The organism is Fluctibacter corallii (genome assembly GCF_025751585.1).
Lineage (GTDB): Bacteria > Pseudomonadota > Gammaproteobacteria > Enterobacterales > Alteromonadaceae > Fluctibacter_A > Fluctibacter_A corallii.
Map to the genome: position 1 here is coordinate 138,323 of NZ_JAOWKX010000003.1, position 230,686 is coordinate 369,008.

Annotated in this window: 180 protein-coding genes, 2 tRNA genes and 2 pseudogenes (1 of these 184 only partly in view); 98 read left to right on the plus strand and 86 right to left on the minus strand. The window is 44.2% G+C overall.

What is annotated here, in order from left to right:
• Positions 1-209 precede the first annotated feature (209 nt).
• Positions 210-285 (plus strand) — tRNA-Gly (locus OE749_RS06880).
• A 279-nt stretch (positions 286-564) separates the two neighbouring features.
• Here the strand turns inward: OE749_RS06880 and OE749_RS06885 are convergent.
• The 6 genes from OE749_RS06885 to OE749_RS06910 are packed head-to-tail and all read right to left on the minus strand — an operon-like array spanning position 565 to position 8,935.
• Positions 565-1,656: a DUF1624 domain-containing protein gene (locus OE749_RS06885; protein WP_263711666.1), complete on the minus strand. Its 1,092-nt coding sequence runs from the start codon at positions 1,654-1,656 to the stop codon at positions 565-567.
• Positions 1,657-1,665: 9 nt separating this feature from the next.
• Entirely contained in the window at positions 1,666-2,379 is a 714-nt protein-coding gene (locus tag OE749_RS06890) for a hypothetical protein (protein ID WP_263711668.1), read from the minus strand.
• Between the two features lie 5 nt (positions 2,380-2,384).
• Positions 2,385-4,787, minus strand: coding sequence for a GNAT family N-acetyltransferase (locus OE749_RS06895; protein ID WP_263711669.1), 2,403 nt, complete (start codon positions 4,785-4,787; stop codon positions 2,385-2,387).
• A gap of 6 nt (positions 4,788-4,793) precedes the next feature.
• Entirely contained in the window at positions 4,794-6,011 is a 1,218-nt protein-coding gene (locus tag OE749_RS06900; RefSeq protein ID WP_263711670.1) for an MFS transporter, read from the minus strand.
• The gene (locus tag OE749_RS06905) at positions 6,008-7,324 is read right to left on the minus strand and encodes a lysine N(6)-hydroxylase/L-ornithine N(5)-oxygenase family protein (protein WP_263711672.1); all 1,317 of its coding nucleotides are present in this window, start codon (positions 7,322-7,324) and stop codon (positions 6,008-6,010) included. Before OE749_RS06905 ends, OE749_RS06900 begins: the two co-directional genes overlap by 4 nt.
• 9 nt (positions 7,325-7,333) lie before the next feature.
• Positions 7,334-8,935, minus strand: a complete 1,602-nt coding sequence (locus tag OE749_RS06910; RefSeq protein WP_263711674.1) for a pyridoxal phosphate-dependent decarboxylase family protein — start codon at positions 8,933-8,935, stop codon at positions 7,334-7,336.
• Between the two features lie 383 nt (positions 8,936-9,318).
• On the opposite strand from OE749_RS06910, the gene OE749_RS06915 reads away from it, so the two are divergent.
• From OE749_RS06915 to OE749_RS06940, 6 genes are all read left to right on the plus strand, one after another.
• Positions 9,319-11,724, plus strand: a complete 2,406-nt coding sequence (locus OE749_RS06915; protein WP_263711675.1) for a TonB-dependent receptor — start codon at positions 9,319-9,321, stop codon at positions 11,722-11,724.
• A gap of 81 nt (positions 11,725-11,805) precedes the next feature.
• Positions 11,806-13,371, plus strand: a complete 1,566-nt coding sequence (locus tag OE749_RS06920) for a tetratricopeptide repeat-containing sulfotransferase family protein (protein WP_263711677.1) — start codon at positions 11,806-11,808, stop codon at positions 13,369-13,371.
• Between the two features lie 99 nt (positions 13,372-13,470).
• Positions 13,471-13,965: a DUF4442 domain-containing protein gene (locus OE749_RS06925; protein ID WP_263711678.1), complete on the plus strand. Its 495-nt coding sequence runs from the start codon at positions 13,471-13,473 to the stop codon at positions 13,963-13,965.
• A 153-nt stretch (positions 13,966-14,118) separates the two neighbouring features.
• Positions 14,119-14,259 (plus strand): hypothetical protein, encoded by a 141-nt coding sequence (locus OE749_RS06930; RefSeq protein ID WP_263711679.1) that lies wholly within the window; start codon positions 14,119-14,121, stop codon positions 14,257-14,259.
• A 1,562-nt stretch (positions 14,260-15,821) separates the two neighbouring features.
• Entirely contained in the window at positions 15,822-16,310 is a 489-nt protein-coding gene (locus tag OE749_RS06935; protein WP_263711680.1) for a GNAT family N-acetyltransferase, read from the plus strand.
• Between the two features lie 217 nt (positions 16,311-16,527).
• Entirely contained in the window at positions 16,528-17,874 is a 1,347-nt protein-coding gene (locus tag OE749_RS06940) for a Fic family protein (protein WP_263711681.1), read from the plus strand.
• A 257-nt stretch (positions 17,875-18,131) separates the two neighbouring features.
• On the opposite strand, the gene OE749_RS06945 is transcribed toward OE749_RS06940, so the two are convergent.
• Together OE749_RS06945 and OE749_RS06950 are read right to left on the minus strand one after the other, a co-directional pair.
• A complete protein-coding gene (locus OE749_RS06945) occupies positions 18,132-18,662 on the minus strand; it encodes a DUF7010 family protein (RefSeq protein ID WP_263711683.1) in 531 nt (176 codons plus the stop codon).
• A gap of 258 nt (positions 18,663-18,920) precedes the next feature.
• A pseudogene (locus OE749_RS06950) lies at positions 18,921-19,193 on the minus strand (IS66 family transposase); the annotation flags it as partial.
• Positions 19,194-19,388: 195 nt separating this feature from the next.
• On the opposite strand from OE749_RS06950, the gene maoP reads away from it, so the two are divergent.
• From maoP to ilvN, 3 genes are all read left to right on the plus strand, one after another.
• A complete protein-coding gene (gene maoP / locus OE749_RS06955) occupies positions 19,389-19,763 on the plus strand; it encodes a DUF413 domain-containing protein (RefSeq protein WP_263711684.1) in 375 nt (124 codons plus the stop codon).
• Positions 19,764-20,020: 257 nt separating this feature from the next.
• Complete coding sequence (locus OE749_RS06960) at positions 20,021-21,739, plus strand: acetolactate synthase 3 large subunit (RefSeq protein ID WP_263711686.1); 1,719 nt, start codon at positions 20,021-20,023, stop codon at positions 21,737-21,739.
• Positions 21,739-22,236: an acetolactate synthase small subunit gene (gene ilvN / locus OE749_RS06965; protein ID WP_263711688.1), complete on the plus strand. Its 498-nt coding sequence runs from the start codon at positions 21,739-21,741 to the stop codon at positions 22,234-22,236. The genes OE749_RS06960 and ilvN overlap by 1 nt, the downstream gene beginning before the upstream one ends.
• 334 nt (positions 22,237-22,570) lie before the next feature.
• Here the strand turns inward: ilvN and OE749_RS06970 are convergent, their stop codons facing one another.
• On the minus strand, positions 22,571-23,746 hold the full coding sequence (locus tag OE749_RS06970; protein WP_263711689.1) for a methyl-accepting chemotaxis protein: 1,176 nt from the start codon (positions 23,744-23,746) through the stop codon (positions 22,571-22,573).
• 382 nt (positions 23,747-24,128) lie between these two features.
• Here OE749_RS06970 and OE749_RS06975 point away from each other — a divergent pair, with 382 nt between their 5' ends.
• On the plus strand, positions 24,129-24,452 hold the full coding sequence (locus OE749_RS06975) for a hypothetical protein (RefSeq protein WP_263711690.1): 324 nt from the start codon (positions 24,129-24,131) through the stop codon (positions 24,450-24,452).
• A gap of 116 nt (positions 24,453-24,568) precedes the next feature.
• Here the strand turns inward: OE749_RS06975 and OE749_RS06980 are convergent, their stop codons facing one another.
• Complete coding sequence (locus OE749_RS06980) at positions 24,569-25,720, minus strand: HD-GYP domain-containing protein (RefSeq protein WP_263711691.1); 1,152 nt, start codon at positions 25,718-25,720, stop codon at positions 24,569-24,571.
• 333 nt (positions 25,721-26,053) lie between these two features.
• Here OE749_RS06980 and OE749_RS06985 point away from each other — a divergent pair, with 333 nt between their 5' ends.
• Complete coding sequence (locus tag OE749_RS06985; RefSeq protein WP_263711692.1) at positions 26,054-26,779, plus strand: 1-acylglycerol-3-phosphate O-acyltransferase; 726 nt, start codon at positions 26,054-26,056, stop codon at positions 26,777-26,779.
• 33 nt (positions 26,780-26,812) lie between these two features.
• On the plus strand, positions 26,813-27,178 hold the full coding sequence (gene rraB, locus OE749_RS06990; protein WP_263711693.1) for a ribonuclease E inhibitor RraB: 366 nt from the start codon (positions 26,813-26,815) through the stop codon (positions 27,176-27,178).
• A 121-nt stretch (positions 27,179-27,299) separates the two neighbouring features.
• Here rraB and prsT read toward each other — a convergent pair whose 3' ends face one another.
• Complete coding sequence (gene prsT, locus OE749_RS06995; RefSeq protein WP_263711694.1) at positions 27,300-30,041, minus strand: XrtA/PEP-CTERM system TPR-repeat protein PrsT; 2,742 nt, start codon at positions 30,039-30,041, stop codon at positions 27,300-27,302.
• Positions 30,042-30,303: 262 nt separating this feature from the next.
• Between prsT and OE749_RS07000 the strand changes: the two genes are divergently transcribed.
• From OE749_RS07000 to OE749_RS07015, 4 genes are all read left to right on the plus strand, one after another.
• Positions 30,304-32,022: a DEAD/DEAH box helicase gene (locus tag OE749_RS07000; protein ID WP_263711696.1), complete on the plus strand. Its 1,719-nt coding sequence runs from the start codon at positions 30,304-30,306 to the stop codon at positions 32,020-32,022.
• A gap of 153 nt (positions 32,023-32,175) precedes the next feature.
• Positions 32,176-33,555: a siroheme synthase CysG gene (cysG, locus tag OE749_RS07005; protein ID WP_263711697.1), complete on the plus strand. Its 1,380-nt coding sequence runs from the start codon at positions 32,176-32,178 to the stop codon at positions 33,553-33,555.
• Between the two features lie 79 nt (positions 33,556-33,634).
• On the plus strand, positions 33,635-34,576 hold the full coding sequence (locus OE749_RS07010; protein ID WP_263711699.1) for a transglutaminase-like domain-containing protein: 942 nt from the start codon (positions 33,635-33,637) through the stop codon (positions 34,574-34,576).
• A gap of 122 nt (positions 34,577-34,698) precedes the next feature.
• Positions 34,699-35,190, plus strand: a complete 492-nt coding sequence (locus OE749_RS07015) for a hypothetical protein (protein ID WP_263711701.1) — start codon at positions 34,699-34,701, stop codon at positions 35,188-35,190.
• A 277-nt stretch (positions 35,191-35,467) separates the two neighbouring features.
• Here OE749_RS07015 and OE749_RS07020 read toward each other — a convergent pair whose 3' ends face one another.
• Positions 35,468-36,226 carry a TSUP family transporter gene (locus OE749_RS07020; RefSeq protein ID WP_263711702.1) on the minus strand — a complete coding sequence of 253 codons (759 nt, stop codon included), beginning with the start codon at positions 36,224-36,226 and terminating at the stop codon, positions 35,468-35,470.
• A gap of 147 nt (positions 36,227-36,373) precedes the next feature.
• Here OE749_RS07020 and OE749_RS07025 point away from each other — a divergent pair, with 147 nt between their 5' ends.
• Positions 36,374-37,285, plus strand: a complete 912-nt coding sequence (locus OE749_RS07025) for a LysR family transcriptional regulator (RefSeq protein ID WP_263711703.1) — start codon at positions 36,374-36,376, stop codon at positions 37,283-37,285.
• A 74-nt stretch (positions 37,286-37,359) separates the two neighbouring features.
• On the opposite strand, the gene OE749_RS07030 is transcribed toward OE749_RS07025, so the two are convergent.
• The 6 genes from OE749_RS07030 to OE749_RS07055 all read right to left on the minus strand — a co-directional run bounded on the left by OE749_RS07030 (position 37,360) and on the right by OE749_RS07055 (position 44,164).
• Positions 37,360-38,616: a hypothetical protein gene (locus OE749_RS07030; protein WP_263711704.1), complete on the minus strand. Its 1,257-nt coding sequence runs from the start codon at positions 38,614-38,616 to the stop codon at positions 37,360-37,362.
• 244 nt (positions 38,617-38,860) lie between these two features.
• Positions 38,861-39,937: a DUF1611 domain-containing protein gene (locus OE749_RS07035; protein WP_263711706.1), complete on the minus strand. Its 1,077-nt coding sequence runs from the start codon at positions 39,935-39,937 to the stop codon at positions 38,861-38,863.
• A gap of 61 nt (positions 39,938-39,998) precedes the next feature.
• Positions 39,999-40,520: a cysteine dioxygenase gene (locus OE749_RS07040; protein WP_263711707.1), complete on the minus strand. Its 522-nt coding sequence runs from the start codon at positions 40,518-40,520 to the stop codon at positions 39,999-40,001.
• A 25-nt stretch (positions 40,521-40,545) separates the two neighbouring features.
• Positions 40,546-41,742, minus strand: a complete 1,197-nt coding sequence (locus OE749_RS07045) for an MFS transporter (RefSeq protein WP_263711709.1) — start codon at positions 41,740-41,742, stop codon at positions 40,546-40,548.
• The gene (locus tag OE749_RS07050) at positions 41,742-42,968 is read right to left on the minus strand and encodes an ATP-grasp domain-containing protein (protein ID WP_263711711.1); all 1,227 of its coding nucleotides are present in this window, start codon (positions 42,966-42,968) and stop codon (positions 41,742-41,744) included. Before OE749_RS07050 ends, OE749_RS07045 begins: the two co-directional genes overlap by 1 nt.
• Before the next feature lie 11 nt (positions 42,969-42,979).
• Positions 42,980-44,164, minus strand: coding sequence for an ATP-grasp domain-containing protein (locus OE749_RS07055; protein ID WP_263711713.1), 1,185 nt, complete (start codon positions 44,162-44,164; stop codon positions 42,980-42,982).
• 1,401 nt (positions 44,165-45,565) lie between these two features.
• Here OE749_RS07055 and OE749_RS07060 point away from each other — a divergent pair.
• From OE749_RS07060 to OE749_RS07095, 8 genes are all read left to right on the plus strand, one after another.
• On the plus strand, positions 45,566-46,315 hold the full coding sequence (locus OE749_RS07060) for an iron-containing redox enzyme family protein (RefSeq protein ID WP_263711714.1): 750 nt from the start codon (positions 45,566-45,568) through the stop codon (positions 46,313-46,315).
• A 50-nt stretch (positions 46,316-46,365) separates the two neighbouring features.
• Complete coding sequence (locus OE749_RS07065; RefSeq protein WP_263711715.1) at positions 46,366-47,592, plus strand: MFS transporter; 1,227 nt, start codon at positions 46,366-46,368, stop codon at positions 47,590-47,592.
• 22 nt (positions 47,593-47,614) lie between these two features.
• Positions 47,615-47,902 (plus strand): 2Fe-2S iron-sulfur cluster-binding protein, encoded by a 288-nt coding sequence (locus OE749_RS07070; RefSeq protein WP_263711716.1) that lies wholly within the window; start codon positions 47,615-47,617, stop codon positions 47,900-47,902.
• A gap of 16 nt (positions 47,903-47,918) precedes the next feature.
• Positions 47,919-49,211 carry an ATP-grasp domain-containing protein gene (locus OE749_RS07075; protein WP_263711717.1) on the plus strand — a complete coding sequence of 431 codons (1,293 nt, stop codon included), beginning with the start codon at positions 47,919-47,921 and terminating at the stop codon, positions 49,209-49,211.
• The gene (locus OE749_RS07080) at positions 49,204-50,481 is read left to right on the plus strand and encodes an ATP-grasp domain-containing protein (RefSeq protein ID WP_263711718.1); all 1,278 of its coding nucleotides are present in this window, start codon (positions 49,204-49,206) and stop codon (positions 50,479-50,481) included. Before OE749_RS07075 ends, OE749_RS07080 begins: the two co-directional genes overlap by 8 nt.
• Complete coding sequence (locus OE749_RS07085; RefSeq protein ID WP_263711719.1) at positions 50,478-51,701, plus strand: ATP-grasp domain-containing protein; 1,224 nt, start codon at positions 50,478-50,480, stop codon at positions 51,699-51,701. Before OE749_RS07080 ends, OE749_RS07085 begins: the two co-directional genes overlap by 4 nt.
• Positions 51,702-51,795: 94 nt before the next feature.
• On the plus strand, positions 51,796-52,437 hold the full coding sequence (locus OE749_RS07090; RefSeq protein WP_263711720.1) for an HlyD family efflux transporter periplasmic adaptor subunit: 642 nt from the start codon (positions 51,796-51,798) through the stop codon (positions 52,435-52,437).
• 1 nt (position 52,438) lies between these two features.
• Positions 52,439-55,495: an efflux RND transporter permease subunit gene (locus OE749_RS07095; protein ID WP_263711721.1), complete on the plus strand. Its 3,057-nt coding sequence runs from the start codon at positions 52,439-52,441 to the stop codon at positions 55,493-55,495.
• A gap of 383 nt (positions 55,496-55,878) precedes the next feature.
• Here the strand turns inward: OE749_RS07095 and OE749_RS07100 are convergent, their stop codons facing one another.
• Together OE749_RS07100 and OE749_RS07105 are read right to left on the minus strand one after the other, a co-directional pair.
• A complete protein-coding gene (locus OE749_RS07100) occupies positions 55,879-56,235 on the minus strand; it encodes a hypothetical protein (protein WP_263711722.1) in 357 nt (118 codons plus the stop codon).
• 697 nt (positions 56,236-56,932) lie between these two features.
• A complete protein-coding gene (locus tag OE749_RS07105) occupies positions 56,933-58,330 on the minus strand; it encodes a PhoH family protein (protein WP_263711723.1) in 1,398 nt (465 codons plus the stop codon).
• Between the two features lie 245 nt (positions 58,331-58,575).
• On the opposite strand from OE749_RS07105, the gene rapA reads away from it, so the two are divergent.
• From rapA to OE749_RS07130, 5 genes are all read left to right on the plus strand, one after another.
• Complete coding sequence (gene rapA / locus OE749_RS07110; protein WP_263711724.1) at positions 58,576-61,404, plus strand: RNA polymerase-associated protein RapA; 2,829 nt, start codon at positions 58,576-58,578, stop codon at positions 61,402-61,404.
• A 35-nt stretch (positions 61,405-61,439) separates the two neighbouring features.
• Positions 61,440-62,075: a pseudouridine synthase gene (locus tag OE749_RS07115; protein ID WP_404828148.1), complete on the plus strand. Its 636-nt coding sequence runs from the start codon at positions 61,440-61,442 to the stop codon at positions 62,073-62,075.
• 160 nt (positions 62,076-62,235) lie between these two features.
• The gene (locus OE749_RS07120; RefSeq protein WP_263711727.1) at positions 62,236-63,117 is read left to right on the plus strand and encodes an alpha/beta hydrolase family protein; all 882 of its coding nucleotides are present in this window, start codon (positions 62,236-62,238) and stop codon (positions 63,115-63,117) included.
• A 137-nt stretch (positions 63,118-63,254) separates the two neighbouring features.
• Positions 63,255-63,578: a hypothetical protein gene (locus OE749_RS07125; RefSeq protein ID WP_263712004.1), complete on the plus strand. Its 324-nt coding sequence runs from the start codon at positions 63,255-63,257 to the stop codon at positions 63,576-63,578.
• 79 nt (positions 63,579-63,657) lie between these two features.
• Positions 63,658-65,022, plus strand: a complete 1,365-nt coding sequence (locus OE749_RS07130; RefSeq protein ID WP_263711728.1) for an AmpG family muropeptide MFS transporter — start codon at positions 63,658-63,660, stop codon at positions 65,020-65,022.
• Positions 65,023-65,049: 27 nt separating this feature from the next.
• On the opposite strand, the gene OE749_RS07135 is transcribed toward OE749_RS07130, so the two are convergent.
• Positions 65,050-65,247 carry a hypothetical protein gene (locus OE749_RS07135; RefSeq protein WP_263712013.1) on the minus strand — a complete coding sequence of 66 codons (198 nt, stop codon included), beginning with the start codon at positions 65,245-65,247 and terminating at the stop codon, positions 65,050-65,052.
• A 23-nt stretch (positions 65,248-65,270) separates the two neighbouring features.
• Entirely contained in the window at positions 65,271-66,125 is an 855-nt protein-coding gene (locus OE749_RS07140) for an SPFH domain-containing protein (protein WP_263711729.1), read from the minus strand.
• A 175-nt stretch (positions 66,126-66,300) separates the two neighbouring features.
• Here OE749_RS07140 and OE749_RS07145 point away from each other — a divergent pair, with 175 nt between their 5' ends.
• Entirely contained in the window at positions 66,301-67,278 is a 978-nt protein-coding gene (locus tag OE749_RS07145; RefSeq protein WP_263711730.1) for a GlxA family transcriptional regulator, read from the plus strand.
• On the opposite strand, the gene OE749_RS07150 is transcribed toward OE749_RS07145, so the two are convergent.
• The 5 genes from OE749_RS07150 to pepA all read right to left on the minus strand — a co-directional run bounded on the left by OE749_RS07150 (position 67,247) and on the right by pepA (position 75,442).
• A complete protein-coding gene (locus OE749_RS07150; protein WP_263711731.1) occupies positions 67,247-68,890 on the minus strand; it encodes a GGDEF domain-containing protein in 1,644 nt (547 codons plus the stop codon). The genes OE749_RS07145 and OE749_RS07150 overlap by 32 nt on opposite strands.
• Positions 68,891-68,984: 94 nt before the next feature.
• The gene (locus OE749_RS07155; protein ID WP_263711733.1) at positions 68,985-70,490 is read right to left on the minus strand and encodes a bifunctional metallophosphatase/5'-nucleotidase; all 1,506 of its coding nucleotides are present in this window, start codon (positions 70,488-70,490) and stop codon (positions 68,985-68,987) included.
• Between the two features lie 224 nt (positions 70,491-70,714).
• Positions 70,715-73,480 carry a valine--tRNA ligase gene (locus tag OE749_RS07160; protein ID WP_263711734.1) on the minus strand — a complete coding sequence of 922 codons (2,766 nt, stop codon included), beginning with the start codon at positions 73,478-73,480 and terminating at the stop codon, positions 70,715-70,717.
• Complete coding sequence (locus OE749_RS07165) at positions 73,473-73,934, minus strand: DNA polymerase III subunit chi (protein ID WP_263711735.1); 462 nt, start codon at positions 73,932-73,934, stop codon at positions 73,473-73,475. The genes OE749_RS07160 and OE749_RS07165 overlap by 8 nt, the downstream gene beginning before the upstream one ends.
• Before the next feature lie 2 nt (positions 73,935-73,936).
• Positions 73,937-75,442 (minus strand): leucyl aminopeptidase, encoded by a 1,506-nt coding sequence (gene pepA, locus OE749_RS07170; RefSeq protein ID WP_263711736.1) that lies wholly within the window; start codon positions 75,440-75,442, stop codon positions 73,937-73,939.
• 253 nt (positions 75,443-75,695) lie between these two features.
• Between pepA and lptF the strand changes: the two genes are divergently transcribed.
• Together lptF and lptG are read left to right on the plus strand one after the other, a co-directional pair.
• Positions 75,696-76,796, plus strand: coding sequence for an LPS export ABC transporter permease LptF (lptF, locus tag OE749_RS07175; protein ID WP_263711738.1), 1,101 nt, complete (start codon positions 75,696-75,698; stop codon positions 76,794-76,796).
• A complete protein-coding gene (lptG, locus tag OE749_RS07180; RefSeq protein ID WP_263711739.1) occupies positions 76,796-77,860 on the plus strand; it encodes an LPS export ABC transporter permease LptG in 1,065 nt (354 codons plus the stop codon). Before lptF ends, lptG begins: the two co-directional genes overlap by 1 nt.
• Positions 77,861-77,969: 109 nt before the next feature.
• Here the strand turns inward: lptG and OE749_RS07185 are convergent, their stop codons facing one another.
• On the minus strand, positions 77,970-78,485 hold the full coding sequence (locus OE749_RS07185; RefSeq protein WP_263711740.1) for an RDD family protein: 516 nt from the start codon (positions 78,483-78,485) through the stop codon (positions 77,970-77,972).
• A 212-nt stretch (positions 78,486-78,697) separates the two neighbouring features.
• Here OE749_RS07185 and OE749_RS07190 point away from each other — a divergent pair.
• The 4 genes and pseudogenes from OE749_RS07190 (at position 78,698) to OE749_RS07205 (ending at position 81,604) form a co-directional block, all read left to right on the plus strand.
• Positions 78,698-78,784, plus strand: a tRNA-Leu gene (locus OE749_RS07190).
• A 428-nt stretch (positions 78,785-79,212) separates the two neighbouring features.
• Positions 79,213-80,085: pseudogene (locus tag OE749_RS07195) on the plus strand (IS3 family transposase).
• 62 nt (positions 80,086-80,147) lie between these two features.
• Positions 80,148-80,633, plus strand: coding sequence for a hypothetical protein (locus OE749_RS07200; protein ID WP_263711741.1), 486 nt, complete (start codon positions 80,148-80,150; stop codon positions 80,631-80,633).
• Positions 80,634-81,082: 449 nt separating this feature from the next.
• On the plus strand, positions 81,083-81,604 hold the full coding sequence (locus OE749_RS07205; protein ID WP_263711742.1) for a hypothetical protein: 522 nt from the start codon (positions 81,083-81,085) through the stop codon (positions 81,602-81,604).
• Between the two features lie 236 nt (positions 81,605-81,840).
• Here OE749_RS07205 and OE749_RS07210 read toward each other — a convergent pair whose 3' ends face one another.
• Positions 81,841-83,421 carry an ABC-F family ATPase gene (locus tag OE749_RS07210; protein ID WP_263711743.1) on the minus strand — a complete coding sequence of 527 codons (1,581 nt, stop codon included), beginning with the start codon at positions 83,419-83,421 and terminating at the stop codon, positions 81,841-81,843.
• A 193-nt stretch (positions 83,422-83,614) separates the two neighbouring features.
• Between OE749_RS07210 and ylqF the strand changes: the two genes are divergently transcribed.
• Entirely contained in the window at positions 83,615-84,619 is a 1,005-nt protein-coding gene (gene ylqF, locus OE749_RS07215) for a ribosome biogenesis GTPase YlqF (RefSeq protein WP_263711745.1), read from the plus strand.
• Positions 84,620-84,718: 99 nt separating this feature from the next.
• On the opposite strand, the gene rlmE is transcribed toward ylqF, so the two are convergent.
• On the minus strand, positions 84,719-85,339 hold the full coding sequence (gene rlmE / locus OE749_RS07220) for a 23S rRNA (uridine(2552)-2'-O)-methyltransferase RlmE (protein WP_263711747.1): 621 nt from the start codon (positions 85,337-85,339) through the stop codon (positions 84,719-84,721).
• Positions 85,340-85,434: 95 nt separating this feature from the next.
• Here rlmE and OE749_RS07225 point away from each other — a divergent pair, with 95 nt between their 5' ends.
• Positions 85,435-86,181, plus strand: coding sequence for a TrmH family RNA methyltransferase (locus OE749_RS07225; protein WP_263711748.1), 747 nt, complete (start codon positions 85,435-85,437; stop codon positions 86,179-86,181).
• A gap of 41 nt (positions 86,182-86,222) precedes the next feature.
• Here the strand turns inward: OE749_RS07225 and rluF are convergent, their stop codons facing one another.
• Positions 86,223-86,960 carry a 23S rRNA pseudouridine(2604) synthase RluF gene (gene rluF / locus OE749_RS07230; RefSeq protein WP_263711749.1) on the minus strand — a complete coding sequence of 246 codons (738 nt, stop codon included), beginning with the start codon at positions 86,958-86,960 and terminating at the stop codon, positions 86,223-86,225.
• Positions 86,961-87,169: 209 nt separating this feature from the next.
• Positions 87,170-88,846 (minus strand): cation:proton antiporter, encoded by a 1,677-nt coding sequence (locus OE749_RS07235; RefSeq protein WP_263711751.1) that lies wholly within the window; start codon positions 88,844-88,846, stop codon positions 87,170-87,172.
• Positions 88,847-89,004: 158 nt separating this feature from the next.
• On the opposite strand from OE749_RS07235, the gene OE749_RS07240 reads away from it, so the two are divergent.
• A complete protein-coding gene (locus OE749_RS07240) occupies positions 89,005-89,961 on the plus strand; it encodes a universal stress protein (protein ID WP_263711752.1) in 957 nt (318 codons plus the stop codon).
• Positions 89,962-90,096: 135 nt separating this feature from the next.
• Entirely contained in the window at positions 90,097-91,950 is a 1,854-nt protein-coding gene (locus tag OE749_RS07245) for a winged helix-turn-helix domain-containing protein (protein WP_263711753.1), read from the plus strand.
• A 175-nt stretch (positions 91,951-92,125) separates the two neighbouring features.
• Here the strand turns inward: OE749_RS07245 and OE749_RS07250 are convergent, their stop codons facing one another.
• The 6 genes from OE749_RS07250 to OE749_RS07275 all read right to left on the minus strand — a co-directional run bounded on the left by OE749_RS07250 (position 92,126) and on the right by OE749_RS07275 (position 98,381).
• Positions 92,126-92,383: a hypothetical protein gene (locus OE749_RS07250; RefSeq protein WP_263711754.1), complete on the minus strand. Its 258-nt coding sequence runs from the start codon at positions 92,381-92,383 to the stop codon at positions 92,126-92,128.
• A 917-nt stretch (positions 92,384-93,300) separates the two neighbouring features.
• Positions 93,301-94,095 carry a BRO-N domain-containing protein gene (locus tag OE749_RS07255; RefSeq protein ID WP_263711755.1) on the minus strand — a complete coding sequence of 265 codons (795 nt, stop codon included), beginning with the start codon at positions 94,093-94,095 and terminating at the stop codon, positions 93,301-93,303.
• Between the two features lie 113 nt (positions 94,096-94,208).
• Positions 94,209-94,595 carry a hypothetical protein gene (locus OE749_RS07260; RefSeq protein WP_263711756.1) on the minus strand — a complete coding sequence of 129 codons (387 nt, stop codon included), beginning with the start codon at positions 94,593-94,595 and terminating at the stop codon, positions 94,209-94,211.
• A gap of 9 nt (positions 94,596-94,604) precedes the next feature.
• Positions 94,605-95,009 carry a DUF3800 domain-containing protein gene (locus tag OE749_RS07265; protein WP_263711757.1) on the minus strand — a complete coding sequence of 135 codons (405 nt, stop codon included), beginning with the start codon at positions 95,007-95,009 and terminating at the stop codon, positions 94,605-94,607.
• A gap of 497 nt (positions 95,010-95,506) precedes the next feature.
• Positions 95,507-97,246, minus strand: a complete 1,740-nt coding sequence (locus OE749_RS07270; protein ID WP_263711758.1) for an SUMF1/EgtB/PvdO family nonheme iron enzyme — start codon at positions 97,244-97,246, stop codon at positions 95,507-95,509.
• Positions 97,247-97,436: 190 nt separating this feature from the next.
• Complete coding sequence (locus tag OE749_RS07275) at positions 97,437-98,381, minus strand: helix-turn-helix domain-containing protein (protein WP_263711759.1); 945 nt, start codon at positions 98,379-98,381, stop codon at positions 97,437-97,439.
• A 100-nt stretch (positions 98,382-98,481) separates the two neighbouring features.
• Between OE749_RS07275 and OE749_RS07280 the strand changes: the two genes are divergently transcribed.
• From OE749_RS07280 to OE749_RS07300, 5 genes are all read left to right on the plus strand, one after another.
• Complete coding sequence (locus OE749_RS07280; RefSeq protein ID WP_263711760.1) at positions 98,482-98,880, plus strand: rhodanese-like domain-containing protein; 399 nt, start codon at positions 98,482-98,484, stop codon at positions 98,878-98,880.
• Positions 98,873-99,328: a GNAT family N-acetyltransferase gene (locus OE749_RS07285; RefSeq protein ID WP_263711761.1), complete on the plus strand. Its 456-nt coding sequence runs from the start codon at positions 98,873-98,875 to the stop codon at positions 99,326-99,328. Before OE749_RS07280 ends, OE749_RS07285 begins: the two co-directional genes overlap by 8 nt.
• A 214-nt stretch (positions 99,329-99,542) precedes the next feature.
• Complete coding sequence (locus OE749_RS07290) at positions 99,543-100,094, plus strand: hypothetical protein (protein WP_263711762.1); 552 nt, start codon at positions 99,543-99,545, stop codon at positions 100,092-100,094.
• 115 nt (positions 100,095-100,209) lie between these two features.
• The gene (locus OE749_RS07295) at positions 100,210-101,052 is read left to right on the plus strand and encodes a hypothetical protein (RefSeq protein WP_263711764.1); all 843 of its coding nucleotides are present in this window, start codon (positions 100,210-100,212) and stop codon (positions 101,050-101,052) included.
• A gap of 163 nt (positions 101,053-101,215) precedes the next feature.
• Complete coding sequence (locus tag OE749_RS07300; RefSeq protein ID WP_263711766.1) at positions 101,216-101,860, plus strand: PEP-CTERM sorting domain-containing protein; 645 nt, start codon at positions 101,216-101,218, stop codon at positions 101,858-101,860.
• A gap of 78 nt (positions 101,861-101,938) precedes the next feature.
• Here OE749_RS07300 and OE749_RS07305 read toward each other — a convergent pair whose 3' ends face one another.
• From OE749_RS07305 to katG, 3 genes are all read right to left on the minus strand, one after another.
• On the minus strand, positions 101,939-103,951 hold the full coding sequence (locus OE749_RS07305; RefSeq protein ID WP_263711768.1) for a TonB-dependent receptor plug domain-containing protein: 2,013 nt from the start codon (positions 103,949-103,951) through the stop codon (positions 101,939-101,941).
• Between the two features lie 102 nt (positions 103,952-104,053).
• Positions 104,054-105,142 carry a cytochrome-c peroxidase gene (locus OE749_RS07310; protein ID WP_263711769.1) on the minus strand — a complete coding sequence of 363 codons (1,089 nt, stop codon included), beginning with the start codon at positions 105,140-105,142 and terminating at the stop codon, positions 104,054-104,056.
• A 113-nt stretch (positions 105,143-105,255) separates the two neighbouring features.
• Complete coding sequence (gene katG, locus OE749_RS07315; RefSeq protein WP_263711771.1) at positions 105,256-107,532, minus strand: catalase/peroxidase HPI; 2,277 nt, start codon at positions 107,530-107,532, stop codon at positions 105,256-105,258.
• 327 nt (positions 107,533-107,859) lie between these two features.
• On the opposite strand from katG, the gene OE749_RS07320 reads away from it, so the two are divergent.
• The 4 genes from OE749_RS07320 to OE749_RS07335 all read left to right on the plus strand — a co-directional run bounded on the left by OE749_RS07320 (position 107,860) and on the right by OE749_RS07335 (position 113,489).
• Entirely contained in the window at positions 107,860-108,849 is a 990-nt protein-coding gene (locus tag OE749_RS07320; protein ID WP_263711773.1) for a Fic family protein, read from the plus strand.
• Between the two features lie 7 nt (positions 108,850-108,856).
• The gene (locus OE749_RS07325) at positions 108,857-110,887 is read left to right on the plus strand and encodes a calcium-binding protein (protein ID WP_263711775.1); all 2,031 of its coding nucleotides are present in this window, start codon (positions 108,857-108,859) and stop codon (positions 110,885-110,887) included.
• 49 nt (positions 110,888-110,936) lie between these two features.
• Positions 110,937-111,407, plus strand: coding sequence for a hypothetical protein (locus OE749_RS07330; RefSeq protein WP_263711776.1), 471 nt, complete (start codon positions 110,937-110,939; stop codon positions 111,405-111,407).
• Between the two features lie 537 nt (positions 111,408-111,944).
• The gene (locus tag OE749_RS07335; protein WP_263711777.1) at positions 111,945-113,489 is read left to right on the plus strand and encodes a carbon-nitrogen hydrolase family protein; all 1,545 of its coding nucleotides are present in this window, start codon (positions 111,945-111,947) and stop codon (positions 113,487-113,489) included.
• A gap of 57 nt (positions 113,490-113,546) precedes the next feature.
• On the opposite strand, the gene OE749_RS07340 is transcribed toward OE749_RS07335, so the two are convergent.
• Positions 113,547-114,947 carry a putative periplasmic lipoprotein gene (locus tag OE749_RS07340; protein ID WP_263711778.1) on the minus strand — a complete coding sequence of 467 codons (1,401 nt, stop codon included), beginning with the start codon at positions 114,945-114,947 and terminating at the stop codon, positions 113,547-113,549.
• Positions 114,948-115,083: 136 nt separating this feature from the next.
• Positions 115,084-115,554, minus strand: coding sequence for a MarR family winged helix-turn-helix transcriptional regulator (locus OE749_RS07345; RefSeq protein WP_263711779.1), 471 nt, complete (start codon positions 115,552-115,554; stop codon positions 115,084-115,086).
• Positions 115,555-115,675: 121 nt separating this feature from the next.
• On the opposite strand from OE749_RS07345, the gene OE749_RS07350 reads away from it, so the two are divergent.
• The gene (locus tag OE749_RS07350; protein ID WP_263711781.1) at positions 115,676-116,104 is read left to right on the plus strand and encodes an organic hydroperoxide resistance protein; all 429 of its coding nucleotides are present in this window, start codon (positions 115,676-115,678) and stop codon (positions 116,102-116,104) included.
• An 86-nt stretch (positions 116,105-116,190) separates the two neighbouring features.
• Here the strand turns inward: OE749_RS07350 and OE749_RS07355 are convergent, their stop codons facing one another.
• The 4 genes from OE749_RS07355 to OE749_RS07370 form a co-directional block, all read right to left on the minus strand.
• Positions 116,191-116,874 (minus strand): hypothetical protein, encoded by a 684-nt coding sequence (locus OE749_RS07355; RefSeq protein WP_263711782.1) that lies wholly within the window; start codon positions 116,872-116,874, stop codon positions 116,191-116,193.
• On the minus strand, positions 116,871-119,225 hold the full coding sequence (locus OE749_RS07360; protein WP_263711783.1) for a xanthine dehydrogenase family protein molybdopterin-binding subunit: 2,355 nt from the start codon (positions 119,223-119,225) through the stop codon (positions 116,871-116,873). Before OE749_RS07360 ends, OE749_RS07355 begins: the two co-directional genes overlap by 4 nt.
• Positions 119,222-119,761 carry a (2Fe-2S)-binding protein gene (locus OE749_RS07365; RefSeq protein WP_263711784.1) on the minus strand — a complete coding sequence of 180 codons (540 nt, stop codon included), beginning with the start codon at positions 119,759-119,761 and terminating at the stop codon, positions 119,222-119,224. Before OE749_RS07365 ends, OE749_RS07360 begins: the two co-directional genes overlap by 4 nt.
• 230 nt (positions 119,762-119,991) lie before the next feature.
• Positions 119,992-121,278, minus strand: coding sequence for an OmpP1/FadL family transporter (locus OE749_RS07370; protein WP_263711785.1), 1,287 nt, complete (start codon positions 121,276-121,278; stop codon positions 119,992-119,994).
• Between the two features lie 452 nt (positions 121,279-121,730).
• Between OE749_RS07370 and OE749_RS07375 the strand changes: the two genes are divergently transcribed.
• Entirely contained in the window at positions 121,731-124,058 is a 2,328-nt protein-coding gene (locus OE749_RS07375) for a methyl-accepting chemotaxis protein (protein WP_263711787.1), read from the plus strand.
• 19 nt (positions 124,059-124,077) lie between these two features.
• Here the strand turns inward: OE749_RS07375 and OE749_RS07380 are convergent, their stop codons facing one another.
• The 4 genes from OE749_RS07380 to OE749_RS07395 all read right to left on the minus strand — a co-directional run bounded on the left by OE749_RS07380 (position 124,078) and on the right by OE749_RS07395 (position 128,974).
• On the minus strand, positions 124,078-125,019 hold the full coding sequence (locus OE749_RS07380; protein ID WP_263711789.1) for a helix-turn-helix domain-containing protein: 942 nt from the start codon (positions 125,017-125,019) through the stop codon (positions 124,078-124,080).
• Positions 125,020-125,160: 141 nt separating this feature from the next.
• Positions 125,161-126,159 (minus strand): LacI family DNA-binding transcriptional regulator, encoded by a 999-nt coding sequence (locus OE749_RS07385; RefSeq protein ID WP_263711790.1) that lies wholly within the window; start codon positions 126,157-126,159, stop codon positions 125,161-125,163.
• A gap of 130 nt (positions 126,160-126,289) precedes the next feature.
• Complete coding sequence (locus OE749_RS07390; RefSeq protein WP_263711792.1) at positions 126,290-127,615, minus strand: glycoside-pentoside-hexuronide (GPH):cation symporter; 1,326 nt, start codon at positions 127,613-127,615, stop codon at positions 126,290-126,292.
• Positions 127,616-127,633: 18 nt separating this feature from the next.
• Positions 127,634-128,974, minus strand: a complete 1,341-nt coding sequence (locus OE749_RS07395; RefSeq protein ID WP_263711793.1) for a GH1 family beta-glucosidase — start codon at positions 128,972-128,974, stop codon at positions 127,634-127,636.
• Positions 128,975-129,377: 403 nt separating this feature from the next.
• On the opposite strand from OE749_RS07395, the gene OE749_RS07400 reads away from it, so the two are divergent.
• The 8 genes from OE749_RS07400 to OE749_RS07435 all read left to right on the plus strand — a co-directional run bounded on the left by OE749_RS07400 (position 129,378) and on the right by OE749_RS07435 (position 142,687).
• The gene (locus tag OE749_RS07400; protein ID WP_263711795.1) at positions 129,378-132,509 is read left to right on the plus strand and encodes a TonB-dependent receptor; all 3,132 of its coding nucleotides are present in this window, start codon (positions 129,378-129,380) and stop codon (positions 132,507-132,509) included.
• Between the two features lie 77 nt (positions 132,510-132,586).
• Positions 132,587-134,170 carry a tryptophan halogenase family protein gene (locus tag OE749_RS07405; RefSeq protein ID WP_263711797.1) on the plus strand — a complete coding sequence of 528 codons (1,584 nt, stop codon included), beginning with the start codon at positions 132,587-132,589 and terminating at the stop codon, positions 134,168-134,170.
• Between the two features lie 13 nt (positions 134,171-134,183).
• Positions 134,184-134,927 (plus strand): SapC family protein, encoded by a 744-nt coding sequence (locus OE749_RS07410; RefSeq protein WP_263711799.1) that lies wholly within the window; start codon positions 134,184-134,186, stop codon positions 134,925-134,927.
• 12 nt (positions 134,928-134,939) lie between these two features.
• A complete protein-coding gene (locus OE749_RS07415; protein WP_263711801.1) occupies positions 134,940-135,962 on the plus strand; it encodes a cupin-like domain-containing protein in 1,023 nt (340 codons plus the stop codon).
• Positions 135,963-135,979: 17 nt separating this feature from the next.
• Positions 135,980-137,479: a tryptophan halogenase family protein gene (locus tag OE749_RS07420; RefSeq protein ID WP_263711803.1), complete on the plus strand. Its 1,500-nt coding sequence runs from the start codon at positions 135,980-135,982 to the stop codon at positions 137,477-137,479.
• Between the two features lie 120 nt (positions 137,480-137,599).
• Positions 137,600-139,492 carry a sodium:solute symporter family protein gene (locus tag OE749_RS07425; protein WP_263711804.1) on the plus strand — a complete coding sequence of 631 codons (1,893 nt, stop codon included), beginning with the start codon at positions 137,600-137,602 and terminating at the stop codon, positions 139,490-139,492.
• A complete protein-coding gene (locus tag OE749_RS07430) occupies positions 139,485-141,395 on the plus strand; it encodes a glycoside hydrolase family 3 protein (RefSeq protein WP_263711805.1) in 1,911 nt (636 codons plus the stop codon). The genes OE749_RS07425 and OE749_RS07430 overlap by 8 nt, the downstream gene beginning before the upstream one ends.
• A 20-nt stretch (positions 141,396-141,415) precedes the next feature.
• Entirely contained in the window at positions 141,416-142,687 is a 1,272-nt protein-coding gene (locus OE749_RS07435) for a sugar MFS transporter (RefSeq protein ID WP_404828143.1), read from the plus strand.
• 33 nt (positions 142,688-142,720) lie between these two features.
• Here OE749_RS07435 and OE749_RS07440 read toward each other — a convergent pair whose 3' ends face one another.
• On the minus strand, positions 142,721-143,194 hold the full coding sequence (locus tag OE749_RS07440; protein WP_263711806.1) for a CreA family protein: 474 nt from the start codon (positions 143,192-143,194) through the stop codon (positions 142,721-142,723).
• Between the two features lie 255 nt (positions 143,195-143,449).
• Between OE749_RS07440 and OE749_RS07445 the strand changes: the two genes are divergently transcribed.
• The 7 genes from OE749_RS07445 (at position 143,450) to OE749_RS07475 (ending at position 150,908) form a co-directional block, all read left to right on the plus strand.
• Positions 143,450-144,388 carry a hypothetical protein gene (locus OE749_RS07445; protein WP_263711807.1) on the plus strand — a complete coding sequence of 313 codons (939 nt, stop codon included), beginning with the start codon at positions 143,450-143,452 and terminating at the stop codon, positions 144,386-144,388.
• 77 nt (positions 144,389-144,465) lie between these two features.
• Positions 144,466-145,518: an aldo/keto reductase gene (locus OE749_RS07450; RefSeq protein ID WP_263711808.1), complete on the plus strand. Its 1,053-nt coding sequence runs from the start codon at positions 144,466-144,468 to the stop codon at positions 145,516-145,518.
• A gap of 479 nt (positions 145,519-145,997) precedes the next feature.
• Entirely contained in the window at positions 145,998-147,419 is a 1,422-nt protein-coding gene (locus OE749_RS07455; RefSeq protein WP_263711809.1) for an MATE family efflux transporter, read from the plus strand.
• Between the two features lie 315 nt (positions 147,420-147,734).
• Positions 147,735-148,415 carry a type 1 glutamine amidotransferase domain-containing protein gene (locus OE749_RS07460; RefSeq protein ID WP_263711810.1) on the plus strand — a complete coding sequence of 227 codons (681 nt, stop codon included), beginning with the start codon at positions 147,735-147,737 and terminating at the stop codon, positions 148,413-148,415.
• A 68-nt stretch (positions 148,416-148,483) separates the two neighbouring features.
• Complete coding sequence (locus OE749_RS07465; protein WP_263711811.1) at positions 148,484-149,437, plus strand: YihY/virulence factor BrkB family protein; 954 nt, start codon at positions 148,484-148,486, stop codon at positions 149,435-149,437.
• Between the two features lie 102 nt (positions 149,438-149,539).
• Positions 149,540-149,698, plus strand: coding sequence for a YqaE/Pmp3 family membrane protein (locus OE749_RS07470; protein WP_263711812.1), 159 nt, complete (start codon positions 149,540-149,542; stop codon positions 149,696-149,698).
• A gap of 97 nt (positions 149,699-149,795) precedes the next feature.
• Positions 149,796-150,908 carry a DUF748 domain-containing protein gene (locus OE749_RS07475; protein WP_263711813.1) on the plus strand — a complete coding sequence of 371 codons (1,113 nt, stop codon included), beginning with the start codon at positions 149,796-149,798 and terminating at the stop codon, positions 150,906-150,908.
• A gap of 24 nt (positions 150,909-150,932) precedes the next feature.
• Here the strand turns inward: OE749_RS07475 and OE749_RS07480 are convergent, their stop codons facing one another.
• On the minus strand, positions 150,933-159,899 hold the full coding sequence (locus tag OE749_RS07480) for an Ig-like domain-containing protein (RefSeq protein WP_263711814.1): 8,967 nt from the start codon (positions 159,897-159,899) through the stop codon (positions 150,933-150,935).
• A 281-nt stretch (positions 159,900-160,180) separates the two neighbouring features.
• Between OE749_RS07480 and OE749_RS07485 the strand changes: the two genes are divergently transcribed.
• The 4 genes from OE749_RS07485 (at position 160,181) to OE749_RS07500 (ending at position 166,393) form a co-directional block, all read left to right on the plus strand.
• Entirely contained in the window at positions 160,181-162,181 is a 2,001-nt protein-coding gene (locus OE749_RS07485; RefSeq protein WP_263711815.1) for a TolC family outer membrane protein, read from the plus strand.
• 65 nt (positions 162,182-162,246) lie between these two features.
• The gene (locus OE749_RS07490; RefSeq protein ID WP_263711816.1) at positions 162,247-164,340 is read left to right on the plus strand and encodes a type I secretion system permease/ATPase; all 2,094 of its coding nucleotides are present in this window, start codon (positions 162,247-162,249) and stop codon (positions 164,338-164,340) included.
• Positions 164,337-165,791 carry an HlyD family type I secretion periplasmic adaptor subunit gene (locus tag OE749_RS07495; protein ID WP_263711817.1) on the plus strand — a complete coding sequence of 485 codons (1,455 nt, stop codon included), beginning with the start codon at positions 164,337-164,339 and terminating at the stop codon, positions 165,789-165,791. Before OE749_RS07490 ends, OE749_RS07495 begins: the two co-directional genes overlap by 4 nt.
• Before the next feature lie 5 nt (positions 165,792-165,796).
• Positions 165,797-166,393, plus strand: coding sequence for a helix-turn-helix transcriptional regulator (locus tag OE749_RS07500; protein WP_263711818.1), 597 nt, complete (start codon positions 165,797-165,799; stop codon positions 166,391-166,393).
• A 2-nt stretch (positions 166,394-166,395) separates the two neighbouring features.
• On the opposite strand, the gene OE749_RS07505 is transcribed toward OE749_RS07500, so the two are convergent.
• The 3 genes from OE749_RS07505 to OE749_RS07515 all read right to left on the minus strand — a co-directional run bounded on the left by OE749_RS07505 (position 166,396) and on the right by OE749_RS07515 (position 169,746).
• Positions 166,396-168,324 (minus strand): bifunctional diguanylate cyclase/phosphodiesterase, encoded by a 1,929-nt coding sequence (locus OE749_RS07505; RefSeq protein WP_263711819.1) that lies wholly within the window; start codon positions 168,322-168,324, stop codon positions 166,396-166,398.
• Between the two features lie 19 nt (positions 168,325-168,343).
• The gene (locus OE749_RS07510; protein ID WP_263711820.1) at positions 168,344-168,925 is read right to left on the minus strand and encodes a transglutaminase-like cysteine peptidase; all 582 of its coding nucleotides are present in this window, start codon (positions 168,923-168,925) and stop codon (positions 168,344-168,346) included.
• A 230-nt stretch (positions 168,926-169,155) separates the two neighbouring features.
• Positions 169,156-169,746 carry a LysE family translocator gene (locus OE749_RS07515; RefSeq protein ID WP_263711821.1) on the minus strand — a complete coding sequence of 197 codons (591 nt, stop codon included), beginning with the start codon at positions 169,744-169,746 and terminating at the stop codon, positions 169,156-169,158.
• A 99-nt stretch (positions 169,747-169,845) separates the two neighbouring features.
• Between OE749_RS07515 and OE749_RS07520 the strand changes: the two genes are divergently transcribed.
• Together OE749_RS07520 and OE749_RS07525 are read left to right on the plus strand one after the other, a co-directional pair.
• Positions 169,846-170,295: an Lrp/AsnC family transcriptional regulator gene (locus OE749_RS07520; RefSeq protein ID WP_263711822.1), complete on the plus strand. Its 450-nt coding sequence runs from the start codon at positions 169,846-169,848 to the stop codon at positions 170,293-170,295.
• A 206-nt stretch (positions 170,296-170,501) separates the two neighbouring features.
• Positions 170,502-172,880, plus strand: a complete 2,379-nt coding sequence (locus OE749_RS07525; protein WP_263711823.1) for a zinc-dependent metalloprotease — start codon at positions 170,502-170,504, stop codon at positions 172,878-172,880.
• 96 nt (positions 172,881-172,976) lie between these two features.
• Here the strand turns inward: OE749_RS07525 and OE749_RS07530 are convergent, their stop codons facing one another.
• The 6 genes from OE749_RS07530 to nhaA form a co-directional block, all read right to left on the minus strand.
• On the minus strand, positions 172,977-174,656 hold the full coding sequence (locus tag OE749_RS07530; protein ID WP_263711824.1) for a SulP family inorganic anion transporter: 1,680 nt from the start codon (positions 174,654-174,656) through the stop codon (positions 172,977-172,979).
• A 14-nt stretch (positions 174,657-174,670) separates the two neighbouring features.
• Positions 174,671-175,111, minus strand: coding sequence for a phosphate-starvation-inducible PsiE family protein (locus OE749_RS07535; RefSeq protein WP_263711825.1), 441 nt, complete (start codon positions 175,109-175,111; stop codon positions 174,671-174,673).
• Positions 175,112-175,120: 9 nt separating this feature from the next.
• Positions 175,121-176,059 carry a universal stress protein gene (locus OE749_RS07540; protein ID WP_263711826.1) on the minus strand — a complete coding sequence of 313 codons (939 nt, stop codon included), beginning with the start codon at positions 176,057-176,059 and terminating at the stop codon, positions 175,121-175,123.
• A gap of 101 nt (positions 176,060-176,160) precedes the next feature.
• Positions 176,161-176,478 carry a hypothetical protein gene (locus OE749_RS07545; protein WP_263711827.1) on the minus strand — a complete coding sequence of 106 codons (318 nt, stop codon included), beginning with the start codon at positions 176,476-176,478 and terminating at the stop codon, positions 176,161-176,163.
• A 33-nt stretch (positions 176,479-176,511) separates the two neighbouring features.
• Positions 176,512-176,955 carry a Rap1a/Tai family immunity protein gene (locus OE749_RS07550; RefSeq protein ID WP_263711828.1) on the minus strand — a complete coding sequence of 148 codons (444 nt, stop codon included), beginning with the start codon at positions 176,953-176,955 and terminating at the stop codon, positions 176,512-176,514.
• A 2-nt stretch (positions 176,956-176,957) separates the two neighbouring features.
• On the minus strand, positions 176,958-178,157 hold the full coding sequence (nhaA, locus tag OE749_RS07555; protein ID WP_263712006.1) for a Na+/H+ antiporter NhaA: 1,200 nt from the start codon (positions 178,155-178,157) through the stop codon (positions 176,958-176,960).
• 106 nt (positions 178,158-178,263) lie between these two features.
• Between nhaA and nhaR the strand changes: the two genes are divergently transcribed.
• The 3 genes from nhaR to OE749_RS07570 all read left to right on the plus strand — a co-directional run bounded on the left by nhaR (position 178,264) and on the right by OE749_RS07570 (position 182,894).
• Positions 178,264-179,160 (plus strand): transcriptional activator NhaR, encoded by an 897-nt coding sequence (gene nhaR, locus OE749_RS07560; RefSeq protein ID WP_263711829.1) that lies wholly within the window; start codon positions 178,264-178,266, stop codon positions 179,158-179,160.
• Between the two features lie 190 nt (positions 179,161-179,350).
• The gene (locus tag OE749_RS07565) at positions 179,351-180,037 is read left to right on the plus strand and encodes a hypothetical protein (RefSeq protein ID WP_263711830.1); all 687 of its coding nucleotides are present in this window, start codon (positions 179,351-179,353) and stop codon (positions 180,035-180,037) included.
• A gap of 1 nt (position 180,038) precedes the next feature.
• Positions 180,039-182,894 (plus strand): glycoside hydrolase family 16 protein, encoded by a 2,856-nt coding sequence (locus OE749_RS07570; RefSeq protein ID WP_263711831.1) that lies wholly within the window; start codon positions 180,039-180,041, stop codon positions 182,892-182,894.
• 41 nt (positions 182,895-182,935) lie between these two features.
• Here OE749_RS07570 and OE749_RS07575 read toward each other — a convergent pair whose 3' ends face one another.
• The 14 genes from OE749_RS07575 to OE749_RS07640 form a co-directional block, all read right to left on the minus strand.
• A complete protein-coding gene (locus OE749_RS07575) occupies positions 182,936-184,363 on the minus strand; it encodes a YHYH protein (protein ID WP_263711832.1) in 1,428 nt (475 codons plus the stop codon).
• A 52-nt stretch (positions 184,364-184,415) separates the two neighbouring features.
• The gene (locus tag OE749_RS07580; protein WP_263711833.1) at positions 184,416-185,213 is read right to left on the minus strand and encodes a DUF1206 domain-containing protein; all 798 of its coding nucleotides are present in this window, start codon (positions 185,211-185,213) and stop codon (positions 184,416-184,418) included.
• A gap of 251 nt (positions 185,214-185,464) precedes the next feature.
• Complete coding sequence (gene fusA / locus OE749_RS07585; RefSeq protein ID WP_263711834.1) at positions 185,465-187,549, minus strand: elongation factor G; 2,085 nt, start codon at positions 187,547-187,549, stop codon at positions 185,465-185,467.
• A gap of 290 nt (positions 187,550-187,839) precedes the next feature.
• Positions 187,840-188,856, minus strand: coding sequence for a GGDEF domain-containing protein (locus OE749_RS07590; RefSeq protein WP_263711835.1), 1,017 nt, complete (start codon positions 188,854-188,856; stop codon positions 187,840-187,842).
• A gap of 30 nt (positions 188,857-188,886) precedes the next feature.
• A complete protein-coding gene (locus OE749_RS07595) occupies positions 188,887-189,564 on the minus strand; it encodes a hypothetical protein (RefSeq protein ID WP_263711836.1) in 678 nt (225 codons plus the stop codon).
• Between the two features lie 73 nt (positions 189,565-189,637).
• Positions 189,638-191,002, minus strand: a complete 1,365-nt coding sequence (locus OE749_RS07600) for an ABC transporter permease (RefSeq protein WP_263711837.1) — start codon at positions 191,000-191,002, stop codon at positions 189,638-189,640.
• A complete protein-coding gene (locus tag OE749_RS07605) occupies positions 190,992-191,705 on the minus strand; it encodes an ABC transporter ATP-binding protein (protein WP_263711838.1) in 714 nt (237 codons plus the stop codon). The genes OE749_RS07600 and OE749_RS07605 overlap by 11 nt, the downstream gene beginning before the upstream one ends.
• A 291-nt stretch (positions 191,706-191,996) precedes the next feature.
• Positions 191,997-195,284 (minus strand): amidohydrolase family protein, encoded by a 3,288-nt coding sequence (locus OE749_RS07610; RefSeq protein WP_263712007.1) that lies wholly within the window; start codon positions 195,282-195,284, stop codon positions 191,997-191,999.
• A 212-nt stretch (positions 195,285-195,496) separates the two neighbouring features.
• Positions 195,497-196,399 carry an ATP-grasp domain-containing protein gene (locus OE749_RS07615; RefSeq protein ID WP_263711839.1) on the minus strand — a complete coding sequence of 301 codons (903 nt, stop codon included), beginning with the start codon at positions 196,397-196,399 and terminating at the stop codon, positions 195,497-195,499.
• 88 nt (positions 196,400-196,487) lie between these two features.
• A complete protein-coding gene (locus tag OE749_RS07620) occupies positions 196,488-196,682 on the minus strand; it encodes a hypothetical protein (protein ID WP_263711840.1) in 195 nt (64 codons plus the stop codon).
• Positions 196,683-196,791: 109 nt separating this feature from the next.
• Positions 196,792-197,037 (minus strand): helix-turn-helix domain-containing protein, encoded by a 246-nt coding sequence (locus OE749_RS07625; RefSeq protein WP_263711841.1) that lies wholly within the window; start codon positions 197,035-197,037, stop codon positions 196,792-196,794.
• Positions 197,038-197,047: 10 nt separating this feature from the next.
• Complete coding sequence (locus tag OE749_RS07630; protein WP_263711842.1) at positions 197,048-199,195, minus strand: peptidase domain-containing ABC transporter; 2,148 nt, start codon at positions 199,193-199,195, stop codon at positions 197,048-197,050.
• Positions 199,195-200,448 carry an HlyD family secretion protein gene (locus OE749_RS07635; protein ID WP_263711843.1) on the minus strand — a complete coding sequence of 418 codons (1,254 nt, stop codon included), beginning with the start codon at positions 200,446-200,448 and terminating at the stop codon, positions 199,195-199,197. Before OE749_RS07635 ends, OE749_RS07630 begins: the two co-directional genes overlap by 1 nt.
• Before the next feature lie 376 nt (positions 200,449-200,824).
• Complete coding sequence (locus tag OE749_RS07640) at positions 200,825-201,127, minus strand: DUF962 domain-containing protein (RefSeq protein ID WP_263711844.1); 303 nt, start codon at positions 201,125-201,127, stop codon at positions 200,825-200,827.
• A 147-nt stretch (positions 201,128-201,274) separates the two neighbouring features.
• On the opposite strand from OE749_RS07640, the gene trxA (OE749_RS07645) reads away from it, so the two are divergent.
• Complete coding sequence (gene trxA / locus OE749_RS07645) at positions 201,275-202,120, plus strand: thioredoxin (protein WP_263712008.1); 846 nt, start codon at positions 201,275-201,277, stop codon at positions 202,118-202,120.
• A 163-nt stretch (positions 202,121-202,283) separates the two neighbouring features.
• Here trxA (OE749_RS07645) and OE749_RS07650 read toward each other — a convergent pair whose 3' ends face one another.
• Positions 202,284-203,792 carry a Ppx/GppA phosphatase family protein gene (locus tag OE749_RS07650; protein ID WP_263711845.1) on the minus strand — a complete coding sequence of 503 codons (1,509 nt, stop codon included), beginning with the start codon at positions 203,790-203,792 and terminating at the stop codon, positions 202,284-202,286.
• Positions 203,789-205,060 carry an ATP-dependent RNA helicase RhlB gene (gene rhlB, locus OE749_RS07655; RefSeq protein ID WP_263711846.1) on the minus strand — a complete coding sequence of 424 codons (1,272 nt, stop codon included), beginning with the start codon at positions 205,058-205,060 and terminating at the stop codon, positions 203,789-203,791. Before rhlB ends, OE749_RS07650 begins: the two co-directional genes overlap by 4 nt.
• Positions 205,061-205,160: 100 nt before the next feature.
• Between rhlB and trxA (OE749_RS07660) the strand changes: the two genes are divergently transcribed.
• Entirely contained in the window at positions 205,161-205,487 is a 327-nt protein-coding gene (gene trxA / locus OE749_RS07660; RefSeq protein ID WP_263711847.1) for a thioredoxin TrxA, read from the plus strand.
• Positions 205,488-205,560: 73 nt separating this feature from the next.
• Here trxA (OE749_RS07660) and OE749_RS07665 read toward each other — a convergent pair whose 3' ends face one another.
• Together OE749_RS07665 and OE749_RS07670 are read right to left on the minus strand one after the other, a co-directional pair.
• Positions 205,561-205,920 (minus strand): response regulator, encoded by a 360-nt coding sequence (locus OE749_RS07665; RefSeq protein WP_263711848.1) that lies wholly within the window; start codon positions 205,918-205,920, stop codon positions 205,561-205,563.
• Complete coding sequence (locus OE749_RS07670; RefSeq protein WP_263711849.1) at positions 205,913-207,682, minus strand: ATP-binding protein; 1,770 nt, start codon at positions 207,680-207,682, stop codon at positions 205,913-205,915. Before OE749_RS07670 ends, OE749_RS07665 begins: the two co-directional genes overlap by 8 nt.
• Before the next feature lie 190 nt (positions 207,683-207,872).
• On the opposite strand from OE749_RS07670, the gene OE749_RS07675 reads away from it, so the two are divergent.
• Entirely contained in the window at positions 207,873-208,613 is a 741-nt protein-coding gene (locus OE749_RS07675; RefSeq protein ID WP_263711850.1) for a substrate-binding periplasmic protein, read from the plus strand.
• A gap of 20 nt (positions 208,614-208,633) precedes the next feature.
• Positions 208,634-209,356 carry a substrate-binding periplasmic protein gene (locus tag OE749_RS07680; protein ID WP_263711851.1) on the plus strand — a complete coding sequence of 241 codons (723 nt, stop codon included), beginning with the start codon at positions 208,634-208,636 and terminating at the stop codon, positions 209,354-209,356.
• A gap of 91 nt (positions 209,357-209,447) precedes the next feature.
• Here OE749_RS07680 and OE749_RS07685 read toward each other — a convergent pair whose 3' ends face one another.
• The 3 genes from OE749_RS07685 to gorA all read right to left on the minus strand — a co-directional run bounded on the left by OE749_RS07685 (position 209,448) and on the right by gorA (position 212,320).
• Positions 209,448-210,221: a hypothetical protein gene (locus OE749_RS07685; RefSeq protein ID WP_263711852.1), complete on the minus strand. Its 774-nt coding sequence runs from the start codon at positions 210,219-210,221 to the stop codon at positions 209,448-209,450.
• Positions 210,222-210,393: 172 nt separating this feature from the next.
• Entirely contained in the window at positions 210,394-210,831 is a 438-nt protein-coding gene (locus OE749_RS07690; RefSeq protein WP_263711853.1) for a cupin domain-containing protein, read from the minus strand.
• A gap of 145 nt (positions 210,832-210,976) precedes the next feature.
• Complete coding sequence (gene gorA, locus OE749_RS07695; RefSeq protein ID WP_263711854.1) at positions 210,977-212,320, minus strand: glutathione-disulfide reductase; 1,344 nt, start codon at positions 212,318-212,320, stop codon at positions 210,977-210,979.
• Between the two features lie 252 nt (positions 212,321-212,572).
• Between gorA and prlC the strand changes: the two genes are divergently transcribed.
• From prlC to ubiB, 5 genes are read left to right on the plus strand one after another with little or no spacing between them, the layout of a single operon-like run.
• The gene (gene prlC, locus OE749_RS07700) at positions 212,573-214,615 is read left to right on the plus strand and encodes an oligopeptidase A (RefSeq protein ID WP_263711855.1); all 2,043 of its coding nucleotides are present in this window, start codon (positions 212,573-212,575) and stop codon (positions 214,613-214,615) included.
• Entirely contained in the window at positions 214,615-215,322 is a 708-nt protein-coding gene (locus OE749_RS07705) for a DNA-3-methyladenine glycosylase I (RefSeq protein WP_263711856.1), read from the plus strand. Before prlC ends, OE749_RS07705 begins: the two co-directional genes overlap by 1 nt.
• 44 nt (positions 215,323-215,366) lie before the next feature.
• Positions 215,367-216,128 (plus strand): bifunctional demethylmenaquinone methyltransferase/2-methoxy-6-polyprenyl-1,4-benzoquinol methylase UbiE, encoded by a 762-nt coding sequence (gene ubiE, locus OE749_RS07710; protein WP_263711857.1) that lies wholly within the window; start codon positions 215,367-215,369, stop codon positions 216,126-216,128.
• Positions 216,128-216,775, plus strand: coding sequence for a ubiquinone biosynthesis accessory factor UbiJ (locus OE749_RS07715; protein ID WP_263711858.1), 648 nt, complete (start codon positions 216,128-216,130; stop codon positions 216,773-216,775). Before ubiE ends, OE749_RS07715 begins: the two co-directional genes overlap by 1 nt.
• A 3-nt stretch (positions 216,776-216,778) precedes the next feature.
• On the plus strand, positions 216,779-218,413 hold the full coding sequence (gene ubiB, locus OE749_RS07720; protein WP_263711859.1) for a ubiquinone biosynthesis regulatory protein kinase UbiB: 1,635 nt from the start codon (positions 216,779-216,781) through the stop codon (positions 218,411-218,413).
• Here the strand turns inward: ubiB and OE749_RS07725 are convergent.
• The gene (locus OE749_RS07725; protein WP_263711860.1) at positions 218,410-219,381 is read right to left on the minus strand and encodes a hypothetical protein; all 972 of its coding nucleotides are present in this window, start codon (positions 219,379-219,381) and stop codon (positions 218,410-218,412) included. The two genes, ubiB and OE749_RS07725, sit on opposite strands and share 4 nt — an antisense overlap.
• A gap of 237 nt (positions 219,382-219,618) precedes the next feature.
• Between OE749_RS07725 and tatA the strand changes: the two genes are divergently transcribed.
• Genes tatA through hemB form a run of 7 tightly spaced genes read left to right on the plus strand, consistent with a single transcriptional unit; the run spans position 219,619 to position 225,163 of the window.
• Positions 219,619-219,858, plus strand: coding sequence for a Sec-independent protein translocase subunit TatA (tatA, locus tag OE749_RS07730; protein WP_263711861.1), 240 nt, complete (start codon positions 219,619-219,621; stop codon positions 219,856-219,858).
• Complete coding sequence (tatB, locus tag OE749_RS07735; RefSeq protein WP_263711862.1) at positions 219,858-220,160, plus strand: Sec-independent protein translocase protein TatB; 303 nt, start codon at positions 219,858-219,860, stop codon at positions 220,158-220,160. Before tatA ends, tatB begins: the two co-directional genes overlap by 1 nt.
• 3 nt (positions 220,161-220,163) lie before the next feature.
• Positions 220,164-220,907 (plus strand): twin-arginine translocase subunit TatC, encoded by a 744-nt coding sequence (gene tatC, locus OE749_RS07740; protein WP_263711863.1) that lies wholly within the window; start codon positions 220,164-220,166, stop codon positions 220,905-220,907.
• Positions 220,904-221,455 carry a hypothetical protein gene (locus OE749_RS07745; RefSeq protein WP_263711864.1) on the plus strand — a complete coding sequence of 184 codons (552 nt, stop codon included), beginning with the start codon at positions 220,904-220,906 and terminating at the stop codon, positions 221,453-221,455. The genes tatC and OE749_RS07745 overlap by 4 nt, the downstream gene beginning before the upstream one ends.
• Position 221,456: 1 nt before the next feature.
• Positions 221,457-222,269, plus strand: coding sequence for a TatD family hydrolase (locus tag OE749_RS07750; RefSeq protein ID WP_263711865.1), 813 nt, complete (start codon positions 221,457-221,459; stop codon positions 222,267-222,269).
• Positions 222,250-224,160 (plus strand): sensor domain-containing diguanylate cyclase, encoded by a 1,911-nt coding sequence (locus OE749_RS07755; protein ID WP_263711866.1) that lies wholly within the window; start codon positions 222,250-222,252, stop codon positions 224,158-224,160. The genes OE749_RS07750 and OE749_RS07755 overlap by 20 nt, the downstream gene beginning before the upstream one ends.
• 4 nt (positions 224,161-224,164) lie before the next feature.
• The gene (hemB, locus tag OE749_RS07760) at positions 224,165-225,163 is read left to right on the plus strand and encodes a porphobilinogen synthase (protein WP_263711867.1); all 999 of its coding nucleotides are present in this window, start codon (positions 224,165-224,167) and stop codon (positions 225,161-225,163) included.
• Positions 225,164-225,173: 10 nt separating this feature from the next.
• On the opposite strand, the gene OE749_RS07765 is transcribed toward hemB, so the two are convergent.
• Complete coding sequence (locus tag OE749_RS07765; protein ID WP_263711868.1) at positions 225,174-226,202, minus strand: Fe(II)-2OG oxygenase family protein; 1,029 nt, start codon at positions 226,200-226,202, stop codon at positions 225,174-225,176.
• A gap of 153 nt (positions 226,203-226,355) precedes the next feature.
• Between OE749_RS07765 and OE749_RS07770 the strand changes: the two genes are divergently transcribed.
• The 4 genes from OE749_RS07770 to OE749_RS07785 all read left to right on the plus strand — a co-directional run bounded on the left by OE749_RS07770 (position 226,356) and on the right by OE749_RS07785 (position 230,095).
• Positions 226,356-226,541, plus strand: coding sequence for a DUF2065 domain-containing protein (locus tag OE749_RS07770; protein WP_263711869.1), 186 nt, complete (start codon positions 226,356-226,358; stop codon positions 226,539-226,541).
• A gap of 115 nt (positions 226,542-226,656) precedes the next feature.
• Positions 226,657-227,955 (plus strand): adenylosuccinate synthase, encoded by a 1,299-nt coding sequence (locus OE749_RS07775; RefSeq protein ID WP_263711870.1) that lies wholly within the window; start codon positions 226,657-226,659, stop codon positions 227,953-227,955.
• Positions 227,956-228,246: 291 nt separating this feature from the next.
• Positions 228,247-229,662 carry an aldehyde dehydrogenase family protein gene (locus OE749_RS07780; protein ID WP_263711871.1) on the plus strand — a complete coding sequence of 472 codons (1,416 nt, stop codon included), beginning with the start codon at positions 228,247-228,249 and terminating at the stop codon, positions 229,660-229,662.
• A 10-nt stretch (positions 229,663-229,672) separates the two neighbouring features.
• Positions 229,673-230,095: a VOC family protein gene (locus OE749_RS07785; RefSeq protein WP_263711872.1), complete on the plus strand. Its 423-nt coding sequence runs from the start codon at positions 229,673-229,675 to the stop codon at positions 230,093-230,095.
• A 3-nt stretch (positions 230,096-230,098) separates the two neighbouring features.
• Here OE749_RS07785 and OE749_RS07790 read toward each other — a convergent pair whose 3' ends face one another.
• Positions 230,099-230,458: a DUF3703 domain-containing protein gene (locus OE749_RS07790; RefSeq protein ID WP_263711873.1), complete on the minus strand. Its 360-nt coding sequence runs from the start codon at positions 230,456-230,458 to the stop codon at positions 230,099-230,101.
• 183 nt (positions 230,459-230,641) lie between these two features.
• Between OE749_RS07790 and OE749_RS07795 the strand changes: the two genes are divergently transcribed.
• Positions 230,642-230,686, plus strand: the beginning of a protein-coding gene (locus OE749_RS07795) for a lipase family protein (RefSeq protein WP_263711874.1). 840 nt of this gene lie beyond the right edge of the window; 45 of the gene's 885 nt are visible here — the first part of the coding sequence; its start codon is at positions 230,642-230,644; the stop codon falls past the right edge of the window.

Below are 230,686 nucleotides of genomic sequence, written 5' to 3' on the forward strand. Positions count from 1 at the left end.
GGAATAGCTCAGTTGGTCGTGCACATCCTCGTTACGAAGTAATTGCCAAGGCTTGGCAAGGTCATAACGAAGCACGCTACAGGTTATAAGCGCAACAAAATACGCGGGAATAGCTCAGTTGGTCGTGCACATCCTCGTTACGAAGTAATTGCCAAGGCTTGGCAAGGTCATAACGAAGCACGCTACAGGTTATAAGCGCAACAAAATACGCGGGAATAGCTCAGTTGGTAGAGCACAACCTTGCCAAGGTTGGGGTCGCGAGTTCGAGTCTCGTTTCCCGCTCCAAATTTTATATCGAGCAAATAATAAGTATAAAATAAAGTGCGTCATGCGCTTTTTTGTCGTTTTCTGCTCTCAAGAACTTCATTGCCAGCCAGAGCATTGGTCTCTGGGCTAATTCGTTTCTTCTGAAACGCGACGGATTGCTGTTCAACAAAAGATTGAAAAAATGTGTATTTGACTAGAAATGGTCAGGTAGCCTATTCCAGTTTGTGTGTGATGGGCGGCTCGCGAAGTGACGAGGAATGTCATGAGCCGCCTTTTCCTTTTTCACTAACCGTGGCGTTAAGCCACTTGATTTGTATAATTCGGTTGTCTTTTTTTCAGTTTATTACTTACTTTTACGTAGAGAGTGTGCGTGGCAAACACTGTACCTGCAACAATAGGCATGGCCGCTAATGTGTGAGTCGGTGACAGTGTTGAGAAACCAACGATTCCCATCCCCCAGCAAATGAGTACCCATTGGGTAACATACAAACTGGTAACGTGTTTACTACAGTATTGTATAAACCCGTAAATACGTGTGTTAAGCCAAAACCTTTCTAACTTTTTAATGCCCCACAGCGCGACAAAATTCAGACCAATTAAATAGAGTACGCCTCCGCTTTTCAAATGAAAAAAGTTATTAAAGTGCATGGAAAAATCAGATAGCAATAGCGGTGCGCTAAGAGCCAGAAACCCTAGCCCTGAGACGAGGCAAGCGTTAAATAGCACGCTCTGGTCAAGTTGACTTTCAACAAAAATTTTGCCGAGAAACATGCCCGCAAAAATGGCTGAAATCCATGGAAATACAGCAAAGTAGATTTGATAATCCTGGGAAAAAAACAGCTTGGCGATATAGGGTTGCGAAGAAATTAAGGGGCCTACATAAGACAACGAAGCCGAGATACCAACTAACATCAAGTACATCCATGATGGCAACGACAAAGAGATGATAGGCGCAATCAAAATAAGTGAGATCCCCGCAAGTTGTAAAATGTCACCGGTAGATATCAAATAAGTTAGCTGGTTAACCGTAAGTGGACTTTGCCAGCCATAGGCTTGAATGAAGGTTTCTGGCATGGTGCCAAACGCACTGATTGGCAGAATAAACTTAAGGATATTCATTCCATAGCCTAAGGCGAGCAATATAAACCCTCGTTTAACCAATAGTTTTGGGGTGTTATTGGGCGTTAAAAACAGCGCAATGCCCATTGCTACTAAAAAGGCTGCGGTGCCTTTTCCTAGTAAGTGGATGGTATGTCCGAGCATCGATTCGGATTGGGTTTCTTTACTTCCATACATCCACAGCGTGTGTACGGCGATCATGATTAGCACACTGATTCCACGAGCAAAGTCGATGGTGTGCAATCGGTTTGTTTGTGTTTGCGAGGTCATGGTGTTTCTCTATACCAACTGTTTGGGGGTTTTGGGGCAATCAGCACAAAAACGTTGTTCCAACCGAAAATGCTCGCAGCATTGCAACCTCAAGTTGCATGCGTTCATTGTTGTAGACGTCATTTGTGCATAATGGATTTGCTTGATGTCTAGCGCTTGCTTGATTTCGGCCAGTAGTGAATTGGCTTGCGTCAAGTTTATCCTGCGATTGTGAAGCAGCGAGGAAACGGCACGTTTACATACATCAGCATTCAGTTCATTTATGGTTTTATTGGGTAAGCGTAAAGCTGTCGCAATTGTTGAAAATACCGCACTACTTTGTGCACTAAATTGTGAAATCCACGATGTGGAGTGCAGTACATTGATGATTGGCTGGTGCTTACTACTAGCCAATAGTACCGCTTTAACAGTACCGTCTTCGATACATAAAGGGATTGAATGACAGTCTATGGTTCTGTGTGCCATTGCACGATGACACAGCACTGCATAGATTGGCAACCAACACGCCTGCAAGTATGCGTTAATGCGAAAGTAGCGAGACGGAATATATTTAGCGCTTTGTTGATTGTTTACTAACGACTGACGAACCCATTCAACAAAATCAGCATCAAGGTGCCTGTGCTCATTGCTGTGTTTGCTCCAATACGTTGCCGGAATAATAGACGTGAGTGCTTCTGATAGCCGACAAGTTGGTAGGTTGCATTCGTCAGTCGCGGGTAACATGAGTGCTAGCTCGCTTCTTTGAATTGCTGGCTTCGAATTAGGTGCAATGGGTTGTCTAATTCACCGGCAAACTTAAGGCTATTTGCAGGATCAGTTAAATCCACCATCTGTTTGTTATTTCCCAGTTGTAGACGGTTCAAGCAGGAATGTTTAAAGCTTGCCGTGAAAATATCGTATTGCTGGAATCGCTCAGACAGTTCAGGATGTGCTTGTTGATATTGCTCAATTATGTTGGATACTAATGTCCAGAATTGCACTTCGCTCATCAAGCCAGCGTTCACTAAATCCTCTACCATGAAGCGAAAGATACAATCGAAAATATCGGTAAAGATACTCAGCAATTCAATGTCTTCGGGCATCGAAATACATATTCTGCTAATGTTATCTGGTAAGTCGATATCTGCATTGAGCAAGCATACTTCTTCGCCAATATCCTTCATGAATATTCCCACTGGCACGCTGTTATGCATACGTAAAATGAGGTTTTCACCGTGTGGCATAAAGACCAATTTGTATTTATAAAAACAATGCAAAATAGGCGTCAGATACACATTGAGATATCGTTGTATCCATTGTGCGGGCGATAAGGGCGAGCGTGTTATTAAGGCGGCAAGCAGGCTATTACCCTTGTAATCTTTGTGCAGTAGTGCAGCCATTGTCATTAGTTGCTCGTCATTGCTAATCAATGAAGACGGCGAGGTACGCCAGAGTGCAGCCAGCATTTTTTGATAGGGCGTATCGCCAACAGCAGAGTGAGAGAACGTATCCGTGGTGAATCCCGCTGTGCTATGTTCCTGCAACAGAGAGAATTGACACTCACTGAGCGTCGCATCTTTACTCAATAACGAATGCGCCCATGTATTAATGGCAGGTGTGACGCGCATGTACTTCGCTGATAAACCGCGCATAAAGCCCATGTTTAAAATAGACAGCGCCACTTTCACATAGTGTTTAGAGGGATGGCTGATATTGTAAAAGGTACGAATTGACTGTTGCGCCTGATAATAATCATCACTTTCGCCCAGCAAAACAATCTGCTTGTTGGCGATTTCACTACTAAATATTAAGCTGAGTTTGTGTTGCCATTGCCATGGATGCACAGGCATTAAAGTCACGTTGTCAGGGTGAATATTGTGTGTATTTAACACCTGATTAAAGGTGTCTCGAAGCGTAATATCTAACTCGTTAGCTAATAGGTCGGACTGTTGCTCAACGATGGAAGAAGTAAATTCTGCGACGGTATTTGATACGGCAATCCATAGTAAGCGAACAGGGCGGGCGCACTCAGGTGCAAATTGCTGGTATTCGTTGCTACTAAAACCAATACGCCCATTATTGGCTATGAATACCGGGTGGCCTTCAGTCATTGCGGCTTCTAACGTTTGAAACTCTGCTTGTGCCAATTCGCTTGAAGATAATGTTTCATGCTGGCGTTTAAAACATGCACTGGCAAGGGTGCTAGCCACTTCTTCTAAATAGGTCGCCAGTTGGAGTCCATTAAGCCCGAGAATGTCGGCAAACTCCAAGACAAAATGCTGTGCATTCAGCGGTATTTGAACTTGGCCATGTTCCTCTTTTACTATTTTAACAATTGACTGGCTGTCGATGTTCCAGTGCGCTAACAGCATTTGAGATGCGTTAAACTGGTACTCACCGCCGTCAAAGGTCAATGCATATGTACTCTCAGACAAATGCATCGGAGACAGTAGACGTTCGTGGCAAAATTCACTGATCATTTTACGCACTAGGGCACGCGTTGCTGCGGCGTAGTGGGTATCGTTCAAGTGTTCAGCGGTGCTTAACATCGATTTATTAGATTGTGATTGATTGATTTTCGCTTCTATTGCTATGGCGCGCTCAAAGCTTTCTCGGGTGCAGAATCCTAAATATGCCTGTTTTTCTCCCATCTGAATGGTCTTAGTATGAATAAAGCCGACGCGTTTATTGAGCGTATGAATTTTATGATTTCTCACATCTGGCTCTACCACAACCCGTAAGTTTGCACGCTGGGAAAATAGGGCCTGCATCACAAATTGCATTACGTGAAAGCTAAAATTAGGCTCACGCGTTGTACTGGGCGCCAGCAATATGTGCATACCAATATCGCCGCTTTGCACATCGTAGGTTTTGCCCACTTGATCGGAGTCGGGTGAATATATTTCTGTTAGTGCGATAGGCTTGCCATCACGGTAAAGCAAATAGGCTTGACTGTGAGTAGACTGGTTTAATGTTAGGTAAAAATCGCGTACTTCGTCGAGAGAGTGTTGCTGCATACCCCAGAAATGGGCGTGTTCTGCACGCACCCACTGCCAAACACATTCGCTGTCATCGGGCGTGAAAGGTAAGAGTTCACAATTGCCGAAATACGGTAAAGTTGAAGAATAATTATCAGGGAATTGTGTATTCATTTTACGTTATTGTTCCGTGGTTGAATTCAAATGAGGAGGGGGCGCTGACTGTGGGTTGCTGACATATTTACATCGATGCACAACAAACACGACGACAAAGCAAAGAGCAAAGCCAGCTGATGCAGCGTAAAACGGCTGAGTAATTGCGTTGCCACTGACTAATACCCCGGCTGTTAGCGATGCCGCAATCACACCTAAATTTTGGAATATATGCACAAGAGAAAAGTCCTTGGCATAGTGTTTAGGCTCGCTCCGTTCGAACAGCATAACTTCCAGCAACACCGTAAGTTGGAACATAGCGATACCCAACAAAATACGGCCTAACACAATGATTTCGAATTGCGTCGAGGTATGTAAAAAGAGCCCTGCTGATGCGACGGCCAGTGATAGCATGAAGGTGTGATGCTGATGCAATCTTGGAACGCGAATCTTGCTTCGATAATGGTTAAAGCAAAGCATTGTCAATGCTGTCCAAGCAGGAAGGGCATAAACGAACCCTGCAAGGGTTTCGCTTGCGTCGCTGCTTAGCGATAACCAATGGGTTGCAAAAAATGGTCGGGCCAAAAATGCAAAGGCATACACCCCCAAAGTTGCAGCGCCTATCCACCATATGAAAGAAGGGGTAGAGGCGCGCTTCGTTTCATGTTTCACTGCCGATGCAGAGTATGTAGCCGCCAGCGACAGGCGCTGAATTAGCCAAAGGCAAATACCGACTTGCAACAGATCGCCTGACAGGCTGACAAGAAAAACATCTCTTGGCGCAAACGTTTCGAAAATCCAGCCTCCAACTAGCGCGCCACCAATGCCTCCAAAGTGCATCAGTACACTGAATAGCCCAACTATGCCGAGGTGCTTGTGCTTTTCTTCCAATCGCAATACAAATGGGTAAATCAGCAGGTAACTGGCTTTAAATACCAACATTAACTGTGAAGCAATCCAAAATGTCACCAAATCCGTGGCGAAATAGCAGATTAGCCCTAGTGACGCGGCCGCCAGTTGTGTATATACCCATATGTGTACTTCGTTAACGCGTTTTGCCAGCGCGGCCCAAAAGGGAAGGGCTAACATTACCGTTACGCAGTTCATTGCGATGTACGCACCGGTATGCACAGAAGACTCCATCGCAAATTCACGAGCGAAAAATTGTGGATAAAACGGTAGTAACATTGTGTCGCAGACAACTGAAATTACCGTTAACGCGATAAGGCATGTTCTGAGGATCATGCATTTACCTCGTCTAGTGTTTCTACGTCATCTAACGAGAATGTTTGAAAGGCGATTTTCTCCTCCACTGTGTAATATTCTTTGCCAGTGATAGAGCGAAGTAAATGACTATTGCGATAGCAGGCCATACCCAAATCGGGCGTAACGAAACCATGGGTATGCTGCTCCGCATTTTGAACGAATATACGAGATTGTTGCCTATCAATGGCGTAGTTGCGGGCAACGGCATAACGGCCTTTACCGTCAAAAGCGATATGTTCGCTGATTCCTTCCAAAAAAGTTGGTAGCTGCGGGCGATACCCTGTTGCTAGCACCACATAATCAGAATTGAGGCGATATGGCGTGTTGAGCTCTTGATGAGTAAACGTCAATTGAAGTTCATCGGCTTGTGACGTCAGCGCATCTAAGGAGCTGAGGGTTTTGAAACAAATGTTCTGTTTTCCGTCTAACCGCTTTTGATACAACAAATCGTAAATGTCGTTGATCAACGTGCCGTTGATGCCCTTGTATAAATTCGTTTGCTGACGGTTAAGTTTGTCGCGCATGGCTTCTGGTAAGTCGTAGAAATAATCAACATATTCTGGTGATGTCATTTCTAACGTCAGCTTGGTGTATTCAAGCGGAAAGTAACGCGGTGAACGTGTGACCCAATTCAACGCAGTCTCGTGTTGATGAAGTGGTTTGTTAGCGAGTAAGTCGTGTACGATTTCTGCTGCACTTTGCCCTCCGCCGACAACGGTGACACGATTGGCTTCGGTAAGTGATTCTCTGTGTTGCATGTATTGCGAAGAATGAATTATTCGCGAATCGTTGAGGTCACATGCATCAGGAATATAGGGGGCTGGCCCTGTGCCGATGACAATGTGCTTTGCGAAGTAGGTGTGCTGCTGGCCATTTGAGCTCGTGGAAAGCTCATACCAATCATGTGCCTTGTTATAGGTGATATTTGTCACTCGCGTGTCAAAGCGAATGTTAGATAGCTTTTGTGTTGCCCATTGGCAGTATTGGTTGTACTCCTTTCTGAATAAAAAGAAGCTTTCGCGAATGTAAAACGGATAAAGATTACCCGTTTGCTTGGCGTAGTTTAAAAAGCTATATGGGTTGGTTGGATCTGCCATGGTGACCAGATCTGACATAAATGGCGTTTGCAATGTTACGCCCTCAAGCATCATGCCTGGGTGCCAATTAAATTCAGATTTTTGTTCAAGGAATAAGCTTTTCACCTCTTCAAGCGGCTCAGCTAGACAGGCTAGACTTAAATTGAATGGGCCTAGCCCAACGGCAATAAAATCGTATACAGTTGCGTTATGCATGATGCGTCCTTACGTGTTTTGATCTGCTGCTGATAGCGCTGAGGGTAAATGGTTGTTTGTGGCTTGAACTCCTGCGAGCTTGATGGCCTGAATGATGTGGCGCATGTGCTCAAGTTCGGTTGCAGGGTTAAGCAGTGTGAACTTCAAATAGTAGTGACCGTTTACTTTGGTGCGGGCAATCATAATCTGCCCTTGACCTGTTAGCGTGTCACGAATTGATTGATTGATCTCATCCAGTTGTTGGTTGGTGAGATCGTATTCGCTAGGCACATATCTAAATACCAAGGTTGTGAGTTCTGGCGCGTGGAGCGTTTCGAAGTGCTCATCTTCGCTAAGTAGCATAAATGTTTGACGCGCAAGAATACGAGCGGCTTCAAACCCCTGGCCTATCTCTGTTTCTCCAATTGTGCGCAGGCTCATCCATAATTTCAGGGCATCAAATCGTCGAGTGGTTTGTAAACTTTTGTCGACCAAGTTTGGAATGCCTGCATCAGCGTCGCTCAATGGGTTGAGGTACTCTGCGTGATGGGAGATATGTGAGAAATGTGTACGGTCTTGTAATAAGAAAGCGCTACAACTTACTGGCTGCATAAATGATTTGTGGTAATCAACGGTCACGGAATTAGCGTGCTCGATGCCTTGTAAACATGCTTCTTTGTGCGTACCAAGCAGTAAGCCGCAACCATAAGCGGCATCTACGTGAAACCATGCTTCATGACGAGATGCAATGTTTGCCATGTCGCTAAGTGGGTCAATGCTACCGAAGTCAGTCGTGCCTGCCGTTGCAACAATGGCGATTGGGATGTTGCCTTCATTCAATGTTGATGAAATCAATTGCTCTAGAGCCTGAGTGTCCATTTTGTAGTACTGATCTACGGGGACAGGAATCACCGCGTTGTAGCCTAGTCCAAGCAGCGCTGCTGCTTTTTGTACGCTGAAGTGACTCTTTTCTGAGGTGAAAATTTTAAATCGAGCTGTTACCTCAGGTAGGCCATCGTGTTTGGCGTTCCAATTAGGTGCGACGCGTGAAATAGCGTGATCGCGTGCCACAAGCATCGCCATCAAATTTGACTGCGTGCCGCCACTGGTAAAAATGCCATCGGGTTGTGATGTGTGTGATGCTGTAAAACCTACTTTGTCGCAGGTCCAGTCAATCAACTTTTGCTCAATTAAGGTAGCACCACCGCTTTGATCCCAAGTATCAACCGATGTGTTCACTGCCGAAAGTACTTGCTCGGCAATAACGGATGGGTACACCACTGGGCAATTCAAGTGCGCCACGTAGTGAGGGTGATGAAAATAGACTGCGTGCTTAAGATAAATGTCGTTAACCTCACTCATGACGTCATTGAGACTTGAGAGTGGCGTTGACAAATCTATTTGTGCAATTTGCTGTGAAAGGCTATCTACCGATGTGCCTGAAAAAGGTTTGTGTGCGCTGGCAATGGCACTTTGCACAGAAGAGAGAGCTTGTAGTGCGCCGATGCCGTATTGCATCAGGTTTTCAGGTGCAAAAATAAACTGGCGGATATCTTTTTTATCAGTGCCGGAGGCAGCTGATTCCCTCGCGTCGAATGAGGTAGGCGAGAGCGGATGTAATAACGATGTCATGGTATGTTCCCCTTTGTTCTCATTAAATGCTAATGATAATAATTATCAATAGCAATACAGTTTTGTGAATTTAGAGTGAAATATTTACCTTGAAATTAAATTACGTAGCTGCTATTTGAGAGCTGCATGGGAATGGTTTAATATGATGCAGTGAATAATTATTCATTTTTTATTCACTCAATTGCTTCGCAAAAATATTAAAAGCAAAATTTAATTAATAATGAGCATTTTGTAGTTGTCTATTGGTGGTATAGGTGAAGGCTATAGATAATAATATAAAAAAAGTGAATAAATACTCTTTTTGGGCTTGACCTATTTACCGTATCTATGGATGATCCGCGGCTTGATTTATTTGTATAAGTTTTTTGAGAGATCCCATAAAAATGAGTAAAACACGGTTGTTATTTAAGCATTCAGCGGTGGCCGCGGCAGTTGCGTCTGGATTACTTCCTATTTTGGAGGTGTTTGCCCAAGATACTTCAGGCATAGAAAAAATTGAGGTAACAGCAACCCGTAGAACGGGAACGGTGCAGGAAATTCCACTGAATATTTCAGCGTTAAATGACGACGTGCTCGCCCAACAAAATATTGATGATCTCTCTGATATTGCGCGCTGGGTACCGGGCTTGACAATTCAGGATCAAGGCGGTCGCTCTGGCTCACCTATCATTGTGCGCGGGCTTAACACTAACCCTTCTGGCCCTGACTCTGATTCGGGTACGGTAGCCACTTATTACGGTGAAATTCCGCTTGATGCTGATATTCGTTTGCTAGACGTTAAGCGCGTAGAAGTACTGATTGGCCCGCAAGGCACGCTATACGGTGCGGGCACACTAGGCGGCGCACTTCGCTACATTCCTCATGAAGCTGAGCTAGATGTGGTTTCAGGTAAAGTCTATGGCGAAGCGTTTGATATAGCTCAAAGTGATGATTTTGGCGGAGAAGCTGGCTTCGTATTTAATACGCCATTAATTGACGATAGTCTCGCATTAAGAGTGAACTTTAATTACTTCAATGATCCTGGCTTCATTGATTATAACTATATCGTGCAGAAGGCGGGTGTTTCACTTCCTGACCCTGACTGGAATGATGAGGCGACTACAGCACAAAACCTGCGTGCTGAAAAAGATCATAATGGAGAAACCACCAAAACCGCAAGGATTGCCTTGCGTTGGGCGCCAACAGATAACATTGATGCAACCTTATCGTATCTTTATCAAAAGCAAGAGACAGAAGGGCGCTCCATTGTGCATGGCGATACACTATCGCCTAGTAACCCGCTGTCAGACCGTATTGGGCAATATGAATCGGCTTATCGATATGAAGAGCCGCGTGATAAAGAAGATGATTTACTAAGTTTGGAAGTCAGCGCAGACTTAGGTTTTGCTGAGCTTGTATCTGCGACAGGTTTGAGCCGTTTTGAAGCTGATGGTCAACGCGATCAGACTGACTTGCTTGTGCGTTTGGACTTCGGGTATGAGGAATTTCCTGCATTTTCTTCATTCACCAGAGAACTGGATGAAACCGATACGTTTACACAAGAAATTCGCTTAGTGTCACAATCGGATAGTGCATTATCGTGGATTACTGGGTTTTACTTTAGTAAACAAGAAGTTGAAGGCATGAGCCAAGAATTTACGCCAAACTTTGACAAGTTTGCGGTAGAGAACTGGGGAGGCATTCAAGCTCGCCCTGATGCACTAGAGTACTTATCGGTTGATTTTGTTGAATCATACGAGCGTGCACTATTTGGTGAGCTAACCTACGAGATTAGCGACGACCTGAATATCACATTAGGCATGCGTGCGTATGAGTACGAAATTAGCGCAGAATCTGCGGTGGATTTACCTCTTTACTACACGGTGTTTGAAGGGCGTGCGCCTGACTCCGTAGAGTTGGAGTTACTTAGCACCAATGCTAAAGACAATGGCACGTTATTCAAATTTAACGTGAGCTATCAAGCCACACCTGAGATCTTAACCTATTTCACCGCCAGTGAAGGACTGCGAATCGGTGGTGCAAATGCGGTAGCGGCATGTCCGTCGGATGTGTTTGACATTGATTTCCAGAACGTTTGTGCGCTGCCAGAAGAAACCCTTTACAAAGCAGACACAACGGAAAACTTCGAGCTTGGATTTAAGTCAAGTTGGATGCGCAACAAACTGCATTTTAATACCGCATTGTTTTACGTAGACTGGATCGACCCACAGGTGCAAGGCGCAACCCAATTCGGGCAGCAACCGATTATTATTAACGCAGACAGTGCCAGAGCTCGCGGTGTAGAAATGTCATCACGCGCGGTTATTTCTGATGAATTTACGATGTACGCCACGTTTGCCTACACTCAAGCAGAATTGACGTCATTTACTGAAGCTTTGCACGCAAATGGAGAGCATGGCTATTCTGGCGACAGATTGCCGGGATCGCCAGAGAGACAGTTCTCATTAGGTGCAAATTACTCTGTTCCTGTATTTGATGACAAAATGCTAGATATCAACTACGGCCTAACCTACCAAAGTGACATCATTACGAAAACGGGGCTAAGAGACGATGGCGAAACGCTATCTGGCTATGCGCTTAGCAATATATCGGCGAGATTGTCTGGAGAAAGTTGGGGACTGACTTTCTACGTTGATAACTTATTCGACAAATACGCGGTGGTTTCTGCCCGCCGTGGAGCCGCTGATATTACAACAGCAAATGGCGCTGATATTCAACGTAACTATGGTTACTTTATTACCACGCCACGCACGATTGGTTTGAGATTTGATTACGATTTTGAACTTTAATCTCACATCAGATTAATCAAGATGGATTAGGGCAGCAACACTGCCCTTTTTTATATCTGCCGTTTTTGCGATGATGATAAAATGAATATTACTTCAAAACACCAGCGCGCTATTTCATTGATTAATAGCGGCAAGTTTATTGATGCCCATCCACTGCTTGTTGATATTGTTAAAGCATCACCCACGCATGCGGACGCCTATTTTTTGCTGGGTATTGTGAATCTTGAAGTGGGTAACCCGAAAAAAGCCATAGCGTTGTTCGAAAAGGCTTTATCTTATCAACATCGTACTGAATATGGCGCATATTTGGCGAAAACCTACGGCTTGCTCGCTGAGACAAATAGCGTACTGTCTGTTACGGAGCGATTTCCGGCATCATCGGCCATGTCAGCAACTCACTTAGATACCTTCGGTGTTGCACTCAGTCATGTCGGGCAACATGAGTTGGCGTTACGCTATTTTTCGTTGGCTAGGATAGCCGCACCGGACGTCGCTAATATTCATTACAATTTTGGTGTGTCGGCAAAATTTTCAGGCGAGTTTGCACAAGCAATAAGTGCATTTGAAGACGCTATTCGCCTTCAACCGAATCATTATCCCTCACATTTTGCTTTATCAGATTTAGGTCATATCAACCCAGAGAATAATCATATTCCGCGGCTTGAAACCCTGTTTGAGGATCAAAATAATACCGTTGAAGCAACGTTGCATATCGGACATGCGCTGTGCAAAGAGTATGAAGCCTTGTCTCAGTACAAGCAGGCGTTTGACGCGTTGAGTCGCGCCAAGGCGGTTGCGCTTGCTGAATTTGACTATGAGTTTGAGCAGGATTTGTGTCTATTCAATGCAACAAAACAATTGATTCGCTCGCCTGCATGGCTTTCGCAAAGCGAATGTACATCAGACCAGCCTATTTTTGTATTAGGCATGCCCAGAAGCGGAACAACATTGCTAGACAGGATGTTATCTAATCACAGAAATGTCGTGAGTGTGGGAGAAACGCAGGCATTTGGTTCTGCTTTAAAACGCCTTACTGGCACTGCCGGACACGGTGTGCTCGATGCAGACACACTCCTTGCGGCAAAACAGATAAATATGACCGAGCTTGCAACGCAATATTTGCATCAAACCCGTGTTGCCGCGCAAGGAGCAAAACGGTTTATTGAAAAGTTGCCGTTTAATTTTTTCTATTTGCCTCTGATACGCGCGGCGTTCCCACAGGCCAAAATCATCTGTATGCAGCGCAATCCAATGGATACGCTGATTGGTAATTATCGTCAATTATTTGCTATCCGAAATCCGTATTATCGCTACGCATATTCACTCGAAAGCATTGCGGCATTTTACCGAGAATTTGTCGAAGTCATTGATAATTTTTCTGATGCCGCTCCTGATAACTTTCTTATTGTAAACTATGAAGAGCTTGTGTCTGATCCTGAAACGCAATTGAATACGATAGTGTCTTTTTGCCAGCTCGATTGGGAAGACAATATGGTAGCGGTTGAGAATAATCAACAAGCGGTCGCGACAGCGAGTGCGGTGCAGGTAAGAGAAGCCATACATACCCGTTATGTAGCGCGCTGGAAACACTTTGATGCATATCTGCCAGACTGGGTACCAGCATTTGCTAAGGAATTGACGAGATAAATAGACAGGTATTATGCACTACGCTAATGTTTTAAAGTCTTGTTAACAAAGACGAATACTGGCAAACTGCGTGCTGGTCTAACCAGTTGGAGTTATCATATGGCGTCACCTAATCCGCTACGTAAATTTGTTGATCGAGTGAATCACGGTCCGGCATGGCTGAGTCGTCGCCTTATTACGTGGGCGTTTCGCTCTAAAGTCAAACTGGCTGGTACAGCAAAAGTCGATATTTTAGAAACGGATGGCACCAGTGTTACCTTTCGCCAGCCTAATTACCGAAAAGTACAAAATCACATTGGCAGTGTGCATGCTGCGGGTATGGCACTATTGGCAGAATCTGCCACGGGGTTTATTGTTGGCTTGAATTTACCTGGTGATAAACTTCCATTGCTTAAAAACATGAACCTTAACTACGTAAAACGCTCAACAGGCGAGCTTCACGTTAAAGCCTGGCTAACCCCTGAGCAGTTGCAAAAACTGAATACAGAAGAGAAAGGGGATATATCCGTTGCCTTTGAGCTGGTAGATGAGCTCGGCGTTGTACCGATGGTCGGTGAAATGATTTGGGCATGGGTGCCGAAAAAGCGCGGCTGATACCAATTCCTTCTCAAATAAAGGCCGCTGGCGCAGTTATTGTGTATTCTGAGACATGGGTAAGAATTGCTTCATTCATCATTGTTATTCTGGGTGTTTTTATATTTGCCACTCAGAAGTACATCGCAAGTAAAGAGGTCTCGGAATTTAGCTATGGACCTAGCCATAAAAGTACTAGCTTTGCCAATAATGGGTGACATATTTAATATCAGTGGGCAAAGAACAGGTGGAAGAACAGATAACAGTTGGTCTAATGCTTCGTCAGGTAGTGACGGCGGAGGTGGTGGTGACTAAGCCCTCTAACAAACCAATAAACACACTCGCTTCGCTCGCTCGGACGCTATGTTTCAATAAGACATATTAGTATCAAGGAATGAACAGAAAAATAGTAACTAACTTTGTGTTAATCGCGCTTGGAATAGGCACTTGTTTTTGGGCATGGTATTTATTTACTTCGGGCTATACAGATTACCGTAGGCACCCTCTATACCTGTTCGGCGTTGGTTTGTTTTTAGTGTTGTTGTGCATCAAAGATCTTGTATTATTTTTTCTGAACCCAGTGATAAAGAGAAAGTGCCCTCATCTTTATGAAAGACTAAACGGTGATTTTTGGACATTTTTATTAGGTCCAGTTAAAGACGAAAAATGAAACATAACAAACAAATTAAGTCGTGCGCCTAAGGGGGGCTGGGAGACAAACAAGCAATTGGCTTCGCAGTATAGCGTGTTTGTGCCCCTTAATTTTGTGTTAAGTGTCAGAGCGTCAAATGGAAGAAATAAGTTTTGAGTATCCATGGGACGTCACCATGATTAACGTATCACTTTTGGAGACGAAAAAGAGTATTTTAATGCATCAGTTATTAAGAATAGAGATAAAGGCTTGAAGTTTGGTCTATTTACATTGTGCGTTACCAAAGAAGGATATGTGGAATTTGAATTTGATTTTTTGAAAATAAGCATGCCACCTAATAAGCCAATTGCTCAGATCAAAACTCACTGGTTGGGGGGCGCTTCGCTCCCTGTATAGTCGGCAAATGTGGGCCGTTTAACAAAGGCGTTATACGTCAAGGAGAATGACTTGGTCGCTACCTTAGCCATTATTTTCTTATTGCTATTTTCTGCTGCTGAATTAATTTTTAGGCTACGAATCAAATTGGGAGTAGTTCCAATTTCTATCATAGTATTAATCGCTGTTGCTCTACTTGGTGCATATGGTTATTTCTTCGAAAAGTCGGCATACAGTATAGAAAGCTCTCAAATTAAAAATGCAATGAGCTACACCATAATGTTTGGTAGTCCACTAATAATTACACTCGTTACGGCAAGCATCTTTAAAAAATCTTCATCACTTTTTATTCACTGGTTCGCTGGCATTCTTTCAGTAATTTATACTGGGCTCTTTCCTCTAATTGCTATATACACGGTATGTTATTTGGGCATTGATTGTATTTGAAAGTGACATATAACAAACGCATTAACACTCGCTGCGCTCGCTGAGGACAAAAATACGTAGGCTCCCTCGCTGCGCTCGTTATTATAGCCTTGATGCTACGAGTCTTCTTTTGGGCACTGATGATGTTGATTGGAATTTTCAAAAGTACCTACTAACTCAAGGCTTCCTTAGTGTTCCTGACGAGAAATTTCAGCAGCTTTGTAGTGAGGCACGTTTTCTTGGATACGCCACTTATATTTCGGGTTTCTGCATATTAGTAACGGTGATAATTGGAAGTGCTGTTGGCAGTTAACAAGGCCATGATGGCAGGGACGCAAAACGCTTGGTTTGCGCTCCTTCGTAGCTAATTTTAGCTAAGCATTTATGTGCGCCATATGGCGGTGGTATAGCCTAATGAGGAAAAATGGAACTTACTGCATTTGAAGAGTCCGATTATCAGCAGTTGATCAACTGGATTGACTCAAAGGAACTGAACTATTTGTGGGGTGGCCCCGCTTATACGTTTCCTCTTTCATATCAGCAAATCAAGCATCATTGCGCTCAGGAAGCCGCGTTCCCGTTCCTCGTAAAGCATGAAGGCAAGAATGTTGGTTTCATCGAACTATTTCAAGTTTCTTTGTCGGAATTTCGCGTGTGTAGAGTATTCATTGCAAACGAGTTTCGTGGACAAGGTTTGGCTCAAGAAATGATGCGATTGATTACACAGAAAGCACAACTGGATTTCAATGCTAATTTGCTGACTCTAAATGTTTTTAGCCATAATGAATCGGCAATAAGGTGCTATGAAAAACTTGGGTTTCAAATTACTTCAACTCAAGCGGGGAATAGAGAGTTTGAAGGTAAGGTCTGGGAACTAAGCGCAATGGAAAAACGGCTAGAACGAATCGCTTAACAGGGACTGCTAACGCTTGGTCATTTTCATACAAATCGGCTTCGGTGTTTAGGGTACAAAATATAAGTTGGGTGGTATAGCGTTATCGCCCGTTAGCAAGACCTTATGCACTTGTTAAAAGTTCTCCCCACTCCGTAACTCAAATTTTAAAATTTGAGTTTTAAATGTTTTTACCTCACTATATAAAAGGTCTAAGTCAATTTTTCAAGGGTGAGTTATGGCCAAGTCAAGAGTTGAAACTCCTCCAACAATAAACCTCCCTGATGATTTTAGGGAAATAGCACCACTATTGGAACAGTGCGACATAACTGATGCAAAAGGGCGCTATCTTCATTGGAGCCAGTTTAAGTGGAGGGTAGAGAAGAAAAATGCTGAAAGTTTATGGAAAGCAGTAAAATTTAAAAGAATGTCTCAATATAAGCGAATAGGACTAAATGACGAAAATGGCAAGCCATTCGTTTATTGCACCCCTCATTCTATGGAAGCTATCCTATATCAACTAGTAAAAGTGACTGGCGGAAATGTTGGGGCAGTTGCAGATTCAACCGCTAGCGACAGCTTACAGAGCAGATTTTTAGTATCTTCCTTGATTATGGAAGAAGCGATCACTAGTGCGCAACTCGAGGGAGCTTCTACTACTAGAGAAGTAGCAAAGAAAATGTTGGAGGAAGAAAGAGAGCCTATTGATGAAGATGAGAGAATGATTCTCAATAATTACCTTCTTCTCAAATATGCTGAGCAAAAAAACAAAGATGAGCTGACTTTAGATATGATTTTGGAATTCCACAGGATTGCTACCCAAGGTACAACGGAGAACAATGTTGTGCCTGGAGAGTTTAGAGTGGATAACGATATTTATATAGAGGACGGTGATGGAAATGTAGCACACCAACCGCCGGACTTTCAGCTAATTGAAAGGCGGTTAAAGCTGTTGTGTGATTTTGCAAATGAGGATCACTCTGGACAAGGTGGGGGTGATTTTGTTCATCCACTTATAAAAGCAATCGTGCTTCATTTTATGATTGGTTATGAGCACCCGTTTAGGGATGGGAATGGCAGAACTGCCAGAGCATTATTTTATTGGTTTATGCTTAAAAGTGAATATACGCTATTTAAATATATCTCTATTAGTAAACTACTGAAAGAAAAGCCTAAAGATTACGGTTTATCGTATATGTATACTGAAAAAGATAATAATGACTTAACTTATTTTATTTATTTTCAATTAGATACAATATCTAAAGCATTCGAAGAGCTAAAAAACTATCTCAATCATAAGGTTTCGGAATTCAAAAAAATATCTGAATCTTTAGAAAAAACGGTTTGGGGAAATACCTTGAACTTTATTCAAAAAGATCTAATAAAGAAAGCTGTCAAAGAACCGGGAAGAATATTTTCGATAAAAGAAGTCTCAAAGTCTTATTCGATAACGGACAACACATCTAGAGCATACCTCAATAAGCTCACTGACCTTAAGCTGTTTTTGTCTACTAAAGATGGTAGGAAAACAATTTACATTGCACCATCAGACCTTTTGAAAAAACTCAATACATCAAAGGTATAATTGCATAACAAACACATTAAGTTGGTTGCAAGCTCCCGGGGAGAGAGCGTTCAGAATTCTGTGTCAGCTAATCGGGCTTAAATATCTAGAACGTCATCCAGTCGCCCTTCGAAGTGGATAGCCAATTGAGACAATGCTCATCCGGGATTGGAAAGCGGCTATGAGCCAGTTTATAATTATGTACAGTGACCGCGCATCACTATGATAAACAGACACTTACACAGAGAATCTTACAGTCTCACTGCTGGTTTAGTTTGTTAGATTTTTACTCGAATGTATATTACTAATGCAAAGACTATCTCCACTAAGCCACCGACTAAACCGCCAACAAAAATCGGGGGGGTTATGATTGAAAGCAGCAAACCTGCGAGTACGAGTGATACGCTAAATAAATAAAATATCTGGTTACCGTAAAGTGTTGCAAACGTTAAGTAGCGACCAGCTATAATAAAAAGCATTGCGGGGAAAAACAAACTCATATTGAATGTTGCTAGAACAATAGCGATGACTATAGAAAGCAACATCCAAATAGTACCTTCAATTGCTAAAGGAGCTAGCGGATTCCCTTTGGCGTGTTTACCGCTATAACCAAAAACTCTGCATAAAACTATGGAAGCTGGAAATATCACCATACCGCCAAATATTAGCGTAATAACTCCATGAAGAGGCTCTGAGAGTAAAGCCGCTAAGCCAGCGACTAACCATACTGATCCTGAAGCTATTATTCCTGGTATCCCGAAGCAATATGCCGCTCTCATATCTTTTTGTGCTGACGTTACTGAATCCAACTCAACTTCCCTGTAGACATCTAATGAATGATATGGATTCCACACCAACTTGGCACCGATGTGCGAAAATTCAAAAATGAGTGGAGAGCCCAAATGAGTATAAAAATTTTTGGCGTTGTTCTAACCAAATGTAGCATCATTATCCATAGTGTGAATGAGCATGGCAAGGTTGCGTTTAAGAAAGCTATCAATAGGCGGGCGTTACTAAATGACTAGTTGCATATTCCTTTTTATCATCGCTATTTGGGGTAATTCCACCTAACGCTTAGCAAACTGCCATGATAGCAGTTGCTTAATATTGATTTTGGGTTGATTGGGTTGTTCGAGGCAATTCATTACATACTCGAACACATTGAGGTCGTTAGCCTTAGCGGCTTCTAAGATGCTGTAAAGACCAGCGCTAGCGTTTGCGCCTCTGGCGGTTTGGCTAAACAGCCAGTTGTTTCTGCCAATCACGAACGGTTTAATCGCGCGCTCAGTGCGATTATTATCGATATTCAGTCGCCCATTGAATGTATAGCGCGTGTACTTTAGCTACGACGAACACACTTCCACAATGTAGTCTGCCGCGCCTTCTGCGTTACTGAGTTGATGTCGTTAAAGGTTGCCGAATACAGCTCGGTTTAGTGTCACAAAAAGTTCCATGAAATTTTATTGACACCCTCTAAGATTGAATCTATTAATTTGTGAGTTTTTATTAGTTTTAATTTTTGTTGAGATCCTTTTATGGCAGAAATTACGCGCGACACCTTGCTCCAAAAAAACTATTCAGATCCTAAAAATTATCCTTACGGATTTGCTCGCTCGGGAGATTTTTCAATCTCGGAGAGTAAGGCGTTAAGTCAGTATGGTCATCTTATTGCGTCACTGGTCGACGGAAAGCTCGCTCCTTCTACCGATGAAGATCATGGTTTCTTGCAGGCGGCTTTCGGAAAAAAGGAGCCTGAATCTGTGGCTGAACGCGCTTGGGTAAAGTATCAGAAGCGCATCAATCGACCGAAGTTAGGCAGTATTTATGGCACTAAAGCTGCCGATATTGGTGATGATGACGATACCATTGATGATGACGCTCCGATTGAGTTGGATGTTGATGATGAATAATTTGTTAATGCGCTGTTAACAATATCCTAATTTAGCCATTCATTTCTTACTTAAGTGAGATATTTATCCTAAAAAATTCTTATATTGGGATATATGTCTCACTTTTATCTATTTTTTTGTTTTTTCTTCCTACCATCTAACGTATAGTTTTTGTCCATGCAACGTGTAAATCTAGCGTGAGATTTATCATGCGCAGAGGAACCTAAATACGTTAGATATTTTTACCTAATACCAAATGATTAAAAGGAGAAACGCTGGTGGAAATGATGTCAGGCGCAGCCATGGTCGTGCGTGCGCTCAAAGATGTAGGAGTGAAACATGTGTTCGGTTACCCAGGTGGTGCCGTCCTCGATATTTATGATGCATTGTATGCACAAAATGATGTCGAGCATATCCTCGTCAGACATGAACAAGCCGCCGCGCACATGGCAGATGGGTATGCTCGCTCAACCGGTCAAACGGGAACTGTTCTGGTAACGTCTGGTCCTGGTGCAACGAATACGATTACGGGTATTGCAACCGCTTATATGGACTCGATTCCCATGGTTGTATTATCTGGTCAGGTTCCTTCAATGCATATTGGCGAAGATGCGTTTCAAGAAACGGATATGGTCGGGTGTTCAAGACCCATCGTGAAACATAGCTTTTTGGTTAAGCGGGCTGAAGACATTCCTAAAGCCATTGCGAAAGCCTACTACATTGCTAACACTGGGCGTCCTGGGCCAGTGGTTGTTGATTTACCTAAAGACATAGTAAATGTGCAAGAGTCGCATCCGTATGTGTTTCCAGATGATGTCACTATGCGTTCTTACAACCCGACGTTGAAGGGGCATACTAAACAAATCAAAAAAGTTGTCAGTGAACTGTTAGAAGCAAAACGCCCTGTAATTTATGTTGGCGGCGGGGCAATTGCGTCTAATGCATCAGAGTTAGTGACGGAGCTTGCTGAAACGTTACATGCACCTGTTACAACCACATTGATGGGATTAGGGGCGTTTCCGGCTACCCATAAACAAGCGTTAGGCATGCTGGGAATGCACGGTACACTTGAGGCTAATAAAGCGATGCACAACGCTGATTGCATTCTAGCTCTTGGCGCGCGCTTCGATGATCGCGTGACGAATAACGTTGATAAGTTCTGTCCACATGCGTCAATTATTCATGTAGATATTGATCCGGCCTCAATTTCAAAGACCGTAAAAGCACATATTCCTGTGGTTGGTTCAGTAGAGAAGGTGACTAAGCAAATTTTAACGGTTTTGTCTGACCAATCTTTGCAAGAACAAGAGGCGAAAGTTGCAGATTGGTGGGAGCAAATTTCCCAGTGGAAATCACGCGACTGCCTTAAATTTAAAACTGACGAAAATGTGCTTAAGCCGCAACAAGTCGTTGAGGCACTATATCGCCATACTAATGGTGAGGCGTACGTGAGTTCTGATGTGGGTCAGCATCAAATGTTCGCAGCGTTATATTATCCATTTGATAAGCCGCGCCGTTGGATCAATTCAGGCGGTTTGGGCACGATGGGATTTGGATTACCCGCAGCGATGGGGGTTCAGGTTGCCATGCCTGATGCATTATCAGTAGTGGTAACGGGTGATGGCAGTATTCAGATGAATATTCAAGAGCTGTCTACCTGTTTACAATACGGTTTGCCGATCAAAATAATCTCGTTGAATAACCGTGCATTGGGTATGGTGCGTCAGTGGCAAGACATGATTTATAAGGGACGTCATTCTCATTCTTACATGGACTCGTTACCTGATTTTGTCAAACTCACCGAGGCGTATGGTCATATTGGTATTCGTGTCGATCACCCTTCTCAGCTAGAGGACGCAATGGCCCGATGCTTTGCCGAAAAAGACCGCCTTGTGTTTTTAGATATCGCAATTGATCAGAATGAACACGTTTACCCAATGCAAATTAAATACGGTGCAATGGATGATATGAGACTAAGTAAAACGGAGCGTACCTGATGAGACGTATTATATCGGTACTAATGGAAAATGAACCAGGTTCACTATCACGCATTGTGGGGGTGTTTTCTCAACGTGGCTATAACGTAGACTCGCTTTGCGTTGCACCGACTGATGACCCAAGTTTATCTCGTCTGACAATTGTCACTCATGGTGATGATAAAGTCATTGAACAAATCACTAAGCAAGTGAACAAGTTAATTGACGTGTTACGCGTCACCGACTTAACTGACGGCTCTCACGTAGAGCGTGAACTGATGTTGGTAAAAGTTGCAACAAAAACTGAACTGGTGCGCTCTGAGGTTACCAGAAATGTGGAAATTTTCCGTGCACAGATTGTTGATGTTGATAAATACAACTATACGATTCAAATAACGGGAACGAGCGATAAGTTAGACGCATTTTATGATGTAATGAAGCATTGTACTGAAATTATCGAGTCTGCAAGAACTGGTGTGTGTGGCTTGGCGCGCGGGGAAAAAGCCCTGAGAGTCTAAACGCTCACGTCTCTCATTTAGTTGCTCATTGCTGATCTCACGCCTAAGTCTACGATTTAGGCGCTGGTTGATGGTCAGTTTTGAGCAACAACTATGTCTACTGTCTAATCCAACTTTTTAGCAATGATCAAGTGAATCTAGGTATTGCGTCTGAATGCCTATGAATCACACCATTTAGGGGGCAACTTTATTGCTGAGAAGCATGAATATACATCGCAATTGACGTATACGCTGCGCCTCATTATAACTCCTCAGATGAAGCTATAATGAGTAAACGCACGATTAAATACATGTTCTAATGCACTTGGTGTGAATGATTACACGAGTGGGTGTTTTAAGACTGGAATTGGTTTAGATAGCTTTCAACTTTTTTGTTGGAGCTCATGAGTTCCTGACAGTTCTCTTTAATGTTTTCGCTAATCAGATCAATATTGTCCTTTGAGTCTTTAATTTCCAACATTGACGCTTTTATTTCATTGAGTTGGCTTGAAAGAATATCTAAGCTAACCTCATCTCCGTTACCTTCTTTAATGACTTCTACGATTTGATCTATTGAAGACTTCGTTTTTTTAACGATGACATTAGATGTCTTGCTTGTTTCAATAAATGTTTCGAGTTGTTTTTGCTGTTGATCAAGTTGGTTGTTAATACTCACTATCGACTGGCTTATCATTTGAACCATCGACGTGATATCACTTAGACTATCCTGTGTAGAAAATGCGAGTTTACGAACCTCGTCAGCCACAACCGCAAATCCTCGTCCTTGTTCGCCCGCTCGCGCTGCCTCGATGGCGGCATTGAGTGAAAGGAGATTGGTTTGTTCTGATATGTTTTTAATAATTTCGACAAACCCCTCAATAGATTCAGCTTGTTCTTTTAAACTCTTGAATGACAATCTCATGTCAGAGACCGAGCTCTCATAGTTCTCTAATTCTCTTAATGAATCTTTGTTGCTTTTTTCTAATGAATCCAATTCTGTTTTAACGTGTTCTGTAGACTTGGCAGTGTCTTGAAGTGTCATAAATAAATTGCTAGATGAGGTTTCGAATGCCCTCAAAATATCGACGGATTTTTCATAGTTTTTGCTGTGCTCAAATAGATTTGAATCAATGCATTGGCTATTTTCATTTAAAGCAATGGCGGTAGATTTCGACTGTTCATAGCTGCTTTTTACACTATTAATGGTTGAGCTTATTTTTATTCTGAAATCTTCAATGACACCTAAAAACTCTGACATTTCACTGTTTAATCGTGTATTGGTAGTGTTTGAAACATTTAGTCTGTTTTCTTCAAAGTTTCTTAGGTAGTCTTTCGTGCTAGAAAGAGAGTCTACGCCCCATTTTTTCTCATCCAAATCATGAATAAGAATAACGACGGCTAGTATTGCTTGTATGGCGATCGAGTAAGGATTATCAGTTAGAAAGGCGGCGTTAAATGTGAGTAAAATAATACCTATCCAATGGGTGATTCTCATTCTAGTAAATAGAGAGTTGATTTTTATCCTTACCATAAATCTATGCCTGTTAAAGTTAAAAGGTCACGATAATACACATATAATGGACAATTGCCTACAATTTCGACGTATTGGCTTGGACTCGCAATTGTGTCACATGAACAAAATGTCGCTGCGGTAGCCGTGATGGCAACTAGAAACTAAGATATACCTCTCTTTATGTAATAAAATTACGTTTTTTATGAGATCTTTTAGCTATGTATATATTGCGTATAGTTATTTGCATTCTATCTATATCATTGATTTAAAACGAAAAATAAAGCTTACTTCTCTGGGTTAACATTTTTGCAACGAACTCTTTTCAGTAATAAAACAACATTAATTTGTAATTTAGTTACAATTTAAGTCGTCTTCTCTACTAACAACGATTGAGGTAACTATGAAAAACGTCATGCTATCTATTGCTCTTGCTACTCTTTTTTCAGCATCTGCACAGGCAGACATTCAATCACCTAAGAAAGTTAGGTTCGTTGGTGATGTTGCTTACGCTGGGTTTTGTAAAGCTGTAGTCAATGATAATGTTGATTTGTTCAAGCGCTCTGTTCGTCGATTTGTCGGCCCTTTAGGTGGCACGAAAGAAGAAGTGCTAGCACGTGTTTTGCGTAATGATAATGTCACTTGCTCTGGTGAAGGTATCAAAGACTTCGCGAATCAGCGCAATGCGACAGATGTGGTAGCGTATATTGAAGGAACCTCTGCGTAAATACTGTGTAATTTAATGCAGGTCAAACACGTTTTTCAGCTCGGTTACAACTAAGCGAGACTGCTTAGCCGTAATCTACAGCGAGCCTTGGCGGCTCGCTGAGCTTGAAAAATATATTACTGCTTATTCGTGAGTAGGGTTGCCATTGCTCTATTAAAGTGTCCCATCCAATTAGGACAAAACTGTCCTTCAGCAATTTTGTTAATTTCAATCACGGCTTTCTTTTTTGAGCGTTGAACATGGCCCGTATGGGCACGTTCATGTGTCATCGCATCGAAGGTATCTAAAATCGCTAATAGTTTTGCCCCCTCGCACATGTCTTTACCTTCTAATCCTAGTGGATATCCGGAACCATCAATACGTTCGTGGTGCTGCATAACCATTTTTCGCGCATCATTCCACTGATCAAGATGCTCTAGTAATCGAGAGCTCTTGTAGACGTGAGAGCGCATAAGATTAAATTCGTTTTCATCTAATTTGGTTTTTTTGTGAAGAATTTTCAGAGGCATAAATGCCATGCCAAAATCGTGAACATAACAAGCCACGGCTAATTGGTCTTCTGCTACGGGCGACCCTGCTACTTTATTCACAAAAAAGGCCAATTTAGCAATTCTGTCTCCGCGCCCTTCCCAATACATAGAGCGCCGCTCAATGGGCTTCATGATTTCTCTGAAGAATAAAATGTCAATCTGCTTTTCTGCGCTGATGCCTTTTGGGATCCCCGTATTGGCGAGCGTGGTGGAGCGTGATGGTGGTGTAACGACTTCTGCATTTTCGATTTCTTCTGGCGTTCTGACATCAAGTCGTGGATCAAGCAACAATACGGCATCGGCAAGCAGCTTTTCATGATTGTCTGCGTTATCAGGTTTGATCTTTGAAATGTGGTTAACCAAATGCCCAAATAGCTCATCGTCGTATTCGGCAGAGCCATTTTGAATACAGGCTTCGACAAAGGTTTTGACTCTGTCCATGGTGAGAAGCACCAAGTCACTCATGGTGCTGGTGTAATTCAATTGGCCTTTGCGTAAATAATCTAACAGGTCTTCCACATGCTGTAATAATGGGATCATTGGCGTAAAGCTAACTAAGCCCAAGTCACCTTTTATGGTGTGAACTGAGCGGAACAATGCGCGCTGAAGTTCATTGTCTTGTGGGCGTAATTCTAGCTCGATAAGTGTTTGTTCACTTGCCTCGTACAACTCGTTTATTTCTTCAAGGAGATCATTGAGAATATCTTCATCGAGGTCTTCGTGCTTAAATGTTTGCATTGGGTAGAGGCGCCTTAAATTATTACGTATTTCAATTCGGTATATCGGCCCATTTTGCAGCCGCTTCAATGGTTATTCTAAGCGTAGTCAATCTGACATGATTTCCCTACTAATGATAATTTTTATATCACCGACTGCTGTGCTAACTCAATACGTGGTGAGGGAATTTATTCGCGGTTCAACGTATTTAGCTTATGTTTGTAAGCTAAACTCCTAATATCGGCTATTCGTTTTGTGAGTTTATGGCATTTTTTATAAAAAATATCTCAGGTATGACAAGCTTTTGTTGAAAAGTATGTATACTTGCCGCCTCCAAAAAAATTGAGAGTACATGTGTTAGCTATTTTAAGGATTGTTATCCTCTTTTTCTATTTTATCGGCATTAATATCGCACTGATTGCAATGTGTCTGGTACGCCCTTTTCATCGCAATAACGTGTATGCCGCCGCAATGGTTTATGGCTCTATGTCACGCATCATGGGATTAAAGGTGAAGCTTGAAGTTCCCGAGTCAGTGAAAAAGGGGGGCCCTTATGTGCTGATTTGTAATCATCAAAATAGCTTTGATTTGGTGACAGTGTGTTTAGCCTCACAAAAAGGCATGGTAACTGTTGGAAAGAAAAGCCTTAAATGGATCCCTATTTTTGGTTGGCTTTATTGGTTAACAGGTAATATTCTGATTGATCGTCAGAATAAAGGAAAAGCGCACGACACATTAAAAGCAACGGTCGAAAAAATTAAGCAACGGCGTTTATCTGTTTGGTTCTTTCCAGAGGGTACGCGTAGCTACGGAAGAGGGTTACTCCCCTTTAAAACGGGCGCATTCAGAATTGCCCAAGCGACCAACGAACCTGTCGTGACGGTATGTGCAAGTAATCTGCATAACAAAGTGAATCTGAATCGCTGGGACAATGGTACGTTACTAATTAAAGTGTGTGAGCCTGAAAGTATGGATGACTCGAAAGACATCAAAGGCTGGGCTGAGTATTTCCGTGACAAAATGAAAAAGGAAATTCAGGTGCTTGATGCACGAGTCGAAGAATTAGAAAATCCAAGGTAAACTGTATCTAACTTAATTAATCTGTAGAGTCACATGAGTCAATTAGAAGAAAAGCAAGAGTGGTATGAGTTCAATCAAGAAACCGTTGATGCACTAAAAGAAGATGGCAGCGACGAAAGTCAGCCTCACACTATTGAATATCACTTAGCGGGCGAAGATTTCGATAAATTGGAGAAAGCTGCGGTTGATGCTTTTAAAGCAGGGTTTGAAGTTGGGGATGCGGAAGAACTGATTTTGGATGACGGCGGTACTATTTTCTGTTTTGATGCCGTGGTTGAACGTATGCTCGATCTTGACAAGATTAATGAAGACACAGACACCTTACTAAAAATCGCGGATAAACATCAGGTACATTTTGATGGTTGGGGAACGTATTTTATAGAAAAACCCGTTAACTAAGTGTCAAAGCGATGAACAAACAAACCCCAGCATGGCTGGGGTTTTGTGTTTTTGGAACACCCTTTTTCAAAGATAATGGGAATATTCTATACGCATAATATTAATAGGACCTGCGTTATCGTTACAGCTGATACTGGCGTTTTAGCGCTTCAATGCGTTGTTTAGACGCCTCTTGCTGTAGCTCACGCTGCGCTAACTTACGCTTCGCCAATGCTGTTTTGTCAGCGGCGAGTAACGCCTCGATGTAATTGAGATAAATTTCTTCGTTTTGCATGTCATCGTTGATTGCGCGCTCATAGTATTTCAGCGCGTCATCGAAACGGGACTCAGCAACATATATTTGTGCAAGTGTATCCAGAGCTGCGGCATTTTCGGGCTGTAACTCAACCGCACGTAACGCAAATTCTTCTGCTTTGTCATTATCTCCTTCTTGAGAGTAAAGGTAGGCGATATTGTTTAACACCACGAAATTATCACTTCGCAAGGCAAGTGTTTTTTCATAAGTGGCTGCGGCCTTTTTAGGATCGCTATTGATTTGGCGCTCAGCGAGCAACATTAAAGCGGCAATATCTGTTGGGTTTGATGCAATATGTTTTTCTAAAAGTTGAATCCCATCTTGCTGGCGATCTAGCAATTCTAATATCGCTAAATTTAATACAACGTTACGAGTATTTGAAACAGCTTCATATGCTGCCTTGGCCAGTGGAAGTGCATCTTGCGGTTGCTGTTCTGCTACGAGAATACGGGCAAGTGTACTCTTCATAATGGGCAAGGCTTGAATGTTGTCAGGTAGCGCGTTAAACATCTCTCTGGCTTGTACGAATTGACCTGACATCACTGTAAAGTGCGTATTCAGCATGGCAATTTGAGAGTCATTACGATTTTCTAAAAAGCCTGAGGCAAGCTCTACGCCTTGCGTATAGTTTTGTCTGGCATCGAGAATCAGCAATTTCCCTAAAATGGCATCTTTATTAAGAGGCTGCAATGCTAGCCATTTATCATAATGCGACAAGGCTTTGTCAGTTTGATTCAAGCGTAACAGCAATTGACCGTATAAAGACCAAAGATTTGAAGCGGTTTGATTGTCGAAGGTGGTGTCTTCAAGCAGTGCCATCGACGCATCATAATTTGCTTCAGAAAAGTGCATGCGTGCAACTAGCTCTTTCAGGGCCTTATTTTCTGGGGAGGTATTAAGTGCGTTTAGAGCGGGCGTCATTGCACCGTCAGATTGTTCTGAGGCTTTTTTGACTTGATAGTACGCGGCAATAGCAGGGATAAAATCTGCTTTTTGTGCGAGGATTTGGTTGATTTTATTCAGTGCCTGCTCATTTTGGCCTTGAGCTACATCAATGCGTGCTTCTGCCAATTGCACTATGCCGTTACCGGGTTCGATTTCGAGGGCTTTTGTTACTGCATTTCTGGCGTCAGTAAAGGCTTTCTGCTGAATATAAACCTCAGTTTTAAGAATATAAGGGTCAACGGAATTCGGCTCGGATGAGATCCAGTTTTCTGCTAGCGCTAACGCTTTATCAAATTGTTGTGTGGCGAGGTAAGCGGTGCCTAATGTGGTTTTCGCGCTCTCTAATGCGGGTGATTTGTCGACGGCCTTTTCTAAGTCGAGAATCCCTTCAACATTATTTAGTGATAATTTCAATACGCCAAGACGGGTAAGGTCTTCAGCAGATTGGCTGATGGTCTCACTTTTTTGTACCAAGGCTTTAGCTTCTTCCACATTGCCTGAACGAATGAGTTCATATCCTGTGCGAGAAAATAACGACGCATCGGATTCGGATACATTTTCGATTTTATTCAGTATTGTGCTGGCTTGCGACGTTAAACCTAGCTGCAATTGGCTGGCTGCCAACATTTTTAGTGCTGGATGCGCAGGGGGAAGGTCGCTAGCGATAAAGGCTAAATGGCGATTCGTTCCTTCAAAATCTTGTCGTTGATACGCAGCGTAGCCTGCAACGAGACGAAGAGTTGGGTCTGTGTTGCCTTGATAAATCGCTTTCTCAGCGTATTCTTGGGCAACTTCGAATTCACCCTCTGCCGCGCTGGTTGTGGCTTTTAATTGGTTGAGTAATGGATTTTCTTTGCTGAGTTTGAGCAGTTCGTCAATATAGCCTGCCGCTTCTTTGGTATTTTGATTATTGACTAGCAGCCTAGCAAGAATGAATTTACTTTCTGTGTCTGCGCTGTCGTTTTTAACAAAGTCACGGTATACCGCAATCGCATCTTCTATGCGATTTAACTGCAAATACAGTCGCCCTTGCAGTTGCATAATGTCGGCATTCATCGGTGCTTGTTCTCTGAGCGATGCCAGTGATGTGAGTGCTTCGTCGTAGCCTTCATTCAAAATCAGGCCGACAACCTCAACCAAGCCTTTGTAGACAGAACGCGTATCTAGCGCTGATAGCTCTTCTACTAATGCGGCTGCCTCGCCTTGTTTATCTAGTGCCAGCAAGGATTGTAATTTTGCGAAGCCGACTTTTAGTTTTTCTACGTCAGACAGCCCCGTATTTTTTATGTCCATTTCACTTAATGCAGCGTGCGCATTGGTTTGCTTGTACGCTTGTGAAAGCAATGGCACGACTTCATTCACTGGGTAGCCTAAATCCATCGCGCGGCTCAGTTCTTTTTCAGCATTGGCGTATTCTTTACGTTGCATATACGCTTCACCGAGCAGAAAGCGTGCTTCTGCTGATTTTGGATCAAGTTGCACTGCGTTTTTCAGTTCAACGATGGCTGCGGGGACGTTATCTTGTTCTAAAAAGGCCTTAGCAGAGGTGAGATGTTCATCACTTGTTTGCTGACCACAGCTGATTAAAAAACCTAAACTTAATGCAATAAGTGACTTTTTCATGAATACTGTTCCTTTCTTGCTTCGCTGCAATTGGTTAATGATCACACAGCGTTAACACTTTTTCCTGATTGCAGTTAACACGATTCGCTATTTTTTAATATTTCCGCACGGATTTTGTTCGAATCGCAGATATTTTGGTATATGCCCCAGAGATCTAATATAATTGCGTTGTTGTACTTTGTCGGCGCAACACCATACGCATGACTATGATTTTCTCATCATTCCTTTCAGATTGTAATAAGCCGACCACCAGGGATACTTAATGACCAACACTGCAGAACTCAGTTTTAAAGACCTAAATCTACCTGAACCTATTTTAAAGGCCCTTGATAAGGTTGGCTATGAAAAGCCTTCACCTATTCAGGCCGAGAGCATTCCATTGATTTTGGAAGGCCATGACTTGCTTGGACAAGCACAAACGGGTACGGGTAAAACGGCTGCATTTGCGTTGCCTATGCTGGCACAGGTTGACGCCGATGACAATTACCCACAACTACTTGTACTTGCTCCAACACGCGAACTTGCGATTCAGGTGGCAGAGGCTTTCCAGGTATATGCGAGTTTCTCTAAGAAAATTCGCGTATTGCCGATCTACGGTGGACAGGCCTATGATAATCAGATTCGTCAATTGAAGCGCGGTGTGCAGGTGGTAGTTGGTACGCCTGGCCGTGTAATTGACCACATTAAAAAAGGCACGCTCAAGCTAGATAAGCTTAAGTTTCTTGTGCTGGACGAAGCGGACGAAATGTTACGCATGGGCTTTATTGACGATGTTGAATGGATTCTTAGTCATGCTCCTGAAGACCGTCAGACTGCGCTGTTTTCGGCGACGATGCCGGAACCAATTCGTAAGATAACCAAGCGTTACCTGAACGAACCCAAGCATGTAAAAATTGCGTCTAAAGTGAGCACCGCAAGCACAATCCGTCAGCGTTATTGCCAAGTAGCGGGACATCACAAGCTTGAAGCGTTAACTCGTATCATGGAAGTCGAAGAGTTTGACGGCATGATTATCTTCGTGCGAACCAAAACCGCCACGATGGAGCTATCTGAAAAATTATCAGCACGAGGGTATGACGTAGAACCTCTTAACGGTGATATTCCACAGAAATCCCGTGAACGTACAGTTGATCGCCTTAAGCAAGGACAGGTTGATATTCTGGTTGCAACCGATGTTGTAGCACGAGGCCTAGATGTAGAGCGCGTGAGCCACGTTATTAACTTTGATATTCCTTACGACACCGAGTCATATGTACACCGTATTGGTCGTACTGGCCGTGCTGGTCGTCAGGGTGACGCGATATTGTTTATTTCTCACCGCGAGAAGCGTTTGTTGTTTGCTATCGAGAAAACGACGAAGCAGCGCATCGAATCGATGCCGATCCCAAGCATTTCAGAATTGAACGAAACGCGTCTGAGCCGCTTCAAAGCGAGTGTATTCGAAGCGATGAAAGATGATTCTATCGAAGCGTTAATGCCTGTGATTGAAAGCATTCAAACAGAAAGTGAAGCTGAACCAGAAGTGATCATGGCTGCATTAGCTAAGATTGCACAAGGTGATGAGCCGCTTATTTTAAGTGAAAGTGATCGACCTGACCTGAATGCACGTGCACCTCGCGAAAGACGCGACGATCGCCGTGGTGAGCGCGGTGAGCGTGGCGGTAGAGATGATCGTCGTGGCGGTCGTAATCGCACGCGTAGCAAGCCCGAAGAAGGCATGCGTCGTTATCGTATAGAGGTTGGCCATGCTCACGGTGCTAAGCCGGGCAATATCGTAGGCGCTATTGCTAACGAAGCAAACATAAATAGTAAGCATATTGGTGCTATCGAGATTTATGACAACTTCAGTACGGTAGATTTACCAGACGGTATGCCAAAAGAAACGCAAGCAATCTTGCAAAAAGCACGCGTTGCAGGGCAAAGAATGTCAATCCGTGAATGGAGCGACGAGCCACCTAAGCGTCGTCAGAAAAAACAATAATTTACACCAAATAAGCCCATCCTAGTGATGGGCTTATTTTTATGTGGAATATAAATGAATTTTTGATGCTTTGTGGGAATATAAAAACAAGGCAAAATAGACGCCTATTTGCGCTTATGCGTGTTGTCGATTTTTCGTGTGAGTAAATAAACCATGCAATACTTTCCAGTGTTCTTAGATGCAAAACAAATGCAGTGCCTTGTTGTTGGTGCTGGCGAGGTTGCTGCGCGAAAAATAGAGCTACTCCTTAAATCGCCTGCAAATATTACCGTTGTTGCGCCTTGGGTATGCGACACAGTTGAACAGTTTGCTAAAGAAAAAAAGGTCTCACTGGTTCGTTCCGTTTTTCTACCCGAGCACCTCGAAGGTAAAAACATTGTTTTTGTTGCGACAGATAGCAGTGACGTTAACGCACATGTACATCAACTTGCTCAGCAACAACATATCATGGTCAACGTGGTCGACAACACACCACTGTGTTCGTTTATTACGCCCTCTATTGTAGACCGTGCACCTATTACCATTGCAATGAGTAGTGGTGGCGTTGCACCTGTCCTTTTGCGCTACTTACGCCAAAAACTGGAAGGGTATATTCCTCAGAACATACGTTTGCTCGGACAATTTGCTGAGGGCTTTCGAGATAGAGTTAAAGGTGCGTTTACCACGGTCACTCAGCGTCGTTATTTCTGGGAGTCGGTATTTGATGGCGATATCGCAGAACATGTGCTTAAAGGTGACAATGAAACCGCTGAAGCATTGATGGAAAAAGCGCTAGCGTCGCCACAAGACTATCAGGAAAAAGGCGAAGTGTATTTAATTGGTGCTGGCCCAGGCGATCCTGAATTACTGACATTTCGGGCGTTAAGACTGATGCAAAAAGCGGATGTTGTTGTGTATGACCGACTGGTATCGAAAGAGATTCTGGAGTTAGTGCGTCGCGATGCGGAAAAGATTTATGTGGGTAAAGCGAAAAGCAATCATACCGTTCCACAAGAAGAGATAAACCAGATTCTTGTACGCGAAGCGCAAAAAGGTAATCGCGTGGTGCGACTAAAAGGAGGCGATCCGTTTATATTCGGACGTGGCGGTGAAGAAATCGACACTTTGGTTGATGCGGGCATTGGCTTTCAGGTGGTTCCAGGCATTACCGCAGCAAGTGGCGCATCCAGTTATGCAGGTATTCCGCTTACTCATAGAGATCATGCTCAGTCTGTGGTATTTGCAACAGGCCATTTGCGAGACAATACTATCGAGCTCGATTGGCCCGCCTTGGTACAGAAAAATCAAACCATGGTATTTTATATGGGGCTGACAGGATTACCTGTTATCTGCGAAAAGCTCATTGCGCATGGTGTCGCTGAGTCAATGCCGATTGCGTTGATCGAGAACGCCACCCTTCCACACCAGCGGGTGATCACAGGTACGTTATCGACCATTGTCGAAGAGGCTGAAAAGCAGAATATCAAACCGCCAGCGCTAATTATTGCGGGTTCAGTAGTTACCCTCAGAGAAAAGCTAAATTGGTTTAATTAGTTTGTCGCGACAAGATTTTTTAGCTAAAAGTGATAGTGATAGGATATAGTCAACGTCGCTTTTTAGATTGGAGATACGTTTGTCTCGCGTCGCATGTCTGATTTTCGTCTTAACAAGCTTTGCTGTTTGCGGACAGCAAACACGGTTTTCTCGCAGCGCCGAAGAGGGCGGCGTTACCTTGCATTATGCATGGCTAGATCATCAAAATGACAAGCAAACACTGTCGTTAACGTATCCGTTATCCCTTGCCAATACGCCCTACCAAAAAGTAAAAAATTATCGTCCTGATGTTGCACAGCGCCATGTATTTGTTGAGCTGATGCGATTGGCACAAAAGATTGACCCACGGGAAGCGTCGGTGTCTGTAAAGCAGCAAAACGGACGGATTGCCATTAATGTAAGAAGCCGTGAGCAAGCTATGGTAGACAAATGGATGGCTGAGATGAAACAAAAAGAGCAAACCATTTATCAAGACTATTTGGCTGCAAACTACTACACGCGGTTTACAAATTTTGCTGGGCAAACCGCCATTAAGCCCGATCATATTCGCTATATCAAAGACAGCGAGGCATTTTTACAGCCGATTGTGCAGCAGGTGTTTGAGGCTGTTGGCAGTGCCAGAGATACCCGCGCGTATATTGATTATGTGTTGTCGCTAATTCAAGCGATTCCATACGATGAATTACAAGATAAGTCGATTTCTCGTGGTTCAGGCTATATGCCTCCGATGGATGTCCTGAATAATAATTTAGGGGATTGTGATAGCAAAAGCGCTTTAATGGCAGGGCTACTGCGCGCGTTAATTCCGGGGTTGAGTATGGCAATTGTTTATCTCCCTGATCATGCTTTGTTGGCAGTAAATGTGCCTAAAAAAGATAATGAGGCAATCGTAGAGATTGATGGAATGCGTTTTTTACTTATGGAGCCAACAGGCCCTGCGATGTTACCAGCGGGAGAAATTGCAGACACTAGCCAACTAAAAATTGATATGGGGATGTTTTCTTACGAACGCGTACCCTAATTTGCGCCGTTAATAAGAAATGGTGCTTCTCGTCATAAAAATGTCATAAATTTCCTGTTAGCTATTTAAATGAAAATAGTTATCATTTATATTATTGCCATTCATCGTCCCAAGGATTAATTATGACAAAGCTTCTTAGCCTTACGGCAGTAATGACTCTAGTTTCTTCCGCTGTATTCGCGCACCCCTCAAACCACTGGGATGCTTACGAAAAACAATCTCAATTACTGGTTAATGATATCGAAAATGCACCGATAAACGTGATTGCCAGTGATGCAAAAATTTTGGTTAGAATGGCAAAAGAAGATATTCTTCCCGCATTTTCCAAAGCCAACCCTGTTTGCGAAGAGTATGTTCAGGCCATTATTGATGCCAGTGATCACATGCAAACCCTGTCTTTAGATCAAATTGAAAAAGACTATCACGCAGACGGCAAACTTCCGGCAATGAAAGATCCGGTGTGCTATCACGCCAAAGACATGTTGGTTCACCCAGCTACCGTCGTGGTAATGGCAAAAACTGAAAAAGACAGCACGGCGATGCGCGAAAGCATGAAGCATGAAATTGATGAAGTGATTGAACACTTCCATCAAGCGCGTCCCAAGCAGCACTAATCACCCATGTTACAGGCGTAAATCACGCCTGTGACTTCTCTCCCGTTTTCGCCGAGTTGGCGACAGAACAGAATATGGCTGGAGTAGGGTTAATCAGATTCCCAAAACAGCATCGCAGCACATAACACAATCATTTCTGGAACAAACACGGCGTAATTGAGCGAACGTCATTGATTTATCCGTGTCGCTATTCACGCTTTTTATACCGAAATAAATGCACGCTTTTACACATTAAATATCTATCAACTACGCGAGCTATGTAAATCCCATTTGGAATTTAATGCGATACGTACCTAATCAACATTGCTGTACACATTATTACCACCAAAATCCGCAAGTATATGATTGATATTCTGAAGAGGCAGTGTGATGCTATCCAGGCTCCTACTGATTGGCCGACCATCATTATGATCCCAATAGACCAGAGAATTTGTCCAAAAAATAGAAAGACAAAAAGGGAGCCTATGTTGGTTGCGCAATTCAGTATCTTAGCGGTTGCTGTAGCTTGAAGAAATGTTTGAGCTCGGCAAACACGTCCAGCTAAAGTAAAAAAAGAGCCTGTTCCAGGTCCAAGTATCCCATCATACACACCAATCGCTGGCACTATGTATTTTTGATAGCTTACCGACGACAATTTTGGCTGCTTGTTTTCTTCATTTTTCGTGGGAGTGAGTAGAAAATAGATGCCGGTAATACAAAGCGCGACGGGAATAATAACTTCCAACATGTCTGTATTAATAATTTGTACAAGTAAGGCACCAACTACCGCTCCAATGAAAGCAACGATGATAAGACAATTAACCACTTTCCACTTCACACGACCATGGCGTAACATCATCAATGCAGATGTCGCGGTTCCCATACTCGCTTGCAGCTTGTTAGTCGCTAACGCACCCATTGGTGGTACTCCAGCCATCATCAAAGCCGGCAGAGTAATTAGGCCACCACCTCCTGCCAGTGTGTCCAAAAAGCCTGCGAAAAGAGCAGCTACGAATAGAAAAGTAGCCAGCTCACTGCTTATATTAAGAATTTCCAACCTACCCTCTCTTGCCTCTACGGTCTGAAAAGCGCCTGCCTGCTATAAGGAGCGCGCTTTAATGAACGATATCGTAGCGTGATAGTATCAGTCGATCATGAAGTGTGATATTAATGTTATTTAACTATATAGTTAAGATTGAATCTAATGATAAACAGTGATGACTTAGCCTTTTTCCAAATGATTGCAAGCAACCCTTCGCTCGCAGAGACCGCTCGAACCTTGAATGTTACCCCTCCAACAGTTACGCAGCGACTGCAAACCCTAGAGCAAAAGCTTCAATTGAAACTGGTTGAACGACACGCACGCCGAATTAGCCTCACTGAAGAAGGAGCGCTTTTAGCGCAGAAAGGTAAGCTAATTCTTACTGATTTGGCTGATCTAATTGATGACCTAGATCGCCAAAAAAAGGACATATCTGGATGTTTACGCGTGCTCTCACCGTTTAGTTTTGGGCAACAATACATTGCACCATTATTGGCAGAGTTTCAGAGCTTGTATCCGAATCTGACAATTGAACTCGAGCTTTCTGATATTCCAAATTGGTCAGTCGGAAAATCATGGGATGTTATCATTTACATTGGGGAGCTAAGAGATTCTTCGTTGACACTACATCACATTGCACCCAATGGCCGATTCCTTTGTGCTTCACCTAGTTACCTTGAAAAGCATGGATTTCCTTCCCATCCAGATGACTTGCGTGACCATCAGTGTATTGCTCTTAGAGAAAATGCGGAAGATGTGACCATGTGGCGTTTTTCAAATTCAAGAACCAATGAGCAATCTGCTATTCGAATTACGCCTAAGCTCGCTAGTAACGATAGTCGGGTGGCGAAACAATGGGCTCTGCAAGGGTTGGGGATAATTCATCGTTCGGAGTGGGATTTGACTAAAGAAATTAAGGAGGGGCGGTTAGTAAGACTGTTACCTGATTATAGATTACCTTCTGCTAATATTGTCGCATTAACTGGCACCAATCATCGTGCACAGACTCTGCGGACAGCTAAATTTTTAGAAATGTTAAAACATGAATTAGGCGCAAAGCCGTGGTATGACTAATTAACCTTCTCTATGACTAGAAAGGGCGACCATTATCACTTTAATCGAATCGCCCATTTATTAAATTAACAGTATTAGTGACTTTCTAGATAGGGCCCTAGTAAACTCGGTAGAGCAGAGCGTCTGCGACTGCTCGCATACTGTCTGCAATGCATACGTCTTGAATATCTACCCTTTCCAACTGGAATCTTGTATTCACCGTCATCAAGCTCTCCTCTACCATGAGTTGCGTTAGGTTGATTCTGGTAACATGAATTTGGAATAAACAGTAAATCGCCAGGCTTCAAGAAAAACTCAATGACCTCCATTTTTCTCAATGTCGCCAGAAATTTTTCAAATAGTTCAGCATCCTGTACATCACTTCCGACATATTTCATTCTGCCTTCAGATGCGTTTGTACAGGTACCTATGATATTTGAATCTGAATCAAGATAGATAGGATAATTAATCTCTCCAACGAATCCAGATATCTCGCCGTCAGCAGGACCCGCAATGTGTGCTATTGGCATGTTTGACAAACGTTTAAGCTCTTCATTACTGAAGCCGTCTTTGACAAGAGAGCGCTGTAAGAGCGTAGGCGTAGAAATGTACGTCTTCGTTTTTAAATTCAAGATTCCTTTCAATATTGTTGCATCTACTCGGGTGTATTTTCCAGATAGTACCTCTGAAACGACGTCTTCAGGCGACTTTGAAAGTCGGTTTGCTACGGTGTCAATGTCGGTATTTAATTCGTCTAACTTGGCTTTTAAGGCATCTTCTGAATCTAGTTCAGTATACACCGTCCCATCACTGTGTTGAAAAAACCGTCCACCACCCGTGCTCGCTCCGACCTTTCTCAGCTTCTCTTCTTTAGGTGATATCAAATGGAAACGATTACCACCCCCATGTTCAGATGGGTGGACTACATCATCATGATTCAAAAGGGTGGATATAAGCCAGCTTGTCCATTCAGATAAAAATGACTCTTTTAATCTGTCATACTTGTTTAGTGCATAGTTAAATCCGCGCTCTTCGTTAAAGTCGAGGATTTTGTCCCTAGGCTCTTCTGGCGTGTTAGTAAAATATATAACAGGCAAATCACCATTAGTGTGTGACTCACTTATTAGCCTAAGTAATGTATTTACGGGATCTGAACTAGATTTATCCTTTCTTATCTTTTTCAGAAAATTTAATGCGTGGAGTGCGAATCCGACAATCACTTCGTTACCGCATAAATAAGGATTTTCGTCACTCAATGTTTGATCAATATATTGACTAATAAAGTCTCTAAATTCATCTGGCATTTCAACTTCTATATAATTTTCGAGATATTTATATTTTGTTAATTCCATCGCTTCATCCTCACACCAAAACCAACGCCAACACCTGGGTCATAAGGTAGTTGCTTTGCCTAGTTGTTTCTGGTCAGTACTTTCCATTCTGGTTTAGATAATCTTTCCTTAGGTAAATAGAATCGTCGATTACTCTTAAATTAGTTTATGACTCGCACTAAAGGTCTCATCCGCGGGGCAGCGGACAAGACGAATGATTCTGAAAAACCTTTTTAGGATTGATTGTTATTAATGTAATTTACGATTATTTGTTCTTGAACCTTGGAAGTTCGCACTGATATGCCTGCAGCGCGTCGACCAATTTGCCTACACCAAATTTATAAGGATCAGTAGTAGGTAACCCTAATTCTCGCTCGACTTTAGCGACTTCTAGGGCTGCTTCTTCCGCATTCATTGGGTGCGTATTCAAGCTGATTCCTACCACTTTCGCCGGTTTCGTATATTTAGTAATATATTCGACCCGTTCGATGACTTCTTGGAGGCTAGGGATGGGGGTTTGCGTCCCATAAATGAACTCTCTGTTTACATGGTGACATAGAATCATTGCATCAGGCACTGCACTTTGAATTACTTGGCAAGTGACGCCGCCAAATCCTGGGTGTGTGAGTGCTCCCTGTCCTTCAATGATTGCCCAGTCTGCACCTTTAGCCGTTTCGAGTACGACTTGCTCCATCGCACCACCGAGAAAATCCACGACAACCGAATCAATACAAAGACCACTTCCAGTGAGCATAATACCGGTTTGGCCTGTTGCACCAAAGTTTGCTGCAATATTTCGGCGTTTTGCTTCTAAAGCAATCTCTATCGCTGTGCTCTTTTTGCCAACGCGGCAATCAGATCCAACAGTGTGAACAACAAATGCTTCAACTTCATCGGCGATGCCTCTGCCTACCGGTACATTGCTAGGAACTGTTTTGGTGTCAGTTAGCGTTACATTGAACTTCTTCGCCAGCTCAGCAAATTCCTCATCTTCGTTCAGCTTGTATACTAATCCAGCAATAATATCTAACTCAGCACTAATGGCATCTTTGATAATAGGTCGCCACTCTGCTGGAAATTTTTTTCCTTGAATTGTGACACCAATAAGCATCGTATCTGGGTGAAATGCTCGCGCCTCTTCAAAGGTACCAACAATCGGTATGCCTTCGCCCCATCCTAGAATCTCAGATACATCTTTACCTGCGTATTCACTATTAATTACTGCGACACATTGTGGTTCGTTGTATTTGATGAATGCGGATGCAATTTTGCTCTGCACTACCCCAAAATTACCTTCACACATGATTACAATGCGTTTGTTTTTGTATTGTTCTGAAAGCATTTTCAACCTCCTAAAAAAGAAAATAACAATATTTACCTGTAGACATCCAAACTAAAGCTAATCAATATTCAGTGCTTTTTTCTAAGCTTGGGCTATCTTCTTCGGTGAAATCGGGAATGGCTAACCTTTCAAAGGTGCAAATTGGGGGGCTGTAGATATGAATACTCGCAGCCGTTTGAGTGCCTCTATTCTCAATAAGGTGAAATATGGCTTCATCATCAATAAAATCGAAATCACCAGTTTCCCGTGTTTTCAACTTCATTTCACCCTGACCGTCACCATTGAGGCGTAACTGTTGTTCTGTTAACTCGCCGTCAATTACAATGAAACTACAGAAACTGTCACCATGATTATGTAAATGATTAGCGATATTTTTAGCCCACACAGCAAGTACAATCTCAACATTTTCGTTTGAATATAAAATGTTTCTTGAATAACTGTTTGCTTCAACCGTGTAGGTATCTTTAATGTCTAAATAGATTGAGTTTCGATCGAGATCGAGTTGTGGGCAGTTCTCAAACAACTTAGAGAGTTGCTTTTTTATTTTGTCTTTACATGTCAGGTAATCAGTGACATTGTGCATTTTATTTTCCTCCCTGAATCTGTCATTAAGTAATTGAGTTGAGTTTGTTTAAGTAAGATTTTCTAAATTGCACCACGGCGACAGTGATTGCCATCATGAGCATAAGGGCAAACGCGACCAATGCGGCTTGTTTAAAATTAATGTCGTTTGCGTAGGAAACGAGCATGCAGCCAAGTGCAGCAACGCAGGCATTGCTGATATATCTTGTAGAGGCTAGCCTGCCTCTTATCTCGCTAGGAAAAGAGGCTTGTTGGACTGACATCCAACTCACTGTTGAGGCGGTAGTAAAAAAGCCGAAGAGAATAGTAGAAACTACGACTGCGACACCGTGTCCGTCGTACACATACAGTAGATATAGTGATGCTGCTGACAACATTGAGGCCAGCGTTGCGGGTAACCTCAAATTTGCTGGGGACACTGCTTTGGCAATAAAAATTCCCCCTGCTATTGCTCCCACGGCAAAGGCGATATCTATAATACTTAGCCACCTTGCGAGGTTATCGAAGTTATGTTTAACGGCTGGTGCTAACAATAGATTGAAGAGGGCGATTGCAAGATAATCAAATGTCGCTATGCCAATAACAACTATCATCTCTTTGCTGTTCATAATGAACTTGAACACTTTAATCCAACTGCCTGATTGACTATTGTCGCTTGGCTCCGTGGTGGCATTAGGTGCAAAAAGGCAAACAAACGAGTAGCAAATAAATGCAGCAGTGAACCCCCAAAAGACGCCGAATAATACGGTAGTTGAAGAGTAGCGCTCCAACATCACGCCAGCTAAGGCCATTCCCAGCAATTGACCGCACTGCAAAGATATAGACATGTAACCATTGAACTTCTCAAGTTTGTCTTTTTCGCTTAAGTCGGCGATCAATACAAACACAGAGTTGCGAATAAATGGTTTTGAGATATACAACCCCATTGCAATAAGTAACAGTAGGTTGGGTTGATTTATCAATTCAGGGTTTGCAAAAAGTATTGTCCCAATAATGGCACTATTGCTCAATGTAGCAAAAGGCAGAACCCACCGAGCACCGAACTTATCAACGATCGTACCGGCCATACCTTGGATCAAAATTGAGACGCCAAACTCTCCCAGAATTGCAAAAGTAAACGCCCATAAGCTGTCAGTGGCTTCATAGAGAAGCATGCCTAGTGCAAGGGTAAAAATCCCCCTTGCAATATTTATCGAGAACTCTCCGAGCCAGAACAAAGGCATTATTGCATTTCCCAATTAAGATTGATTTTGAGGGTTTGCAATGACTTATCTGCCTGCTCAAGCGCGCGCTCAGGGCTGTCTGCTTTAGCAACCGCCCACACAGTTCTGGCGAAACTATCGGTTACAACGCCCATTGTGGAGCCAGCCTCTTTCATCGGCATAACTTCAACAACACCTTCAACAGCTTGAGCTGCTTCGATATTATCTATAGAAACTAGTTTGGTATTCGTATCAAATCCCAAGGACAGGAAGCGGATTGCGGCAGCTTTACCTTCAATTGCATTTACTGCATCTTGCACTTCTGTAAGGACTTTTTCTCCCAATGTCTGGCGTATCTGTATTTCAAATACATCTATACCTGTTACGAGTTCGATAAGTTTAAATATGCGATCACCACCTGCTCGAGAATGTGACTCGATTAGTTTGGGTCCTTTTTCGGTTAGCATAACTTCTGTATGGCTCAAACCGTTTTTGATCCCAACGACACTCAGCATATCGCGCACAAAGCTCTCTATGTTTTCTTTGTCACGTAAAGAAATAGACGCGGGGAAGGCATGACCATTCTCGATGAAAGTTTCTTTATCTTTTAACTTTTCAGTAATACCCAAAATAACGTGTTCACCATTCTCAGAAAATGCTTCAACGCTATACTCCTTGCCTTGTAAAAATTCTTCAGCAATGGCCGGAAATGTATGCTTTGCATCAAAGAAACGTTGCATTTCCTGATTAATATCTGCGGCACTCTTAATTCTGATGATGCCGCTACTACCCGTTGAGTCAAAGGGCTTCACGATGATGGGAGCATTAACTTCACGAAAGAAGTCTGTAATATCATCTACCGATGTCACTTCCCTGAATTGGGTATCGTCTAATCCTTTGGCGTGCAGTAGTGCGCGTGTTTTTTGTTTGTTGTAAAGTACATCAAGCGTGGCCAAATCTATCGAAAAGGGAAGTTTCAGTTTTTCCGCGACAGCTATCGCGTGCTCTTGTGCGGTATCGTTAAAACAACAAATGGCATCAACAGGACTATGTTGATGTATAGCATCAGCTACCGCTTGATACTCTTGAATAGAAGCATCAGCCTCCATCATCATGATTTTGCGATAAGAAACGTTAACATCTGAGGGGCGGACATTTTTCTTGTCGATAATCAACGAAATCTCATGTCCCATTTCTAATGCCTTCTGGTGAGCAGGGCGCACTGTTCCGATAATCAATATATGCATTTGATAGTTCCTTATTCAAAAATCACTGTGTTTCTGGCCTGCTCAGCGCTTTCAACTGCTTCCGCCACGGTGTTTCCACTGGTAATCACGTAACCACATCTCGCCAACGAACTGTTCATTTCTGCTATCTTGTCTCCAACTTTTACAGATAGATTGACTCGAATAACATTGGGTAAATTAATTGCGTCTTCTAAATGCAAAATATTGCTCACCCTACTAACTTTTGGCATGACATATCTGACAGCTGCGGCATGATGAAGCGAATTACGGGAAGGCTGCTCAATACCAAGAAGATGTGTTACCGTTCTCTCGAAAACATTGATGCCAGTGGTTATATGGGTCAACTCCCATATATTGTCACCACCATTTCGAGTGTGAGTCTCGATAATGTGAACCTGAGAATTATTGACTTTAACTTCTGTATGGCAAGGCCCTGTTTTATGACCTAGCAAGTCCAGTAATAAACAAACTTTTGACTCGATCTTTTGTTGAATTTTTTCGTCAAGTTGAGCGGGCTGATGATGCCCAATTTCTACAAAATGGGGAGCACCAGTCGTGAGTTTTTCCGTAATTGCCAGTATTTGGTGCTGTCCGCTAAGGGAAATTGACTCTACGCTGAATTCATTGCCTTCGATAAACTCCTCGATTAACAGATCGCAGTCTTCGGCTGCTTGTGAATAGCCGAGCGCTTCATCAACATTGTCTGTGCTAATTTTTGTGACACCAATACTGCCCGCACCGTCGTATGGCTTAAGAATGGCGTTTTTATGTTGAGCCAAAAAATTTTTTATTTGCTCAACTGAATTCACTCTTTCAAATGCGACATTGTCTAATTCAGTGCCTTTGAGCAATCCACGCATTTTTAACTTGTCACGACTAAATTCGACAGCATGTTCATCACAGTTTGACGGAATACCTAGCGACTTCGCGATGATCGCACATGGTTTTAGAGCGAGTTCTTTATATCCTATAACTGCATTATATTGCCTTAAATTATGGAATGACTTTGCAAGACTTATAACGGAATCAACGTTTTTATAATCAGTAATGAGTAATTCATTAGCTATCTTTTGTTGATATTCGGTAACTTCTTCGCGGACCTGAAATAGGGTGTAATCTATCCCAAGCTCTTCTAAGCACTGAATATGAAAGTCCTGGGCACCGATCACTAAAACTCTAAAGTCTGATAAAAACATTTAATTAACCTTTAAGATATGGCTATTTAACCTTTAAGATATGGCTATATTTAATCCTTGATTTTGGTAGGAGTGACCCTGCCGCTAAAGCATTAAAAATCAATTTATGAGACAAATACACCGCTTACAAATTTCCCAAAAGGAAGAAAGCCGAACTTAACAAGAGCGTGATTAACTGCGAAATATAAGACTAAAGATTAACAATATGGATTAGTACATAAAACACACAAAAAATATTTCCATTCCCTTTAAAATACGATCATGTAAACCTCAGATCGCTTGGTAGCGAAGCTGATAAAAAATATAAGTCTTTAAAATCAATATCATAAAGGGTGGTGCGTGGAAAAATACCGCGCATAACTCTTATTATTATTCTAACAATTTATTAACACTCGTAGAGGTGTGCCAAATAATTTGCACAAAAGATACTCGCTTGGAAAATGTTTTTCAATACCTCAAGGTTAATTTAATGATCTTTTAATATGTTCGATGTTATTAAAAATGTTTATATAATATACCAAATGCTACCGTGGATAGTTTGGTTACATTTTTAAGTCTAATTGGTTAAAGTTTTGAAAAATAGGCGGCTTTATTAACCTCCTGCCAGCAAGGTGCCCTAACTCTTATTTTTAGTACGTTATCAACGAAAATCTGTTTAGGGGTGGCACCCCTATATAGCCTCTCTTGACGCTAAAGTAATATCCATTCGCTTTCGGTTGGGCCGATACTGCAGCGCACATTTCAGCCAGCTTAGCTAGTTCGGTTAACGCCATGGTTTCGAATTTTTCAACTCAGTCATTCTCTGAAATCCAACTCCAGTGCCGTAGTACCATGCCTTATGGCAACATCAGTAAGCAAGCAGCATCCGTAAGAGCTAATGGCGTTAAATGCCTCGGTGTAGATGGTGTTTAGTTCGGTGTTTAGTCGCCGTCAGCATGAACCATTTTCGCTTGTCGATGCCTTCACTTCTTGGGCCAATGCGTATGCATAGATACAGAACGGTGAGCTGTAAAGGATAGGTGAGCGATTGAAATTAAGAGGTCTCGCAATCTGAACTCGAAGGTGTCTCGCTTTAAGATAGTCCATTGAAGTACGCAATGAATAACACAATGTTGCCTCTTCGAGTTAAATTTGCGGCTTCTTGAGTGGCGCGCTGATTGCCTCAATAAAGCCGAATAAATATGTAAGTGAATAATCTATATGTAAAGAATTTTTCATTTGTATATTGACTTTGTGTTTTATTTTTAATAATTTTTTGCGCGGCGATTTAAGTGACCTTTTATTTCCAATGTTCACTCTTTCAGGTTTTCTTTTTGTCATTTAAAACGTTCTGTTAATTTTATGCTTGATTAACCTGAAATAGGTAAACGGAAGTAATATTTAAATTTATAAGGAGTTAACGTGAATAGAGTACAAGATATAGGTTTTGCGCACCCTAAGAGCTGTTTAGATTCAAACGAAAGTGCAGAGGTTAAACGTCGTATCGATTTGTACATTGATGGCAAAATGGAAGAGTGGGACAAAGAAGTAGTGTATGCCAAACACTTGTTTGAACCTGGCGTTGATAAGAATTATTACAAGCGTCACATGATTGAGCATGTCTGGCGTATACGTATGAGCCGAACAGTTCAAGCTAAAGTACTTCATCAAATTGCAAAAATTTCACCTGAGGCAGCGCAGTTATATGCACGTTATCAAGATGAAGAAATGCTGCATGATATTTTGTTTAAAAACGATGCAATGGCCAGTGGCGTTACCGAAGACGAGATTAACAATACAGAACCAATGTTTGCCACGCGTTTGTTGACAGGCTTTAAATACTTTGTAACCGAGCATGAAAATCCACTTGGTGCGGTCGCATATAGCTACTTGGTTGAATATGTGACGGCAAAAACAACCCCAGCTCAAGTTAGCAACCTAAAGTCTGAGTTAGGTTCTGAAAATGTTAAAGGGCAGGTTGCGCACATTAATACCGACTTGAGTCACGATCATTCTGGCGACATGTGGGAAATCGTTCGAGCGCTTATTTTTAGCGAGAATGATATAGACGTATTTCTCAAATATATTGATGAAATTCAATCTCTTCTTGCCATGTATTACAAAGAACTTTATGACACTACGATAGGTACAGATACTATCAAAGCGGCTTAACAAATTAGGCCAGTCAACTACGGTTGGCTGGCTAAGGTGCTGTTTATACTATGTTAGCTCTTCTGCTAGGGAATGCTGCATTCTGCCGTTTTTTGATGGGTAGATTTTTGGCGTTAATATGTGATCAGATTCTACTTTTCGCAGTCCCCTTAATTATTTACCGAAATACAGGTAGCATCACGCAAACTGGCTTAGTTTTTTTCTTAGAATGGCTTCCTCGCGTCGTTTCTCTTCCTTTAGCAGGCGCATTGGCAGATAAAATTGGTGGTCGAGTACTGTTCCTTATTTCTGATTTTGTTCGGGGGACCACATGTTTACTCGCTATATTTTTGTTGCTTCATTATGACCAATACAGCATTTACATTCTGGGCTTCTTAGTAATGGTAAATGCATTTTTTCAGGCTCAATCATTGATTGCTGTTGAAACAGTCGTGCCACGTCTATTTGACCAATCTCGCCTTACCGAAGTGCAATCCGTATTACAAACATTGATGCAGCTATCTATGATTCTGGGGCCAATTCTTTGTGGCTTATTAATACTGGTAATGGAAAAGTACTATCTCATATTGGTTACGTCAGTTGTTTACCTCGCCTGTGCATTAAACACCATGACCCTGTCATTTGGCCTTGATGCAAAGGTAAAGCAAGCAGAGCAAAAGGTAAGCTTTTTTGAACAGTTGTATAAGGCATCTTCTCTGATATACCGTCAATCAAGGCTCAAACGCCTCACTTGTGAGTCCATCGCCGTCAATTTGTTATTGGGTTTAATGTTAGGGCAAGCGTCAATAATTGCTATTTCTAGGTTCAATGTAACCGATCATACTTTTAGTTTACTCCAACTGGCACTGGGGGTTGCATCCGTTCTGACGTTGATTTGCAGTAGTCAGATCTTTCGTCGTTTTGACGGAATTACCGTTTTTATTTGTTCCGTTTGGTCAATTTTTATTGGAAGCCTGATTGCAGCAATAGCAACTGAATTCTGGATGTTTACTTTGGGCTACGCTTTGATGATTTCATCGTTGGCACTATTCAACGTTTATATGCGCGCTGAGAGGGTAAAACTCATTCCAAAAGATGACTTGGGAAAGGTGATTGGCATTATGGTGATGTTTAATCAACTGCCACTACCATTGGCTGGCGTATTGATTGCGGCTTTTTCTGAATCTGTTGGGCCGCAAAATTTACTGTTATTGGTCATCCTAGGTAACAGCCTAATTTATCTTTCATTTTATCTGTTACCGAAATTTAAGGCGGCTCGAAAAGTCAGTACTTCATAACCTCAACACGATAGGGAAATAAATGCCAACAGTAAAATTACTTAAAAGTGGGATAGATGTCTCACTAGCCGAGAACAGTTCACTATGTGAATTGGACTATGTCGTTCAACCGGATCTGATGTTTGGTTGTCGTTCTGCTGCGTGTGGGACTTGTGCCATTAGAGTTGTGGAAGGACTAGATAACCTTTCCCCTAAGAATGAGGCTGAAGAGCACTTATTAGATACGCTTTGTATCAACGATGAGACACACAGATTGGCCTGTCAGTGCAAGCTTTCTGGTGACGTTGCCATTGAGGCATTGGAAGACTAGAGATAAAAGGACTTATATGATGAAGGGTATTGTGGCATTAGTCCGAGGTGGGAAAACCTTTGTAGATCAGATCTATGCAAGTTGTCAGGCGTTGCAAATTGAACTCTATGTTATTTCATCAAAAACCGTTGATGACACGTTAATTAGTAATATGTCAGCGAAAGCGTCTGTGATGAAAGTGATAGAACAGTCAGAGCTCGACGAAGACAGCATTTTGGGGTTTGTCGAGACACTGAAAAAACAGAATAAACAGGTGCTAGGTTGTATTAGTGTTTGGGAAAACTATAGAACGCTCATGTCGTCAGTGAATAAGGCGTTGAGTGTACAAGACATGGAGCTAGAACAAGTTGAGTTATTAAGAGACAAGTTTCAGCTGCGCCAAGCGTTGCGTCAACATAATCTTAGTCATGTTAACTCCAGGGTTCTCACCGAAACGCTGTTCACTCAACTAGTAGAAGAAGAGGCGGACGCATTTATTAAGCCAAGATGCGGAATTGCTTCTTATGGTGCCTTCAAATTGAAGCCTGAAACCAAGTGGCAGCAAATCACAGCGATAGCGGAGCAAATACAGACTGATGTTGTCTTCAGTACAAGTTTTGCGCAGAAGGTCGAATTTGTTGTTGAAGACTATATCCCAGGAATTGAATTTTGTTTTGAAATTATACAGCATCAAGGTCGATGTCATGTCATTGCTATCCACGAAAAAATTGAAGTGGGTGAGCAAGCACTAACGACATTAGAGAATGTCAGTGCTTCTCCACCAATTTCTTTACAGAGAAGCGAAATCGAATCAGCTAATGCTTGGGTGGTATCAATATTTGACCGATTGCAGCTTGGTAATGGCTGTTATCACCTTGAGGCAAAGTTTGATGGAAAGCAGTGGGAAGTTATAGAAATTAACCCACGTATTGGTGGTTCTTACATAAACGAGAGCGTTGAACATGTGTCTGGCTATTCATTGCTTGAACTTTGGATTCGTTCATTGTTATCCGAAGATAGCAATGACTATCTTTCGTTACTAAAACAATTATCTCCGCAATCTGAACACTTCTTTGATCGTGAGCGCGGTGCTTATTTTAGAGCATTTTTCGCAGAGCCCAATAAAACTATCCGTAAACTCCAGTTTAATTCCGATATACCCACCGTTCATCAAAAGTTGCTGATGGCGGCAGGGCAAATCACACCAGATGCCAACCGTGAACTTTTCGTGGCGCAAGCTTTATGGTCGTGGCCGGTATCTCAATCGCGTGAGCAAATTCAAAAGCAAATTCGACGTTCCGAGTCTGCACTGGAGGTAGAATATGAATGAGGTGTTTTTGGTTCTGGATTGCCCTAAAAGCAGACGAAAAGATTTAGCAACGATTAGTGCCTACACAAACGCTAAATATGGCTTGAAAACGCTGTTGTTGGTTGAGCAGGCACTGAGTATCTTTGAGTCTGTTTGTGACGAGGTGATTGAAGTCAACTTGAGTGACCCGAATCTTGATACCTTGGCTGCTGAGCTTTTAAAGGAGTACAGGGTTTGTGGAGGGATCATATTCGCTGATAAAGCGCTGCAATATGGCACGGTGCTTTTTGAACGTTTAGGTATTATTTGCGATAGTACTGAGTTGGCGCTGAATGCTTTTAATAAAGCGACACTCAGGTCAACAGAACTCGAACACTTCTCTTCACATCGTAATGAGCACCATTTTATACCAGCGTTTGCGCAAATTTATTCGCTTCAAGATTTGCAAGCTTTTGCAACTCGCTTTCCTGATGGGTTTATATTAAAGCCAACATGCGGTTCTGCGAGCCGAGGTGTACTAAAACTCGATAGTCAATCAGATTTATCTGCTGCATATCGTCAGGTTGAGTGTTACTTGGAGAGCGGGCTTATGTGTGAAGAGCGTATTCCCACATTTAGCGAGTTCTCCTTTGACGGCGTGGGAGATGTTTCATTTATCACGGAAAAGATAGTAGCGAAGGGCACATACCCCGTTGAAATTGGACAAGTTTTGCCAGCTGGAATCGATATTTCTACGACAAAGAAGATCGAAGCTCATGGGCGCTTAATGAATGGATGGGTCGGGCAAAATGTTGGCGCATTTCACAACGAAATAGCTTATCTGGACCATCAGGGGTTAACGGCGACAGTGGAGGCGAATCGTCGTTCTGCTGGGATGGGTATTTGGAATCTTGCAAACAAGGTTTTCGGTGTTAACTTCTTCCATTTATGGGTGGACTTAGCATTAGGGAATACGGTTACTCATACCCCATTGTCTCCAAAAGGGAAAGCAATGTCGTGCATGTTAGGGGCAACAGAAGCACTACTTGACGATATAAGTGATTTTACTATGCAAATAGAAGCCACGCTACGGGAGGAACTGGGTCATAAGATTGAGCTCTTTTCGTTAGATTGGCTAAATACTCGGCCATTGTCTGTTCCCATAGTTCCTCGTTCTAATGATGAGTTTATTGCACAGGCAAACGTTTACTGTAGCAATTCAGAATTATCGACTGAAAGCATGTTTGAGCAGGTGCAGTTGGCCTGGGAACGCAGTCTCTATAGTGTTAAAAAAGGAAGAAAATGCTCATGACGTCGTCTCTCTCAATTCTTATTTTACACCGTGTGCCATTTGAGAATGTGGGCTATGAAAAAGTTATTGACCATACGGTGCACAATGTGACCTATTTGGGGTTGCCTGGTCCGATGAGGAATATTCCTGAGTCATTACCTTGCCGCAAAGTTGTTATTGAGAATTTGGATAATCTCGTTGATACAGCGGTGAAGCAAACAAAGCAGCATGGGATACATTTTGATTATGTAATTGGAGTGTCTGAATATCAGCTAATTGCTGCTGCTGAGATAAGAGAACAATTGAATATTAAAGGGGCAAAACCAAAAGAAGTTGAGAGCGTACGAGACAAGATGGTAATGAAGAGGTTAGTGCAGGCCGCTGGACTGGAAGTACCTCGTTTTTATTCTTTGGCTGATGTGTTGAATCGGGATGTCACCGAATTGGAGCAGGTGATTTTAAAGCCCAGAGATGGCGCATCTAGCGAAAATGTTATCAAGTTCACTAGTATGAACATGTTGAAGGAAGCGATTTCCGAAGGGACAACAAATATTCCGGTTCTCGATGTTGAACGATGTTATGACAATTTTGAAGTTGAAGAGTTTGTTGTCGGGGCGATTCTGCACTTAGATGGCATCGTTGAGCAGGGACGGATCAGTAAACTTGTCACTAGCTGTTATGAAGGTACATGTTTGTCTTTTGCTGAAGGGCATGCACTTGGCTCTTTTCAGATTGAAACCGACTTGGAATTAATGGCCTTTGCTCAAGACGTTATTACCGCCTTGACTATAGAGTCTGGGGCGTTTCATCTTGAAGTGATTAAGTCAGATAACCGTTTGGTATTTTTGGAAATTGGTCACCGAGTAGGTGGTGCCAATGTCGCTAGAACCTTTGAGTTAGCAACAGGAATCAATCTCCATCATGCGAATTTGGCAACGCAGCTTCATTTGCCTATGCAAAATAAGCCTGCGCCATCGCATAAAAGCTATGGTTGGTTCGTTTTTCCCGGACATCATTATGGGTGGGATAAATGCCAACTTGAAGGGCATGAGGATATAGCGGTACATCAACAAATGTTGGAATGGAACCAACTTTCTAACGATCAAAGTTTACCTAAACATATAACGTATCAGAAGAAAGAAGTCCCTGCGGCAGGCATTATTCAAGGCGATAACCCGGATCAAGTTGTTCGGTTTATGCAACAAGTATTGAAAGACGTGACAGTGAAAGAGGCAATCTAGCAATGCACAGTATACATACAAACTCAGGCTTTAGAGATGGGGGCCAAACGTCATTTAACTCGGTGCCAGATTTTGAAAATGTAGGAGAGGGGTAATGAGCTTCAATTGTGTTATTCGAAGCCTCGTTGGCGCCTTGCTGTGTATTTTTGCTTTGAGTTCTCTGGCACAAGAGCAGATAGAAAGTATCTCGTTTTATGGCGTTGTGAGCTATCAAAAGCAGAAACCGATTTATTCTCAATTTGATGGCATCCTTGAAGAGGTGTATGTCAAAGGCGGAGATAGATTAAAAACTAATCAACCTTTGGTGCGAATTACAAGAGAAGAAGTGGGATATAGCGAGATCTTAATTCGCAATACTATTGAAAATGCGGTGGTGTCGAGACTCGATCTGCAAGAAGGCCACAAAGTCGATCGCTTTAGTCAAATTATGATGGTTGCAGATCTTAGCCAGTACGTTGTGAAAATAGACGTTTCTCAGCGAGACCTACTTAGGCTGGGAGAGATCGGTGATGCAAGTGTGATTTTCTCACCTAACTCGACGCAACCAAAAGAAATGCAGGGCGAAGTATATGCCATAAATGAACCTCAACAGGGCGATTTTGGCCTGTTTAGAATTGAGGTGGTCGTAGATTGCACGAAGAAGTGTGGACATCAAGTTCGCTCGGGCAGTATTGCCAAAGTGATGTTGAACTCTGCGATAAGTCATCAAAGCACAGCGTCATTAGGCTCTCATTAGTATGTTTAGATTATTCGCGAACAATCGTAGTTCATTTATCTCGCTTGCTTTGTTTTTGGTATGTTTTGGATTTTACCAATTTTTGCACCTGCCCATTTCTCTCTACCCCAATACCAGTAAGCCTGTCATCAAACTGCAAATGTTTTACAAGCAGGATATCGCTCAGTTTATGCAGTTTTGGGGTGAAAAAATTGAAACCTCGCTGAAGAATATTAAGGATGTAGAGTTAGTAGAAGGGGAATATCGTCAGGGTAAAGCCGTTTACTACATTCATTTTGACTGGAACAAAGATAATGATGAGGCCATTAGAGATGTCGGCTCTATTGCTGCATCTTATCAAGCCCAATTATCACGCGAGCTTCCTCCTTTCAAAGTCGGATTTTATAATCCGGGCAGTGAGTGTTATCTAGTGGTTGACTCTGACAAACTTGACGCCGATGAATTAAGCCACATATTGGCGAATAAGTTGCAACCCGCATTAGATGAAATACCCGGTGTCTCTAAGTCAATGGTTACCCTTTTCGGTGAACAACACGTAACCGTCAAGATTGATCCGCTAAAAGTTGCAGAATACAAACTCTCCATACAAGATGTGATGGATATCATTCAGATCCACGAGTTTGATTATGCACTAGGTAATTTGAGTACACAGCGTAATGGTCAAATAGCCATGAGAGTTGAACGTGGTATCGAGGATATGCAACAGATTGAGCAGATTACGGTTGGTAAGATCGCTGGCCGCGAAATCAAGCTTAACGAAATTGCTGAGGTTGTTTTTACACGCTCTAAAATGTCTCGCATGCTACAGCTTGATGGTAGAAATGCGGTAGCTGTTGCGGTTTGGCCTAAACCTGACGCGAACCTATACCAACTTGCTCGCGCGTTTTTTACAACAAGTGAAGACTTTGTAAAAGATATTGGCAATATTACCGTCTTAAACGATCCGTCTATTTTCATCGGTAAGGCGATGAAGGCTGTGATGTTTGCAATATTTACGGGTATGGCAATCGCATCTTTGTCAGTGCTATTGTTTTTTCGTTCATTTAGTAAGACGTTGGTTGTTTCTCTTGCAATGCCGCTATCTCTAATGGGGGCTGGTGCAATTATGCATTTTAGCGGTGTAGGAATTAATTTGTTGTCATTGGGTGCAATGAGTGTGTCGATTGGTATGGTTATCGATGGCGCAGTTGTGGTCGTTGATAATATCTATTATCACCAGAAACGACAAACAGGGTTAACTACGTTTGATGCTGTACGTGAGGTAGCACCCTCTATTGTGGCATCAGTAATTACAACAATTATTGTATTCATGCCAATGGCATTTACTGCCCCTATAGCCTCAGCATTACTTAGCGACATTGCCTTAGTCGTTATTTCAATCATGTTGTTTAGCCTGTTTATTAATCTCATTTTCTTGCCTGTTATTTTGTCTTATATGCCGCAAAAGCAAGCGAACTATGGTTTGCTCGGCAGGTTGATTGAGGCGCTACTTAATGCATGGGCAAATAGCTATCTATGGTGCTTGCGGCATGTTCTACAGAGAAAATTGCTACAGCTGGTTATTATTATTTGCACCGTTGGAATGGGAGTCTATTCAGCGCAACTATTACCAACGATTAAGCAAGAACTTATCGCCAAACCCAAAGCAGAAATTATAGATGTTATCGTTGGATTCAAAAAAGATGGGCTTGAAATGCGAGAACGTGCCCAGTTAGCTGAAACAGTAAGGCAAGAAATTAACAGCCAGTTTGGTGACAAGATTAAATTTGCCTATACAGATATACGTGCAAATGCTGCTTATATTTCAATACATCTGACCAGCCACGAGGTGTTTGAGCAAACTTTCGCAGATATTCAGGCCATGTTGAAAAGCGATGAAGAATTAGATTTAGAGGCGATGCCTTGGATAACATCTGCACTCGCGGTGCCTGATTTCCCCGCGTTGCGATTATTAGTCACCGAAGAAACCGAGCAACAGAGACGTCAGCAGTTAATTAATATACAGGCACATTTTAAGGCGCACGAAGCGGTTTCTCGAGTCAAAATCACACCTAAACCTCAAAAAAGCACTAAGTTTGCCTTAAGTATTCAGCATGATGTACTCACCAATTTCTTTCCTTTAGCTGAACATAAGCAAATTCAAGAGGATTTAGCTGATTACGTTGGTTTGGTTATTGAAGAGAAATACCTAGCACAAATTGAGATAGAGGGTGAAAAGTTGATGCTCTATTCTCAGGTGGGGAGTGAGTTAATTGACCAAGTTGAAAGAATTGGAGCGTTGCCTTTCTTCTACAAAGATAAGATTTTCCACCTAAGGGATTTGCTAGATATTCAGGAAACTAAAGAGTGGAAATTGTATTACAGTCGGAATACGCAGCCAATTTACATGGCGGAAATCTGGCTGAAAGACAGCGCTATAGAATCGCCGCAACAAGTACTAGAAACATTCTATCAAACCTTGCCTAAAGGCCAAGCCATTCCTTTCATCGTTGATCAACCTGATATTGTCGTAAAAGAAGGCATTGATTCGCTATTGAAAGCGTTGGCGCTGGCATTTGCATTGGTGTTTTTATGTGTGCACTTTATGTTCAAGCGCGTATTAGTTGGCATTTTGATTTGTGCAGTCATTCCATTTGGAATCATGGGGGCAATTATTGCACTGGCCTATTTTGAGAGCACTTTGTCATTAAATTCGATGCTTGGCATTATTATGTTATGCGGGATTTCTGTAAACAATTCAATTATTTTTGTTGACGTTTATCAGCGAATTGCAAGCAGGTTTGAGCATAAAATTGATGCGGTAGTGGAAGCTGCAAAGATGCGATTTCGTGCCATTATGGTCACCAATATGACCACTATCGCGGGTCTAGCACCATTGGCGTTTGGTTTAGGAAGTAGCGGCAAAATACTCCAACCTTTGGGGATTTCAGTCACCTTTGGCATAGCCATCGGTACGTTCTTCACTATGTATTTGATTCCCATTTTGCTTCTCTATGTTATGCCTATACAGCATGGCAACCAGCAACAGGAGTGGCAAGGTAAGGCGTTAACAAGCTAGTCTGGGTGAACGAAGGAAAGAACATGGGGCAAATACCTAGTCTGATCGGTAAGTATACGTGATGTATTGAAGCAGTTAAGCACGTTTAAAAAATTAGTAAGATCCTGAATATTTCTTAAATCAGACATATATAGGCGAAGTAACAAGTAGGCTGAAAGTAAATGGTAAGCTATCTAACGTAATTTAGAACAGTGCGTCAGCCCATGGCTATGTCTCAACCGCCTATCCATTTCGAAGGGCGACTGGATGGTGTTTCAGACGTATACGCTCGGTTCACTGATACATAATTCTGAATGTCCTTTGTCACAGGCGTGAATCACGCCTGTGACTTCTCTCCCGTTTTCGCCGAGTTGGCGACAGTACAGAAAATGGTTGGGACAGAGTTAATCAGATTCCCAAAACAACATCGCTATGCATAACACAATCACTTCTGGAGCAAACACAGCCAAGTAAAATAGTCCTTCCAACTGTTCATGCCAATTGAATAGCACTCGAATAAATACTGCAACATGCGCCAAGATGAGCAAGATAGCCGAAATCAGTACGCCACGTCTGACCCACGATATGCTTATGTTATCTAATACTGAGAGAGTGACGTAAATCAATAAGGCGTGCAGTAACGACGTCAGTATTACCCATCCACTCATGCCGATATCGTCTGTATTCAGACCTTGGCTATACAGTGAAAATGTAAACAGGCAAAAAGCACTCAGCGAACGCAATTGAAAAATTTTTTCCATGATTCTTTTATTTAGCGCCTCCTTTGCGCGTGATTAAGTAGGATGTGCTATCTACACCTTATACTGAGTGAGCATCCTCGACTGTACTCTAATTGTTATCTTTGTTTTTCCATACCGACATAAAAGCATGCTATGTAGCAGATAGATAAGGGTGCAGCTAAGGTCACATATAGTACGATGACAAAAGGTGAGCCGCCTTGCGGGCCAGAAAAATGCAGCTCATAAATATGTATTACGGTGACACAAATAAATGGAACTGCTGCAATAAGTAAGCACTTTTTCTTCCCTCGCTTACCGAGAGTAAACCCGATACATGACATAATTAAGCACAAAAGCAGGACGATTAGCATACCCAGCATGAGTGATCCTTAACATATGTAGCATGTTGTTATCCGATTAACCATACAGCCCGCATTGATTCAGACATCCCCTTCATACGTAGCCTACTTTAACGTTTTCTTTGCGAAGACGTAAGTCTAGTTCTTTGTAAAGATGTAAAGCCTCGATGTGAGAGGCGAATGTAAGGTAAAAATCAGCGCTTCTTATTCTTGAGTAGCCTAATAATGCCGGTATACAGATAATGCGCATAATACTGAACCCACTTAATATGAACATTGTTCCTGTGAGATATGCGACAACTTATCAAAACTAAGGCAGTGCCGCGAGGCGCGGCACGATAGCTTATTGCAAGTGGGCGTTACAAGTGACGCTCAGCAAAGTCGGCCAGTCGGCTTCTTACCACGCCGTCTAAATTCAGGGTTGCGCTGCCTGAAAAGTTTTTAAACTTTTCAACTAAATAGGTGAGTCCAGACGTGACGGCACTTAGATAGTTGCTGTCTATTTGAGCCAAATTGCCGCTACAAATCAGCTTGGTACCTTCCCCGCATCGGGTGATAATGGTTTTTAGCTGAGAGGCCGTTAAATTTTGCGACTCATCGAGGATAACGATTGCGTTTTGAATGCTTCTGCCTCGCATAAAGTTTACTGATTTAAACTGGATATTGGCTTTTTCCATGATGTAATTCATCGAGCCTTTCACATTTTCATCATTTTTATGCAGCACTTCTAAGGAGTCTGTAATCGCTGCCAGCCAAGGGGCCATTTTCTCTTCTTCTGTGCCGGGCAAGAAACCGATAGATTCTGCAATTTCTGGCGTGCTACGGGTCACAATGATTTTGTCGTACATGTTTTTCTCTACCACCATTTCTAGTGCGGCGGCCAGTGCCAACAGCGTTTTCCCGCTGCCCGCCGGCCCCGTTAAAATCACTAGGTCTATATGGGGATCAAGTAAGGCATGCAGTGCCATCGCTTGCGGGACGTTTTTCGGATTGATACCCCACGCATGGCGCGACATTAAGCGCTCAACGCCTAAATCGAGTATTTCGAGGCTGTCTTCATTGATAGATTCCACTAAACCTGCAAACTCGCCACTCTCATCGAGGATAAACTCGTTGATGTAAGCTTCAGGCAAAATGTTTTTGGCAATGGTGTGCACGGTGTCGCGCCCTTCAGCGCGGCTTTCTACGCTTTTGACCCTTTCCCAAAAGCGCCCCTCGAAAGTGTGGTATCCCTTTGATAAATACTTAATATCGCTAATGAGCTGGTCGGTTCGGTAGTCTTCAACATGGGCAAGGCCCGCGCCTTTTGCTTTTAGGCGCATATTGATGTCTTTAGTGACAAGTACTACTTGCCCAGGCGACTTTTGCTCTTGCAGGTACAGCGCCGCATTAATAATGCGATTGTCATTTTCGTTGCTAGTAAATACGTGATGATCTTCGGGTAATTCTAAATCAGAAAAAATGGAAAATTTTCCCGAAGGGGCGGTGATACCCGAGCCCCGGCCTGCCAACGTCACGCCCTCGGTCATTTGTTCGGGTGTCGCATCATGCAGCACATCTTCCATGGAACGTATGGAAATTCTGGCATCTCTCGCCACATCTTTTTTACTGTCTTTGATGTAATCTAATTCTTCAAGGACGGTCATGGGAACGACAACATCATGTTCTTGGAAAGAGAGAAAGGCGAGGGGTTCGTGGAGAAGAATATTCGTATCTAAAACGTAGGTTTTCGTTTCGTTGGCTTTTTTTCTTGGCATCCGTTACTCCGGCATTCGTTGCACGATTTCGTTCGGCCCACATTGGCACACTGAAAGCGTGGCCGCTGGCCCGACATCCAAGTTCGTACTGACACTATATTGAACAATTTGTACAGTACTTAGTCTCACAATAAACCACTTTTCCCAGTTTATCATCTACTTTTATTCAAAGTAGTCACGAATAGTATACAATTGCGCGCCCCGCAGCGGTCTCGCGGGAAAGTCAATTGAGCTACGGAGAACACATGTCAGGTAATCACGAAATTGCGTTGGGTCAGCGATGGTTAAGTACGACTGAAACTGAACTCGGTTTAGGTACCATAGTCGGAGTAGATGAAAGAAGTGTGAACATTCTTTTTCCTGCTACCGGAGAAAGTCGAAATTATGCACGTCGTTCGGCGCCTTTATCGCGAATTACCTTTGATATTGGTGAATCAGTAAAGTGTCATGAAGGCTGGAGCTTGGTAGTAGACTCCGTATCAGAAGAGAAAGGGCTGTTATCCTACACAGGCTCGCGTTTAGACACAAAAGACGTTGTCACCCTAAAAGAAACGTTTATTGATCATAATTTTCAGCTTGCTCAACCAGAGAAACGCTTGCTAGCAGGGCAAATTGACCACCCTAAATGGTTTGGTTTGCGTGAGGCGTGTTTTACCCATCAGTATGCACATGCGACGTCGTCAATGCTGGGATTTGTGGGTGCGCGCGTCGATTTGATTCCTCATCAGCTGCACATTGCTGCGGAAGTAGGACGTAGATATGCGCCACGGGTATTGCTGGCCGATGAAGTCGGTTTAGGTAAAACCATTGAAGCCGCCCTGATCATCCATCAGCAGCTATTAACTGGGCGCGCTCAGCGTGTGCTGATTGTGGTGCCATCTAGTTTGGTGCATCAGTGGTTGGTGGAAATGCTTAGACGTGTCAATTTAGCTTTTTCTATCTTTGATGAAGCGCGTTGCCAGGCCATGGCTGGCGAGGCCGGGAATCCGTTTGAAGATGAGCAATTGGTGTTATGTAGTCTCGATTTTCTTACTCACAATAGTCAATACTACCAGCAGGCAATGGATGCCAGCTGGGATTTAATGGTGGTGGACGAAGCCCACCACCTTACATGGTCAGAAGGTCAGCCATCACAAGAATATACCGTGGTTGAAGGGTTGGCGAATGCCACTAAAGGGGTGTTACTGCTTACTGCTACGCCTGACCAATTAGGTCATGAAAGCCATTTTGCGCGTTTGCGCTTGCTCGATCCTGCTCGTTTTCATGACTATCAAGCCTTTGTTGCTGAAGAAAAACACTATAGTGAGCTTGCGAGTGCGATTGAACCCTTGCTCGCGGGTGACACTTTGAGCGATACCCACATTCAGGCTATTTCCCATTTTGCTGGTGATGAGATGCCTGAAGACATTAATAGCTTGGCAGATGAAGCAAAAGATGCCCTGATTCACACGTTGTTAGATCGTCATGGTACAGGGCGGGTGCTATTTCGTAATAGTCGAGCTGGTATTGAAGGGTTTCCTACGCGGCATTTACATACCTATCCGTTACCAATGCCATCAACTTTCAGTGACGAGATATATGAAGAGACACCGCTGGAATTACGCTTAGCACCGGAGCGTATGCCTGAGTTTGTAGAAAATTGGACGCAATTTGATCCTCGTGTAGATTGGTTGATTGAAAAACTCGATATGCTCAAAGGCGAGAAGGTCTTAATGATTTGCTCAAAAGCACACACGGCGTTGCAGTTATCAGAGGCACTGCGGGTGAAATCAGGCATTCGAGCCAGCGTTTTCCATGAGGGAATGTCGATTGTTGAGCGGGATAAAGCTGCAAACTACTTCGCGCAATCAGAAGACGGTGCACAGGTTCTGATATGCAGTGAAATTGGCAGTGAAGGACGTAACTTCCAATTTGCTCATCATCTTATTTTCTTCGATTTGCCCATGGTGCCAGATTTGTTAGAGCAACGCATTGGCCGACTAGATCGCATCGGACAAACCGAAAACATTCAAATCCACGTGCCGTTTTTCCATGACACGGCGCAAGAAGTATTGCTGAATTGGTATCACCGCGGGTTGAATGCCTTTGAACAAACGTGTCCAACAGGGTTGACGGTGTTTGAAGAAACGTGTGAAGAGCTGTTTATGGCGCTTCTGGCACCGAAACACCATGAAGCCGTCGAAGCGCTGATTCAAAAAACGGCTGGTTTACACGCTGAGTTAAAAGCGCAACTGGAGTCAGGTCGAGACAAGTTACTTGAGCTAAATAGTTCAGGTAAAGGGCGTGTTGAGGGCTTTTTGTCTGAGATTCTGGATGCTGAGCAGTCACCCACGCTAGAACGCTTTATGACGCGATTATTCGATGTGGTAGGCGTTCTGCAAGAAGAAAAAGATGACAGTTGCTATTTGCTTCGTCCTACCGAGTCTATGCATACCCAACTGCCGGGGCTTGATGAAGAAGGCATGACTATTACCTATGAGCGCAGTACGGCTACAGCGATGGAGCATGTTCATTTCTTTAGTTGGGATCATCCAATGGTACATCATGCCATGGATATGATTCTAACCGACGTTGTGGGTAAAAGTGCTATCGGGCTGGTGTCTGACAAAACATTACCTGCCGGTATATTCTGGGTAGAGTGTTTGTTCACGGTGTCTGGAAAAGGGCAAAAGCAGCTACAACTTCCACGCTTTTTGCCCGCTACGCCTGTGCGTGTCTGCATTGATGCAAAAGGTCAGGAAACCGACAGAACATTTGAATATCTGAAGAAGGTCAATAATAAGATTGCTCAGCAATTAACGGGCGCTTTGCGCGGGCAAATTGAACAGGCCTTAACAGTGGCTGACAGTATGGCCAAAACTAAAGCGGATAGCATCAAAGAAGCGGCCAGAGAGCGCATGCAGGCCTCGCTTGGCGCTGAATTAACACGTTTACAAGAATTGAAAAAGGTGAACCCATCGGTACGTGAAGAAGAAATCACCTTCTTAACCAACCAGATTGACGGCCTACAGAGCTGTATTAATGATGCCACGGTTGTGCTTGAAGCCGTTAGATTAGTTGTGAACAATCCATAGGAGAGGGTGTGGCGTTACTACATTATGCGCCGCCGATGTCGCCTTATCTGACGATTCTCTATCAAGATGACGACATTGTGGTGTTAGACAAACCGAGTGGGCTATTGAGTGTGCCTGGAAAAGCCCTTGAGCATAAAGACAGTCTGCAAGGACGAGTGCAACGGGTATTGCCCACCGCAACCGTTGTTCATCGACTTGATATGGCGACATCAGGGGTGATGGTGATGGCGTTGAATAAAGACGCACATCGCCATATATCACGGCAGTTTGAGCTTAGACAAACCGCGAAACGTTATCGTGCGCGGGTGTTTGGCGAGGTGGCTGAAAATAGCGGCGAAATCGACTTGCCGCTTATTTGTGACTGGCCGAACCGCCCAAAACAAATGGTAGACTTTGAGCGGGGAAAACCGGCTAAAACCCGGTGGTGGAAAGTTCATGCAACAGCGCGTGAAACACTGGTGGATTTGGAGCCTGTAACAGGACGTTCTCATCAATTGCGGGTACACATGCTTAGCTTAGGGCATCCAATCTTAGGGGACAGGTTATACGCCCACGAAGACGCACTTGCAATGGCACCACGACTACAACTGCACGCGTGTATGTTGTCGTTTAGTCATCCTCGTTCTGGTGATACGTTAACCTTCGAGTCTGACTGCCCGTTTTCACTTTAGTTAGTGATAAATTGACCGATAAACTGGTAAGCAAAGCCGCGTGAATCAGCATTAACAAGAGGAGGCAGATGTGTTTTTAAAACGTATGCTACTGCTAATTTGCCTTTTTTGGATGTCTTGCCTGCCCTCTCAGTCGCAAACTGTAGGTCATGAGAGCGCAATGAACTTTGATGTTGAGCGCGCGTTATTTCAAGGTGAGTATAAAACGCTGCTTGCGGGTGAGCGGGAATTTATTGCTGTGATCCGTGAGGGGTATAAACCGATCAACCAAGGCATTGCCATTTTACTTGGAGACATTGGCGAGAATCCGCTTAACGGCAACAGTTTGGCACGCATGTCGCCCAATCTGAACCGCTATGGTTATACGACAGTGTCTGCGTCATCGCCGTTTTGGGATATGTATGGCATACCTAAAGGGTTTGGCCAAAACCAACAGGAAAATACTGATTCTCAAGCTGCGGCTGCGCCCGCGCCCGCATCAGACGAAGAACAAACCGCCGTAACAGAACAAACCGAAAGTGCTAAAACAGACAACACCAATGCTCCATCTGAATCTAGTAATCCTGAGCCTGAACACCCTCGCGCGGTGGGCTCGTTGTTAGACATCGCTCAATCAGATGCCCATAAACAGGCGTTGAGTTTACAGGTTCAAGCCATTTTGAATGCCACAGAAGAATATACGGGGTTTCGCTTAATCATTGCTCGTGGCACAACTGCTGCGGTGATGCTGTCATTATTGAATGAAGAGGCGATACCTTTGCCTGATGCTTTTGTGGCAGTTAGCCCGTTCTGGCCAGAGCGTGAAGGCAGCTTAGCGCTAGTTGAGGATATGGCACAAACATCGGTACCCGTGCTGGATGTATATTCGCAATGGGACAACCCATGGAGCTTAGCATTTGCCGAACACCGAAATATTGCTGCCAATAAGGCACTAAAACTTCATTACCGTCAACGAGAACTGCCCGGTCAGCGAATCGATCATGAACAATTTGAACTTTTGAGCAAAGCGATCTATGGTTGGTTAACGAGTATGGGATGGTAAATGAGAAGGATCCGCATTTGCACTAATCCTTTTCCAATTCAATCGTTTATTACTCCCAAGCCTTAACGCAAGGCGTTTTCAGCGAATCGAGACTATACTTGAGCCATTAAGTTTGGTCTTTTTATGTGGTAGTAAAGTTGAACGTACAGAGTTTTATAAAGCGAAAATCGAAGCAACTCCCTTTTTATGTTCGTGGATTTTGGGAACAGCGAATTCCCTACACGGAAGTCGATCTGTATTTCTGGGACACCATGGAGGAATGGGCTCAAGTGATCGACAAAGAACATGAACCCTATAGCCAAAAAGAGCGTGTGTTCTGGCACTTACTTCATCAACTGCACTATTGGCCTGAACAAAAACTACTGAACGACCCGTATCTCAAAGACGAATTAACCACCTGTATTGACTATTTAGAAGGTGAAGGAGAATATCCTTTAGATTGTATTGGCATTCGCCCTTAAATTATCTCTCTGATTTTATTGATTAACATCGCCATACATGATCCAATTGCTTTATGTGTAACTGGCAGTAGATTTTCTTTTGCAACATCAATTTTCTCACATTCTTCGCGTTTATCGTGATCGCCGTTTACTTAATGTATTTTTATTTGGCATTGCCAGTGGTTTTCCATGGGTCATGATTGGATCTGCCATGACCGCTTGGTTAAAAGAAGATGGCCTCTCTCGTTCGGCAATCGGTTTTTTTGGCTCTATTTTTATTGCATATTCTATTAATTTTTTGTGGTCGCCTCTCTTAGATAGAATCAAGTTGCCTTACCTTGGGCTTCGGCGAGGCTGGATATTTACTACGCAAATTGGCATTGTGGTGAGCTGCTGCATTCTGGCAACCATGGATATATCAAACAGTTTGTACATGATTGCCATCGTCTCGTTTGGCATAGCTTTGCTATCGGCTACGCAGGATATTGCAATTGACGCATATCGTATTGACGTGATCCACCCAAATGAAAAAGACAAAATGGCGGGGGCGGCATCGATGGCAACCGCTGGTTGGTGGACAGGCTATGGCGGTTTGGGCGCTATTCCGTTTTTTATTGCCGACAGCCCTGATTGGCAATGGTCTGAGATTTATTATGTGTTAGCTGCCATCATGGCTGTGCTGATGCTCAACGCGTTGTTGGTGAAAGAGCCGATTACGCAGCGGGAAAAAACACAGGAAAAAGCCGAGGCGGAATATGAGGAATGGCTACAGGAAAAGGGACAGGTAGACAGTAAATGGTCAGCCGTTAACAGCTGGTTGTTAGTGACGGTGGTTGAGCCGTTTCGAGACTTCTTTACGCGCAACGGAACCCGCTTTGCGTTAGCAATCATTATGTTTATTTTCCTATTTAAAATGGGAGAAGCATTTCTTGGCCGCATGTCGATCGTGTTTTACAAAGAAATTGGTTTTAGTAATGCAGATATTGGCGCGATATCCAAGATGCTCAATTGGTGGGTAACGATTGTATTTGCCGTTATCGGCGGTATGGTGAACATACGTTACGGCATTTACCGAGGTTTATTAACCGGTGGCATTGCTATGGCTGCTAGTAATTTGATGTTTGCGTGGATGGCGGCAGTGGGGCCAGACAAGGCGCTATTTGCTGCCACCGTGTTTGTTGATGGATTTACCGCTGCATGGAGCAGCGTGGCGTTAGTCGCCTTTATTTCTTTGTTGTGTAATCAGGCATTTTCAGCGTCGCAATATGCATTGATGGCGTCGCTAGGCGTATTGGGCAGAACGTCTCTAGCGTCGGCTAGCGGTGTGTTAGTGGATTGGATGGATGGGAATTGGCAGGCATTTTTTGTCTTAACCGCACTGATGGTGATACCGAGCTTACTGTTTTTATATGCTATTCGCGACCGCATTCACGCGCTGGAGGCGCGTAATAATGCGACGCTTTAGCTTAACGGTGTCTAACACACGTTAGGGTTAGGTTTTCTCTTGGTCGCTGGGAACAACCTCAGTGACCACTTTTTGCACTAGTTTAACTCGTCCTTGTTTAACGAGCGCATCTCGCAATACATACTCAATTTGTGCATTCAGGCTCCGCAGATCGTCGTCAGCCCAGCGCTGCATAGCCGCAAGCACGTCTGATTGAATTCGAAGTGGGAATGCTTTTTTAGACACGGTACAACTTACCTTGATTAAAATTAATACAAACTGCCAGTGTTAACCACAGGCTGGGTAGCTTTATCGCCACATAATACCACAAGTAAGTTGCTCACCATGGCGGCTTTGCGCTCTTCATCTAATTCCACCACTTCTTTTTCTTGCAAACGCTCTAGTGCCATTTCGACCATTCCGACTGCACCCTCAACGATTTTTTGTCGTGCAGCAATGATTGCGCTGGCTTGTTGGCGTTGTAACATGGCACTGGCAATTTCTTGTGCGTAAGCAAGATGGCTAATACGCGCCTCGTGCACCGTTACACCTGCTTTTCCTAACCTCTCTTGTATTTCATGGCGCAGCTTGTCTGAAATTTCAATCGGGTGGCTGCGTAATGCAATGTCAGCTTCTTCAAGTGGGTCGTAAGAGTAACCGCTGGCTAAATTGCGAAGGGCGGATTCACTTTGAATCGCGACGTAGCTTTCGTAGTCATCTACTTCAAAAACGGCTTCGGCAGTATCGGTAACCGACCAGACCACAATCGAGGCGATTTCGATTGGGTTGCCCTGATTGTCGTTGACTTTGATTCTTCCGCTTTCAAAATTGCGAATACGCAGCGACAAATGCTGTCGACGGAAAAACGGAATAGACCAGCGTAGCCCGTCTTGTCGGTCTGTTCCCACGTAACTGCCAAACAAGGTGAGAACCACTCCCTGATTGGGCTGAACCATATAAAACCCCAGCCAACACCCAGCGGTAAGTAGCGTTAGCACACCACCGAAAATAACCCAAGGCAGATTGCCACTGACCACCAATGGCAGCCACAGTAAATGAAGTACCACGAATGTTGCAACGACTGCATAGCCGTTGGTTGAAAAGCCTTTTTTCTCAATATACATAATGTCATCCTAATTGATATCTTAATGATATCAAAATAGTCTCATAATTTTAGGGAGTCAACAGTTTCTATTGAATAATGACAATTTCTTACAAAGGATGATTTATTATGATGGACTAATCGGTGTAAAGAAGCGTGCATGTTTCTTTGAAAAGTCGCTTTACCATGGAGAAAACATGAAAAGAAAGACCGCGGGCTTTTTGTTGTATGACGGTGTAACCGGTATGGATGTCATGGGACCGATGGAAGCGCTGGGTGCGGTAGCTGATATATTGCCTGAAGTCGGGTATACGTGTGTATCTGTCGCGATGTCAAAGTCAGCGGTAAAAACCGAAACTGGATTGATGATTCTGCCCGATGTTCCCTTGGCAGATATGCCTCCCCTAGACTATTTCTTTATTCCTGGCGGCCGTGGGCGTCAGGATATTCGACTTCAGCATAGTGTTAGTCATATTGCTAAGGGCTTACATCAGCAAGGAACAAAAATTGTCAGTGTATGCACGGGCGCATTTTTACTTGCAGGCTCTGGATTGTTGAATGGTTGTCGAGCCACAACACATTGGGGATACGCACAAGCGTTTCAGCAGGCATTTCCTGCCGTTGATGTCGTTGCGAATGAATTATTTATAGATATTGGCGATATTGCGACATCAGCAGGTATTTCCTCCGGTATAGACTTAACGTTAAAACTCATTGAGAACGATTTTGGACGTGATATTGCCACCAAAGTTGCTAGGTACATGGTGGTACATTATCGCCGAGCAGGAGATCAAGCTCAGTATTCTGAACCCTTGAAGTTTCAACAGCATTCCGATGGCCCATTTCATGCCTTGATGCCCTGGATTATGTCGCGAATTTCACAAACAATTACTACGGAAGAGATGGCGGCTTTTGCAGGGATGAGTGAACGGAATTTCCACCGTTTATTTCTGGCGCAGTTTGCCACAACGCCTGCTAAGTTTGTGACGGCACTGCGGCTAGACTATGCTAGGCAATTACTTGTAGAAAACAGGTGGTCATTGAAACAAGTGAGTATGGCCTGTGGTTACGGTCGAGTCGATGTATTCCGGCGCGCATTCGAACGACGTTTTGGTATGTCTGCCAAAGACTACAAGGCGCGTTTTAATTCGCACTCTGCTGTTTTGCCAACATAATGTCTCCAGACACATCGAGCGTATATTGGTTGCGCCCATTTTGTTTTGCTTTATATAACGCGTCATCGGCGATCTTCAGCAGGGTTTGTGCGCTGATGGTATCTTCATGCGTAAAATAATGTACTACCACGCCCAAGCTGACAGAGATACGGTTCGAAATCGGGCTATGTTCATGAGGGATTTCAACACTAAATACACCGTCTTTTATGCGTTTCGCAAAGTGTTCAGCCCCTTCTGGATCGGTGTCGGGTAGCAGTACCGCAAATTCTTCTCCGCCGTAACGGCATACAAAGTCGGTGCTACGAATTTTTTGCTTTTCAAGCACATGCGCAAGTTTTACTAAGCAGCTATCTCCTTCAAGGTGGCCGTAATTGTCGTTATAGAGTTTAAAGTAATCGACATCTAGAAGAATGACCGTTAGTGGCCATGCGTGCCGCTTACACGTTGCCAACTCCATTGCGATACGCTCGTCAAATGCACGTCGATTTGGTATTCCGGTCAGTCCATCAGACATCGACATGGTCAATAACATTTTGTTTTGCTCGGCAACAGTAGACACAAACACATCCAAGGTATCTGCAATATCAGTGATTTCGTCGTTGCCAGTCAGGCTAAGGTGGGAATCTCTGCCTTGCAGCAACGCACGAACATGGCGATTAAGATTAGCAAGACGATTGACGACGCGTACTTTTAATAGGTACGAAATAGACACGATAATAATCGTGGTGATTAGTGCGGCGATGCCGATAATCCGTATTTGTTGTTTAACTTTCTGTGACGTTTTCTGTGTTTCGATCACAACTTGCCGATTAACTCGTCCGGCTTCAAGCTCAGCATTCTGTGCGTAGTCTAAAATTAAATTGCGCAAAAAGTTACCGCGGCCAAGGGTTCTTCCTCGCAACTGAAGTTGCAAAATACGGGTATTTGCGATGCCCTCATCGCCGTTAAGTGTGTCATCCAAAGCGCTTAATAATGTCGTAATCTGAATACCCATTGTTCCGCTTTTATCACGCCAAACTGCTTTAAGTGCATTGATGTTGGTGTCGATTTCTCTACTGAGTGCACGAATTGGACCGATACGATTTTGTATGCGAATTTTTCCAGCGTCAGAAGCAACAGTGGCGAGGGTAAGTTGCCAGCCAAAAATATCTTCCTGCCCCGTTTCAATGGCGTGCCTCGCCGCTATCGATAACAATTCTTCGTATAGCGCATACATCGCTTCATATTGGTTACTGAGCTGAGTTTCGTAGCTGATTCTTAAGGCAACCAGTTCCGACAGTTCGCTAAGTTCTAGCTCCAGCGCATCCAACTGACGAAGCAGGTAAGGATCGGTTTCATAGGTGCTGGCGAGAGTGCGCAAGTGCGAGATAAGACGCTGAATTTCTTGATTAGAAATGCGTAATGCGGCTTCATTGTTTGCTCGTGTCAGATTTTCTGTCATGAAGGTGAGATTGTTCACCTCTGAGTACACCTGCCCGCTGACGGCCAGTTTCGGGATCGACTCTTCGGTAACGTGGGATAAAATGTGTTGAAAATCGACTAAACGAAAATACGCAACGCTGGTAACCAGAATAAAGAGGATAAACACGCTAATTAACGTTAGTACCAGCATGCGCCTGAGAGAGAGGCGTGGGTACTCTTCGCGAGTCTGATGTAATTGCTGCGATAACGTTTTGATGGTGTCTGTCGAGCTAAAGTGAAACTTTTTAGTGGTAGGAATGGTTGCCTCCTACGTCGATGAGCCTTCCGTCAAGACTTGGCGAAATCCTGCGTTCCGAGCGAATCCCCCTAATCAACACATCTGTCAGTAATGGAGTTATGCGTGCATGCTCTTCTGTGATTTTACCCTCTTGAATGGCCTCGTGCCCATCGCCTCCGCTTGCTAAATAGCTCGTTGTGGCCACTCGATACGTTTTATCCAAGATGACAGGCTGCTGATTGATTGTTGCCGTTTTTAAACGCGCGCCAACGGGTTCGCTGGAATCAAACGTGATTTCCATCCCTGAAATGTGCAGAAACCTGCCTTTTACGGCCTCAATAAGAGACAATCCATGCTCAATAGCCTGAAGAATTTGTACGCCTGTCATCTTTATTTCGGTCACCCGAGTTCTAAAGGGCAATTCAATCGCGATATCTTTTCGGGTGAAAACATGGTCGGCTGGATAGGTTTTATCACCTCGAATAGCACCGCCATTTACGATGGCAATGTCGGTGCCTAAATAATGTCTTAAGCTGTCAGTGAGAAAGTTTGCAAACGCATTTTCTGTCGTTCTGACTTCATTTACGCGTGTAGAAAGAGGTTTGGCCGTTTCTCCGATTTCTTCGTCTAAGAGTCTTGCAAGTCTCTCACTGTAACCTTTCACTAACATTGATACATCGGGATCGGTGGGATAGTTATCTAACGGTATTAGAGTATGTTTAATACTCAGGGGGGGCGTGTTTTGAGCGACTCGATGGGGCAATCGCTCAAAGGTGAGTTTGATTACGTTGTCTATGCTGTTATGGATGATGTTTTGAGGGTGCGATATCTGGCTATTAGGTGGTAGAACATATTGAGAGTAAGCCATAATGGCTGCATCAATTTTGCCTTCACTAAGTAATGCATCAATAAATGGAAAGGGGTAGGAGTAGAGAACCAATACGGCATCAACGTAAGCAGAACGCAGCGCCTCTATATGATTATTGATGGCTTCAAGAGGGGCAGTAATCTCTAGTCGTTGGAGCAAATAATCGTTTATCACGCTTTTGTCTAAAATTGATAAAATCCCCAGTTTAAAGCCTTTTCTTTCCAACACGATATAATTGCGCAGGCCATCAATATTGCCATTGGTAATAGGATCAAACACGTTAGATACAACAATAGGGAAGGCGGCTTCAAAGCTGCGTAATGACAGCTCGTCCTCAAAATAAATAAACTCGCGTTTGGTGACGCCCATTGCATCAGGTTCAAGTGAATTCAACACATCAATTATATGCGCGCCTTTATCAAATGCAGACATCGGGCTTGGCCCAAGGGAGCCTCCTCCAAATAGAAACAATGTGTTTTGATTCTTCTTGCGCTCTTGTTTTACCAATGTGGCGAGCTTGCGGTAGTCCCCCGGCGATGTTGAGTCGACAAGGGGCATATCGGCAGTAAAGAGCACCGTAGTAACCTGAGCATCTAACTTTGGGCTCAAAAGCAGTAAACAAATGATTACCAGAAGGATGTTCAATCTTTATTTGGCTCCCAAGTTGGTCGATGCGCATGCAATACTGAGTCAGCGTGAGCGTTGCTCTGGTCAGTATAGTTCAAGAAATTTTGAATGCAGAAAACAGAAGGGATACAACGGCTTAGATAGCAACGAAATCTGTAGTAAATGGGTAGAACCACTGTAATAAAAAAGCCGCAATCAATGTTGCGGCTTTTGGAGTTATCTACTGAAAGTGCTTGAAAGGCTTATAGATTCTCAATGGTATCTTTTTGTTCTTTGAGCTTGTCTATTTGACGTTTGAAATCTTCCAGTTTTTCTTTTTCTTTGGCGATAACCGCTTCAGGCGCTTTGCTCACGAAGTTATCGTTAGACAGTTTGCCTTCAGTACGGGCGTAGTCTTTCTCGATTTTTTCAAGAGACTTCGCGATACGTGCGAGCTCTGCGTCTTTATCAATCAAACCTGCCATTGGGATCATGATTTCCATGTCGCCAACCAGTGCCGTTGCTGATGCGGGACCTTTGTCGTTAGCATCTAATAAATCAATGGCTTCTAGCTTGGCCAACTTGGCTAAGAACCCTTCACTCAGCGCAAGACGGGCTTTGTCTTTTTCTGAGGCGTTCTTCAACAATACTGACAGCGGTTTGTTAGGCGAAATATCCATCTCACCACGAATGTTACGAATTCCAACAATAAAAGATTTCACCCATTCGATATCAGCCAGAACCTGTTCGTCCTGCTTGGTGGCGTCAATTTCAGGGAAAGCTTCAACCATAATGCTTTCACCTTGCTTGCCACAAAGCGGTGCAACACGTTGCCAAATCTCTTCGGTAATATAAGGCATAAACGGATGCATGAGGCGAAGTAAGCTTTCTAGCACGTTAACCAAGGTATGACGAGTACCACGTTTTTGCGCATCGGTGCTAGCGTCGCTGTTAAGTACAGGTTTCGACAGTTCCAAGTACCAATCACAGAATTGATTCCATGTGAACTCGTATACTGCCTGTGCCGCAATATCAAAACGGTAGTCTTTTAGGGCGTGTTCGAACTCTGCTAACGTATGTTGGAAACGCGCCCAAATCCATTTGTCGGCCAAGCTAAGGGTCATTTTGCCCCCATCTTTGCCTGTGTCATGTTCTTCTGTATTCATCAGCACAAAGCGCGACGCATTCCAGAGCTTGTTGCAGAAGTTTCGGTAGCCTTCTACACGCCCCATATCGAAGTTGATGTCACGGCTGGTGGATGCCATCGCTGCAAAGGTGAATCGCAGCGCGTCGGTACCGTATGCATCAATGCCTTCTGGGAATTGCTTACGTGTGCGCTTGGCAATTTTTTCTGCAAGCTGTGGCTGCATCATGCCTTTGGTGCGCTTGTCAACGAGCGTGTCTAACTCGATTCCGTCAATCAAATCGATAGGATCTAATACGTTACCTTTCGACTTTGACATTTTGTTGCCTTGCTCGTCGCGAATCAAGCCAGTGATATAAATGTCTTTGAATGGAATTTTGCCAGTGAATTTTTTTGTCATCATGATCATTCTGGCTACCCAGAAGAAAATGATATCAAAGCCCGTCACCAGTACTGAGCTAGGAACAAATGTTTCAAGTTCGGGGGTTTCTTTTGGCCAGCCCATGGTGGCAAACGGCCAAAGCGCAGAAGAGAACCATGTATCTAGCACGTCTTCATCTTGTCTAAGCGACACGTCGTCTGCAAGGTTGTGCTTTTCACGCACTTCTGTTTCTGTACGACCTACATATACGTTTTCATTGTCGTCGTACCAAGCAGGAATACGGTGTCCCCACCAAAGTTGACGTGAAATACACCAGTCTTGGATATTGTACATCCACTGGTAGTATGTCTTGTTCCAGTTTTCAGGTACAAAGCGAATTTCTCCACTTTCAACGGCTTCGATGGCGGGCTTTGCCAATGACTCTACAGCCACATACCATTGGTTTGTTAAATAAGGTTCGATAACCGCGCCAGTACGATCGCCTCTGGGTACCTTCAGTTTATGATCTTCAATTTTAACGAGCAGACCTGCTGACTCAAGATCTTCAACAATGACTTTACGTGCATCAAATCGATCCATGCCCTGATACTTCTTAGGTGCTACATCATTGATTTTGGCGTCTGCGGTAAAGACGTTGATCATTTCAAGGTTATGGCGTTTGCCCAAGTCATAGTCGTTAAAGTCGTGGGCAGGCGTGATTTTTACACAGCCAGTTCCGAAGTCTTGATCAACATAGTCGTCAGCCACAATCGGAATTAAACGCCCAGTGATCGGTAACTTGATCTCTTTGCCAATCATGGCTTTGTAACGCTCATCTTCAGGATGAACTGCAACAGCCGTGTCACCCAGCATGGTTTCTGGGCGAGTAGTGGCGACAATTAACTCACCACTTCCATCGGCTAGCGGATAACGCATGTGCCACATGTGGCCGTTTTCTTCTTCGTTAACCACTTCTAAATCTGATACCGCCGTGTGTAAAACCGGATCCCAGTTAACTAAACGCTTACCGCGGTAAATCAGGCCTTCTTCGTGCAGTTGAACAAAGACCTCACGCACTGCATCTGACAAATCATCGTCCATCGTAAAGGCTTCACGCTCCCAATCTGGAGACGTGCCCAAACGGCGCATTTGACGGGTAATAGTGCCACCTGAATGGTCTTTCCATTCCCAGATTTTGTCTACGAATGCATCGCGGCCTAAATCATGACGGGTTTTGTTCTCAGCATTGAGTTGGCGTTCTACCACCATTTGCGTGGCAATACCCGCGTGGTCAGTACCGCATTGCCATAGCGTGTTATCGCCTTTCATGCGGTGATAGCGAATGAGTGCATCCATAATGGTATGCTGGAAAGCGTGGCCCATATGCAGGCTACCGGTTACATTCGGTGGTGGCAGTAAAATACAGTAAGGGTCACCATGGCCACTTGCTTTAAAATAGCCTTTATCTTCCCACGCTTGGTAGCGTTTCTGTTCAATTGCTTGTGGATTAAAAGTCTTATCCATCGGTACTCTCTAATACGGTTTTGGCTGGCAACGTATCAAGTTGACACCCTGCCGCTCGGTATTGCTTATATCTTTCTCGTGCCTGTTGTTTCTCGTCATCGTTGACGGGCACGAAGTCGTATATGGTTGAAAACCCTCGTAACTCTCCCGGTATGTGCGCGCCCAGATTAATGAGTACTGAGCGATTCATCGCGTTCGGTGATTGCCAGGTAATTTCAACGGGGGTGCCGTTGCCTGGGCCTTCGCCAGACAAATTGTGCGGCACGAATGCGTCAACAGGACGCTGCCATAACAGCTCATCAACATTCTCAGCCATGTTTTTGTTTTCGCAAAGAATCACGGCTTTTCGTTTTTGGCGATATGCCTGTGTGGCTAACACACAGGCCATATGCTGTTGAGCGGGTTGTTGCTCAATGTGACTTTCATCAAGCAAATAGAAAATCACTCGTGGCATAATTAGTCTTCAGCTTCAATGCCAGCACGATTCATTAAGAATTGTGAAAGCATGGGGACAGGGCGACCTGTTGACCCCTTAATTGGACTGCTACTCCACGCTGTGCCTGCAACGTCCATATGGGCCCAGTTGTACTTTTTAGTAAAACGAGACAAGAAGCAGGCTGCGGTAATTGTACCAGCTGAGCGTCCACCTAGGTTAGTCATATCTGCAAATGGGCTTTCAAGCTGTTCTTGATATTCATCCCAAAGTGGCAAGCGCCATGCTTTGTCGCCGCTTTGTTCAGATGCATTCAACAGTTCGTGAGCAAGAGGATTGTGAGAACTCAATAGGCCCGTTGCATGCTTGCCAAGAGCAATAACACAGGCACCTGTAAGGGTTGCCACGTCGATAACCGTATCAGGCTCAAAGCGCTCAACATAGGTGAGTGCATCACACAGTACCAACCGGCCCTCTGCATCGGTATTAAGTACTTCAACTGTTTGTCCTGACATAGTAGTGAGTATGTCACCCGGACGGTATGCATTTGCATCAGGCATATTTTCACAGCCTGCTAGAACACCAATAACATTTATTGGGAGATTCAACTCGCTAATGGTGTGCATGGTACCCAGCACGCCTGCTGCGCCACCCATGTCGTATTTCATTTCGTCCATGCCTTCACCTGGCTTGATAGAGATGCCGCCAGAGTCAAAGGTTAGGCCTTTACCTACAAGTACAATAGGGGCTTGATCGGCTTTACCGCCCTTGTGGTGCATAATCGTCATAATCGATTCGTTGGCAGAGCCACGCCCTACAGCCAAATAGGAATTCATGCCCAGTTCGGCCATTTGTGCTTCATCGACAGACTCGACGATCAAGCTATCGTATTCACTTTCTAGTTTCTGTGCTTGCTCCAATAAATAAGCCGGGTTACAGATATTGGGTGGCATGTTTGCAACGTCTTTTGTAGTTGCCATGCCTTTTGACACGGCAACGCCGTGGTCGACGGCACGCTCACCAATAGGCAATTCACGACGAGTAGGCACATTTAGCACAATTTTGCGCAACGGACGGCGCTCTTCGCCTTTTTTGGTTTTTAATGCAGTAAAGCGGTAAAGGGTGTCTTGCGTTGTTTCAACGGCTTGTCTGACTTTCCAGTATGTGTCACGGCCTTTCACGTGTAGTTCAGTCAAGAAGCAGACGGCTTCCATCGATCCCGTTTCGTTCAGCGTTTTAATTGCTTTAGCAATAATTTGTTTATACTGACGCTCGTCCAGTTCACGCTCTTTGCCGCACCCAACCAATAACACGCGCTCACTGAGAATATTGGGAACATGGTGTAGTAGTAGCATTTGACCGGGCTTACCTTCTAAGTCGCCACGGCGAAGTAAATTGCTGATGTAACCTTCGCTAATCTCGTCTAGTTGCTCAGCAACAGAAGTCAGTCGGCGCGGTTCAAAAACACCAACAACAATGCAGGCACTGCGTTGTTTTTCTGGACTTCCACTTTTTACACTAAATTCCATGCCAATTCCTCAATTGTGTTACGATGATGAGCGACAAGAGTGATGTATGTCATTTCATCAATGCAGAATATCATGATTAACCGTATTGTCCCGTACTTGAATTTGGCCTGAGTGGCCACACAAAATCTTATAAATACAGGTTGTTGAAGGCTTATTTTTGCTAGTTTTAGAAAAATAAACTTGTGAAAACGTTAAGTTTACTTAAAATTTCACAGCATGCCACTAAAAAAGCGACTTTTCCGTTGGATTGAATGTGCTGATATTTCGCTATTTACTTAAAGAAACTTTAAAGTCTCAGGTCGCGGTTTTCCTCGTTCTGATGGCTATATTTATTACGCAGAAGTTTGTGCGTGTACTCGCAGAGGCGTCAGCAGGTGAAATTCCCGCCAGTTTGGTGATTGGGTTTCTCACGCTGAGTACGCCTATATTGGCTTCGCTTATTCTTCCGCTCAGTTTATTTTTGGGGATCATGCTCGCGCATGGGCGTCTGTATGTCGACAGTGAAATGGCGGTGATGCGTGCCTGCGGCATCAGTGAATGGTACGTTACCCGAGTGATGCTGTTTTTAGCAACGGTGATGGCAGTGTTTACCGCTATTCTCACATTATGGCTGGCACCATTGTCTGTCGAACAAGAATATCAGTTGGAGGAAAAAGCAGGGGCTGAATCGGGACTGAGCGCACTTATTGCTGGCCGATTTCAGCAAACAGCAAATCAAAATGCTGTGATATTCGTTCACGACATAGGTACTGGTGAAGAACGTCTGCAAAAAGTGTTCTTAGCGCAACATAAAAAACAAGATAACGACAGTTTACATCTAGTGTACGCCCATGCTGGTACAGTTAAACAAGCTGATGATGGCACACAGCAACTGGTGCTGCGCGAAGGCAATCAATACGAAGGGGAACGTGGTCAACGAGATTATCAAGTGGTTGAATTTGATGAGTATCAGATTCAAATTGGTGAGCAGCAAGGTGAACAAAAACGTCGAAAAATGACAGCATACCCTACCACTGAGCTACTTGAAGACGACTCGCTCGATGCATGGGCGGAGCTGCAATGGCGATTAGCGATTCCTCTCTCTTTGCCTTTCTTAGTGTTAATTGCCGTGCCGCTAAGCTCAGTTGATCCCAGACAAGGTCGCTTTGGCAAAATGTTCCCAGCATTAATGCTCTATTTAGGGTATTTCATGCTACTTATGGCTGGGCGCAAGGTATTGGAAGACGGAAAAGTCCCGCCAGCGTTGGGGTTATGGTGGGTGCACGGTGTGATTTTGGTCATAGGTGTGGCGTTAATCGTTAAAGGGCGGCCACTTGGAGTGAGGTTACGCGCCGCGATAGGAGGAAAAGAGTAATGTTAAAAATTCTCGACCTCTATATTGCTCGCACGTTGCTGGGCACGACCTTTATTAGTTTGTCAGTTTTGGTGGGATTGAGTGAGCTGATTAAGTTCATTGAGCAAATGAAGCGCGTTGGCACGGGGAGCTATGATATGACCGCCGCCGCTGTGTATGTATTGCTGAGCCTACCACGAGAAATTGAGCAGTTTTTCCCAATGGCAACCCTGATCGGAGGCTTAGTTGGCATGGGGTTGTTAGCAAGTCATTCTGAATTGGTGGTAATGCAGGCATCAGGGATGTCACGGTGGGACATTACTAAGTCGGCCATGAAATCGGCATTTGTTATGGTGCTGTTTGTGATGGCGATAGGAGAATGGGTTGCTCCTCAGGCCGAAGCTAAAGCTAAAGAAGTAAAAGCCCAAGCTATTTCAGGCGGAAGTCTAATTGCATCAGATCGATTAATTTGGGCAAAAGATGGCGATAACTTCGTGAGCATTGGCGAGGTCGTATCAAACGCAATACTGCGAGATATTGATGTATATGAATTTGATGAATCTCTGTCGTTGAAAAAGGTGATGAGTGCAAAGTCTGCTGTATACATGGATGAGGCTTGGGAGATGCAAGATGTTGCCACAACGCAATTTGCGGACTTTAAAATTCAGACGCAAACCTCCAGTGAAGCAGTATGGAATTCTTCGTTAACGCCCGACAAGCTCAGTGTTTATCAGGTAAAGCCTGAAGCATTGTCGATTCGGGGCTTGATGGATTATGTCAGCTATTTAGAGAGCGGTAGTCAGGATGCGGCGCGATACAAACTGGCGCTATGGCGCAAAGTGCTTCAGCCAATTTCGATTGGTGTAATGCTGCTTATGGCGCTGTCATTTATTTTTGGCCCTCTACGTAGTGTGACTATGGGAGCAAGAATTATCATGGGCGTGTTGGCTGGCTTTGGTTTCTTTATCGCCAATGAAGTGTTTGGCTCCATGAGTTTAGTGTTCAATTTGCCACCAGTACTTGGTGCGTTACTCCCAAGTGTCGTATTTGCGGGCATTGCCACGCATCTCCTGCGGAAACCTTAGTTTTTTTCCATGCACATAAGAGGAGCTTGCTCCTCTTCCAGCTTATTCGCAGGGTTGTTAATAAATGCCCACGCCCAGCCGAGAGCGTGGTTTTAATGGCGAAGTATTATTAGTCTTGTAACGTTTTCCACGCTTTGTGGTGGTTAGCATCTTTTGATAGCACCAGTATTTCAGTTTTAGCGATGCGATCTTGTAGAGATTGCTTGTGCTTCACATCAAATAATACTAACAGTGTGCCTAATCCTCCCAATGAGCTAACAATACGAAGAAGCGCTCTACCGTAACCCATGGGTGATTCTGTGGTGCTGAACAAGCGCAAACGCCATGCACGCATACCAATTGTTTGGCCGCCGTTTCGCCAAAACCAAAGGAAAAAACCTAACACCCAAGCACCAATCCACAATTGAATTACTAGTTTATAGCTGGTGGAATGTTGAATCACATCGCTTGTATGTTCATAGCCTTGCATATCAAGCACGCCATTTTCCAGCATTAAAATCAGCGTAACGATAATAACCATACCTGCACATACGCCTACGGCTACGGCGACAAGAACGTCATATATCATTGCCGCTAAGCGACGAATAAATCCCGCTCTGGGAAAATCAGACTGCGTTTTACTCATGTTGTTTACTAGGTGTTACATTGAGCTGATAGTTTACAGTAACCGCGAGTACTTGGCAGCTTTATCGATGTTGAAAACCGTATACATGGTACTAGTGGTGGATTTTTGCTCGAACTAACAGCAAGTCGCAATAAAACGCTTGCAAGCAAGGAAATGACCGCTATAATGCGTCCCACTTGTCTCTTCGGAGATAGAGAAAAAGAAAAATCAGTGCCAGAGTGGTGAAATTGGTAGACACGACGGATTCAAAATCCGTTGCCTTCACGGGCGTGGCGGTTCAAGTCCGCCCTCTGGTACCATTCCTTTCAATAGGAAGCGCTTATACAGACCGACTTATGTCGGTTTTTTTGTGCCTAAATGTAGATGAAATTCACCTAACCAGAAAGCACATACAAACCAATACCTTTTTTAGTTAATAAAACCATCGTAAACAGCTCCTGTGCATATCCTGTGTAGGTTGTTCGTAATCGCTAGACATTAATCCACACCACATAACAGCTATACCTCTATAGTTCCATTAAAATAAAGAAGCTTTGTTTATTTGAGGCTTGCAGTTGTTCCTGTCCTTTTCGAAAATAACTTGCTCTATTTGGAGTTCAAATTGCAGCAAACAAACCTTTATTCATTAGTAACAAAATAAAGATGATCAGCTCATGTCCAAAATGTAGTGGCACACTAAACCCGAACACCATTTAAAGTGGTAGCATTACACTTTAAATGGTGTTCAATGAGAAGACAAAGGCGGTCATTTAGTCTGGAATTTAAACAAGATGCAGCGAGTTTGGTTCTTGACCAAGGATACAGCTTAGTTGAAGCTGGACGTACAGTATATGTGCATGAGAATACGTTGCGAAAATGGGTTAAACAGCTTGAATCTGAGCGAAATGGTAACACTCCTATAGCGAAGGCACTCACGCCAGACCAGCAGCGCATCCAAGAGTTGGAAGCTCGTGTCAATTGTCTGGTGCACGAACCATTGTTGATATGCTCCGCGATGAGGGGATTGTCATGGGCCGATTCAAAGTAGCTCGGTTGATGCTTGAGCAAGGGTTGATGAGCAAGCAGCTGGGTAAGCATACCTATAAACATGTACAGGTTGAGCGACCAGACATCCCCAATTTACTGGACAGGCTCAGCGTAGCATTGTGCAGCAGTCGTGATTAACGTGCATACTCGCTGAGTTATTGGCTGGAGCATGTCGCATAGACCGGATGCGGAGCTTGTCGCTAGCGCCTTGGATATGGCCTATGAACTAAGAGGTAAGCCAAAAGGTGTGATGTTCCATAGCGACCAAGGCTCGCAGTACGGCTCTTGTAAGTTCAGACAAAGGCTATGGCGCTACAAGATGACCCAGAGTATGAGTCGTCGAGGAAACTGCTGGGACAATAGTCCGATGGAGCGCGTGTTCAGAAGTCTGAAATCCGAATGGATACCATCAACAGGCTACCATTCGATTAATGAATTAAAACGGGATGTGGGTTATTACCTGATGAACTATTACAACTGGGAAAGACCGCATCAATTCAATAATGGACTACCACCTGCAAAAGCCGAAGAATTAGCTAAAAAGGCGTCTGGGTTTTATCGACCACTACACTAGAGAGTAAATCTAGCAGACCCGACAGTGACGATGTTGACCTAACGAAATTATGGGAATAGAAAATGAGTGAAGTTAAATTTCAGAAATTTGCCGTATCGTTTCAACCCAATCTGTGGGTAGACTTAAATTTAGATGAAGATTCACTATCGCCGATCAACGCAAACGCTTGTTGGCTCATACCTCAAAATGAAAACAACGATTACTTGAGACGCAATACGTGCATACTCATCAAGGAGTTTGCTCCAGATATCGACGTTATTGCAAGAGAAAAGCATAACGAGTCTGTTATGGAAGAAGTCGAGGAAAGAATTGAAATAAGTGTATTTGAAGCTAGCAACGAAGACTACTTGGGGTTTGAGAACAGCCTAAAAAACATCGTTTATCATCACTATCATAAAAAACTCATGGAATCTGGTAAAACCTTTTTTAGGGCAAAGTACATAATTAAAAAAGAGAATTACAGCTTATTGGTAGTGATCAAGTTTTTCGATGAAACCTCGCCTGATATTCTCAAAAGTATAAATGAAGTCCTTACGAATATTACCTGAAAGCGATAATGCTATAATTTTGACTAGCGCGTTGTGGGCGTTGAACAAGCGCATACTTATCAATACCATATTAATTACTTTCAGTAGATCGGGCTTTTAACTATGGACACACGAATTTGGGATATTCAATCGATTCTTGATGGAACATATTCTGAAGTTCAAAGCCCTCTGGTACCATTCCTTTCAATAGGAAGCGCTTATAAAGACCGACGTATGTCGGTTTTTTGTGTCTGTAATGTATCCGATGGGCTCAACTCTAAAGCATCACCACTGTCTAGAAGGAAGGGATCGCCATAATAGTTATAGTATTCACAACACATCTTCATTACTTTCCGCCATAAACACATTTAAAAGCTACAGCATAGACACGTCCGTAATGATCGGTAACCCGAAGAAGATAGTTAGTGATATATTAATTATACTTAAGTTTAAGGAACAAATAATAAGATATGGAAACAATTGGTATTTCACAGATCTGGCGCTTATTGCGTTGGCTGCCAACATTTATTCTACGGAAACTATTTGACAAGCAAAAACTTTCAGAGCTTGTTTATATTGATGTAAGACCAAGACACAATGCTGTTTCTGTTAACACTACAGAATCAGGTGATTTTACTATTTACTTTCAAATCATAAACTTAACTCCATTTGATATTGAGCTTGATCGGGCCGAAATTGACTTTTGGTGTGGTGGAGTGAAATTAAATAAACAATTTATTAAAAAGACGCTTTTTTCATCAGGGCAAGTTGGTGAATTCAGTGTAGATGGAAAGTTAAGTGGTACGGACGCTGACTCCATTGCGAGAAATTATCCTGATGCACAAGCTACGCTGTCACTCTGTTGTTATTTTAATTGCGATCTTCACGACTTTCATATCGAACACCTTAATTTAGAAGGAGTGAATGTTCGTTATATGAATGTTGAACAGAGAAAAGCTAGGTTGGAAAATTCAATTAAAACTGCGAGTTAATAGCTGGTGTTGCGCTGTTAATCTGTCAATGTGCTTCTAAAGTGAAAAATTGGTGGGGCCCTTGTACATTTGGCACTTTGGCCCAGCTTGATTCTCGTCGTCCGATCGCGATGGTTCATGACCTTTACCGGGCCACGACTGTTCACAACGAAAAAGTGAGCAAACAATTTACTCACGTTTTCGTTTTTCCTGTTGCCGCGCGGCTCTTCGCTTTTACTGAGCGGAACTCGCACACGCTACGCAGCAATAAACTCTTGATACGTGCCTGTGAAGTTGTGCAGCTTTTTGTCTTTTATTTCAATGATATGTGTCGCCAAAGAAGAAACAAATTCACGATCGTGGCTGACAAAAATAACGGTTCCTTCAAAATTTAACAGGGCGTTATTCAGTGCTTCGATCGACTCCATATCCAAGTGGTTAGTGGGTTCATCCATGATCAGTACATTAATGTCTTTCAGCATTAACTTGCCGAATAACAGGCGGTTTTTCTCTCCACCAGAGCAAACTTTCACTTGTTTATTAAAATCGTCTGAGCCAAACATGAGGCGCCCAAGCATGGCTTTCACTTGTAAATCATCGTGTTTAGGGCCGCGCCACTGTGACATCCATTCGAATAGCGTAAGATCATTGTCAAACTCTTTGCTGCTATCTTGCGGAACATAGCCGATAGCCGCATTTTCGGCCCACTTAATTATTCCTTCCTTCGCTTCGATCTCATGGGTGAGACATTTGAGCATGGTGGTTTTTCCGGCACCATTCTCGCCGATAATGGCTAATCGTGATCCAGCCTCTAATAGCAGATTACCATCACTAAACAGTTCTAATTCACCGTACCCGTGTGCAAGGTTCTCAAGGGTGATTGCTTGTCGGTGCAACTTTTTATGTTGGCTGAACTTAATATAAGGCTGACGACGGCTAGAGGCCTTTATATCTGCCAGTTCAATTTTTTCTAATCGTTTTGCCCTTGAGGTCGCCTGTTTGGCTTTTGATGCGTTAGCTGAAAACCTTGCGACAAATGACTGAAGCTCTTCAATCTCGGCAGACTTCTTTGCATTCTCGTGATGGAGCTGCTCTTGAATCAATGCAGCAGCGGCAACGAAATCATCGTAATTACCTGGAAAAATCCGCAGTTCACCATAGTCGATATCCGCCATGTGAGTACAAACTGAATTCAAAAAATGGCGATCATGCGAAATGATGATCATGGTTGATTTGCGCTTGTTTAATTCTTCGGCCAACCAGTTGATGGTATAAATATCGAGGTTATTGGTTGGTTCGTCGAGTAACAAGATATCTGGCTCTGCGAACAATGCCTGTGCCAATAGCACACGTACTTTCTTGCCCGGAGCGACTTCTTTCATAAGGCCAAAGTGGTAGGCTTCATCTATACCTGCAGAGGTTAAAATTTCGCCTGCACGGGATTCTGCCGTGTAGCCATCCATTTCTGCGAATTTGACTTCCAGATCTGCAACGCGCATGCCGTCTTCTTCACTCATTTCTGCCATGGCATAAATGCGGTCACGCTCTTGTTTGACTTCCCACAGTTCTTTGTCACCCATGATGACCGCATCTACAACGGCCATCTCTTCGAACGCGAACTGATCTTGACTCAAAACACCCAGCTTAGTTCCTGGGGCCATTGATACATTGCCAGTAGAGGGCTGAAGTTCGCCGCTAAGAATTTTCATGAAGGTTGATTTTCCGCACCCGTTCGCGCCTATCAGGCCATAGCGATTGCCGTTGCCAAACTTAGCAGAGATGTTTTCGAAGAGCGGCGTAGCGCCAAATTGCATCGTAATATTCGCAGTAGTAATCAAAAGAAATGTCTCAAAAAAATTGGAAATTAAATGTCAGATACTGAAGTTTCTAATTCAGCGGCCGCGCACTTTATAGGGTTGGCGATAAAATGTCCAATTGAAAGGGGGGGAATTAACGATTTTAATCGTGGCTGTGCTAATACTGTGATAATACAGTAGAATACGCGCAAGCAAACATAAGAGGTGAGTAAGCGTGGCGTTACAGTGGTTTCCGGGGCATATGCACAAGGCTCTGAAAGAGATAAAAGAGTCTTTGAGTCAGGTAGATATTCTGATTGAAGTATTAGATGCCCGTATTCCGTACTCCAGCGAAAACCCCGAGATAGCCAAGATTCGAGGTGATAAGCCTTGTCTGAAAATTTTGAATAAATTTGACTTGGCAGATCCTGATGTCACGCGTCAGTGGCAGGATGAGTTAGAAAGCCAGCGCGGTGTATTTACCATCACCACAACGAGTGATAAACCCGCAGAAAGCAAACATATTTTAACGTTAATTCGTGAGCACTGTGCCGCAAAAAATGCGTCGATTCAGTCTATCAATGCCATGATAACGGGCATTCCGAATGTGGGTAAATCCACCCTTATCAATATTCTTGCGGATCGTATTATTGCTAAAACGGGCAATGAACCTGCGGTGACGAAAAGCCAGCAGCGTATTAATTTAGGTAGCGGTATTGTGTTGTACGACACACCAGGCGTGCTTTGGCCAAAGCTAGAAAACCCGAATTCTATCTATCGTTTGGCTGCGTCAGGTGCAGTTAAAAATACGGCAATGGAATATGACGATGTTGGCTTTTTTGCTGCGGATTACTTAATCAAAGCCTACCCGGATCTAATGAAAGCACGTTTTAAACTCGACACCTTGCCGGATACAGAAATAGCGTTTTTAGAAGCGGCAGCCAAGCAGCGCGGCGCAATTATGCGCGGTGGCCGAGTGAATTTGCATAAAATTTGTGAAGTGTTGATTAATGAACTGCAATCTGGAAAGCTCGGCAGAGTGAGCCTTGAGACGCCCAGCATGGTGGCTCAGGAAAAAATTGAAATGGCTGAGGCGGCAGAGAAAAAAGCTGCTGCGAAAGCGAAGCGTAAACAACGTTTTAAAGAGGGATCGCTTACGCCGAATAAGCGCGATCGTAAAGAAAAACGGACTGAGAAGCGAGAAGCGCAAAGTAAGCGAATGAAGCAAGATCGAAAATAAGGGCAGGGAAGTCAGAATGTCGTGTTTGAATCCCGCGTACTGCGGGTAATGGCTTCAGCGAGTAGCACATAAGCATGCGCTACTCACAAATCGGTGTTATTACCCTTTAAAGCCTTTACCCACCAAATACACTTCGCGAGAACGAGGTCTTGAGGCAGCAGGTTTACGTACGATGACTTTTTCAAACGAACTACGCACGTCTTTTACGTATTCATCGTAGCCAACACCCTGAAATACTTTGGCGCAAAAGCTACCGCCAGGTTTTAGAACGTTGCGCGCCATATCAAGTGCTAGCTCAACCAAATACATGGCAGCGTATTGGTCGGTGTTTTTAACGCCACTGAGGTTTGGCGCCATGTCTGAAATCACCGTATCTGCTTGCCCACCGTCTAGCGCTTGTAAAATGGACTCATAAACGGCTTCATCGGTAAAATCTCCTTGAATAAAGGTGACACCGAGAATGGCATCCATAGGCAAAATGTCTGACGCGATAACCCGTCCGCTGTCTCCCACAACCGGGGCGACAATCTGTGACCACCCGCCGGGGGCGGAGCCGAGATCAACCACCACGCTGCCAGGGCGATAGAGCGCGTCTTTTTCATTAATTTCGATCAGCTTATAGCTGGCGCGAGACCGGTAGCCATCTATTTGCGCTTTTTTCACATAGGGATCGTTAACGTGTTCGTCCATCCACTTTTTACTGGTTTTTGATCGCGCCATTAGTTTGCCTGCTCCGGTATCGCAAAAAAGGTCGAATATTGTATACTTGCCAGCGTGAATTTCAAAACTCTTCCCCCCTAAACAGGCTTATGAAAATGAAACTAGACGATGTGAAAAAACTGCATCAAAAGAAGTATCGTGCGGAATTTGGCCATTATCTGGTTGAAGGTGAGCATCTCATCATGGAGCTGCAAAAAGCGTTAGCACAATCTGCAGATGCGCGGCGTATCACTTTGTATATCACCGAGCCTCGACAACAGTGGGCACGTGATTATATTACTGCTGACTTTGCGTTAGAGATCGTAAGTGATAAACAAATGGCGAAGCTGAGCGATACCAAAACCCCGCAAGGTGTGGTCGCTTGTGTGCCGCTACCTGAGCCTGATCAAAGTGGTAATCAAGCAACCGACAATGCCCGATGTATCTTTCTTCACGAAGTGCAGGATCCGGGGAATTTAGGTACGATTATGCGTAACCTTGCTTGGTTTGGCGGATTTCGTTTGCTGCTAAGTCCTAACAGTGTTGATCCATTTAATTCTAAAGTGGTGCGTGCCAGCATGGGCGCTATTTTTCATCTTCCTATTGAGGTAGATTGCCAAATTGAGGCGTTGCCACAGCGCTTCAGTAAGTTTGCTTATTTGGATCTGCATGGTGCGAGTATTCGCACGCCAGAATTTACACAATATGATTGCTACCTTTTTGGCAATGAAGCGCGTGGTGTACCGTTAGAGAGCTTGGCTGCATTTAATGCCGATGCGTTCACAATTGCTGGAAGCGGCGATATCGACTCACTTAACTTATCGAATTCAGTGGCTATTTGTGCGTATCAGCTGTCTGTTTAGCGAATCGTCGTTATTTACGCAAGCAGACAGCTTATCTATGCTTACGCTGTTTTTTTAGAGTGTTTTACGGCATCGTTTAGCTGTTTTAGCTCTTGCTTGGTCAGGTTACGCCATTGTCCAGGTTTGAGATTGTCGAGTTGAATATGCATGATGCGGGTACGCTTCAATTTGGTGACTTCATAGCCTAAAAATTCACACATTCGACGAATTTGGCGATTAAGCCCCTGCGTGAGAATAATGCTGAATTGAAAGCGTCCACGAGCACTGACTCGGCAGGGTTTGGTTACCGTGCCTAGAATGGGCACACCCTTTGCCATTTTCGTTAAAAAACGCTCGCTGATTGGCTGATTCACCGTAACAATGTACTCTTTATCGTGTGCATTTTCTGCGCGTAGTACTTTGTTAACAATATCGCCATCGCTAGTGAGTAATATAAGACCCTCAGAGGGTTTGTCGAGTCGTCCAATTGGGAAAATACGCTCTTTGTGGCCTACGGCATCAATGATATTCCCTTTTACATGTCGCTCTGTTGTACAGGTAATGCCGATTGGTTTGTGATAAGCAATATAGATACGATCAGATTTATCTTTTGCTACCCCTCCTACGATTTTACCATCTAGCTTGACCACATCGCCTGCCGTGACTTTTGTGCCTAGTTCAGGCTGCTTGCCGTTAATCGTTACGCGTTTTTGCTCAATTAATTTGTCAGCCTCTCTACGAGAGCAAACGCCAGTATCGCTTAAGTATTTGTTTAATCGCTTCGGAGTTTCAGTAGTCATAGTCACGAATTCAGTTTCACGGCTTAGAGGAACCCTTAGGTGGGGCATCAGTTTCGGCAAAGTATATCGGAATTTTATCTTTCAAGCAGCGCTTTAAGTGCTGGCCGATATAAAAACGTGTACTTCTCACGAGTCAGAGGGAAAAGTTATTTTCATTCCGTTGTGTAGGAAAAAACGAGCTCTTGAAGAAGAGCGCGTTAGTATAGACTTTAATGTATTATTCTCGCAGCTTGCACAGCGGCATCTCGGTATGGAGTGAGAATAACGTCTACCCCTAATTCACGGAGCTTCTCAGCATCCTTTTCATTATTAATCGCAATTGCTATACGGCCTGTAAATCCATAATTGCGGAGGTTCTCTATCATTTGTCGACGAGGATCTTCAAAGCGAGAACCGAGGGCGTCGCGAGGAAGTGTGGCAATAAACCATTTTGCATCGCGCAGAGGTAAGTGAGACAAAAACTCTACATCGCTGATGTCACCAAAAAAGCTTGGAATGTCTTGGGCCAGCCAATGATGATAAATTTCAGGGTTAAAATCGATCACGCCTACATGCCTGTTCTGGGCGATAAGATGTTCTAACACTTGCGTGCCATAGTGGCCCGCACCACATACTAAGATTTCTGCGGTATGGCCTTTTTGGAGCGAGGGTTGCTCGATTTCTCGATTGCGGCTAGAAAGTTCAAATATTTTAAACCACGGCGATAAGCGCTCATACAGACGATGACTATGGCTAATCATGTAAACCGACAAGGCAATGGTCACTAGGCCCACCAGTGTAACCAGCCCCAATGCTTCGTTTTGTAAATGTCCGATGCTAATCCCCATCGCGATGAAAATAAGTGAAAACTCACTGATTTGTGCAACGGTCAAACCTGCTAAAAATCCCGTTCGGCTGCGATAGCCCATTAGACCCATTATTATCATTACGATGAGCGGGTTACCAATTAAGACAAACAATGACAAGATGACGGCAGGAAGCATTTGCTCACCCAAAATACTTAAGTCGAGTTGACTGCCCAGTGAGATGAAGAAAAAGAGCAGCAAAAAATCCCGAAGCGATGCCAGCCGCGTAATAATGGCTTCTCTATATGGCGTTGAGGCAAGAGCAACCCCGGCAAGCAGCCCGCCAAGTTCTTTGCTGAAACCGAGCACATGGCCAATTGAGGCGAATATTGCGGCGAGCGCCACGGCGAAGATCAGGAGTTGTTCTGACGATCTCGCCACTCGACGTATCAGATTGTTTGCCCAAAAACGTACAAACAAGAGGGTCACCACAAGCATTAACATCGCGCTTAACAGTATCTCGCCTAGACGTTGCCACAGGCCTTGCTCTGCCGATTCGCCGATGCCCATAGCAGATAAAACGACCATGGCGATGACCACGACGATGTCTTGAACAATCAAAAAGCCAATGGCGATACGGCCGTGCAATGCATCAACTTCGCGTTTGTCAGATAACATTTTGACGATGATGATAGTACTTGAAAAGGTGAGTGCAACGCCGACATACACCGATGTTAGAAAGTCAAAGTCTAATAACAAGCAAATCCCAAGCCCAATGACCGAAGTGAAGATAACTTGACCTAACCCTGTTGCGACAGCGACTTTACCTAGAGAGCGAATAAGAGAGAGATCGAGCTTTAAGCCTACGAGAAAAAGTAAAATGGCAATACCAAGCTGCGAGAGTAACGCGATACTGTCGTCGGAGTGGACGATATCAAGTACGGAAGGGCCTACCACCACGCCCACTGCAATAAAGCTAACGATAACTGGTTGGCGCAACAACTGGCCAACAAACGCAAACAGTGCGGTGATGCCCAGTAGAGTCGTTAACTCATAGAAAGCATTGGCTCTCAACATGTCAGTGAATGCGGAATAATCCATACGAAACTCCGATACGTGCTAGTGTTAACTAAACGCCATTAACTTTATAGTAATCAATATCCTTCGCTTTACAATGGAATTAGCGCGAGGAGTAAAAAATGTATCGGTGAATGGTGTTTCGTTTATTCTAGGTAGAGCTTCATATAGCGAGGTGTATCATGCGTAGTCAAAATATTCTGTATGTTTTTGCTGGCGACGAGAGCTGCCACTCAGATGCGCTAGCACGTGCTGTGCATTTGCATCAACAAGGATATGGTACGTTGACCTGTTTATGTGTCTATCCAACGTTACGCTTTCCTCCTCACCTTAAGTTAAGCTTGCCTGACGCTACGGTTATTGAATCTGAATTAACTGAGCGTGCTAAAAAACACCTTTTTGAGGCTGTTGAAAAAATAGCACCCGACACGCTCGTTCAGTGTGAAACTCGCTTTGGACACATGTATATCGAAGCCATCCGTTTTGGTTTGCAGCAACAAAGTACCTTAATTATTAAGGCTGCTAAAAACCCAGAGTGGACAGATTTTTTGTTTGATAGTGAAGATATGCACTTACTTCGAAAAAGTCCGATGCCAGTGTGGCTCACAAAAGAACCAGACAACAAACCCATTAAACATATCGTTGTTGCGTTGGATTTTGAGCATATTGAAGAAAGTGAGGAAAGTGAACGGCTCAATCAACAGCTATTACACCAAGCGTTTAACATCGCTCAGAGAGAGCGTGCAACCTTGCACTTACTGAATGTATACAACGCTTCTTCCGCTGATTTTGCCAGTCTTTGGGTAGAGAACCCGAAAAAGCTTGAAGAGGAGGTATTGAAAGATGAAAAACTTACTCGTCAGGCTGCTATGCAGGATCTGATCGAAGAGGTCGAAGCACAGAATGGCATTCGCTTCGCCGATATAAAACATCACATTCACCTTATTCAAGGCTCTCCCAATCGAGATATTGCCAAAAAGGTAAAAGCACTACAGGCAGATCTGGTGATTATGGGGAGTGTAGGACGCAGCGGTATCGCTGGACTTTTAATCGGAAACACTGCCGAAACAACATTATTGCAGTTGGAGTGTGCTGTGTTGGTAATGAAGCCTGATGGCTTTGTGTCTCCGATTGTGTAAATTGGCATATCGTGTTGCTGGTTTACGTCGCTTGCGTTTAGATAAGTGAGATTTTTGGGAATCCTTGGGAGATTTGAATTTTTAACATAGGCAAGTAGAATCAACGGCTGGCTGATGTAGGGTGTAAAGGACGCGATGGATTTTTACTTTCAGGGATTCCACTTCAAACAAGATCAACTTGTGCTGTTCAAACATGGAGAGGTTGTAGGCTTACGGTTGAATGAAGCCAAGCTTCTGGCGTTATTGATTAGTGACCCGGAGAAGGTGTTTAGTAAACAAGAAATCCTAGACTCGGTGTGGGCGGGAAAAGCCGTTGCTGAACAGTCAATTTTCCAAAATATTAGCCATTTGCGGAGTATTTTTGGTGGGGATGCTATTCGTACTCACCCTAAAAAAGGCTATCAATGGACCATTCAGCTAGAGGAAGCGCCCCTGCTTAAAGCTCCTGTGGTGCTAGCACCAAGCAGCCATGTTGGTCTAAGGGCTGTCTTTGTTGGTATCCTATTAACTTTCGTCGTCTGCCTTTTTTATTTATATCAGCCATCCTCGTTCTCATCACAACAAACAAGGGCAGCGACTGTTGCTGTAATATCAGAAAATGATGACGTTATAGAGCATTTTTCCGCATCAACGCCCTCAACCAATATCCGCTTTATCCCCGAGAGTAACGTTAAGATTGACGCTTACGAAGTAGAGCACGATTCTATTAAGCCCCTGTTAACAAAGCGAAATGCCGATGTGCTTATGCTTGTCGAAACACAACAGCACGATGATCATATTGGCCTTTCTTTCTCACTACGAAGAGAAAACAACCGCTGGCAGGGATACCTTAGTGGTGCTTCAGTTGAACATGTTTTGGCGCGTTTAACTGAGCATGTAGAGAGCGTTGTAAAGTCCAACGTATTGGAAGTGAGTGAAAACAGCCTTAACTTGCTTAATGCCCGTTTACGCGTGCTGTACAGCCAGAACCCTGATGACGCCATTGTTTTATTTCAGCTAATCAATAATTTAAAAGAGATAGGGGAGTATGAGGAGGCATTGGTACACCTTCATAAACTTCAGCAGCTTATGAAAATACACCCCTTTCTGGAGTATCACAGCAAAAGCCTCGTTTTGATTCAGCAGATCAACGCTCTCCTTTATGATGGGGAGTTGGTTTTAACTAAGTGGAATGATAATCAGATTGCGCTGGCAGAACAGATTGCAATCACACACTTGGATCAAATCAGCTTACGTCAATTATCCCTATTGCAGGGGAAGCGCGCCCTGGCTGAGAAGAACTTTCCGTTATTAGAAAGTGAAATGAAGTTAGCGATTCAGCGAGAAAACAACGCGGGCAATTTTACCTCAGCGCTAGACCTAACCATTACGCTTGCCTCTTATGCCAATAAGCTGAACGAAATAGAAGCGCGTAATGACTACTTATCGCAAGCGAAACGCACTATTGACGCTCATGGGCTAGATAAAACGTGGCTTGCGCAAGTGTACTTTCAGCAAGGTTTATTTGCAGAAAAGGCGGGGGACGATGACCGAGCTATGGGGCATTATCGAGATGTGTTGTCTGTGTACCTTCCAAATCAAGACAGTTGGAGTAAAGAGCGGGCACAGTTTCACTTAGCTCGCATATTAAATGGTAAAGAACGCTTTGCAGATGCAATCGCGCTATTTGAGAATGAAAAAATACTGAGCGCCAAAGAGCGGTTGACGATGGCCTCCATTTACTTTGATTGGGGAAATATTGCGCTAGCAAAACAGCATGCTGACAGTGCTTATCAAATGGCCGTGCAGAATGGAGAATTAGCCACATCACTCTATGCTGCGCTATTGCGTGTTGAGGTTAGTGCTGACAGTGCGGAGGACATCGACGGGCAACGATATGCACACTATATTCGTAAACATGCATTCGCAAGTTGGCTAAAACAAGTAAGAAAGCGTTTGGATAAATTGCGTATTTTTAATAGAGATTACCAACACTTTAATGATCTGTAGTAGCACCATATCTGATCGGATACTTTGTGTTTAAAGCTCAACAACATCTGACGGGCATCGACAAAGAGCGGGCATTTGCCTTTCAGCATAAGGGGAAGCGACGTAGCGGTATAATCGCGAAGCAGCCAGCGAGTAGTTGTTCCAGTGAGCGACAGCGAAAGTCTTAATGCTTTTGTTATAGATATGGTATTGAAAAGAGAATATTTTTATTAGGTATTAACCATATCATTAATATGCCAATAAAACAGAACCCAATGCCGACGGCTTTAGCATGATTACCAGTTAAACTAGATTTGGAACTTTTAATAAACTTAGCATTATATTCAGCGCCATTCGTTACCCCTGCTTCTACATCAACTTTTCCTACAATGATCACTTTTAACCCAAAGTAAATCATTAGAATTCCAAATAAGTCTATTAATCCAACTTCCATATTTAATACCTATAACTTTTGAATAAGGGCTGATAACGCGCAGGGCATAATAGCAAAGCGGCCCCGCGTGTATGCGTCCCAGTGCGCCTTGACGCATGCCATAATCTGTTTGTTATGTACGTGCCCAAAATATCAGATGATATTAACTTAATCACTTAGTACTGGGCCAAGTAATATGACCCAGATATCCTTACGCCAAAAGGACTGTGGAGAAATAACTGAAAAAAGCACTTCTCTAATGAGGTAAAAAGTAGAACCAGCTACTACAACTAACCCCGCAACCAAGTAATACTCGGGAGCCGAATCTCTGCGCCCTATTCCTTCGACACCAGTGTCAATTTGTAGCAATACCCAATACGTACCGAAAGTGCTTGATAACAAGAAAACTAAAGACGTGAATAAGGTTGTATTAAAAATAGATTTTCTCTCAATTACTGACAAGTACGTAACGCCCGCCTAACACGCAATGTGTTGGCATTGCTTTTTCCGTTGTTTGCCAAAACCATGACAATTTTACATTGTCAGAGTTGAGGCGCTTGTTATGTATCGTTACCACGAAAAATGATTCACTGCTTCTTTGTACGAGGCTAGGGCTTTGTATATAGCAAATTTGACTCTTAACTTTTTGTAAAACACTTGAAAGCAAAATACAGGTAAGAACCACACTACTAGAAGTAGTACTTGAATAAAAAGCAATACAAATACAAATTCGTTGTAAATGCCATCGAGCAAAAAGAAGATTAAAACGAGCAGATTTAGTCCAACAAAAAGCCAGATGCCCCAACGTGCATCTTTTAAGAGTTCTCTTAATTCCGTGGTTTTACTTTTACTTGGAGCTTTCATTATTTCTCGTTTCATTACGCCTAACTATGTGTCCCAGCGAACGCAGTGAGTGACAATAGTTGTTTGTTAAGTGTTTACTTCTTGGGGGTTTCTTTTGATAACCCTTTTTTAATTTTTGCGATCCCTTCCCCAAGTGGAGGTAGCTCGATTTTAAGTTTTGTTAAACCTAATTCAAACTTCCCTCCAGATATTATAAGAGCAACAACTAATGCTATAGAAACCCCAGAGAAGACGATATCCAATGGATTGCGCCTACGTATATTCGTAAAAGTAAGCTCTTGCTCATAGGGCAATTGAATAAGTGAATATGCGGCTAATTGATTTTCAGATGTTTTCGATAGAATCTTTCGCATTTTTTTTGCTAGTTCATTCGCTTGTTTAAGCTCTTGCTGATTTACAATTATAGAGGTTGTGGAACAGCCAAGCTCAGTGACCGCGAGTGTATATAAAGCGTTTAGTGTAGTTAAGAAGCGATTTAGTTCTCTTAACGAGATTGGTCCCCTGTTAGTATCAATCAATACAGTATTAGAAAATTTTATTTCTGAGGGATAAGTTCCATACTTAATTAAAGAAGGTATGACCTCATGGTACAACCAACGTCTTAATTTTTTTGAATCAGAACTTTCGTCAAGAGAAAAGATCCTTAGCAGACCAGGCTGGTTAACGTAGACACTCTCCTCGAATTGGTAGTATTCATCCTTGTCTAAATTTTTCACAATACTTTTTACAAATGAAGAATCTATAGGAGACTTGTGATTTAAAATCGATAGGATATCGATGAGTGAAAAAAAAGCATCACCACCAAAATAATGAATATCAATCTTGTTTTCACCTGCGTCATTTAAATAATGAATTGCGAATTCCGTCACTAAAACCTCCTAGAATCTGAATGCCCACCTTAGGGGCAATAATACGTAGGCTAAAAAAGGAAGCAACGCGACTGAGCCTACGTGTTATTGTCCCAGCGAGCGCCAGCGAACAACTATAGTTGTTTGTTAAGTGTCATATACCGGTCAAAATCTTCGCGACTTACATTAGCTACCGACAAATTAGGCACAACTTGTTTTGTAGCAGGAATGGCTCGTGTCTCAAAAGGAAAGTGCCAAATATTAAAATCCTTGTTTGGCATTGTATCGTACGCTAATGAGTCCCAGCCTAAAAGCCTTGCCATTTTTTTGATAGCAATTTTCTTCGCGGGCTGCATTTGAGCTGAAGGTTGAAAGTACAATTGGTAACTGCTGTTAACGGCACCAGTTAAAATATCTACTGCTTGTAAGCCCCAATGATACCTGGAATCTTCCATCGCAACATGGTGTACTTTTGAAGATGTTGGAAGTTTCGCTAACATATGGTTTGTTATGATTTGCATAACTTCATGTTACTTCGCATAGGAGTTAGATTTCTGATCTGCAAATACAGTAATTTTTGCGTTTTTAGAACGGCTGCTTTCGCGGATAAGATAGTCATAAGTTGTGTAAAAAGCCGCTTCTTCATTGCTATGCCACTTTCGGTAAGGTTGTTTGGATACCGCAATGGCATGAAATGACACGGGGCTTGTTAAGACAAATCTCAATGTATCGATACATAGATTAATTTGGCCTGCACTTTTTCTAACTTTTTCCCATTTTATCTCCCCTTGCAGACCACTTCTGTCATATATATCAGAAATTTTCTGATTAAATTCTACGAAGTAGCTTTTGGGAATTGCAATTATGCCTATTGTGTAGCAAGGGCATCCTTTGGATGTGCCGCTCTCATCAGCAAATGCAAATACTTCTTCCATGACTCAAACTCCTTTTTGGCATCTAACAAACCTGAAACACGTTTTTAGCGATATCAATACCCAGAGTTTCTACTAGCTTTGTTATTCTATTCTCCCAAACATAATCCCATTACTAAGGTTAGTTTGGAGGCGGTCATACCGTTAATTTAATATGGAGAAACTTTTCCTATTTCTTGACTCTGTGCGAATAACCAGATGCTGTCTATTCGCACAGAGTCTTTCAGAGTCAAAAAGTGAAGGGACGCTCGCATTTCCTAAACCGTGTCTCAGACTATATATTGGCACGACACTATTTTTTGTGAACTATTTCCACATACTTAAAATAGATTAGCTCATACTGGACTTCCCTGCTTTCGCAGTTGTATTTACCAGTTGAACTCAAGGTAAATGAGAGTCTATCAGGCGTGATCTCGCTCTGTTATTAACAGTGCCAGATCATATGCTGACCAATCCATCTAACGGGGCGCAATGTGTATAATGACCTACGCTCCTAGTTACTACTTCACAGCCAATTCGCTATCCACTTTTTCAAATGCAAACCAATCTAGCTTCCACTGATTGTCGATAGCGAGTATTCGAATGGTGTGTTCGCCTTGGTGTAACTGAATGGCGTCAGATACGACTGTTTTCCACTTGCGCCACCCTCCAGTGTTGGGGATGGAGAACGTACCTTTTTCAAGGCTATTCATGATCAGATTAAACCCTTTACTTCCGCTGGCACTCGCGATGTTATAATGGAGCTGAAAGCGACCACCCTTTGGCACTTGAATTTTATATTCAGTCCAACTGTACTTCATGATTCCGTTTGAACCCGTTAAGGTGAGGCTCGGTTGGTTCGTTTCTTTATGGGTAACTTCGCCAATGCTTGCATTGTGCATATTGTTGAAATCTTCTGCCTGTATTGTTGCAGGGATTGTTTTTATCACATCACTAGAATAAACGGATTGGCTTAGTAAACTTTCTTGTTGGTTAACCACTGCCGCGATTTGATATTTATGCCTTCTATTCTTGGGAGAATGATCGGTGTATGTATGCTTTATGATATTCGATGCGATTTTTTCCATTTCACCGCCGATCGTGTGGCTTCGGTAAATATTGAAAGTCGTGCCAATTTGGCTTTCGTTAGTCTGCCATCGGAGTTGAATGGCATCCGTTTCTTTATCTTCGATTAAAAAAGCGTTCGTTGGCGGACTTGGAAACTTGGGTAAACGCTGCCGAGCTGTCAATGCGGCGGCTTGTGCGGCTTTTAAGTCTTTTTCGAATTCTGTATCTATTGTATGTAAAGCTGTCGCGTGATCGAAATCAAGTGCAAGACGGAAGCCATTCCCTAAGCTCGTGCGCAAATCAGTGCCTACGTGATGGCGTGAAGCTGATGTTATCCGAGAGGGAGGAGACCACAGTCCATATGAACCGCCGCGATGAATCTGCATGATATTTTGTTCGCGGAAAAGGTCGCAATCTGTAATCCACGCAGTACCATTTTGTGGTGCACCATCATAGGTGTGGTGCTCACAATCGGCGGTGAGCTCGCTCACGTTTCCTATGGTGTCATACAGTCCAAATGCATTGGCTTTATAAGTTCCCACTACGGCTGTGAATTCGGAGCCATCATCACACGGAGCATAGGTACCAGCTTGGTTGAAGTGGCGTTCAATGTAAGCTTTTCCGCGCTGATCGTAGACGTTTCCATATTCGCAAAGTTGCGTTTTACTATCGCCGTAAAAGTAGGTGGTTGTGGAGTTTGCTCGGGCTGCGTATTCCCATTCAGCCTCAGTGGGAAGACGGTAACGTTTACCTGTTTGTGCCGAAAGCCACACAGCGTAAGCTTTGGCGTCGTCAGTGCTTACACATAATACTGGGTGAAATGCACTTGGGGCATATTCAGGTGTATCCCAATTCCCTTCTTCTAATGTTATTGGGGGGCCGATACCTTCACTGTTCTTTTTATTAAAACGCATACATTTATTTGCGCTTTCATTCTTCGGCGTATGTTTTGTTGCTTTTACAAATTTCCCATATTCTTTCAGTGTGACTTCGTACTTGCCCATCATAAAAGGAGCGATGTCAACTTGATGGACTGGGCGTTCATTTGCTCTACCATGCTCACTTCCCATCAGAAATGTTCCTTTAGGAATAAGTACCATTGGAGGCTCAATGTAATTAGGGTTTGCATAGGCAGTGGAGATTACACTGCATAAAAATATTGCAGCAACATGGGTTTGGGTTTTAATTTTCACTCGATTGATATCCTAATGTTTCACGCGGCGACAAGGCGCGAGCGTAATAAGCTTGAATTATTTCAGCGTCATTCAAGGTAAAAAATCGAGCAGCGATACGTCCTATGAAAAATCTAATTTCATGTAAAATTAGATAAATTTTAGACGTTTTAACAAGCCAACATATTGTTATTTATAGGGTTTATAGGTTTTACGCCTGTTTGAACTGTTCTCGGTATTCTATTGGTGAAATCGTGAGGCGCTGCTTAAAATTGTGTCGCAGTGTGATCGCACTTTTGTATCCCGATAACTCGGCTATGCGATCTAAATTAAAGTCGGAGGTTTCAAGTAAGCGTTGTGCCGTTTCTATTTTTCTGTCTTGAAGCCAGTTCAATGGGGTCATATTAAACTGCTTGATGAAGTGTCTGTCGAAAGTACGTCGGGTCATGTGCGCCTTTTGTGCCATGTCTTCAACCGTGGGATGGTCGGCTAAATGGGTCACTGCCCATTCTAGTGCAGAAGATAAGGATGAGAGCGTATTGGGAGTAGCAGGCGACACAAATTGTGATTGGCCTCCATTACGGTGTGCAGGAAGCACTAAACGTCGGGCTACTGAATTCGCCACGGCGTAACCAAAGTCTTGGCGAATGACCTCTATGCCTAAATCAATTCCGGCGGCACTGCCAGCAGAGCAGCCTAGGGTTCCATCGTACACATAAAGAATATCATCTTTGAATGGTATATGTGGATAGCGAGATTGAAAGGTCGCTGCGTACTGCCAATGGGTTGTCGCGATTCTGCCTTCAAGTAAGCCTAATTCCGCCAGTAAAAACGTGCCCGAACAGAAGCTAATGACGCGCCCTCCTTTTTGTACATGTTGCAAAATATCTTCTGCCATCACCTCGTTTACAGCGGTATTTTCCACTGGGTAACAGGGAATCACTAATAGTTCACATTCAGGTAAGCGGTTAATGTGCTCACAGACAAACTGAGTGTTGCAGAGTCCGTTGATTGGCGCGTTTTCATAAGACACGACACGTGTAGTGTACCAACTCGAAAACTCAGGACGGGGTAGGGCAAACAACTCAATCGCACAGGCGATTTCAAAAAGAGACAGCTGTTCAGGCAGTAATATCGTGGCGCGCATCGTCAACATTATAATGTCTAAAAGTAATCTAATATTGTCTTTTTAGACAGTCACTGTCTAGTGGGTAAGCACGACATAATCACAATGCTGACAAAAAGGAGGAGCAAACATGTATTCAATGGTAGCAAGACCCAAAGCTGCAAAGTCAGAAGATGCGCTTTTGCATTTTCAGCGTCAGCTGTCTTTCGAGACAGATTGTTGGGATGTGCATTATGCGATGAATAACGGACTATTTGATTTCGTATTGCTAGACGTACGCAGTCTCGATATCGCAAAAGAAGGTTACATCAAAGATGCGACTATGTTGCCACACTCACAGATATCGGAAGCCAGTCTTGCGGGCTATTCCGCTGATACATTGTTCGTGGTGTATTGTGCTGGTCCACACTGCAATGCAACGGAAAAAGCCGCGATAAAACTTGCACGGTTAGGTCGACCAGTCAAAAAAATGATTGGCGGCGTAACGGGTTGGTTAGACGAAGGGTTCGAGTTGGTGAAAGATGAATAACGTTAGGATAAGAGCGGCAGACAGACAAGATTGTGAGCGCGTGCTGGAATTGATGAAGCAACTTGCAGAATTTGAAGGCTACGCTGATAACTTCGCGGTCACACTGGAGGATTTACATCACAGATATATTGAACAGAGACAATTTGGCATCTTAGTGGGCGATGTAAATGGGACGATAGAGGGGATATTAGTCTATTTTTACCAACCGTTTACTTATGATCTGTCACCTTGGATGGTGATAAAAGAATTGTTTATTAGCAAAGCAAGTCGAGGTTCTGGTCTTGGTCAAGCGTTGATGACCCATGCACGTAAGCTTTGTAAAGACAACGGAGGCAAAAAAATGAAATGGGAAGTGCTAAAAAGCAATCATATGGCGAAAGCATTTTATCAAAAGCAAGGGGCTGAACTTCATGATGATTGGCAGACCATGAGCATAAGCAATGTATGATGTATGATGTATGTTCGTTTGTGGCAGTGGGTTAAACCTATTACGCGCTCTAAATTTGGCCGCGATTAGTGGCTAAAAGTTGCGAAAACCACAAATATATCCTGTTTAGACCACTAAGTTCATCTTTTCGCGTATACTCGTTCGTTCAATAACCCGTTTTGCAACAGGTTATTGAACGCACATATTAACTTATGGACATAGAGTAGTGAGAAAAATGCAAAAAATAAAAGCATTAGTTCAAGGTATTTCTGCTGTTTTGCTTCTAGGCGCGGGTCTTCAGACTAGCTCGGCAGCGACAGACGGTGGTTACTTTTCAGGAAAAAAACAAGACTGTGAAATTTGGCGTGAAGTTGCGCCACATAACTGGGCGAATACCACTCGCGGCAATCAGTCAATGATCTTTTACTGTAACCGTGGTGGTTACACTGTTGCGGCAGTAAAGCTAAAAATCACGAGACTTAGCGATAACACGGTTGTATTCAACGAAAGAAGAAAACAAAACCTAACTGCTGGGTATGGTCATGGCTTCTATCCTGACCTGAGCGCCAATATTGGCGAAGAGTATAAAATGGAATTGGATTATACCTTTGTAAAGCTTAAACAAGGTAAGCCAGTTTGGAACAATAAGAAAACCCGAACTTGCACAAGAAAATTCACACCCACGAATGCAAATTCTACGCGCGGTGAAGTTTTCTGGTCTATCAAAAGTGCCGGTACGGCATATAATAATAATGGCTGTCAGGGCGTTCGCTTCGATATTCATTAATTAATGCGTAGAGGGAAGAGTTTGTAAACATAACTTGTTCGACGATTCCCTCTATACACAAACACGGTGAAATTGTGTTTTATCTATCCTTATTTCTATTAAACGAATAAGTAATATGGAATCGGTTTTTCCCCGAGCACGCTATTTTATATCTGGCTTTGTGTGTGCCATGGCACTTATGGCTGGTTATTTATGGTTATCTGACTCTGATGTAGATGAGCCATTTATTCAACCAGAGAACGTGCTGACCACAAAACAGGATTTTCACAGGGTAGAAAAGACACCTAACAGCGAGCGGCTAGACACTGCTCACCTACACATTGATCGCGAAGGCACGTCTGTTGAAGTGCTATTACCTACAAATAAAAGTCACGATCACCCACAAAACCTTCATGATGAAAGTGCGGCAAAGCATAGTCAGGAGTTAAACCAATCATTGTTAGCCTTGGCTGACTATATCGGTCTTGATCCATCGCAGTATCCAGAATTGACGGCATACCAAAATGATGAAATCGCGCTTCTCATCGAGCAGAAATTGGTGAGTCAATTGTATAATGCGCAAGGGGATGTGTTGGCGCAATTTGATGATATCGAGCGGTATTTGGAGGAACATCCAGAAATCGTTTCTCCGCAATTTTTTAAAGAAGTGCTTGATGTAGCAAGCCAGCGTGATGAAATGAGCCATAGTTACGCTATTCATACACTTGCTAATACAATTGAAGCGTTAGAGGACGATCCTCAACGTGTGAATCGTGCCATAGACTACATCGCTCAATCAAAGTACAGCGACAGTGAGCTGGTTAGGTTAACTGTTCTGCAATCATTGAGCGCGGCGATGAATGATACATCACGTTTAAAACAAGAGCTTCGCTACTTTTACGATGACGAATCCGAATTGATACAAGCCAAATTGACACTGCTTCGATTTGAAATGGAGTTTTTTGAGCATACCCGTTAATACTGCGCGTTAACGCCTTTTCTTACCTGTCGAATATATTTACACAGTTGCAGAAAGTGTTGTACATTGTTGGCTAACTGATTGACTATAAACATAATTTATACTGGCATCGTATTTGCTTGAAAGCTGCGTTTATAGAATTAGCCTCATTTAGGAGTAATTAATGAGAGCCCTTCGTATTGTTCGTAACATGCTTTTCTTCGCTTTCGCATTTGTAAGCAGCCAGTCTGTTCATGCTGCATTATTAGTATGGGATATCGCGTTCGAAGTTAATTATGTTGCTGATAATAGCAATGACTATTGGAATAAAAGTGTTAGCGTCGGCGACATCGTGCATGCTACCTTTAGTTACCGCCCAAGCACACCGCAAATTTCAGACAATGGCTACGTGACGACGTATAAAGATGACAACATCTTTTTTGATATGCCAGCGTTTACCAGCGCAAGTTGGTTAAATAACCTCGACGCTGATATCGATACAGTCGACCAAACGTCTCGAGAGATTATTGATATCGATAGTTCTTGGTTTGATGCGGCTGGCCCAATATTTTACGAATCTTTAAGTGTCGGCTTTCTGCACAATGGCGGCCAATATACAAGCTTGCCTGTAAACTGGCATTTGAGACCAATCGAAGATATCGATTTTAGTTATTCCCGTGATTTAGATAACTCGAACTTTGATTCAGAGATTTACATCTCTGGTCAGGCTGTTTCCATTTCATTTCGCCAAATCCCAGAGCCATCGGTATTCGTGCTTATGTTGCTAGGTGCATGTGGGTTGTTGGCCAGCAAGCGTTTACGTAAGTAAAGCGCATTCACCGACTAAGCCTGTGCCCACGTTATTTTGTGGGCACAATTGCCGTTTGGTGTAAGCATTCTGCTTACCTTAATCTCCAAACTTTATACGTACGCCAGCGTTAACAATAAAACCATCGTTACGAGACCAAATGTCTGTCGTCCACTGGCCACTTTGAGATTGTTGTGGAAGAAGCAAAGGATGTTCATCGGTTTGCCTTACGTTCAGTAAATTCTCTAAGTTGATAAACCAACTTGCACGTCCATGTGTTATTTCGCCTAGCAATCCTAAATGCCAATATGGTGAGCTTTCAGTGATATATGGGTTGTCGTCTACGCGTTGCGTGCCAGTGTAGTAAGCTTCGAACCCGACCCGAAAGTTGCCGTGTTGCTCCCACATAGCCACAAAACCTGCGGAGTGGCGAGGTGTTAGTGCAATGGTTTGTCTACCTGAATGGTCAGCAGCGGCTTTTGTAGCATCCAAATACAAATAGCTTCCGGTAAGTTTTATGTCTTTCCAATAGTAACGAAGTAACAACTCCGTTCCGCGAATCTGGCTTTCGCCTTCGGCATTAATAAGTTGTACGCGTGGTAGATCATTGGGAGTCAGGTTATCACTAGAGATGATTTCAGTGACATTATCCACGTTGGATGCAAATAGCGTTAAGCTTGTTTCAATATTGCCTATCAGATAGGTCACATCGACAGACGCGGTTTCGGCTCTTTCTTCATGAATGCCATCAAGTGGTTCAAGTCGTGATAAGCCTGTCGCTTCAATCTCTTCTACAAACGGCGTTGGTGCGAAGAAACCTTTGCCGTATGAGCCTCTAACCGTTAGATCACCTGGACGATAAAGCAGTGAAATACGAGGACTAAACTGTGCTCCATACTCACTGTGATCGTCAACACGAGCACTCAAAGAGGTAGTCATTTGGTCGTTCCATTCATAGTCTAGCTGAGAGAACAGGCCGGGGACGTGGTAAGAAAAATCGAATACCGGAAAGGTATCTGAGCTAAATTGATCTGATTGAAATGCCAACCCGACAATCCAATCTGAGTTGTCTGAATACCCGGTGATGCTGCTTTCTACCAAATAGCTCTCATGCTGGTCGATTTCCATGATTTCACCGAATTCATGGTCATGGTCTTGAACCATGGCAGACGCTTTAACATTAAGCGTAAGACGTTCCGATAGCGGTGTGTCGAATTTTATACCGGCATCGACCCGCTGTGAATCTTGGGCTTGATAAACGGTTTCACCACTGGCAAGTGTTTGCTCACGTAGCGTGCCTCCTTCTCGATTTTCAGTCATGAACCCGATGGTGGCATATAAAGATTCGTCTTTTTCTCCTTCCCAAAATGCACGAGGTCTGACAGTTAGTCTGTCGTATCCCGCTAAATCAATCCAATTATCGCCGTCGATGTCTTGCGCTTGTTGCCTGTGCGCACCTGCCGTGATGGACGTACTAAGTTGATCATTTATTGGCGCGGCTAAATAGGCTGTGATGTCTTGACCGTTTCGGGTTGTCGTATTCAATAATGTTTCTGCTTCAAACTCTGACCCCGGACGGCGTGAGACCAAATTGATGAGCCCGCCCAGCGCGGAGCCTCCGTACAATGAAGACGCCGAGCCTTTGACAATTTCAACGTGACCGAGATCGGTAGGAGGAATCTGCAACAAGCCGATAGATGCCGCTTGATTACCATACAGGGGTAACCCGTCTGCCAGCAATTGTGTGTAACGACCATAAAGACCTTGCAGCCTAATATTCGCACTTCCTAAAGCCGGGGAGGTGGTTTGCATACGAACGCCACCTGTTTCGGCAACGAGCATAGAAATATTACCCGGTCGCATGGCGGCTTTCTCTTCAATTTCTTCTCGGTTGATGAGTTCCACTCTGGTTGGTTCTTCATCCGCAATTCGGCCTGTTCGTGTTGCTTGAATCACAATTCGTTCTACATGTTCACCCTCATCATGGTCATGGTGGTGAGTGTCTTCCTGATGGGACGGTTCTGTAGAAGCAGACGCGACAGAGAATGAAAAAAGCTGAAAAAGAGATAATACGCTTACAGCCCCCATTCTGAAAAAAAGCGATGTTGACATAATACTGCTCTGGAATAGGTGATTGAAATGGCGCACATTTTAGAGGTCAAAGCGACTTAGACAATGGCTTTTCGATAAACAGCCTCTACCTGCTTTAAGGTGCTATGATTCGTTAAGATTGTTCTTGTCAGAAGGCGTAAAACGCTTTTCATTATTCAAGCTGCGTAAAAATGCACTGATGCTCTCAACTTCTTCGTCGCTGAGTTTTTTACCAAACTGGTGCCAGCCTGTTAGGAAAACCGCTTCTTCAAGGGTTTTGCCGTCTCCATCATGAAAGTAAGGCGCGGTATTGGCTACGTTTCGAAGCATGGGAACTTTAAACAGAAAGTTATGATCTTTACGGCCTGTGACTTCGGCGAAGCCTTTATCTTCGGTGTTAGGATACGGCACAACCACACCTAACTTCATGACGAACTGCCCGCCCATCAAAGGCCCGCTGTGGCAACTTAAGCAGCCATTTTTTTGAAGCTGAACAAAGCCTTTTTTCTCAAGCGCGGTCAGTGCGTTGTTATCGCCATTGAGAAAACGATCAAAACGGTCTTGCGTGATTAGCGTACGCTGAAAAGCGGCAAGCGCTTTGGTAATATTCTCGAATGTTAACGGCTCTGCTGCATCAGGAAATGCACGTTTAAATGCCTCTTGATAATCTGGTTGGAGTCTTGCCACGGCCTCTGCTTCGGAGGGCATTGCCATTTCTTTTTTATCCAAAATTGGACGACCAGCTTGATCTGACAATGACGAGGCACCCGCATCCCAGTTTTGCGCAAATTGAAACCCGGCATTCCACGTTGTGGGGGCGTTTCTACGACCATTTTCGCCCAGTGCACCCGGTGAGGTTTTCAAGTTATCAACACCTTGCCCGCCATCCAGAATGTTATGGCAGGAATTGCAAGATTGCGTGCGGTTGACCGATAGTGCCGTTTCAAAATACAGGCTTTCGCCTAGCGTGATAAGCGCGGGGGTATCTGCTTTGCTGTCTGGCATGCTGCTAGGAATGGTACCAACCGACGAAGTCGCCCGCTTACGCAATTCATCGTCGCTCATTGTGGCAGATTGCGCTTGTGTTGTAGCGCTATAACTGAGTGCGCACATGAATACGATCAAGGTGTGAAACAATGCCGCGAGTGCGCGTTTGATGGCGCGCATGGTTAGCGTAGTATTTGTGGAAGATATGAGAAAACCATCGAACATACTAAAGACTTCCTTTTCTGTTTTGGGTAATAATATTAACCTGAATGTGCAGTTAAAGAAAAGGCGGAAAGAGATTCCGCCTTTGTCTATTTATCGTTACATAACGATGTTTTTTATTTCAAATCAAAGCGGTCGTTTTGCATGACCTTGCTCCATGCTTTGACGAAATCATCAACAAAACGCTGCTTTGCGTTGTCGAATGCGTACACTTCTGCCACCGCACGTAGCTCTGAGCTGGATCCGAAAATCAAATCAACGGGGGTCGCGGTGTACATTACCTTACCGGTTTTTCGGTCAACGCCTTCATACAAGTAACCGTCATCGGTTTTACGCCACATGGTTGCCATATCAAGCAGGTTAACAAAGAAATCGTTGGTCAATGTACCAGGACTATTTGTTAATACACCGTGTTTACTGCCGTCTGCGTTAGCACCTAATGCACGCATTCCACCAATGAGAACGGTCATTTCAGGCACAGTTAACGCTAGCTGATCAGCGTGGTTAACAAGAGCTTCGGTTGGGGGTAAGTAAAAGTCGTTGGTATAGTAGTTACGGAAACCGTCGGCTTTTACTTCTAAGAATGAGAATGAGTGCTCATCAGTTTGCGCTTGTGTCGCGTCGGTACGACCGGGTTTGAATGGCACGGTGACATCAAACCCAGCATCTTTCGCGGCTTTTTCAATGGCTGCTGCGCCACCCAGCACGATAAGATCGGCAAGGGAAACCCCTTTTCCGCCAGAGGCTTTTTTGTTAAAGCGCGCTTGAATATCTTTTAGTGCGTTAATGACTTTAGTGACTTCTTGAGGATTATTCACTGCCCAGTCTTTTTGCGGCGCTAGGGCGATTCTGGCACCGTTTGCGCCACCACGCATATCGGCGTCACGGTACGACGCTGCAGCTCCCCACGCTACACGAACGAGTTCCTGCACACTTAAACCTGAAGCTAGAATGTCTTTTTTCAGTGCTTTCACGTCTTTATCTTTAATGGGCTTAAATTCTGCTGCTGGAACCGGATCTTGCCAAAGAAAATCTTCTTTGGGATATGCATCGCCAAGATAATTCGACTTTGGCCCCATATCACGGTGAGTAAGCTTGTACCACGCTTTGGCGAAGGCTTGTTGGTATTCACGTGGGTCGGCGAGAAAACGCTCAGCAATTTTTCGATACTCAGGATCCATCTTCAGTGCTAAATCGGTTGTGAACATGATAGGCGTGGTGAACTTGCCTTCAACATGGGCGTCAGGTGTCGAGTTCTTCATTGCCCCATCTTTTGGGATCCACTGAATCGCCCCAGCAGGCGAGCGGGTTTGCTCCCATTCATTGTTAAGAAGGTTAGACAAATACAACGATGTCCATCGTGTCGGTGATTGTGTCCATGATCCTTCTAGTCCACTGGTAATGGTGTCTTCAGAGTGGCCTTTACCACAGGAATTTTTCCACCCAAACCCTTGTTCTTCAATAGGCGCTGCGCCTGGCTCCGGACCAACGCAGTCATCAGGTTTTTTAGCGCCATGGGCTTTGCCGAAGGTGTGTCCACCAGCAATGAGGGCAAAGGTTTCTTCATCGTTCATTGCCATGCGGCCAAAAGACTCACGAATGTTTTTTGCCGATGCGAGCGGATCGGGCACGCCACCTGGGCCTTCAGGATTAACATAAATCAAGCCCTGATGCACCGCAGCCAACGGTCTTTGCAGCTCACCTTTTTCATTGCGACGATCGCTGGCAAGCATTTCAACTTCGGGGCCCCAATACACTAAATCTGGTTCCCAGTCGTCATCGCGGCCTGCGGCGAAACCGTAAGTTTCGAATCCCATATTCTCAAGTGCAACGTTACCGGCAAGCACGATCAAATCCCCCCAAGAGATATGCTCACCGTACTTTTGCTTAACAGGCCATAGCAGTCTGCGTGCTTTGTCTAAGCTGGCATTATCGGGCCAACTGTTAAGAGGATCGAACCGCTGCTGACCGCCGCCAGCGCCTCCACGGCCATCGTGGGTACGATACGTGCCTGCTGCGTGCCATGTCATACGAATAAAAAACGGGCCGTAGTTGCCCCAATCTGCGGGCCACCAGTCTTGAGAATCAGTAAGAACGTGATTGATGTCTTCTTTTAACGCTGCCATATCCAACTTGGCGAAGGCTTTGGCATAGTTAAAGTCTTCTCCTAATGGGTTCGAGCGTTTGTCATGGTCGCGAAGAGAAGATAAGTCCAATGTATTCGGCCACCAGAACAAATTGGTTTTCGCTTGGTGAGGGGCGACTTTGCCCATGCCAATAGCACCGCTGGGTTTGCTAACTTTTTTATGATCATCTGCGATTGCTGATTGTGAAAGGCTCAATGAGACGATACTGGCGATCGCCGTGAGCTTAACGTAGTGGGATATATGCATAGTGTCTGTCCTGTAGTGCTATGTCAAAAGCATAATGGGTTATTAAAAAGTAGCAGAGGGTTGCCAATAGCAACATTTGATTTAGTCGATTGGGTTAATCGTATTTTTTATTGGGAAATTAATGTATCCGCTCACGCATAGCACAAACAACAAATAGTCTAAACTTGCTTTTGGAGTTTCAGGTGCTTTTTTTGACCTTAGTTTATATTTTCTATGTTGCTTGCTCTTAGATGAGGTTTTTTACGATTGATTTAATTTTCTTTTTTTGTTGACATTATGGTGTGAATGGTTACCATCTTTGTTCTGATGTTTTTTGAGAAGCGCCAAATGGAATTGGATATTACGAAGGAAAGCGACAAATGCTTGAGGTTTTTACTGCGACGTTACATAGCTGGCAATGTTTGTTTAGAGAGAGCTAGGGGAGTATCACGAAAAAAATTAGCTCTAACCTACTGTCATGGGTTAAATGTTGATTTAGATGCTTATTTACTCAAATCTCAGATTGAGACATTTGATATTTACAGATGTAATCTGAGTGGAAAAGAAAAAATAACCTTATTAGATCTATCAAAATCCAATAAAGCTTTGACTTCGGAAAATAAAAGGGGAGGTTACATTAGAAATGCTCAAAGTTGGATTGGAACATCTTATGAGCTTGCTGAGTATATTACACCTCCGCCTGAAAAGCTTAATGCTCACCTTAAAGATTTACTTCATTATATCAATGACCCTTCTATTCCCATTGCTGAAAAGGCAATTAATAGCTACGCGACATTATTGAGGATACATCCATTCATAGATGGTAACGGTAGAACTTCGCGACTTATTTACGATGTTTTGGCTTTTCGTAGCGATATTGACTTTTTGGCTAATGTGCATTTTTCGACTTTTAGATTGGGTGGTGAACAAAATTCTTATAAAGAATTCTTGTCTAGTTGCGATATTGGTAGTTATAAATACCATTGTCACCATTATTGGTTGGAGGCTATGAGTTGGCAAAGGGATTTTTATTTAGAATTTAATGATTTGAAAGATGAATTTAAGGCGGCTATTGAGTCTAAGTTTAATTTTGCATGTGGTTTTAGTGAAAGTGAGTTGTATGTCCTGAATAAAATAATTTGTAAACCAGTTTTTAGTCAGGGGTGTGTTGATTCAGATTCAAAATTGAATTTGGATGTGATGTTTAACTTGAGTTCATTGGGTGTTTTTTCGGTTCAGAAGTATTTAAATAGGGAGTCAATCTTATTTGTTTGTGATGAAACTTTTTATTTTTGGCAGAAAGTTGAAGAGTTAATACTAAAAAATAAAAGAGTATAAGGATATTATGAATTTTAAATTATCAAAACTTTCACTTGCTATGGCATGTGTTGCAATTCCAGTGGGTCTTAATATCTCCGTAAACGAAACATTTTATGACGAGGATGGAGCCTATAACCTAGCTTCAAAGCCAATTATAAGCGGTGTACGTTGGACGGTTAACAACGCTTATGCTTGTAGCTCTCAAGACAATAGCTGCGGAGGCTGGGATACATATACTGTTTATTACTCCCCACCGTCCAGAAATGATTGGGATTGGGATTACGATCCTTACGTTTCTTATGACTATTATAGCTATGATGATTACGATGGAGGTGGCGGAGGTGGCTCCAGTCAAGCTAACGATGGAAATAAGAGTCAGGAACCTCTTATGGATATGCATTCTCAGCGAGATATGGCAATTTTTGTATCAAATATTTTAACTGAAGTTATGGCATTAAAAACAGATCTGTTGGCTTCAAATTATAGAGCATCTGATTTGCATAAACTAAATAGCCTGATTTCTGGTTTAAATTTATGGATTGGTGTTCTAAATGGTGGAGCTCAACTGTCTGAGCATCTAATAGCTGCCAACTATAATGCGGCTTGGGCAGAAGCTGGAGCTTTGATATCAGGAACTTTGGTTGGATTGGGAGTAACTGCTGCGGCTGGAGCGATTACTGCACCCGCACTTGCGGCTATGATGGGTGCTGTCGCAGCATATGGAGTAGCGACTATAGTAGAAAGAAACCTAAATAGAATGGAAATTGCAGATTTTATTGATGAGCAATTTAACACAGACATCTATGATAGCGACGGAAATACCTTTTCCGATTCGTTCGATCGTTTCAGGTGTGTAGCTGGTGTATGTACCCATATGCCTCCTATCATTCTTGATTTGGATGGTGACGGATTGGAAATGATAGAAATTGAAAATTCAAAAACCTTTATTGATTTCGATAATGATGGATACGAAGAGAGGGTGTCGTGGGTCAATGGAGATGATGGAATTTTGTTTATTGATCTTAACGACAGCGGAAGTCTTGATGACTATTATGAATTTTCCATATCCCATCTAGCTGGGCCTAATAAAACTGATCTAGACGGATTAAGAACTTTGGATCGCAATAACGATGAGCTGCTTGATGCTTTTGACGGCGCTTACTCAAAAGTGGGTGTATGGGTGGATAAAAATCGGAATGCTAAAGTTGATGACGATGAAACGCAAAGCTTAATAGAGATGGGCATTGTTTCAATTACCCTTGCAAAAAATCAAGAAAATTTCCTTGTTGGTGGTTCATTGGTATTAGATACGTTGACGTATGATTCGGAAGATAACTTTGGAGTTAAAGAAACTAAAGACGCTTATAATGTGATGGTTCTGGCATCTGAGGATGGTCACAAAGTTACTAAATTGCAAAATGGTATTCGAATTATTGAAAAGGAGTTGTCGGGTAACAGCTTAGATATGAGGAATATAGATACAGATACTTATTTTAATTTGGGATTAGATGAGGTCGCGGGAATTAGCAGTTTCGGTTCAATTAGAACTGGTGATGGAAATGATTCAATAACAATTACCAAGAGTGATGGCGTTTATGTATCGTCGAGAGGAGGAGATGATCTAATTATTGGCGGAAAATCTCATGATCGGCTAAACGGAGGAGCGGGCGACGACAGAATCTTCGGAGAAAATGGCGACGACACTATAAGTGGAGGAAATGGCAAAGATCTTTTAAAAGGAGGGAGGGGAAATGATTTTTTAAAAGGTGGTAAAGGAAATGACAGATTAAACGGTGGATTCGGTAATGATATTTTGAAAGGCGGCGGCGGATTTGATACTTTCATAATTAGTGAGGGGGCTGATGTAATCAAAGATTTTGTTATTGGGGAAGACAAGCTCAAGATTAGAGGTGCCGTACTCTCTGAAGTCGAAGAGTTTATTGGTAAGGCTAAGCAAATTGGGAAAGATACTGAAATTATTATTTCTAGTAATAGCAAGCTTAAGCTCAAAGGTGTGATTGCTTCAGATTTGTCTACTAACGATTTTAAATTGTAATAGGTATGCCGCCTTGTAGGCGGCCTTATAAAGAATCTACAGTGGTTTTATGGATTTAATATTTAAGAACAAAAAACGCATTATTTGGGCGCTCTACTTGATTGCAGTGCCCATGTTTTTGTTGTCTCTTTACGTCATCTTGAATATTGAAGCGTACGAAGGTGGGGGCAACAGAAAAGAGGGGGTTGCCTACTTCCTTATAGTATTAGCACCGATGCTAGGAACGATGTTTTATTTTGGTGATAAGGCATTGCAAACGCGCCAACTAAAAATCGACGATTTAGGCATTCATTTTGGTACTGAACCTTATCTAATTCGGTTTATTTGGAAAAATATTAAAACCATTTCAATTGATGAGAACAGCCAAAGGGTATTTTTCGATTTCGTTCGTGCTTCAGGGCCTTTTCCGACCATTATCTCTGAGTTAAATATCGGTCATTATGACATTGAGTTGGATGCCTTTATTGAAGTGTTAAAAATAAAACAAGATACATACAAATTCGAGGTGATATTTATATGAAGTGCCCACATTGCGAAAGCACACAAAATAGTTACTGGAAAAGTATTTTTAGCAAGGTCAACACCTGCCTAGCGTGTAACAAGCATTATGTAATGAAGCTCAACCTTAAGCGTTCTCTTGTTGCTACGCTACTTGCGCTGATTGTTTATGTTGGTTTGATTTACCCTTTATTGGGAGCAAATGAGCTGCTTAGATGGCTATTTATGATAAGTGTGATTCTTGCGTCGTTTGCTCCGCGCGCAAGGGAGAGCTAAACAGGGAGTTGTAATCCACTTCTATCACCTCATCCCCCGTATGTTGATAGTAACTTAACCTTGGCATTGGTTTTGCTGATACCCGTGCACTGAGTATTCTTAACGAGTGAATGAGTGAAGCCAATGACGAAAGTGACCGCGCGTCTAGTAAGCGTTTCGACGCAGAAACCGCGTGTGATTTATTTTATTTTGTTACTGGTGAATAATGTGAACTTTTTCAGGCAGTTACTCGTTATAAAGTCTATGCTCAAAGAATGGGTTTTAGTAAAAAAGGAAGCAAAGCATGAGTTCTGAGTCTGACATTTCCAGCGACGTGGTTCTGGCCCTGAGAAACTTGCAAAAGGCAGATTATCCCGACGTAAAGCGGATTATGGATATCGTTTATTCAAAGTTGGGGGGCGCGTTTTCGCAAAAAGAGTTTCTTGCCATGCTCAAGGTTTTTCCTGAGGGACAAATTTGCATTGAAGATAATGGCAAAGTCGTTGCGGCTGCATTGTCGGTGGTGTTGGATTATAAGAAGTTTGGCGATGATCATACGTATGACGAAATTACAGGGGATGCTTATTTTACAACACACGATCCCAATGGCGATGTGCTCTATGGGGTGGATGTGTTTGTCGATCCTGAATATCGCGACCTTCGCTTAGGCCGGCGCTTGTACGATGCGCGAAAAGAGCTCTGTCATAACCTAAATTTACGGGCGATTATTGCTGGTGGCCGAATTCCTAACTATCGACATCATAAAAATGACATGTCGCCTCAACAGTACATCGAAGCAGTTAAGCGCAAAGAAATCTACGACCCTATTCTTACCTTTCAGCTATCAAATGATTTTGAAGTACGGCGTGTTTTAGAGTCATATTTACCTGAAGATGGCGATTCCAGCGGATATGCTACTTTATTACAGTGGTTTAATATTTACTTTGATCCTAAAAAATCAAAGCTGTTTGGAAATAAAAAAGACACCGTTAGGGTCGGCTGTGTGCAATGGCAAATGCGTGAAATGGGCAGCGTGGATGAATTGTTGCAGCAAGCCGAATATTTTGTTGATGCACTCAGCGACTACCGCTGTGACGTGGCACTGTTTCCCGAATTTTTTAATGCGCCGTTAATGGGATTGAGTGAGGATCAATCCTCGATAGAAGCCATACGTCATCTAGCGACATACACGGAGCGCGTTGTCACAGAAATGTCGGCGTTGGCGTTGAGTTACAATATCAACATTATTGCGGGTTCGATGCCCTTGCTTGAAGACGACATTTTGTACAATGTTGCCTACTTATGTAGAAGGGATGGGACGATAGATACTCAGTATAAAATCCATCCTACACCGCACGAGAAGAAAGACTGGTTAATGCGTGGCGGTGATAAATTAACCTTATTTGATACGGACTTTGGGCGTATTGGTATTTTGATTTGTTACGATGTGGAATTCCCAGAACTTGCACGTATTTTAAGTGAAAAAGAAATGCAAATTTTGTTCGTTCCATTTTGGACAGACACCAAAAATGGGTATCTTAGAGTGCGACGTTGTGCACAGGCCAGAGCGATTGAAAATGAATGCTATGTTGCGATTGCGGGTAGCATTGGGAATTTGCCTAAAGTAGACAATGTAGATATTCAATACGGGCAAACCGCGGTGTTTTCTCCTTCTGACTTTGCCTTCCCCCATGATGCGATTATGGCCGAAACCACGCCGAATACGGAAATGACGCTGATTGTTGATGTCGACTTAGAAAAACTTCAAAAACTGCAAAATGAAGGGTCGGTACGTAATTTCTTAGATAGAAGACGTGACTTGTATCATATTGAATGGACGGGTGAATAGTTTGTGATAAGAGGCGCAATGCGCCTCTTGTTTTATACATATAGATAATATGCAAGATTAATTAGCGACGGGCACCGCACTCAGAGGAATGTCTTGTTTGACGACGAATCCCGTGTGGTGTTGCCTGTGGAGCGTTTTATTTTTGACCCTATCTAAAAATTCGTCAAAGCCATTTACATTTTCATAATCAATCGCTCTAAAACTCAATTGCGCTTGGCCTAATTGCGTTGGTGGAATTAGGTCAATGCCTGTGCCTACTAACGAAAAGTTTTCAATTGATCCCAGTGGATTTTGCGGGTTTTGGCGGATTGTCCATTCGAAGTATGGTTCATACTCGCTTTCTTCAAATAATACTGTTGAGATGTAGTAAATATCGTGAGTATTACTGATACTCAGTTGGTTGACTTCCAACCTACTTTCATCAATTTCTTTCACTATTTTTTGCAGCGACTCATCAGATTCCATATTGATGGTCACGGGTGAGGTCGGAATCGTGTTGTAGGATTTTGCACCAAATGTGAAATATTTCAATGTATTGCCTTGGCTACCAGCGTAGTCTGTTGTCGATGTGGTCACAGAAATACGATAGGCGTTGGCTTCGTCAAGCGGAATGATATTTAGCGCTTGGTCAGGCATCCAGTGCTGCCTCGTTATCAATGGTACTTCATCGCCAACATAGGCATACCCTGATCGAAAAGTGATAGCTTTGTTTGTTTCTACTTGAACTGCAACACCCTGTTTAGAGGGTTTAACTGGGCTGAACCCTTCTGTTGGATTGAAAGCACTGAGCCTTTCACCGAACATTTGATTGTTGTAGATGCCAACAAGGACGACGTCTGGCCATGAAGATTGCTCGATGCCTTTGCAGTGCTCAATGTTTAATTGATTGGCGTTGTCATAAAAGCGATAGCCAAAAGGGGCTTTGACTGAGTTAGTATCAATAAACCCACCGGTTAAATCGAGTGAATCAATTAAATTGGGCGCGAGTATGCTTTCGCACTCGCATACTGTGTCATCTGATTCATCGCGAAAAACGGTTTCAAACTCACCGTAATCCTGAATGCTCGCATTGCTAAATGTCATCGCTTTTATGGCGATAGGATCTTCTCTTAGAAATTTCTCTTTAAAAATCAGGCTGAAGGTGGCGCGTTGCGTGTCCATCTCTACAGAGAGTAGTCCATTCTCATCGGGTTCGTGAATAGACTGAGTAGAAAAGTCTGAATTATGTATGATGAGGCGTGCGTCTAGATCGGGCGTTTTTACATTACAGCTGTTAGATTGAACTACGCTAAACGCCAATATCGGTTTAGCGTTAGGATCTGTTTGTGGTTGCGTAGACGGTGGCTGAGGTGATGTCACTTCAGGCTGCTGTGTATTTACATTGTCAGTATCGCTACCACTGCCGCCACAGGCACTAAGCAATGATACTACCATTAATGGTAAAAGCTTATTCTTCATAGGTTTAACTTCAAATCAGTGCGACAGCTGCCATTCGCAGGTCGATTGTTACTTCAAATTAGCCGGGCAGTATACAAAATAAACAGCGATAAACGAAGTGAAACAGACATTGTGGAAGCTATTTACTACAGATCATTTATGAATGGCGGCTTTTGCAGGCTAAGCCTTCTTCTGATTCTGCTAGGCTTGTATTTAATGTATCTAGAAGTGCAATGAGTTGATTGAACGCTGTTCTATCAACATCATCAAATTGGCAAGTAAGTTGTTCAGGAATGTGTTTGGCTTGGTCTGCCAGCTTGCTGCCACTCTCTGACAAAAATACAAATTTGCTGCGTTTATCTGTCTCACTTTTTTGTATTTCGATTAAGCCTTTTTCTTCTACTTTTTTCAATATCAGTGTCATTGCACCAGGATCGATGCCTGTTTTCGTTAGCAGCGACGCGATCGAAATGTGGTCTTGCTCCCACAGAGCCATCATAACCACGTACTGGGGATACGTTAGATCTAGTGCCGTTAATAATGGGCGGTAGGCGCGAGTAATGCGATTAGAAGCCAGATACAAACGGTGGCATAACTGATTGTCTAAACTAAGTTGAGGGTACTTCATAATATCTTGTCTCACGATGTTGTCTGTTTTTATTTTAATTTGTATACAAAGTTCTTGCAAAAGAAAGTGTTTGAGTTAATACTTTGCATGCAAATTAATTGAATTTACAGAGGACAAAGACATGAAAAAGCTTCAAGAAGCAGTGTATACCGCGAAAGCGACGGCAACGGGTGGACGAGAAGGGATTGCAAAATCTGATGACGGCCGTTTGAGTGTTGACTTATCTACGCCCAAAGCATTAGGAGGAGATGATGGGCAAGGCACTAATCCCGAGCAACTATTTGCTGCGGGGTATGCGGCATGCTTTATTGGCGCAATGAAATTTGTAGCAGGCCAGGAAAAGAAAGCACTTCCAAAAGGGACGAAGATTCACTCAGAAGTTTCCATTGGGCAAATTGATGTAGGCTTTGGCATTGCCGTTGTATTGAATGTTTCTCTTGGCGATATGGATAAAGCTGAAGCACAAGCGCTGGTTGAAAAGGCGCATCAGGTTTGTCCTTACTCGAATGCAACACGCGGCAATATCGAGGTAACACTTAACGTACTGTAATTTTTGTGTCGTGTGACGGGAAGTCTTACAAAAGAGCCCACCATCCAGCGCGGTGGGGGCTCTTTTTAATTGCTCAGCATGATAGGTTATTCGCTAGGGCAAGGTGCGCCTGCATCTATCCATACTTCTACGGCGCGAATAAAGTCAGCGCGTGTACCTGGTGCTTTTTCTCGTCCTGGACCAGGATTAAATCCCCAAGCCACGAGAGGATCGATTTTCGCGTGGTGTTCAAGGAACTCCTTGCGGAATGTGGTCATGTCATTTCTACCCCCTCGCTGAGCTAGGTGACTACTGTTATGCGCGGGATCTAACCATTTATTACACAACGCATTGGCGCTAATCCCTTTAGGGATTGTCATGTTCGGCTGAGGCATGTGCCAGACAAAGCCTGGCATGTCGGCAGACACATTGCCTGGAGGCATGCCTTCTTTGTCGCCATTGGTGTTTTGGTGACAACCTCGACAACTAAGCACTACGCTGTCGACTTGTTTAAAGGTATCTCCGTCTTTAAATAGCACTACATTATTTGCAACAGTGATATCCATAGGGTGAGGTCGCCTGTCTTCGCCTACTGTTGGGTAAAACGTGCCGTCTTCATCGACGACACCGTGGCAATTAGCGCACCGAGGATGTATTGCGACTTGATGCAGATAAGCAAATGCCGTCCCCGCATTTGGGTCACGTTTGAACGCTTGATAAGGGTCGTCAGCTAATGCACTGGCACTTAGGACAATGCCCCAAAACGCAATCCAATAATGTATTAACTTCATGCGGTTACTCCTTTATCTGTATCGCTCGAAGCGCTATTCATTGCCATTTTTACTTGCTTGGGTGTCATGGGGAGCGCTCGAAGGCGAACCCCCGTCGCATTAAATATTGCATTTCCTATAGCGGGAGCGACGACAGTGGTGCCCGGTTCGCCAAGCCCAACCGGAAATTCATCGGAATCAACAAAACTGATATCCATATCAGGCACGTCTTTCATGCGCAGGGGGGAATAGTTGTGCAAATTGTTGCTCGCAACCTGCCCATGTTTATATTCTGTACTTTCATGCAGTGCGAGGCTAACGCCCCAAAGCAGTGAGCCTTCCATTTGTGCCATTGCACCATCGGGATGCACCACAATGCCACAATCGACTACGCAGGTGAGCTTTTTCACGGTTACTTTGCCAGATGTTGGGCTAACAGATACATGCGCTGCAAGTGCTACCCACGTTGGCATGCTGCGCTCTTGTCCAAAGGTAAGGGCAATACCAATGCCTTCGTTTTTGGGGAGAGATTGTTGGGTGTCTACTTTTTTGGTCAATATATCTAGTACATTACGTAAACGCGCGGCACCTCCCACTGCATGAGGTTCACTGCCTGATTGTCGCCCTTCTGCGGTGAGTAATTGTCGTCGGAATGCTGCGGGATCTTGTTTCGTTGCATGTGCCAGTTCATCCATAAATGACTCAACACTCCACATGATCCAACCCGGACCAACAGAGCGTAACCACCCTGGCACAAAGGTTTGTTGAGCTAGGTCATTGTTATACACCAGCACTTTATTGTTTGGTAACGAGTACCAGTGGTCAGAGCCACTGGCTGAAAACATATCGATTTTCTTTTTGCCGTCTTTACTGTCGGCTAAAAATCCGGGCGCCATGGCTTTGGTTGGCCAACCTGCGGTAAATCGATGCTCAACCGCCGCAACACTGCTGTTTGCGTCAATTGTCCCTTTAAAATAACTTACGCTTGGGGAGCGGGGTTGGTCAAAATACGCGTCGTCTTCACGGGTGAATATCATTTTTACTGGCTGGTTCATTGCCTTTGCCGCGAGTGCTGCTGGAATAATGTAATCACCAAATAGTCGTCGACCAAATCCGCCGCCCAAGTAGTACTGATGGATAACCACGTTAGCTTGGTCAACCTCTAACGCTTTTGCTACTTCTGGTAGGGTAAGGGATTGCCATTGATTGCCAGAATGCAGGTGCCAAGTACCGTCTTTGAATTCAGCTATCGCGTTAACAGGCTCTAACTGAAAATGTAGCGCGGTAGATGTGGTGTACGTTGCTTCAATATGCTTACTGTGTTTGCTTTGAGCCTCATGTGTACTGCCTACATCCACCAATAACGCACCGTTTTCTGGTTGGCTAATAAGTGCATGACCATGCTCTTGCATATCAGCTTCAGACACATCTGCTTTGGGGTTGGGGTGGTATGTCACGCGTATACTGTCTACGGCCTTGATGGCGGCGGGATAGTGTGTCGCATACACCGCTACCCAGCCTTCTAACCAGCCACTCGGATCGGTAAGGATTTTGTAACCTTTATAGCCTTTTATTGCTTTTGCATCGGTATCGTCGACATGTTTGACCTTGTTGCCAAATCGCGTTGGTGGTACGACGGGACGCGCGTAGAGCATATTAGGGATCTCTACATCGATACCGTAAACGGCTGTGCCGTTTACCTTTGGTGGAATATCTAGCGCTTGGCTTTGCTTACCTATAATCGCATAGTGCTGGCGGGATTTTATCGGATATTCTTTTAGTGCATCGGCAGAGATTTGTTTGTTGAACGCGTGCTCTTTGATGAGGGTGGCAAAACTGACGCGGTTATTGCCGCAGACAATCTGACTGTCTTTGGCAATGCAGTCACCTTTGCTCACACCCAGATGTTTAGCCCCTGCTTCGAGCAGTAATTCTCTGCCAGCTGCACCTGCTCTGGAAAGGGGTTGATAACTTTGGAATACTGACCAGGATCCGCCTGTGACCATCATGCCCCATTTGGGATCGGTGTCTACATGATCGATGATCACATCTTGCCAATTTGCACCCAATTCTTCAGCGACAATTTTGGCTAATGCAGTGCCCACGTGCTGTCCCATTTCTGCACGTATGATATTCACTTTTATCGTGCCTGTTTCATCGATTTCATACCAAATGGTGGGAGAAAAAGACTTGCTGGCTAATACGACATCTGCGGGCGCTTGTTGCGAAAGGGCTGTGGGAGCGAACGCAATCATAAGGGTTGCGTTTACGGTACCAATAAGGAGATCCCTGCGACTGTGGTCGACAACCTGTGAATCATCCGTTTGCTGTTTATTTGTTGCGTTTTGGCGATGACGGTGAAAGAGGTTCATTCGCTAATCTCCTTATTGACCATATCGCTTTGAGCAGACGGGGAATCGTCAGGAATATAGTGATTCACGCCATTGGAAGTATCGACGGTATCACTTTGCGATGCCGCACGCTTAATGGCTTTTTTAATTCTATGATAGGCCATACAGCGACATAAATTGCCATTCATATGCGTGGTGATTTGCTCATCGGAAGGAGAAGGGTAGTGTTTTAGCAATGTGGCAGCTTGCATAATCTGGCCCGACTGACAATAACCGCATTGGGGCACCTGCTCGTCTATCCATGCTTGTTGTAGAGGATGTTGATTACCTAACCCTTCGATCGTCGTGATGGTCTTTCCCTCAGCCTGTTTGACTGGGTAACTGCATGATCGTACGGCCAGCCCATCAATGTGCACCGTGCAGGCACCGCACATCGCGATTCCACAACCATATTTGGTGCCTTTTAATCCGAGTTCGTCACGAATGACCCAAAGTAGAGAGGTATCGTCTTCAGCTGAAGACTCAACGGGATTGCCATTTAACACGAATGAGACCATGTGCTTGTCCTTCCTTTTTGCCTGTTTTTAAGCGAAATGAATAGATTGATTGTTTTTTCGCCTAGATATAAAAGTAGTACAGAAGACACAGGAAAGATCAGAATGATGACGAAAGTTGATGCAGTCAAAGAGACGCTTACTCTGTGAGAGAATAAAAAAACGCAGCTGTAAATGCTGCGTTTTGAGGATTATATGATGACACACGTTTGTGTCACTTGAAATGCAATTGCTTATATTGCGATGTTAAGTTGTGCACTTACAATGTGAACGGTAGCAGATTGTGTTGCCACAAGGTGCGTGCTGATTGGACCAATTTGTTTAGTTTGGTTAACGTCAGCCTCGCGCGCATCTAAAAACGCATAACCTAGGTCTAACGTCATTGTCTCATTTAGTGTGTACGTTGCACCTGCTGTGATCCAGTGTCTGTCTGTATCAGGAATGCTCAACGAGCGTGTTGCAACTGATACTGCGCCTTCATCGTAAGCGTAGCCTGCACGTAGCACTAAGTTATCGTTGTATTGGTAAGTGACACCGCCACTTAAACGCCATGTATTCGAAAAGTTTTCTTCTTTAAGTAACACATCTACGCCAGAATCTAAGTTCACTTCTAGCACGTCGAATGCACTCCACTCGGTGAAGTTAGCGCTGAACTGAGTTGACCAACGATCGTTAAGTTTTACGTCGACAGCAAGCTCTGAAATTGCGCCCAAGTCTAGGTCTAGCGACCCTGTACCATTGTATGCAGCAACCATGTCTGATTGCATTTCGCCTTCAAGCGTTAGGCGTGTTTGGCTACGATGAGACAAACCGACCGTAACATTTTCATTAGCATCCCAAAGTAGACCGACATTCCAGCCGTATCCCCAATCATCACCTGCGACTTTAGCGATCGTTGCGCCACCAGGAATTGTGCCACCAGTTAGGCCTGAAACTGCCATCGGGGTGGTTGTACCAATTTCTGCATCAGCAAATACAGCGCTTACGCCAAGACCCAGAATGAGCTCTGGTGTAATTTGGTAAGCGAGTGTTGGGTTCATTGTGACAGTGGTAATTTCTGCGCGGTCTGCATAGTGCAACGCGTTGTAGCTTCCGCTGTAGTCTGTTGCCAGTCCGAAGTTAGAGAAGAAGCCAATACCCGCTGTGAAGGCATCATTGATTTGCTGCGTATAGAACATCGCTGGAACAAACGCGCTGTCTGCGACGTTACGCTCTGATGCGTCAAGTTGAGCAACAGGTGTACCCTGTACGCTTATATTTTGAGTACCTTGTACATCAACACTTGGGCGGATATAGGTTCCTGCCATTGCCAGTTGACTTCCTTTCAGTTTACCGATGGCAGCGGCATTGGCAGCCAACACTGTCGCATTTTCAGGCATGGCGGCATGGCCAGCGAAAGCGCGGCCTAATCCATTGGCGCTATGTTCGTTTAGTTGGAATCCTGCAGCGTGTGCGTTTGACGCAGTTAGCGTCGTCATCATGGCGGCTGCAATTGCAGCTGAAAGATTCAATTTTTTCATGTGCTTTCTCGTAAACAGGAAGTAAATGTAAATAATGAGGGCGAGTTTTTAGAGATCCTGTTAACAGATGTCAAATAAATACGATAAATTACCGATTATTTGATTAAAATGTAGCTAACATGCCGTTAAAATACGCAAAAATGCAAGATGTTGTTGAATTGTAAATATTGTTTTTAAAATGTTTTTTGCAAATAAAACGCTGTGAGAGGATCGTTAGCGTTAAGTACTCCCCTTCAAGTTATAGAAAATATGTATAGCAGTAGAGTGGTTTTACCTATAGACAGTGCCTGATTTACCCCTTATATTCTGTCGCCCGAATATACAACCTAAGAAGTGTTAAAACGGCGGAGACAGATTCAAACGCTGGCTATCAGATTAATCGCTACTATATTGGCGATTAAACCAGATATTTTCCTCTCTCGACACCACCTCTTTCTAGCAGTAAACAAATTATGACATTAAAACTACGATTGGTCGTTGCTGTCACTGTCGCGCTTTTACTTGCGCTTGTCATAAATGCATCGGTAAACACTTACATCGCAAATGATGAAATGCGTGCAGCCATGTTTGAAACCAGCGAACGCGATTTAATTTCTAAACGTGATCTGATGAAGCGTCAAGTAGAGGATTACTTTTTGCAAATTGAACATCAGGCGGTGGCTTTTTCGCAAGATGTTGCCACAGTGCAGGCGCTTGAGGCATTTTCTGCTGGTATGCATAAGTACGAGAGCCAACGTCAGGCGTCAGGCCGTGATATTAAAGGTGCGTTGAACCAGTTTTATGAAGACACATTTTCTGCCACTTACGCGCAGCATAATGCAGATTTGGCGAATGTGAATCAGGTGTTCGATAGACTCAGTGCGCAAGCGAAGCTGTTTCAGTATGACTACATTGTCACTAATCCTAATCCGCTTGGGCAAAAAGACGCATTGGAATCTCATCCTGCCTTTGCGGTGTCGAGAACCGATTTTGATATTGCTCACAGGCGTTACCATCAACGATTCAGGGATTACGTCACGCAGTTTGGCTTTTATGACGTGTTTCTCGTTGACGCTAGCACAAGCCGCGTGGTGTATAGCGTGTTTAAAGAGATTGATTTTGCGACTGATTTGGCATCAGGCCCTCACGCCAGCAGTGGTTTAGCCCGTGCTTATCAGGGGGCACTATCACTAAAGGCTGGTGAAACATATTTAACTGACTTTAACGCGTATTATCCATCGTACAACAATCCTGCCAGTTTTATCGCCGCGCCAATTTGGGACAAGGGAAAGGTGCAAGGTGTTCTGATATTTCAAATGCCGATAGACCGCATTAATAACTTACTGACAATGAATCAAAAATGGCAAGAAACGGGATTTGGTGACAGCGGCGAAATCTATTTGGTAGGAGCAGACCAGACACTTCGTAATGAAAGCCGTTATTTTCTTGAAGACCGAGAAAACTATATCGCTGCGCTAAAGCGCGCAGGAATTAAAGAAGTAACGTTGATAGACAAAAAGCAAACAGGTATTACCTTGCAACCTGTCCGCACTGACGGTGTTGCACGTGCGTTGTCTGGGGAGTCTGGTTTTGCAACCTTCAATGACTATCGTGATGTTGCTGTGTTATCTGCCTTTGCACCCGTAAAAGTGGGGCAGCATACATGGGCGATTTTGTCTGAAGTGGATCAACAAGAAGTGGAAGCACCGATTAGCCATTTAAAGCAAACCGTCATCATAACGAGCGGATTGGTAACGGTATTAACCTGTGCTATCGCTGCGATTATTGCAGCGCTAATGGTGAATACATTGTTGAGGCCACTTGCTAATATTGGTGCACAATTTGCAAAATTAGGTGGCAGAGATGCTGACTTAACTGTTCGTATAGACGATACACGTATTCCTGAATTTGATCGTATTGGTCAGGCATTTAATACCTTTATCAAGCAGTTACAGGACATTATTTTACAAGTGCGGGTTAATGCAGATTCTATCGCGGCACAAACCGCACAATTGAGCGCGGCGACAGAGCAAACCCAATATGCTGCGAGTGCGCAAAAAGAAGAGGCTGACAGCGTGAAATTGTCGCTTATTCAATTTGCCGAAGCACTCGCGGAAGTGTCTCAGCAAAGTGTTGTGTCGGCGCAAAGTACGGCTGAATCGAGTGAGAGTGCAGAGCACAGTACCTCCCAGGCAAAAATCGCCTCTTCGGATATTGCCGAACTAGGTAGCGAAGTGGCCACGTCTGCGACGACGCTGCAACGTTTAAAAGATGAAGTCAATACCGTCAACGATGTGCTATCTGTGATAAATAGCATCGCTGATCAAACTAACCTACTGGCGTTGAATGCAGCGATTGAAGCTGCGCGAGCGGGGGAACATGGACGTGGTTTCGCCGTGGTTGCAGATGAAGTGCGTCAGCTCGCCTCACGAACCCAAGACAGTACCGTTGAAATACAAGAGAAGATGGTGACTCTCAACCAAGTTGCTGAAGCCGCCGTGGCGTCGATGGAGCGCGCATCTGGTGCGGCTGAGCATGGTATTGCATTGGTTGACGGTGTGCGTGATAACTTGCGCGATTTAAGCGACAGCATCACAGAGTTATCTACGGTGAATGAACGTATTGCAGCGGCCACAGAAGAACAAAAATATACCGTAGATGCCATTAATGCCAACGTCGAGCATGTGACAGGTTCAGCAACAGAGTTAAGTCAGGCGTCGTCAGAGATTGCCCAATCAACTGAGTCGTTATCTGATATTGCACAATCACTAAAACAGGAAGTCGCACGCTTTAGTGCCTAGCTTTTTAGCGAGCGCTTACTTACTGTGCGCGCTCGTGAATTTCTGTGTGATATTTTTCGACATTGCGAAATTCAGAAGGGGTAATTCCGATTTTCTTTTTGAACAAACGCGCAAAATATTGTGGGTATTCGAAGCCCAATTGATATGCGATGTTGGCGACCGAATCATTAGAACCCAGCAGCATGTTTTTGGCTTTGTCTAGCAGTTGCAAGTGAATCCATTCCTTTGCCGTTTTACCGGTTTCTATTTTTAATGCATCCGACAAATAACGGGGCGTAACGTGCAATTGTAGGGCAATATCCTCAACAGTGGGAAGTCGGGCAATGTGATTGCTTTGCAAATCAAGTAGCGTGTCGAAGGCTTGAATAAAACGGTCAAAGAGTGCTGAGCGAAAATCTTGGCGAGTCATAAACTGCCTGCGGTAGTAGCGCTCTGAGTAGCGCAATAAGGTGTCAAGTTGAGACAAAATAATATCGCGGGTGAAGTGATCGTGATTGCCTTGAGATTCAGTCTCGATGGCATCAAAAATAGAAATAAGTTGAGCTTCTTCTGCCTCTGATAAATGCAGTGCCTCATTCACAGCATAGTTAAAGAAGTGATAACGCTCGATTTTTTCATAAAGCGGATGATCGAGAAGATACGCTTTATGAAACATAATCATGCGAGAATCTGCTTTCACATTCACGCCATGAATACGTACTTCCTGACCTGGCGCGAGAAAAATCATCGCACCATTTTGGTAATCGTAACGGGTGCGACCATAAGCAATTTCACCAGAAATAATGTGCTTTAATGAGATGATGTAAAAGTCACAGGAAAACGTTTGCCCTTCTAAAGGTACGGCTGTATCTGTGTCTTGTGAATGACAATTACGAACCACACCAAACAAGGGATTATTTGGAGCAGGCTTACCCCGATCTGTGGCGTACTCTCGAATAGAATGGAACGTCTTCTTACTCATGTGACTCAGTGCTGAAAGTGATGGCGTTGATGCGATTATAGAGCAAAGAAGAGCCTTAATCTGTACACACATTGCCTGAATATGTATACAAATCTGCACCTGTTATTATTGATGCAGCTAGTAAGGCTTTGGCTCAACGGCTTACACTGAAGATAAAGAATCCCGTGATACGAGCTTGGGCTCAAACATATGGGGCGTGGTGCACTCCCCTTGTTTGTAGACATCTTGCAGTACCAGTTGCGCAGCCATTTTGCCCATTTGTGCGATAGGGTATTCGATTGTCGTTAGTTTAGGGTGGGTATAGGATGAGAACAAAACATCATCAAATCCAACCACAGAAATATCGTTAGGGATATCCAATTGATGTTCACGGATAGCCGACATGGCACCATTGGCCATTTCGTCATTGCCGCAAACGACCGCCGATACAGGTAAATCTTTATCAAAGAAATGCTGCATACCCGCATATCCACCCGTTTGCATATAATCACCGAAATATTCACGTTCAACGTCGGGGGCGATACCAAACTCTCGCAATGCGCGATAGTGACCCGCTAGGCGCTCACGCGCGTCGGCCTTAACTTTTGGACCTGCGATATAAAGAATATCTCTGTGCCCGTGCTCAAGCACCGTTTTAGTGGCGATATAGCCGCCCAATTCGTTATTCAAGCAAATGCAACGATCAGCGATTTGAGGAATATATCGATTTATAACGTAAATTGGGGTTTTTCCCTGAGCGAGATTGATCAGGTATTCATCAGACACCGCTTCAACATGCAGAATTAACGCGTCGCAATTTCGGCTGATAAGAAACTCAATGTCCTCTTTTTCTTTTTCAAGATCGCAATGGCTTGCGGTAACAACGATATGTTTATTGGCCGCACGAAACTCCTTTTCAATACCGCCCATCATGGTGCCATAAAATGGACCATGGAATTCGCCCACTAAAATGCCAATACAATCTGAACGGCTGGAAGCGAGAGATTTCGCGATAGCATTGGGCTTATAATCCAGCTGCTTCATAGCTTGATTGACTTTAGTACGGGTTTTCTCACTTACACTGGCACTGTTATTCAGCACCCTTGATACTGTTGCAAGAGAAACACCCGCCAGTTTTGACACTTCGTAAATGGTTGCCATAAATCGTTCGTTAGGTTTTTTTGCCTGTTATATCATAAACCTGCAACACAATTGCAGAGATTGCACGATCAAATATGACTTAATGTCGATAAAGACAAACTACATTTCATACCAAAGCCATAATTGTAGGTTAAGACTGAAGCAGTTTCTTTTGAATATTTGCTATGTGTGTATCGTCTAGCGCATACCGGCGCATGACCCATGCCACACCAAAGAAGACGACCGCCGGAATGATGCTAAAGCTCAATGCGATTCCCGTGACAGTAGAGGGTGCTAGCGCTACATTGGCCTCATAGCCAAAGCCTGCAAGTAGCCACCCTGCCATTGCGCCGCCTACTGCGAGTCCAAGCTTGATAAAAAATACAATGCTGGAGTAGGTCATTCCGGTAATACGCACGCCACTTTGCCATTGGCCATAGTCAACAATGTCAGCCATCTTTGCCCATAATAGTGGGGTACCCATTTGTAGCACCACGCACCACAGAAAATACATTGCGCAGGCGAGTTGCCATTGTGACGCAGGAACAAAAAACGTGGCTACACACACGATGCCCGCACCTATTTGAGCAAATATGTAGGCTTTGACTTTACAGACCCGCTTGGCAACGGGCTGGGCGAGGGCACACCCAATGATATTGCCGATCATGCCGATGGTTATAAAAGATGTGATCAGATCAGGTTGACCCAATACATCTTTTACATAATAAATGGCTAAGGTCGAACGCAAGGCAATACCGACTAAAACCAGAAAAGCAGCGGCGCAAATGATTCGCCACTGATCGTTTTGCCATAGCACGCCTAAATCATGACGAAATGTGGTCGATTGATTAGCAGGAGGTGCAATGCGTTCTTTCGTGCCTGCGAAGCATAGCCAAAATAATATCACTCCCAATGCGCTCAATGCAGCGATAGTAAGTTGGTAGCCCTTGGCTTTGTCGCCATTTCCAAAAAACTCTGTAAGCGGCAAAGTAAGAGTCGCCACCAACAAGCCGCCTAGCATACCGAAAACAAATCGGTAACTTTGTACAGATACCCGCTCTTTTATATCTGCGGTTAACACGCCGCCCAAGGCTGAGTAAGGAATATTAATGGCGGTATAGGCAATCATTAGCAATGTGTAAGTTGCAAATGCATAGATGACTTTACCTTGTGCGCTCAGATCGGGTGTGCTAAATGCTAAGGTGCTAATGATGGCGAACGGAATCGCTAACCATAAAAGGTAGGGACGAAATTTTCCAAAGCGGGTTTGTGTTCGGTCGTTAATGGCGCCCATGAGTGGGTCGGTTATCGCATCCACAATACGCACCACAATAAAAAGAGTGCCCACAACGGCTGGAGAAATACCAAACACATCGGTATAAAAATACGCGAGAAATAGTAATACTGATTGGAATACTATATTACTTGCCGTGTCACCCAATCCATACGCGACTTTTTCTTTTATTGATAACGACATGAAATACCCGCGCTCCTTTTATGTTCGACCCGTAATAAGGGCTTTGTAGAGTTTGGCACTTAGCTTTGGTATACGCGCTAATGTAGCGTAGTTGACGTATACAATACCAAAGCGTTTAAGGTAACCCTCTGCCCATTCAAAATTGTCCATTAAACTCCAGGCGAAATATCCGCGTATATCAACGCCCGCTTCGATAGCGTCGTTGACGGCATTAAGGTGGGATTGGTAATAGGCGATACGTTGCGTATCAATGATTTCACCCTGTTCCAATACGTCTACCGTGGCAGCGCCATTTTCTGTGATGTACACAGGAGGTAAATCGTATCGCTTATGTAAATCAATTAATAGATCGGTGAAAGCATCGGGATACACTTCCCATCCCATATCTGTTTTTTCCACCTCATCGCCAGGCGCGATTTCTTGAAAGCCTAAATCTGCTGCTGCACGATAGGTTGCTCGTGTATAAAAGTTCACCCCCAAAAAGTCGATGGGTTGCCCAATGATTGCCATATCCCCTTCTTCGATGTGAGGGCGCTCATGGTCATTCAATTGATTGATAATATCAGGGTAAGTTTGGTCAAATATGGGCTGGGTGTACCACTGGTTATGGTATTGATCCGCTAAATCTGCTGCGCGCCTATCTTCTTCCGAATTGCTGGCAGGGTATGCTGGCGTGTAGTTAAGCACAATGCCGTTGAGTGTATTTGGGCTGTATTTTTTTAAAACGGTCATGCCTAAACCGTGCGCTAACAATATATGGTGAGCGGCTTGTCTTCCATACTTGCGCTGACACAAACCCGGCGCATGGATACCAATTTCGTACCCTAAATAGGCCGAGCAAAAAGGTTCATTAAATGTGGCATAAGAATGCACTCTTTCACCGAAATGCACACATACTTTTTCCACATAATCGGCAAATAAGTACGCGGTTTTTCGATTGAGCCATCCGCCATTGTCCTCAATATGCTGGGGCAGATCCCAATGGTAGAGAGTGACAAAAGGTTTTATGCCTTGTGCATTTAATTCATCCAGAAGTGCAATGTAAAACGCCATTCCCTCTTCGTTCACATTGCCGTCTTTGTGTAAAACACGTGCCCATGAAATGGACAATCTGTAAGCATCTACGCCCAAATCTGCTATTAATTTAACATCGTCTTTAAATCGGGAAACATGATCACATGCAGTTTTACCGTGAGAGGCATCTTTAATCTTGCCTTTGGTGGCACAAAAGGTATCCCAAATGCAAGGAAGACGCTTATCAGCAGCGCCTTCAATTTGGAAGGAAGATGTCGCTACGCCGTAAGTAAATGCCGGCTGTAGCATTTTTGACTGCTTTGGAAGGGTAAATTGGTGTGTCATGTGAACACGTCCTGTTTTATTGAAAGCGCTTACAGTAGATTAATTTTTTAAACCTAAAAGTCAAACGAAACTGATTATTTTTACAAAATTTCGATAATAGTAAATAAAGGCTATTTTCCTACTTTCTCCAATTTTTAAAGGTGTTCAGGCTTGTTTTAAATCATGTTAACCCCTTTTTTGTAAATTGAATGTAAATAATTAGGTTGACGAATTTTTAACAATGCACTAACTTAATGAAAGCGCTTTCAGATTGGTGCGAGTTCAGTGCGGGTGTACTGGTTTGTCTGCGCAAGATTGAAGCGGTCTTGGCAGCCAATGACGGCACCAATCACACAATGGCGAATAAGACAAAAAAATAAACACATCAGGACTAAAAGGACACAACCTGAGGGAGGCTATCAGGGTGAAACAAAAACGATTTAACAGAACACCGTTAGCGACGAGCTTGTCGTTAATCTTGGGAGCCGCGACAGCACTCCCTCTTGCAGCGCAGGAATCTGGTGAACAGCCACAAAGTAATGATGTTGAAGTCATTCAAGTAAAAGGCATCAGAGGCAGTTTAATACGTGCTATGGACGTTAAGCGTGATAGCACTGGCGTTGTCGATGCCATCTCTGCCGAAGACATGGGCAAGTTTCCCGATACCAATTTAGCAGAATCACTACAACGTATTTCTGGTGTATCGATAGACCGTCAAAATGGTGAAGGCAGCCGCGTAACCGTTCGTGGTTTTGGTCCTGATTACAATTTAGTGACCTTAAATGGTCGACAAATGCCCACCGCGAACATCGAAGCCACCAGTGCTTCAGACTCGCGTTCCTTTGATTTTGGCAACTTGGCGTCAGAGGGTGTATCGGCTGTTGAGGTGTTTAAAACTTCGCGCGCGTCCATTCCTACAGGCGGTATTGGCTCAGTGATTAATTTAATTACGACTAAGCCGTTAGCCTCACCCGGACTCAAAGCAACCTTTGGTGTGAAGGGCGTGCACGATACCTCTAGTGACGAGGGTGACACTATCACACCCGAATTGTCTGGTTTATACAGCAACACCTTTGCTGACGATACGATTGGTATTGCGATTTCGGGGAGTTATCAAAATCGCCAAAGTGGCGCAGCGCGCGCAGGCGTTGATAACGGGTGGCGCGATCAGGTTGGAGGCGAGGGAAACTGGGGGGCTTTGCCAGATGCACCCGCAGGTTTGCCCGACCCGCATGTAAATCGTCCAGCTGACGGCGTCGTTTACGCTGTGCCTCAGAATCTGGTTTATGGATTTAGTGAAACAGACCGAACTCGTACAAACGGCCAACTGACGTTGCAATATCAGCCAAGCGAGCGGCTCACTGCGACGTTGGATTACACCTACTCCAAAAATGACGTTGAAACGAACCAGAACATTCATTCGGTTTGGATGAACTTTGGCCACATTGCCAGTGAATGGACAGACGCCAATGCTGATGGCGTGGCTGCGCCTTTGTATATTGAAGAAAATAATACCAATGTCGCGGGCGAATTCCCACCATATGGGCATCAGCCAGGCGATCTGACGCATGCAGATTTGGTGAGTCAGGTAGAGCAAAGCGGACAAGTTAACGAAAATAAATCGATTGGTATTAACCTTGAATTTGATGTGAATGATAATCTGCGATTGGAGCTGGATTATCATGACTCAAGTGCAGAAGCGAAGCCTAATTCAAAATACGGTAACAGTAACACCATTCAAATGGCCACGAACATTCGAGGCCGAACCGCAATAGATTTTCGCTCAGACTTTCCTGTTGTGACGGTGACTTTTCCTGGGCAACTCAATGCAGGTGACTTTGCCACGGCTGAGTACCCTAACCCGAATAACAGCTTGTCGGATGTGAATGGGCTAGTGCCAGACACCGTAAGAACAACAGGTACCAGCCTGCGTAACAGCTACATGCGCTCAGATGTAGAGCAATTACAAGTAAAAGGCCGGTATAGCTTTGATAGCGGTGTTTTATCGAGCATTGACTTTGGTGTAGCGAGAACAGAAGTGGATAACCGAAATGCGTTTGCCGTGGCTGAACGAGCCACTTGGGGTGGTGTGGGCGATTTTGATGATATTCCGAATGATGTTCTGCTCGACAGCTTTAGCACCATGTTGGATCGCTTCGACAATATGCCGGGCGATAAAGCCAATATGATTAACGGCTTTTGGGATGTTGATTTTGAGACCTTTGCTGAGATCGTTGCGACGAACTATGGCGTTCCGCTCAATGCCGATGGCTCGCCCGCGGATGCCGCATGGCCTTGCGGTTTAGAACTGTGTGCGCCATCTGAATACACAACCGATCGCCGCACCCTAGAAGAACAAACCAGCGCATTTGTACAGGCTAATTTTGAATTTGATGTAGCAGACATGCCTGTTACGTTGCGAACAGGGTTGCGTTATGAGGAAACAGATGTAACGTCTAATACTTTGCTACCCGATGTGACATCAATCGCGTGGATTTCTGATAATGAATTCCGAATCACCCGTGGCGCACCGCTTTTCTATGAAGGCGATGGAAGCTACGATCACGTGTTACCCAGTATCGATTTTGATATTGAAATAACCGACGACATTATCTTCCGTGCCTCATATAGTGAGTCAATTACGCGGCCTGCCTATGGTTACTTAACGGCGGGTGGACGATTAGATGAAGTGCGTATTGATGAGGCAAGGGGTTCACGAGGCAATCCGGGGTTACTACCGATAGAGTCTGAGAATTTCGACCTGTCGCTAGAATGGTATTACGACGAGGGTAGCTATGCGTCCATTGGCTATTTCCGTAAAGATGTGAAGAATTTTATCTCGTCAGAATCCATTATTGATTCACCATTTTCTGTGACCAATCCAACCACAGGGCCACGTTTTGATGCTGCGGTCGCAGCGATTGGAGGCGACATTACCAACAGTCCTGCAATTCGAGAAGAGATTGTGTCTCAAAATCCTAATGATCCCAATGTGATCCCACCAAACCCAGATACGGGTGAAGGTGCGCAAATTATTGGTGGACCCGATGATAACCCAGTTGTGGTGAATTTCTCACAGCCAGTCAATTCAGATGAAAAGCAGGCTGATGGTATCGAGTTTGCGATTCAGCATTTGTTCTGGGATTCAGGTTTTGGTCTTTATGCCAACGTAACACTGATAGACAGCGATCTTGAATATGACAATGGCGATACGACCAATAGTAATCAAACACCGCTAATTGGCTTAAGCGACTCTGCTAACGTAGTGGTGTTCTACGACAAAGAAGAATGGCAGGTTAGGCTGGCGTATAACTGGCGTGATAGCTTCTTCGAAAGTGAATTGGATGCGATAGGTTTTAGTCCTGTTTATGTTGAAGAATACGGCCAATTAGATATAAATGTGAGTTATCAAGTGTCTGAAAACTTAAGTGTGAGTGTTGAGGGAATCAATCTCACAGACGAGATTTCGCGAAAATACGGACGTCATGAACGTATGACCCGAAATATTGAACAGACGGGACCGCGATATCAAATCGGTGTGCGATATACCTTCTAGCTAAGCAATACACAGGCTGTGCTTCCTGGCAGCCTGTGTTATTGTTTCTGCAATAACGATGAACAGTTGTTAACTTTATGAGCGTCAAACCTGTAACTTCAGTGATCGTAGTGGGAGGCGGAGCCGCCGGATGGCTAACCGCTGGCCTGTTAGGGGCGATGTGTCAGCGTGATGAACGTCAGCTGTCGATTACAGTGGTTGAGTCTCCAGATGTAAAAACGATTGGTGTCGGTGAAGGAACCTGGCCAACCATGCGTCGTACATTGGCCACCATTGGGCTTGAAGAAGATGCATTTCTCAGCGCTTGTCACGCTACCTTCAAGCAAGGCTCTAAGTTTGTAGGATGGCAAAACAATGACGGTGCCGAAGCCTACTACCACCCTTTTACTGTTCCTGAAAAAGTAGGCCAAGCAGACTGGTTCAATGCATGGAAACACAATGGCAATACAACGTCTTTTGCTGAATATGCCTGTGCGCAAGTAGCGTTATGTGAACAAGGTAAAGCGCCAAAACAGCTCCAAACACCAGCTTATGCTGGGGTGCAAAACTATGCTTATCATCTAGACGCAAATGCCTTTGTAGAGATGTTGCGTTCGCACTGTACACAATCCCTCGGGGTGTCACATCTATCCGCCCATATCCACCACATACACACACACGAAAATGGGATTGCCGGATTAGACACGTCAGCAGGGGCATTGCAGGCAGACCTATACGTTGATTGCAGCGGAATGCAAAGCTTGCTGTTAGGCAAGGCTTTAGGGGTTGGGTGGCAATCTTTGAGCCACATTCTATTCAATAATCGCGCGCTAGCTGCACAGATACCAACGGCGCACGATAGACCCATCCCCACCTGCACCCATTCAACGGCGACAGACAATGGCTGGATTTGGGACATTCCCCTTACGATGCGACACGGCGTAGGTCATGTATACAGCGATGCGTTTACTACCAATAGCAGTGCAGAAGTCGCGCTTCGAGACTACATCGCCACGACGTTTTATGAAGGTGATCGAGACCATATTGATATGCGCACCTGTGATATTCGTCAATTGACCTTTGAGCCTGGGCATAGAAAGGTGTTTTGGGAAAAAAACTGTGTTGCGATTGGCATGTCGGCAGGGTTTATTGAGCCTCTTGAAGCCTCTGCGCTGGCCATGGTTGAGCTTTCTGCGAATATGCTGTGTGACAACTTCCCCGCTGATACAGCGTTAATGCCGATTATTGCGACAAAGTTCAATAGGCGATTTTTGTATCGTTGGGAGCGTATTGTTGATTTTTTAAAGTTACATTATGTGTTGTCCAAACGTACGTCAGATTATTGGCTAGCTCATCGAGACGCTCGCTCAATCCCTCAAACCCTGAGGGAACAGCTCATGATCTGGCAGCAGCAATCACCAAGCCATTATGATTTTGTTGACGTTGAAGAGGTATTTCCCTCTGCGAGTTATCAGTACATTTTATATGGTATGGGATTTGTCGCCTCAAAGTCCTTAAAGGGACACGCAATAAACAACATCGATACTGCGACGCGAGAGGCTATCGCGCTGCATCAACACATGCAATCTTTGATTGCGCGACAACTTTCGGGGTTGCCAGAACACAGGCAACTATTGAATCAGATGGTTGAGCGTTTTCAGCGCTCAGCATCGGCAGCATAAGGTTTTCTGAATTATGCCCAATCATGTACTCTTACACCCTGAACATCATCACGATGTACGTGTTATCACCCAATATTCTGACGCGCTAGGTGATGCACGCATGCAGGTGCCCGTGTTTCCTTTTGAGTTTCAGCATGCGCAGTCTTATTATCCGATTTTTTTCAAGCGCGACTCAGAGACGCGCGCCTTAACTGCTTCTGCGTTGTTGGGGTTTCAAGAGGGTGAAAACCTATTTTTACGAAATGGGAGCTGGCATGCAGAGTACGTTCCTTTGATGGTTGAACGGGAGCCGTTTTTAATTGGTTTTCAGCAACGTGCAGACGGACAAGCTAAACAAGCGGTTATTCACATTGATTTAGATAGTCCACGTATTAGTAGATCAGAGGGACAACCGCTGTTTCATGCTCATGGTGGAAGTACCGCGTTTTTAGATCGCGCAAGTGGCATTCTTAAAGCCATTCATGATGGGCAGGCGTCGAGCGAACAGTTCTTTAAGCAGATTGATGATATGGGGCTAACAGAGCCTTTCAATCTTGATATTACCCTCGAAAATGGCAGCAATATTCGACTAACAGGATTTGAAACCATTAATGAATCCGCATTTGCAGCACTTACCGATGAACAGGTGTTGGCACTGCATCGTTCAGGCGCGCTAAAGCTGATGCATTTGGTCAGCGCATCGCAGGAAAATATTCGTAAACTCGCTGCGTGGAAAAATCAGCAAGTGAGTACCGACGTACTCTCAGCCGCGTATTAGGGGGTTGTAAATATGCTTGGCGCTTGCTCGACATTACCTATCAATCCCCCATTGCCTTTTACGTTAAATGCGGTAAAAGACATCGCGTTTGATGATGTTGATTGGTGGCATACTACCGCAGAGCCGTTGGAGCCATGGGTGATACGCACTGGCTGCTCAGACTGGCCGCTGGTGGACGTGGCGGGCATTGAAGAGGTGATAGGGGTGATTAAGGGAGACATCAACACGCCAACGGTGGGAATTTTTCAAGGTCGGAATAATCATACAGGTCGTTATTTTTATGACGAAGATCTGACAGGTATGAACTTCACGCAACAACGTTGTCATATTGACGCATTTTGCGAAGCGCTGTTAAGGGCGTCGGAAGAAAAACAGTACCTGTATTCAGGTTCGTTACCCGTTGCGCAAACATTTCCTCGTTGGATGCAAGCGGTTCAGGCCAGCCGTGTTGGACAGCAATTTCAAGCTATCAAACCCTTGGTGAGTGCCTGGATTGGCAATCAAAGCCGTATTGCGGCCCATCAGGACGCAAAGCACAACGTAGTGTGCAATCTGGTGGGAACGCGCCGATTTGTGCTGTTTCCACCTAATCAACTGGAAAATCTATATTTAGGTCCTCTCGATGTGACACCCGCAGGGCAACCAATTAGCCTTGTCGATTTTCATGCGCCAGACTTTTCACGCTTTCCCCGCTTTAAATTGGCACTGGAACACGCGCAAGTCGTCGAGCTTCACCCTGGTGATTTGCTTATTCTTCCCGCGTTATGGTGGCACCACGTTGAGGGGTTGAGCGATATTAATGTGATGGTTAACCTTTGGTGGAATCACGAACCTGCTTATGCTGGTGCCCCCATGGATGCCTTATTACACAGTTTACTAAACATTCGCCATTTGCCCGCGTCGCAGCGTGAATACTGGCGGCAATGTTTTAATCACTACGTATTTAGTGGCCGTGAAGATAAGCATGTTCTGTCTTCATCGGGTTCAGAGGGGATATCGAACCTCCGAGCCTACCTAAAACGTCGATTAATGTAAGTTGATGAGTACGAATTATGAATGCACCACTTTCGAATAAACCCAGACGCGTCGTGATTGCGGGGGGCGGAACCGCCGGCTGGATGGCAGCGGCCGCGATGTCAAAGCTAATAAAAGACATTGATGTGGTACTCGTGGAGTCAGACGCAATCGGCACGATTGGTGTTGGCGAAGCGACGATTCCCACGCTACTGTATTTTCATCAATTGCTAGGCATCAATGAAGCCGAGTTTTTACAGGCTACCCAAGGCACCTTCAAACTAGGCATTCAATTTGAAAACTGGCGCGATAAAAATCAGCATTATATTCATGCCTTTGGGGTGACGGGACAAGATTGCTGGGCAGCTGGATTTCAACACTTTTGGGTGAAAGGACAACAACTAGGCATTGCGAATGATTTTGGTGACTATTGTTTAGAGCAAGTTGCAGCGTGCCATAATAAATTCGCGCATTTACCCAATAATGGCTTGAACTACGCGTATCACATTGATGCAACACGGTATGCCGCGTATTTGCGCAGCCTTAGTGAAGCCCACGGTGCTAAACGCATTGAAGGCAAAATTACACGCGTTAACCTCGATCCCAAAACCCATTTCATCCAAAATTTGGTATTAGACAATGGGCAATGTATTGAAGGCGATGTGTTTATTGATTGTACTGGCCAGCGCGCCTTGCTGATTGAGCAAACCTTGCATGCTGGGTTTGAAGATTGGTCACACTGGCTACCACAAGATAGTGCCATTGCCGTACAAACCCATTCAACGGAAGCGCCCAAACCATATACTCGCTCTATTGCTCATGAGTCAGGCTGGCAATGGCGTATTCCTTTGCAACATCGTATGGGTAACGGCATTGTATACTCCAGTCGGTATGAGTCTGATGCGAGTGCGGAAGAACGACTACTGAATTCTATTCAGGGCGATACGATCACATCGCCACGGAAAATAAAATTTCAAACAGGCACGCGCCGTAAGCATTGGCATAAAAACTGTGTGGCACTTGGATTGGCGAGTGGCTTTTTGGAGCCGCTAGAATCGACGAGCATTCATTTGATCCAGCAGGGAATTGTGCGCTTTCTGCGCTTGTTCCCAGCGAATGGCATTCTTCAAGCCGATATTGACGAGTTTAATCAGCAAACCCGTGACGACATTGCCAGTATCCGCGATTTTATTATTTTGCATTACGCCGTGACAGAACGCCGTGACAGTGACTTTTGGCGGCACTGTACCTCGATGGAGTTACCTGACTCCCTTGCCCATCGTATCGCGTTATTTGCACAAACCGGGCGGGTGTTTAGGAAGAACAATGAACTGTTTGATGACTCGTGGATGCAAGTCATGATTGGTCAGGGGCTAATACCGGCTGCCTATCATCCGATTGTAGACAACATGTCTGAAGATGAGCTAGACCGCTTTTTAACGCAAATTAAACATACCGAAGCTGACAAAGTTGCGCGTTTACCCAGCCATGCTCAATACCTCGACTATATGGCCAATCAAGTAAAGCGAGCAGGGTAGTCGAGTGAAGATCATGTTCCAGTGTCTATCACGAATTTCAACGCACCGCATGAAAGCGCTTTCACTTTTTGTAACCACGACCAAAGCACAGGCTTATGGAGTGAGTGTAGGGAGCCGCTAATGAAATTTGCATGGATAGATATCGCGGTTATTGCATTGTATTTTGTGGTCACTCTTGCCGTGGGCATGTGGGTGTCTAAAAAAGCGCAAGCGAATCTTCGTGCTTATTTTCTTGGTGGCAACACCATGCCTTGGTATTACTTGGGGCTGTCGAATGCATCAGGCATGTTTGATATCAGCGGCACCATGTGGCTGGTGTATTTATTGTTTATTTATGGCCTAAAAAGTCTATTTATTCCGTGGGTGTGGCCAACCTTCAATCAGATCTTTTTAATGGTATTTTTGTCGCTTTGGCTACGGCGTTCAGGTGTCATGACCGGCGCTCAGTGGATTTTATTTCGTTTTGGTGAATCGCGTGGCGCAACCCTTAGCCACATCATTGTTGTGGTGTTTGCGTTGTGCAGTGTGCTTGGGTTTCTGGCTTACGGATTTGTGGGCATTGGTAAATTTGCAGCTGTTTTTTTACCTTGGCAGTTACATCAAGACCCTCACACTAACGAGATGCTCTATGGTCTGATTTTGACAGGGCTGACGACGATATATGTTGTTAAAGGTGGCATGTTTAGCGTGGTTGTCACCGAAGTGATTCAGTTTATTGTGATGACGATTGCCTCCGTTGCCATTGGTGTGATTGCCATGCAGGCCGTGTCAGGTGAGATGATTCAAGCTGCAATGCCTGCTGGATGGGATTCGCTTTCACCTAGTTGGATAATCGAAATCGATTGGTCTCAACGCTTAGCCGAGGCGAATCGGCGTATCGAAACAGACGGCTACTCCATGTTTGGCATTTTTTTGATGTTGGTGTTGTTCAAAGGAATATTGGTGAGCCTAGCGGGACCTGCACCCAACTACGATATGCAGCGTATTTTGTCGGCGCGCTCACCTGCTGAGGCTGCGAAAATGAGTGGGTTTGTCAACGTGGTACTGATTTTCCCACGTTACATGATGATTGCCGGGTTAACCGTACTGGCAATGGTATTTTTTGTCGATGAACTTCAAAGCATGGGCGAACACGCTGATTTTGAACAAATATTACCCTTTGCTTTAGGCACGTTTCTACCAGCGGGTTTACTTGGCTTGGTGGTTGCGGGGTTGCTAGCGAGTTTCATGTCTACATTTGCTGCGACAACCAACGCAGCCCCCGCTTATCTAGTGAATGATATTTACAAGCGCTATATCAACTCAACCGCAAAAGACGCCCATTATGTGAAGGCGAGTGTACTGGTTTCGCTCTTGTTTGTGTGTTTGGGCACGGCGATTGGTTGGTTTGTTCCTTCACTCAATACCGTGATCTTGTGGTTAGTTTCTGCTTTGTGGGGTGGGTATACCGCTGCCAATGTATTTAAGTGGTATTGGTGGCGATTCAACGGTAATGGATATTTCGCCAGTATGCTCACCGGCATCGTATGTGCGATGCCAATGATGATGATTGATATAAATCCATTGTATGGGTTTCCCATTCTTTTTGCCTTATGTGTATTGGCTGGTGTGACGGTGAGTTTGCTGACCCCACCTGATGATATGGATGTTCTCACACAGTTTTACCAGCGAACCAAGCCGTGGGGCTGGTGGCAACCCGTCATCACTACCATTCAACACACCTCGCCTGGCTTTCGTCCCAACTCCGCATTCTATCGAGATATAGGGAATGTGTTTGTCGGTGTGGTTTGGCATACCGCCATGACAGCTGCGCCGATCTTTATGGTGATTAAACAATGGGATGCATTTGTCATAGCGATCACACTCGTCGTTTGCACCAGTGTTTGGTTAAACGTGTTTTGGTGGAATCCGCTAAAGCGCGAAGAAGAGGCAGACTCTACGGCAGCTTCCACAGCGTCGCTTGCCGCGCAAGGCGATTTATCAAGCAATCAGAAAAGGAACGTCCATGCTTAACATACCCTCTAAAATTAATGCATCGAAACGCTTAACAAACTTGCCGGTTCACTTTTCGATGAGTTATGCCTGTGTGTTGATTGCATGTTTACTCATCAGCATGAGTGGATGTGAGCGGTCAGGTTTTACCAGTATGAACGACACACCAACACAGGACGAGACCGTGCCAATGAATGAACAGCAAATCGATGAATTGATTTCTCGCATGACGCTGGCTGAAAAAGTAGGGCAAATGACACAGGCTGAGCGTAAGCGCATTTCGCCAGAAGAGGTTCGCACCTACTTTATTGGCTCTATTTTGAATGGTGGGGGCTCGGTGCCCAAGCAAAATCGCCCTCAAGATTGGCGTGAAATGATAGATGCGTACCAACACGCTGCATTGTCTACCCGTTTGGGTATACCAATTATTTACGGCACCGATGCAGTGCATGGGCACAGTAACGTCAAAAATGCCACTTTGTTCCCTCATAATATTGGCTTGGGGGCGATGCGCGATCCGGCGCTGATTGAAAAAATTGCAGAAGCGACCGCAAAAGAAGTCGCGGCAACGGGTGTGCATTGGAACTTTGCTCCCGCACTGTGCGTTGCAAGGGATATTCGCTGGGGGCGAACGTATGAGTGCTTTGCCGAAGATCCTGAAGTTGGGATGGCATATTCCGCGCCTTACGTAAGAGGCATGCAGGCGTCAGGGCTCGTGTTAGCCACCGCTAAACATTGGGTAGGCGATGGTGGAACAACCTACGGAACGGGTGATCATGAGTATGTAATGGATCGCGGTAATACACAGATTACAGAAGACGCGCTAAAACACATTCATATTGCCCCATATCTCGGTGCGCTTGAAGAGAGCGTGGGTTCTATCATGTTTTCATACAGCAGCTTTAACGGCGTAAAAATGCATGAGCACGCCTATCTGAACAATCACGTATTAAAGCAATCGCTTGGATTTGGCGGATTCGCTGTATCTGATTGGCAGGCCATCGAAGAAATTAACGCGGCAACCAATCGCGAGCGAATCGTTAAGGCGATTAACGCTGGGCTAGATATGGCTATGGAGCCAGAGCATTGGAAGGCATTCATTTCTGATTTGACAGCGGCAGTCGAGGCAAAGGAAATTCCTATGACGCGTATCGACGATGCCGTTAAACGGATTTTAATGCAAAAAATGCAGATTGGTTTGTTTGAAAAACCCTTGAGTGCAGACCGAGTAGCGGATTTTGAATCGGTGCTTGGACACGACGCACACCGCTCACTGGCACGAGAAGCGGTGCAGAAATCGGCAGTGCTGCTTAAAAATGAACACCTTTTACCTCTCTCCCCGTCACAGAAAATATTCGTGGCAGGCGAGCACGCAAACAACATTGGCTTGCAATCGGGTGGCTGGAGTGTGGAATGGCAAGGACAATCCGGCGACATCACCAAAGGCACGACTTTATTAGAAGGGATGCAGTCTTATTCGACTAATATCACCTTTTCTGAACATGGTGAGGGCGCTGAAGGGCACGATGTTGCTGTTGTGTTTGTTGGTGAACAACCCTATGCCGAGGGGTATGGAGATTATGGTGAATCGCCTTGCCAGTTTTGCCAGCCCTTAAGTCTTAGCCAGAGCCAAATTGCAACGATTGAGCGTATACAGCAAACCGGTACTCCTGTTGTGGTTGTGCTTATTTCTGGCCGTCCGTTGTTGATTTCCGAACATTTACCTGGTTGGCAAGGCTTGGTGGCCGCGTGGCTACCCGGTACGGAAGGTGCTGGTGTAGCCGACGTATTATTCGGGCATGTAGCCCCCACAGGACAACTTCCTGTTACCTGGCCTAAGAGCCTACAACAAATCACCTTAAAAGTGGGGGATGCACACTATCAACCACTATTTGAATATGGCTTTGGCCTGACGTATAACTAAAGAAATAGGACGCGACGTACATGCAAATTGAGCAATCTATGCACCCTTCTAGCAACACAGGAGGTCACGATTACCGCCTACCATTGGCGATTCTCACTTCGCTGTTTTTTATGTGGGGGTTTATTACCAGCCTGAATGACATTCTTATTCCCCATTTAAAGGCCGTGTTTTCCCTAAATTATTTTCAAGCGATGGCTGTAAATCTCGCCTTTTTTGGTGCCTATGCATTGGTGTCTTATCCTGCGGGTGCACTGGTAAAGCGCATTGGTTACCAAAATGGTATCGTGACAGGATTGGCCATTGCGGCAACAGGGTGCGTGATCTTCGCGTCAGCTGCAGACATTCAACGCTATGCCGTATTTTTAATTGCATTGTTTGTACTGGCATCAGGCATTACCGTACTTCAGGTGGCGGCGAATCCTTATGTGACTAAATTAGGCGAACCATCGACTGCATCAAGCCGATTGACCATGACGCAAGCATTTAATTCATTAGGTACAACCGTTGCACCTTCTTTTGGGGCAATATTGATATTGTCTGTCGCGGCGGTGTCGTCTGCCGAATTGGCATTGATGACTGACGTGGAGTTAGCACAATATAATATCGAGCGCGCTCAAGCCGTAAAGTTGCCTTACTACATGTTAGCGAGTGTACTCGCGATGCTGGCTGTTATATTTAAACTTATTCACCTTCCTACCATTGTTTCTGAGCTGACTGAAACCCGAGCCGACAACGACAGCATCTGGAAACATAAACACTTGGTATTGGGTGTTGTAGCAATCTTTGTTTACGTTGGCGCAGAAGTGGCGATCGGGAGCTTTTTGGTAAACTTTATTATGGATCCCGCTATTGGCAATATGGAAGAAGCAGAAGCGGCGCATTATGTGACGTGGTACTGGGGCGGGGCAATGGTAGGACGCTTTATCGGTGCGGCTGTTATGTTCAAAGTCGCGGCTAACCGGGTGCTGATTTTTAATAGCGTGGGAGCTACATGTGCGGTGATCTTTACTATCATGCTAGATGGGCAAGCAGCGATGATTTCGATTCTGATTGTGGGTTTGTTTAATTCTATTATGTTCCCCACCATTTTTAGTTTGGCGATTCAACGATTAGGCGCATTATCAAGCCAAGGTTCGGGGTTATTGTGTGTTGCCATTGTCGGTGGCGCACTTATTCCGCTCATTCAAGGCGCGCTGGCCGATCAAATCGGTATTCAAATGGCCTTTTTTATCCCTGCTTTGTGTTATCTATATATCGCTTGGTACGGCGCAAAAGGGCACCGTCCAGCATAGTATTGTGTGGCAGTCTCATTAGGCTAGCCTATCTTAGTTCTTGCCAGTGTGCGTTGAGTACGCTGGCGTTCCCCATAGCGGCACAGTTGACAGGCTATGTTTGAAACTGCCAGATGTTTCTTTAGTGGAATAGGACAAGTAAATTAATGTTTGGTTTTCCTGATCAAAGATACGTCTGACTTTCATAGATTTGAAAAAAACGCTTTTTGATTTGGTGAATACCGTTTCGCCTGCATCTGATGTATCAATGTTCGCGAGCATTTCTGGGGTAATAGGCCCCGTTTGACGACAGGCAATAGAACTGTCAGAAGGGTCGGATAAACTTAAATCAGCTTCAATACTTGCTACATGACAAGTCACGCCAGTGACCACGGGATCGATCAGCGAGTTAATTTTGATGTCTTTGGTGGTAAATAACCCCAGCGATACATCGCCTACTTCATTGCTGTCGCATCCTGAAAGTGTTAATGCGCCCAGTAAAACTAATGCTGTTGATTGAATTTTCATGTAAGCCACGTCTTCGGAGTCCTATAACCGATTGATTTTATGAAGTGAGTATGAGGGCGGAATCCAAGATACGCAATACATACACACAACATAGAGCATTCCAATCGCTTATCGAACTTTTTCAGTATTTGTAAAAACAACGTACGACACTACACTTATTGCATCAATTCGTTCCCGCTCAACAAATAGTAAAAACGGGGCTTAGAGAGTGCGCGATTGCGAAACGTTGTGAGTACTAACCAGATAAACGATAAGATGAAAGGAATATCCACGCGAAGCAAGCGATGGCGGCTAATTGCGTTTATTTTTCTGTATTCAACTTACGCACACGCCAGCGTTAACTCTGCTACAAAGCATCCAGATATCATTCAGCCTAATCCTATGCCTAAAACCATTGTGAGAATTGCGCCTCCGGGGACGCCAAATTTGACCCATGAGTATTTTCAAACACTGTTAGAAATGGCACTTCGAAATACGGTTGATGAATTTGGTGAGTTTGAAATCCACCATGCGGCAACGCATTATTTGCAGTCTGAGGCGGCTAACTACCTCAGGCGAGGTAAAGAGGTCGATGTTATTTGGGTCATGACATCACAAAAGCAAGAGGCGCAACTCGCCCCGATTCGAATTCCTCTGTTCAAAGGGTTGTTGGGTTACCGCGTACCGGTTGTACAATCGAAGAACCATGATATTTTTGCGCATGTCTCTGGCTTTGCCGAATTGATGTCGTTTACTGCGGGGCAGGGCATAGATTGGCCTGACACAGAAATTATGGCTTACAATGGCCTGACTGTTGTAGGTATTAGTCATTATGCGGACATCTATACTTTACTAGTTAATGGCAAAATTGACTATTATCCGAGAGGAATTATCGAAGTCTGGAAAGAGCTTGAATCAGTTGCACCTGAAGGTGTCACCGTCGACCCATACATTTTGTTACAGTATCGCGCGCCTCTGTATTTTTTCGTTCACCCAGACAACCACGTTCTCATAGAACGTCTTACCAAAGGCTTATTATTAGCCATTGAGCGTGGCGAGTTTGATGAATGGTTTTACGCATTTTTCCGCGTTGACGATATTCTCAACCGTTTGAATATAGCAAATCGTAAAATCATTCTGATTGAAAATCCTCAATTAACCCCAATGACTCCTACAGATGAAAAATTTTGGCTCGATCCTGATAATTACGATTAACGTACAGTGATAATGATGAGCATATTCAATGCGTGGTTTTTCAATCATCGCGCACTATTTTCAGTAAGGAATTAACAATGGAATATAACCCGCTAGGTAGCAGCGGCCTCAAGGTGTCTCGTGTGTGTTTAGGCAGCATGACGTGGGGAACACAAAATAATCAGCGCGAAGCAAATGAACAAATCGAATATGCGATTTCTCAAGGCGTGAATTTTATTGATACGGCTGAGATGTACTCTATTCCGCCCGACGCAGAATCATATGGTAAAACCGAGACAATCATTGGAAACTGGTTGGCAGAGAATGTGGCGCAGCGAGAGCAGTTGGTGTTGGCAACTAAAATTGCAGGCCCTGGCCTTGATTATATTCGTGGAGGAGAAAAAATCACCGCAGAGGGCGTAAAGCAGGCGGTTGATGCCTCACTTAAACGTCTACAAACGGACTATATCGATGTATATCAGCTGCACTGGCCAAATCGCACCACGCCGCATTTTGGTAAACATGCAGTCGGCCATGTAACTTTTTCTGATGCGTCGTCAGAGCAAGAAGTGGAAGGCATGTTGGATATTCTTAATGGGTTAGATGCGTGCATTAAAGCCGGAAAAATTCGTCACTGGGGTTTGTCAGATGATACCCCTTGGGGCATTAGTCAGTATTTACGATTGGCTGAAAAGCACAGTTTGCCAAAGATGGTATCTATTCAAAATGAATTTAGTTTAGTGCATACCAAAGACTGGCCATACTTGATAGAGCAATGTATTCACGATGATATTGCATACTTGCCGTGGTCTCCGTTGGCGGGTGGCATGCTCAGTGGAAAGTACCTCAAAGGCGCACGCCCTGCGGGCAGTCGTTGGACAATGAGTCAAAGAATGGGATTATTCCGCAACACGCCACAATCTGAAGCCGCGACGACGGCGTATGTTAAATTAGCCAGTAAAAATCATATGAGTGCCGCTCAACTTGCTTTAGCGTGGTGTAATCAGGTAGATGGTGTGACGTCTACCATTATTGGCGCGACATCCATGGCGCAATTGAAAGAAAACATTACGGCGTTTGAAAGCCCGCTAAGTGAAGATGTGCTGCAAGACGTTCAAGGAATACTCGCGACTTATCCTGTTCCTTACTAACCTTAGTGTCCGGCATGGTATGCCGGACTGTGTTTCAAACGCCTTTTATCGTTATTTCATAGCAATCATGCTTCAACAAAAGCATTGTGATTGAGAATGATGATATCCACACTTTTTTGTTGACTTTTTAATCGGCTTCTAGCATGCTCAAACCATAACGTTAACTGGAGCAGATCAATGAACAAGTCAATCCTCTGTATCACCTCTGATATTGTCTGCTGTCAGCCAGTTGCGTTTATGTCTAAGCATCTCACTAAGTAAAACTAGCTTTAAACGCACAATGTGTTCAGCAGACTGAGTCGGGTCTGAGGGATTTCGTGTACGTCTCTTTTTTCCTGACATTGTCAGCGGAACGCTATCTCATTTAATCGTTTTCAATTTTATCCCAAGATCAATGGGCCTTACTGATAACGCGATCACTCGCTCTGGTTGTTGATTCGGGGAAAACGATGCATTTTATGGACGAAGAGGAAAAGGTTATGACGCAAGCTCATACCAAAAAACGGCAATTTTTTACATTGTTCAAACAAGCCCTAAAAGGGGATGCAAAACACGATTTTACCCAAGGTTCAATCGGCATTGCCGCGTTTTTATTGGCCGTACCTATGGTACTGGAAATGGCGATGGAATCGGTTTTTGCCATCGTAGATATCTTTTTTGTTGCTTCATTGGGATTTGAAGCGGTCGCGGTTGTTGGACTCACTGAAGCGGTGCTCACCATTTTATATGCTATCGCTATTGGCTTGAGTATGGGAGTGACGGCACTTGTGTCTCGACGCATTGGCGAAAAAGACATTGAGGGCGCAAATCGCGTTGCGGCAGCTGCGCTGTGGGTGGGCTTTTCAGCGGCCTTCGGAATCGCTTTACTAGGTTGGTTTTATGCAGAAGATATTCTTTCGTTAATGGGAGCAACTGAGTCGGTTAAAGCGTTAGGTGTCGACTACACCACGATTATGATGTGCGGCTCTATCAGTATTTTATACCTGTTTATTATCAATGCTATCTTTCGTGGGGCTGGCGATCCTGCTATCGCAATGCGCTCCTTATGGCTTGCCAATGGGATTAATATTGTACTCGACCCTATTTTGATTTTCGGGATCGGGCCTTTCCCAGAGATGGGCGTGACGGGCGCAGCGGTGGCTACCACCATTGGACGAGGCGTAGGTGTGCTCTACCAACTTTATCACTTGCGTGGTGAGCTAAGTGGTGGAGCAACTCGGATTGCCCTGCGTATGACGCATCTTGTTCCTAAATGGAATGACATTCATGCACTTTTGAAGGTCTCTGCGGGCGGAATAATGCAATTCCTCATTGCGACGGCCAGTTGGGTATTGCTGGTGCGAATTGTCTCTCAATTCGGCAGTGCCGCGGTGGCGGGCTATACCATAGCGATTCGGGTGATTATGTTTACTATTTTGCCCGCTTGGGGGTTAAGTAATGCAGCAGCAACGTTGGTAGGTCAAAACCTTGGTGCGGGGCAACCTGAACGCGCCGAAAAATCAGTGTGGCGTGTTGCATGGTATAACGTGTATTTTTTGGTTGGCGTAGCGATTATCTTTATTGTGTTCGCGCCTAATATCATTGGCCTGTTTACCGATGACAAAGAGGTGGCCATGTATGGCATTTCTTGTTTGCGGTTTATTAGCTATGGATATGGATTTTATGGATTGGGCATGATCATTGTGCAGGCGTTTAACGGCGCTGGCGATACGATGACGCCCACCAAAATAAACTTCTTTTGTTACTGGGTACTGCAAATACCGCTGGCGTATACGCTAGCAAATGTGTTCGCTTTTGGGCCCGATGGTGTATTTTTGGCGATTACGTTAGCCGAATCTTTGTTGGCCGTGGTAGGCATCATCCTTTTTAGGCGTGGTGGCTGGAAGACCAAGATGATTTAACGTGGTGTTAGCCAGTCAAATGATGCCTGAAAGATGGAGCATGCAATTTGTGACATCCATGCACGGAGGCAAATAACGTAAACAGGAGACAATTTGTCTCCTGTTTTTTTAAGGGTATTCATCTATCATAAGCAAGGCCTATACGCGTCTTCGCGTGTTTTATTGCACGGCTGACTGCCACACTTAATCCTTTTCAAAATTAAGATTCTTTAGATACTGGGTGATCTAACCGTCGGGGGTTGCGGTACCAATTGATTCTAAGTGAATCAGCTTTCTTTTTAGAACAAACGAAAGACCAACCCGAAGGAGCGTTATATGAATATTTTAATGGTACTCACTTCCCACGAAGAATTAGGCGATACGGGAGAAAAAACGGGATTCTGGCTTGAAGAATTTGCTGCACCCTATTATCGGCTGCTCGATGCTGGCGCAAATATCACATTGGTGTCAGTAAAAGGTGGTCAGCCGCCTTTAGATCCAAAAAGTGATAGCGATGATGCGCAAACTGACGATACGCAACGCTTTAAAAATGACGAGTCAGCTCAAGCTCACCTTGCAAATACAGCGACTCTGTCCAGTGTGAGCGCTGATGAATTTGACGCTGTGTTTTATCCTGGCGGTCATGGTCCGCTATGGGATTTGACCAACAATGCAGATTCCATTGCGCTGATTGAGTCTTTCATCGCAGCCAATAAGCCTGTTGCAAGTGTCTGCCATGCGCCAGTCGTGTTACTAAATGCGACCGCACCCAATGGTGACGCATTAGTGAAAGGCAAGCAGGTAACGGGCTTTAGTAATTCAGAAGAGGAAGGTGTTGGGTTAACCGACGTAGTGCCTTTTTTGCTTGAGGATGCGCTCAAAGCAAAAGGAGGGCAATATCAGAAAAGTGATGATTGGCAAAGTTATGTGTTAGAAGATGGACTGATTATTACAGGGCAAAACCCAGCGTCATCTGCAGCAGCGGCAGAGGCGCTGTTAGAAAAGCTCAATAAATAGCGTCATTACGCCATCAGCGCTAAGCTCATGTTACGTAGATTATTTTCGTGCTTTATTAACAGAACTGAATGAAAACAGATAGCAGTTACCCTCGTGTTCGCTCACCTTTGGGGTTTTCCTTAGGTGAGTGGAAATCCATTGCTGTTCACTTGTTTAAACAGATTGGAAGCGACAATCTAACCTTGATATCCGCGGGGGTCGCGTTTTACTTCTTACTGGCTATTTTTCCGATGATGGCGGCACTGGTGTCAGTGTATGGGCTGTTTGTAGATCCGCAGCAATTGTCTGATCAACTAACAAAGTTGGCTTTTGTGTTACCTCAAGAAAGTCGAGAAATACTGTTTACCCATTTGACCAAAATTGTGTCTGAGCCGCAATCTACGTTGTCAATTGGCGTGGTAATCAGTTTAGGTTTCTCGTTGTGGAGTGCGAGCAAAGGGGCGCAAGCGTTGGTTACCGCATGCAATATCACTTATAAAGAAAGCGAAAAGCGTGTGTTGTGGAAGGCGCTGATCGTCAGAATGGTACTCACTGGTGCTGCAGTCATGTTAATGGTTGCATCACTATTACTCATTGCTGTTGTGCCTGTCGTATTTAGCTTGGTTGGGTTGTCAGACACCTTTGAGCAAGTGGTACCCGTAGTGTCGTGGGGACTGCTCGCCTTGTGTTTTAACTTTGCGCTGGCTGCGCTTTATCGTTATGCCCCTCATCGCACCTCTCCTAAATGGCGTTGGGTCAGTTTTGGCTCGTTGTTAGCTACATTGTTATGGGGAATTGCCTCATACGGATTCAGTATCTATGTTAAAGACTTTGCGCAATACAACGAAACGTACGGCTCACTCGGAGGCGTAATTATCTTATTGATGTGGCTTTATTTTACTGCGCTGATTATTCTGCTAGGTGCTGAGTGCAACAGTGTCATTGAACACCATACAGTGTCTGACAGTACACAAGGTAACACGAAACCTGTTGGAGAACGTGGCGCGGTTGTCGCAGACACATTACCCTCTGATAAGTCTTGATTTTTCCTCGTTTAAATCGTTTGGAACACAATTTGCTTTATCACAAGTGACAGACTACACCTTGGTAAGGTAGTCCTAAACTGAAACGACATGGAGATAATGATGGATTTGATCAGGATTTTATTTGCTATTTTGCTTCCCCCTCTGGGTGTGTTTCTACAAGTGGGTATAGGCGGGGCTTTTTGGCTAAACATTTTACTTACCTTGTTGGGGTACATTCCCGGAATTGTTCATGCTGTCTGGATTATTGCTAAGCGCTAAATATACGCCTGTTTGAACTGTCGGGTGCTGGTGGGTAGTTTTTACCTGAAGCACCTGAAAGTTCTTCAGGCTGAGTAATATACCCATGGAGGCGTGAATGCACCGCTCTTTGTTTATCACATGCTATGTTGTCATTGCACTGCTGTTTTGCCTTTTAATAATGCGGGTCATCGCGCCTTACGCGATTAAAAGCTATGTTAATCAAACTATCGAAAGTACCCCTGATTTAGAAGGGCAAATTGACGATGTCTCGCTTAGCCTATTAACCGGCTCTTATACGATTGAAAATATCGCGTTATACAGTGTATACAAAGAGCACAGCCAGCCATTATTAAAAGTTGAATCGTTAGATTTTTCTCTCCTATGGTCTGGGCTGGTAGAAGGTGTTGTGGTGGCGAAGATGCAATTTGTCTCGCCTGAGATCTATCTTTTAGATCAACCCGCGTCTGAGGTGGTTAAAAGTGATGCGATTCAAGATGAAGATACGTGGATAGATCTGGCCAATCAGTTAGTCCCAATTTCAATTGATGAATTAGCCATTGAAAATGGGCGTTTCATTTTTGATGTGAAGAATAGTGAAGACACAGCACGTTTCTTCATTGATAGTGTATCGGGAAAGGTTAGAAATATTGTAAACCGACCATTCAAAACTGACGACCGATTTGCGCAAATTACCTTCAACGGACAGGTGATGGGAAGCGCAGAAATTCGCGCTAGTGGCCAATTTCAGCCCCTCGCCAACAAGCCGACGTTTGATGTTGATGTAAAAATGGAAAAGTTGCCCATCAAGCACCTTGATTCATTGATTAAGTATTATACGCCTGTTGACGTTGAAGCTGGTCAGGTTGATATGGCGCTAGAAGCCGTGGCAGAAGATGGGCAGGTAAAGGGCTATGTAAAGGCTGGTGTGCACAACATTGATATCTTTAAGTGGAGGGAAGACGTTGAGAAAGATAACGACGACCCACTAACATTGTTTGTTGATGCGCTAATTGGTGGGTTATCGTCTTTATTAGAGAATGACAAAAGTGACCTGTTAGCTACTCGGATTCCGCTGGAAGGGCAAGTGGGAGATGTCGACACCCCGGTATTTCCTGCCATTGTGGCACTGCTCAAAAACGCCTTTGTCAAAGCGCTTGATATGAATGTTGAAGATATTATTTCTATAGAAAGTGACAGTGGTACTCATGAGCAAGACGAGCGGGCATAGTGCCCGCTCTGGTTATATTGAAGCTTAAATATCGATCTTGCCTGCATTACTATCAGATATGATTTTAAGTAACGAGAAGTCACTGTTACTATCGGACAGATTCAACTCACTCAACGTCCCTTTATTGGTAGCAAATTTTTCTGTTGGCTCATTGCCTTTGTTTGCTACGCCATCTGTATCAAAAGTCAGCGTATCAGAAGCTTGTGCGTCAGACATCAAGATAGAGTCAAGCTCTACCCCTACATGATTGTCTGAACTGTCTGTTACAGCAGAATCTAAATCAATACTGTCAGACAATGAGAAGTTGTCTGGTTCTGTTACTGATGCACTTTTCACAACGGGGGCTAAAGGCTTAGAGAATGCCGTCACTGACCCGCCAGCAGAAACAAGGGAGGTGTTCCCCGCGCTGTCTGTAATCGATACATCAACAGAGAGTACACCAAGATTCAAATTTAAAATCGACCCTGTCTTCCATGAACCATCTGGCAATACATTGGCAGTCAGGCTGATTGTGGTCTCTATACCAAGTATAGAAGCCGTCACATCCAGTGACACCACATTACCCGCTTCACTCGGATCTGTTGTACCTTCAATAAATGGGCTGAGTAGCGTAGGTAACTTTGTAACATTGAGTGCAGGAGCAATGGTGTCTAGCAGTCCTGACGTTGTTGATGTGCCTGTATTGCCCGCACTATCTAACACCGTTGCATTAACGGAGAAGTTCCCATCAGCAATAGAGACTGGCGCGAGTGCGCTAAAGTTTCCGGCCCCATCTACAACAGCGGTAAATGGAATCGTTGAACCTAAGCTGTCGACAATTTCAATCGCGACAGTCGCGCCAATTTCGTCACTGGTGCCTGTGATCAATGGTGTAGACTGGTTGGTTATGCCTACCGAGGTCAAATTGATTGTAGGGAGTGTTAAGTCAATCAATCCGCTTGTACTCGCGCTGGCAATATTGCCAGCGCCATCTAGCACGCTGACATCTACATTGAGTAGTCCCTCGGATAGTGAAGATGGTACATCAACTGAGTAGTTACCCAACGCATCCACCACCGCGGTAAGATTGAACACGTTACTGTCAGCGTCTGTTACAACAATCGATACGGTAGCGCCAATTTCATCACAAGTACCGCTTATGGTTGGAGTGGCATCATTGAGCGTACCTAGTGCGTTAAGGGTCAGGGTGGGAATGGACAGATCTATCAAGCCACTGGTATTCACGGTGGCCAGATTGCCAGCCCCATCCAGCACACTGACATCCACATTAAGTAGTCCTTCAGGCAAGGCTGACGGTACATCGACCGAGTAATTGCCTAGCGCATCCACCACAGCTGTCAGGTTAATCACGTTACTGTCAGCGTCTGTTACGACAATCGATACGGTAGCACCAATTTCATCACAAGTACCGCTGATGGTGGGTGTGGCATCATTGAGCGTACCGAGTGCGTTGAGGGTTAACGTAGGAATGGATAAGTCAATCAATCCTGATGTATTGGCAGTGACAAGGTTGCCACCTCCATCTAGCACACTAACATCCACATTCAACAAACCCTCTGGCAGATTAGACGGCACATCAACCGAATAATTGCCCAACGCATCCACCACAGCTGTGAGGTTAATGATGTTGCTATCGGCATCGGTAATAACAATCGTCACGGTTGCGCCAATTTCACTGCATGTGCCTGAGATGGTGGGAGTCGCGTCGTTAAGTGTGCCAAGTGGAGCTAGGCTCAATGCTGCAGAAAGATCAATGAGTCCACTGGTGTTTGCTGTAGCCAGATTACCTGCGCCATCTAGCACACTGACATCCACATTCAATAAACCCTCTGGCAGATCAGACGGCACATCAACCGAATAATTGCCCAACGCATCCACCACCGCTGTCAGATTAATCACATTACTATCCGCATCGGTAATCACAATGGTAACCGTAGCGCCAATTTCATCACAAGTACCGCTTATGGTGGGGGTGGCATCATTAAGCGTACCCAGTGCGTTAAGGGTCAGGATGGGAATGGACAGATCTATCAAGCCACTGGTATTCACGGTGGCCAGATTGCCAGCACCATCCAGTACACTGACATCCACATTGAGTAGCCCTTCAGGCAAGGCTGACGGTACATCGACCGAGTAATTGCCTAGCGCATCGACCACGGCTGTCAGATTAATCACATTACTATCCGCATCGGTAATCACAATGGTCACCGTAGCGCCAATTTCATCACAAGTACCGCTAATGGTGGGTGTGGCATCATTGAGCGTACCGAGTGCGTTGAGGGTTAATGCAGGAATGGATAAGTCAATCAACCCTGACGTATTGGCAGTGACAAGGTTGCCACCTCCATCTAGCACACTAACATCCACATTCAACAAACCCTCTGGCAGATCAGACGGCACATCAACCGAATAATTACCCAACGCATCCACCACAGCTGTGAGGTTAATGATGTTGCTATCGGCATCGGTAATAACAATCGTCACGGTTGCGCCAATTTCACTGCATGTGCCTGAGATGGTGGGAGTCGCGTCGTTAATTGTTCCAATTAAATCCAGCGTAATGTTGGATGGAGTAAACGTAATATTCGATGTTGTGGTGTCGATGGTTGTGTTGCCCGCAGTGTCGGTAATTGATACCGCAATATTTGCTACACCTGTTAATAAAGGAGAAACCGTCGCGATAGAGAATGAACCGTCTGGCTGAACAATTCCTGACAAATTGAACACATTGCTACCTGCATCGGTAACCGTAATAGAGACGATACTACCTGGCTCTGCATCTGTGCTACCACTGATGACAGGCAGGTTGGTAGATATGCCGTCAACAGGATCAATGGTAATAATCGGTGCCGTCGTGTCTATTGTTGTACCCGCTGAGACCTTAATAAGTTGGCCGCTAGGATCTAACGCCGATGCAACAACGGTAATCTCGCCTTCGGCTAGCGGTAATGGAACATTCGCACTCCATGAACCATCTACCTGCACCAAGACACCGATGGTTTGTGATATATCATTGGCATCGGTAACGGTTACATGCACAATTGTACCAACGGCAAGTTCCGTAGTACCCGAAATGACAGGCGTTGTATCATTACCCGTGGGAATATTGTCTATCGTCAATTCAGGCAGAGATGTATCAACTGTCGCGTTGATAGTTTCTGTGAATGTGTTTGAAGAAAGATCTGTAATGCTCACCACAATGGTTAACGCACCCTCTGCTAGAGATGTTGGAACAAGGGCTTGCCACGAACCATCACCTTGCACAATGGCTGAAATAGACTGACTCGCTCCTAGTGAGTCGGTCAGATCCAAGGTGACGGTTGAACCTACATCGAGCGTCGTGGTTCCGCTTATCAGTGGAGTGGTATCGGTTAATGTGCCAAGAGGGTCAACCAAAATGGTTGGCGGCACGCCAGTAAAGTTGGCGTCTAATGAAACATTGATTAGCCCTCCATCTGGATCAAGCACGGTTGCGGATACCGAAAACCCTCCTTGAGATAAAGGTGTTGGCAAGGTGGTTTGCCATGAGCCGTCAGCATTTGCCAGTACACCAATAGTTTGCGTAATCCCCTTTGAATCACTGATTGTTAGGTTGACCACTGTGCCCAAGCCAAAGTCAACATGCCCGCTTATATCAGGCGTACTATCGTTAATGACGCCGATAGGATCAATCACCAATGGCGAGCCGTAAGATGTGCTACCCGCATCTGTAGCAACACTCGAATTTCCCGCTGAATCAGTAACTGTCGCTGATGCTGAGTAATTGCCTTCCGATAGTGTTGCTGGCGGGCTTGCAGAAAATGTTCCGTCTGCTTGTACCGTGGCATTAAATGTTTGATTATCTCCGTCACTATCAGTTACGGAGATAGTCACTATTGCCCCAGCAGGAACATCGGATGTACCGGTAATTAGCGGAGTTGAATCGCTTGTATTATCAGGGGCATCCACCGTGATAGTCGGTGCGGTGGTATCAATGTTACCGCCGGTTTCGGTATCCGTTGCCGTATTGCCCGCGCCATCGGTGACTGAAGCGGTTACGGTGTAATTGCCTTCTGCCAATGGTGTAGTGGCATCGGCTGAGAAGCTGCCGTCAGGCTGCACGGTGGCAGTCACAGTCTGACTGTCACTGTTGCTGTCGGTGATTGTCAGCGTCACCGTTGACCCCGGTGCCACATCGGTTGTTCCTGAAATGGTCGGCGTAGTATCGTTGCCCGTACTGAGCGGATCAAGGGTAAGTGTCGGCGCGGTGGTATCAATGTTACCGCCAGTTTCGGTGTCCGTTGCCGTATTGCCTGCGCCATCCGTGACTGATGCGGTGACCGTGTAATTGCCTTCTGCCAATGGCGTCGTGGCATCGGCTGTAAAGCTGCCGTCTGGTTGCACGGTGGCAGTCACAGTCTGACTGTCACTGTTACTATCGGTGATCGTCAGCGTCACCGTTGACCCCGGTGCCACATCGGTTGTTCCTGAAATCGTCGGCGTAGTGTCGTTGCCTGTGCCTAACGGATCGAGGGTGATCGTGGGCGCGGTGGTATCAATGTTACCGCCGGTTTCTGTATCCGTTGCCGTATTGCCTGCACCGTCTGTGACTGAAGCGGTGACCGTGTAATTGCCTTCGGCTAATGGTGTGGTGGCATCGGCAGTAAAGCTACCGTCAGGTTGTACCGTGGCTGTTACTGTCTGGCTGTCACTGTTGCTATCAGTAATGGTTAAGGTGACGGTTGAGCCTGGTGCCACATCCGTCGTCCCTGAAATCGTCGGCGTAGTGTCGTTGCCTGTGCCTAACGGATCGAGGGTGATCGTGGGCGCGGTGGTATCAATATTACCGCCAGTTTCGGTATCCGTGGCCGTGTTGCCTGCACCGTCCGTTACTGATGCGGTGACCGTGTAATTGCCTTCTGCCAATGGCGTAGTGGCATCGGCTGAGAAGCTGCCGTCAGGCTGCACGGTGGCGGTCACGGTCTGGCTATCACTGTTGCTGTCAGTAATGGTTAAGGTGACGGTTGAGCCCGGTGCCGCATCGGTTGTACCTGAAATCGTCGGCGTAGTGTCGTTGCCTGTGCCTAACGGATCAAGGGTAACTGTGGGCGCGGTGGTATCAATGTTACCGCCAGTTTCGGTATCCGTGGCCGTGTTGCCCGCACCGTCGGTGACTGAAGCGGTCACGGTGTAATTCCCTTCTGCCAATGGTGTGGTGGCATCAGCCGAGAAGCTACCGTCAGGTTGCACGGTGGCGGTTACTGTCTGGCTGTCACTGTTGCTATCAGTAATGGTGAGCGTGACGGTTGAGCCTGGTGCCACATCGGTTGTACCTGAAATCGTCGGCGTAGTGTCGTTGCCTGTGCCTAACGGATCGAGGGTAACCGTGGGTGCGGTGGTATCAATATTACCGCCAGTTTCTGTATCGGTGGCCGTATTACCCGCGCCGTCGGTGACTGAAGCGGTCACGGTGTAATTCCCTTCTGCCAATGGTGTGGTGGCATCAGCCGAGAAGCTACCGTCAGGTTGCACGGTGGCTGTCACTGTCTGGCTGTCACTGTTGCTATCAGTAATGGTGAGCGTGACTGTCGAGCTCGGTGCCGCATCGGTTGTACCTGAAATCGTCGGCGTAGTGTCGTTGCCTGTGCCTAACGGATCGAGGGTAACCGTGGGTGCGGTGGTATCAATATTACCGCCAGTTTCGGTATCCGTTGCGGTGTTGCCTGCGCCATCGGTGACTGAAGCGGTGACCGTGTAATTGCCTTCGGTCAATGGTGTAGTGGCATCAGCTGTAAAGCTGCCGTCAGGTTGCACGGTGGCAGTCACAGTCTGACTATTACTGTTGCTATCAGTAATGGTTAAGGTGACGGTCGAGCCCGGTGCCACATCGGTTGTACCTGAAATCGTCGGCGTAGTGTCGTTGCCTGTGCCTAACGGATCGAGGGTGACTACTGGCGCGGTGGTATCAATATTACCGCCAGTTTCGGTATCGGTGGCCGTGTTGCCCGCGCCATCCGTGACTGAAGCGGTCACGGTGTAATTCCCTTCGGCCAATGGTGTGGTGGCATCGGCTGTAAAGCTACCGTCAGGTTGTACCGTGGCGGTTATTGCCTGACTGTCACTGTTGCTGTCGGTAATGGTGAGCGTGACTGTTGAGCCCGGTGCGACATCCGTTGTACCCGAAATGGTCGGCGTAGTGTCGTTGCCTGTGCCTAACGGATCGAGGGTGACTACTGGCGCGGTGGTATCAATATTACCGCCAGTTTCGGTATCCGTGGCCGTGTTGCCCGCACCGTCGGTGACTGAAGCGGTCACGGTGTAATTCCCTTCGGCCAAAGGCGTGGTGGCATCGGCCGTAAAGCTGCCGTCAGGTTGTACGGTGGCGGTGATGGTCTGGCTGTCACTGTTGTTGTCAGTAATGGTGAGTGTGACGGTCGAGCCCGGTGCCACATCGGTTGTACCTGTGATGGTCGGCGTAGTATCGTTGCCTGTACCGAGTGGATCTAAGGTCATATTGGGAGCTGACGTGTTAATATTTCCACCTGCTGCGGAGGTAGTCTTGGTATTGCCAGCGTCGTCAGTGACCGAAGCCGTAACGGTATACCCTCCTTCCGCTAATGGCGTGGTGGCATCGGCTGAGAAGCTACCGTCAGGTTGTACCGTGGCGGTTACTGTTTGCGTATCACCATTACCGTCTGTAATTGTCAGGGTGACTGTTGAGCCCGGTGCCACATCGGTTGTACCTGAAATCGTCGGCGTAGTGTCGTTGCCTGTGCCTAACGGATCGAGGGTGATCGTGGGTGCGGTGGTATCAATGTTACCGCCAGTTTCGGTGTCCGTTGCCGTGTTGCCCGTACCGTCGGTGACTGATGCGGTGACCGTGTAATTGCCTTCGGCCAATGGTGTAGTGGCATCGGCTGAGAAACTGCCGTCAGGTTGCACGGTGGCGGTTACTGTCTGGCTGTCACTGTTGCTGTCGGTGATGGTGAGCGTCACTGTTGAGCCTGGTGCGATATCCGTCGTTCCCGTGATGGTCGGGGTAGTGTCGTTACCTGTACCGAGCGGATCGAGGTTAACCGTGGGCGCGGTGGTATCAATGTTACCGCCAGTTTCGGTATCCGTTGCGGTGTTGCCCGCGCCATCGGTGACTGAAGCGGTCACGGTGTAATTCCCTTCTGCCAATGGCGTGGTGGCATCGGCTGTAAAGCTGCCGTCAGGTTGTACGGTGGCGGTCACCGTTTGCGTATCACCATTACCATCTGTAATTGTCAGGGTGACCGCTGAGCCTGGTGCTGCATCGGTTATTCCTGAAATGGTCGGCGTGGTGTCGTTGCCGCTGGTAAGTGGATCGACGGTCAGTGTCGGTGCAGTAGTATCGATATTACCGCCAGTTGCTGTGGTGGTCGTGGTATTGCCAGCGCCGTCAGTGACCGAAGCCGTAACGGTATACCCTCCTTCTGCTAATGGTGTGGTAGCATCGGCTGAGAAGCTGCCGTCTGGCTGCACGGTGGCAGTCACCGTTTGCGTATCACCATTACCGTCTGTAATTGTCAGGGTGACCGCTGAGCCAGGTGCCGCATCGGTTGTTCCTGAAATGGTCGGCGTGGTGTCGTTGCCGCTGGTAAGCGGATCGACGGTCAGTGTTGGTGCAGTGGTATCGATATTACCGCCAGTTGCTGTGGTAGTCGTGGTATTGCCAGCGCCGTCAGTGACGGAAGCCGTCACGGTGTAATTCCCTTCGGCCAAAGGCGTAGTGGCATCGGCTGAGAAGCTGCCGTCAGGCTGCACGGTGGCGGTGATGGTCTGGCTGTCACTGTTGCTGTCAGTAATGGTGAGTGTGACGGTCGAGCCTGGTGCCGCATCGGTTGTTCCTGAAATGGTCGGCGTGGTGTCGTTGCCGCTGGTAAGCGGATCGACAGAGAGAACTGGAGGAGTCGTATCTACGGTAAAAGTATCCTCTAAATCGATCGGGTCGCCATTATCATCGCTACCCTCAACTGTGACCGTAACATCGCCCTCTGAAAGTGGCTCTGTTGGCGTCACTGAAAAAGAGCCATCTTCGTTCGTCGTGGTTTCAATTGCCTGCGTATTTCCCTCACTGTCGGTAATGGTAACAGTGAGATCGACAGGAGTATCGGTGTCGATTTGTCCAGTAATTTCCTGATTTTCATCGTTGGTAATATCTGGAACGTTAAGACTATCACCACCGCTAGGAATACTTCCAAGTGGTTGAGTAGCCGAATCTGAGTCGCCCTGTTCGTTGGTTACGGTGACTGTGATGGATTCGTCTTCATCATTTGTGGGGGGGGCTACATCAATATCGAAAGTGCCGTCAGTAACAATGCCAGATGCCGTAGTCGTATTGCCTTCTTCGTCTGTTATGGCAACATTTACCACCGCACCGTCATCGCCAGAAGATATACCGCTTATGGTCAAAACACCGTTATTATCAATGGTAATATCGTTGATGCTAATATCTGATTCTTCAATATCTGCGCTACGCTCTTCTCTTTGAATTGAGTCAGATTCGATAGGGGTGTAGGCAAAGGAAATGGTGCCTACTTCTTCAGAGATACGAGACAGCCTGACGAAAGAAGAGCCTTCAGAGCCTCCGCCCCCTTCAGCACCCGCTGCAGTGGCCTCTAACGCATCTAACAGATCACCTTCGCCAGCAAGCAGTTCGTCAAAAGAAATATCACCGGACTGCACATCGCCATTAAGCGCATTCAGCGCGTCGATAAATTCGCCAGCGGTCTCTTCGTAAACAGTATTTTCAGATGTGTCACTATCGTCGCCTTTAACAAGGTCATCTGTTAGTGACACATTGGAATTACTAGGAATGGTTACAGGTTGACCGTTGACGAGTATGTCAACTGATCCGTTTTCCCCTGTAATAATGATATCGGTGGAGAGCAGTTCAGCGCCTGCCTCTAAAACTTGAATTTCTCCTTCCGAATTTTGAATCGTAACGGTTCCCTCTGTATTGATTACTGTGCCGACTACGGTAGCCATAGTTCACCTTCAATGCAGAATGACTTAATAAACTTAGTTCGGTGTGTATATAAAATGAACTGATCTAAGGGTCAGGTTGGAAATAAAAGCTTCATTTTTAAGCGAAAAAAGTACAAAAAAATTTAAATTCCTATGAATGTTTTCAAAGACACATGGAAAATTTGCCTCCCTATTGATTCCCAACTACGTTTATTTAATCAGCTTTATACGATGTGGTGTCGGTAAAGCGCTAGCGTAAATAAAAGCCTTATAATTCAGTGAAACCTCAATGGGAGATGTTGATGCCTTCTCAACAGCGGATTGCATGCTTTTTTGCGATGTTCTTAAGCGCTAATGCACCTGCCACACAAGATGTGATAGAAATACATAGTGCCCATGAAGCTGTTGCTAAATCTTTGCTTCATAGCCCTGATGTTGGGCTAGCCTATCAGCAGTTTTTAATTTCGACACACGATGTGAACATTGCCAGAGGAGGTTATTTTCCTCAACTTGATGGGTTAATTCGCTCTGGTTACGAATACCGAAATCTTAATACGAATGAATCATACCGACTCAATCGCGCTGAACTCAACTTAACGCAACTTTTGTATGACGGAGCGCGAACGCGTAAAAATGTTCGCCAATTTGAGCAAGCTCAGGTCGTTAGGCTATATGAATTTTTTTCTGAAGCGCAAACTATTGCACTAGATACCGCCTTGGCATACACCGATATTGCCATGTTTCGTGAACTTCTTGCCTTAGCAGAAGATAACTTGCTTACGCATATAGATGTGTTTAAACAAGTTGAAGAGAGTGTTCAAGCAGGGGTGGCCAGAGGAGCGGATTTAGAGCAAATAACAGGTCGTCTTTCGTTGTCGGAATCTAATGTCATTACAGAAATTTCTAATTTACACGATGTTACTGCGCGCTTTATTCGTTTGACGGGGGCGATTCCAGGAAAAGACCTATCCCCTATAGAGTTTAACGACCAACCCAAGCTGGCGTCGATATCAAATACCTTAACTGTTGCTTATACCCATAACCCCACATTTCTTGCGTCGTTATACAACATTGATGCACAAAAATTGCAACTGGAAAGTGAAAAAGGTAATTACTATCCAAGATTGGAATTCGTTGCAGGGTACAGTGCGCAAGATCGCGATCTTCAAGGTGAGGATAATACCTTGAAAGAAGGTAATGTCGCATTGCAGTTGTCGTATAACTTCTATCGCGGGGGAAGTGACAAGGCGACGGTAAAGCAAGCTGCTGAACGGGTGATGTTTGCGCAAGAGCAACGAGACAAAGCCTGTGTTGACATGCGCCAAACTATTCAAATAGCGTTCAATGACATTGAAAAGATTGGACAGCAATTGCCACCACTGAACGACCATAAAATGTCGTCTAGTCGGGTAAAAACAGCCTATATGGATCAGTTTAATATCGGACAAAGGACGCTGCTGGATGTGCTTGATTCAGAGAATGAGTTTTTTCAGGCAAGCCGTGCTTATATTGAAGCAATTTATGCGCAGAAAAAAGCGCAGTTAAGGCTCATGGCAGAAACGGGACAGTTATTGCCTTATTTTGATGCGCATCAGAATCAGTGGCCTAATCCCAGTGAGTTGAGTGCTGAGCATATGCAGTATGATCCTGATTCTGTTTGCCCCGCCATATCCGCATCGGCTGCCACTGAACCTTATTCACGTGTGTTTAACGATGACGATAATGATGGCATTACCAACCCTTGGGATGAGTGCGCAGATACGCCTGAGGCTACAACCGTCGATGCGAGAGGATGTCCGGTAGAAAGTGAGAATCCTTGGTCGACTCGATTGCACGATACCGACGTTAAAGATGCGTTGGTTCAAATAGCTGACACAGGTAACAGCGATGATGCGTCAGAGGTCTACAAGGGGTTAACAAACCTGCCTATGCATACGTTACAGCGTGTTGATGTGAACTTTGCCAGATATCATCAAACTGGAACCTTAAAGCAAAGTAAAGTGGCTCGGGCCTTAGGGGCGTATTTGGCGAATAATCCTGATATTGGCGTGATTATTCATGGTCATAGTTCGCTGCGAGGTAAAGCGCATTATAATTTGGCGCTATCAATGAAGCGAGCAGAGTCTTTAGCTGACTATCTAGAAGATACGTTTAACGTGTCTAATGAGCGCATTACGGTCTTTGGTCATGGCGAAAAGCAGCCGCTAATGAACAAGCAAACCAAACAGGCAAATACCCTTAATCGCCGAATCGAAATTGAACTGGTTCCCGCTAACCTGATGACTACTCTGGCACTTGAATAATGCTCACGTCGACATCCAGCCACCAGCCTGAACACTCTGCGAATCATCATGGAGGAGGCGCGTTGATGGAATGTTTAGTGAGCCTATGCCACTACCACGGACGGGAGGTTTCTCCCAAAAGCGTTCTTTCTGGGTTGCCGTTATCGAAAGAGGGCCTAACGCCAGCAACGTTTTCTCGAGCGGCAAAGCGCGTAGGGTTGTCTACCCGTATTGTACGAAGGCAGCTTGAAGAGATAAATACAGCACTGCTTCCTGCCATCCTCATATTGAAGAATAACACTGCATGTGTTGTATCAGCGATTAATCAACAGCGTAATCAAGCCGTAGTTATCTATCCTGAATTACATGACTCGTTAGTCGATGTTGATTTAGATGATTTAGGGGCGTCTTATACGGGAGAAGTGATATTCGCGCGGCCCGAGTTTAAATTTGAGAACCGTGCTTATAACATTGCTAAACAGCGAGAAGGACACTGGTTTTGGAGTGTGCTGTCTGAGTGTAAAACGCTATACCGAGATGTATTGGCAGGCTCTATATTTGTCAACTTGTTCTCTCTCGCAATGCCGCTTTACATTATGAATGTGTATGACCGTGTGGTGCCCAACGAGGCCACAGATACCTTATGGGTGCTCTCTGTGGGAATCATATGCGTATTGATTTTTGAACTTATTCTACGGCTTCTTCGCGCCTATTTTTTAGAGCTGGCAGCAAGCCGTGCGGATGTGAAGATTTCATCTACGCTCATGGAAAAAGCCCTTGGCATTGTCATGACTAACAAACCATCGTCTGTTGGTGCCTTTGTGCAGAACATTCAATCGTTTGAAGCCATTCGAGGGTTTATGAGCTCATTTACGCTCATTGCGCTGGTAGATTTTCCTTTTTTGTTACTATTTATCGGGATCATTTCCTTTATATATTGGCCGTTAGTGCTACCCATCGTTGTGGGTGCATTGATCGTGATCTTTTACGCACTAAGTTGCCAACATGCTATGCGAGATTTATCTGAGCAAAGCATGGAAATAGCCTCTCAGAAAAATGGCTTGTTAGTAGAGAGTATTACGAATCTGGAAGATGTAAAAACCTTTGCTGCCGAGAGTAAATTTCAAAACAAGTGGGAACATGCTGCCATTTTTACTACCAAGATAAACTCCAAACTTAAATTATTAGCATCTTCAGTTGCGAATGTTTCGATGTGGGTACAACAATCTGTTGGTGTTGTGATTGTCATTATTGGCGTTTATGCGATTGGTGAAGGGGATTTGACCCAAGGTGGCCTGATTGCGGCATATTTAATCTCAAGTAGAGCAATGGCACCGATTGGGCAAAGTGTGGGTTTATTAAGTCAGTTCCATCATGCCTCAACTGCGTTAAGTGGTTTGAATAAATTTATGGCATCAGAAGATGACTTTAGTGAAAGTAAAACGCGTATTAATTTACCTAACCCGAAAGGAAAAATCGAATTTAAACACGTGCACTTTAGTTACCCAAATGCCCACAAAAATGTGCTACGAAATTTTTCGCTGAATATAAATCCAGGAGAAAAGGTTGCGATTCTGGGCGCTAATGGCTCAGGGAAAAGCACGATTAACCGGCTTGTGATTGGCCACTACCATGCTGATAAAGGCGCTGTTTTGGTCGATGATATTAATATTCAACAATTAGAGCCGTCAGAACTTAAGCATGCCATTGGTTATGTGCCTCAAGATATCAATTTATTTTCAGGCACACTCAAAGACAATATCAATTTAGGCGTTTGGCATGATGAAGATGAGCAGCTTATTAATGCCATTAATTTATGTCAGCTTACAGAACTCATCAGCAGCAATCCAGAGGGGGTGTCTATGCAGGTGGGTGAAAAAGGGTCACTGTTATCTGGTGGGCAGCGTCAGTTGGTCGCGTTAGCGCGGGCATTGATCAGTGAGCCACAAATATTGCTGTTAGATGAGCCGACGGCCTCATTAGATCATAAAACTGAACAGGCGATTTTGAAAAATCTGAAAAAGTTTAGCTACGGGCGAACGGTCATTTTGGTGACGCACCGCGCAGCTATGTTGGACTTAGTTGATCGCGTTATTTTGCTTGGCGACGAATGTATCGTTGCAGATGGACCTAAACACGATGTACTCAAAAAAATGAACAGACGTGGCGAGCCGCGATGAGCACATCGGACGAAAAAAAACAAAAAGCTCACGGTGAACCTGACGACACGCTGGCTGGCGAAAATGTCACATTTGCGAAAGTCGATGCGGCAATCAATCGCAAATCGGGGATGTCTTTTTATATTGGTAAAAAACTGACCAAGTTGCTTCAACCGCCTCCCAGTCACGATTGGGTGTTGGAGTCAGAATGGGCAAGGGTACAACAAGACCCACTTAAAGCCAGACTGTTAATGTGGTTTGTTTGCTTATCTATGGCAGTTTTGATCGTCTGGGCAAGCGTTTTCTCTATTGCTGAAGTAACCAGGGGAGACGGAAAAGTTATTCCTTCGCAAAAACTGCAAGTGATTCAATCTTACGACGGTGGCGTTGTTGAGGATATTTACGTTAGCGATGGACAAAAGGTCGCAAAGGATGATGTGCTGCTTCGTATTGACCCTACTCGGTACATGTCTGATTTAAACGAAAAGCGAAGTAAACTGCTGGCTGTTAAATTGCTTATTACCCGGTTACGCGCACTCACACTGGGCGTTGAATTTAAGTTTGATGACACGTTAGCCAAAGAAGCCGGAAACTTGCTTTCTACTGAGAGAGCGTTGTATCAAAGCAGTATTGATGAGTATAACGAACTGACTGAGGGGTTGAGTAACTTAATTGAACAGCGGGTGCATGAACTGGAAGAGGCGAAGGCGACCTTAAATGAATTCGAGGAAACCCTCACACTTACTGAGCAAGAGCTTGCATTAACAAAACCCTTATTGCGCTCGGGAGCCGTGTCTGAAATCGATATTTTGAAGCTTGAAAAAGACATCGTCAGTCTAAAAGGCAAAATTGAGAAAAACCAATCTATGGTGAAAAAACAGGCGTCTGCCATCAAAGAGTCTGAAAATAAGCTTAAAGAGGCGCAGCTTAGAATGAAGAATCGCTGGAGTTCTCAACTGGCTGAGGCTCAGGCTGAATTGGATACGCTGGTTAAAAGTGAAGAAGGATTAGCTGATGTGGTTAATCAAACCGAAATACGTTCACCCGTAGATGGGACCATTCAACGTGTGTTGGTGAACACCATAGGTGGTGTTGTGCAGCCGGGTAATGCGGTCATTGAAATTATTCCTTCGGATGATGCACTTATTGTGGAAGCCAAAATCTCACCCAGAGACATTGCCTTTATCAGGCCAGGCATGCCTGCGATTGTGAAGTTCACGGCCTACGATTTTTCAATATACGGAGGCGTAGATGCAACGGTCTCTCATATTAGTGCTGACAGTATTGAAGAAGAAGAGTTAGTGTATTACTTGGTGAAACTTGAGATGGCACAAGGATTTCAAAAAGCCAATCTTCCTGTTTTACCGGGCATGATAGCGCAAGTAGACATTATTACGGGAGAAAGAACCATTATGCAGTACATTCTCAAACCCGTGTTAAAAGCGGCTGGTCAAGCGCTAAGTGAAAGGTAATTCCTATGTTGCATATTCTCACCACACCTGAGTATAGAAATGCTGCGTGGACTAACGAAGCCAACATTGTTTGTGTAACTGACGAAGATGTGTCGTCTGTGCACGTTGAACAAACAGATATTGTTTGCATTAGCAAAACCCGCGCTGATTGGCGAAAAGAACTGGTGCATTTTCATGATGATGTGCATGTTCCGTGCATTTTACTCACAGAAGCCTATCAGCTAGATGAAATGGCAGAAGCAATTAATTTGGGGGCAAATGGGTATTTGCACTTATTTGTTGGCCGAGAGCTACTTGATTTGGCATGTCGCTGTATAGAGAGCGGAGGAATTTGGATCCCCGGTGACTTAGTGGCGACGATTGCTGGGCAGTTATCAAAGAGTTTGCATGGTGAAGGTCGAGTTGATTTACAGGGCTTTGGGCTAACCGAGCGTGAAGATGAAGTGGCAACGTTGGTATTTCAGGGAATGACTAACAAAGGCATTAGCGAACAACTGGATATTACCGAGCGCACCGTGAAACATCACGTTGCCGAAATTTTAAAAAAGTGCGATGCAAAAGACAGACTGCACCTGATTCTAAAGTGCAGTCGGCTCGGTTAGCGTTAGTAAATTAGATCTGGGCGATTCAGCCCATCCACCCCTATGTTTTTAAGTACGGCCGTTGCTTCATCGCCAATCACACCGTCGGCATAAACCCGTATATTCATTGAGTGTGCTAATGAACAGAAGCCCCGTAAAAATAATTGGTTGGTTGGGTTAGTTGTTATGTCATGGGTAAATAGGGTGTCGAGCTTCAAATAATCTAAACCGTACTCTTGTAAACCATTGATAAGCGAGAACTTGTCTCCAACCTTGCGTAAGCCAATTTTTATACCCAGTGGTTTATAACGTTTACAAAAGTCACCGAACGCGTTGGCGTGTTCGATAACCGTTGACTCTCTAAACTCTATATTGAGTTTACAAATACTTTTAGTGTGCAAACTTGCAAACTCATCGAGTTTTGCGAGGCAATATTGATTGGTCAAAAACCTATCAGAAAGTAATAGGGAATAGTCGTATTTAAAATCACTTCCTTTGATGCGGGCGCACAATTTTTTGATCGCAATAAACTCAATTTTTTCCATAAGATTTAATTTTCGTGCCCAATGTATGAAACTGCCTGCACGATAATCTACGCCATTGAGGCGTAAACCCAACCAGGATTGATAGTGAATTAAAGTATTACACTCTAAATTAAACAATGGGGCGTCAAAAAAGGATACCTGATCTTCTCGGATAGCGTCGTTAAGGCAACGTTGCCAGTCGGCTTCAGATTCAAATAAAGCCGGTTTTTCACGGGTGTCTTCGCAAGCAACGCCGGCACGATTCTCATCGATCAACGGCGTTAAAATAATATCTAGCTTATTCACAATGCCTGTTACAGTGTCTGTTGAAAACAAATACTGTACGGCGCCACAAATGGCAAGTCCTTCATCTTTATGTTGCTCAGTAAACCTGATGGCCAGCTCTTGTAGGTGTTTTTGAACAATATGAATATCAAACGTTTCGACCATCATACCCATAATGCGGTAGTCGCGGATTCTCCCGATAAAGGCATCGCTACGTTGGTCGCGTAATCCATCTACCACTTTTGTGAGCTCTCGCGTAAACTCCCGCATTAGCTCTTCGGCTTTTTTCTCCCCCTGATTTGCGGCAATCAGGCCGAATTTACCAAAGTGCAGCATAAAGACGATGTTTTGGCCTTCGGTATCTCGAAAGGCCAATTGAGATGAGAGTGCCGAGAAAGCCTGTTTTCTATTTGATATACCAGTAGACAAATCATGGCTGCTTTCATATTTCAGTGCATCTAATCGACGATTTTCCTCCTCCAATGACATTCGCATTCGGTCCGCTAACGTATTGGTGGCATGAACAATTTTTTGGAATTCGGTAGTAAAAGGGGTTTTGATTTTAATAAACTGCTTATTAATGAAAGCGTTTGCCTGCTTTACCATATTGTTGAGAGGAATAAGTAAGGCATTAACAAATATGACGCCGATAAGGGTGGAGATTAATCCGATAAACATATAACTCCAGAATATGCGTTCAGCCAGATTCCAGAGTTCTTTTCTGTAGCCCGATGTATCACTCTCTACTTCTAACACTCCATATGCGTTCCACCCGTCAATGACCTCTGCTGCGGCGAAAGGCGCTTGCAATGGGTAATAGTCTTTAAACCATGTAGGTACATCTTTATCAATCTCTTCATCAAAAGAGCGCTTAAAAATGGTTTCACCGTCTACATCTTTGAGTTCTATTCGTTGAAAATGGCCTAAATCGAATTGGGCCGTAATGAAAATTTCTTGAAGAGATAAATCTTTTTCCAGACGCGACAAATTGGCGGCCAGTATATTGGCGTTATCAACATTTTTGACGTTCAGCTGAATAATGAACGTCTTTTCAATTCCTGAAACTGTCGTCACAATGCCTGTTAAAAAGGTAAACAGCACGATAAACACAATAATTAGGCAAACTTCTAATTTTAAGGGCATCGATTTATCTCCAATGGGATCATAAAGAAATCCCTTCAGCTTTCACTTGATCAAGTAGGTTACTCCAGCGCGATAATCTGTCGGTGGCAGAGGCGGCTGATTTAGTGGTACCAGGTTTCCAAATCCCTTCGAGACTAAAACTAAATACAGGTTGTAGATCCCTTCTTTGTGTTGCGGGCAACACGTCATCAATCAAGCTATCCAATATAATAGGTGGCTTTTTCAAGTCTGGGTAATAGCCCAGTACCATATGTGCCTGAAATATGCGGCTTCTGGAGCCTCCAATTTGTGCGCGAACGTAAATTAAGCGAAGCTTTTCTGCGGGGACGCCTAACGCCAGTAAAGCAAGATACTTTGCGATGGCGTAATCTTCACAATCTCCTTGCGCCTTACCAATTGTTTGCAGGGGTGTTGCCCAGAAGTCTTCTTCCTCCCACAAAACAATGTCAGTCTTGTAAGTCAGGTAGGTATTAAACAGCGCGTTAATTTGCTTGATTTTTTCATCAATGCTCGAATCGGAAAGTGTTTGATGGGTTTCTTGCCATTGTTTTACAAAATTGGCTGGGGCGTCTGTGTATTGCTCCAACGCGCTTTTATGCATCTTTTCAAAGTCAATGCTGACAATAGGAGGTGTTGAAGCATGAAGACAAAGCAGGAAGAGAAACAAAGAACAAAGAATATAAAAAACGCAGAGAGAGCGACGAGGGAGAATCAGTCTGGCTTGTCGCTCTTGTATGACCATCTTGTGCCATAAAAATAGAAATGAATTACTTCAGTGTGATGCAGTTTTTAATTTTTTCCACTGAAATAACAACGAATATATGGAGTTGATTACATGAACATCGGGTACAAAGAGCCCACCAAGAGCAAAGCCATAATGCGATTGAACCAGCTCAAGCGTTTTGGCTCTTTCAAGTACAACTTAATTTTTTGTCCAGTGACTACCCACACACTGATGGTCGGAAAGTTGATTAATCCAAAAATAATCGCAACAAAAAACACGGCTTCAATTTCACGGCTGGGGGCATAGACGCTCAACGCCGTTAACGCCATGCTCCAGGCTTTTGGATTGACCCACTGAAACAATACGGCTTGCCAAAATGTAAAAGGCTTAGCGCGTGTGTTGTCTTCGTCAAACTGCTTATTAGCCGCAGCAATCTTAAACGCAAGGTAAAGTAGGTAACCCACACTAAAAATACGCAACAGATCATAAGTAATTGGATAGAGCTCAAATAATGCCATGATGCCCATGCCGACTAATATCACCATAACAGTAAAGCCAAACGCCACGCCAATCATATGAGGGAGTGTAGGCTTAAACCCAAAGTTAGCGCCCGATGCCATCAACATTAGATTGTTAGGACCTGGTGTGGCCGACGACACAAAAGCAAATAATGCTAATGCCGGAAGTAACTCTATCATGCCCTTTCCTTTTGTATGATTTATTTGCAATTATATGTGTTAAATCGCGAATAATGGTTGTTAATATGAACTTGATTTTGGATATTTAGGCAATAATTAATGAAAAGTGACAAGTATAACGACGAAATATTGCGTATTTTGCAAAAGGATGGCCGTATTGCGAATACCGAGTTGTCCCAGCGAGTGGGTTTATCACCGTCTGCCTGTTTACGGCGTGTGCAGGAGTTGGAGCGACAGGGCGTGATCTGTGGATATCGTGCTAGCGTCGATCTCAAAAAGTTGGGGATTGGTTTTACTGCCTACGTCACTGTGGGGCTAGGGGAACATACTAAGCGTTCGCAGGAGGCGTTTGAGCAAGCCATCACGCTCGCAGAAGAGGTCATTGAATGTCACAATGTAACTGGCTCATTTGAGTATATTTTACGAGTGGAAACGACGGATTTGGTGGCTTATAAACGCTTTCATACCGATGTGTTGGGTACGTTGCCGCAAGTGGCGACGATAAGCACGCATGTGGTGATGGAGTCGAATAAGGATTTACGGGCATAGTTTGTGAGAATTCGAATCACTGTCGTCTGCCTACGTTGCGATGTGCTTCTTTAAATACTGTTATTGGTGCTTATGGACGGGTTCTGTTTTACTTATTTGATTGAAGCTGTCTTCGGCTTTTAGCATTGACCGAGGGGCGGGTTTCCTTCACGATAATGGACTGTTTTTAAACAATAAAAAGAATGAAATTTCAGGGAGAGAGCGGAATGCGAATTCTAGCCTTAAGTGTCTTTGTTTTGTGGTCGATGTGGATGCCCCGCTTTGCTGTAGCAGACGTGCCTTCGGTGGCTGATTTCACTCAACACATGCTGGCAAAAGAGGGGTTCTATACCCTTTATTACGATGAGCAAACAGACAAAGTGTACGTAGATATCGATACGCTATCTGAGCCGTTTTTATTTCAGAGCAGTTTGCCTTTTGGTGTTGGTTCAAATGATATCGGACTGGATCGTGGTCAGCTTGGCGATACACGGTTAGTGTCGTTTGAACGCTTTGGGAATAAAGTGTTGTTAAAGCAGCATAATACTCAGTATCGAGCCAGTAGCAGTAATGCCGCAGAGAAAGCAAGCGTAAACGAAGCCTTTGCCGATGCTGTGATTGCTGGCTTTACTATTGTTGCCAAAGACGACGATAGCGTGGTGATTGATTATACGCCGTTTCTTTTGTCTGACATTCACGGAATAAGTAACCGCTTATCTGACACTGAGCAAGGGCATTTCTCCCTCGCGCCTTCGTTAAGTGGTGTGTATTTGCCGCGTTTGAAGAGCTTCCCCGATAACACAGAGCTTGAAGCACTTGTGACCTTTAGTGGTAAAGACGCCGGAGAATACGTTATTCAGGCCGCGGCTACGTCGTCTCATATCAGTGTACACTTGCACCACTCATTTATTCGCCTGCCCGATGATGATTATCAGCCAAGAGTGTTCCATCCGTATTCTGGATTCTGGAAAGTCAGCCATATGGACTATTCAGCGCCTATCACCGAAGACATGGAACAACGGTTTATCCCTAGACACCGTCTGGTAAAGCAAGATCCTCATGCAGAGGTCAGTGAGGCCGTTAAGCCCATTGTTTACTATTTAGATCCTGGGATCCCCGAACCTGTGAAAAGTGCCCTGAAAGAAGGTGCGCTATGGTGGAACGACGCATTTCGTCAAATTGGGTACAAAAATGCTTTCCAAGTGAAAACCTTGCCCGAAGACGCTGATCCGATGGATGTTCGATATAACGTCATCCAGTGGGTGCATCGTGCTACGCGGGGGTGGTCATACGGCAGTTCAGTGATTGATCCCCGCACGGGTGAAATCATTAAAGGCCACGTGACCTTAGGCTCACTTCGCGTCAGGCAGGATTACCTGATTGCGCTTGGACTGACTAGCCCGTTCAATACAAAAGACGCAGACACCTCCGCGCAGTTAAACATGGCATTGGCACGCATCAAGCAGCTGTCTGCCCACGAAGTTGGCCACACCTTAGGGATTGCGCATAACTTTGCCGCGAGTGAAAATAATCGTGCTTCGGTGATGGATTATCCGCATCCACAGTTGTCAGTGAAAAACGGTGCCATTGAGCTGAGTGAGGCTTACGACGCTGGTATTGGTGAGTGGGACAAGCATGTGATCGCCTACGGGTACCAAGATTTTGCGCCAGAAGTGAATGAACAGTTGGCATTGATGAAGCAGGTGATGAAAGCGAAAAATGTGGGTTTACGCTATCAATCAGATGCTGATGCTCGGCCAAAGTTTGCTGCTAACCCTAGCGGACATTTGTGGGATAACGGGGCAGATCCGATTGCAGGTTTTGAGAACATCGTAAATGTTAGACAAACTGCACTGTCATCATTTGGCTTGGCGTCTCAGCCTGAAGGGGAAGCGTTGTCTTCATTGCAAGAGCGTTTGGTACCCATTTATTATTTGCATCGTTATCAATTAGAAGCCGTCGCTAAACTGATTGGTGGCGTAGCTTACGAATACGAAATGAAACAGCGTAGCACTGAACCGAAAGGGGCCGAACCCGTGCCTGTTGAGATTCAAAGCGCTGCGCTTGATGCGATGTTGGCAACATTGAACGAGGCGTTTTTAACTGTTCCCACTCAAATTGAATCTCTGATTGTACCTAAAGTGTATGGCGATGCCCTTAATCGCGAGAGCTTTAAAGGCAGAATGGGGATGGTGTTTGATCCAATATCTGCGGCTGAATCGTCAGCCCATTATACGCTGTCATTGCTGATGGTGCCTGAGCGACTGAATCGTGTTGCCAGACAGTCTTCATCCCAATTGGAGTTTATTTTGTCTAGATTGTTTACACTGATAGATAACAATATAGAACAGGATGACAGTCAGCTTCAGCATCGTATCGCTTACGTGATTCTTAATGAACTGGTGGTTAGCTTAAACAAAAAAGCGCTCGCGCCAGAAGTCAAAGGCGTGATTCTGTCAACGCTTCAACAGTTCAGACAAGCGAGTGAAAAGAAAGAAGGCGTTCATTACCAAAGCATTAAACAGTATTTAGATTGGTACTTTACAACGGGTGAGTGGAAACTTCATCTTGATGTGAAGCCGCTTCCGCCGGGTTCACCGATTTAAACATCGAAAGGGAAAACAGCTTATTGTCCCGATAATGCTGTTTTCCCTCTTAACTGTTTACGAATGTAATTGAGCGGTAGGAGGGAAGATGGCGCTTTACTGTGAGACGCTCGCTTCCAGTGGTGGGGCATCCGTAGACTTTGTTAGCAATAGGTTCGCAGATTCTAATGCGGCTTTTCTGGTTTCAACAATAGCGCTTGCACCAATCAGTTCTATTGTGCCTATGCGTTCGAGCTTATCTTTTAACGATTGGTCGTTGACGACTAAATAAATTTCTTTATTTTTGCCCTTCAAATCGTTAATGGTGTTTTCTATTGCCAGAAGCATGGTGTCATCCATCATCGGAACGTCGCTTAAATCCAATATAACAAACCGTTGTTTTTTAATTGATGATGATTGTTTTGACAGCGTTTTTGACATCGCAAATATCATCGGGCCACTAAGGTAAACCAAAAGAATTTGGCCGTTACTGGCATTAAGTAGCTTACGTTCTTCGCGGCTTAGCGGCGTGGCATCGTCTACGTCACTGATGGCTTTAATGTTGTCTTGTTGGGCGATACGTAATTTCTCAATAATGATAATGTTCGCCACAAAAATACCTGCTCCGACCGCAACAATCAGGTCTACCGTTACGGTTAAAAACATGACGGCATACATGATACCGGTTGTTTGCCACGAAATGCGGTGTGCGCGTTTTATAAAGCTCCAATCAAGAATATCTACTCCTACTTTCACCGCGATGGCGGCAAGCACTGCAAGTGGTATGTGGGCAATCAGGAAGGCCAAGCCATAAACCACAACAATGAGTATGAGAGCCCGAATGACACCTGATAAATGGGTTCGCCCGCCCGCTTGGATATTCACTACGGTACCCATTGTGGCACCTGCTCCAGGTAAACCGCCTAACAAACCTGACACGATATTACCTATGCCTTGCCCAACTAATTCTTTATTTGAGTTGTGCTCTGTGCGGGTTAGGTTATCTGCAATCACCGACGTGAGCATGGAATCAATGCAGCCAAGCATGCCTAATACGATGCCATCGAGAATGATTTCAGTCACTTGCTCAGGTGTAAAGTACGGTAAATTCACGGAAGGAATACCCACATTAATTTCACCGATGCGTCTTAGCTCATCGCTATCAAATAGAATGACCGACACAATTGAAAGCAAGATTAGCGCGAAGAGTTGAGGAGGGAGGTAGCGCTTTAATTGTTTTGGGTAGAAAAATAGAATAGCCAATGCGATTAATGCCAAGCCTAACTCTGTGGTGCTGATGGCTGAGATAAGATCGGGTAAAGACGTAATCGTACTGACCGCACCGCCTGATGGTGCAGATTGCCCTAACATTGGGCCGATTTGAATAATAATCAATATCAGACCGATGCCAGACATAAAGCCCGATATTACACTATAGGGCATGAGTGTAATGTAACGCCCGAGCTTTAATGCGCCCATCAGCATTTGAAATGCCCCAGCAACCATAACCACGGTAAATGCCATTGCCATGCCATTTTCGGGGTTTTTCGCCATCATCGTGGTGATAACCGCCGTCATAACGACAGTCATTGGGCCTGTGGGTTCAGATATGAGTGTAGGCGTGCCACCAAACAATGCGGCGAAAAGCCCAATGATAATGGCGCCATACAAACCCGCTTCAGCGCCCGCGCCTGATGCCACCCCAAACGTCAGTGCCATGGGAAGTGCTACCACAGCTGCAGTTATACCGCCCGTTAAATCTCCTCTGAACGTGCTCAGATCCAGTTTGTTTAACAACGTCTTTCCTCAAATTAATCTGCGTGACTATCTTTCGGTAAGTTGTGAATCAACCAGTAACCAATACTCATAGCTATGACTACGACACCAATACCGTATACGTATTCGGGTGATACTTCAGTAAAGTCGAGAACAATGACTTTACGTGCTATTGCCATAAGCGCGGTTGCCATAACAATTTTGACATGAATCACATCTTCCCGAAGATAAATCGTGATGTTTATTAGAATTTCAATCGCGATTAATACTGCCATGAATGCACCAAAGGATGCCAGCATGTCTGATATGGTAAGTATAAACATCGGAGGTGTAATCAGTTTCTGATAAATGGTCCAACCAACATCCACAACCCCCATAACAATGACAAAGGCCATCATCACGGCAAGTATACGCACCATAAAACGTACTGAAGTATATAGCTTGGCAATTAGCGGGTCATCGGTGTTGGCTTTCATACTTTTCCCCTATAGGATTGGCGATTTGAAGTTATCAGGCTTAAGTGTGAGAACCGAGCAAGATAGCCGATCGAGAACACTTTCTGCGGTGTTGCCAATCAAGAAGCCGGCAATGCCTGTACGGCAGACTGTTCCCATCACCATTAAGTCTAATTGTTCTTTTTCAGCATAAAGGGTCAGTTGATCGGTGGCGTTGCCATGCAGTAGCTGAATGTTCACGTCTACAGAGACGTCTTTGGCCTTGTTGACTGCGTCTTCACACATGGCTTTTCTGCGTTCGCGTTCCTTTTCCATTTCCACCGCGATATCCAATTCATCACGGCGCTCCCAGTTGCGCAGATAAGATTCGCCATACAATTCCCAGCAATGTAGTAACGTCACCGACGTCTCTTGGGCTTGCGCAATACGGGCTGCACATTTTATTAACTGATTATTAAGTTGGTGCGCATCTTCGGAATCCACATTGACATCTAACGCCACGGCGATTTTTGGGATCTCAGATTTTGCATTTTCTGATAATGTCCACACGGGGATAGGAGATTTTCTCATCAGATGCTTTGTGGTGCTGCCATAACTGTTTTTTAAGCTGTGGAAACCCCGCTGCGCGTCAATCACGATGAGGTCGGTTTTCAGATCGCTGGCAGTATAAATGATATGTTCAAAAGCCCGCCCTACTAATACCTTCGTGGCAATTTTCACGCCCTGAAACTGATGCTTGACCCTGAGTGCAATTTGCTCCAGCCTTTTCTGTTGCTCTTCTTTTATCCACTCGAGTAAATCGGCACAGCTTTCGGGAATGGCGACCTGTGGATCTTGAACAAGATCCTCAATGACATGCAACAGTGTGACAGTCGCCCCCTCGCGTGATGCAAGTCGCAATACCAGATCATGGCGCTCATCAATATCTTGCCTGAGGGCGAGCGGGATGAGTACGTGACTAATTTTCATAAACACCTCTGAGTAATCAATAAAATCATTAACCTGTTACTTGTGCATGTGTCAGCTCTGCGCCGCATCGATATGCGGCAGTGAAAGCGCCTACTGTTCTACTATGGTAATTTCCTTATATAGCGCCGTTTCAATAGTGCGTTGAGTGCATTCTTATTTTGCTTAATAGCGTCATTTACCGCCTCTTGAGTGTTTTCTCCCACGCCTGACGTAACAATATGTGCACCTGATGTGAGCACTAACTTGCATTCGCAGTGAGTAGATGTTGAATCACCCGAGACAGTTGGCTGTATCACGCGACAACGCACTTCTTCAATGAACTCTCTGGCACGTGCTAATTGTTCCGTTGCTATCGCAGTTGCCGTTTGCTTAATTTCATGTTCAGACTCCTCTTCTGACGTTTCTACAATCACGCGCATATAGGTTTATACCTGAAATCGATTTATTGGCAGCTAGTCACAGGGATACGTTCGCTTAATCGCATTGTACGTTTGCGTATCTATGCCTTCATTGTTGTTCAAGTTTTCTGCTAGATTTTTACCAATTGTTTCGACAACGGGTTGAGACACACCTTCATTGGGTAAACAAAACTGTGCGTAGTAAGTGGGGGGTTTAGCACGCGCTTTATCGCCAACACGTGTTCTAAATGCTCGCTCAGCAAATGCGGAGGTGAACCCTTGTTCTTTTGCAATACCCTCAATGACGGCATAGTCGGTGAGAACGGCACCTTCCAAAAAGCCACGAATATATATGTGGCACGCATTCGTATGTGCTTCCACGTCTTGCTTGCACGCTTTGAGAAGATCCGCATGATGGGATTCTGCTTGTGCTGCAAAAGGTACTGTGAATCCGATAGAGGCAAGAACACATGCCCCAGCGACAGTGATGTTTTTCATTGTTACGCATTCCTACTAAGGTGTTGATTCGTGGCTGATTGTCTGCTGCTAAAGTACAGTACGGCTGCCCCGAGAATAGCAGACATAATCGACCCTGCTAATACGCCGACTTTAACGTTCAGCTGATAAGCGAGATCTTGGTTGGCGAAGGCCAAAGTGCCGATAAATAAACTCATGGTAAAACCAATACCACACAGCAGAGTGACACCATATAACTGTGTAAAATTGGTACCCTTAGGTAGCGGTGCGATACGCATTTTTACAGCTAACCAACAGGCACTGAAGATACCGACTTGTTTACCTAGGAATAGACCAAGCGCAATACCAAGTGTTACAGAATTAAACAGCAGATCGAGTTCAGCGCCTGCTAGAGATACACCCGCATTTGCAAAGGCAAAAATAGGTAGGATGAAAAATGCAACCCACGGGTGAAGCTTGTGCTCTAAATGTGGCAGCATGGCGTGGCCATCCTCGTTTTGCAGTTTAAGTGGAATAAACCAAGCCAAAGCAAAACCGGCAAGGGTGGCATGAACGCCGGATTTAAGCACTGCCGCCCACACAACGACACCGACGAGAATATACATGGCCTGACGGCGCATATTCATTTGGTTTAGAATGAATAAGATGACCAAACCACACAACGCAATGGTGAGTGAGAGTGTCGATAAATCCTGAGAATAGAATATAGCAATAATAATTATGGCACCGATGTCATCAAATATAGCTACGCTGAGCAGAAACAATTTGAGTGTGGTGGGTAATGATTTACCGAATAACGCAAACACCCCAAGAGCAAAGGCAATGTCTGTGGCACTCGGGATAGCCCACCCTTTTATTGCGATGGGGTCATGTTGGTTGAAGTATGCATACACGAGGGCGGGAAATACAATACCTGCAACCGCAGCAATGCCCGGAAGAATCACTTGAGAGGGTGATGATAAATGCCCCTCCATGAGTTCACGTTTTATTTCTAGCCCAATCATAAAGAAAAACACGGCCATTAAGCCGTCGTTTATCCAGAGTAATAAGGGTTTTGCTATTTCGAATCCGCCGAATTTAATGACAACTGGAATTTCCAAGAAGTCTGTGTATAAAACAGACAATGGCGTATTCGCAAATAACATTGCGAGTAGCGCTGCGCCTACTAAGACGACACCGCTTGCGGCATCCTGACTCAAGTTAAAAGGTAGTTTAGTCACCAGTGTGCTTCTCCATGATTGTTAGGATATTTATAAAGAGTAGTAGCAATTTTGTAAATGTGGAATAAACTGTACGTTTATCAGAAAAAATCTGAATAGGACGTGACGCATGCAGTTGAATTACCATCATCTCTACTATTTTTATGTGACGGCCAAAGAAGGCAGTATCGTGTCGGCATGTAAAATTCTAAATTTGACGCCGCAGACCGTCAGCGCACAAATTAAAACGCTGGAAGACTACATGGGATTGTCATTGTTTGAGCGCAATGGAAAACGCCTGACATTGAGTAAGCAAGGCCACTTTGTATATAGCTATGCACAAGACATATTTAGCTTAGGTAATGAGTTGCTGTACAACGTTAATGAAGGCAACCTTACGGAAAAAGGACGCTTCTGTATTGGTGTCACGGATGCGGTGCCAAAAATTCTTGCATTAGATCTGTTAAAAACCTGTCTAGATTCAGACGAGGCGATTCATTTAAGCTGTAAAGAAGGGGACATGGATGCACTGCTGACGGGATTGGCCCTTAACCGTTTAGATGTGTTGTTGTCAGATTCGTCTATTTTGCCGTCTTCTCACGTCAAAGCCTACTGTCACAAAATAGGGGAAAGTGGTCTCACATTTTATGCATCTAACACCATTTCTAACCATCTTAAAGGCGAGTTTCCTCAATGCCTTGATAACGCCCCATTTTTAATTCCAGGCGATAAAGCCAGCCAAAAAATGGCGCTACTCTCTTGGTTTGATAAATTGGGTATTCACCCTCGTATTGTGGCGGAGTGTGATGATAGTGCGTTATTAAAACTTTTTGGACAAGAAGGTTATGGTGTTTTTTGTACGCCTACATCTATTGAAGATCATGTCGTTGAGCAGTATCAGGTTGATGTTATCGGCCATACAGATGAACTCACTGAAAGCTTCTATTTTATTTCACCTGAACGTAAGCTCAATCACCCGCTGGTTCTACCTTTATATCAGCAAGCTAAACAGATGTTTCAGCCGTAACCGGCCTGTTTGATGTAAAATATATGTTAAATTATTTGATTTAATTGTTGTAAGCGCTTACATTTTTATTAATCTTGGATTTAGCCATTCAGGTCGAATCTTTAACAATAAATGTAAGCGCTTTCTGTTTGTTGGGAGAGGTGGGTTATCCACGCCTATTTGAGCGCCAAAACGCATAATAGGAGGGGTAATGGGACACATTCTCGTAGTTATCATGATGGTGGTGATCAGCAGCTTCGCGCGTGTTGAAGCGAATATGATCACAAATGGAGACTTTGCCAACTGTCAGTTTTTAGGCTGGCAGACTGATACCGACGGTAACGTTGGCAGCGATGCCGACTTTTCGATGGTGAATCAAAATGGCAATTGCGCTGCACAAATACGCGCTGATTACGATGACACTGATGTGTTCTTCGCGAATACGTTGTATCAGTCGCTTCACTTTACCTCTGCGCCTGATACAGGGTTTCTCTTGCGCATGGAATTGGACGCTCTCAGTGCATCGACACAAAGTGATGCTGGATTTATTGCTGATATGTTCTTTGTGGCCATCAATGATGGTCAAGGCCATTTGATGGATGGGAGTGGTAATGCTGGCTTTTTACTTGCGCCAACCGAAATCAATGGTGCGCGTAGTTATGATATTGCTTTTTGGTTGTCGCCCCTGTTTGCTGTAAGTTCTAATTGGTATTTAGATATTCAACTATTGATTGGGACCGATGTTAACGGGCTGTCTGATTTTTCAGGCTCTACTTTACGTATTGACAATGTCTCCCTTACGCCGTTTAGGCAAATTTCTGCGCCCTCATGTATGGGAATCTTGCTGTTAAGCGGCCTTGTCTTTGCGCGTTTTCTTCTCTCAAAACGGAGTGATTAATATGCGGCTTCTTGTTTCAATTTTCTTTATGACTATCTTGTTTAGTAGATATGCGTTTGGTGAATGGCAGCCTCTAGACACGCGTGTAGAGATCGTGCAATCAAGTGGCGTATTCGACCGCGTAAACAAACAGATAGTGTCATCGGTTAGCATAAAAAATCTAACCGATACCTCGTTAAATGGACCCTTCCGTTTGGTCATCTCGGACGCCAGCATGCCATTACTTAACTTTGAAGGGGAAACTGCGCAAGGTTCGCCCTATATTGCTTTGGATACTCAACAACTGGTGGCGGGACAAACCTTGAATCACCAACTAGCGTTTTTGCTTGCTCGCAAGCGCCTGAGCTATCAGGCAGCCTTATATCAATATATTGACAATGATTCCTGGGAGCTAGTTTGGCAGGATGAGTTCAACGGTGAGAACATTGATCTGACTAAATGGTCTTTTGAAGAGAATTGCTGGGGAGGGGGAAATAATGAGCAGCAATGCTATACCGCTCGCGATAAAAATGCTTATCTGGAAAATGGCTTGCTAAACATTGTGGCTCACCGTGAAACCTATACTGGTCCTGCTGCGCCAGATGGTTCTGGTACGGCGGTAGCCACGTTGCCCTACACATCGGCAAGGTTACGCTCGATGCACAAGGGAGATTGGCAGTATGGTCGTTTTGAGATTCGCGCAAAGATGCCATACGGACAAGGAACCTGGCCAGCGATTTGGATGTTGCCAACAGACTACGTTTACGGTGGTTGGGCGGCTTCTGGCGAAATTGATATCGTCGAAGCTGTGAACCTTAAAACAGCCAGTGATGCGCCAGATACGGATAATATAACGCCAGAAAATCGGGTTTATGGCACCTTGCACTATGGGCGCGCGTGGCCAGAGAATGTACATTCTGGCCTACACTACAGGCTACCCAACAACGAGAATCCCGCAGATGGTTTCCATGTTTACGCACTGGAATGGGAAAAAGACGAAATTCGCTGGTATGTAAATGGGGTTCATTACGCCACCCAGCGCAGTGAACAGTGGTATAGCCAATTTCAGGATGCGAACGGTGTTTGGCAAACTGGCTCAGAGGATGCGCCGTATAATCAGCGTTTTCACATGCTACTGAATTTAGCCGTTGGTGGCGCATGGGCTGGCAATGTCAATGAAACTGGCATTGATGAAAGTGTGTTTCCGCAAGCGTTACAAATCGATTATGTGCGGGTATATCGGTGTAGCATCAACAGTGAAAATGGACAGGGCTGTGCAACGGTTGACGACGGTGCCACGCTGGTTCAGGGGTATCAGCCACCGCCACTTCCCTCCGATAAGCCGTTGGCGGAGCAGCATCAATTGATGTTATTTGATAATGCGCTGAATGTGGATACATCACTCAGTACCTATAATCCAGATGGCACCATCTCTACCTCCATTGCCACAGTGCCTGAACGAGGAGGTGTGTTACATATCGATCAGACTGGAAGCGTAGGCAATGTGTATGTGCAGTTACCGAATGTTCTTAACTTGTCTCACTGGCGCGAAAATGGCGTACTTCGCTTTGATATTCGAATGATCGATAGCCAGAGTGGGGAATCGAGCGCTTTGGTGAAAATAGACAGTGGCTGGCCCAATGTCAGCGACCATTTACTGACGTTAATGCTTGGTGAGGAATGGTCTTCGGTGTCTTTGCCGCTGTCAGAGCTAGAAGCCGCTGGAAATCGGCTATCAAACGGTCATCAAGCATCGTTAGACAGTGTGGTAAATGCCTTCGTCATTGAACCCTTATCTCCAATGCGTATTCAGATTGACAATTTACGTTGGGAATATGCAGTTACTGAGAAAGATCACGTTAATATTTACATTGATCAAGACATTGCGCCGTTTGACGTCGGAAGCTATGTGGCGAGTGGCTCGGTACAGATAGCAGATGTGCATAGCAGTGATAGCCAGCGCGGCAAGGTGAAAGAGTTGCGGTTTAACACCGATGAGTCTGTTGTCTATTTCCAGACGATGCTAGATGACACATTAAGCACGTTAAAATATGACATTAGCCACTTTGATGCCGTTCAATTTGATTTAAATGTACTTGAGGATCCTCGCGCGGACCGCGGCTATGTGATTAAGATGGATTGTGGTCACCCTTGTGGTTCTGGTGATATATCTATTACCTCCCCACCTATCAATACTTGGACACAGTACACGATTCCTTTGTCTGATTTGTTGTCTAACTCAGGTTCGACCTTGGATTTGACTAACGTGGATACACCTTTGGTTATTTTCCCTTCCTGGGGAAATCAACAGGGTGTGGTGATGCAAATTGACAATGTCAAACTGGTCAGTGATGGCGATGATACGAATAACCCCGTGACGGTTGTACCTGTCGAGTCACCGACCTACATTTATCAGCAAGGCTATGCTGCGTATTGGCAGGGGTGGGATTGTTGTAATAACGCATCGGTATCTGACGTTATCGATGAGCAACGTGGACAAAGTATTGAGGTGGATTTCTATGGGCCATCGCCAACGGTCTCCGGGCTTCAAGCCTCTGTACCTCATGATCTTAGTGGGATAATGACAGGATACTTAACTTTCTCCGTTAATATTCTGACTCAACCACATGATCAGAGTGCGCAGTGGAGACTCAAACTCGAAGGTCGAGACGGCAGTTTTGCTGAGGTATTGCTCTCTGACAATCTAGATGGCATACAACCAATAGTGGGCCAATGGCAAACCTATCGTTTCTCCCTCAGTCAGTTACATAATGCTGGTGTGAACCTCAGTCGGCTACATCTGGTATTGCTGTTTCCCGATTGGGGAAAAGCGCAGGGTGGAAAGTATCGCCTCAATGATGTTGCTTTTTCCTACTAATGTTATGGCCGCTGGGCAAAGCGTGATAGTGGCGCATTAAGTCAATGACTATGCACAGTACCCTCGTCGTGGCTGTGCATACGGTTTTCCAGTGCTTGACCTTGACGATAGAAACTGGCGTCTGGTGTTCCTTTGAAACAGTGCATTACCCATGGGTAGGCATCGGTAATATAATAGCCATATTGACCATCAATGCGCATACCATTGCACTCGTCAAGATCGCCTGCTCCCGATTGGTAGACGTAGTCTCCGGTAAACTGCCCATCATAGAGACTACTTGCGACCTCGCCAACACCGCCTTGAGGGGTTTGATAACCGTTTACTGTCTGCCTTGGGCCGCCGTTATCCCTCAATACAAAACTGGACGTGGCTTTTCTTACTATTCCAGTGATGGGATCTTTGAAGCAGCTTCCAAATATGGGAAATCCGTCAGCTGCGAAACCTATCACCGGTGAGGCTTCGCCAGTTATGTCACAATGTTGATCAAACATGGCCATCGGATTGCCATGGTAGTGGTAAGTACCATCAGGTTGGGCGTGTGCGTTGTGTTGGTCAGTGCCAAATCCGCTAAATTTCGACATCGGATCGTAACGCCATGGGTGCTCGATGTTATCCGGCCCGCACCCTATTTTTTCTCTACCGAGTGGCTCGTTACCTACGCCGTAACATGCTGCTGCAAGTAAATCGAGTGTGGTGCCATTGAGAAAGATAGCATTGGTGAAGGTTAGGTTTAAGGGGGTTGAAGTTGAAGCAAACGTAGGATTACGTGCAACGGTATAGTTTCCGATTTGTTCACTCACTTGCGTTGCAAATGCCGCTGAGTAGTCATTGAAGTTATGATTTGGGATTTCATTTGATATAAACGCACACTTGGATGCTTCAGCAAGAATACTCACATCACCTGTAAAATCGCGCTGTCTTTGAATATCTGTGACATTGGCGTAATACATGCCTTCATAATCGCTACATTGCCCTGAGCGCCGCTGGAATTCCACATCTGTAATGTTCATGTTAACTGGAGACGTCGGCGCGTTATTTTCAGATGATGCGGTAATGACAATAATATCTTCTTCACTGGTAAGCTCATTATCAAATACAGTTAATCCCAACGTGTAGAGACCATCTACGTCTAGTGTCAATGTCGGATTACTGATGCTGGCGTCACTCAGTATCGCTAAGGAATTATCAGGCTGACTGATCACTCGCCACATGTACCATATATCATCATTGTCCGTGTCGTAGCTTGCGCCGCCGTGCAATAAAATAGATTGTCCCGTGGCAGCATAGATATCGTCTCCCGCATTGGCAACGGGTGCATTATTTGTTTGTGATGTGGGCGGCGATGGCTCTGATATTGAATTTATATTTGTAGTCTCTTCGCTACTTCCACCCCCGCAAGCGGTTAGTAAAAATACACTGAAAAAGACTAAAAAGAGTGTGATACTCGACATCGACAGACCTCTATTCATTGCATGCGACTCTGTCTTTAATAACGAAGTAAAGGGAGATAGGTTGACTCGCTTATTCTACTTTTCTAAATCTCGCCTCAAACCCGCAAAATACGCCAAATAATAATAAGCAGAATCCTGTGGCAGCTAATAGATATTGTCCGAATGCCTGTGCGAGAAGGGTATTGAGTGCCATCGTCAATCCACCTGCGTGTTCGGGTGAGCTATGAATCCCAGCTAAAATAAAAAACACACCTACTAAGGTATATACAATGCCTCTTCCGGCAAATCCGAACCTTCCTGCTATCTTGCTGGCGCGTATTGCGTTATCACTCATATTGTCAGTATTTAATTTTGCAAGAAAGTCACATTGATAAACGTGCTTAAATTGAATCGCAGCAAAACATAAAATGAGTGCACCTATTAGCATGTAGATCTCGTCGCTTAATGGTTGCTGCGCAAGGTAGCTTTTCATTGCGCCTTTTGAGCCTTGATGTGAAGACGAAGAATGAGAATAGGCAGAAAACGCGCCATAGGCGAGTATGAAGTATGTCGTCCCTGAAAATAGGTAAAAGGCACGCGTGATAAAATGCTTTATTCCATCGGCATCTTGATTATCTAAATCTAATGCACATTGTAACCATCGCCAAATGGCATAGGCAATGAATCCAAATATGACAGCTAAAAGCAATCCGTTTCCAAAAGGGAGCGAAGCCAGTTTTAAAAATACATCGTCTTTACTAGGCGGGCTGGCTCTCACCATGTTGAGTGCGGAGGCGACAATGAGGAAGCCTAAAGTGGTATAAGATACGGTTTTAGCAGCATAGCCCACTTGAGCTGTTCGCTTAATAATTGTTTTGTTTATCTCCACATACACACTGCCTATGCAAATTGTCAGAACAGAGTATAGGAACTATTTGATGTGTCTGCGGCGCATTTTTATTGTGAACAGCCTGAATACAGACTTCTTTTTTGGAGCTGTTATTTAAGTTACAAAGGAATTCTTGAGATATGCGTACCAATAAACGGCAATCATTTGGCACTATTTATGCGGGAAAAGGGGAGAGGAAATAACAAAAAGCCCCGCAAGAGCGGGGCTTTTTAAGACAGGTTAGCGTCGAATTACTTCGCTTCTTTACGTGCTTTCGCTTCTGCCATTACGTCTTCTGCTACGTTTGCAGGACATGGTGCATAGTGGCTGAACTCCATTGAGAACTGACCACGACCCGATGTCATAGTACGTAAGTGACCGATGTAGCCGAACATTTCTGAAAGAGGAACGTCAGCTTTAACACGAACACCAGTTACACCCGCTTCCTGATCTTTGATCATGCCACGACGACGGTTAAGGTCACCGATTACATCACCAACGTGATCTTCAGGCGTGAACACGTCAACTTTCATCACAGGCTCAAGAAGCTGAGGCGCTGCTTTTGGAATTGACTGACGGAATGCACCTTTCGCTGCGATTTCGAACGCGACTGCTGATGAGTCAACTGCGTGGAATCCACCGTCGAATAGCTCTACTTCAACGTCAAGTACAGGGTAACCAGCTAGAACACCTTCTTGCATCATAGACTTGAAGCCTTTTTCGATAGCAGGGAAGAATTCTTTCGGTACGTTACCACCTACAACGGTAGAGGTGAACGTGAAGCCTGAGTTTTGCTCACCTGGCTTGATGCGATAATCGATCTTACCGAACTGACCAGAACCACCAGACTGTTTCTTGTGCGTGTAGCTATCTTCAACTTGTTGCGTGATTGTTTCACGGTATGCAACCTGAGGCTTACCTACTTCTAGCTCAACGCCGTAAGTACGCTTAAGAATGTCTACTTTGATATCTAGGTGAAGTTCACCCATCCCTTTAAGGATAGTTTCACCAGAGTCTTCGTCAGTTTCTACACGGAACGATGGATCTTCTGCAACCATCTTACCGATAGCAATACCCATCTTCTCAGTTGAACCTTTGTCTTTAGGTGCAACCGCGATAGAGATTACCGGCTCAGGGAAAACCATTGCTTCAAGCGTACATGGGTTGTTAGGATCACATAGTGTGTGACCTGTCTGTACGTTCTTCATACCTACAATCGCGATGATGTCACCCGCTTGCGCAGAGTTTAATTCATTACGCTCATCTGCTTGCATCTCAACCATACGGCCAACACGCTCAGTTTTACCTGTCGCAGAGTTAAGGATGGTGTCACCTTTCTTCAATTTACCAGAGTAAATACGTACGAAAGTCAGGGCGCCGAAACGGTCGTCCATGATTTTGAATGCTAGAGCGCGTAGAGGCTCATCGGCAGAAACGATAGCGTGCTCACCAGTTTCGTTACCTTCTTCGTCAGTTAGAGGCTGAGGATCAACTTCAGTAGGCGAAGGCAAGTAATCAACAACAGCGTCAAGTACTAGCTGAACACCTTTGTTCTTAAACGCAGAACCACAGAATGTTGGGAAGAATGCAAGGTCACGTGTACCTTTACGGATACAACGCTTGATGTCTTCCAAAGAAGGCTCTTCACCGTCCATGTATGCCATCATTAGATCGTCATCTTGCTCAACCGCAGTTTCGATCAGCATTTCATGGTATTCGTTTACTTTGTCTACCATGTCTGCAGGCACATCAGTGATTTCGTAGTTTTCTGGAAGACCACTCTCATCCCAGATGTACGCTTTCTTAGTCAATACATCTACAACACCTACGAAATCATCTTCAATACCGATTGGAAGCGTCATTACTAGCGGCGTTGCGCCTAGTACTTTCTTGACCTGCTCTACAACACGGTAGAAGTCAGCACCCATACGGTCTAGCTTGTTTACGAAGATAATACGAGATACTTCTGATTCGTTAGCATAACGCCAGTTAGTTTCTGACTGTGGTTCAACACCACCAGAACCACAGAATACACCGATACCGCCGTCTAGTACTTTAAGTGAACGATAAACTTCAACTGTGAAGTCAACGTGTCCAGGAGTGTCAATTACGTTCAAGCGGTGTTTGTTCCACTCACAGGTAACAGCAGCTGACTGGATAGTAATACCACGCTCTGCTTCCTGTTCCATGAAGTCAGTCGTTGACTCACCATCGTGTACTTCACCAGTTTTATGGATTTTACCGGTAAGCTTCAAAATTCGTTCTGTAGTGGTAGTTTTACCCGCGTCTACGTGGGCGAAAATACCAATGTTTCTGTAAAGAGATAAATCTGCCATTGCTTCACTCATTGGTTCTGATAAAAAATTGCGCGGCATTATACAAAAAATCGGCGCTGGTTACATTTTTCCTTTTCCTTATAAATCAACAACTTAAAATATGACCCTTTTATGATGTTGCATTCTTGCCATAAATCGGAGAAAAATACTCCCTGAACACCATCTTGCAACTTATTTGTGATTAAAAAATGAACGATAAAGTGTAGTTCATTTCACTAAGAATGGTGGCTTTATGTGCGAGTCGTTTATAAAAAACAGTTGAATGGGGAATTCTTAAAAACGTCGTCCAATTAAGTGATGGGCATCACCCGATTTCGTCCGAGTTTTTTTGCTTGATACAATAACTTATCTGCGCGTTCGATCAGTTCTGGGTGAGCTTCGTTTTCTTCTTTTTGGGCAACACCGATGGAAACGGTGATGTCACCGAGGGTTTCACCTGTGCGTCTATTCTTTACCGCAATTTTTTCGACACTTTTTCTCAGGCTTTCAGCAACGCGACGCGCAATGGGCAGATCGGCGTTTGGCATTATCAACGCGAATTCTTCACCGCCGTAACGAAATACCTGCGCGTTGTCCCGACAACCCGATTGCAGTTTTCTCGCGACGGCTTTTAACACTAAATCTCCCATTTGGTGTCCATGGGTGTCATTGATCACTTTAAAATGATCAATATCGATCAGCATAAGCGATATGCGATCCATTGCGATCTTGCTTTCGATCTCTGAATCAAAATAACGTCGATTACATAACCCCGTTAGCGCATCATAAAGCGCTTCTTGCTGGCTTTCTTTGAGTTGCTCTCTGAGCCGCTCAATCTCTTTCTCTGCACTAGATAGTGCGCTATTGAAACTGATCGTGCTTTGCCGAATTGTCTGGGCTTCAGTGACCATGTTTCGTACCAATCCCATGACCTCTTCTATCGTCCAGCCTTCTTGCTCGACTTTATTTAAATCATCAATACAACGATCCATCACCGTTTTATATTCGCTGGTATCAGAACGCGTGTCTTTCATTGATTGATTAAGTTCAATGAGCATCCCTTCCAGCGACTGACGCAAATCCCAAATGCTCACTTCTTGCTTGTCTGCTAGATGCGTGCGATAGAGCTCTTGTGACTTTAATTCTGATAACGGTTGATTGTCGGCGACAGCATTGTCTAATTCTGCGTTGAGTTCGGGAGAGTCGTTATTAACATAGGTGTACCACAGCGCGTAATTTGTTGGGATCGCAGGAATACTGTGTTTAAGTAACAGTGGAATGGTTTGCTTTAGTGTGTCAAACGACGCTTCGAGACTAGGCTTACTCATTGACTATCCTTACTACATTGATACTGACGATTATTGAAGACGCTGCGTGTCATAATACAGCGGTTTCATTGAACCACAATGTACAAATCGATTTAAAATTTCACCTTCGGGCGGTATTGGGGAAGATGAAACAAATTGCGTCATACATCCTTGATTTTCATACACTAATACCAAATGATCATAACTTGGGCTTGATTGAATTTGATGTATCAATATACGTGCATCACCCTTTAAGGGTATTTCATCATAAACCCGTTTTACACTGGAAGAAGCTAAAGATTCAAAGGGACGAAAATACATTTGCTCTTCAAAAATAACATCCACTTCTTCGTATATGGGCATTCCCCCGTCATCAATGCTACCCATATACACTTTCATCGTCGCAGGTACTTCTTCTTCGGCGCGGTGAAGTCGCTGTAAATTGAATGCGGAAGACTTTGCTGTAACTAAATCTGCATCTCGAACTAAATGCGTGACGGCATTGGTTTTTGATGAAATCGAATAAACAAGCTGCGCATTATTGGGCTTTTCATAGGTAGGCAGAAAATACGCTAATAAATTTGAACCATTATTTACTAACACCATTTTATGTTCGCCCATGTACTCAGGGTCGAGCGGCTTGGGCTTTTCTGCTGCTTGTTCTTCTTGCGCTTGCGCGGTGGCGAAAGTGAATATGAATAGGATCAGTAATAAACGTTTGGTCATCATTAAATTACATTTTCTGCAAAGTATTGTTCAAGTATAGAAAAGGAAACCCTGCTATGGCTACCGAACTTTTCTATCATCGTTTAGATAAACTGGTATGCAGGGCCTGATTGTAAGCACTTATTGAGGGTAAAATGGCAATCAGTGCGGTCATACCCAATACGATAGCACCCATCAATACAATATCTGTGATAGCGATGACTGGGGATAAATATAGACCGAAATGGGTGGCAACCAATGGTGTAACAGCCACTAAGATACCTTGTACTAAGGCATACGCGACAATGATGCTGAATATCGATAGTAAACACGCTTCTAATTGGAGCATGATAAAAAGGGTTTTTGGGCCAGCTCCTAGCGCTCGAAGAATCGCCAGTTCACGCTGACGCTCTTTCATTGAAGCTAACAACATAGTCGCCATGCCAAATAGCGAAGAGATAAGAATAATGCCAGAAATCACTAACAAGATAGCTTCCCCCGTCGCCACTAATTGCCACAACTGATTTAACGCTACACCAGGAATAATGGCTTCCACCGCGTCATGTTCGAACTGATTTACTTCATTTTGCAGGCGAAGTGTCGCGATGGGAGTGGCGAGTCCCAAGAAAATACCACTTATTTTTGTCGGCGTGGTTGCATGATGTTCAGTAACCTGTTCCGCTTGATGTTCATGTTCATGTTCATGTTCATGTTCATGTTCATGTTCATGTTCATGTTCGTGATCATGGTGAGATTGTGATGCTGTTTTCGATGAGGATGTATTTGTTTTACGTCCGATTCGAGATAACGCCGTTGTTACCTGCGTTGCAGCAGGGTGCATAGCTTCAATCGTTGCTAACGATACATAAATACTTTCATCAACAGGCGTTCCCGTTGGATTGAGAATGCCGACTACGTTGACAGGGTGATCGCTATGATGAGAAAAGCTAACCGAGCCAGTACCATGCGAAATAACGATGTTTTGATGTAATGTGTACCCAAGCTGCTTCGCGACCTTATGACCCAAGACTGCTTCAGATTGATAGCTAAATGGTTGACCCTCATGAAATGATAACGCTTCACGGTTACCAAACTGAAAGTGCTCAAAGTAAGATGCTGATGTTCCTACTACGGTAAACCCTTTATGAGAATCTCCTAGGGTAAAGGGGACGGCCCAACTAACCAGAGGATGCGCATTAAAGTGTTGGTAGGTAGACCATTTGACACTTCCTTGTAACGGCGTGAGATGAAAAACCGAGCCCAATAAAATAGAGATATCGCCATCTCGACTGCTTAAAATCAAATCGACACCAGAAATATTTCTTTCAAAGCTAGCTTTGGCTTGAGTACGAAGGTGATTGACGCTAAACAGCATAGCAATACTGATAACTAAAGTGAAAACAGTGAGAAGCACCGTGTATTTTCGACTAAGAAGGCTCTGAAAGGCGAGTTTAAAAAGCATCAATATTGCCTTTTACTTTGTTAATGTCAGACAGAGAAACAACGCGATCAAAGCGTTCGGCTAATCGGTGGTCGTGGCTAACAAATATCAGCGTACTGTTCTGCTCTTCAATACTGTTAAATAGCATCGACATAAAGCGGGTCTGACTTGTTTCATCTAAGGATGAGGTCGGTTCATCGGCGATGATAATATCGGGTTTATTTAAGAGTGCTCTTGCGATTGCGACTCGTTGTTGCTGCCCGACACTCAACTCTGAAGCTGGGCTGGATAAAATCGACATTGGCAAGTGGAGGGTCTCAAATGCCTGCTCTAAAAAAGGGCGCAGTGGTTGGTTAGGGTCCGTATTAAAATATTGAGCGAGTGCAATATTGTCCTGAACACTCAAATAAGGAATTAAATTAAATTGTTGAAAAATCACGCCTATGTGTTTTGCGCGAAAACGATCTTTTTCGCGAGATGACATTTGTGTTAGATCGCTGTTATCTATCAGTATATGTCCAGTTGATGCATCGAGTGTACCGCATATTAAATTCAATAAAGTGCTTTTTCCTGATCCAGACGGTCCATAAAGAAAAACCTTTTCTGCGTTCTTAACGTGCCACTGAGGGATATCAATTACGATATCTGACTGTTTCGCGTTGTAAGAAAATGTGAGATCTCTTACTGCAATGGCGGGTGAAATGATAGTTTTGGCATCAGACACAAGGTTACCTGCCGCATTATTTTAGGTTTGTGACTATGAGTTAATTTAAGCCGTATTACTGTTACTTTCTCATTGAACCCAGTTATACACTTTAGAACTGTTTGTTTCTACTAAAATGGTTGCCTCACTCTCTTGCAATAGTTTGGTGATGTGCAACTCCCATTTTTAAGTAGCGCCAAAGTGCTAATTTAGGTATTGCACTAAAACGTCAATTGTCGCTGTTAAATACGCACAGACCGGATAAGCATATGCTTATGGCCTGTGCGCTGTTCATCGCTTTTATCCGGAAAACTAGTGTACCCAGTGATGTCGCTCTGCTTTGGCTTCAACCGCTTGTTTGGTTTCTTCAGGCATAAATACCTGATTATGCTGTTCAAAGAAAAACGGCTTACGCTTGGTTTTACTGCCTACCTCGTTCATGGTAGCGGCTTCATAAATGCGGCCGTTAAGGACAGTGTATTCAACAAATTCACTACGGCGCAGATTATCAAGAACATTTCCGTCAATCACTACGAGATCCGCAATCTTGCCTGCTTCAATACTGCCGATTTGTTTATCCATGCCAAGGTGCTTCGCGCCATCAATGGTGCCTCCTCTAAGTGCTTCCCATGCACTGAAGCCACCTTGATTCATTATCCAAAGCTCCCAGTGAGCTGCCAAACCTTCTCGCTGGCCGTGTGCACCAATATGAACGCCAACGCCATTATCGCGTAAGGTTTTCGCGTATTCGGCTACACGCACGTGGTTATACTGATTTTCAGGTGCAGTAGGACGCCTAATTGCACGCTCATCTAGCAAAAAGTGCGGCGTATAACGAAGTAGGCGTTCGTTTTTCCACACTTCCGTTTTATCATACCAATATTCTTCACCCATCATGCCGCCATAAGACACCACAAAAGTTGGCGTGTAACCAAATTGTGTAGAAGACCACAATTGGGTTAAATCATCGTAGCCTTTGGCGATAGGTAATGAATGCTCAAGTCCTGTGTGGCCATCAACTAACATAGTAATGTTTTGATGATATTTACCACCACCTTCAGGCACAACCATCATGCCCAGCTCTCGTGCTGCTTTAAGCACTTGTTGACGCTGGTCACGACGAGGTTGGTTGTAGCTTTTTACAGAAATAGCACCGACATCTTTTAAGCGTTGCACATGAAAGAAAGCATCTTCGTAGCTATTAATAATAGCTTTGTAACCTAATGCCTCTGCACCGTAAAGAATGGTTCCGGTTGAGAAAATACGTGGCGCAACAATTTTGCCCGCTTTTTGTAACTCAGCTGCGGAGAATATTTCTGTTGTATCATTCGAAGGGTCATGAATGGTGGTGACACCAAATGCAAGATTGGAGTACTGACTCCAGTTTTGCTGAGGGATTATCTCGTAACTTCCCTGCGCGCCATGAGCATGCGTATCAATGAGTCCTGGAATAATGGTTTTGCCTTTCGCGTTGATTTTCAACGCCTCATCAGGAACGGTGACATCGTCTACAGAACCAACGGCTTCAATTTTATTGCCTTTAATCAAGACAACGCCATTTTCGATGACTTCTTTTGTGTTGTCTGCGTCGCGCATGGTAACAATCGTTCCACCAATTAGTGCCTTGTAACCTGTAGGAGAATCTGCTTTTTGTGTGAAAGACAGGTTAATACCTTCAGATACCGGCTCTGGCAACGACTCTGGTGCCCCTTCTACAAACGAAAACGCATCATGCACGTTACGCTCGTATAGATACGGTCCGTGATACCAGCTGACGGTCTGATTGTCTGCGCTCCAGTTCAAGTATTCGCCAGCGCGAGATGAAATTTTTGTCACTGGAATGTTAGATGCTGTAGGACCTAAATCGAGGGTTTTTCCCATTTCCTTGTAACGTGCAATATAGGCATTGTACTGGTGTACAAATGCAATCCACTTTCCGTCGTGAGAAAGTCTGTATTCGCTTATTTTATCTGCACCGTAGACGTGCTCACGTTGATCTTCACCATTTAAGTCAACACTGACCAATTGTGTTTCTGTAAATGGCTTACCAGATACAGTCGTGGTGAAATACACACGATCGTTGTCGCCAGAGAAGTGTGCCCCCCAGCCTGATTTGGCTACTCGCTTGTGCTGCTTACCTTTGATATCGGTAATGTAAATTCCAGGTTCAATTGACCATGTAGGGCTGAGTAAGTACCCGCCAGTTACTTTTCTATATACAATCTTTTTACCGTCTGTTGAAAAGCTTGGCTCAATAAAGTGACCCGGATTTTGTGTAATGACATCGCCTTTTCCACCACGTGCAGACACTACACGAACGCTACCTAAGTCTTGATCGTTCCATGTGGTGTAAACGATCTTTTTCCCATCATTAGAAAAGCGCGGATAATATTCGTCGTGGTCGTTTTGTCTGGTTAGACGCTCTACATCACCGCTTTTAACATTTTTAACGTACAGTTTACCCAGCGCTTGGAACACGATACGCTTTCCATCTGGCGACTTTTGTGCCCAGCGAATCATTTTTACATCAAACTCTTCAGGGGCAACATCAACATCGTTACGCACGGCGTCGGCGTATTTCATTTCAGTTTCAAGTCGAACAGGAATGGTCTCTGCTTTGGCCAGTTTTGTTGACGTATTGGCTGCGATTTTGTGTAGCTTACCTTTGGTCCAAAATACAATATGCTTGCTATCAGGTGTCCAATCAAAATAAGCAAAATAACCTTCAGAGCCAAAGCCTTCTTGCATATCTCTCTCAAGATCAAGATAAAGAGGCTGCTCTTCACCATTACTTAAGTTTTTGATAAATAGCGCTGTCTTATTTTTAACGCGGCGTACAAATGCCAGATATTTACCATCTGGAGAGGGCGTAGGAACAATTGCACCCCCTGTACCAGACACAAAGCGTTCTTCTTCGCCTTTTTCTAAATCATATCGGGTAATGGCAAATATAGATTTTAGCGGATCGCGATTGTAGCTGAATCTTCTACCAGAACTGATGTCTTGCGTAAAGTAAACATATTTGCCGTCAGGTGAGAAAGCCGGATCAGCAATATTTTTTTGATCTTTTTTACCGTTTACACGCGTCTTAAGCGCGATACCATCTCCACCGCTGTGGTGATAAAGCCAAATTTCTCCCGCAGGAATACTGCGAGAAGACATGATGCCTTTCGTCGCAACAATGTATTCGCCATCTGGGCTCCATTTTGGAGAGTGAATAATGTTGTTTTTTTCTTTTGTGACTTGGCGCAGATTGCTGCCATCAATGTTCATAACCCAAACGTTAGATACACCGCCTCTATCTGAAATAAACGCAATTTTGCTGCCATCTGGGCTTACGGCTGGATGAATGTTCCAAGCAAAATCTTGTGTGAGTGGGGTGGCGTTGCCCCCTTTAATATCTACTGTAAAAATGTCGCCCAATGCATCAAAAACAATGTTTTTACCATTAGGTGTAACATCAAGGCTAGACCAAGTGAGTTCATCTGTTTTGATGGTGGTTGAATTAAGAGGATAAGGAGGGTTTAAGACATCCCATTCTTCTTGCTTTTTTTCTTCTGCAGAAACTGACGAGGCAGCGATTGGCATGCCAAGGAGCATTGCCAAGCCTACTGAGCGTAGAGCTGCGATGGTGCGCTTATTCATAGATAGTTCCAAATTACTCAGCGACATCTCGTAGCCCATCGATTCAAAAGAGTTGTGAGCTTGATGCCTGTACTTTTAAATAGCCGACCACTATACGGGAATCTGTAGCAAATGTGATCTACTAAGTAGGACTTTCTGAGATGCTTATCGTTAAATTGACCATTTTTTCAGGTAGATAACATCGTGATTAATTCTTCTGTGATTGGAAAACCTGTTTGTTGTTCAAAGTGAATAAACATAGGACTGGGGTTCGCTTCCAAAAAATAATATTTGCCGTCAGGCGTTAACCGCCAATCAATGGCTGTCCATTGCATCTTGAATGCATCGCGTATTTTTATAGCCAGAGATTGGACTTCATCAGGAAGCGTATGCCGTTTAACAATGTGTTGTTCATCCTCGCGAAAGTCAACTGAATCACTGTCAATTCGTCCACTAAATGTACGGTCATTGATAACAAAGGTGCGAATGTTCGCGCCAGGAACAAAAGATTGAATGGTAACTGGAGACACTTTTAAAACACTACTTAAATGGGTTTTATCCAACAATTGAGGTGTGACGAGTGCACAGTAAGCACCACCATACACTGGCTTGTAAATGCTTTTTTCTTGTGATTGAGCAAATTCAGCAAGTTGGATAGGGTTGTTTCCTGTGTAGGTATTGGGTATCGTCGCGCCAGTTTTAGCTGCAAGTGCTAACTGTTTGGGCTTGGCTTTGTGAAAGTGAAAATCGTGCCATGAATTACACCACTTAATTGTACTGGTTAACATTAGGGTGTAAATCATACTGGTGGAATCGTTTGTAGCTATTTGATCTTGAAGCGGGTTGGATGAATGAGACGTTGATGGGGAAATACTGCTCCAAAACACACTGTCAATTTCAGAAAATTTAAGCGACATTTGCTCAGACTCTATTGTTCCATCTTGTTGCTCTGGAAAGTAACTAATAGTTGTATTCGACGGGTAGTCTGAAGTATCTAATCTGAATGCATTCACGTTTCTGCGCTTACATGCTTTTAGCATGTGCTGCGCGTGAAAGTCTTCTTTACTGCCTAGTATAATTGCTGTGCACATAAAACCTCCTTGTTGCGGTGTCGGCAAATTACGCCAAGCACCGCATTGAGATAACGAGACGGTTCCTGTTGTCTCGCGTTACGCGTTATTATTTATATAACAGACCTGGGTATTCACCACCCTCTTCGCCCATTGCCATGGTTGACACCCAGCCTGGGCGAAGTTCTTTCAGTTTATGGCGATTCGCCTCGACGATGTCCTGTGAAATTTGAAATGTAGCGCCAGCGACATTTTCAAGTTCATTGGATTTTAGTTCATAGTTTGATGCAAATGGATGTTTCATTTCCTTCTCCTTGGAAAATTAATGTTAAGTTAAAGATTCCTGTTTGAATCACCGTCATTATGCCGGATTGAGCCTTTATGGCTACTGTCCTAACGTCGGTTTTTGCAGGCTATTGCATAGCCGTTTGAACTTCTTGGTTCAATTGATTGAACACGCCCGCATGGGTAGCAATGAGTACCTTTCGATTCTCCACATCTAGCTTTTTAAAGATATTAGTGCAGTGAAACTTTACCGTGCGCTCACTAATAAAAAGCTGGTCTGCAATGGCACTGTTGGTGAGCCCTAGTGAGATCTTTTCAGCAATTTGTGCTTCGCGTCGAGAAAGACGATTCAGGTTTTTGTTTAATTCAGACATAGGTGTTTCCTTACGTTAGTTTCTGTTTGTTAATTTCAATAAGTTGACCGTCGGTCAGTTTTAAAACTCTATCTGCGCTATTTATCGTGGTCGGACGATGCGCCACAATAATGCGTGTTATGGCTAATGATTTTATGCTTTGGTTAATGTGTGCTTCGCTATCACTATCTAAATGGCTTGTCGCCTCATCCATAAACAGTATGTCGGGCTGTCGATATAGCGCCCTCGCAAGAATGATGCGCTGTTTTTGCCCGCCACTTAACGTGTCTCCCATATCGCCCACCAACGTGTTGTATTGCATAGTCATGTGCATAATGTCGTGATGAATGCAGGCAAAATGCGCGACCTTAACCACGCGCTCCATATCAATCTGATTATCGAAGCAAACGATGTTATCTAGTATTGAGCCGCTAAGAAGTTGATCGTCTTGCATGACTGCGGCAATCGACCTGCGATACCATGAAAGTTGTGAGATATCGTTATCGTTTGCCAGAACCTGTCCTTGTGACAAAGGATATAAACCCATTAAGCACTTAAGTAGCGTGCTCTTACCGCAACCACTGGCACCCACTATGGCAACGGATTCTCCGCGACGGATATGCAAATTCACACCTTTCAGAGTGGTGGCGCTGTTATTGTCGTAACTGAAAGTAAGGTTTTTTGCTGTCAGCGAATTGATAGCAACAATGTTGTTTGTATTTTCGACTTCGTGAAAATGTCTATTAAAAACAGGATCTTGTTCACTTAGTACAATATCGCTCAGACGGTTGAAGTGAACGTCCAACATTTTGAACTCTATCCATTTAGTAATCAGGCTATCCATTGCGTTAACAAATCGGCTTTTGTAGCTAATAAATGCATACAGCATCCCCACTGTCATGGCATTTTCCATGACCAGTTGTGCAGCGAGGTAAATGATAACTAGGTTTTCTAAGCCAAATAGCAGACGGTTCAGCGTTTCAAAAGAGAACTGCCATTGACTGATGTGAATTCCTTTATTCATTGAATCAGTTAAGGCATTTTGCCAACGTGATTGCCGGTCTGTTTCTTTTTCAAATAGCTTAATAGACTGAATACCGCGTACCGACTCCATAAAGAGTGAGTTTTCTTTGGCCGCGCTCACAAGTTCTTCCTCTTTTAGCCGTTTAATGGGGAAGAAAAAGGAAAAGCGTAATAGGCCATATAACAGCACCGCACAAAGGGCTACTAATGCTAACTTTGGACTGTAAACCAACATTACGACGAACGTCGCTATGCCCATCAAGCCATCAATTAATACACTCACTACGCCGTTTGTTAGCAATTCTCTGATTTGAGACATAGATGAAAAACGAGACACGATATCGCCCATATGCCGTTTAGAAAAATAATTTAAGGGCAACCTAAGCAAGTGCCTGAATACATTGACCGACATTTGCATATTAAGTTTTGATGCGAGTGCGAGCACGCTAAACTGCCTTAGTAAATGCGTGCTGGTCTCTATGATAAGCAATATGCCAAAGCCTATTGCGAGTACGGTCAGTAGATGGCTATCTGAGCGCAAGATGACATCATCAACCACAAGTTGCATGTAGTATGGGCTGATTAGGCCGAATACTTGTAAAAGTAAAGATAATACAAGTATTACACCCAAGCTGCGTTTCAAGCCGATAATACTTGACCATAACTGGCTAAACCCAATTTGTGCGCGCTCTTTTTGAGGGACAAACGACATTGTCGGAGTGAGCTCTAGCGCAATGCCCGTAAACGAGTTAGATAGCTCTGTATGCGTGACGTTTCGTTCACCCGAAGCGGGATCTATGATGACAGCCCCCTTTTTGGTAACTCGTTTCAACACGACAAAGTGCTTCATTTCCCAATGCAGAATGCAGGGAGCATTTAGCTGCTCAAGATCTTGAAGTTCGAGCTTAAGCGCGCGGCTATTGAGATCAAGCTTGGCCGCGGTGTCGATTAGTTGTTTTAATGACATGCCATGGGCGCTGACCATAAATCGCCTGCGCAGTGCGATAAGGTCGACGTCATGCCCGTGATAATTGGCGATCATCGCCAAGCAAGCTAACCCGCATTCAGCGGCTTCGGATTGCAGCTGTGGAGAAAGTTGTTTTCGAAGCCCTAAATTCAGGTATTTTAGAGGAGAATGCATAGAGGCCGTAGTCATTACACTCTTCCTCGCAAGCTGTATAGTGGTTCCAGAAGCCATTCCAATAGTGAACGCTCACTTAGTGAGACGTCAGCAGTGAGTGTCATGCCCGATTTTAAAGGTAGCGTCTTGCCGTATGCAGATACGTACGGAGATGCAAGCTCTGCTTCAACAAGATAGGCGGGAGCGGTAATGGGGTTATGCCTATTGTGCACCTCGTTTGGCAGTGTGATTGCGTTTGCAACTAATGTAATTTGCCCTTGATATGTGCCGAATTTTTGATACGGAAATGCGTCATATCGAATCGATAACGTCTGATTCGCCTCAATAAACCCAATGGCATGCACAGGTACATAAAACTTTGCAAGTAAAGCGGCATCGCTGGGCACAATGGACAGCAAAGGCGTATTGCTAGGTGTTTGCTGACCTTCTACAACATTTATGTTTTCAATATATCCGGCTTTTGATGCTCTAATCGTTTGTGCTCGTTGCCCGTGAATTTGTTGTATTTTCAGCGCCAAATTACTGATTTCGCGTTGGATGTTGCCTTTTTCCTTGGCAGCGTGTAGAGGAAGCTGATTGGCATCACTACGTAGAGTGCTAATTTGCTCTTGTGTGGCCAGTTTTTCTCTCGCTAGGCGTTTACTGTCGCTTTTTAAAATAAGCAACTGTTGGTGTAAATCGTTATGTTGATGCTTTGACATATGCCCAGACTGGAGCATGTTTTGGTAGTTATGAAGGCGTTCTTGCAACATGCTTTCTCGCTCTTCCAGCACACGCTGCTGGTCAGAAATGAGAGAGAGGTTTGAGCGTTCATGCGTTAACTTTCGACGCAGCGATGCGTCAGAATGAGTGAAAGACTCAGAAACACGCGCCAACTCTTCTTTCAACAGGGTATGTTGAGACTGATACTCTAGTAACAATGTTTCTTCTAAGCTTGTCCCATCTCCCATAAAGCGGTCGCCATTGATCACCAACAGTGGTTGGCCTTGTTCTACAAACTCTCCTTTTTTAACTAATATAGATTTAATTTTTCCGTTCGCAGTGTCTGTATATATTTTTACAATACCCGAGGTTGGCTCAAGCCAGCCTGATACGCTTTCTTTTCTCTCGTATGTGCTGGAACAAAGCCAAATCGCAATGACAGCGCATATGCAAAACAAAAATACCGATATAAATACAAAGCGAATATTGGGTAGCACCAGAACATTTCCATGAATACGCGATGTTTGAGCCTGTACTGCGTTTTCTCTGAACAACGTAGAACGCATATTTTCGTCGAACCTCTTGAATACAGTTATAAAAAGTTATCCATCCGTGGATAGCGTGTCGTCCTTGTCACCTTGCTCAATAATCGTTAACGGTCCTTGTTAACTCGATAGCGAACAAAGTGCTGCATTGTCATCCATGACAGGTCATATTGACCGACTCATACTGTTTGCGATGAAAGCATCGATTGTCCGTGAGTCATTGCTGGGACGTATAGTAAGAATTGAGTGGATTGAGAGGTAGAAAAATTGGGCCATGCCTAAATAGACATGAGACACCCAGTATTACTTGTTTAAAAACAATAGGTTAAATTTATTTTTTTATGAATTTTTTAGTGTTGGGCTCATTTGTTTTGGTGCGTTTAAGTGACATATTTGCTTAAATTTTCACTTTTCCAAGAATGATATCTTTAAACATAACCCAGTCCCCTAAAAAACTATAAAATGGGTGAGTAAAGGTTGCGGGTTTGTTTTGTTCAAAGAAAAAGTGTCCCACCCAAGCAAAACCATAGCCACATACGGGCAGCAATAATAACCAAATCCAAGCTTGCGTATAAATGATGAAACTAAGCATCACAATAACAAGGCTAGAGCCAATAAAATGAAGACGTCTACAAATTCTATTTTGATGTTCTGACAGGTAATACGGATAAAAATCACGGAAAGACTCAAACTGTTTCATTGCATATGCTCGAATTTATGTTTTACATTTTTATAACATATGTGTGAGAGTGCGGGTAGGGGATAGTGTTTTAAACAAGTTTGTCGCTTGTATTTAGTGAATTTAGCCCCACATATTCTATCGAGAAAAGATGAGTCGGGACCCATGATGGAAAATGTCGTAAATATTACGTTGGAGAACTTCCAGCAAGTTATCTTGGAACACTCCAAAGAGAAGTTCATATTAGTCGATTTTTGGGCGGATTGGTGTGAACCCTGCAGAGATCTTATGCCAATTTTAGATAAGTTAGCGGCTGAGTACGCTGAACATTTGATTCTTGCAAAAGTGAATTGCGATGAACAGCAGGAGATTGCTGCACAATTTGGTGTAAGAAGCTTGCCAACCGTCATGTTGGTTAAAGACGCTCAACCAGTAGATGGCTTTGCAGGTGCGCAGCCTGAAGCTCAAATTCGCGAAATGCTAGATAAGCACCTGCCAAAAGTTGAAGAAGGTTTATATCAACAAGCTGCTGGGATGATCAGTCAGGGCCAATATGCAGAGGCCTTTCCTATTATTAAACAAGCTTTCGATGCGAATTCAGCGCGTGCTGATATTCGTGTTGCTTATGCAGATTGTGCGATTGAAAACGGTAACGCAGCATTGGCTGAAGAACTATTAAGTGGCGTCGGCTTGGCCGACCAGAATGCGTATTATCACAGCATTCAAGGGAAAATTGAGCTTGCTGCTCAAGCCGCGGATTCTCCCGAGATTAAAGCCTTAGAAGCAAAATTGGCTGATAATCCCAATGATCTTCAATTAAAAGTGGATGTTGCAATACAACTTCATCAAGTCAATCGAAATGAAGAGGCGCTTGAACACTTATTAGCGGTACTTAAAACCGACCTGAATTTTGGGGAGGCGAAAAAAGTGACACTGGATATGATCAACGCGTTGCCAGATGGTGAGTCGCTTAAGTCGACGTATCGTCGCAAAATATACAGTTTGTTGTATTAGGCTGCATTTAATTAAAGATTGTAGGCGCGAAAGCGCCTTTTCTTTATTGATGACTGTGGTTAGCGGTGAAGGCGTGATGGACGCGATTGAGCCCGTCCTACGGCGCTTTTTGCTAAGCGAAAGGTGAGCCGCGGAGAAAAATTGACCAAACCGCCTTAAATTTTTAAGCTGAAAGAATCTCTAACTTCCATCCGGCTTTGTGTTGTAACCACTTTTCATTGGCTAGTTCAGCATCAATAAGAGGGTGTTCTTTTAGCCAGTTTTTAGGGAACGTTAGTTGCCAATTGTCTTCTTTTACCGACAAACTAATAGTAGGTAACAGGTTATTCTTACGGCGAATGGAGAGCAAACAGGCAATTCTCAGAATCCGTTGAAGTGCCTCTAATAAAGGCTGCATTGATTCGTGATATGATACAAATTGTTGAGCATTAATTTCTTGTCTGTGACCTTTAACTAGTTCCCGAATACACTGCTTTTGTAACTTTGTATAGCCAATAAGAGGGACATGACTGAGAATATATGCACCATGTAAGTGGTGCTGTTTGTATTCGATATGCAGTCCAGTTTCATGAAGTAAACATGCTGCTTCCAAAACGGTGTGGGCGTCAATATTGCATAGTTCAGATGAAGCGCAGAATTGCTGATAAAGCGACATTGCTACATCCAGAACACGTTTTCCTTGCTCGATATCGATATGAAAACGTGAGGCGATATTCAGTAGCGTTTGCTGTCGTCTGTTATTTACCTGCGTGTCTTCCAACATGCCGTAGATTAACCCCTCACGCAACGCACCGCCTGAAATTTGCATCTCTTCAATATTTAATTGCTCAAACAAGGCTATCAGAATAGCGAGTCCGCTCGGAAATATAGGACGTCTGGATTCCGCAAGTCCGTCAATTCTCAAACTGTCGATATGATTAAACTGAATACACTCTTCTTTTAACTTGTGTAAATAATCCAGCCGAATAGAATCACTGATACCGCGGCTAACCAATATTTCGGTAATGGCTTGTGGTGTGCCCGATGCGCCTAAACATTGTTGCCAGTCAAACGTAATAAAGTCTGATACGACAGGAGCAAGTAGGGATTTAGCCTCTTTTATTGCACGCGTAAAGTTCGATTCAGATAGTTCGCCCTCATTGAAGTAGCGTTCCATAAAGGTGACACAACCCATGTCGAGGCTGACCAGATTGATCGGCGTCATATCGTTGCCGATGATGATTTCTGTACTGGCTCCACCAATATCTATGACCAATGAGTTGCCTTGATTGGCAGAGGTGTAAGCAACACCTAAGTAGATTTGCTTGGCTTCTTCTTCACCTGAAATCACTTCTAGCTTATGACGAAGTATCTTTTCTGCTTTTGCGATAAATACATCCGCATTTTTGGCGAGTCGAAGAGTGGCCGTTGCTACGATCTTTATATTCGACAGTGGCACGTCTTGAAGTCGTTCTGCGAAAGACTCTAAACATGTCCACCCCCTTTCCATACTTTCCTGACTCAATATGAAATCATCATTGAGCCCCGCAGCCAGCCGTACTTTTTGTTTTACTTTACCAATGATTTGTACACTGCCGGATACGACTCTGACAATCACCAAATGAAAGCTGTTTGAGCCTAAGTCAACAGCTGCATACAATTGATCACTGATTGCTGCGGGATTGGTGGTCATGCTGGACGATTTCCGCGTTTCTTATTGTAACCACCAGAGCGATTTGGGCGATTTTTGCCGCTTTGCATACGCTTTCTGTATTGAGGCTTTGGACGAGTTACGTCTTCCAGCAATGCAGATTGATCGTAATTGGTCACAGGAATGGCATGCTGGATATACTCTTCGATCGCAGGCAAGTTCAGTGCGTATTTTTCACACGCAAAGCTGATTGCATGACCACTTTTTCCTGCACGCCCGGTTCTTCCTATTCGGTGTACGTAGTCTTCTGCATCGTCGGGCAGGTCGTAATTAAATACGTGAGAGACTTTCTCGATATGCAGACCGCGCGCGGCTACATCTGTAGCAACCAGAACATCAAGCCTGTCTTTGCTGAAGTCTTCCAATATTTTTAAGCGCTTTTTTTGAGGAACATCACCGCTGAGCAGTCCAACTCTATGGCCGTCTGCTACAAGCCAGTCATTGACCGTTTCGCAGCCGTGCTTGGTATTGGCGAAGACCACCGCTTTTTCTGGCCATTCTTCTTCCATCAAAGTCAGTAGAAGTAACATTTTGTCTTCGTCAGATGGATAAAAGAGTTCCTCTTTTACTCGGCTGGCCGTTTTTTGCTGCGGTTCAACTTGTACATGAGTTGGGTTGTTCATATGTTCATAGGCCAACTCTTGCACACGGTAAGACAAGGTTGCTGAGAACAACATGCTTAAACGTTCGGTGGGCTTGGGCATCCGTCTAAACATAAAGCGGATGTCTTTGATAAAGCCAAGGTCAAACATTCTGTCAGCTTCATCAAGCACGGCAACTTCAATACGGTTGAGTGTAAATACGCCTTGCTTGTAGTAATCAATAATGCGGCCAGTCGTGCCAATAATGATATCAACACCTGATTCTAAGGTTTCCCGTTGACTTTGATATCCATCGCCCCCATATATGAGACCAATTGAGAGTCCTGTGCTTTTGCTAAGTAACTCTGCATCATTGTAAATTTGCACCACAAGCTCCCGAGTGGGTGCCATGATAATGGCTCTGGGGTGATTGTGCTCAGGTTTACCTTGTTGTATCAAGCGATTAAACGTGGCGACTAAAAACGCCATGGTTTTGCCGGTACCGGTTTGTGCTTGACCTGCAACATCAAGACCTTCTAACAAAGGAGGAAGGGCAAGTGCCTGAATTGGTGTGCAGTGTTTGAAGTTTGCTTCATTCAGTGCCTTTATCACATCGTCGTGAATAGAAAGGTCTGAAAAGTGTGTTTCGGTTAAATGTGTTGTTTGCATAGCTTATAGCTTATCAGTGCTTGCATTAAAAAACAGTTTCTATATAACGTTTATATATGTGCTGAAAAATTTCAGCGATTGACCAATTACGGAGAACAGAATGAGCGACAAAATTATCAAGGTGTCAGACAGTAGCTTCGAGGCCGATGTAATCAATGCAAATGGTCCTGTACTAGTGGATTTTTGGGCTGAATGGTGTGGCCCTTGTAAAATGATCGCACCTATCTTAGATGAAATTGCTGAAGAGTTCGACGGCAAGGTAACAGTTGCTAAGTTGAATGTCGATGAAAATAGTGAAACACCACCTAAATTCGGTATTCGTGGTATCCCAACATTGATCTTAGTAAAAGACGGCAATGTGGTTGGCACGAAGGTTGGTGCAATGTCTAAATCACAACTTGTAGACTTCATCAACGAAAACGCTTAATCGATAACTCGATTTTGAACATACCAGAAAGGGCGCAAAAATGCGCTCTTTTTATTTTTGTATACAACACCTCTTACCTCTTTGATAGCCAGTCTTCGAGTATGGACTCAAAATCTGGCGGAATGGGTTTGGCAATGACAGTGTCGCAACCAGCTTTGATTGCAGCCTCTTGATCTTGTCTTGCCATAGATGCCGTAACGGCAATGATTAATCCATCAAACCCATGTTCACGAAGTTGCCGTGTTGCACCTCGTCCATCCAATATTGGCATGTGCATATCCATAAGAATAATGTCAAATTGCTCTGCAAGGGCTCTGTTAACGGCTTGTTCTCCATCCGCAGCGGTTTCTACAGCATGATTATGCATAGACAAGCGCAAAACCATCATGCGTGAAATAAGTGGGTCATCTTCAACGATTAATATCTTAGCCATGATGATCGCCTGTTTGAGGGAGTGTGAACGTGACAGTCGTTCCCTGATGTTCTTTACTATTCAGTGTAATCGTTCCGCCGTGCAATTCGACTAATTTCTGGGTGATGGCCAAACCCAGGCCAGTTCCTCGGCTTTTGCGGGTCGTTGATGAGTCAGCTTGAAAAAATTTAGAGAAAACCTTGTGTTGCTGATGACTTGGGATTCCGCACCCTGTATCAGAGATCGAAATAACAATGTCACTGCTGGTTGCTTGGCAACCGATCGAGATGCTTCCTGCTTCTGTGAACTTAATCGCATTTGCAATTAAGTTATACAAGATTTGTTGTAAACGAATAGGATCAGCAAAGGCAACTTCGGCATCAATGTCTAGCTCAAAAGAGAGAGATTTCTCGGCGACTAATGGCCGCATCGAATGGACAATATCGTGGAAAAAAGACTTGAGCATGATTTTCTTTGGCGCTAACAAAATAGTATCTGCCTCAACTTTAGAAATATCTAATAAGTCATTAATCATCGCCATCAATTGCTGCCCAGCAGTGTCCATGTCGTTGCTTAACTGTGCAATCATCTCTGCGGGCGGTAAGTTCTGGGCATCTTTTAATAGCGGAAGATAACCTAAAATAACGGTTAGTGGCGTTCTTAATTCATGATTCATGACGTTGAGAAAATCAGATTTTGCGCGGCTATGGCGCTCGGCCTCTTCTTTTGCTTGTGTGAGGGCATCAATATTCGCGACGCTTTCCAGATTATGTCCAATCCACTGACCAAGTAAGCCAACAAAGGCGAAATCGTCTGATTGGAATGGCCGACCTTTGGGCACAGGGCTAGAAAAGTTAACGGTGCCAAAACGCCGCCCATTTACCACAATGGGATACCCTATGTAGCTTTCTAATTTAAATAACTGGTAGCATGGGTGTGTTCTGATTTCACTTTTTGCAACGTGATGAAAGCCTAGTGCTGAGTTGGCGCGCATGGTATGCACGCAGAATGTATTGCCTAAATCAAAATGGGTGCCAGCTTCTGGTGCGCCGATATCTGCGGTCGCGTAGCGAACATAATAATGATCATCAATAATTTCACTGACAATTGCCATCGACATATCAAAGTGCTTGCGACCCACTTCAAGTAATTCGACAATTTTTTCATGAAATGATGTCTGTGTATTTGACGTAATCCGATGGAGATTGGCAAGCAATACGTTATGTTTCTCGAGTGATACCATTGACGCATTGAGACGATGCTGATGATCTTGCAAAGAACGGGTGACTTCTAAGAGTGATTGTTGACGAAACTCTGCCTCTACACAATCGGCGAGATCGCGTAAATGTACCAACAGGTCATTTGAGTATGCCGTGGGCTTGGTGTCGATGATACATAATGTACCCAGGCGCTTACCATTGTGAGCACGTAGTGGTGCACCTGCATATGAGCGGATATCTGGTGCGCCAGTCACTAACGGGTTATCGTGAAAACGCTCATCGTTTTTCACATCGGGTACGTATAGCACGTCATCATTTAATATGGCATGACCACAAAAAGAGATATCTCGGCTGGTTTCACATGCATCAAGTCCCTGCTTTGATTTAAACCATTGGCGGTTCGCGTCAACCAAGCTGACTAACGCAATAGGGGCACCTGACATAAATTTGGCAAGACGCGTAAGGCGATCGAAGCGCTCTTCGTTTTCCGTATCTAATATGTCCAATTCTTCAAGTGTTGCAAGACGCACCTGTTCATCTTCAGGAACAGCGGGTGTAATCATGGAGGTCTCCGTGAGTTTGATTGCCTATTGCGTTAACGGTTGTGACTATAATCATATGTGGCACACATATAACTATGTCTTATTGGAGACGTTTTATCCAATTGTTCAAACTGAGTAATCATGAGTATTTTGAGTACGATACGTATCTCAATGAATTTACAGTGCGGCTTTGGGACGAATGAATAACACGATGTGGAAGTGGGTAATCTATTTGATTGGCATGGGGTTAATACTGCCATTGCATGTAAAAGCAGACAGGGTATCGGCAAAGGTTTGTACACCCGAGTGGGAGTTTTACACGCAGCGCGATGGAAATGGGCTTTATCATGATATATGGAGGCGTATATATACTGATAAAGATGTGGGATTAGATTTTACTTTTGCGGTGTACTCGCGATGCATGTTGGGCCTCTCAGATGAGGAAAACTACTTTGATATTGTGCCCGCCTGCTATGTGAACGATGCGGGGCTGAAATCGGATTCTCCGTTAGGTCGAGAGGTACTGACGATAGTTAGCCATGTCGATCAGAAACGCTGGACAGAAAAGAGCGACTTCACGCGTAAAATTGTAACGTGGGAGCGAGGTTTTATGTATCAGCAAGCAGGCTTGATTCCCGATGACGCGATTTATGTTCCTTATTCATCCCTTGAGCGTGGCTTAAAAATGCTGCTCGCTAAGCGCGTAGATTATTTGGTGGATTACAAGCTCGCAGTGCAGGAAAACGTGAGATTGATTGATAAGAACAAGCAACTTCGTGTGCAAGAGGATGTGATTGTAGGGCCTCATTTTTATATGTGTTTTGCAGATACCGATAAAGGGAGAGAGCTACTGCGTATTTGGAATAAGGGATTCGCAGGCTTAATTGAAAATGGTGAACTAGACTCTTTGTACAATCAATACGGTGTTTTGCCATTTTATCAAATACCTTGAGCTTTAGAATAGGAGCTATCATGAAACCCATTGTGTTATTTATGAGTGTTCTACTATTTTCTGCCAATTTGTTTGCAAGTGTTAAATCTGCATCGGTATGTGCTCCCGAATGGGAGTTCTATACAGAAAAAAACGGTTCGGGTCTCTATCATGATATTTGGAAAGAAGTTTTTGAAAAGCATGGTGTCGCTATTGAAATGACGTACAGCGTGTATGAGCGATGTGAAAAAGGGTTGTCAGATTCCCCTGCGCAATATGATGTAATGCCGGGATGTTATGAATCTGATCCTGGTTTGAAATCGGATATTGAATTAGGCATAGAACTACTGACGATTGTGTTTGACCCGAGCAGACAGACATGGAATGACAAAACCAGCTTAAGCGGAAAAAACGTAGCTTGGGAGCAGGGGTTTACGTTTAAAGAAGTGGGAATTGTGCCTGAAGATGCAAAACATAGCCCATACACAAAGTTAGTTCAGGGGCTCAAGATGTTAACGGCTGGGCGCGTAGACTACGTTATTGACTACCCGCAGGCTGTTAGTGAAAGAGTGGAAGAGCTAGGAATAAAAGGTAAGGTCAATATTATAGAGCATGCCTTGACTGGGCCAAAATTTTATATGTGTTTTGCTGACAACGAAAATGGGCAGGCGTTGCTGTCTCATTATAATGAAAAAATGAAACCGTTATTTGAAAGTGGCTGGATAAAGGCTTTGTATAATAAATATGAAGATCCCGCGTTCTAAGCAGATGTATAAGTGCATTATGAAAACGCTGACATTATGTGTCAGCGTTTTCATTTCACTATGAGGCACGGGAGAGTGCGATCAATTGCAGTTAGCGATTGCCGCGAAGGCGCACCAAAGCGAGTAGGGAGATGAACATCAATATGATTGTGCTTGGTTCATTAACCGCTACGGCCTTGTTATTGGCTGCAAAGGTTGCTGCGCTGTTAATGACAGACAGCATGTTGTCACTGATTGCATCATCGTAAGTCATGCCATCATTGATATGCACTACGGTTCCACCGTGTTTATGAGTATATGACAGGAGCGGAATGCCATTCTCATCTTCCATCACAACCGTGGTTCCGACTAATGCTGATACATCTGAATAGGTATCCTCTGAGCCGTCACCTTCAGTGAAGTCGCTGTTAGCAAGTCCGCGCACCAAATCATGGTTTTCGTATCCAGATGACACATTCCAGTTTGCTTCGTAATAGTAGTCACCGTTGTATTTTACAGGCAGAAGCTGTGATACGGGTTCGTCTAACTCTTCATACGCATACCATTCAGTAAAAATAAGGCCACCACCTGAGGCAACAAAGTTGAGTATGCTTTGATTTGCCTTGACGGGATCGGTGTCTTCACCTAGCTCATCTCCATAATCATACCCGTATAAATAGAGGACGACGTCGGTGTCCATTGGAATGGTGCCATCCCATGCTTGATAAGTAGAATCGTGGTATACGGTATGACCCTGGCTTTCAAGGTACGGGTTTATTGTATTTTCAGATTGGTCGTCACCAAGCACGTAAATCACCGCAGCCATAGACTGTGATGACACTAACAAACTCGCGAAAATAAAGATTGAACGAATAATATACTGCATTGTGAATGAATAAATTGATACGATAAAAATATACCAGCCTTAAGCAAAATTTGTTCCTAATGCTTATATGTATGATTTAAAAATAAAAATTCATTCATTTTTGCTGCTTTTGACTTTTTTGTTCTGAGTGTGTAAAAAAAATTGACGTTTGTGTCAGCTTTTTTTATTCAGCTTAAAGGAGATGAATCTTATACTTTTCTACAAAGTATTTACGATCATGTTCCGTCGGCGGTGCGTCATCACTAAACTGAGAAATATCCCGAATAAATCCCTCTGAAGGGCCAGAAGGCGCATTAATCACTAATAGTCGACTGTCTGTTATTGCCTTAAACCTTCGAGGTACATTTGGCCCTGCAATAACCAGATCTCCCGCTGTTGCCAAGAATGTGTCATCAGCGACACCAAATTCAATCTCACCAGATTGTATATAAAAAATTTCATCATCAATTTCATGATAATGCCATGGCGCTTCATTGCCTTTTGGCAGGATACTGTCGAATATAGACACACGATTATCTGTATCTTCGCCAGATGCGAGTATGGTCGTGAATTCACCACCGCTCAGCGTGTAAGATTCAGCTTTGCTAGCAGTAATATGTTTGTATCTCATGGGAGCGTTAGCCAGAAAGTTATATTTTACTTAGAATAGCAGGCAATTATTGACCCACGTGTTACGATCAATAATTGCTCAATCAGCGCCAAGACACCTTGGGCGTCATCTCACTTAGCCACTCTTTGATTATGTTTATATACAATTACAGCGTAACGTACTCTTCACCGCTGGTGGGATGAATCGCTACACAGGCGTCGAAATCGGCTTTGGTCGCGCCCATTTTTATGGCAACCGCAAAGCCCTGAAGAATTTCATCCATGGCAAATCCAATACCATGCAAACCAACGATTTTTTCTTCTTTGCCAGCACAAATGAGTTTCATTCGGGTAATTTGACGCTTAGTGGTGACGGCGGTGTACATGGCGCCAAACTCTGAATTGTAAACCTTAATGTCGTCGCCATATTTGTCTTTTGCTTCGGGTTCGGTGAGACCAATGGTACCAATGGGAGGGTGACTGAACACCACTGTTGGCACGAGGTTGTAATCCATTTTTGCATCTGGTTTATCGTTGAATAGGCGCTCTGCGAGTAATCGCCCGGCTTTTACCGCAACAGGGGTAAGTTCAACCTTACCAATCACATCGCCAAGGGCATAAATACCTTCGATATTGGTGCGTTCATACTCGTCAACGTTAATGAATCCTTTTTCATCCATGTCGACCCCGATTTCAGCTAATCCCAGGGATTGCGTTGAAGGTGCACGCCCTATCGCCCAAATAATGCAGTCTGTTTCAATTTGCTGACCGTTTTGAAAATGCAAAGTCAGTGAGTCATCGTCATTTTTTACCACTCGCTCAGGTGTACATTGAGTGTGCAAAGTGGGGCCATCTTCTGCCATCAGTTCTTTTAATGTTTCAGATAGCATGGGATCAAAGTGGCGCAAAGCGGCGAATTGCCTTACAGCTAAATGGGTTTCGCTGCCCAATGCATGGAGTACGCCAGCGAGTTCTACTGCGATATAACCCGCGCCGACGACAACGACACGTTTTGGTTGCGCTTCCAAGGCGAAAAAGCCATCAGAATCTATTCCATATTCTGCGCCGTCAATGTCAGGTTTAATCGGATGTCCGCCAGTTGCAATCAGGATATTGTCAGCGGTATAGGTTTTGCCATCCACTTCCACGGTATTTTTGTCGACGAAACGTGCGAAGCCCTGAATAACGGTGATACCGTTTCTTGCTAACACGTTGTCATAAGAATTATGCACGCGGGAAATGTAGCGCTCACGACTTTCAACTAGCGTTTTCCAGTTGAATGAATTGACTGAGACATCGAAACCATAATCAGGTGCATATCTATGGATCGCTTCGGCAACTTGTGCGCCATACCACATGGCTTTTTTGGGTACACAGCCTACGTTTACGCATGTGCCTCCCATCACTTTTGCCTCAATAATTGCTACTTTTTTACCGTAGCGTGAGGCGCGATTGGCCGATGCGATACCACCGCTGCCTCCGCCAATACAAATATAATCAAAATCTGCCATTATTTATTCCCTATGTTTTTATACACGATACGCGCAGGCAAAGGCCTGAGCAAATCGAAAGTTTCGATGAGGTTTATCGCGCTGTGCTATCGTCAACGAGCATGTTTACATTGTAGTCGTTTACTATATGGGTAAGGAAAGGATGAAATTCAAATCTATTTCACATCATCGAAATTTCTATTAATCCCTTGTTTTCTGAATGCTCACCCTCACATTTATTTACAACCTACGGAATAACATTGAAGATAGATTATGACTGCAACAGCGCTAGAAGAGGTATCGGGACTTCCCCGTTTTTCAGATATTTCACCCGAACACATTCAGCCAGCGATTGAGCGTGCGATTAAGCATTGCAAAGAGACAATAGAAAACGCACTCAAGCAGCCGGCTTATACATGGGAGAATTTGGTGCTCCCTATCGAAGAGGCCGATGATGCACTGAGTAAAATGTGGTCGCCAGTCTCTCATATGAACTCTGTTGTCAGCTCCGATGCGTTGCGAGAAGCTCACGATGCGTGTTTGCCAATGCTGTCTGAATATGGAACGTGGGTTGGTCAGCACAAGGGGTTGTTTGATGCTTACGTGAGTATTAAGAACAGTTCTGAATTTACTACGTTGACAAGCGCAAAACAAAAAGTGATCAATGATGCGATTCGAGATTTCAAGTTATCTGGCGTAGCACTACCAGAAGAGAAAAAAGCACGATTTGCAGAAATTAAAAGTCGCTTATCTGATTTATCTTCTACATTCAGCAACAATGTCATGGATGCAACCCTCGGCTGGAGTAAACACATCACTGACGAGTCGCAGCTAAATGGCTTACCAGACTCTGCCAAAGAAGCAGCCGCAGAATTGGCCCAATCAAAAGACAAAGATGGTTGGTTGTTTACCTTAGACATTCCGAGTTATTTGCCCATCATGATGTACGCAGATGATAAAGCCCTGCGAGAAGAAATGTATCGTGCATATACAACCCGAGCGTCTGAACAAGGCCCAAATGCTGGAAAGTGGGACAACGGTCCTGTGATTGACGAAACCCTTGCGCTTCGTCAGGAAATTGCGAATTTACTCGATTTTGCGAACTATGCTGAACGTTCTCTGGCCACCAAAATGGCTGCCAATACTGAGCAAGTAAAACACTTTTTGCATGATTTAGCGAAGCGCAGTAAGCCACAAGCGCAGGCTGATTTGCAGGAAGTTAAAGAGTTTGCTGAAAATACCCATGGAGAAGTAGATTTACAAGCATGGGATTTAGCCTATTACAGTGAAAAGCTAAAGCAGCAAAAATATGCAATTTCAGATGAAATTCTTCGTCCGTACTTTCCAGAAAACAAAGTCATCAACGGCTTATTTACAACAGTACAGAAATTGTTTGGCATTACGATCAAGCTCCGCGACGATGTGGATGTTTGGCATCAAGATGTGCGTTTTTACGATATCTTTGACAGCAATAATACATTGCGTGGCAGCTTCTACTTTGACCTCTATGCGCGTGAGCGCAAACGTGGTGGTGCTTGGATGGACGAATGTCGAGTCAGGCGTGTTCAATCTGATGGTAGCCTACAGTTACCTGTTGCGTACCTGACGTGCAACTTTAACCGTCCCGTAGGAGGTAAACCTGCGCTCTTTACCCACGATGAAGTTGTAACGCTTTTCCACGAGTTTGGTCATGGCATTCATCACATGCTGACGCAAATCGATATTGGCGCAGTTTCAGGCATCAATGGGGTACCGTGGGATGCGGTAGAATTACCGAGTCAGTTTCTAGAGAATTGGTGTTGGCAACCCGAAGCGCTTGCCTTTATTTCTGGTCATTATGAAACGGGCGAACCTCTGCCTAGTGAATTATTAGAAAAATTACTGGCCGCGAAGAATTTTCAGTCGGCAATGCAAATGGTAAGGCAGCTCGAATTCAGCTTGTTTGATTTCACGCTGCATGAGCGTTTCAATGCGAAGGCGAATACCAGCGTACAAGCTGTCTTAGATGAAGTCAGAGATGAAGTCGCTGTGATTACACCTCCTCCATTTAACCGTTTTCAGCACAGTTTTTCGCACATTTTTGCAGGTGGATATGCTGCGGGCTATTACAGCTATAAGTGGGCTGAAGTACTCTCAGCGGATGCGTTTTCGAAGTTTGAAGAAGATGGAATATTTAACCCTGAAACAGGGCGTGCTTTCTTATTAAATATTTTGGAGATGGGCGGTAGTAAGGAACCAATGGATCTATTCATTGCCTTCAGAGGGCGGGAGCCGCAAGTAGATGCGTTGCTTCGTCATAGTGGAATTACAGGGTAATGGCACTGCGCGAATCCTATAATCAGCTGTATCAGCGGGCATGTGAACGCAAAGGTGGACCAGACAAACTAGAAATACTTGTTACAGAGCCTTTGTCATCGGAGGAGCTGGCAGGTCTCCCAGATAACCTCTATTTGTCTGCTTTTACTATGAAAGTGTTTCAATCGGGATTCGTCTGGCGTGTTGTGAGGAATAAATGGCCGCATTTCGAGCGGCTGTTTTTCAACTTTGATATCGAAAAAATGCTACTCATGCCTGATGAAATGTACGAGGCAAAAGCAAAAGACCCAGATATCATTCGTAACTTGAAGAAAGTCATGACCATTCGTGACAATGCGCTGATGATAGATTCCGTCAGTCGTGAGCATGGCAGCTTTGGGCGCTTTATCGCAAAGTGGCCTCAAGATGATGTTGTTGGCTTGTGGCAATATTTGAAGAAACACGGCGCGAGGCTAGGCGGCAACACAGGGCCTTATGCGCTGCGTGCAATGGGCAAAGATACGTTTATTCTAAGTAGCGATGTTGAGTCTTACCTTCGCGCTCAGCATATTGTTGATGGTTCTCTTACATCCAAACGTAGCTTAACGGCAATTCAAACATTTTTTAATGAACTGCGAGAGGAAAGCGGCCGCTCATTACAGGCCCTTAGTCAAATTATTAGTTACAGTTCAGGCGATAATTTTGTGCATGTAGACACTGCCACATAGTCTCGAAATTGAGTACACTAAAGAAAAAGTTTCAAGGATCGTAAATGAGCGATAATCCTCAGCACTCTGATCAAACCCATTTTGGGTTTAAACAAGTCGATAAAAACAATAAAGCGTCTATGGTGGCCGATGTATTTCATTCCGTAGCGGCTAAGTACGATGTAATGAACGATCTTATGTCAATGGGAATTCACCGTGTGTGGAAACGCTTTACTATCGACTGTAGCGGCGCTAGGCAAGGTCATAAGGTACTAGACTTAGCGGGTGGAACCGGCGATCTAACGGCTAAGTTTTCGCGCATTGTAGGTGACAAAGGCCAGGTTATTCTCGCTGATATTAACGATTCTATGCTTAAAGTCGGGCGTGACAAACTGCGCGATCGGGGCGTAGTTGGCAATGTGGAATATGTTCAGGCCAACGCAGAAGCGCTTCCTTTTGAAGACAATACGTTTGATATCATCACGATTGCTTTTGGTTTGCGCAACGTGACAGATAAAGACAAAGCGCTTGCATCCATGTATCGCGTACTTAAACCCGGTGGCCGTCTACTAGTGCTGGAGTTCTCTAAGCCGACGAACGACATGCTGAGTAAAGCGTACGACATGTATTCTTTTCATGTGCTGCCTAAAATGGGACAACTGGTTGCGAATGACGGAGGCAGCTACCAGTATTTGGCTGAGTCGATTCGCATGCATCCCGATCAAGACACTCTAAAAAGTATGATGGAAACAGTAGGTTTTGAGCAGGTCACGTATCACAACCTAACGGGTGGTATCGTTGCATTGCATCGAGGGTTTAAGTTTTAATGCCGACACCTCAATTGATTAGCGCGTTGGTCGAAACATCAATAAACGGTGTATTAGCGCTCGATGCAAAAAGCCATGAAAGATTGAAAGGGTTAAGTGGAAAACGGCTATGGGTGCACGTTAGAGAGTTACCATGGCCGCTGACTTTTTGCTTTTCTCAGCGAATTGATGTGTTAGTCGATAGTGATATTGAAGCGTTAAGTGAGACGCCACTACCCGCCGATTGCTGTTTGTCTTTATCTTTGACAACACTTCCCTTGCTACAAGATAGTAGTCAAATTACTAAGCTTATCAAGCAGGATAAACTTGAGTTGATGGGTGATATTCATGTTGCTCAGGGGTTTAGTCAGTTACTGTCTGAACTAAATATAGATTTAGAAGAAAAACTCTCCTCATTAGTGGGTGATGTAGGTGCGAGGCTAACATTTCAACGTTTAGGCGCCGTGAAAACAGCAGTAACCAAAAAGGCTCACTATATCAAAACGATCATCAGAGACGGTGCGATAGAGGAAAAGCACATTGTCGCTTCTCCTATCGCTATTGCACATTTTTGTGATGAGGTGAATATGTTACGAAGTGATGTTGAGCGTTTAGAAGCAAAGCTCTCGTTACTCGAACATCAAGTAAACCCTTCAACAGACGATTAAAACGTGCAGTTATTTCGCTTATATCAAATCAATAAGGTCATGCTTGAGCATGGCTTGGATGAACTTATTCCTGACCGCTGGCTGCCTTGGTATGCAAGATTGGGTCGACGTTGTCAGTTTTGGTTGAAGAATCGACATCAAAATAAACCTGTCGGTATGCGTTTACGCTTGGCACTACAAACACTTGGGCCTGTATTTATTAAATTTGGGCAAATGCTATCGACGCGTCGCGATTTGCTGCCTCCGCACATTGCCAATGAACTTGCGCTGTTGCAAGACAAAGTTGAACCTTTCGATTCTGATGTCGCAATTAGCATTATTAAAAGGTCATTGGGTCTTCGTGAATTGGATGAGCTTTTTGATGATTTTGAGAAAATACCATTAGCATCTGCGTCAATTGCACAAGTACATGCAGCAAAATTAAAACGTTCAGGAAAAGAAATTGTCGTTAAAGTGATTCGTCCGGGAATAGAAAACACGATTCATGCTGATGTTGAATTAATGGAAACGGTTGCTTTAGCTGTTCAAAAATGGTTGCCTGATGGTAAGCGTTTACGCCCGGTTGAAGTGGTGGAAGAATACAAGAAAACGATGCTGGATGAACTGGATTTGCTCCGAGAGGCGGCGAATGGCATTCAGCTAGGGCGCAACTTTGAACATTCAGATGCGCTATACGTACCTGAAATATATAGTGATTATTGCACCCGTCAGGTGATGGTCATGGAGCGCATCTATGGGATCCCCATCTCTGACATCGATGCCCTGATCGAGCAAAATACGAATATGAAAAAGCTGGCGGAGCGCGGGGTAGAAGTGTTTTTTACTCAGGTGTTCAGAGACAGTTTTTTCCACGCGGATATGCATCCTGGAAACATTTTTGTCTCTCGTAAAGAACCGCAAAACCCGCAATATATTGGTATTGACTATGGCATTGTCGGCACGTTGAATCGCGACGATAAACGGTATCTTGCAGAGAATTTTATTGCGTTTTTTAATCGAGATTACCGTAAAGTAGCAGAACTTCATGTTGATTCAGGTTGGGTGCCCTCCGATACCAATATTGATGAGTTTGAAGTGGCAATACGTACGGTGTGCGAGCCAATATTCCAAAAACCATTGGCCGAAATATCATTCAGTAATGTACTATTGCAACTCTTTAACACGGCTAGACGTTTCAACATGGTCGTGCAGCCGCAACTGGTGCTGTTGCAAAAGACCTTGTTATATATTGAAGGCCTGGGGCGGCAACTTTATCCTCAACTAGATTTGTGGCAAACCGCTAAACCTTTTTTAGAAAATTGGATGAAAGAGCAAATTGGCTTTTCAGCCATGATGAAAAAAGTGTATGGCAATTTGCCTTATTGGTCTGAAAAGATGCCTGAGATGCCAGATCTCATCTACGATAGCTTAAAACAAATAAAACAACTTCCTGAATTGCAAAAGCGACACTTTGAACAACAGTTAGCGCAACAAAAACGAAGCCAGCGTGTGCAATTTTTTAGCTTGCTAGGCGCGACCTCAATGATTGTTGCAAGTATATTACCCATGTATCTAACGGCTATTTGGCCTACGTTGTCTCTTGCGATAGTTGGGACGACGTTGTGGATGCGCGCTTTGCATCTTTCTAATAAGGCTTAATCGCCAAAAAATGCTTCTACCCTTAAGGCGACGCCGTATGATGCTGAAAAGTGCTCATCACGTCGCCATAATACATACGGTTCTACTTCAAAAAATAGCCACTCACGTAACGCATTTTTTCTCCAGCGTGCACTGGTTAAGTATTCATCCAGCTTATAATGTGGGCGCGAATTACCTTCTAGATAAAGCCCCACAACAACGGCCGTTTTATCATCAACATGGTTAAAGTGTTGCCAGCTATGTTGCCAAAGCCAGTTGTCTGTTTTGTCTCTGAAGTAAAATTGGCTGTCAAAGCGAAATAAATTTGTACCTTCAAGTTGGTAATCAAACGTAAACTCTGAATCGGCTCCCCATTTGTCTTCACTGTAATGAGATACTGAGGCATTCCAATACAGTGTGAGGTCGTCCATCAAGGCATGGTTATTTCTATATCGACTTTTAGCAAATAGCTGTAAACGGCGTCCAACTCCGATCCGATGAGAAAAGCCACTGTCAGCTGATTTTCGGAATCGTAAGGCTAAATTGAACCTGTCATCTTGGGATATGTCATTGAGGCGACCAGCTTGCAACTTGGTTTCAGGCTGATCATCTTCGTAGTCTGACAAAATAAGGTCAACTTTATTTTCCAGCTTTGGCAGTTTGTATCTCACCTTTAGTCTGGCTTCTACTTCGCTGATATCTCGTGTTCGTGGCTCCCAAGCCAAGCGAATCCGAGCTTCTCCTTTTGGACGCTCTTTTGCAGACACGCCTTCTGCATCAAAGAAACTGTCCACCCAAGAAGCTGAATCGTCCATCGACTCGGCTATCCCTCGGTGCATGTCGTCTAACCAAGATGCCTCTATCGGTTTTTCGTTAGTATTGTCTGATGTTTCAGGCGTTTGGGCGAAAGTAGATGATGCCATTGCCAATATCAGCATTGGCATAAGTGTGGCTCGTAAGGCGCGCATCATATTGTAATGATCTTCCATTTCATTGGCTTGTGATTCTTTAAGAGTGGGCTTTTTTTTCTAATAATCAAATTCTTATATTTTATACATTGCACTATTTGTATCCGTTTTGGCTATCAATTTTTTATGTAAAGCCAGCATTTAAAAGGGGTGCAAGCTAACAGCGAAAATAAGTTAAAGAATAAGATTATTTGAACATTCACATCGAAATTGCCTCTGATATACTAACCCAACTAAAAAAATGGGAGTAACGCTGTTATGTTAGGCGGAATTAGTATCTGGCAACTTTTAATTATATTGCTTATCGTGATTTTATTGTTCGGAACGAAGCGATTGAAATCGATCGGTGGAGACCTTGGGTCTGCTGTTAAGGGGTTCAAAAAAGCGGTTAACGATAAAGACGCGGAATTTGAGGAAAGCACTCAGAAAGTAGAAGAAAAGCCCTCTCAAACATCAACGCAAAATTCGTCTCAGACTGAAAATAAAGAAAAAGCTTAATGTTTGATATTGGTTTTTGGGAGTTACTTCTCATTGCTGTGATGGCTCTACTTGTACTGGGGCCAGAGCGCCTACCAGGCGCTGTACGTTCGACCATGAAAACCGTTCGGTCGATACGGCAAACAGCGAGCGGCTTCAAGCATGAGGTTGAAGAGCAGTTGCGTGTGCATGAATTACATGAAAACTTAAAAAAAGCAGAGCAGGAAAACTTACAGAACTTATCACCAGACCTTCAGAAAAGTGTGGATGAATTAAAAGAAGCCGCAGAGTCTGTTCAACGCCCCTATAAAAAAGACGAATGATAAATGAGTGAAACAAATACATTAATAGCCCATTTAATTGAGTTGCGAAGCCGACTGCTTAAGGCTGTAATGAGCGTACTGATTGTATTTGCTTGCTTGGCGTATTTTGCCCAGGATATTTATCACTGGTTAGCGACTCCGCTTCTCGAAGCAATGCCACTGAATTCACACATGATAGCTACAGATGTTGCATCACCGTTTTTCGCGCCCTTCAAGTTGACAATGGTATTGTCATTTTTCATTGCTATTCCTGCGGTACTCTATCAAGTTTGGGCATTCGTTGCGCCTGGGTTATACCGAAATGAGAAAAAGCTCATCGTGCCGTTGTTAATATCGAGTACCCTATTGTTTTACAGTGGTATTGCATTTGCTTACTACGTCGTCTTTCCACTGGCATTTGAGTTTTTTACCAGTATTGAGTTGGAAGGCGTAGCAATTAGTACTGATATCAGTAACTATCTCAATTTCGTACTAAAACTATTTTTCGCTTTTGGTGTGTCATTTGAAATTCCTGTTGCCATCATTCTGATGTGCTGGATGGGCGTTACGGATGCCAAAAGATTAAGAGAAAAACGTCCGTATGTGGTAGTTGGCGCTTTTGTTGTCGGGATGTTATTGACACCTCCAGACATCATATCGCAAACACTCCTAGCGGTGCCGATATGTATTCTATATGAATTCGGAATTATTATTGGCAGTATCTATGGAAGAAAATCAACCAAAGAAGAACATCAGGAAGTATCATGAGAACATATATTATTGCGGCATGTTTGTTGATTACAGGTAGTGCGCAAGCGGAAACAATTCAACAAGCTTTGCAAGTTTGTGGGCAAGAACAAAACAGTCTGAAACGATTGGTTTGTTACGACGGTATCGTTCAAAATATGAGCCGATACTCAGAGATGGAAGCGTTAATGGCGGTGCCTGCGCCTTTGTCTTCAAATGGTCAGCTTAGAGAACCAACAAAGCGCAATTCGAAAAATACGGAGTCAGCTTATCAATCGGTGCCCTCAGCGACAGTAACGTCACCGGACGAACGTTTTGGTATCGAACATAGAGCATCGACTGAATCTGCAAAAGAGAAAATATTTGCAACGGTCACAAGTATTGATAAAGATGCATACAATAAGATAAGAGTTACGTTAAGTAACGGCCATGTGTGGAAACAAACAGACAGTCAACGAATGTCTCTGAACAAGGGCGACGAAGTGTATGTTGAGCGAGGCGTCTTAGGGGCTTTTTACTTGAGCAAAGAAGAGTCAAATCGTCGAGCGCGAGTTAAGCGAATCCAATAACGTGAGCAGTTGGTTTGACATTGGCGTGAATCTCTCTGATCCGCGCCTCAGTGAAACGAGCACCATCACTAACGCCTTTACTGCGGGTGTTGAATGTATGGTTGGGATTGGCACAAGTGTAGAAGAGAGTCGTTTAGCCAATCAGCGGGCTGTTGAGTATCCTAATCGTGTATTTTCTACAGCAGGCATTCATCCTCACTACGCCAAAGATGCAACACCACGTTTTATTGATGATTTACGCCAATTGGCTTCCCAACCCTCAGTGATCGCGGTTGGTGAATGTGGATTAGACTATAATCGAAATTTCTCACCCAAAGTCGATCAACTTCGCGTTTTTGAAGCGCAGCTTGCCCTAGCTTGTGAGCTTAAGCTCCCTGTTTTTTTACACGAACGTGACGCTTTCGATGATCAAATCATGCTACTAAAAATGTATCAAAAAGATTTGGTCGGTGGCGTGGCTCATTGTTTTACTGGCACACGCGAGGAGATGCTTGTTTATTTGGAGCTAGGGTTGTACATAGGCATAACGGGATGGGTGTGCGATGACAAGCGAGGACAGGCTCTGCAGTCTGCTGTTAAGTGCCTACCACTTGACCGCATTGTACTTGAAACTGACGCACCGTATTTGTTTCCAAAGACCCTAAAACCTAAGTCTCGCACCAATGTACCCGCAAATTTACCTCATATAGCAAAATATGTAGCCGCACTAATGGAAGTCGACGTACCAAACTTACAAAACGCGGCTTGGCAGAATACACTGTCGCTCTTCAATTTGGCTCGCTCTGGAGAACATCTTGTTAGACAGTGCTTCTAAGCCATTATCCGTATCACGCGTATTGTTTCCGATGGTATTTATCGTAGGCGCGCTTTTCGTATACGGAATATTTACTGTGAGTAAAGCCACGCAGCCTCAATATGAGCTAGGCAATGGCGTGAAGTATCTGCAAGACGAGCAACAAAGCATGTCGCTTGAGGAGATCTTGCAATTACCCGAGAGCGCTTGGCAAATTGAAGAAAAGCATGCGATCTCGCATGGCTTGACCAACGACGCTTACTGGTTTCAATTTTCGTTACCCGAAAACGTACTAAATCATGCGCGAGTTATTGAGATTGCTTATGCGCTCATCGACCATGTTGAAATGTGGTACGTCAGTAATGACAAAGTGGTAGCTCATTATAGAGGCGGCGATACGCAACCTTTTTCAGAACGTTATTTACCCCTGACTAGTCTTGTTTTTCCGATACCTCCACACGCTGAGAATGTGCAGGTTATTATGCGTATTCAAACCGATGGAGCTCTTAGAGTGCCATTGCGCATTTGGGACAAAGATCGTTATTTAAGTTATGCGTCTGATCAAGCAACGCTGATGGGGCTGTTTTTCGGGTTTATGTTAGCGATGATGCTCAGCAACATTTTTCATTATGTGACAACGGGGAATTCCAGCTTTTTATCATATAGTGGATATGTCTTTTTTCTCGCCTTGGCCATTGCGACCTTAAATGGACTTGCCTATAAATATGTATGGCCAAATAGTGCATGGTTCCAGCAAAAAGCGATTGCCTTTGTGGTAATGATGGCATTGATGTGCGCTTTTATTTTTACTAAACAATTGCTCAATGTTGGGTCGCACAGCGGCCGATTAAACAAGGGGCTTCAATTACTCATAGTGGGTTACGGTCTGCTGGCATTTGCGAGCTTATTCCTCAACAGCTTTATTACTGTGCGGCTGTTGGTGGTCTGTGTAAGTGTGGCGATGCCGGTTATTTATACCGTAGGAGTGTACTGCTGGTATAAAGGCGTTTCCTTGGCGCGATATTACCTCTTGGCTTGGTCAGTATTGCTTATGAGTGGCTTTTTTGCCGCGTTAGAGCATGCTGATTACGTGTTGCTGGATGTCCCCTCAAATTATTTGCTGATGATTGGCGGTACAATAGAAACCTTTCTGCTTGCCCTTGCCCTCGCAATAAATTATCGAAATCAAAGAGATTCTCTTATTGCTGCGCAATCTAAAGCGCTCGAAATTGAAAGAGAGGCACGAGCTGCACAAGAACAGATGTTACTGATGAGAGAAGAGGCGCAAGAAGATCTGGAGTACAAAGTTCAGGAGCGTACTCTCGAGCTAGAGATCGCACTCAGAGAGCTGTCTGAAATCAACCGAGAGCTAGAGCTAAAAAACACTATTGATCCCCTAACCGGACTCCGCAATAGGCGGTATTTCGATAAGAAGTATCAAGCCGAGCTAAGACGCAGCCGTCGGGAACAAACCGCACTATCTGTGGTGATGATAGATATTGATCATTTTAAATCCATTAATGATCAGTATGGTCACTTAGTGGGAGACGAGTGCATTCAGCGCGTGTCAAAATTGTTAGAATCATCGCTAAAGCGCGGGGCCGATGAAGTCTGTCGTTATGGCGGAGAAGAATTCGTGATGGTGTTGCCGTCTACGGACAAGAGCGGTGCGGTGACGTTGGTTGACGGCATCCGCCAAGCCCTAGCAGATTTAGACATTGCCACAGCTGCAGGAAAAGTAAATGTCACACTAAGTGCGGGCATATGTACAGCGGTTGTAAGAAGCGAAGAAGACGGTAAGCTGATGCTTGAAGCCGCAGATCGTCAACTATATGAAGCAAAAAGCCGTGGACGAAACTGCGTGTATGCAACAGTATTCGAGCACGGTAATGAACAAGAACAAATGGGATAACGTAATGGCTATTTCACACTTTCCAGATATTCGTATGCGAAGAATGCGTAAACAGGCTTTTACTCGCGCCATGGTGGCCGAAAATACGCTGTCAGCGAGTGATCTAATTTACCCGATGTTTGTGCTGGAAGGGAAAAATCGAACAGAAGCTGTGCCGTCTATGCCGGGGGTAGAGCGCGTTTCTATCGACTTATTAATTAAAGAGGCTGAAGAGCTTGCCAATTTGGGAGTGCCGGCTGTGGCACTTTTTCCGGTTACGCCAGTCGAGTTAAAGTCGGAGTGCGCGAGCGAGGCGTTTAATGAAGACGGATTAGCACAAAAAGCCATTCGCGCGCTAAAAGAAAGTGTGCCAGACATAGCGGTTATTACTGATGTGGCATTGGATCCTTTTACGTCTCATGGCCAAGATGGGTTGATTGATGACTCTGGGTACGTCGTCAATGATCAGACCGTCGAGGTGTTAATTAAACAAGCGTTGTCACACGCAGAAGCTGGCGCAGACATTGTCGCTCCCTCAGATATGATGGATGGGCGTGTTGGATTGATTCGTGCTGCTTTAGAAGCTCAAGGCCATGAAAATACTTGCATTATGGCCTATTCAGCAAAATACGCATCGGCGTATTATGGGCCATTTCGTGATGCAGTTGGATCAGCTGGGAATATCAAAGGTGGCAATAAATTTAGTTATCAGATGGACCCAGCTAATAGCGATGAGGCACTAAGAGAAATTGCTTTGGATCTTCAAGAAGGGGCTGATATGGTGATGGTCAAGCCGGGTATGCCTTATCTTGATATTGTTAGACGTTGTAAAGACGAGTTCGGCGTTCCTACCTTTGCTTACCAAGTGAGTGGGGAATATGCTATGCATAAAGCGGCGTTCGCCCAAGGGTGGCTAAATGAAGAAGCTGTCATTATGGAGTCTTTACTTGCGTTCAAACGTGCTGGTGCCGACGGTATTTTGACTTACTTCGCCAAACAAGCTGCCCAGATGCTTAAAGGCTAAGCCAACCTAACTATTCACTAAATATTGCAAGAACGCTTCCTTCTTTCTCGTGAACGTGTTCTTGCTGTTCCTGAACATTATGAGCATAGAGCACCTGTTCGTTGTTAATTATCACTACATCACCATTTAGCCACTCATGGCAGAACGTAGTTTGTAGAGATAAAGAAAGAAGAATTTCCAACGACGCAACACCAACTGGAGAGCCGTTCCCGTACGTGATAAAAGAAGAAGGGTTGTCTCTTACGCCAGGCCAACTGGTGTAAATATTCATCAAATTGTTTTGCAACCCCATGCGTCCATCAGTAAACGAGCTAATAGCAGGGAGAACGGGAGAGGTAACAATGAGGGTTTCTGTGTCTAACCACTCGTAGGTAAATCCACCGCTATCTAGCATATATTCAGCCGCTTCAGAAGAATTCACTCCCAAAAGTGATTTCCAGCTAAAATGACGATACATATCATTGGTATGATCTTCAGTCATTAGAAAAGAATAAATCAAACCCTCTCTTTCAAGCTTTTCTGTTACTTCAGGTAACGTAGATTGATAGATGTTATAAAGCAGGTCACTTCGGCAAAGCCGTAAAAGAGGTCGCGACGCAGGAATATTGGTATGAATGCTCGGGTGAAAGCTCGGCTGAAAGCTCGGCATGCAAAAGAACACGCTTTTAGGTTGCGTTAGAGATAATGAAAACGCGGCATGCAATGACGACGCTAGTGGTTGTTCAGGTGGCGCATAAGACACCTGTGGATGATGACTCGGAGCATAAGAAAAAAAGGGAGATTCGACAGTCATAGTCTTGTACTCGAAGGCATGGTAAAAAGCCAAGAAGTCCTCTTCGTTTGAAATGGGGAAGTCGCGAAATATAATACCTCCAGCCGATTCTAATACATCTTCGATCACCGCCTTGTGATGCACTATCCAGGCTTTAACATCTTCCATAGTTAATAATCCTGGGTTGATGATAAAACGTGGAAAGCAGGAATATTCCTCATCGAGTTGTCCTCTAATTGGAGAGTAAATGAGAGGAAGTGGCGTCATTGTTATTCTCCATCACTAAGTGAGTATGCACCTATCTTGCGTCTATTGACACATACGAAACATCCATACAAGATTAGTCTATGGAAACGCTAGTCGGGTGTAGAGACGTTAAATAATTTGCAGTTAAAACGTCATCAAAGAGGGAATTGTAAAATGTTAGAGACACTCTGGGTCGGTATAGCCCTTGTTATGATTATCGAAGGTGTTGGCCCTATGCTGTTCCCCAAGAAGTGGCAGCGTTTTTTACTGCAAATGGCGTCACAGCCACCAGAGCAGCTTCGCACGATTGGTGGCGTGCTGGTGACAGTGGGAATGGTATCGCTACTCTTTTTACTCTAAATGTAAGAACGTCATGTCACTATTCGATAAATGTATAAAGTTTGTGCATAAATAGGGTGATTTTTGAAGGGGATTTTTGTAGAATCGCGGCCTAATTTTCTGACGCATTCCTATCATGGCTAAAAACGTTGTAGTACTCGGCACTCAATGGGGTGACGAGGGTAAAGGTAAGGTCGTCGACCTATTAACAGACAAAGCAACTTACGTGGTTCGTTATCAAGGCGGACACAACGCAGGTCACACTCTAGTGATCGACGGTGAAAAAACCGTACTGCATTTAATTCCATCTGGTGTATTACGCGACAATGTCAAATGTGTCATTGGTAATGGTGTGGTATTAAGCCCAGAAGCATTGATGAAAGAAATTTCGATGCTTGAAGAGCGTAACATTCCAGTTCGCGAGCGCTTAGTTATTAGTGAGGCGTGCCCGCTTATTCTGCCCTATCACATCGCGTTAGATGTCGCCCGCGAAGAAGCGCGCGGTAAAAAGGCAATCGGTACAACAGGGCGTGGTATTGGGCCAGCATATGAAGACAAAGTTTCTCGTCGAGGGCTGCGTGTTGGTGATTTATTCAATCGCGAAGATTTTGCTAACAAGTTAAAAGAGATTCTTGAATATCACAACTTCGTGTTAACGCAGTACTACAAAGCTGAGCCTGTCGATTTTGATACTGTTTTTAACGATGCAATGAAAGTGGCTGAAACTTTGAAGGCTATGGTCGTTGACGTGACAGACATGCTTGATAAAGCGCGTAAACACGGTGATTGCATCATGTTTGAAGGCGCGCAAGGCACATTACTTGATATTGATCATGGAACCTACCCCTACGTAACATCATCGAACACTACCGTTGGTGGTGTGGCTACGGGCGCAGGCTTCGGGCCTTTACATCTTGATTATGTTCTGGGCATCGTTAAAGCGTACACGACACGTGTGGGTGGCGGCCCGTTCCCGACAGAGCTAGATTGCGCTGTGGGTGAGCACTTGGGCGTGAAAGGACATGAATTTGGCGCTACTACTGGCCGTAAACGCCGCACAGGTTGGTTTGATGCAGTGGCGATGAAGCGCGCGGTACAAATCAATTCTATTTCTGGGTTTTGTTTAACTAAGCTTGATGTGTTAGATGGACTAGAGACCCTTAAAATTTGTATTGGCTATAAAGATGCCGAAGGTAACATCAATGATGTACCCCCAATGGCGGCTGACGACTACGAAAAAGTTGAGCCAGTATATGAAGAAATGCCTGGATGGTCTGATAACACCTTTGGTGTTACTTCATACGATGCACTTCCAGAAGCAGCGAAAAATTATATCGCACGCTTAGAAGCGTTGACTGAAACGCCGATTGATATTATCTCAACGGGGCCGGATCGCAACGAAACCATTATTTTGCGCCATCCTTACGACGCGTAATGTAGCGCGAATGCATATACATGAAAGGGTTGCGTTAGCAGCCCTTTTTTAATCGCCGCTCAACAAGTATGCATGTATCTCTCTTTCAAATATGCACTTCAATTGTAATCTATGTGCTTAACATTTTGGTTGAACAGCCGTTTGCGCGTTGGCGATCTGATGTCTAGGTCAAGACCTCTTTTTATCCAGTAAACGATTTGATGGGGCAAACCGTTGGGCAAGTAATAATTGTTAACATTTTAACCAGCTATGCCATAATGGCTTTGAACATAGTCACAATGGATTCTGAAAATGAGCGTCACCAACCTTCATTTACACACTTCGACTAAAAAGGCAGAGCATCCTATCGCACAACTGGTTAGCGCGGTCAGGCAGCATTTCACTCTGGGCTTGAGTAAGGATTATCAGTGGCGCGTAAACCAATTGAAGCGCTTGCGTCTTATGGTAGTTGAGAACCAAGACAAATTGGCATCGGCCCTGTATGAAGATTTAGGAAAGGGTGAGGTTGAGAGTTGGACGTCTGAAATTGGTTTCGTGATCAGTGACATCGATCATACGATTAAGCATTTGAAAGGCTGGATGAAACCCAGACGTGTTTCGACCCCTATTGTCGCACAACCCGGAAAAAGCTACATACTACCTGAGCCATTAGGCACTGTGCTTATCATCGGTGCATGGAACTATCCGTTTCAGCTTGTTGTAGCACCGCTTATTGCAGCTATCGCAGCGGGCAACCATGCGATCATCAAGCCCTCTGAGTTATCACAGTCTACCTCTGCGTTATTAAAAATGTTGCTTCCTAAGTATCTTGACGACAATGCATTTGCCGTCGTAGAGGGGGCTGTAGAAGAAACACAGATTTTATTGGCGCAGAAGTTCGATCACATTATCTATACGGGTGGAGAAAAAGTCGGAAAAATTGTCATGCGGGCGGCGTCAGAGCATTTAACCCCTGTGACGCTGGAATTAGGTGGCAAGAGCCCGTGTATTGTCGATAAACACATTGACATAGAGGTGACGGCAAAGCGGATTGTTTGGGCCAAATGGATGAATGCCGGTCAGACCTGTGTTGCACCAGATTACGTATTAGCAGATGCTGCTATTGCTGGTGCACTTCAAGAAGCCTTAAAAAAAGCAGTTCAGGAATGTTATGGTGTAGAGCCAAAGAAGAGTAAAGATTATGGCCGCATTGTTAACAAACGCCATTACGAGCGGTTGGTGGGATATCTAGAGAATCAAAATGTTATTTTTGGCGGTGACGTTGACCCAGTTAATCGTTATATTTCTCCCACAATAATACGCGAGCCAAGCTTGCATTCTTCTGTTATGCAAGAAGAAATTTTTGGGCCGATACTGCCTATTGTTACTTACGATAACCTTGCTGATGCAATTACCTTTGTCAATGAGCGTGCAAAACCACTTTCACTGTACCTTTTTACCCATAAGTCAGATGTAGAGAAAAAAGTACTTCAGCAGACAAGTTCTGGTAGTGCCTGTGTAAACGATGGCTTTATGTTTATGGTAAACCCTGACTTGCCGTTCGGTGGCGTAGGGAATAGCGGCATGGGGGCATATCATGGCAAAACCGGATTTGATACATTTAGCCATTTAAAAAGTGTGATGAGCCGTAAATTCTGGCTTGACGTACCATTACGCTATCCTCCATTTAACCGATTTAAATTTACCTGGTTGAAACGGCTACTCTAAAAGGAACGTTATGCAAGCTATCCCTCCTTTTCATTTGGCGATTCCCGTCACGTCACTTGCGCATGCCCGTGCATTTTACGGAGAGCTTCTCGGATGCTCAGAGGGACGTAGTGACGATCATTGGATTGACTGGGATTTCTACGGCCATCAGCTTGTTACGCATTTAGTTAAGGCGATGCCGAGCGTGCCAGATACTAACGTGGTGGATGAAAAACATGTGCCTGTTCCGCACTTTGGTGTTGTGTTACCTTGGAAAGAATGGCACTCCCTCGCTGATACGCTGGACAACGTCGGGACAGATTTTGTCATCGCGCCTTATATCCGGTTTAAAGGACAACCCGGCGAGCAGGCCACGATGTTTCTTCACGACCCTAGTGGTAACGCACTCGAATTCAAAGCATTTCGCGATTTATCCAATTTGTTCTCGCATTAATATTTAACGGTGCTTTTGTGGTCTAATTCGCGCAATTATTCTTTTCAGTTTGATAGGCACAGGAAGTGGTTTAAACGGACTAATATTCGCTCCCCCTGTGTTACCATCAGGCAGGAGCCCGAGAGGTGTTTTTGTTAGCGCCCCAACAATACGCATAATTTGACCGCTCGCTTCTCTTAAAGATAAGCGTTTTATTCCATCTATTAGCATGATTACATGGACTAGTGTGTGATAGAAGGTATGGTATTGAGCAATCACGTGGGCTTCCTCTAAATACCGAAATCGTGATTCACAATTATTATCGCTAAAAGTATACTTTTTAACCCTTTCTATAACGTAAAATTCTAAATTTCGTGGCTTCATACATTAACCTTTGAACAAATTTCGATCACTCTACAGCTTTGAGCTGCTCTAAAGTCAATAAATAAATTGTTAAGTATTTGTAATAAGTTGTTATTAGAATGCAAATTCTTATGAGGTAAAAATATTACACTCATCTGGAGGTCAGACTAGTATGGGTGTCCCAAAACAACAAAGGGCACACTCATGAAATTAACACTCACAACACTATTTAAAAGCACGAAACGGTTG

What these genes read in the sequence shown, in the direction of transcription:
- OE749_RS06885 (WP_263711666.1), bottom strand. Translation starts at nt 1,656, where the DNA reads ATGACCTCGCAAACACAAACAAACCGATTGCACACCATCGACTTTGCT.
- OE749_RS06890 (WP_263711668.1), bottom strand. Translation starts at nt 2,379, where the DNA reads ATGTTACCCGCGACTGACGAATGCAACCTACCAACTTGTCGGCTATCA.
- OE749_RS06895 (WP_263711669.1), bottom strand. Translation starts at nt 4,787, where the DNA reads ATGAATACACAATTCCCTGATAATTATTCTTCAACTTTACCGTATTTC.
- OE749_RS06900 (WP_263711670.1), bottom strand. Translation starts at nt 6,011, where the DNA reads ATGATCCTCAGAACATGCCTTATCGCGTTAACGGTAATTTCAGTTGTC.
- OE749_RS06905 (WP_263711672.1), bottom strand. Translation starts at nt 7,324, where the DNA reads ATGCATAACGCAACTGTATACGATTTTATTGCCGTTGGGCTAGGCCCA.
- OE749_RS06910 (WP_263711674.1), bottom strand. Translation starts at nt 8,935, where the DNA reads ATGACATCGTTATTACATCCGCTCTCGCCTACCTCATTCGACGCGAGG.
- OE749_RS06915 (WP_263711675.1), top strand. Translation starts at nt 9,319, where the DNA reads ATGAGTAAAACACGGTTGTTATTTAAGCATTCAGCGGTGGCCGCGGCA.
- OE749_RS06920 (WP_263711677.1), top strand. Translation starts at nt 11,806, where the DNA reads ATGAATATTACTTCAAAACACCAGCGCGCTATTTCATTGATTAATAGC.
- OE749_RS06925 (WP_263711678.1), top strand. Translation starts at nt 13,471, where the DNA reads ATGGCGTCACCTAATCCGCTACGTAAATTTGTTGATCGAGTGAATCAC.
- OE749_RS06930 (WP_263711679.1), top strand. Translation starts at nt 14,119, where the DNA reads ATGGACCTAGCCATAAAAGTACTAGCTTTGCCAATAATGGGTGACATA.
- OE749_RS06935 (WP_263711680.1), top strand. Translation starts at nt 15,822, where the DNA reads ATGGAACTTACTGCATTTGAAGAGTCCGATTATCAGCAGTTGATCAAC.
- OE749_RS06940 (WP_263711681.1), top strand. Translation starts at nt 16,528, where the DNA reads ATGGCCAAGTCAAGAGTTGAAACTCCTCCAACAATAAACCTCCCTGAT.
- maoP (WP_263711684.1), top strand. Translation starts at nt 19,389, where the DNA reads ATGGCAGAAATTACGCGCGACACCTTGCTCCAAAAAAACTATTCAGAT.
- ilvN (WP_263711688.1), top strand. Translation starts at nt 21,739, where the DNA reads ATGAGACGTATTATATCGGTACTAATGGAAAATGAACCAGGTTCACTA.
- OE749_RS06970 (WP_263711689.1), bottom strand. Translation starts at nt 23,746, where the DNA reads ATGGTAAGGATAAAAATCAACTCTCTATTTACTAGAATGAGAATCACC.
- OE749_RS06975 (WP_263711690.1), top strand. Translation starts at nt 24,129, where the DNA reads ATGAAAAACGTCATGCTATCTATTGCTCTTGCTACTCTTTTTTCAGCA.
- OE749_RS06980 (WP_263711691.1), bottom strand. Translation starts at nt 25,720, where the DNA reads ATGCAAACATTTAAGCACGAAGACCTCGATGAAGATATTCTCAATGAT.
- rraB (WP_263711693.1), top strand. Translation starts at nt 26,813, where the DNA reads ATGAGTCAATTAGAAGAAAAGCAAGAGTGGTATGAGTTCAATCAAGAA.
- prsT (WP_263711694.1), bottom strand. Translation starts at nt 30,041, where the DNA reads ATGAAAAAGTCACTTATTGCATTAAGTTTAGGTTTTTTAATCAGCTGT.
- OE749_RS07000 (WP_263711696.1), top strand. Translation starts at nt 30,304, where the DNA reads ATGACCAACACTGCAGAACTCAGTTTTAAAGACCTAAATCTACCTGAA.
- cysG (WP_263711697.1), top strand. Translation starts at nt 32,176, where the DNA reads ATGCAATACTTTCCAGTGTTCTTAGATGCAAAACAAATGCAGTGCCTT.
- OE749_RS07015 (WP_263711701.1), top strand. Translation starts at nt 34,699, where the DNA reads ATGACAAAGCTTCTTAGCCTTACGGCAGTAATGACTCTAGTTTCTTCC.
- OE749_RS07025 (WP_263711703.1), top strand. Translation starts at nt 36,374, where the DNA reads ATGATAAACAGTGATGACTTAGCCTTTTTCCAAATGATTGCAAGCAAC.
- OE749_RS07030 (WP_263711704.1), bottom strand. Translation starts at nt 38,616, where the DNA reads ATGGAATTAACAAAATATAAATATCTCGAAAATTATATAGAAGTTGAA.
- OE749_RS07035 (WP_263711706.1), bottom strand. Translation starts at nt 39,937, where the DNA reads ATGCTTTCAGAACAATACAAAAACAAACGCATTGTAATCATGTGTGAA.
- OE749_RS07040 (WP_263711707.1), bottom strand. Translation starts at nt 40,520, where the DNA reads ATGCACAATGTCACTGATTACCTGACATGTAAAGACAAAATAAAAAAG.
- OE749_RS07045 (WP_263711709.1), bottom strand. Translation starts at nt 41,742, where the DNA reads ATGCCTTTGTTCTGGCTCGGAGAGTTCTCGATAAATATTGCAAGGGGG.
- OE749_RS07050 (WP_263711711.1), bottom strand. Translation starts at nt 42,968, where the DNA reads ATGCATATATTGATTATCGGAACAGTGCGCCCTGCTCACCAGAAGGCA.
- OE749_RS07055 (WP_263711713.1), bottom strand. Translation starts at nt 44,164, where the DNA reads ATGTTTTTATCAGACTTTAGAGTTTTAGTGATCGGTGCCCAGGACTTT.
- OE749_RS07065 (WP_263711715.1), top strand. Translation starts at nt 46,366, where the DNA reads ATGTTAGCTCTTCTGCTAGGGAATGCTGCATTCTGCCGTTTTTTGATG.
- OE749_RS07070 (WP_263711716.1), top strand. Translation starts at nt 47,615, where the DNA reads ATGCCAACAGTAAAATTACTTAAAAGTGGGATAGATGTCTCACTAGCC.
- OE749_RS07075 (WP_263711717.1), top strand. Translation starts at nt 47,919, where the DNA reads ATGATGAAGGGTATTGTGGCATTAGTCCGAGGTGGGAAAACCTTTGTA.
- OE749_RS07080 (WP_263711718.1), top strand. Translation starts at nt 49,204, where the DNA reads ATGAATGAGGTGTTTTTGGTTCTGGATTGCCCTAAAAGCAGACGAAAA.
- OE749_RS07085 (WP_263711719.1), top strand. Translation starts at nt 50,478, where the DNA reads ATGACGTCGTCTCTCTCAATTCTTATTTTACACCGTGTGCCATTTGAG.
- OE749_RS07090 (WP_263711720.1), top strand. Translation starts at nt 51,796, where the DNA reads ATGAGCTTCAATTGTGTTATTCGAAGCCTCGTTGGCGCCTTGCTGTGT.
- OE749_RS07095 (WP_263711721.1), top strand. Translation starts at nt 52,439, where the DNA reads ATGTTTAGATTATTCGCGAACAATCGTAGTTCATTTATCTCGCTTGCT.
- OE749_RS07100 (WP_263711722.1), bottom strand. Translation starts at nt 56,235, where the DNA reads ATGGAAAAAATTTTTCAATTGCGTTCGCTGAGTGCTTTTTGCCTGTTT.
- OE749_RS07105 (WP_263711723.1), bottom strand. Translation starts at nt 58,330, where the DNA reads ATGCCAAGAAAAAAAGCCAACGAAACGAAAACCTACGTTTTAGATACG.
- rapA (WP_263711724.1), top strand. Translation starts at nt 58,576, where the DNA reads ATGTCAGGTAATCACGAAATTGCGTTGGGTCAGCGATGGTTAAGTACG.
- OE749_RS07115 (WP_404828148.1), top strand. Translation starts at nt 61,440, where the DNA reads ATGTCGCCTTATCTGACGATTCTCTATCAAGATGACGACATTGTGGTG.
- OE749_RS07120 (WP_263711727.1), top strand. Translation starts at nt 62,236, where the DNA reads ATGAACTTTGATGTTGAGCGCGCGTTATTTCAAGGTGAGTATAAAACG.
- OE749_RS07140 (WP_263711729.1), bottom strand. Translation starts at nt 66,125, where the DNA reads ATGTATATTGAGAAAAAAGGCTTTTCAACCAACGGCTATGCAGTCGTT.
- OE749_RS07145 (WP_263711730.1), top strand. Translation starts at nt 66,301, where the DNA reads ATGAAAAGAAAGACCGCGGGCTTTTTGTTGTATGACGGTGTAACCGGT.
- OE749_RS07150 (WP_263711731.1), bottom strand. Translation starts at nt 68,890, where the DNA reads ATGCTGGTACTAACGTTAATTAGCGTGTTTATCCTCTTTATTCTGGTT.
- OE749_RS07160 (WP_263711734.1), bottom strand. Translation starts at nt 73,480, where the DNA reads ATGGATAAGACTTTTAATCCACAAGCAATTGAACAGAAACGCTACCAA.
- OE749_RS07165 (WP_263711735.1), bottom strand. Translation starts at nt 73,934, where the DNA reads ATGCCACGAGTGATTTTCTATTTGCTTGATGAAAGTCACATTGAGCAA.
- pepA (WP_263711736.1), bottom strand. Translation starts at nt 75,442, where the DNA reads ATGGAATTTAGTGTAAAAAGTGGAAGTCCAGAAAAACAACGCAGTGCC.
- lptG (WP_263711739.1), top strand. Translation starts at nt 76,796, where the DNA reads ATGTTAAAAATTCTCGACCTCTATATTGCTCGCACGTTGCTGGGCACG.
- OE749_RS07185 (WP_263711740.1), bottom strand. Translation starts at nt 78,485, where the DNA reads ATGAGTAAAACGCAGTCTGATTTTCCCAGAGCGGGATTTATTCGTCGC.
- OE749_RS07200 (WP_263711741.1), top strand. Translation starts at nt 80,148, where the DNA reads ATGAGTGAAGTTAAATTTCAGAAATTTGCCGTATCGTTTCAACCCAAT.
- OE749_RS07205 (WP_263711742.1), top strand. Translation starts at nt 81,083, where the DNA reads ATGGAAACAATTGGTATTTCACAGATCTGGCGCTTATTGCGTTGGCTG.
- rlmE (WP_263711747.1), bottom strand. Translation starts at nt 85,339, where the DNA reads ATGGCGCGATCAAAAACCAGTAAAAAGTGGATGGACGAACACGTTAAC.
- OE749_RS07225 (WP_263711748.1), top strand. Translation starts at nt 85,435, where the DNA reads ATGAAACTAGACGATGTGAAAAAACTGCATCAAAAGAAGTATCGTGCG.
- rluF (WP_263711749.1), bottom strand. Translation starts at nt 86,960, where the DNA reads ATGACTACTGAAACTCCGAAGCGATTAAACAAATACTTAAGCGATACT.
- OE749_RS07235 (WP_263711751.1), bottom strand. Translation starts at nt 88,846, where the DNA reads ATGGATTATTCCGCATTCACTGACATGTTGAGAGCCAATGCTTTCTAT.
- OE749_RS07240 (WP_263711752.1), top strand. Translation starts at nt 89,005, where the DNA reads ATGCGTAGTCAAAATATTCTGTATGTTTTTGCTGGCGACGAGAGCTGC.
- OE749_RS07245 (WP_263711753.1), top strand. Translation starts at nt 90,097, where the DNA reads ATGGATTTTTACTTTCAGGGATTCCACTTCAAACAAGATCAACTTGTG.
- OE749_RS07250 (WP_263711754.1), bottom strand. Translation starts at nt 92,383, where the DNA reads ATGGAAGTTGGATTAATAGACTTATTTGGAATTCTAATGATTTACTTT.
- OE749_RS07260 (WP_263711756.1), bottom strand. Translation starts at nt 94,595, where the DNA reads ATGCAAATCATAACAAACCATATGTTAGCGAAACTTCCAACATCTTCA.
- OE749_RS07265 (WP_263711757.1), bottom strand. Translation starts at nt 95,009, where the DNA reads ATGGAAGAAGTATTTGCATTTGCTGATGAGAGCGGCACATCCAAAGGA.
- OE749_RS07275 (WP_263711759.1), bottom strand. Translation starts at nt 98,381, where the DNA reads ATGTTGACGATGCGCGCCACGATATTACTGCCTGAACAGCTGTCTCTT.
- OE749_RS07280 (WP_263711760.1), top strand. Translation starts at nt 98,482, where the DNA reads ATGTATTCAATGGTAGCAAGACCCAAAGCTGCAAAGTCAGAAGATGCG.
- OE749_RS07285 (WP_263711761.1), top strand. Translation starts at nt 98,873, where the DNA reads ATGAATAACGTTAGGATAAGAGCGGCAGACAGACAAGATTGTGAGCGC.
- OE749_RS07290 (WP_263711762.1), top strand. Translation starts at nt 99,543, where the DNA reads ATGCAAAAAATAAAAGCATTAGTTCAAGGTATTTCTGCTGTTTTGCTT.
- OE749_RS07295 (WP_263711764.1), top strand. Translation starts at nt 100,210, where the DNA reads ATGGAATCGGTTTTTCCCCGAGCACGCTATTTTATATCTGGCTTTGTG.
- OE749_RS07300 (WP_263711766.1), top strand. Translation starts at nt 101,216, where the DNA reads ATGAGAGCCCTTCGTATTGTTCGTAACATGCTTTTCTTCGCTTTCGCA.
- OE749_RS07305 (WP_263711768.1), bottom strand. Translation starts at nt 103,951, where the DNA reads ATGTCAACATCGCTTTTTTTCAGAATGGGGGCTGTAAGCGTATTATCT.
- OE749_RS07310 (WP_263711769.1), bottom strand. Translation starts at nt 105,142, where the DNA reads ATGTTCGATGGTTTTCTCATATCTTCCACAAATACTACGCTAACCATG.
- katG (WP_263711771.1), bottom strand. Translation starts at nt 107,532, where the DNA reads ATGCATATATCCCACTACGTTAAGCTCACGGCGATCGCCAGTATCGTC.
- OE749_RS07320 (WP_263711773.1), top strand. Translation starts at nt 107,860, where the DNA reads ATGGAATTGGATATTACGAAGGAAAGCGACAAATGCTTGAGGTTTTTA.
- OE749_RS07325 (WP_263711775.1), top strand. Translation starts at nt 108,857, where the DNA reads ATGAATTTTAAATTATCAAAACTTTCACTTGCTATGGCATGTGTTGCA.
- OE749_RS07330 (WP_263711776.1), top strand. Translation starts at nt 110,937, where the DNA reads ATGGATTTAATATTTAAGAACAAAAAACGCATTATTTGGGCGCTCTAC.
- OE749_RS07335 (WP_263711777.1), top strand. Translation starts at nt 111,945, where the DNA reads ATGAGTTCTGAGTCTGACATTTCCAGCGACGTGGTTCTGGCCCTGAGA.
- OE749_RS07340 (WP_263711778.1), bottom strand. Translation starts at nt 114,947, where the DNA reads ATGAAGAATAAGCTTTTACCATTAATGGTAGTATCATTGCTTAGTGCC.
- OE749_RS07345 (WP_263711779.1), bottom strand. Translation starts at nt 115,554, where the DNA reads ATGAAGTACCCTCAACTTAGTTTAGACAATCAGTTATGCCACCGTTTG.
- OE749_RS07350 (WP_263711781.1), top strand. Translation starts at nt 115,676, where the DNA reads ATGAAAAAGCTTCAAGAAGCAGTGTATACCGCGAAAGCGACGGCAACG.
- OE749_RS07355 (WP_263711782.1), bottom strand. Translation starts at nt 116,874, where the DNA reads ATGAAGTTAATACATTATTGGATTGCGTTTTGGGGCATTGTCCTAAGT.
- OE749_RS07360 (WP_263711783.1), bottom strand. Translation starts at nt 119,225, where the DNA reads ATGAACCTCTTTCACCGTCATCGCCAAAACGCAACAAATAAACAGCAA.
- OE749_RS07365 (WP_263711784.1), bottom strand. Translation starts at nt 119,761, where the DNA reads ATGGTCTCATTCGTGTTAAATGGCAATCCCGTTGAGTCTTCAGCTGAA.
- OE749_RS07370 (WP_263711785.1), bottom strand. Translation starts at nt 121,278, where the DNA reads ATGAAAAAATTGAATCTTTCAGCTGCAATTGCAGCCGCCATGATGACG.
- OE749_RS07375 (WP_263711787.1), top strand. Translation starts at nt 121,731, where the DNA reads ATGACATTAAAACTACGATTGGTCGTTGCTGTCACTGTCGCGCTTTTA.
- OE749_RS07380 (WP_263711789.1), bottom strand. Translation starts at nt 125,019, where the DNA reads ATGAGTAAGAAGACGTTCCATTCTATTCGAGAGTACGCCACAGATCGG.
- OE749_RS07385 (WP_263711790.1), bottom strand. Translation starts at nt 126,159, where the DNA reads ATGGCAACCATTTACGAAGTGTCAAAACTGGCGGGTGTTTCTCTTGCA.
- OE749_RS07390 (WP_263711792.1), bottom strand. Translation starts at nt 127,615, where the DNA reads ATGTCGTTATCAATAAAAGAAAAAGTCGCGTATGGATTGGGTGACACG.
- OE749_RS07395 (WP_263711793.1), bottom strand. Translation starts at nt 128,974, where the DNA reads ATGACACACCAATTTACCCTTCCAAAGCAGTCAAAAATGCTACAGCCG.
- OE749_RS07405 (WP_263711797.1), top strand. Translation starts at nt 132,587, where the DNA reads ATGAGCGTCAAACCTGTAACTTCAGTGATCGTAGTGGGAGGCGGAGCC.
- OE749_RS07410 (WP_263711799.1), top strand. Translation starts at nt 134,184, where the DNA reads ATGCCCAATCATGTACTCTTACACCCTGAACATCATCACGATGTACGT.
- OE749_RS07415 (WP_263711801.1), top strand. Translation starts at nt 134,940, where the DNA reads ATGCTTGGCGCTTGCTCGACATTACCTATCAATCCCCCATTGCCTTTT.
- OE749_RS07420 (WP_263711803.1), top strand. Translation starts at nt 135,980, where the DNA reads ATGAATGCACCACTTTCGAATAAACCCAGACGCGTCGTGATTGCGGGG.
- OE749_RS07425 (WP_263711804.1), top strand. Translation starts at nt 137,600, where the DNA reads ATGAAATTTGCATGGATAGATATCGCGGTTATTGCATTGTATTTTGTG.
- OE749_RS07430 (WP_263711805.1), top strand. Translation starts at nt 139,485, where the DNA reads ATGCTTAACATACCCTCTAAAATTAATGCATCGAAACGCTTAACAAAC.
- OE749_RS07435 (WP_404828143.1), top strand. Translation starts at nt 141,416, where the DNA reads ATGCAAATTGAGCAATCTATGCACCCTTCTAGCAACACAGGAGGTCAC.
- OE749_RS07440 (WP_263711806.1), bottom strand. Translation starts at nt 143,194, where the DNA reads ATGAAAATTCAATCAACAGCATTAGTTTTACTGGGCGCATTAACACTT.
- OE749_RS07445 (WP_263711807.1), top strand. Translation starts at nt 143,450, where the DNA reads ATGAAAGGAATATCCACGCGAAGCAAGCGATGGCGGCTAATTGCGTTT.
- OE749_RS07450 (WP_263711808.1), top strand. Translation starts at nt 144,466, where the DNA reads ATGGAATATAACCCGCTAGGTAGCAGCGGCCTCAAGGTGTCTCGTGTG.
- OE749_RS07455 (WP_263711809.1), top strand. Translation starts at nt 145,998, where the DNA reads ATGACGCAAGCTCATACCAAAAAACGGCAATTTTTTACATTGTTCAAA.
- OE749_RS07460 (WP_263711810.1), top strand. Translation starts at nt 147,735, where the DNA reads ATGAATATTTTAATGGTACTCACTTCCCACGAAGAATTAGGCGATACG.
- OE749_RS07465 (WP_263711811.1), top strand. Translation starts at nt 148,484, where the DNA reads ATGAAAACAGATAGCAGTTACCCTCGTGTTCGCTCACCTTTGGGGTTT.
- OE749_RS07470 (WP_263711812.1), top strand. Translation starts at nt 149,540, where the DNA reads ATGGATTTGATCAGGATTTTATTTGCTATTTTGCTTCCCCCTCTGGGT.
- OE749_RS07475 (WP_263711813.1), top strand. Translation starts at nt 149,796, where the DNA reads ATGCACCGCTCTTTGTTTATCACATGCTATGTTGTCATTGCACTGCTG.
- OE749_RS07480 (WP_263711814.1), bottom strand. Translation starts at nt 159,899, where the DNA reads ATGGCTACCGTAGTCGGCACAGTAATCAATACAGAGGGAACCGTTACG.
- OE749_RS07485 (WP_263711815.1), top strand. Translation starts at nt 160,181, where the DNA reads ATGCCTTCTCAACAGCGGATTGCATGCTTTTTTGCGATGTTCTTAAGC.
- OE749_RS07490 (WP_263711816.1), top strand. Translation starts at nt 162,247, where the DNA reads ATGGAATGTTTAGTGAGCCTATGCCACTACCACGGACGGGAGGTTTCT.
- OE749_RS07495 (WP_263711817.1), top strand. Translation starts at nt 164,337, where the DNA reads ATGAGCACATCGGACGAAAAAAAACAAAAAGCTCACGGTGAACCTGAC.
- OE749_RS07500 (WP_263711818.1), top strand. Translation starts at nt 165,797, where the DNA reads ATGTTGCATATTCTCACCACACCTGAGTATAGAAATGCTGCGTGGACT.
- OE749_RS07505 (WP_263711819.1), bottom strand. Translation starts at nt 168,324, where the DNA reads ATGCCCTTAAAATTAGAAGTTTGCCTAATTATTGTGTTTATCGTGCTG.
- OE749_RS07510 (WP_263711820.1), bottom strand. Translation starts at nt 168,925, where the DNA reads ATGCATAAAAGCGCGTTGGAGCAATACACAGACGCCCCAGCCAATTTT.
- OE749_RS07515 (WP_263711821.1), bottom strand. Translation starts at nt 169,746, where the DNA reads ATGATAGAGTTACTTCCGGCATTAGCATTATTTGCTTTTGTGTCGTCG.
- OE749_RS07520 (WP_263711822.1), top strand. Translation starts at nt 169,846, where the DNA reads ATGAAAAGTGACAAGTATAACGACGAAATATTGCGTATTTTGCAAAAG.
- OE749_RS07525 (WP_263711823.1), top strand. Translation starts at nt 170,502, where the DNA reads ATGCGAATTCTAGCCTTAAGTGTCTTTGTTTTGTGGTCGATGTGGATG.
- OE749_RS07535 (WP_263711825.1), bottom strand. Translation starts at nt 175,111, where the DNA reads ATGAAAGCCAACACCGATGACCCGCTAATTGCCAAGCTATATACTTCA.
- OE749_RS07540 (WP_263711826.1), bottom strand. Translation starts at nt 176,059, where the DNA reads ATGAAAATTAGTCACGTACTCATCCCGCTCGCCCTCAGGCAAGATATT.
- OE749_RS07545 (WP_263711827.1), bottom strand. Translation starts at nt 176,478, where the DNA reads ATGCGCGTGATTGTAGAAACGTCAGAAGAGGAGTCTGAACATGAAATT.
- OE749_RS07550 (WP_263711828.1), bottom strand. Translation starts at nt 176,955, where the DNA reads ATGAAAAACATCACTGTCGCTGGGGCATGTGTTCTTGCCTCTATCGGA.
- nhaR (WP_263711829.1), top strand. Translation starts at nt 178,264, where the DNA reads ATGCAGTTGAATTACCATCATCTCTACTATTTTTATGTGACGGCCAAA.
- OE749_RS07565 (WP_263711830.1), top strand. Translation starts at nt 179,351, where the DNA reads ATGGGACACATTCTCGTAGTTATCATGATGGTGGTGATCAGCAGCTTC.
- OE749_RS07570 (WP_263711831.1), top strand. Translation starts at nt 180,039, where the DNA reads ATGCGGCTTCTTGTTTCAATTTTCTTTATGACTATCTTGTTTAGTAGA.
- OE749_RS07575 (WP_263711832.1), bottom strand. Translation starts at nt 184,363, where the DNA reads ATGAATAGAGGTCTGTCGATGTCGAGTATCACACTCTTTTTAGTCTTT.
- fusA (WP_263711834.1), bottom strand. Translation starts at nt 187,549, where the DNA reads ATGGCAGATTTATCTCTTTACAGAAACATTGGTATTTTCGCCCACGTA.
- OE749_RS07590 (WP_263711835.1), bottom strand. Translation starts at nt 188,856, where the DNA reads ATGAGTAAGCCTAGTCTCGAAGCGTCGTTTGACACACTAAAGCAAACC.
- OE749_RS07595 (WP_263711836.1), bottom strand. Translation starts at nt 189,564, where the DNA reads ATGATGACCAAACGTTTATTACTGATCCTATTCATATTCACTTTCGCC.
- OE749_RS07600 (WP_263711837.1), bottom strand. Translation starts at nt 191,002, where the DNA reads ATGCTTTTTAAACTCGCCTTTCAGAGCCTTCTTAGTCGAAAATACACG.
- OE749_RS07610 (WP_263712007.1), bottom strand. Translation starts at nt 195,284, where the DNA reads ATGCTCCTTGGCATGCCAATCGCTGCCTCGTCAGTTTCTGCAGAAGAA.
- OE749_RS07615 (WP_263711839.1), bottom strand. Translation starts at nt 196,399, where the DNA reads ATGTGCACAGCAATTATACTAGGCAGTAAAGAAGACTTTCACGCGCAG.
- OE749_RS07620 (WP_263711840.1), bottom strand. Translation starts at nt 196,682, where the DNA reads ATGAAACATCCATTTGCATCAAACTATGAACTAAAATCCAATGAACTT.
- OE749_RS07625 (WP_263711841.1), bottom strand. Translation starts at nt 197,037, where the DNA reads ATGTCTGAATTAAACAAAAACCTGAATCGTCTTTCTCGACGCGAAGCA.
- OE749_RS07630 (WP_263711842.1), bottom strand. Translation starts at nt 199,195, where the DNA reads ATGACTACGGCCTCTATGCATTCTCCTCTAAAATACCTGAATTTAGGG.
- OE749_RS07635 (WP_263711843.1), bottom strand. Translation starts at nt 200,448, where the DNA reads ATGCGTTCTACGTTGTTCAGAGAAAACGCAGTACAGGCTCAAACATCG.
- OE749_RS07640 (WP_263711844.1), bottom strand. Translation starts at nt 201,127, where the DNA reads ATGAAACAGTTTGAGTCTTTCCGTGATTTTTATCCGTATTACCTGTCA.
- trxA (WP_263712008.1), top strand. Translation starts at nt 201,275, where the DNA reads ATGGAAAATGTCGTAAATATTACGTTGGAGAACTTCCAGCAAGTTATC.
- OE749_RS07650 (WP_263711845.1), bottom strand. Translation starts at nt 203,792, where the DNA reads ATGACCACCAATCCCGCAGCAATCAGTGATCAATTGTATGCAGCTGTT.
- rhlB (WP_263711846.1), bottom strand. Translation starts at nt 205,060, where the DNA reads ATGCAAACAACACATTTAACCGAAACACACTTTTCAGACCTTTCTATT.
- trxA (WP_263711847.1), top strand. Translation starts at nt 205,161, where the DNA reads ATGAGCGACAAAATTATCAAGGTGTCAGACAGTAGCTTCGAGGCCGAT.
- OE749_RS07665 (WP_263711848.1), bottom strand. Translation starts at nt 205,920, where the DNA reads ATGGCTAAGATATTAATCGTTGAAGATGACCCACTTATTTCACGCATG.
- OE749_RS07670 (WP_263711849.1), bottom strand. Translation starts at nt 207,682, where the DNA reads ATGATTACACCCGCTGTTCCTGAAGATGAACAGGTGCGTCTTGCAACA.
- OE749_RS07675 (WP_263711850.1), top strand. Translation starts at nt 207,873, where the DNA reads ATGTGGAAGTGGGTAATCTATTTGATTGGCATGGGGTTAATACTGCCA.
- OE749_RS07680 (WP_263711851.1), top strand. Translation starts at nt 208,634, where the DNA reads ATGAAACCCATTGTGTTATTTATGAGTGTTCTACTATTTTCTGCCAAT.
- OE749_RS07685 (WP_263711852.1), bottom strand. Translation starts at nt 210,221, where the DNA reads ATGCAGTATATTATTCGTTCAATCTTTATTTTCGCGAGTTTGTTAGTG.
- OE749_RS07690 (WP_263711853.1), bottom strand. Translation starts at nt 210,831, where the DNA reads ATGAGATACAAACATATTACTGCTAGCAAAGCTGAATCTTACACGCTG.
- gorA (WP_263711854.1), bottom strand. Translation starts at nt 212,320, where the DNA reads ATGGCAGATTTTGATTATATTTGTATTGGCGGAGGCAGCGGTGGTATC.
- prlC (WP_263711855.1), top strand. Translation starts at nt 212,573, where the DNA reads ATGACTGCAACAGCGCTAGAAGAGGTATCGGGACTTCCCCGTTTTTCA.
- OE749_RS07705 (WP_263711856.1), top strand. Translation starts at nt 214,615, where the DNA reads ATGGCACTGCGCGAATCCTATAATCAGCTGTATCAGCGGGCATGTGAA.
- ubiE (WP_263711857.1), top strand. Translation starts at nt 215,367, where the DNA reads ATGAGCGATAATCCTCAGCACTCTGATCAAACCCATTTTGGGTTTAAA.
- OE749_RS07715 (WP_263711858.1), top strand. Translation starts at nt 216,128, where the DNA reads ATGCCGACACCTCAATTGATTAGCGCGTTGGTCGAAACATCAATAAAC.
- OE749_RS07725 (WP_263711860.1), bottom strand. Translation starts at nt 219,381, where the DNA reads ATGGAAGATCATTACAATATGATGCGCGCCTTACGAGCCACACTTATG.
- tatA (WP_263711861.1), top strand. Translation starts at nt 219,619, where the DNA reads ATGTTAGGCGGAATTAGTATCTGGCAACTTTTAATTATATTGCTTATC.
- tatB (WP_263711862.1), top strand. Translation starts at nt 219,858, where the DNA reads ATGTTTGATATTGGTTTTTGGGAGTTACTTCTCATTGCTGTGATGGCT.
- tatC (WP_263711863.1), top strand. Translation starts at nt 220,164, where the DNA reads ATGAGTGAAACAAATACATTAATAGCCCATTTAATTGAGTTGCGAAGC.
- OE749_RS07745 (WP_263711864.1), top strand. Translation starts at nt 220,904, where the DNA reads ATGAGAACATATATTATTGCGGCATGTTTGTTGATTACAGGTAGTGCG.
- hemB (WP_263711867.1), top strand. Translation starts at nt 224,165, where the DNA reads ATGGCTATTTCACACTTTCCAGATATTCGTATGCGAAGAATGCGTAAA.
- OE749_RS07765 (WP_263711868.1), bottom strand. Translation starts at nt 226,202, where the DNA reads ATGACGCCACTTCCTCTCATTTACTCTCCAATTAGAGGACAACTCGAT.
- OE749_RS07770 (WP_263711869.1), top strand. Translation starts at nt 226,356, where the DNA reads ATGTTAGAGACACTCTGGGTCGGTATAGCCCTTGTTATGATTATCGAA.
- OE749_RS07775 (WP_263711870.1), top strand. Translation starts at nt 226,657, where the DNA reads ATGGCTAAAAACGTTGTAGTACTCGGCACTCAATGGGGTGACGAGGGT.
- OE749_RS07780 (WP_263711871.1), top strand. Translation starts at nt 228,247, where the DNA reads ATGAGCGTCACCAACCTTCATTTACACACTTCGACTAAAAAGGCAGAG.
- OE749_RS07785 (WP_263711872.1), top strand. Translation starts at nt 229,673, where the DNA reads ATGCAAGCTATCCCTCCTTTTCATTTGGCGATTCCCGTCACGTCACTT.
- OE749_RS07790 (WP_263711873.1), bottom strand. Translation starts at nt 230,458, where the DNA reads ATGAAGCCACGAAATTTAGAATTTTACGTTATAGAAAGGGTTAAAAAG.